Here is a 230,686-nt window from a genome sequence, read left to right on the forward strand (position 1 = left end):
TATCGCGTTTTATGTGTTTAGTCGAATGGCCCGAAATAGTTATTTCCCTCGAAAAATATGACCATTCAGTGTCAATGACATATTATAGATCTTTTTAAGACATATTTAATTGGCTCGCCGTAATAAAAAATCAGAAATTAAATGCTTAGTCCCCTGTTTCGCCGATTAATTGTAACTCAATTTGTTTCATCTTATAAAAATAGCCGTTTTGCTCCATCAACTCGGAATAAGAACCCGTTTCGATCACCCTTCCTTGCTCCATAACGACGATTCTGTCCATTCCTTCCAAACCGTTAAGCCGGTGACAGATTAGCAGAAGCGTATCTTCGGACGCCTGCTCGTATAGGTGCGTCAAAACACGTTGCTCTGTCACATAGTCCAGCGAAGACGTCGGCTCGTCCAGCAGCCATAGCTTTCCCTTGCGAAGCATGGCCCGCGCCAGGGCCAAGCGCTGTTTTTCGCCATCCGATAAATTTTCTCCCTTTTCGTACACGGGGTCGGTTAATGAAGTGGTCGGCAATTGCACTTTAGCGAGGATATCCAACAGGTCGCCGTCAGAACGGTCCTCAGCATCCATGAGCAAGTTATCTCGGATCGTTCCTCGGAAAAAATGGCTTTGCTGCAGCACGACATTAGCCGTTTTCCAAATGCTCGACTCCTCCAGCTCTTGTACCGATATGCCGTTCAGTCGCAAATCCCCGGCCGTCGGCGTACGCAGCTTGAGCAACAACTCAATCAGCGTGGACTTTCCTGAACCGCTAGGTCCAACAATCGCCGTTTTGGATCCTGGTGGAATTTGCAACGAAAAGTTCTTCAACGCCGGCCTCCACTCCCCTTCATATTGAAAGGAAACGCCGGATAACTCAATAGAAACGGCATGGTCGGTATTCAACGCGCGACTTGGCTGCACCGGCTGCATGGTAGGAGTTAATACTGCTTCCGTCAGCCGCTTGGCTGCATGTTCGCTATCTTGCTTATATGCTGGCAGCGTAGCCATAGCCGCTGCTTCTTCAAATACAATTAATGAGGCCATGACAAGCATAGCCAGATATACGCCAGCTAGCGTTCCATCCGATATCAGATAAGCACCAAGTGCCAACACCCCCCAGGAAATCAGATATGTGACAAAGGCATGCATCGATTGTCCACGTAGCAGTTGTCCGGCCGCTCGCTGCTGCTCGGTTGCCAATACAGCAGAAGCTTGGCGAAGTTGCTGTTCCCTCTGCGCAAGCTGCCCATAAACTTTAAGATCCCGGAAACCATACAACACCTCTGTTACTTCCGTAGACAACAGTGCCCGCTGCTTGCGAACATGCCCATTGACTTTCCGATATCCTAGCAATACGATTCCCGGCACGACCAATACGGTTCCCAGCATACCGACCAGCATCAAGCAAGCCATCCAGAAAGAAAAGGAGGCGGCAGCCAGCATTGTCGTCAAGAACACCATGACAACAATCATCGGCGGATACGCGACGCGTAAAAAATAGTGCTGCAAACTCTCTACATCCCCAACGATTCGCGCAAGTAGATCCCCGCTTCGGTTTTTATTTAAAATGCCTGGCGTTAAAGGAATGAGCTTGGCAAAAAAGGATGATCGCAAACGGCTAAGCATAGAGAATGTCGCTCGGTGGGAATATAAGCGCTCGCCATAACGACTCACCGCTCGAAGTAAACCAAGCAGCTTGACCAACGATGTAAGTACGATCAGCGTATAAAGCGGAGGTGCAAACACCGTTTGCGAAATCAGATATCCGCTCGCAGAAAAGAGGACCACACCAGCGATGCCGGCGACAAATCCGCCTAAAATTGAAAGAATAATATCCTTGCGCTCCCGAATCATAGCTTGAGACAAAATAGCCAACTCGTTCATCCCGGCACCCCTTTGCGTTGGACATCGACCATCTCTGCATACGCAGGCAGGCGTTTCATAAGCTCGTCGTGATGTCCCGAGCCCACTAGGACGCCATGGTCCATAAACAAAATGTTATCCGCATGTCGAATGGTATACAATCGGTGAGCTACCGTAATCATCGTTGCCGATTTTGCCAAGATTGCAATCGAACGTTGCAGGATACCCTCGGTATGAAGATCGAGTCCGACGGTCGGCTCATCGAACAAAATAATGGAGGGTCGCTTCAAAAAAGCCCGCGCTACGGCAAGTCGTTGCTTTTCCCCACCGGAAAGTCCTCTACCGCCTTCACCGACGGGGGTATCAAATCCCTGCTCCAGTTGGGATACAACCTTCGAAAGACCCGCGTCCGCAGCCGCCACCTCAATTTCAGCCCTGGAGACCTTCCGCCCGGCACCGATCGCGATATTATCGGCGAAGGTACCTGCAAAAATGTAAGGATGCTGCGTAATGTAGCTAATATGTTCGAACCATATCATCTCATTCTGTTGAGTAAGTGGGTTTCCATTCACTAAAATGGTCCCCGACGCCGGTTTTAGTAATCCAGCAATAAGATGGAGCAAGGTTGTTTTGCCGGATCCGCTATGACCAACAAGGGCAATATGATCTCCTGGTCCAATTATGATCGAACCTGTATTCAGCTCAAATGAGTCAGGTGCATACTGAAACCGGACATTGTCCAATTCAATGGAGGGCGGCATTGGAAACAGCTTCTTCGGGAATGTCAGGAGCCCTACCGGCTGATCTTTCAGATCGTTTCTATCGTTCATTTCCGTGAGCATGGTTTCAACCTTGCTAATCGCCCCCATACTGGTTCGCCCATTGTGAAAAGCTGTGCCCGAACTCTTTAGTAAGCTGTAAAACTCAGGCACGAGCAACAAAACAAAAAAGGCCGTGTGAAACGACATCGATTTGAAGACAAGCAGCTGAATGGCCAGTTCGAGAGCAACAATCCCGATGCTCAGCATCACAATCGATTCCAGCATGAGGGTATTCGTAAACGCAATCTTCAAAATATCCATTGTGGCATCACGGTATTTTAAGCTACTGCGTTCGATTTCTTGCTGTTGACGGCGGGCCCGTCCGAATATTTTTAACGTAACGAGCCCTTGAAGGGAATCTAGAAATGTACCGGCAAACTCGGCCAACTGCGCATACTTTTCTTCTGATTTATTTTTCGTTTTCAGCCCCACCAAAATCATAAAAATCGGGATAAACGGAGCCGTAACCAGCATGATGATCCCTGAATTGGCATGTTGGGTAAACGTAACTACTATAATCAGAATGGGGATAATGACCGTTTCCACCATACGTGGCATGTATTGACTGAAATAACTATCCGCCTCATCCACAGCATCCAGCGCCATACTGACCTTTCCCCCCGTTTGCCCTCGAAGAGAGGAAGGCAAGGATGCATGCGTAAAATTCTGAAGCACGGCTGCTCGCATATTTTTTTTGGCGGTTGCTGCCATTTGCAAACCAACTGTCCCGTTCCCAAATGACAACAGTGTACGTATCGCCATCACGACCAGTAGGATACCGAGCAGTAGGGCAACCGATGAAAAAGATACTCTCTCCACAAAGATCCGCTGGACGGCTTCAGCCAGCAATGCAGCCTGACTTACAATGGCGGCGCCTAGTGCGAGCGAGATGATTGCTAGGTAAATGAGACGTTTGCGTTGGGCAGTCATCTGTATAGCAATTAAACTTCTTTTCCCCTTCACCCAACTCAACTCCTTTATGGTAATAGCCTGCGAGTAATCGGCCTATTTTTCCCCTTTCACGTAATCCGCATCGAACAGGAACAGCTTGAAAACCAAAATAAGGGAAGGAATCAATAGACACATGCCCCCGATAAATACGACAACTAGCGCGAAGCCCATTGAGGATGAGGTGATGCTGCTCTGAATCGTAATGTAGGGATCAAGAATATAGGGATACTGCCCAATACCGTAAGCGAAAAAGGCACAGAAAAATTGCAGCATGATGCAAACAAATGCTAGCCCATAGCGGCGGCCGCGGTATAACAGCCACATCGCAATCATGAAAAAGGCAACAGAAAGTGCAAGCAGCCACCATAAATCCATCATATTTTGATAATGTCGCTCATTGTGTTGCCCCAAATAGATAAAGGCCGTCAGGGCGATAATAATCGCCGGTGTGCTCCAGAAAAGCGCATAGGTCCGCATAAGCTTTAGCGCAGCGTGATCCTCTGCCCGTGAAGCGTAAAACGCCAGAAAACAGGCGCTAATAAACAAGACAGACACAATCGCCAATCCAACGATACTCCACGATAATGGATTGGTAAATAGAGCCCAGTAATCCAGAGAAACCGTCTGATCCTGCTTCAAGATAAAGCCGCCTTCAGACAGGGCCAGCGTCACGGACAACGAAGCCGGGATCAGCAAACCCGATGCACCGTACAAAAACAGATAGACGATATTATTTTTGGAACCATAGTTTTCAAATGCATAGAACGAACCGCGAATAGCAAGCAGCACGATCGCAACACTCCCCGGTACAAGCAACGCCGAGCCATAGTAATAGGCTGTATCCGGAAAAAAACCGATCATGCCGATGTAGAAAAAGACGAAAAATACATTTGTGATCTCCCATACAGGTGACAAATAACGAGAAATCAGACGATTAATGAGGTGGTCCTGCTTGGTAAGGCGGGCATAAAAGGCAAAGAAACCGGCTCCAAAGTCAATGGAGGCAATAATAAGATACCCGTACAAAAACAGCCAAAGTACCGAAATCCCAATCAAATCGTAACTCATCAGGCATGCGCTCCCTTCCCTGTCCTCTTGTCGCCCGCATGCTGCGCCCACTTCTCCATCTCAGTTTCTGCCGGATTATTGTTGAATAAGCGCCGAAGAACAAGAACACTAAACACACCTAATACGATGTAAAGAAGAAGGAAGAGGAAAAAAAGAATTCTCACGCTTGGCGATGTCGTCGCCGCTTCTTCTACACGCATATATCCTCGTAAAATCCACGGCTGCCGCCCCAACTCAGCGTAAAACCAGCCCAGCTCGACTCCCAGGAATGCGAGCGGCGCACCTAAAGCAATAATGCGGAGTATCCATTTGTTGTGCTCATTGCGTTTTTTCCAGAATGTAAATAGGAAATACAGAACGGATATGCCCAATAACGCAAACCCTATGCCAGCCATCAAGTCAAAAAAATAATGCACAAGGAGCGGAGGTTGTTCATCTGGAGGAAATTCATTCAGACCTGTTACTTTCGCGTTAAAATTTCCAAAAGCCAGGAAGCTGAGAATCTTCGGTAGGTGAACTGCACCTATAATTTTATGCTCGGCATTAAGCCATCCTAATAGAATCAAATCCGCGCCGCTCTCGGTCTCAAAATGCCATTCCGCAGCAGCCAGCTTTTCCGGTTGATGCTCGGCCAAGAACTTGGCGGACGCATCTCCAGCTACTGTGTTTAGCAGTCCGAACAACATGACAACGGCCATCATAAGCTTTAACGCTTTTTTGTGATATCCCGTAACGCCCTTTCTAAGCATCGTAAAGGCTGCTATTCCTGCTAGCAGAGCTGCTCCTGTGAGATAGGCCGAGCTTAATACATGGAACACTTTGGAGAACGTCGCCGTATTCAGCATCGCTTGCACCGGGTTAACGGCTGTAAATTGTCCGCCTTGCATGGTAAATCCCTCGGGTTGATTCATAAAACCATTCACAGTCGTGATAAAAACAGCGGACATGCCTGCCCCTGCGACAATGGGGATTGTAAGCAGCCAATGAATATATGGGTTCTTGAACCGATCCCACGTATACAGATAAATGCCTAGAAAGATAGCTTCAAAAAAGAATGCAAATACCTCCATGAATAACGGAAGCGCAATAACGTTCCCCGCCAACTTCATAAAATTCGGCCACACCAATGCCAGTTGCAGTGAGATTGCCGTGCCTGTTACGACACCGACTGCGACGGATATAACAAACCCTCGCGCCCACCTCTTAGCCATCAGTGTGTAGTGAGAATCTTGCTTGCGGATGCCGATGAGCTCAGCAATCGCGATCATGAGAGGGATACCGACACCAATCGTCGCGAATATCATATGGAACCCTAGTGTCATTCCTGTCACCAGCTTGCTCCATAGTACCGTATCAATTCCCATTCCTTACTGCCTCCCTTCCAAAGCGATTTGTAATTTGAGTTGATTATATCTCTGTCCTTCAGCAGTTCAATCGCAGTCACATCTTCTCCCATATTCGTTCAAGAAAGGATCAATTGGGCACTTCGTTTTCCTCGACATACGTATAGTTGAGTACGTCCTTCATGGATTTTCCTTCTTTTCATCTTTTGATTTTGGTAAGTTATTTACCTAGCGATCTTAGCGAAGTACTCCAGAGTACGAACCAGTTGGGCAGTGTAAGACATTTCATTATCGTACCAAGCTACGGTTTTCACTAGTTGCTGGTCACCGACTGTCAGAACTTTCGTCTGCGTGGCGTCGAAGAGCGAACCAAATGTGATACCTTTGATATCGGAAGATACAATTTCGTCATCCGTGTAGCCGTAAGTTTCTGGATCGGAGGCTTCTTTCATAGCAGTGTTAACTTGCTCAACCGTTACCGTGGTATTTAAAACAGCAACGAGCTCAGTCACGGAACCTGTTGGTACAGGTACACGTTGGGATGCTCCATCCAGTTTACCCTTCAGTTCCGGAAGAACCAGACCAATGGCTTTTGCGGCACCTGTGGAGTAGGGAACGATGTTCTCCGCAGAGGCACGCGCAGCGCGGAAGTCGCCTTTTGGACTCGGAGCATCAAGCGTGTTTTGGTTGCTTGTATAAGCGTGAATTGTCGTCATTAGCCCAGATTGGATACCGAACTTATCGTGCAAAGCTTTAGCCATAGGGGCTAGGCAGTTCGTTGTGCAGGAAGCACCGGAAATAACCGTTTCCGTTCCGTCCAGCGTGTCATGGTTCACGTTGTATACGATCGTTTTCATATCGCCTGTAGCAGGGGCGGAAATGACGACTTTCTTCGCTCCTCCTTTCAGGTGAAGTTCGGCTTTTTCTTTCGTGGTGAAGAAGCCTGTACATTCGAGAACGATGTCAACCCCAAGCTCTCCCCACGGAAGTTCTTCAGGATTCCGCGTAGCCAGAATCTTAACCTCTTTCCCGTTTACTTTGAAGGTTCCGTCATGGACTTCAATGTCACCGTGAAAAGTGCCTTGCGTGGTATCATATTTGAGCAGATGAGCCAACATTTTAGCATTCGTAAGGTCGTTAATTGCTACAACCTCGACGCCTTCCACATCTTGTATTCGGCGAAAAGCGAGTCGTCCGATCCGTCCAAAGCCGTTAATGCCTACTTTTACAGTCATTCTCAAGTCCTCCTATAAGGTTTTATTTATTCCAAAGAGGCGAATACCTCTCATGAAATCAAAATAGCTCGGCGCTATTTCATTCTGGACCGTCTTGTTTTAAAATAAAAGGTACCGAGCGGTATCTTTTATACTAACATAATTCTAGTGAATGGCAAGGTAGGAAAATTGTATAATTTGTTTATAATAAATGATTAGAATAAGGTTCATACGGAGGAGCTCATGAAAAAAGGGGACAGAACACGGGAACATATCATTATGAAATCGGCTGAAATTTTTAACCAGAGAGGATATGCCGGTACATCGCTAAATGATATTATTGCTGACACCGGAATTAAGAAAGGGGGCATCTATCGACATTTTGCCAGTAAAGACGAGATAGCGCTTGAAGCCTACAATTATGCTGCCAGTTTGGTCAGCAGAAAATTTTCTGAGGCGGTCGATCAAGAGCAGTCTGCGTCAGGAAAGCTGATTGCTTTTTTTCGTGTCTATGAGGATGTCGTCAACGATCCACCATTTATTGGCGGATGTCCCATGCAGAATACGGCTGTAGAAAGTGACGATACTCATTCGGAGCTTTGTGGTCGAGCAAGGCAGGGGCTACATACCTTCTTGGATATGATGAAAAGTATTATTCGTGACGGGATTAAAGCTGGGGAGTTTAAGGGAGATCTGGATTCGGATGCGCTTGCTTCATTTGCATTTTCCTTGTTGGAAGGAGGCATTTTGCTCAGCAAATTGGATGGGGATAACAAGCACATGCTAATGAATATTTCAATCTTCTCGTCCTATTTGCAGCAATGCTGCTTAAAGACCAGTTAAACTGTGGTGAACAGGCGCATCGGAATAGAACTGGGTATAATCGATGACAGTCCAAGTAGGGCTGCATTCAAAATATAACTAAGTAGAGATGCATACAAAACGTAATAAGGGAACGCTTGTCCCCTTACTAGACATATGTATAAAAAACTATGTAGCTAACACATACTTGTGTAGCAGAAAAAGATAGAACAACCAAAACTTTCTATGGATTGCCACACTAACTGGAAACGATGACATAACTACACCTGGCTGCCGACATATCTTCTTTGCGGTCCGCAAGAGTTCAGACAATCATGATTCGCTTTTACCTAGATCAAGCACATTTTAACTGAATAAAATGAAATTGCTCTCTTAGACACCAGCTAAACTCCCCTTCTTAATTAAGGGGAGCTTTTTGCATTATGACACATCATTATCTGCGTCCAATTATATATTCTTTACCCTGAAGGGATGTGATCGTTTTGAACACTCTTTACCATTTGGCCTCAAAGGCCGTGTTCTATCCCCTTTTTTCATGAGCTCCTCCGTATGAACCTTATTCTAATCATTTATTATAAACAAATTATACAATTCCGACCTTGCCATTCACTAGAATTATGCTAAAATAAAAGATACCATTCGGTATCTTAATAGCGCCGAGCTATTTTGATTTCATGAGAGGTATTCACCTCTTTGGAATAAATAAAACTTATAGGAGGATTTGAGAATGACTGTAAAAGTAGGCATTAACGGCTTTGGACGGATCGGACGACTCGTATATAGCCCCATTGAGTTATTCTTGTTTTTCAATTCGTATCGCATAATGAAGATGTAGGGTACGCAAGGAAAAGGTAGTGATTATATATTTGTTAAAATACGGAACCGAAATTCTCATTGTTGCTCGTGATAGACGCATTCAAATGCTTTCTTAAATCAAATCTTGAGAAGGAAGGCTGCATGGTTGATCAAGCATATGATGGTAAATCATCATTTCTTAAAGTACAACAGTTCTACTATAGTCTCGTTATATTGGATGCAGCAATTCCTTATCAGGATGGAATCACTCTTTGCTCTAAGATCAAGAAAGATAATGAGGTGCCGGTTATCGTGGTAACTCATAACGACCATCAGATGCTGGAGAGTTTTCAAGCTGGCGCTGATGACTCTAAACAACATGTAAAGGAGTTGCGCCATGACGATTAGTCACAGTCTCTTGTTCTCGCTTAATTGCTGGTTTTTCGTTTCACTGTTCACATTCGCCGGTTTCCGTTTTGCCCGGCTGCGCATTGAACGTGATTCTCGCCGATTGATAGGTAACTCGCCTCAGGATGATGAACGCTAAAAGTGCTTTCCGCCTCCTGATTACCGTTGCTGCAGCCTTCATTTTCTGGACGCTATTGAATCGTTTCACTCTGGATCCGGATGCGTCGGTTTTTTTGAGCCACAAGACCAAGCTCACCCGTTCGATGAATTTACCTGTCTGGCTAACTATGCTGAACGTTCACGTCATCTTCGCCTGCATCGCAATCGCTGCGGGCGCCATAAACTTTTCTAGTGCCAAGCTCCGTAAGTACCGAAAGACGCATCGTATTCTCGGCTACGTCTATGTCGTCGCCGTACTGGCCGTATGCATCACATCAGGCTATATGGCTCCTTTTGCGACCGGAGGCAAGGTCGTGAGTGTAGCCTTCAATTTGCTTAATATCATTTGGATATTTATAACAGTGAACGCATACTTGCATATTCGACAAGGACGGGTTGAAAACCACCGCCACTGGATGATCCGCAGCTACGCGTTCTGCTTTACAAATCAGATGATACATTCGCTTATGCTTCTCTTCATCAACGCGCTGGGAATGAGCTATGAGGTCGGATATACGGTGAGTGTTATAGGAACGATCGTACTTCTTTTCTTGGCGGCGGAATGGATCATTCGGAGACGGAAGGCTGGCGGGAGTACGATGTCGTTTCGGTGATAATAAACATCCACCACTTCTTTGTGGACGTACTCACAAGCCGACGATTAAACCGCAACTGTCTGGAGGTACGCATTCTTTATGAAACGAAGAATCGATGAGAACATGAATGGTTCTCGTCAGCCAAACTGAACTCTAGGCTGTTAAAACACTTTTAGTTGCAAGTCCTTCAAAGGGTAATTTAACAGCCCACTCCATAACCTGGGTATCGGCACCAATATAGCTGTGCTATATCGGTCACATGAATACACACGACACTCTGCTCAATGCGGCTTTACAAGTTCTCGAGGAAGAGGGCGAGGCACAGTTCTCGACACGCTCCGTCTGCGCAATTGCGAAGGTGACCGCACCGACGCTGTACCATCACTTCGGCAGCGCCGACGGGCTTCTGAGCGCCGCCATTACAGAAGCATTTGCACAGTTTCTCGAAAGCAAAAGGACTGCCACCCAATCCTCCGATCCGGTGATGGCGCTGCGCGAGGGCTGGGACGATTACGTGCGCTTCGCGGCCATCGCCGCTGAGGGCCGACTCAGGCCAACGGTGGAGGTGGCTGCCGATCTCATGTGGGCGTCTGCGAATGCTGCATCCCTACTTTACGTCACAGCTCGGCTACGCAAGGTCGTGCCCCCCACTTCTGAGGTCCTGGAGCAAATCCGCGAGGGCGCCATACGGTCCATCCTAAATCCCGAACAGAAAGGACGAACACAATGAAAATTCTCGTCACGGGAGGCACCGGTCTGCTCGGCGGCCGCCTGATCACGAAGCTCGTGGAGGACGGTCACGAGCTTTTCGCTCTCACACGCTCCACATCATCTCACGCCAAACTCAAGTCCATGGGTGCAACGCCAGTCGATGCCGATCTCGAAAGCAACACGCCACTCATATTGCCGGTGATTGATGCGGTTGTGCACGCGGCTGCCCTGTTTCGCTTCTCAGGGCCTCGCGAACCCTTCTTCCGTACCAACGTCGATGGCACCGTAGCCTTGTTGAAGGCAGCTGAGTCCGCCGGTGCGAAGACATTCGTCTACATCAGCGCGGCGGGGATCCTCATGGATAATGGCGGTACGCCCATCCGCGACGCCGATGAAAGCGCGCCAACTTTCCCGAACCACTTCTCCGCCTACCTGGCGAGCAAGGCACGGGCCGAGCCATTGGTTCTGGCAGCCAACAAACCCGGCTTTCGCACCATCGCGCTCCGCCCACCGGCTATCTGGGGGCCTGGTGATCCGTTTAGTCGAGCGCTTCCCGAAGCAGTCAGATCTGGACAGTTCGCCTTCATCGACCGCGGCGACTACGCTTTTGCAACCTGCCACGTAGACAATGTGGTCGAAGCCATACAATGCGCTCTTGAACGCGGAGAAGGCGGTCATGCCTTCTTCATCAAAGACCAGGAAGGGCAGACTTTCCGTGAGTTCGTCTCCTCGCTCGCGAACTTGCAGGGCCTGTCCATCGATAAGCTGCGTTCGATGCCCTACTGGCTTGCCTCTGCCATTGGCCGGCTGCTCGACACTATCTGGGCCGTCACGCGGAAAGACGGCGATCCGCCGATCTCACGCTCGATGATACGCATGATCGGGCGTGAGTTCACAGTCAACGATGCCGCTGCACGTCGAGAGTTGGGCTATGTCGGAAGAACTTTGCGCGACGCTGGCTTGCAAAGCTATGAGGAACCATCTACTCGACGATAGTGCTTTGGAGGGCGAACGACGACAATCGCCGGCTAGTCGTTCTCTGGACTTGCTCTTTTTGTCGATGTGGCAGACAATCCTCGATAACATTATTTTCTCATCACTATAGTAATATGATAATTAGACATAAAAAAGGGAACTAAGGATATTTATTAATCCCTAGTTCCCCTTTTTTTATACAACTGTATTTTTATGCAAAATCATGTATAAACGTTTTTTTGAAACAAAAACTACATTAAAATATGAAACATTTACAGTTATTTATGAAAAATAACAAAAAACCAGGGGTCCCCCCCTGGTTTTCCTACGAGCAGCGACTGTAGCCACAGTTCGCGCAATTCTTGCACCCTTCGCTGTTAATCAGCGAAGCGGAGCCGCAAGACGGGCACAAGTCCTTCGGCTCGGCACTAACGCCGCCGTCATGAGCGGCGTGCCCGCTCGAAACGGGTGCTGGCGCATCCAGCACTTCACTCGTCGCGGTTACGTAGTTCCGCGCGTCATCTTGCTCGTTCATCACTTCGTCGTGCTGCTCGAGCGCCTTAGCAACCGCGTCTGCGATAGACTCGACGCGGTTGGTGCCGAATCCAATGGCGCCGGAGCCGCCAATGCCTTTCAAGTGCTTCACGAGCAGCTTCACTTTGTCCCCGTGGTCGCCATAGCGCAAGAACAACGAGCACACGCGGCCGAGTGCTTCGGACATCGCAAATACGTCGGAGCCGGCTTTCCCTACGTTAAGGAAGATTTCACTCGGCGTTCCGTTCATATCGTTAATCGTAATATACGCCATACCGAACGGCGTATTTACTTTATACGTAGCGCCTCGCAAAATTTGCGGACGGCGCTTGTACTGCTTATCGAAGACTTGTTCCGTCTTCGCCTCTTCTTTAACCGCCTCAGCAGCAACGGCAACCGGGGCTGTTTCTTCCGCTTTCTTCTCTACTTTGGCTTCGTCTTTCTTGTCCGTACTTGTGCTCAGCACTTGCACGTCGCGGCTGCCATCCCGATAGATTGTTACGCCCTTGCAGCCAAGTTCAAATGCCAACTCATACAACCGTTTCGTCTCTTCCACAGTAAAGTCGGACGGACAGTTCGCCGTTTTGGAAATGGAACTATCGACCCACGTTTGAATCGCTGCTTGCGCACGGATATGATCTTCCGCCGTCAACGTCATGGAAGTTACAAAATAATCCGGCAGTTCCTGGTTCGGATTCGCATCTTTCCATTCTTGAGCGATCGGCACATATTGCTTATCAAAGCCCAGACGGCTCTGACGGAAATATTCGAACGCGAAGTACGGCTCAATTCCCGTCGAGGTGCCGACCATCGTCCCTGTGCTTCCGGTTGGTGCTTGCGTAATGACCGTTACGTTGCGCATGCCGTTCTTCCTAATGGCTTCGCCAACTTCAGGGAATACCTTGGTCATATTTTTCATAAAGCCGCTCTCCAGGAACTTATCTGCGATGAACGCTTGAAAAGAACCTTTTTCAGCTGCAATTTCAGCCGATGCCAGATAGGCTTCTCTTGCCATAAAGCCGTAGATTTTGTCCAAAAACACCAAAGATTCCGGACTTCCATATCGGATTTTTAATTTAATCATGAGCTCCGCTAAGCCCATAGAGCCCAAGCCTACACGGCGCTCGTTCTGTTGATTCTCACGATTTTCTTCAAAATGATACGGCGTCTTGTCGATGACATTATCCAGAAAACGAGTCGAGTAACGCACAACCGTGGCCAAATCCGCCCAATCCACATCATGCTTCTGAGCATCATAAAACTTCGATAAATTAATCGCCGATAAGTTGCAGACACCCCAAGCCGGAAGCCCCTGCTCCCCGCACGGATTCGTACAAATAATCGGATTGAAGTACCAACTGTTCGACATTTGGTTGTAGTATTCCATGAATACGACACCAGGCTCAGCCGATTTCCAGGCCGATTCGATAATGGTATGCCACACATCCCGCGCTCTTACTGTGCGATAAGGCTTGACGGTTTTGCCAAGCTTTTTCCAAGCGTCCAAGTTGCCGTCCCATTTATCGTTATAGTCAGGATCAGTCGTATCCGGGAAGACGAGTTCCCATTCCAGGTCTTCCTTTACAGCCTTCATAAATCCATTGCTTACGCAAACGGATAGATTGGCATTTGTAATTTGTCCCATGGTCGACTTCACGGTTATAAAATCTTCCAGATCAGGATGCCAGTCATTAATCATCAGCATAAGAGCGCCTCTACGGCTTCCGCCTTGCTCGATCAGGCCGGTCGTATAGCTGAACAAGCCGCCCCATGATACAGCTCCACTGGATGAACCATTTACTCCCTTAACAACGGAACGGCGCGGGCGAAGGGAGGATAAATTAATGCCGACTCCGCCGCCGCGAGACATGATTTCCGTCATTTCCGTTAAGGTGCTCATAATGCCGCCGCGACTATCGTGCGGAGAAGGTATGACGTAACAGTTGAAAAGCGTCAGTTCGTCGCTCGCATCCGCCCCTGCGGCAATCCGTCCGCCTGGAACGAGTTTCCAATCGTCTAAAATATATCTGAATTTATCTGTCCATTCATTGCGTTTCTCTGGTGTCGCTTCCACGGAAGCCATGGCGCCGGCCAAGCGGTCCCACATCTCTTCAGGTGTCTTCTCAATGTTTAGGGTAAGCTTCTCAACCGGAGACTTAACGGTCTCACCGCTGCGCGTTCTTACTTGAACGATGTCGCCTTCACGGCTAATAATTTCGCCTACCTCTTTGGCTGGGAATTTGGGGTCGTCCTTCGTCAAAACGAGAACAGTGTCCCCTACCTTAGCAAAGCTCGTATCTGCATTCTTGAGCGCATAGCGATCCAAAAATATTTTCTCGCTCAACCCTTCCAGCTTCTTACCTGATTGCGAAATCCCCATCGATAAATGCCCTCCCAATAAGCTACAGATTCAGCTGCAACTAAAATGAAAATTACAATATATGGTGTGAGAAATCCATTATACAACACAAGATATTGGTCTTCGAATGGCTAAAGGACCAATTTCAATTAATAAGACAAGCTATGATCTCTTTAGCTGGGAATAGCTCTGAATTTCTAGTTATTTCATCCAAATCGGGCAGGCTCTTCGCTGCTTTTGACGATAGCGGCTTCCTCTGCTAACCTATATTAAGGATACCACAAAAGCTCTCTTTTTAGAACATTTGTTCGGAAATTTTTATTTTATATGACCTGTTCAAGAAAGCGTCTAAGGAGATGTTAGAACTATGTACTTCTATAAAAATGAATTCATTCCCAAAAGCGATATTCATCTTTCGCCGGATGATCGCGGCTATTATTTCGGAGACGGCATCTACGAAGTATTCCGGGTATATCAAGGCCAGTTGTATGAACAGGAAGCGCACTTGCAACGACTTCAAAGAACCGCAAACGAGGTGCGGCTCACGTTCCCTTTTACGATCCCACAAATAGGGCAAATTCTTACGGATCTGGTAGCGAAAAATAAACTCATTGACGGCACGGTGTATATGCAAATTACCCGGGGCGAAGCTCCCCGCGCGCATCCGTTCCCTTCCCATGCGGAACCGGTTATGCTTGCCTACTGCACCGAAGTGCCAAGACCCGCCGCGACGATACATAACGGTATCAAAGCCATTACTTTCGCGGATATTCGCTGGTTGAGATGCGATCTTAAGACGCTTAATTTGTTGCCCAATGTCATGGCGAAGCAAGCAGCGCTCGATCACGGCGTGCAGGAGGTTGTGCTGCATCGCGAAGGTACGGTGACGGAATGCAGCGCATCAAATCTGATGATCGTAAAGGATGGCGTGCTTTATACGCATCCGGCCAATCATTTGATTTTGCACGGCATCACCAGGGCCGTCGTTTTGCGGCTAGCCCGCGCTTTAGACATGCCGGTTAAAGAGGAAGCCTTTACGACAGATCAGCTCGCGAACGCTGACGAAGCCTTTATTACAGGAACGACAGTAGAAATCACGCCAATTCTGGAAGTAGATGGAGGGCCGATCGGAACGGGCGTTCCAGGGCCTCATACACGCAAACTGCAAGAGGAGTTCGTTCGCACGTTTGCGTAATAACGTAACATGAAACAGTCCCAAAAGTAGAAAATACTCCTGGGACTGCTTTTTCATTTATTCACGTGTCTTGTTTCGGGCGAAATGGCGAGCACCTTCACGTTTCATTCGACGATTTCCTGCGCACCCCCGCTCCCAATTACCGCCGCAAATTCCATTCATCCGTACCGTATTTCTCCTTCACCAAACGATCGGTCAATTCCACCTCAAACGGCGTCAAAGGCGCCTCAACCAGCTCCACGCCTAAACCCAGTCCAATTTCGCGACGAAACGCTTCTTCAACTTGCCCTAGTGTAACCGCCTCTTTACCCTGCGCCCGGAGCAGCTCGTTAATCGCCACAGCTTTCTTCAGGAAGCTCGACTTCATCCGCTCCGCAACCTTCTCGTTTGAGAAACGCAGCATACGGAACAGTTGATCCGTATCCATATCCAGAAGGATCGAGCCGTGCTGCAGCACGACGTTCTTTTGCCGAACCTGCGCACTTCCGGCAACTTTGCGTCCCTCTACGACCAGCTCGTACCACGAAGGAGAATCGAAGCACGCTGCTGAGCCGGCAGACGCGTATTTCTCCTTCTCCTCATCGCTTGCAAGCTGCACCATCTCGGCGTTAAGTCCTAGCGCGCGAAAACCTTGAAGCAGCCCCTCGCTCAGGACGCGGTAAGCGTCGGTGACATTTCGGGGAATGCCCGGATAATCCTCTGCTACAATAATGCTGTACGTCAGCTCTTTATCGTGCAGCACCGCTCTTCCCCCAGTAGGACGGCGTACAAAACCGATCCCCTCCTTCGCTACGGCTTCCTGATCGACTTCCGATGCTTTTTGGAAATAGCCGATCGACAGCGTTGCCGGATTCCATCCGTAGAAACGGACCGTTGGAGGAACGATTCCCTCGCTGTGCGCAGTCAGAATCGCTTCATCTAAAGCCATATTTTCAGCAGGAGAACGATCTCCCGTATGTATATATCGCCAGGCAGTCATGTTGAACCCGTCACCCTTTCTTTCCCACATTGCTTTGTTCAGACAGCCTCTATCATACCACAAAACCTTCTGCTCTTAGAATTCCCACTCTGTCTCCTGGCTCCTGCACGATATCCTTATCTGTTTTACGATGGAAAAGTTATGAAAGCGCCTCTTATGGACATACTAACACGTATTCGGCGTTTTCTTACGAAAACTCTTAGGAGGGCACATCCATGCGTCAAAATGAACAGCAAGAGAACATTCGCCCCATTCATCATCGGTTGGATATGCACTTTGAAAGGGACTGGTTGACTGAGCTGGATCATCGCGTGCGCGGAGGAGGGCCATGGGACGATTGGACGCTGTATCAATTGGCCTACGAATCGGAAGAATCGGGGCTTATTTCTACGTTTGACGAAATGCAGTGTCTCGTTCATTTAGGGCAGTTGGAGCCTATGGCTCATCAAATTGATACGGCGAAGAGAGTGCTCAATGAGATGCGCGGTCGAGCGATTCTGGCCGATGAAGTTGGACTCGGGAAAACAATTGAGGCTGGGTTGATTCTAAAAGAATACATGATCCGCGGTTTGGTCCGCAAAACGCTTATTCTCGTGCCGGCATCACTTGTGCTGCAATGGGTCCGTGAATTAAATACCAAATTCGGCATTCCAGCCGTCGCCCATAAGAAAGCGTACATGTGGCAGCAAAGCGATATCATCGTCGCCTCCATGGATACTGCAAAACGCGACCCGCATCGGGAAATCGTAATGGGTTTGGAATACGACATGCTCATCGTGGACGAAGCCCACAAACTCAAAAATAAAAAAACGACCAACTACACCTTCGTGAACGAGCTGCGAAAGAAGTATTGCCTGCTGCTTACCGCCACGCCGGTCCAAAACGATTTGAAAGAGCTCTATAATCTCATCACTTTGCTCAAGCCCGGTCAGCTTGGGGTCCAAAGCTCCTTCAAGTCCAATTTCGTTGTCGGCAAAAGAATTCCCAAAAACGAGATTCAGCTTCAGCAAGAGCTCTCCAAGGTGATGATCCGTAACCGGCGGGGCGACGGCGGCGTTCATTACACTAAACGGATGGTGAAAAACATCCCGCTCACGCTTTCCCCGGAGGAACAAGCGCTCTATGACGGAGTCACGAAGTTCGTTCGCACCCGGTATGAGGAAAGCGCCGGAGACCTTAGCAGCATGCTTTCGCTCATTACGCTTCAACGGGAGGTTTGCTCTTCCCGGGATGCCGTCTTCATCACACTCGTGAATTTGTTCAAGAAAACAGCCGAAGATTCGCCGGCTCGCGCCAAAATATGGGAGCTGGTCGAGCTTATCCGCGGCATTAAAGCGAACAGCAAAGCGGAAACGACGATGAAGCTTGTCCAGGAAATCAACGATAAAGTTATTATTTTCACGGAGTATCGCGCTTCCCAGGAGTATCTGCTCAATTATTTAAAAGAGCATAAAATTACGGCAGTCCCTTATCGCGGCGGCATGAACCGTGGTAAAAAGGATTGGATGATGGATCTATTCCGCAACCGCGTACAAGTGCTTGTTGCAACCGAAGCCGGCGGTGAAGGCATTAACCTGCAGTTTTGCCATAACATGATTAACTTCGATTTGCCGTGGAACCCGATGCGTGTGGAACAACGGATCGGCCGCGTACATCGTCTTGGCCAAACGCATGATGTCAACATTTATAATTTATCTACGAACAATACGATTGAAGAGCACATCCTCTCTTTGCTGCATGAGAAAATCAATATGTTCGAGATGGTGATCGGGCAGCTCGACACGATTCTGGAGAAGATCGAGAAAAAAGGCTCCCTCGAAACCTCGTTATTCCGTATGGTGATGGAATCGGGTTCGCAGGAAGACATCCGTAGAAAAATTGATGAACTGGGCCATTCATTCGCCGAAATCAAAGAAGAGATTGAACACAATCCGGTATATGGCGCAGAGTTTCAACACATCTTGGATGCCGTAGGCAGCGTACAAAACGGTGAGGTAAGGCCATGAATAAACGTAATATTCACACGTTCGTCATGCGCTTTCTCGAAGCCTATAATTGTACGATTCTTGAGAAATCCCAGGCCTATGTCACAGCCAAACTGTCTCCGGAAGCAGACCGGGAAATGACAGGCCGACCGTATTATTGGAGTTTCGTGGAAAGGACCGGTGCTCCCGCTGAAACGATGACCTATAAGTTCGTCTTCGATCCGGAACAAATGAAGCTGGAGGCTAAGCCCAAAGCTGCGGCAACTGCAGTCAAAAGCCCGCCCAATGGCGGCGGACCACCCGCTCCGAACCAAGATGGAGCTGCTGATGGCTCTTCCGACAGCATTCTAGGACGCTATTTCGGTTTCGCTCCAGCGGCCATTACTGCGCGTGTTCCACAGGATGACGTCACCTTCGGCAGCAGGCGGTTGGAGCAAATGTTCCACATCGTCCGGGAACGCGGGAAGTTCGTGCATCTCTTCGAGAAGCCTTTTCCGATGGGAGCTACGTACCATGCTGCCCTTGTGTATGACACTTGGTTCTGTGTCAACTACAAAGTTGAGCTGGCATGCGATCGTAAGCGAAGCGAAATCCACTCCCTTGCTATCCAACTGAACAGCGGCGAGATTCGCGAGCATTTTCATAAACATCTCTTAACTAAAAGTCTTTCTCCAAAACTGCCTGCGAACAGTCATATTTTGCAAGATACGATTTCGCTGTCCAAAGCCGTGAACCAGCTCGAAATGACGCTTGAGCGCAAGATCAGCGCCTATGACCACTCTTGGGCAGACGAAGCCAATGAGCAGCACCGCAGCGAGATCGACCGTGTGGAGTCTTACTATAACGGGCTTCTGCTAAGCGCAGAGCCGGATAAAAGAGACGAAATCGAAACGCAATGCCGGAATCGACTCAAAGAAATCGACTGGCAGCATAAGCCGCGCATCGCCGTTTCTGTCATCAATTGCGGACTGTTCCATTTGAACGCCGGACGTTCACCCAGGAACTGACGATAGTCGCTAAAACATCCAAAATTAACACTACAGGTTCTAACAATCTTTTTATAGCATAAGAATTACAATAGATTCATACAAATGAGAGGTTTCCGATAGGCAGGTGAACGCGGATGAAGTTGTGGACTGCATGGACTGCAGCCTGCTTCATATGTATAGGCAGCTTAATATTCATACCGGCGCAAAGTTCTGCGGGCGATAATCCCGATCGGACAAGCCTCGTGCAAAAAGCCGGACAATCCGCAGCTGACAGCCCGCTTGCTGCAGCAGCGAAGCCTGTGCCGGATCTGCGAAGCGAAGCCACCTTGAGTGCCACCATCGACAAGTGGCGCTTGACGCTCGCTCGCGAAGAAGGGTTCAAGGGCTGGCAATCAGCCACTTGGAACAGTTTCCCGCTAGGTCCCGGTACACACGGCTGGGTCGTCATTCTCACGGATCACGGCGAGGATGTCGGGTATATGATTGTACATGCCACAGAAAACGGCTCTTTCCGTTTAACGGAGTATGGAACAGGCAAGCATCCACTTTTCAGCTTGACCACGCTGTATCGCTCTTTGGTACAGCAGGAACTCATCCCAACTGCTACTTCTTATTCTGATTTTACCGCTAACGACAATATTGCAAAAGAACGCTTATATATGGATGCCTTAACCGCTGTTTGGAAAATCAAGCTTCAAAACCAAACCTACTACTTAGATGCCAAATCAGGCGAGGTGCTTCCTCTAACGGAAGACCCGGCGCCGAAGTCATCGGACAAGATCACCTCTCTTCCTGAAACAGATTTGTCGGGCGAAGCCATTACAGCGCTGCATGCGGCATTCGACCCTTATGACCGGATGCCTTGGATTATGGGCAAACCGCTTCAGGTCACAAGCCTCGCAGAACTCCAAGGCGCGCTCGAAACGCATACGAATCTGACCTATGTCACCGAACTTTATGAAAATAAGGTCACATTGCCTCTCGCTGTTCTTGGCTATCAAGCCTGGCAGGAAGGCTCTGCATATCTTGTTTTGGATCATGAGGGGCCTCGATACGTACGACTGACGGCTGCGCTCGAAATGGGTCATGTGTATTAAAGCCTCTGGTCCGGTCACGGACAAAAAAAAACTGTCTCACAGGTCATGCAGACCTTTCGAGACAGCTTTTTTGCGCCGTTTATTTTTTGGGCTTGAACTGATCAAACAGCATCCGTGCCGCCAAGGGCAGCATGCCGAACCAGCGTGTTTGCCAATGCTCGCGCTTCTCTTTGTTCATTGCTTTTGCCTGCTGGCGAACATCCCGAGGCGTGTCTATATATGTCACGACCTGCTGTGTTATGTACTTGACCAGCTCATCACTTTTGGCCATACGCCCACCTGCCTTTTTCTCCCTATTGTAACCAGAGAGCTCCGGGCTTAAACGGCACAGACAGGTGGAAGGCATGGATTCAACTGACTTTTCCGCCGCTCTCCGCAACAATTTTATCCGCAAATGACTTAATCGTACTGCAGCCCAGCAGCATCGGCTTGTTATCACACTGCAATAGCAAGGTTTGTGCATTCATATCCCAAGCATATTGGAAACCGACATTCATGCCAACTACGGTGATCATGAACTTGCCCGATGCCGCATTAGGAATCGTGAATCCCTGTTTTTTTCCCACTTGCTGTAAAGATCGAAATACCGAAGACGAAATCCCTCTATACGTCCAAGTACTGCAAGCCGCCATAGGTCAATCTCCTCTCTCCCTTATAGGATCACTAAATTGTATGAAGAGAGGGCGCAAATCGTGCTTGTATCAAAAAAATCAGTCCGCTGTCCTTAGTCGAAGCTGTCGCGGGGATTTCTGTATAGCTGCACACCAAGAAGAACCTAGCCTGCGGCCTGGTCAACATGTACCCCACAACTAAATAGGGAACTCCATTCCCTTATTTGAGCAAAAAGCAGTATTTCGTAGGTTGAAGGGGAACTACAGGCTCTTATTCAACCTCCATTGTCCAAAAATCTGTCAAAATAGCGAAATAGCGGACCCTAGTTCCCTCTCCCACACGCAAAGGGATCTTTTTGGCAAAATAGCGGCCTGTAGTTCCCCCTGTAAACAACTAAACTCTAAAAAAAGCACCCTCGATCCCATAAGCGGGTTCGAAAGTGCTTTTTCATACTGATGAACGTTACATCCTAATTTCTGCTGATACCGACAATAGAGGCTATGAAACGCAAGATATACAGGAATAGATTAATGAAATCCAGATAAATATTGAGCGCAGCCAGCGGAACCTGTTCCGATGCTACGCCATTTCGGTATTGCGCCACATCGTACAGCACCCAGCCGCTGAAAATTAAAATCCCGATCATCGACCAAACCAGGTTCGTTACCGAACCGAAATTAACGAACATGCCGATTACACTCATCAGCACAAGTCCGATCGTTCCTGCGAACAAAAAACCGCCCAGGAAGCTGAAATCACGCTGCGAACGGTGAGCATAGAAGGCAAGACCGCCAAATATTGCCGCCGTAGCGAAGAAGGCGCCGGATACGACATTGGCTCCCAGCATGCCGCCGTATGCCATAATGACCGGATACAGGGTCACACCAGAAATCGCAGTAAAGGCATATAGAAAACCGTAACCGATATTTTTGCCGCGAATTCGAATCACGATGGCTGCAATCAGCATCACCACTTCAGCGACAACGAAAAGCATGATCATAGAAGGCGGAACAACCATAGCTCCGATTAATGTTCCGAGAAAGGAGACCAAGAGCGAAACGGCAAATGTTTGAAGCACATGAGCAAAACTGCCTGTATGTGATACCGTCACTGTTCTATCCATGAAACTGTCAACTCCTTTAATGAATACTTGTACGATCTATACTATGTATTATACCTAAACTTCATGAGAACTGCTATACTCCCGGAGGCTAGGCTTTTTATTTGAAGATGGAGAATATTCGCTGGATATTCCTTCTTAAATAGGCGCGCAGTTTCGCAGGAAACTTTAAAATAAGCCGCGTTCCCCAACCGTCATAAGTCCCACCGGTCTCTGAAGCAAGAACGAACAATTCTTTAGTAATGGCATTGACCGTAGGAACATCCAGCGTGTGCAGCTTGCTCAGGTGAAGGACGTACGGCTCATCCACTTTTCGCGTAGTTTCCACTTCCGGTACAATAACGATGTAGCCAAGCTTGCCAACTTTGCTCTTCATCTCATTCATCCGCGCGGAATCCGGAAAATGGAGCCAATGCTGAACCTCTCTGGCTATTGCCAAATTGTCCCCTCGACGCTTCAGCGCATAGGCGATCTTCGCATTGCGCATCCACTGCTCCTCTAACGGAGACGGTGCCATTTCGTCCAGGTAGAAACTCCAGTCTTGATCTGCCGTCATCACAAAATAATAGCGGAAACTTGGAAAATCCGCCATGATCCGCTTCAATTCCGCTTCCCAATCCCCGTCATCCTGGGCATAGAAGTACATTTCCATTTTATTATGTGAAGAAATCCGCCCTGCATATATGGCATCTCCTCTATGTTTCATTCGTGAAATGAGCTTATCTTCAAGCTCGTAAAATAGCTGCTGCGCCTTTTGCGTCGAGCTCCCTGAGATGTCCCACAAACTATACATATTGAATACGATCGTAATTCGTTGACCATAACCTATGAATGGGGCCTTCATCTTCAAAGCAGTATTCATAAAGACTAGAACCTGCTCCCGATCCCGGATGCGTTCAAATAAATTCCAATCTTCTTCCATAGGATGACCCCCTATTTGCCGTCAGATGATATTTATTATATAAGGCTTAGAGCAAGCTGCCTACCCCACCTGCTTGTCCAGTGTGCACAAAAAAGCGACTGTCTGCTTACCTATGCGTCATTTCCCAGGCAATAAAGAAACAACCCCTTCAGAATCTGAAGGGGCTGTTACGATGAATGCGATCAAGAGGACTCGAACCTCCACGGGGGTAAGCCCACACGGACCTGAACCGTGCGCGTCTGCCAATTCCGCCATGATCGCGTATAATGTGTTGACAAAATAAATATAACACGGGACTCGAAAGCTCGTCAACGAAACTTTTACAAATGGTGCATAAATCCGAAGACCGCTCCAAACCCTATTGCCAAAGGAGGGATGACGATGGATAAGGAAGAAATCAAAGCTCTTGAACCCAAATATACAGGCAATGAGCGACATCTCACGGAAGGTGAAGCTGAAGGGATCGTGCATGATCCGAATTTCAAAAACGAAGAAAACGGCGGAGATGACGTTGATGCCATTACAACCGGGCTTGCCTACGGCGTTTTTCGCAGAACCTAAGGCACTTTAAACTGCCGTCAAAACATTCAAAAAAAACGCGCTACAGCATCCTTACGGATCAGTAGGGCGTTTTCTCATACAACTGTCCTGACGCCATAATGGCTTCGTAAACCGTCCTTCCAATCATGTGTCCCAGCGCTGTGGCTGTACCCGCATAGCTGCACATTTGGCCGCGGCATGTTGCGGCGATGAGCACAGCATCTGTCGTCGTTCCCGTAGCAGGCTGTCCATCAACCTCAATGCCTAATGCCTGAAGCGCAGCCGTCTTCGCCTCGGTTGCCGTAATGACCGCGTTGACCATCGCGGCATCGGTTAGCTGCCCATTGATCACGACGATTGTATTAATCGTGCCGGGATATAGAGAGGCAGCCGGTAGCTCAGCCCCGGCTCTGGCCTTATTCCCTAAGCCTACCGTGACCCATGCGCAAACGTGGAGCCGCTCCTTCTCCTCTGCCTCTTCACCGTGCACAGCACCATGACGGCTGAGATCTTGGACGCTATCTCCCATCCAGGTTAAGGTGCTGTACCCGACATCTTTCACCTTAGCCGCTGTAAGCATACCGGCCGTTTCGAGCGGGTTCAACGTTTCGCGCTTAATGAAAACGTCCATCTCACTGAGGGGATCAGCTTCATTGTAATGCTTATCCACCTGCCGATTCATCAGCCCTCTATGCATCCCGAATCCCCCGCCCCAAGGCGAGGAATTCAACGTCCTCAGCGGGCTGTCGCTGCGAATTAACACATAGCTGCCGTATTCGGAATTCACCAACTCCATTCGAACTCCGGAGATCGGAATCCCCCTAATCATCGTCAGAAGCATCGTCCGGCTCGATCGGTTCTTGCGGAAGCATATATTCCGGCGGTCGTTCCGCCTCATAAGGTTGATAGACATAGCCCCTTGAAAGTTTGACGACCCGGCGATTTTTTTTGCGGATTAAAACACTTTCATCATCCCACGCGACAACAATGCCGCGGACATCATTCCTGGGACTCACATCGCGAATAACGCGGAGCAGTGTGCTCTCAACACGATAAAGATCCAACTGATCTTCCGATATCATTTCATTTTACCTCCAAGCATCCGATTTTACACTTTTAGCATACACCAATTCCTGTCTAGTTGAAACTTACATAATTCCGCTAGACCCGGGTTAACTTAATCATGACGAAGTAAAGAACGCCATCTTAGCCATGGGGGTTTTGATATTGATCAAAAAAACGTACTACGTGAATGTCGGCACAGGCGAAGTATTGGAAGACAACACTGCTCTCAATTATGAATTTGAAATATCCGCCACGGATGAGGAATTTGATCAGCTACAAGAACTCTTTGAGGAAACGGATAACACTTCCCAAGCGGGCTATGCGACTTCTTGGCTTCCTTGGAAGGTCTATTACTCCAATGGGGTCAATCAAGAGTATGATTATTATTTGACGGAGATCTATCGAACCTTGCATCGGTTAGGCAATGAACAAACAAGAAGGCATATTGAAAGCATGAATGTTCTACAGAATGGCGTCTAACGCTTTCAGAAAAATAAAAGGCCAACGCATCCGCAACGGATCCATTGGCCTCTTGATTATTGGGCTATCTTTTAGCTTACATGTTCCTTAGAGTCGTTCGTTTCGAACCAGAAATCAAGAACCTTGCTTGACATTACACGCTTCTGAATATATTCCACTTGCGCCGCGGAAAATTGCTGCTCCCATTCAATGGTCAACTCTGTGCAGAGCTTCACGATTGTTAACAACTCCGACCATGCGACATAGCGTTTGTACCAGAAAAATTGAGGATGTTCGATCATATACGGATATAGATCATCAAATTCTGTATGCTTACAATCAAGAGCACGTTCAAAATGTGTTTTGGCTTCACCAAGCTTAGTCATGAAATATTCAATGGAACCATTTTCGATACCCATAGATGCCAGCCTCCTCTCTTACCTTGTAACCATTATAATGGATAATTGAGTTTCAGGGAAGTCACCGGCGGGATGTAAAATCAGTCAAAAGTGATTTGCCCGTTGGCCAGGGAGGCGATTCGCGCTAGAGATTCCACTCGAATGCCTCGCTCTCTAATCGAACTGCCGCCAGATTGGAACGATTTCTCCACGGCGATGCCGACTCCGACCAATTCAGCCTCCGCTTTCTCAATAATCCGAATCAAGCCGCGTGCGGCGTCACCATTCGCAATAAAATCATCGATCAGCAAAACGCGCTCCCCTTTGTGAAGCAAATGAGAGGAAACCATAATATCCGTCACAATTCCTTTGGTAAAGGACGGTACCCGTTCACTATACGTATCTTGATCCATCGTCAACGTCTTCTTGCGGCGTGCGAAAATCATAGGAATCTCAAGATGCAAAGCTGTTGTAAAAGCAATTGGAATTCCAGACGACTCTACGGTCAACACCTTGTCCGGCTTGGTGTCTCTAAAAAGTCTTGCAAACTCCCGTCCCATCTCCATGGTCAGAACCGGATCCACCTGATGATTAAGAATGGCATCCAGCTTAAGTACTTTATCTGATACAACGACACCGACCTCTTGGATCCGCTGTTTTAACAATTCCATCTTACTGGCCCCCTTAATCCTGTCTATTATGAGTAAGTTACCATAATGGTGAAGTAGGTTTCAAGTCCCAATTTACGAATATCGTTCATTGAGGTGAAACTTTTCTCGCCTAATAGGTGTCTATATTTATATACACGTATTCATTTTTTGATATTTGTTTATAAATGCTCACAATTAGGCTGTAAGATGCATTGAGATTAACAACCAGAACGCAGTATGATTAGTAATGTTGTTTTTTTGAATTAATATTCGGCAGAAAGGATAGATGAAGATGAAGAATGCTATGAGACCTGTTATGCTTGGCTTTGTGCCTGTTGCCTTTGCTTCGCTTATCGTAGCTGGATGCCAAGATTCATCTGCTCCTTCCGCTCAGCCTACAATAGATCCATCGGTGTATGTGCAGAAGCAGAATCACAGCACATCCCCGGTCAGCACACCTCCAGCGTTTGTTGTGGAAACTCCGACTGCTTCACCAACACCGGAAGACACATCAAAGCACGAAGCGCAAGTTGCGAACACGAACAAAACGGACTTGTCGGATCTGCCGCAAACCTCGGCAAACGCTAAACCGACGTCAAAGCCGAAGGTTAAAGATGAGGATGCCTATCAGCTGGAGAAGCCGACCCTTATGGGGCTAAAGCTTGGAACGAGTAAGAACTTGGTATTGGACCGCTTCGGCAAAGCAAAGAAACAATTCGTCATGGATGAAGACGAGGACGCCATTCAAGTGTATGATTTCGGTGATTTTTCCGTTGGCTTCAACGCCAAGGACGCTTTGGAATTCGTGGATGTGCACTCCACCGAGATTGATCCTGGACTTCGCGGCCTGCACCTCGGGCAGAAAGCTGAAGATGCCCTCAAAATCCTCGGCAAACCGGATTCAAACACCACCTACGTGCTTTCCTACAAGTCGCAAGGCACTCTGTTGAAAATCGACGTAGACCCGAACGAGAACAAGATTCAATCGATTAAGCTTTTCGCAGACCGTTAAATGAACAACGAAGACCATGCCGTCTCCGCAAGGATGACACGCATGGTCTTTATTTGCGTTTAGACCGCTCTCCTTTTCCGAAAGCGGAAATAAATGGCGATCACAACCGCAGCTACAACCGCGATAATGATGAGACTGTAACCCAAGTATTGATGTATCAACTCAAACAGGCCGTCCAAATTGCTGCCAATAAAATGGCCCAAGGTCAGGAAGGTCGTACACCACAACAGCGCCCCTGTCCCCGCATAAAGCATGTATTTGTAGAACTTAACTCCGCTTACCCCAGACAAATAACAGGTAAAATGACGTACCCCTGGTACAAAATATCCGAAGAAAACGGTCCAAAGTCCATATTTATGAAACCAGCCTTCCGCCCTTTCAATCCGGCCAGGTGTTAATTTGAACCATTTTCCATAGCGGTATAGAAATGGCTTGCCCACCCGGTGACCGATGAGATAACTCACAATCATTCCCGTCATCGTTCCGGCATAAATCACCATCAATGTAGGCACAAACTCAAATGGACCCCCAGGTGCGGTCAGAGAGCCCACAAAAGCCATCAAAGTTTCATCAGGTATCGGTACGCCAACGATCCCGGCGGATAATAAGAGATAGAGTGCAATATAACCGTAATGCCCAATAAAATCATAAAGAGCTTCTTTCACAAAAGACACACTCCCAAATTCGTTCTTCCTCTTCATGACTATTTTACCAAAAATGAGGGCTTGCCCCAAGTTGCAGTCATGCCGCTGTCTTTGCGAACATACCTTGTACTATACCAAACGAAAGAAAGCGGGGCAATCCATGCGAACAGGCTCACAGATCGTCCGAATTGCCTTTACCTATATTGGAACTGTCGTTGGAGCAGGTTTTGCTTCCGGACAAGAGATTTTGCAATTTTTTACGCGCTATGGATGGATAGCTACTTTAACTATCGCCCTATCCTGCGTTCTGTTCATATGGATTGGCATTAAGCTCATGCTGATGGCTCATGAATTGAAAGCTGATTCTTACGAGGATCTGAACCGGGTTATTTTTGGCCCGAAAATAGGAAATGGGATCAGCTTGTTTACGATGCTCGTCCTGTTCGGAATTACAACCGTCATGCTTGCCGGCGGAGGCACTGTTTTCGAAGAACAGCTTCATCTGTCGTATCAGACGGGTCTTTTGGTCACCTTGGTTCTTGCCTATTGGGTATTATCCCGAGGTATTGGAGCCATTATGACCGTCAATTCGATCGTCGTTCCCATTATGCTGCTTTTTAGCGTCGTTATCGTTGTCTATACGTGGCATTCTCCGTCTTCTGGAAACTGGCTGCGGATCACAAGCGATGAATCGCTGGGACAAATATGGTTCGCCCCCTTCCTCTACACAGCCTTTAATTTGGCCATGGCACAAGCCGTTCTCGTACCGATGGGCGCTACCATTCAGAAGCGATCCGATCTTTACTGGGGCGGACTTATCGGCGGGGCAGGCATCGGACTGCTGCTCCTCTCGGCCCACTATGCGCTTTCAGCCCAAATGCCCGGCATCGCGCAGTATGAGATTCCGATGGGAAACATCATTAACCGGCTGGGCTCCATACCGCAAATCGCCTATTTGCTCGTTATCTACGGAGAGATTTTCACGACGTTTATCGCAGACGCGTACGGCTTGTCCTTGCAGCTGCAGCAGCGCACCAAACTTCATCCCAAGCTTCTGCTTCTCGGCATTCTTGCTTGCAGCTATTTGGTCAGTCAAATTGGTTTTAAAACGCTGCTTGCCGCCCTGTACCCTGTATTTGGCCTAATTAGCGTGGTCTGGCTCGTCTTGATGATCTGGCGCAACCGCAACCGTGCGGTGTAAAGCCCCTGTTTGGGCAAAGCCGAGAACGACAATCAAACGGGCAACCAATAAGAGCATCCCCATCCCGCAAAAAATAAGGCCTGTGAGCAAATACGAAAATTGAAAATTAGCTGCGGCCGCCGTTTGATCGCGCAGGATCGCAAACAGCTCAGCCAAAAGCAGCAAAAGACCGATGATAAACAGCCCGATCACCGCATAATCCATGACGGTCCAGCGCGAGAAATATTTCACTGCAATTTCCACTTGGCTTAAAGGCTTTGGCGCCGCAGCCTGCTGACGCCATAGCTGATGGACCATCCAAGCCGTATAAAGCGCAGCACCGGTTACAAACAAACCCAGAAGTCCGCCAATAATCGCTAACAGCATATTCATGCCTGAATCCTCCCCTTCCTTAACTGCTTGCTATCCGTGCCGCAGCCCATAAATGAGTATAAGCGTTAAACCAAAACAAAGAACCGGAAGCGCATATAGCAGCGGGAACATCATCCAGCTTGGAAGCTTCATAGCCGGCTGCCATAGGTGCCGAAGCTGTTTATCGCCGGCGTCCTCCAGACGATCAACTGATTTAACGGCTAGCGCTTCCGACGCTCCTTCATTCCACTCGATCTTGCCTTTCTTCCAACCGACCTGGTAGGTGATCTCCCGATGCTCTTTCTTCTTCTCGCTTCCTGATTCCACGTTCATTCCTCCAGCTTTTTTCTTCAACGTATATGATCGTTCGCCGCTCTCCATGCCATAAGGGACAACGTTTCTACAAGTTTATTAATCGATGATCCGCAATGACGCGTACCGCCGCATCCCGCACATGGCCATGACACGTGAACAACAACACTTGATGCCTGCTGCTCAACTCTGCAAGAACGCGCAAGCAGCTCTCCATCCGTTCCTCGTCGAAGTTAACGAGAATATCATCCATGACAAGCGGCAGCACCGCTCTGCCGGCGTACTCTTCCACAAGCGCGAAGCGCATGGATAAATAAAGCTGCTCTGCAGTTCCCCGGCTGAGTTGACTCGTGTCCATCGACTGTCCGTTCGATCGGATCGCAACAAGACGCTGCTCGCCGAACGGTGCTTTGACGTGCGTGAAGGCTCCGTTCGTCAGCTTCGCCAAATAATCGGAAGCTCGTAAAAGCACGCCTGGCTGGCGCTCCTGCTCATACACTTCACGGGCTTTCTTCAACAGCAGGGAAGCAAAAGAAGCAGCAGCATATTGATCCACCTGCCCCCGGATCGAAGCCCGGTAAGCCTCAGCCTGGAGCAGGCCGTCAGCATGCTCGGAACCTTGCTCCATCTGCTCGATATGCGCTGTCAGCTTCCCGGCCGCTTCACGGAGCACATTCGTCTGGCCCGCAGTTTCTGCCAGCTGCTGCTCAAGAATCTCCAAGCGGTGAGTCATAGCCGCTTCCCCTAGCGTCTCCAATAGCTGTGTATAACTGGCAAGCGAAGAACGGCTAAGCAATGCCTCCAGCGATGATTCCAGCATTTTCTGTTCTTCTACCAGTCTCTTGCGCTCATCTTGCGCTCGTTCCTGAAGGCGCAGCGCCTCTCCATCCTGGGCAGAAGCTTCCTGCAGCAAACTGGCTAGCCGCTCGCGCGCACGCTGCCCGGCAGCGTCCAGAAGCTGCAGCTCCTGCTCAACTTCCGCATGAAGCCCTTCGCAATGCGTCCGCTCAGCAAGCAGCTTCAACTGCTCCCGCTCCTTCTCTTTCCAGCGTTTAAGCGCAAATAAAGGCTCCTGTCCCGGGGAGAGCTGCAGCCGCAAAGCGATGGCTTCCTCATACTGCGCTACACTCGTCGACAAGGAAGATATCTTCGCTTCCAACTTCTGAAGTTGGCGAAGATTTTCCTGCCCCTGCTCAATCGTTTGAATCGTTTCCATAGCGGCATCCGGCGATAATCGCCCGCTTAAGCCGAGCGATTTCAACCAATCGCTCCAATCGCTTTGCAGTTGCTCCAGTTCGGCTGCAAGCTGCTCATACACGGCCACCCGTTGTTCTTCTTGGTGCTGTAACGACTGCCGCATATCCTTAGCGTCCTGCAGCTTCTCCGCCTTCCGAAGCTGCTGGCTGAGCTGTTGTTTGTTCAGCTCGGCTTCTCTTATCCATGCATCCAACTGTGGCTGGAAGGTTTGGAGAGGGAGCGTGCCAGACTGGCCCGTCCGTTGCGAAAGCGAAGGATTGAAGGCGGACGCAGCAGCCGCTTCGTGAAAGCCCGTTTGCAGCTCCGATGATTTCATATACGCTTGGATTTGTTCTTGTAAACGCCTTTCCAGCTCTTGAAGCTCCCGAACCGCTTCATTCAGAGAGGATTCCTCACTAGGAGACGAAACCATCGCGCGGGACGATCGGTTGTCCGCAGACGAACGATCCCCGAACCGGATATAGAGTGCCGCCCCAGCAAAAAGCAAGAACGCACAGACGGCTATCGCCCAGCTACCCTGCCACACCAATAGAATGGGGGCGATTACCGCAAGCATCCCGATTAAAGCTGCCATCCGCCCGCGAAGTTTCTGCGATGCGGCTTTCCCCGCTTTGGCGGCTTCTTCCATGCTAAGCTTGAACTGGGTCTGCACGGTATCGCTCTCTTGGCGATGTTGAACTTCTTTCACCAGCAGCTGCCATCCAGCGTAATCTCTTGCAATTCTTTGCAGCGCCGCCGAAGGGTCAAGCCCTCCCGGCAGGGAAGGGGCTGACCGCACATCTGCTTCAAGCATGCGAATGCCGTCTTCCGCACGAATGAGCTGCTGTTCCAGGCTCTCTAGCTCTGTTCGAACACGCAGTTCATCGCCGCGCCTCTTGAGGAACTGCTCCTTGTACCAGCGAATTTGCTCGCGAAGCGAGATCGACACTGCAAAAGCGCCTACATCCAGTTCCGACTCCCCATCATGAGCTTCTATTTGTTGAAGCAGCCTGTCGATCTGCGCGCGTTGGTGCTCCTGTTCCACGCGCAGCCCAGCCAGACTGCGCTTCTGCTCTTCATACGTGGCTGCTTGTTCCAGCCAATGATTCAGCTCCGTCTGATGCGCAAGCACATCAGGCTGAATGCGGATCGCGCTAAGCTGATCCGCCAATGCCTGCTGCCGCAGGCTGAGCCGCGAGCGCTCCGCATGCAGGCGCTCCAACTCCGCCTCCAGCGCGTCCAGCCTCGCCGAGGCGTGCTCGGGGAAGCTCGCGAGCTCCGGCAGCGCCGCCAGCTCCTGGCCGACCTGACGCAGCCGGATCCATCCGCTGCGCGCCTTGCCGGCCAGGCTGAGCCGGAGCTGCTCCGCGCGCAGCGCTTCCTGCTGCTCCTCCAGAGCAGCAATGCGCTCCTCCGCGGAGCGGCGCTCTCCCTGCAGCCGGTCATAATCGGCTGCCATGTCACGCTTCCGGCGCAGCGACTGCTCCAGACCCTCCAGCTCCTTCAGGAGACGGTTCATCTCCTGATTGCGCCCGCGGGGTCTGTACAGGCCTTCGGCCTGCGCCGCCAGCTTACGCTCGGCTTCCATAATGGCCGAGCCGCTTACGCCAAGCCCGGCGCTGTATAAATAGCCGCTGAGCTCGTCCGTCTGCAGGGTGCGAATTTCCTGCAGCTCGGTTAGCCCGAAGGCGAACAAGCTGCGAAAGAGGTCGGCCGACAGGCCGCCCAGCAGCGTGTTCAGCAGTTCCTCTCCTCCGGTGGTGCCATCGCCGAGGGTGACCTTCACGAGCCCTGCGGAGGCTCGTCTGCCGCCTGCGGCGGGCGCGTCGTAGCGCTCGACGCGAATCAGTTGACCCTGCTCGTCCAGCAGGGTCAGTGCGCCTCCATGGGCGCCTCCGCCCAGCGGCTCGTAGCGTTCCGACCGGTTCTGACGGGTCGGAAAACCGAACAGCACCGCGCGGATGAAGCCCATGAGCGTGCTCTTGCCCGCTTCGTTGGCGCCATAAAACAGCGTAAGCGGGCTGTCGGTGTCGAGCTGCCGCTGACGGAGGCTGCCGAAGCCCTCCACCTGGATGGAAATGATCTTCATCCAGGCCACCCCCCATCCGCGGACAGCAGATCCGCGGCCATCTCTTCTGCGGCGCGCAGCCATTCGCGCAGCCGCTCGGGATCAGCCGCAGCCGGATTCCCGGCTGTCTGCGGCAGGCTTTGCAGCGCGGCGAGCGCCTCGCCGGCGAATGCTTCCAGCGCCGCGTCGTCACTCCGCAGCGCAGCTGAAATCCGCAGGAGATCGCCAAGAAAGCTCTTCTCCTGCTGCAGTGCCTCCAGATCGAGCCCGCTGGCCGTGCGGTCCTCGATCGACTCCACCCACACGAAGCGGCTTCTCTCCGCTTCGTCCAAACGCAGCTCAGCGGTCAGTTCCTGCAGCACGCGCCCTTTGCGGAGCATGCCGGAGATCGCGCTGCGCCCTTCCAAAATAATTCGGACGACACCATCCCGTCCGTCTGCCGCAGTCCTCGCCTTTTCAAGCTGCTCGTCTATGCGATCTTTCAATTCTTGCTCCGTTTGAACGCCTGTGACAGACAGCCGCTGCTGAAACCAGCGCACCTGATCAAGCGGACGAAAGTCGAGCTCCGCCCGTCCGTCTTCCGACATCTCAACGATATAACAGCCGCGCGGCCCTGTTTCCCGAATATTCCGCCCTTGCAGGTTGCCCGGGTAGACAATAGCCGGGTGTTCATGAAGTACATTTCGGGTATGTACATGACCTAGCGCCCAATAGTGCATACCCGCCTTCAGCAAATCTTGCTTGCTGCAAGGCGCATAATTATCATGACCGGGGTCACCGTCGACATTCGTATGTAAAAGCGCGATTTGAGCCGCATCTTCCTGACCGGCCCTAAATTGCAGAGCTAAATTATCCATAACCGCCGAGCTGCGGTACGAAATCCCGTGGATCTGGGCAATGACGCCTCGATCCGGCTTCACTACCGTCAGCGTCTCCACGCTGTCGCACGCAAAAAAATGGACGTCTGCCGGCCAAACCAGCTTTGCGGCGCGTCCATCCTCCGGGTCATGATTACCATGAATAATATAAATAGGGATTCCATGCGCGGCCAACTGCTCCAATGCTTTCTGAAAGCGTATTTGCGCACGAAGGGAACGGTCCGACAAATCGTAAACATCCCCGCTGACCAGTACAAAATCCACTTGCTCCTGAACAGCTGTCGCCACGAGCTCTTTGAGCGCGCCAAACGTGGATTCGCGCATTCGCTCGCGAACGCGTTCAGGCAGCGCCGACATGCCTTTGAACGGGGAATCCAAATGCAAGTCGGCGGCATGCATAAACCGCAGTCGTTTCATCTCTCTAACGCCTTCCTGCTTTAGCTTTATTCGTTCTGCTCACTAGGAGTATCCGCTGCAACTTCCTCAATATGATAGCTCTCATACACACTTTTCAGCTGCCGCAGCACACGGTTCAGGGAATAGGTCTTTTTCGCCTTTTCCCACGCGGTACGGGCCAGATTGTAGCGGAATGTCGGATCAATGACGACCTTCTCCAAGGCGTGGCTTAGAGCCGCCGCGTCACCGACAGGCACGAGCAAACCGTTATGCCCGTGTTCAATTTGCTCGGCAATCCCGCCGACATCGGTACCGATCAAGGCTAGCCAGCAAAGAGCGGCTTCTGCAAATACGGAGCCGAATGCTTCTGCACGGGACGGCAGTACGAACACATCGAAAAATGGCATGAATTCTTCTGGATGCAGCATATAGCCGTAAAAAATCGTATCTTCATAAATATTTTGCTGAATGGCCAGCTTTTCCAGCTCTTCCCGGCTCGGTCCATCCCCAATGATATGTAAAACGAAGGGATGGCCTCGCTTTTTCAGCTCTCCGCAAGCAATCAGCAGCGTATCCAGCCCTTTGGCAGGCACCAGACGACACACCGTTATGAATTGTGTCACGGCATTTTCATGGGAAATCGGACGGAAGCGCTTCTCATCGAATCCGTTCGGGATGACCCCGATCCTTTCGCTATCCTGCACATAATCCGAGATATATTGCTTGAACGAATTCGATACTGTGATGATCTGATCGACCTTTGCTTCAAGCTCGCCATAAATCTGAGTAAGGAACTGATGCTCTATCCCATTCTCCTGAATTCGCCCGTTCAGAACGAGCTCCCGCTCAAAACTGGAGTGAATGGTCAGGATGACCGGCGTTTCCGGATAAATTTGCTTCATTACCATTGCTGCAATCGGATGATGCGCATGGATAATATCATACTTCTTGGTCAGTCTCAGCTTCGTCCACCATACATAATCCTTGTAAGTCTGAATGTATTTATCAACGATCGGGTTTCCGGCATACTTCCGCCAATCGAAAGTGACGAATTCCACTTCCTCTGTGCCCTTGTTCCGAATCCGCTTAGGCAGCGAAAATAGTTCCATTTCCCATCCCTTTTTATTAAAACGGTCCAAAATATAGGGAACCATGGATGACACCCCACCCGGTTGTTCCGGGGGGAAAAATAATGCTTGCAAGATGTTCATTGCATGAGCCCCTCTCCCAAATCCTTGAGCTTTCCTTCTTATTGTAACTTGTGCGCGCCGAATAGAAAAGAGAACAGCACCAGAGCCTCTTGAATCGATTCTATCCCTCTCACCCAATTTCCTTTATAATAGAATCACTACTTGTCGAAAAATAGGTTTTTTTGGGGGAAAGCATGAGCACTGTTGATCTCTTGTTCGGTGATTTGGCTTTATTATTATCGAATGCCATCATATTGGTCATTGTTACACTGATGTTTGTCATTTCTCTTCGATTATTTTTGGATCGTCGAAAAAAGGGCTACATGTCGATGACCTTTTCGCTTATTTTCGTTGGCATTCATTATCTGCTTAAGTTATATGTTTTGCTCACAGCTCTAGATACCAGTCTAACGGCTTACCTGCTGCTTATGCTGAAAATTATTTCGTTCGTTCTCTTGAACTTGGGAATCTATCAACTATACAATCGCACGAACCGCAATCAGTATGTCTTCTTCTATGGTTTGATCATCATGGGTTTCGTCGTTTCTATTCTTCATTTCAGCGTACCGCAAATGTACAGCGGAACCGTTCATCAAGTCAGACTCTTGCAGGACATTGGTCTTGAACTGTATGTATTTGTCCTGATTTTCCTCTGCTTTTACATGGTTCCTCCCTATATCGGCCAGCAGGTGAAATATCAATCTGCACTCACGATCTACTTTTTCATGCAAACCGGGCATCTCGTCAATGTTTATATGTATGGCGATGCGCAAATTTGGCTAACGCTGGCAGGTAATATTTTGCCGATTGTCTTCTACTTTTTATTATTTACACTGCTGTTCGACCGTGTGGTTGAACTGATGCAGGCCATTTACAATTCGTCCATTACGGACGGGCTAACCCGTTTATATAACCGCAAATTTTTCTATAATCGTGTTACGCAATACGTAGGAAGGCATCTTCCCGTATATATCTTGTTCAGCGATATTGACAATTTCAAGAAATTAAACGATACGAAGGGCCACCAAATGGGCGACGATGTGCTGAAGCAAGTAGCTCAAATCATGAAGGAAGAAGTGGAGGAATGCGGCATTGCCGGGCGCTACGGAGGGGAAGAGATGGTGCTTATGGTCACGGACCCGAGTGTCAAAATGGATGCTTTTGCGGAGCGCGTCCGCAGCCGGATCGAGAAGGAAACCATCGTTACCGCCAGCATTGGGTACAGTAAATACAAAAACGGCGTGAGCGCCGAGGAACTGATCAAGCAAGCGGATGAGGCTATGTATAAGGCCAAAACAACCGGTAAAAACAAAGTCGTCAAATATGCCTAGCTGCATGGCCTGTTTGTTCGAACACACTTAGCTCCGCCGCTTCCCCCTGCCTATTTCAGCCTTCAAGCTGGTTTGGGACAAGCTCATCTTGAGATCCCCAGATTGAGGGAACATCATTCCCTTATTTAGGCGAAACGCAGGTTTATGTGGGAGTGGAGGGTAACTACAGGGTCTTATTTCGCCTCATTCCTCCAAATACCTGTTCAAAATGGGGGAATAGCTGACCCATGTTCCCTCTCCCTCGCCTATTGGGCTGTTTTTGGCAAAATAGAGCCCTGTAGTTCCCCTTCCTCTTTATGTCATTTTCGGTATCTGATGATGATCTCCATCACTAATAGATTGGGAATCCAGCACAGCCAGGCCACAGTTTGATATGCGGGAATAAAATTGCCTTCGTAAACAAGCAGCAGCAAGGGCAGCAACAGTCTCAGTGTAACGGCAGCAAAAGTTAGCGAATAACTGCGCAGCATCCACTCCTTATGTTTCCGGATATTCTTGTCTGCTATTATTTTTTTCACACTGATCCAAGTGGCTGCCATCCATAGGACATCGAGCGTAAAAAAACCAAGTCCTGCCCTCCACCCGCCTGTCGCGTAAAGAGATAAGTAAATGCTGACGAGCCCGCTAATCGAAATCGACAGAACGTATAAATAACCGAGCAGGCGGTGTCTCCTAATCCCCTTCAGGCCAACAGGCTTCCAGAACAATTGAAACGGACCGATCACAATAGCCAGAACCGCAGTCACGATATGGGCATACAGGACATAGACCCACGGTTCCAGGGCAAAATCGGGCTTCCTCAGCTTGATAGTGACAAAACCGGCATCTTTGGCGTTCATAAAACCGTATTGAATCAGAGCGTAAGCACCCAAAGCAAAAGCCAAAAAAAAGACAACCGCGCGAATTGTGATTTTACCCAACGACACAACCTCCCCTATGCTTCTAATACGCACTCATTCTTTCCGAAATACTTAAATTTTTCCGTTGGTCGGTCGACAAAAGCATCGTGTATGCCCCCGCTCCCAACTCACTGCGAATTGCCGCTGACATCTCCTCCATCCCTCATTAAAGTTAGACGCTTCCCGTAATCGTTTCACTGCAGTATTTTGCATGCTTCAACTCTACTATTTTTGGCATAATTTGTATTTTAATAGGGATATGTGTATGATAGTGATAGATTCATTACAATATTTGGAAACAGAAACAAAGTGGAGGGAATCGAATGAAACGTTGGATGTGTACACTCGCTGCCATTGCGGTAACGGCCTCGCTGACGGGGTGTAATTTTTCGGTGAAGGCCGATGGTACTTCAAGAGAAGCCGGATCGCTTAAGAAGTTGGGGAAAGATGAGAAAGCAACGATTAAAGTGATGTATTATGACAAGAATTCCTTTTACCAACAGTATGGCAATCTGTTCATGGCCAAGAATCCGAATATTGACGTAGAGGTCATCTCGAATCAAGGCATTTATGGAGCAGGCAAAGACCCTCAGGAAGCGCTTGAAAAACTTATCGATGAAGAAAAACCGGATGTCCTTCTTGTTAACGGTACCGACCAGCTTGAAAAGTTCGTTCAGAAAGGACGTCTGTATGCACTCGACGATGTCATTAAGCAGGATAAATTCGATATCGAACATATCCTTCCTGCTACGCTGGAAACGATTAAACTCAAGGGCGAAGGCAAGTTATATGGACTTTCACCGGACTTCTACAGCCAAGCTCTTTACTATAACAAGGATCTCTTCGAGCAGTATGGCATAGAGCTTCCGAAAAATAAAATGAGCTGGGAAGATGTGATGAATCTTGCCAAACGATTCCCGACCGACGGTCAGGGGGACCAGCGAATTTACGGGTTTTCCGCTTACTCTTATATGCGTGAAGGAGTCGCCTATCAATATATGAGCAGCATCGGCACGACACTGGGTCTGTCTTACATCGATCCTGAGCAGATGAAGCTGACGATCCAGACTGATGCCTGGAAGAAGGCTCTGGAGCTTACCGTCGACTCGTTGAAATCCGGTGCGTTGTACATGCCAAATAATCAAAGCACCGATTCTAATGCTCCGCGCATGTACGAGGATTATCTCAAAGAGAACTTGTTCGCCATGGGCAAGGTTGCGATGACGATTGACGGCAACTATATGATGCAAAACCTGCAAGAGGCCAAGGACCGCCTGAAAGATGTTAAGCCTGTCAATTGGGATATCGTTACGGTTCCCGTCGATCCGCAAAATCCGGACTTTTCTAACTCGGTTTCCGTAAACAATGTATTCGGTATCAATGCCGAATCGCCCAATACGCGTGCAGCCTGGGAATTCATTAAATATATCAACAGCGATGAATTCGCTAGAGTCATGTCCAAATCTTCGAGCGGCCTGATGACGCGCACCACGTACTCGAAAGAGAGAGATGGCCATAATCTTGAGCCATTTTATCTCCTGAAACCTAATCCTGACAAGAGCTATAAAGGCTATGAGAAAATCCCAGTTGGCTTCTACCAGCCGTTCAGTATGCTTGCCAATCAAGAGATTCAAGCTGTCTTCGATGGAAAGAAATCAGCCGATGAGGCACTTAAGACGATTCAAGACAAGGGACAGGAACAATTAGTGCAAGCTAAACAAGTGGATGATGCCCAGAAAGAGGCTCAATCCAAGCAGAAATAAAACCAAGAGGCTGCCTCCAAGGTTCTTTGCAAACCTTCCGAGACAGCCCTTCGTTCGTTCTATTCGTCGTCCGCTTCCAGCACATGCTCTTTGCAAAATGCTTCCACGGCTGCGACTTCATCATCCTCAAGATCAAAATCCAAATAAATTTGCGTCGTTTTCTCATAAAGCTCGTACTTCAGCAAACCTGATTTGCCTTCATCCACGTTATAAATGGCGCGAATATACAACCCGCTCTCGGAGTATAGCTCATCATCTTCCTCAACTTCAATATCTATGAGAAATTCGTATCGCCGTCCGCTCAAGATGCCAAACGGATCTTTGATCACTTCAACCGTATAACTCGTAATCGTAAACATCGTATCCCCCCTTTTTCTTCTGCAGGCTATAGTATACCTGATTATGGGAAGATTCGCACACAACTACGGTCTGCAGTCTATCCAAGATTGCTCCCTGAGCGAGACCATAGCGGCCTCTGCATCATATGCTGACCCATCTTTTCTCACGAAGAGAGACCATGGCCGCTTCGGCTGTCGCAATAGATGTCGTGGCTGCTGTTCCGTCAAACAGCTTGTGCACACTAGCATCTATCGGCAATCCGAGTACCGCATCCCGGAATGCGGACATTTCCTTCCCGATCAGAGTAGCCAGCCAGCTCGGCATCTGGGAAGCTGCAGTCCCGTAAGTGATACCGCCGTCGACCTTTTGATACGATTGCGCGCGTTCCATATCCTCTTCGTCGGTTTCGTTAAGATTACGGCTGACGATACGTCCATTTTGATTCAACTCAACCTTTGACTGTTTCAAATCCAGCAGGATAGCGCCTTCGGTTCCGTTAATTTTGACGAAATGCTCGCCCCAGCGAAATCCTGAACCATATTGCATCGTACCAAGCGTGCCGTCAGCGAACGCCAATGTCAGGAGCAGGACGTCTTCTTCGTCACCGAAGCCTTCTCCCTGATGCGCCAAGTTGCCTCCCGCCATGCAAACCGAAACCGCCGGTCCCATAATCGCTTGCAGGAAATCAAGCTCATGAATGTGATGGAACAGATGTCCGCCTGAGGTGGCATTGTTTTTCTTCCAGCTGACGTTAGCTTGCTTGTCCTCCCATCCGGTCCTCTCCGAATGGCAGACCAGAGGCCGGCCAATCTCACCGCTGGCAATCCACGCTTTGACTTGATTGACGCCTCTCATAAAATGCATGATATGACCGGCCATAAACACAACGCCAGCCGACCGGCACGCCTGCACCATCGCTTCACAATCACTCAATGTGAGAGCGATCGGTTTCTCGCAAAACACATGCTTGCCATGTTTGGCGGCGAGCATAACCGGTTCTTTGTGTGCATGGCTCGGGGAGGCTACGATAATGGCAACGATATCCTCACGCCGCATCAAGTCCTCCAACGATTCGACGGCTTCACACTGCAGCTCCTCTGCTAGTAAAGCCGCTCTGCTGCCGCCATGGACGGCAACGACGCTAGAGCCTTCAAGCCGGTTTAACGTCCTGGCCAGTTCTCCGCCAAAATAACCGCTGCCCACTACTCCAAAACGCACGCTTTTCATCTCACTAAGCTCCTCTGCTATGTGCTATAAACTGGCCATAAACTGCAGGATCTGATCGTTCAGGCCAGGGATTGGCTCATGACCGAAATCCGGATATATCGCAAGTTTGACGGATGTTTTCATTTTATTGATCGCGGCGAATTGGGTCGAAGGCGGACAAACGGTATCCATCAAACCGACGCCGATCAGTACGTCCGCTTGAACCCGCGGGGCTAGAAATTGAATATCAATGTAACCCAGCTTGGTAAACCATTGTTCTTCCCGAAGATGCTGCGGATCGAAATATCGGAAGAAGTTTTGCAGCTCCCAATACGCATCCTTCGCTAAATCCATTTCCCAGACCCGCTTATAATCGCTCAAAAAAGGGTAAACCGGAGCCGCTTTGCGAATTCTCGGCTCAAGCGCCGCACAGGCGATCGCCAGCGCGCCTCCTTGCGACCAGCCTGTTGCACCAACCCGGTTCGCATCCACCTCCGGAAAGTTCATGACGATGGAGGCCAGCTGGGCCGTATCCAAAAACACATGACGGAAGAACAGCTTGTGCGGGTTGTCATCTTGCAGTCCGCGAATGATATGGCCTCGCAGCGTATTGCCGAGGACACCTCCCGTATCTTCGGACAGCCCGCCTTGACCGCGAACGTCAAGCCATGCGGTCGAGAAGCCTAGCGCTGCGTAAGCCAACATTTGCGACCACTCCCCGCTGCAGCCGGAATAGCCGTGAAACTGCAGGACAGCCGGATGCTGTCCACTCGGAGCTTTAGGTCTCACATATTTGGCATGAATGCGAGCTCCATTGACGCCTGTATAATACAAATGAAAGCATTCTGCTGAAGATACTTGAAATTCGGCCGGAACGAGTTCAACGCAGGGATCGACGGCCCGCATCTCTTGAAGGGCTTGCTCCCAATAGGAATCAAAATCGACCGGCCTCGGATTGCGCCCTTCATAGGTTTTCAGCTGCTCCAACGACAAATCAACGACAGGCATGCAGCATTAGCCTCCTATGATAAGGTCTTTGTTGATTTTCACGACAACTTTCCGAATCCGGGAAGGATTGTGATCCTCTCTTCCCATCAATCCGGGCCGATGAACATCATGCGGATAAAAGACAGCGTACATGCCTGGAGTAAGCTCTACGAACTGCTCTCCGGCAGCAGAGTCATACAGACTGTAATCATTTTCGATGCTGCTTTCCACCACGGTAAGGTTAGCGGATTCTCCCGCCCAACCGATCGTTTCTTGCCCGTCTATCAGATAGTGAACGTCGATATACGTGTTATGTTTCTCGGCCCGGGTTTCTTGCTTATCCCTTGCGCTTAGCTCCATAACGGTATAGTAAATATCGTCGCCTTGTACCGTATATTTGCCATTATCCATCTGAGAGAAGTCCACGTTTTGTATCTCATCCATGATTTGCCTAAGGACCGGATGGACAAACAGGCGTTCTTTTTCCCAATTTTCCTTGTTTCCTATAATCACAGCTGTTCCCCTCCGTCTGCATATTCCCAGATTTGCAATGCCGCGCCGATCATACCGCCCCAATTGCCTTTATAGGCAGGCTCGATGCGTACGGTCTCCAACATGGATGCCATTGTTCGATTGCTCACTTCTTGACGCAGTCGGTCAAACAGAAGCTCTCCCGCTTCTGCAACGCCGCCGCCAATGACAATCAGCCCCGGATTAAAGGTATGGATCAGCGAAGCGATGCCTGTGCCTAACGCGGCTATTGTCTCTTCCATAATCGCGTTAGCCAGCCGATCACCTGCATGCCACCGGGCAAACACTTCGCGGGTATCCACCTTCTCGACAGGAATGCCTTCCGCCTCCAGCTTCTCCCTCATCCTTCTGGCGATGCTTGTGCCGGATGCGTATTGCTCCAGACAGCCTCTACCACCGCAGATGCACAAGGGACCTTGAAAGTTAACAGACATATGGCCAAGCTCGCCTGCCCCGCCCCATGCGCCATGCACTAATCGGCCATCAACGACGATGGCTCCCCCAACTCCGGTTCCGAGAGCAAGACAGATGAAATGATCGATTCCCTTCCCGGCACCGAAACGTTTTTCCGTTAATGCGAGCACATTCACGTCATTATCGACGCGAACGGGCATAGAAAAATGTTCCTCCATCATTTTCTTCAGCTGCGTACCTTGATAACCCGGTATTAGATCGGAGGCGAATCGAATTTGACCGCTGCTCCAATCGATCTGCCCCGCACTACCGACGCCGATGCCCCGTATTCTTAAATTCGGCTGCTCCAGCTCCAATTTCTTCAACAAACCTTGAACAGCTTCCAAAACCCGGCCGCCGGTATCCGTTTGCCCGGCTAAGGTGCTGAAGCTTATCGAATAAAGAACTTCTCCCGACCTACTAACGATGCCCGCATTGATCTTGGTCCCGCCTATATCTACACCAATCGCATATGCGGAATGAGCGTCATACCATCCGGATTTCATCACTTCACATCCTCGGATGCAAGGACTTTATTCAGCGCATTCACATAGCGCGAAGTGATCAGCTGTGGACGAGTGATCGCGCTTCCGACGACGACGTAGGGGACTCCAGTCTCCATAGCCTTAGCTGCATCCTCCGGTGTCCAAATACGCCCTTCCGCAACGACAGGAACCTGGACCGCCGCGCACAATTGAGCCAGCAGCTCGAAATCGGGAGCTTCTTGCTGCCGGCTGTAAGGCGTGTACCCCGACAACGTCGTACCGATCAAATCAACGCCCAGCTTCTCCGCGGCCAGCCCTTCCTCCAGCGTGGAGATATCGGCCATAACAGCCGCTCCATGCTCGTGAGCGTAAGCAATAAGCGGCTTCACAGCCTCAAGCCGGCCTTCACGGTCCGTCACGTCCAAAGCCACAATATCCGCTCCTGCCGATATAATGGCTTTCACCTCGTTAAGAGTAGGAGTAATAAAAATATCCGATCCCGGAATATCCCGTTTAATAAGTCCAATAACAGGCACATCAACTTCTTGTTTAATGCAAAGAATATCAAAGACACCGTTCGTGCGAATGCCGATCGCTCCGGATTGGACTGCGGCTCTTGCCATTTTCGTCATCGTGTCGCCACTGTGCAAAGGCTCATCCGGAAGGGCTTGACAAGAAACAATAAGACCTTTCTTTGGAAAAATACTGCTCATCCCACTCATGAATAATCCTTCCTCTCCCCAACTATGAATTAGTCTTGAGCTTGACTGATATATGTGATGATTTTCTTGTTAATACTTTCCAAGCGGCCCATATCCGCTTCAGGAACAGGCAAGAACGGCAATCTCGCTTCGCCGGTGTCCAGGCCGCGCAGTTTCAGAATCGCTTTGCAAGCGCCGTACAAGGACGGGAACGCCAGCAATTCCGCAATCAGATCATTCACAATAAATTGCCAGCTGCGCGCTTCTTCCATTTTACCTTCCACATAGCACTTCTCAATTTTCATAAAAAGTTCTGGCATAACACCGTATGTGCCGCCGATACCGCCGTCCGCACCAATGCTGCGGCCTGCCAAATACTGCTCGTCCGGACCGTTAAACACAAGGAAATCTTCCCCTCCAGCCGCTTTGAACTGCTGTAATTCGAACGTGCTCTCAGCAGATATTTTCACGCCGATGACTTTGTCTTGCGCGGCCATTTTCGTCAATAATGCTTTGGACAATTGAAACCCTGTCGTTTGGGGAATGTGATAAATAATGAACGGCAGGGACGTGCTGTCAATCATCTGCTGCCAGTGATGTTTCACGCTTTGCGGAGACAAGCGGTAATAGATGGACGGTACAGCTGAAATCGCATGAGCCCCTACTTGCTCAGCATGTTTGGAGAGTTCCACGCTATCTCGTGTAGAAGGCGCTCCTACATGCGCGATGATCGTCATTTCTCTGCCGACTTCCTCCATCACCGCCTCAAGCGTTTGCTTCCGCTCCTCCACGGATTGAAGCATTCCTTCCCCGGAGCTTCCTCCGACATATAAACCATTCACGCCAATCGACGCATAGTGACGGGCTAGCTTTTTAGCCGCCTCCGTGCTGACTTCGCCTTTCTCGTCGTAGCAAGAGTACATTGCAACTGTTATTCCTTTGAATTGATCCACGTTATAAGATTTCATGTTGTTCATTCTCCTTTGATTTTGTTTTGAATAAAATACGTTTCCGATGTTTGTTCTAACACCGGAAACGTATTTTCAATTTACAACTCGATTATTTAGATGAAGCTGCAATAATATCGTTTGATTTCTTCACCCAGTCGTCCAATGCTTGCTGAGCTGTCTTCGCCTTCGTCAATGCGGCCTGGACTTCAGGGTAGAAAGCTGCGCGAGTTTGCGGGTATCCGGGAGCGGACACACCGATGTCTCCGGCGTATTTGAACAGCTCGATGGTTTTGCTTTTCATCGTGCCTGCCTCATAGCTTTTAGCAAGCGATTTGCGCGCTACGATAACTGATTCCGCTTGGGTCATCTTGGCCATGTTTTCCGGGTTGTTCGCATATTTCACGAACTCTTTCGCCCATTTCATTTTCACTTCATTCTTCGTATTCCACATCCAAGTGCCATAACCGAACAACACGGTGTTTGAAGATTTCCCGTCCACAGAAGGGAATGGAACGATATCGACATCGAATTTCTTGGCATTGCCTTCTGCAAACGCCTTATTCAGCGTCGGTAAATTTCCGATATTTCCAAACGCCATTCCAAGCTTGCCTTGTACGAACATATCGTTGAATACGGCAGTCGCTTTAAGGCCGGCCGCTCCCGGAGGAACAACGCCCTCATCCACAAGCTTAGTCAAGAATTCAAGTCCCTTAACGCCTTCCGGTGAGTTCAGAGTTGCCTTGGTATCGTCCTCATTAAATGTTTTTGCGCCAAATCCCCATAGGATCGAGTGCGTGCCTTGGTCGCCGCCGGAATCCCCAGCGTAAAGTCCGTAACCGTATGTTTGCTTCGACGGATCAGTAACTGCTTTTGCCGCTTTCAAAAATTGGTCGGTAGACCACGGCTGCATGTTTTGAGGAAGCAGGTCGAGCGCGCCTTTCGCCTTAAATAAATCTTTATTCACTAAGAGACCAATAGCTACAGTGCTGTTTGGATAAATATAGACCTTGTTATCTACCGAAACGCTTTTCAATGTTTTTTCTTCGAAATCTTGTTTATCGATAATATCGTCAAGCGGAACCAGCAATCCTTTTTTCGCATAGGACAAAGGCCAGAAGAACGAACCTTGTTGAATGTCCGGAACTTCGTTCGTATTGGCTGCGACGCTGATCCGTTCATTGATTTTGTCGTCCGGCGTTACAACCATGTTAATTTTCACATTTGGATTCGCTTGTTCGAATCCTGCTTTGATGTCATCATAAACCTGTTTCACATCGCCGCGTGCATCAACCCACCAAGTAAGCTCGACTTTCTCTTTCGAAGCTGCAGTCGCAGCCGGCGCGTTGCCCGCATTTTTTTTCTCGTCTGTTTTGGCGCATCCCGCGGCAGCTGTTACAACTATCGCTGAAGATAATAAAGTAATGGCCAGTTTTTTCATGTAAACCCCTCCAATTAGTCATTCATCAAACCGGAAAACGCAAAACTAACTTCTTAATCGAGTTGGCGAAGGCTCACCTCCTAAAGTAGTATCCAAGGAGCAAACGGGGTTTTAACCTTTAACACCGCCAAGCGTGATGCCTTTAACGAAATATTTCTGAAAGCTGATGAAAATGATGAATACTGGTATAAAACCAAGTGATGCGGCCGCCATTTGCAGCCCGTAATTGGCCACATATTCGGATACAAGGGTAGAGATGCCGACATTTATCGTCATTTTGGTTTTATCGCTGAGCATGATCAACTGCCAAAGGTAATCGTTCCACGCATACGTGAATGTAAAGATGGCAAGTGCGCCAATGGCAGGTTTAATGATCGGAAAGAACAGTTTAAAAAACAATCCGATTTCAGAGCAGCCGTCGATTCTTCCTGCTTCCAACAGTTCGGTCGGTACGGATTCACTGAACTGCTTCATCATGAACACGGCGAAAGGGATGGTCAGCACCGGCAAAATGGCACTCGCCAAATTGTTAACAAGACCAAGGTCCCGCATCATCGTAAACAAAGGGACAAGTGTAATTTGTCTGGGAATGAACATTGCGATCAAGACGGCAGTAAAGAAAAATTCAGAGCCTTTGAACTTCCGTTTGGTCAATGCGTAACCCGCCATCGATGCTATGATGACAACGCCGACTGTAGCAACAACGGAGACGAAGCCGCTGTTATACAGCCAATAAAAGATGGAACCTTCATGGATCAGATTGGAGAAGTTTGCCATCGTTATTTTGCTAGGAATCCAGTCGGGGGGAATCTTCACACTTGAAGACTGGTTCTTAAAGGCGCCGGTAATCATCCAATACAGCGGAAAGATAAACAACGCGGCGGAAACATACAGAAGGATATTCCCCAATACCTTCATGATCAAAAAAGATGATTTAGCCATGAGTGAGTACTCCTCCCTTAGTATTGAATGTCTGACTTCATGAGCTTAAACTGAACAATAGCCACAATCGAAATCAATATAGTAATAATGATGCCCATTGCAGACGCTGAGCCAAGCTTTCCGTACACGAATGCGGTTTCATACAGTAAAAACATAATCGTGGAAGTCCCGTAGTTCGGTCCGCCGCCCGTTAACATTTGTACAACGACGAAGGTTTGAAACGCCCATATCGTAGACATGACCAGAATATACAACGATGTTGGCTTCAATAGCGGCAGTGTGATATGCCAGAACTTTCTTGGCGCCGAAGCTCCGTCGATATCTGCAGCCTCATAATACTCTGGAGATATGTTACCCAATGCGGCCAATAGTAAAATAATTGGTTGTCCGACATTAAAGGTCACAACGACTAGAATCAGCGCTAACAAGGCGACGCGCTCATCGGAGAGCCACATGACCGGCTTTGCGCCGAATAGCGATAAGGCATAGTTCGCAATCCCGTTGACAGGGCTGTAGATCCATGCCCAAATCAAGGAAAGAATGACTTGTGACGTAATGATCGGCAAGTAAAACGCACCTCTGAAGAATGAGGCGATATGCTTATGTTTGCCATAAATGAGCACTGCCGCAAAGATGGCAAATATAAATGTCAATGGCACCGTGCCGAAAACAAAACCAAATGTGTTGGCGATGGAGCGTAGAAAGACGCGGTCTGAAATCAATTCCGCATAGTTTCCTAGCCCAATCCATTCCTTCTTCCCTAGACCATAGTCAAAAAAACTCAGATAGAAGGCGTTTACAATCGGGTAAACCTCAAAAACAAGAAATAAAATTGCAAACGGAGCTATAAAGAAGAGCCCCCAAAATTCACCTCGAATAGACCGCGACGCTTTAGCAACCTTGGTCGTCATCTTCACCCCTCCAAATCGTCATCTGTTAATCTCGTTGTTTTTCTTCTCTTGTATAGCGCTTACACAAATGATTATAGTTTACGGAAACTTTATAAAACAGGAACGTATCTATCGGTTTTGTTCATAAAAATAAGCAGTTTTTATGGGTGTTCACTTTTTTAAGATCATTGTTCACTATTTTATGATCGAGCAAACAATAAAAAAATCCTCCTTACGTAAAGGAGGATTGGAACTTCGAGCGGTATTGTTGAGGGCTTACCCCCATCGTTTTCTTAAAAATCCGGCCAAAATAATTGAAATTTTCATAGCCTACCCTCTCTGCAATCGCATACACAGGGAGCTTGGATTCCAGCAATAATTCCGCCGCTTTCCCCACTCGAATTTGATTGAGATATTCAGAAAAACCGACCTGCGTTTCTTTCTTAAACAGGAAACTCAAATAATTTTCACTCATTCTGACCATTTCCGCGGCATGCCTCAAAGAAATATCCTCTTTGTAATTCGTTTTCATATACAGAATTAATTGTTGAATATCTTCCCTGAAATTGCCTCCCCCGATGGATTTCCCCTGGCCGCAGCAATCGTCAATGAGCTGCTCGAACCATTGCTTCGCCGTGCTTAGTTCTTCAAGTTTCAGAACTTGTTTATATAACGGCTCCTCCTGCTCAAGGTGCTTGAACATATCAGGCTGATAGGGCTTTAAGCCATTCTGAATCGTATGCAGCAGTTGCAAGCACAACTGGATACACTTGTCGACAGGACCTTTCCACTTTTCCATACGATCGAAAATCCGCTCCAACACGTGCTTGATTCCCGCTGCGTTCATCCGGTCCAGTTCCACTTTCAATACCGTTTCATCTTCTTGCGTAATCACGCTACCCGCGTGAGTGTCCTCCAGGTGATCCCCATATACATAAACTCTTTCTTTTCCCTCATAAAAATACATTTGGAGCGCCCGTTTCGCCTTAGCATACACGTCAGGCATACTTTCTATACCGTTAGACTCTTCGCTGATCCCTATGCTAATAGATAGATTAATAAATCGTTTAGCTGCATCAATGATTTCCTTAGCAAAACGGATCGCAACGTCAATGAGATGGAGTCCCCCTTCTTTTTTGGGAAAAAGCAGGACGATTTCCTCCTCATTCACATCGTGAAACAGAGCATCTGTGTTCTTATTCAGCTGTAAGGCAAGAAGATTCATTAGCTTCTGCTTGTCTGAACGATCCGATCGATGCTGGTCGCGGTGAATGGTTATCAGCACAAAAACATAGCCATTCAGAAAGTAAGCCTTTTCTTCTTCCTTAATTCCGTTCTCTTCCGACGCTGCATTCCGTTGATAGATCCAATGTTTCAACTGCCGCGACAACCCATTATCACTAGGTTCCACCGCGGGCTTTGATTCGATTTGGCGCTGCCGAACTTCCCGGCTTGATGCAATTTTCTTCGACACCTCGAGCAGCATTTGCAAAAGCTCCTCAGGCTTTAATGAAGCCTTCAGGATATAGTCCTCTACACCCAATTTCATCGCTTTTCGCACATATTCATAATCATTATGACTGCTAAGCACGATGATGTGCGTATCCGGATACTCGCTCTTTACTTTCTCAATCAATTCAATACCGTTCATTCTAGGCATGACGATGTCGGTAAGGATGATATCAGGCTTCGTCTTTTCGATGATTTCCAACGCTTCCAATCCATCCTGCGCATCTCCGACATAAATCAACTGATGCTGCTCCCAGTCAATTAATGATTTTATGCCTAATCGAACTAAAAATTCGTCATCTACCAGAAGTACTTTCAGATGCATAAGCGTTCCCTTCTTCTATCGTTTTAAGCGGCAATTTGAATTCGACCGTCGTCTCGTTCGCCTTGCTTTGGATATGCAAACCGTACCCTTCGCCGTATTGAAGCCTGATACGCTCATGCACATTCATGATACCGATACTTCGCGATGGAGCTTGTCCTTGCCCTTGGAGTAAACAGTGATTGATCTCATCTATTTTGTCTGGACGAATGCCCGAGCCATTGTCGGTCACAGTTAAAATCATTTGGTCTTGTTCCGCCACAGCCTTGATGGCAATAACGCCTCTGCCTTCCATCTGTTCAATCCCATGGAGAATGCTGTTCTCAATGATGGGCTGCAGCATGAATTTGATGGCTTCCTGCTTCATTAACGGCTCGGGGATATGGAACTCGACAGTCAATTTATCGTTATATCTTAACTTCATAAGGGTAATATAATGCTGGACATAGTCCATTTCCTCTTTGAGCGAGATCAGCGTTTCTCCTCTTCCGATACTCGCTTCCATGATACTTCCCAGGGAAGACAGCATTTCCCCAACTTCCCGGTCATTGCGAATGTAAGCCATCCATTTAATGTTGTTCAACGTATTCAAAATGAAATGCGGGTTAATTTGCGCCTGCAGCGCACGAAAGCGCATCTCCTCTTTTTGAACATATTCGTCCTTCAACCGCTGAAGCAGGTCCCGAATCTGTCTGGCCATATGATTATAGGTATCGATCAGCGTAGCAATTTCATTGGGCCCCGATAGGGCCAGCGAGCTGTTAAAATCATTTTTTTCTATTTCTTTCATTCGTTTATTTAACAGCTTGATCGGCTTGGATACCCGATTGGAGATGCTGAATGCGAGCAGCATAAAGACGGCCACAATGACACCGACCGTAAACATATTGGTTCTGCGCAAAACAAATATTTCTTTAAACACCGTATCGTAAGGAATAAACTGTATTAATTTCCACCCCGTCAATCCGATGGTATCGAAACTGGCGATCCATTTCTTATGATCCTTGTCAACGATCAATTGCCCCTTGGACGAGTTCCATACGCCGGAAATATCCCCCGGCAGGACCTCTATTTTGTCCATGCCTTCTTTCACGGAACTGGAAATAATTTTCCCTTGATGATCCATGATCATGACGTTTCCGTCCAATTTCGATATATACTTGCGCAAATCGCTTTCGTTCACGCTAAAAAGCTCAATGCCGATATTTTGATTGGTCTGCACATCGGTGATAGTTTTAATCAGCGTAACGATCTGGCTTTTATCATAATAGATATAGTTACGGCTATCGTTCACCATCCAGCTAATGCCAAATGGTTCTTTGAGCATCTCTTTATACCAGGCGGATTGAATATATTCATTATACAAATCCTGCTGGACAATTTTGTTGCTTACCCAGTTGCCGTGCATATCGAGCAAAGTCACATAGCTTTCCGAAAAATAGGAAGTATACAGCTTGTTCATTGCATTATCGGTAATCCGCAGCTTCTCGTAATACGTAACGGAATCCGGATGTTTCAACAGGGACGTAATATTCGGGTTGGTCGAGATGTCGACCGCAGATTTTAGCATATCTTGCAGTAATAATTCAAGATTAAAATCGATTTGATACAAAGCTTCGGAAGTAGCATTGCCGATTTTATTCTCAATCACGCGCTCTAACGGCTTATCGATCCAAAATGTGCTTATGAACAATGGAATAATGAGAAACAACAGAATGAAAAAAAGAATCTGGTTATGAATAGAATTCCAGCGTTGCATTGATTTTCTCACCCATTGCATGGCGCGACCCCACTCTGCTTAAGATTTACCTGTAGTCTTCCCCTAATTCTCCAAATGGAGAATCCAACCATCGAAGAGCGACTTTTAGGTGAAGTCTACCACACTAAGCACAATGGCACAATTTCAATCTGCGTGCATGAGAACCAATTTTTTGATGAAAATGTACGGTTTGATTGGAAATGCGATTAAGAACGAAGGAAGTGCAGAAGGATTAGGGGGCATAATAACGCAGATCTGACGTCTATGATATTCCTAGACGAACAAATCATAACGATTCAATTCGAAACATTTCCTCGAAATCCTTACCTAACAAATCGCACAATTTCTTGGCTGTCGCAGGTCCCACCGATTTATGCGATCTTTCCAGCAAGGAAATATAGGAGTGGCTAAGACCTGAATGTTTCGCTAACTCTCTCTGTGAATAGCCTTTAATAATTCTTGCCTTCATGAATGCATCCGTATTTGCCTTTATCTTCATATTCCTGTTATCCCCCTTATTACATCTGTTTACATTTGCAAATTTCTTTTCACGGCTTTACTTCGGTTTACTAGGTTCCATTTCAGATCAATTAACCGCATGTTATCTCCTCATTCAACGTTTCGCAACACGCGTTCCCATTTTGTTCCCTTAATTTCAATTATATCACGTCATTTAACTATTGTAACCAAAAATGTTTACTTAAAGTAACGTATATTTCAATGTTTCCCAGATTTCCAGTTATTGAAATAACTAAAGTATACTGGTATTATTAAATTGTTTACTACTGTTTACTTTTTAAGCTCTGAGGGGGAAAATAATGTATTTCTATGATAAATTAAGAGATTTGCGAAAATTAAAAGGTTTCACCCTTCGGGAGCTGGCTGATCGTTCCGGCGTTTCCGCGGCGTACATCTCCCAATTAGAAAACGGCAATCGCGGCATCCCGTCGCCCGAGGTGCTGATGAAGCTTTCCGAAGGGCTCAATACGTCGTATTCCGAGCTTATGGATATTGCGGGATATTTGGAATCATCGCCATCCATGGAAAAGTTTCAAAGCAATCCCGTGAATTTGCGCCGATTCCTGCGCGAAAATGAGCTTATGTTCGATGGTCATTTGCTAACCGAAGAAGACAAGGAATGGGTCGAGCGGATGCTGACCGTTCTGTTCTGGAAGCAGCGGCAAGAAGCAAAGAATGAGATGTAAGCTTACCTCGATTCAAGTGCGGGGAGTTTTCTGCTCGTGGACAAACGAGATGAAGGAATGGTATGCCGCATCGCGCTTCGGACACAGCGGGCGTTATATTTGCGAGAAGGGGCGTGTCTCAACTTAAAAAGACACCAGAAACCTTATTTGCCGATTTCGGGGTAAAATCAGTCCCCCAGTGAGCAAGTAACAGCGATCGTGTCCGTTGCATATTCAAAAAGGACTCTTTCCAGCGAATAAGAGCCTCTCTGTCCGTTAGAGAGAACAGAGCCTGCTCAACCGACTGAACAAAAATCGCCGGGCAGTTCGGGCGACCTTTTTGCGTGCTTATCCCAAACATGGATGCCCCACCATAAATAAAGGGAACTCCATTCCCTTATTTCAGCGAAAAGCTGAATTCCAGGCGACCGAGCGGAACTCCAGGGTCTTATTTCTGCTGAATCATCCACCTAGCTGCTCGGAATGGTGAAATAGCGGATCCTAGTTCCCGCCCCCTTACCCATAGAGCTAATCATGGCAAAATAGCGCCCTCTAGTTCCCCCTACCTACCTGCCTGCCGAGGCAATGAGACTAGCCTTCCATCACTAAAAAAAGAAGAGACCGGCAGTCTCATGCCATGTCCCTTCTTTTTATTACCGTACCGGATAATCAATAACGATCACATTTTCAATGATGCCGGCTATTGATTTCACGAATTCCTGATGCACAGGGTGAGGACCATACTGCCGCAAAGATTCGCGATCCTCGAAAGTCACCCGTAGTCCCAGCGTATAGCCCTGCACATTATCTGTTTCTTCCGTTTCATTCGCACCTGCCGAAATTTCAACAATGCCGGGTATTCTGCCTTTAAAAGACAATAACGTCTCGATCAGTTCCTGTTCCTTCTGCGCAGCTAAAGTCTCTTTAAATCTGAAACAAACCAAATGCTCAAACATCGCGCTGGCCAACCTCCTCTCTTACAACGTGATGTGCTGACCAGGCTCGAGAACAAGCCCTTTTATGCCTTCGGCAGCCAAGCCTTCCACATAAGCATGCGGATTTTGCTCGATGACCGGGAATGTGTTGTAGTGCATAGGAATAACCGTTTTGGCTTGTAAGAACTGGGCTGCGATCACCGCATCGCGGGGCCCCATCGTATAGTTATCGCCAATCGGCAGGAACGCAAGATCAATCTCATTCAATTTGCCGATTAATTGCATATCCCCGAACAGAGCAGTATCCCCTGCATGGTAGATCGTTTTCCCCTCTACCGTAATTAGGAACCCGCTGGCCATCCCCGTATAAATATTTTCTGTCGTACCGGGCGGATTATAGGAGGAATCGTGCAGCGCCAGCGTCATTTTCACCTTTCCAAAAGGAAACGCAAACTCCCCGCCAATTCCCATGCCATGGGTCTTCGCCCCTTGAAAGCCGAGGTATCTGGCCAAGTCGTTAGGAGCAATAACGGTAGCCTCATTCCGCTTCGCAATTTCGAGTGTATCCCCTACATGATCGCCATGACCGTGCGTTACGAGGATGTAATCCGCCTTGATTTCTTCTGCCTTCACGACAGCTTGAGGATTATGGTTCAAAAAAGGATCGATGATAAGCGTATGCTCCTGCAATCGAATCTCCACACAGCTTTGTCCGTGAAAAATAAGTTTCATGTCATAATCGCTCCTTTGGTTATATCGTGATTTTTTATTCTTCCATTGGTTCAATAACTATTTTATCATACTTTATTTGCCAAGTTGAAATGCTTCATCTATACTAATACATAGATATACGATGCATCGAATACATATATATGAGAGGAGATTCTAATGAAAATTAATAAGGAATTAATGAAGGGAAGCACGGTCATCTTAATCCTCACTCTTTTGAATCGAAAAGATATGTATGGCTATGAAATGACAAAAGAGATGGAAACTCACACGGAAGGTGTCTTTACACTAAAAGAAGGCACCTTATATCCCATCCTTCATATGCTTGAATCGGAGAAATACGTGGAAGCTTATTGGGACGAGCATGAGGGACGTAAGCGTAAATATTATCGGATTACGAAGATGGGCAAAGATGAACTTCATCTTAAACGGGAAGAATGGTCGCTCTTTCGAAACACAGTTGATCGTGTTTTAGGGGAGGGCGGCGTATGAATGCAATACGACATCATGAAGAAATCCGCTTCTTTTTGAACGAAGTCTGTACTTATATCAAGGCAAGAGAAGTCCATAAAGAAGTAAAAATGGAACTAGAAAACCATCTTGAGGATTTAATTCAAGAGAAATTAGACTGTGGAACAGACATTGATGATGCGATAAGAGAATCTATTAGCCAAATGGGTTCTCCTGAGATCATTGGTCTCCAATTCCATAAGGTGCATCGCCCTCATTTTGACTGGAAGCTATTCTCTTTGTTATCGGTTTTCGTTGTATTAGGACTGTTTGCTGTCTATGCCGCACAAGCTTCTCTTACTGCTCGGGTAGGTTTCGCTTCCATAGGCGTGAGACAGATTGTTTATGTCTGTATTGGAATGGTGCTAATGCTTATCCTAAGTTTTACAGACTACCGTAAATGGGCCAAATATTCATGGATGCTTTACATTGGTACTATCGTCATTATGCTTTACAGCTTGAATACAGGGTCGACGGTCAATGGTGCAAAAGGCCATATACAAATCTACGGTACAATAGGAGTTAATATCGTTTCCCTTTCACCCTATTTGCTTCTTATAGCCCTGGCGGGTATTTGGAGTCAACAACGGGAGACATTGAAAACTGAAACTTTAATTCAAAAATATACACGAGTCATTTGTAAGAATATCGCTACTGTCTGGCTGCCTAGTGTGCTGCTACTAGCTGCTCCCTCAATTACGGACTTTGTTTTATTTTTCATTGGGAGCCTCGTTATGCTTCTTGTCTTAAAAAAACATCGTGTTATTCTACTATCTCATTTTTTCATTTTCCCCATCTCATTGTTTATTTTCATTTTAAGTCAACTCTCTTATCGCATGGGAAGGCTAAAAGCTTTCTTTTTGCCAGATAATCAATTGAACTATATGATTATTCAATCCAAAAAAGCCATTGTTTCTGCCGGTTGGTGGGGGCAAGGTTTTGGAACGCCTCTGAAATCCTTACCTAACCTTCATGATGAAATGATGTTTAGCTTTCTCATCTATTGCTTCGGTTGGGCTGTAGGTATCTTTATTTTCATGGCGGTAATCCTATTCATCTTTCGCGCTTTGTCAATTTGCACCAACGTGAAGGAGCAGTATGGGAAAGCACTGGTATCGAGCCTTCTGGCCTTATTTTCCATACAGTTTATGTGGAACATGATGATGACTCTGGGTTGGGCCCCATTAGGCTCGTTTACACTACCATTTATAAGTTATAACGGTGCTTTGGTTATCATTCACTTTGCAGCAATTGGAGTTATCTTAAACGTATATAGGCAAAAAGATCTGATTTTCGTACGATAAATGAATACCCGCCAAAACACAATCCTCAGCCCTTTTTTATCCAAAAGAACCCCCCCGAAACGTCGTCGTCCCTAACTGATGCATATCCGATCTGTACAGATTATCAATCCGGCAGCACAAGCGTGGCTCATTCCACTGCGTGCTGCCCTTTTTTACCATGCACATCGGCTTAGCTAACTCGAGAGTATGTATCACAAAAGTGGAACAAATCATAGATTTACCACATAGCGGAAATGGAACTGGCGCGCTAAGATTTATTGATAAGCTTTTATTATGATGCGATAAACCATTTATCTTTCTTTGAAATTTTAAGACCTGTAAATATTCAACTAATATAATAAAATTTTCTATATTTTAAATAATGTATACAATATATATTTATTTGTAAGCAGCAAGGAGGAGGTAATAAGATGAGTCTAATTCTTTGTTAAGCAGCTATTATGGAAGCGCTTTAAATCGTGAAAAATCGATCTTTAGGAGGCTATCAAGTTGTTATTGAAACGAATAAAGAAAACAGCTGCCATACTAGTTGCAGCTGTTCTGATGTCCGGCATTACGCTGAACGTAATGGCTTCTGAGCATGTACCTGCTGAGCCGCTATCGCAAAGTAACGTCGCCCCTTCCCCTGTGCAAATTATTCATGCGCAAACTTATAATGATAAATCCGGCAATATTATCACCGAAAAAAATCTTGCCCCTGACGGCGAAAGCATACGTTCCAATGGGATCGGGAACTGGGTCAAGTATAGTTCTGTCGATTTTGGCAATGGATCTTTTGACTACATGATGGCGGTGCTGTCGTCCTCTGGCGGAAAATCCGTTGACATTAGAATCGACTCGCCAAATGGAAAGCTGATTGGAACTTTGAATCTCTCCGCCACCGGAGGCGTTTATAAGGAACAATATGCGTCGATCTCCCCTGTTTTCGAGAAGCATGATGTGTATCTGGTATTTTCCGATTCAGCCGATGTCAGCATAAGCTGGTTTGTATTTGGCAAAAATCCCGATAAGGAAACGGAAGCTGGTAAAACCGAAAGGATGAAATGGTTTCAAGACGCCCGCTTCGGCCAGTTCATTCATTGGGGGGCTTACTCGGTCCTTGCAGGAACGTACAATGGCGTTCGCACAAGCGGGGACTCCGAATGGATTATGAGCAATATGCGTATTCCGAAGGACGATTACTTGGCGCAGGCCGTTCAACCTTTGAACCCCACCCAGTATAACGCAAAAGATTGGGTCGACCTTATGAAGAAAGCTGGGCAGCAATATGTTGTCATTACATCCAAGCATCATGACGGATTCAGCATGTTCGATACGCAAGTCAATCATTTCAAAGATTGGAGCATTGTGAATACGAGCGCTTATGGTAAGGATCCGATGCTTGAACTGTCCAAGGAAGCCAAAAAGCAAGGAATCAAATTCGGTTTCTACTACTCCATTATGGACTGGTCCCATCCCTCCCAAGATAACACAGGCCAATTCTCTAATAATATGAAGCCGGGAATGAAGGACCAATACGTCTCAGAGATGAAAGCCCAACTACGCGAATTAATTGAAAAATATGACCCGGCTCTCTTATGGTTTGACGGGGAATGGAACAGTTGGTGGACCAAACAGGACGGCAGAGACTTGTATAAATATCTCCGGACGATCAAAAACGATCTGGTTATTAACAACAGAGTCGGGAAAAAAGAGGAAGACGACGGCGATTACGGCACACCGGAGCGGACTATCCCGGCCAACGGTTTGCCCTATCCATGGGAAACATGCCAAACCATCGCTGATTCTTGGGGCTACAGATCGTGGGACAGCTATAAATCGGCCAAAACCTTGGTCACCGAGCTGGTCAGCACTTCATCCAAAGGCGGTAACTATTTATTGAATATCGGCCCGATGGCGAATGGACTGATCCCGGATCAAAGCATCGACCGGTTGACCGCAGTAGGCAAATGGCTAGATGCCTTCGGCGAGAGCATTTATGGCACAAAACCGAATGTATTCTCGTCTAAGCCTTCGTGGGGGTACGTCACGACAAAGCCAGGCAAAGTGTATCTGCATGTGATGGATTGGCCGACAAACGGAAAGCTGGAAGTTCCTAAGCTGGCGAACAGAATCAACCATGTAAATCTCTTGAATAAACCGGATGGATCTTTATCCTATACGATGAAAGCCGACGATCTCGAAATATCCGTTCCGACCAGCGCTCCCAATGACATTGACTCCGTCATTGTGATCGATGTGGCCGGAGATCCGCAAGGTTTCCCCTCTCCTTTCGCTTCCCTGCCGGACCTTGCGCTAAACAAAACCGCAAGCGCTAACGTGCAATACAGTTCCTCCTACAGCGCTGCGAAAGCAGTCGACGGGGATCCCGGCACTAGATGGGCAGCGCCCGATGCGATCAGACCGGATGGCTGGTGGCTGGAAGTTAACTTTGGCAGCCAGACAACCTTTAACAGTTTGATGATTGATGAATGGTTCGATGACGACGATCATATGCCCCGGATAACGAACTACAAAATTCAGTATGACGACGGCGGACAATGGAAGGACGCCTATACGGGCACGACGATTGGCGCAGGCAAGATGATTATGCTCGATCAACCGGTTACCTCGTCCAAAGTAAGGCTCTACATTCTTTCGGTACGGACACAGCCTGTCCGCGGTCCGACCATCAACGATCTCAAAGTGTATAACTATCAAGGTGCTTCGCCTGACCTAGCTCTAAACAAACCGGCCAGCGCCAACACGCAATGGAGCTCCTCCTACAGCGCGGCCAAAGCCGTAGACGGGGATCCCGGCACCAGATGGGCGACGCCCGATGAGAACAGACCGGATGGATGGTGGCTGGAAGTTAATTTGGGCAGCCAGACAACCTTTAATAGTTTGCTGATTGATGAATGGTACGATGACGATGCCCATGTGCCCCGGGTAACGAGCTACAAAATTCAGTATGATGACGGCGGGCAATGGAAGGACGCCTATACGGGGACAACGATTGGATCGGGCAAAGTAATCACGCTCGAACAACCGGTTACTTCTTCTAAAGTAAGGCTACACATTCTTACGGTACGGACCGAGCCCCTCCACGGTCCAACCATCAACGATTTCAAAGTATTTAACTATCAAGCATCATCGATCAAGCCGGTTATTACAATCCTTGGAGATAAAACCGTGAAAATTGTGGCCGGAGACACGTATACGGATGCGGGAGCAACAGCGATCGATTACAAGTACGGGGATATTTCAGATCAGCTCAGTGTAAATCCTGCCGCACTCGACACAAGCAATCCGGGCATTTACACGGTAACTTACAACGTTAAAAACGAAGAGGGTACAAGCGCACTGGAAGCTTCAAGAAAGGTTATCGTAGCTCCCAAAGCCGTTACGATTACAAGTGGATCGGGAACCATTACTGTGCGTAATGCGATGGATACAGCCCGATTAAAGCTATATAATCGATCGAATCAAGTTGTGGATGAACATGATGCTTCCCAATCCCTTCAATTCACATCGGTGCCGGCGGCAGCTGGGTATTATGTCACTCAAACGGTTAATGGCATTGAGAGCAGTCCGTCGAATATCGTTCAAGTTGGAGATTCGCAATCTGTGGGAGCGACTTTAACCGGACCCGCTAGTGTCATATCCGGTCAACCGTTGTCTCTGACTTTCGGATTGAGCAGCGTATCCGAAGCGATCTACGCTGAAGATGTAACGTTCACCTATGATCCGTTGAAGGCGGACTTTGTATCTGTCGAAACGTTGCATGAAGGACTTCAAATCATCGATAAAAAGGCAGGGGACGGCCAAATCCGGATTTTGGCGGCGAGTTTAGGAGGAGCTCATGCGGTGAGCGGAGACGGGGATTTGCTGAAGTTGAATTTCTTAACCAAACCGGTTAGCGAGAAGGCATCGGCAGAAACCTCATTCGCCTTAACCAAGGCAGTCATCGCAGCCAGTGACGGAAAGGAGACGGAGCTGCAAGCCATTACGCACAACGTCACAATCACTCATGTAGATAAATCTGCATTAGTAGACTTGATTGCGAGCGCTCAAAGAACACATGATGCGGCGACAGAAGGCGGCTCGACCGGACAATATCCGGCAGGATCGAAAGCTAAACTCCAAGAGGCGATCAACCAAGCTCAGACCGTAGCCAATAATACGGCAGCCACAGAGCAGCAGGTGCAGCAAGCGGCTGGCGATTTGAATGCGGCCTTGCAGTCATTCCTGAATTCGGTTGTTACCACAAAACCGGGCGATTTGAACGGTAATGGAACAGTTTCCATCGGAGACTTGGCTATGTTGGCCAAGGAGTACGGAAAAGACTCCACCGATCCGGACTGGGAACGAATCAAGCACATGGATTTCAATGGCGACGGCAAAATTGACATTGCTGATCTTGCACTTTTGGCTAGGATGATTCTGGAAGACGTATAACGGCCTTATATTTATGTACCCGCCATGCAACCCATGCATGGCGGGTTTTTCTGTATTCGCTCCGTTTGGGAACTACCTGACGCTTAACTTGCTATCCATCCATTCAAAAGCTTTCCTAAGCTCATCCTTCGGAACATGCGCATACCGGTCACCGATCGAAACCTCATAACAGCAGGATGTCTCATTGATCTCCCTGACATAATGAGTAAAGCCTACTCCCGTCGCCTCATACAGGTTGACTAGCAGGGATTCCAGCTTCTCTTTTGGCATATTCACATGGACATGGAACATGTTCGTTACAGGCTCAAGCGGTTTCGTTGCAACGTCGGGGAGCTGATTGTACAAGGCGGCAAGCTCTTTCGCTTCCTCATAGTACTGCTCCATTTTGTGCAGCCGCTGTTTGAAATAATAGCTGGCGCTAAGAATATACGGATACAGGCTGATTAAATCGCCGCCGTGACGCCTTTTCCATACCTTCGAAGTTTTCGTAAATGTCTCGTCTCCTGCAAGAATGGCCCCTGCAATGCCGCCGATTCCCTTATAGAACGAAATATACACACTATCAAACAGCTCGCAAATTTCGCGGGCGGACTTCTGATAATAAGGCAGAATCTCATACAGCCTAGCGCCGTCCAAATGCAGCTTAATGCCATGACTGCGGCAAAAGGCAGAAATCTCTGTCAGCTCTGCATAATCCGGGAGCTGTCCGCCGATTTCCCGCTGCGGCAATTCCAGCAGCAAACACGCAATTTCGTCTTTCATTTGAAGCACATCTTCCAGACGGATCAGCCGATCTTTGTCACCGAGCAAGACAGGCTCGATATGGTGAAGTTCCTTTAATCCGTCTTCCTCATGGATTTCCAGATGACTCAAAGGATGGTACGCGACTTTCTTCACGCCTTGATGATCGCACCAAATTCTTAGAGCAATTTGCTGGGCCATTGTTCCGCTAGGGAAGAATACGGCCGATTCCTTGCCAAGATACGCAGCCATTTCCGCTTGGAAATCCTCAATTAACTTTCCGTTGCCATACATGTCACTTTCCATATTTCCATCGATATCCTGTAATGCTTCTAGCAATACTTGAATATTTCTTTTGCCATGTCCGCCCAATGGGTACTTGGTTTGATGAAATGCTGTTAGTAATGGATTGATTTTAGTCATTTGTATCGTACTCCTTTGTTTGTCATGACTCCTACTTGGTCTCAGATCAGCAATTGGATTATAATCGAGCTAACGCTATTTCGAAAAGGAGATTCAATTATGAAGGAAGTCCTCATCGGTTCCAAAGATCAATTTACAACTTTTCCCGTGGAGGTGCAGCTTGAACGCGATCTGTATTTCTTGATGCATGTCGACGATAACCAATACAACTTGTATGGAAGTATTTGCCCCCATGGCGGCTATACCGTGGACCTCATCGACGGAGAGCTGGAGTGCCCCTTGCACGGGTGGACCTTTGAAGTGCATACCGGACGTTGCCATAACGTGCCTAGCGCCAGACTCGCCACTTATAACGTCATTCTTCGAGACAACATGCTGTTCGCTCAGATGGCATGACCTCACGTATATTTTACCAGTGGTCAAGCTATAATAACAGCTGTTGTTATCAATTGAACGGCTGTAGGAGGCTTAATGTCCGACAAAGTGGCTAGAAGCAAGTCCAGAGGGATGAAGTGGTGGCAGCTGAGCCTGCTCGGAGCCGCCTGCACGATTGGGACCGGTTACTTTCTAGGCGCCGGCATTGGCATTCAAATGGGCGGCACGTCGATCATTTTCATGTTTATGCTTGCAGCCTTCGGCACTTATCTTGTCTTCGACGTTCTGGCCCGGATGACGGAAGCCGATCCTGAACAAGGCTCGTTTCAAACCTATGCGGCCAAAGCCTTCGGGCGCTGGGCAGGCTTCAGCAGCGGCTGGGTGTACTGGTGCTCTGAGCTTTTAATTATGGGAAGCCAATTAACCGCTTTATCTTTTTTCACCCGCTATTGGTATCCCGGGGTACCGATGTGGGTCTTTGCGTCTGCCTACGCCCTCTTAGGTCTAGGCGTTATTCTGCTCGGGACGCGTGTTTTTGAACGCGCCGAGCATATTTTTGCCATTATCAAAGTATCTGCCATCGTCATGTTTGTGATCATCGCGGGTGCCGCCCTCTTTGGTTTCATTACCGGCACCTTTCCGCCGAAGCTCCCAACCTCAAAAGAAGCCTTGTTGCCTAAGGGGCTGCTCGGGGTTTGGTCTTCCTTCATCTATGCCTTCTACGCGTTCGGCGGCATTGAAATCATGGGCCTAATGGCTGCCAGACTTAAGCGGCCCGAAGAGGCCCCGAAGGCCGGAAACATGATGATCCTTCTATTAACGATCATTTATATCGCCTCATTAGCACTTGTCCTGGCCTTGGTCCCTCTCGATGCGCTGCAGGGCAAAGAAAGCCCTTTTCAAACGGCATTAAACGCGTACCAGCTCCCCTTTATTCCCCATGTATTTAACGCGATCTTAATCATTGCCGGGTTTTCGACGATGGTCGCCTCGCTTTTTGCTGTTACAACGATCCTTGTCACGTTAGCGCAAGATCGCAATGCTCCCGCGATATTCGCGAAACGATCCAGCGGCAAACACAAAATACCGTTCCCAGCCGTTGGTTTCACAACCGGAGGGATAACGGCAGCGGTGCTGATGGCTCTTTTGCTCCCTGAAGAACTGTACGCCTATATCACAACGGCGGCAGGCATAATGCTGCTGCTGAATTGGCTATTCATCCTACTTTCATCAGGGCGTTTATTGCGCTTATCGGCTTGGGGGAAGATCAAAAGATACACAGGCATGCTCCTCATCCTTACCGCTATTACAGGTACCGTCTTTCATTCAACAAGCAGGCCGGGTTTCTGGATTTGTCTCGTGTTTATCGTAATAATTGGTCTCATAACGGTTGGAATGAGTTTCACATCCAACAATCGTAAAGGGGCTGTTTAGCGTTAAGCAAAAAGTGCCTGGAAAGCTTTTAATCCGAAATGCAGACCAAAGCCGATCAAGGATAAACCTGAGACGATCGAAATCGCCGAAAGCCCGCGAGGCGCAAGAAATTTGCGAAATCCACTGGCTAAAGAAGCCATGACAAGATCCCAAAGTATGATCCCGACGAACATAATCCCCGTATACAACAGCACGTGGTTTCTATCATACTTAGCAACAGTTTCCGCTAATACGGACCCATAGATTCCTAACCAAAAAAGGATAGATAAGGGAGAGCTGATCGCCATTATGAATCCTGTGAAAAAAGATCTGGTCAGCGACTCTTCCGAGCTATGACTTGCATCTTTCAATTTACCGGCACCAATTAAGCTTTCGATCCCTGAATAGAGTAGAATAAAACAACCAAATAACCACAGAAACGTCTTCATAAACGGTGTCGTTAAAAAATGGACAAGGCCAAAATAAATGAGGATAATCAAAATCACGTCAGCGAACATTCCCCCTACGCCCACCATCCAAGCATGGGTAAAACCGCGCTTTATGCCTCTGTCCAGCATCGCCGCATTAATGGGACCAATTGGCGCGGAAAGCGATAATCCCAGCAGTAAGAAACTTAGCATGATATACATCTCATTCACCCATTCGTCGGTTAGACATACAAGCCTATCTTCTCGTAATATCCTATTCTTCGGGCAGGGCTTGTATAACTTTGAGCCTCGTTTCAGCTGTAAAAAAAGTGTTTGACATTCACGCTGCGTAAAGCTGTACAGTTACATTGTCAGGAGGTGAACAGATGGAATACACCGTGCAAAGCTTGGGCAAGTTGGCAGGCGTAAGTACCCGAACGCTTCGCTATTACGATGAAATTGAACTGCTTAAGCCGGCAAGAATCAATTCATCGGGATATCGCATCTATGGTCAGGCGGAGGTTGACAGGCTTCAACTCATTCTTTTTTACAGAGAACTGGGTGTGAATCTGGATCGAATCAAAGAACTGATTAACGCCCCTGCCTTCCATGCAGCCGATGCTTTGAAAGAACACCGTGAACAGCTCCTCGACAAAAGAGCCCAGCTTGATATGTTGATTGCCAATGTCGAGAAAACGATTGCTTCACAAGAAGGGAGAATATCCATGACCGATAAAGAGAAATTCGAAGGCTTCAAACAACAGCTTATTGATGAGAACGAGAAGAAATACGGGGAAGAAATTCGGGAAAAGTATGGCGACGATGCTGTTAATTCCTCCAATCAAAAAGTGAAGAACATGACACAAGAAGAGCATGAAGAGGTTGCGCGCCTGGCGAATGAAGTGGCCGCTTCCTTATCTGAGGCTTATCAAACAGGCGATCCGGCAGGCGAGGAAGCGCAAAGAGCAGCTCATCTGCATAGACAATGGCTGTCCTGCTACTGGAGTCATTACAGCAAGGAAGCTCATGCCGGTCTAGCCCAAATGTATGTCGATGACGAGCGGTTTAAAGCTTACTATGATCATAAACAACCTGGAACTGCACAATTTCTGAGAGATGCCATACACATTTATACAGGTTATAAGAAGTAAAAGCGTTGTGAGCGGGACACTAGCAGTTTTTCTACTCTATGATTCAAACATCCAATTTTTTAGAAGATTCCTGCATAGAATAGTATTGTACCAACAGCCAACAACCACCAGCCATGTGTATCATCCTCCAACCCCCAAAAAAGCACAGAGCCCTCAGGGCCCTGTGCTTTTCGGTTAAGACTCTGCTGCGACGCCGACGCCAATGGGTTTGACCAGCGCCTTGCTCTCCCAAACGCGGCTTCTCCAACGCAGATACATGATCAATCCCCGCAGCCACTCGTCGACAGCAAAAGCAATCCATACGCCGAGCAATCCCATTTTCATATGAATGCCGAGCCAGTACGCAAGCGGCACCGCTACGCCCCACATGGATAGAACCCCCATGGCAACAGGAAATTTCGCATCGCCCGCAGCGCGGAGAGAATTAATAACGACGAGATTAAACGTCCGCCCAGGTTCCAGAATGACGCTTAACAACAAAATCCCTGAACCCATTGCGATAATTTCCGGATTATCCGTGAACAACCCAAGCAGTTCTTTGCGGAACATAGAAGCGATGCCTACAACCACAAAGGTCAGTAAGAAAGTAATCCGCAGACTCCGGATTAACTTATGGTACGCTGCCTTAAATTCACCGGCGCCAACCATATGGCCTACGATGATTTCCGTACCCATGCCGATCGCCATGCCAAGCGCCATAAAGTAATTCGTAACATTCATGACATACACGTGAGTGCTTAGCGCAACCTGACCGATGATATTAACGAAGCTCACGATCATTAAATATTGAGACTGCCAAGACAGATGCTCGCCGGCCGAAGGGAGCCCGATGCTCAAAATTTGCTTCACGATCCGTTTATCGAAATTCAAGTAATCTTTGAAGCGAATCGGAAACGGAATCCGGCGGTATAAGATCACAAAAAGTACGATAAGTCCAAGTAAACGACTGATGACCGTCGAAACTGCAGCACCTGTCACACCCCATTCTGGAAAACCAAGGTTCCCGAAAATGAGCAGGCTGTTACCTGCTACGTGGATCAGGTTCACCCCAAGCGTCACATACATCACATCTCGGGTTTGACCGTTCGAACGTAGTACGGAAGAAACGGCATACGACAGCGCTTCAATCCAAATAAAAGCACTGATCAGGTTGAGATACTTTTTGGCAATCGCAATCTGCTCTGGCGCCAAATTCATAAGCTGCATGATCGATTCGCCAAAAACGACTAAGACGATACTGACCGCGATACCAAATATGAGATTAATGGTAATGGCGAGTGCGGAAATACGGCTGGCTTCCTTGGCTCTGCCTGCGCCTAAATTTTGGGCGACCGCTACACTCGTTCCGATGCCGACGAAGCCGAACATCAGGATGCAGAAGACGATGATTTCATTCGCTAACCCGACCGCTCCGGTTACTTCATCTGAGATCCGACTGAGCATGAACACATCCGCAGTACCGAGCATCATCCGCAGAACGGAATCAATGAAGATCGGCCACGTGACGGCGAATAGACTAAGCTTTTTCCAAGTTGCTGTTGATTGGGTGTCTATCATTTCGGTATGCTCCTCAATTTCAAATGCTATTAGTTTAGGATACGTAAGCGATTTCAGTCAAATGTTACTATAACCCAATAAAAAACCTTGGCCATCTCTCTTCCGAGGATGTCCAAGGTTTACTTATGATTGATCAGTTATTTGACACGAACCCATGCTCCGCGATTGTCTGCCGACTCAATTTCGGCTTCCGCAATGACGATGCTGTCCATCGTGCTGAACGGGGTAGCCGTCGCAATGGTTTGTCCCGAAATTAACGTTTCAACGAAATATTTGAGCTCTTGGTAGTAGCCCATTTCCGCCGAAAGCTCAGGACTGAAGCCAGGTCCGTCGTTCACGTTCACTTTCAGGCCGTCCGCTGTGAAAACGATATTCCCTTTTTCAAAGTTTACCCGGAACTGCATATCAAAGCCGTAGTCTCCTTGCAGCGTCCAATCCGCCTGCGCGTTAATCACCTTGCCATCTTCGTACAAATAGTTCGTGGAAACAAGGTCATACCCGCTGCCTGGGACAACGTTGCGAGCTAAGCTGGAAACCGATTCCGGCTTACCGAACAACCAGTTGATCATATCGATGTCATGAACGTGCATGTCGAGAAGAGCCCCGCCGCTCTTCGCATTTTGCAGCAGCCATGGTCCCCAAGTCGGTGTGCCGCCGCCGCGGTAGAAATACCCGGCCAGCACTTTGCCATACGTTTCGTTTTGAACGGCTTCTTTCAAGTACTCATAGGCCGGCCAGAAGCGCAGACATTGCCCGATCATCAGCTGTTTGCCGTTCTTTTCAGCCGCTTCAATCATTTCCTTACACTCACCGGCATTCAGCGCCATTGGCTTCTCGCACAAAACATGAAGACCATGATTCAAGCATTGAATGGAAATGTCTCTGTGCAAAAACGTAGGCAGCGTCATGTCCACACAGTCCAGCTCTTCTTTTTCAAGCATCTCGGCAACACTGGTATACTTATTGTAAACGCTGAAGTCGATGCCGGATGATCCCGTATCAATGTTACCGCCGGATGCTTGACCTTCCAGCTTGGCGATATCAACATCGCACAAAGCGACAACTTTGATAGGAACGCCTTCCGCCTCAAGACGAATGTAATTTTCCAGATGCGTTCTTCCCATAAAACCTAGTCCGATTAATCCGATTTTCAACATGGCTTATTTCCTCCCCAAAATTGCGTCCATAGCACCTGATGTATTGTAAATGATTTGCTGACCGTGGTGCGTATAGCCAGGAATCATCTCAGCGATCACATAGTCTTCATATCCGATAGCTGCAAGAGCTTTCACAACTTCCGGGTAATTCACATCGCCGGCCAGCAGATCCACGAAACCGTGCAAGCCTCCCGCCGCGCGGCGGTAATCTTTGAAATGCACTTTTTTGATACGGCTGTTCAAAATGGAAATCCAATGCTCCGGGTAACCGGAATATAACACATTCCCGACGTCGAAGTAGGAACCGACATACGGAGAATTGATTTTATCGATAAAGTCTCTCAGCTCCAGCGGCGAGAGCAAAAACTTGTTCCAAACGTTCTCAATGCCGATGGACACTTTCAACGATTGCGCAGTTTCCGAAAGCTCTCGAATGCCTTCCAGAGCGTACTCGTACGCTTGATCGTAAGGGACTACTTCGGAGTCAGGGATGAAATCTACCCCAACGGCGCCAGGCACAACCAGAATCGTATCTACGCCCAAAATCGCTGCGCTTTCCAGCTGCTTTTTGACGATGTCTTTCGCTTTTTGACGCGTACCGGCATGTCCGCTTGTTAAGGAGTATGTCCAGTACAGACCACTGGCCAAGCTGGTTAGCTCAATGCCTTTGTCATCCGCAAGCTGGCGGTACTGCTTGATTTCGCTTTCATTGCTTTCCAGGCTGAGTTCCCCTGTTTCGTTCAACGCCAGCTCAATGCCGTCGAATCCTGCGTCTTTCGCTACTGCTATACATTGCTCCACGTTCATGGAGCCTGGGAATGACCAAATATTGATCCCTTTTTTCATCGTTATCTCCTCCGTCTCTTGCCTTTATTATAAAAGAGGCGAGGCGGATTAGATTTATCCAAAAAGCCGATTTATTTGCACTTTTACAAAACCGAGTATGGTAAAATAAGTCTGGGTCCAATCACCGATAAGCCCCTGAGAAAGGACGGACAGCATGGAATTCCCGCGCATACAACTTCAAGAATCAATAACCATTCAAAATCTCATTTCCTTTCACTATTTCGAGTATGCCAAAGGATATGTATTTGACGGCGAGCAGCACGACTTTTGGGAAATTCTCTATGTTGACAAAGGAGAGGTCGAGGTTCGGGCCGACGATCAAATCCACACACTGCAGCAAGGGCATATGATTTTTCATAAACCCGAGGAGTTCCATACCGTCAGCGTAAAGCACGAGCATAAGCCGCCTAATCTTATCGTCATTTCTTTCGAATGTGCCTCAGAAGCGATGACTTCTTTTGAAAATAAAATTGTCCCCCTAGGAGATCGGGAAAGGAATATGTTATCCCTCATCATCCAAGAAGGGTTTCAGGCATTTCTGCCGCCTTTTGACCGACCTACCGTACATATTCTGGAGCGGAATCCGGAGGCACCTTTTGCCAGCGAGCAAATGATCAAATCCTATTTGGAAGCCCTGCTGATCACACTGATTCGCAATCAAAAGCAAGGCTCCTCATCCATAGATGCCTCACTCAAATATAAGCAATCCTCCCTGCAAAAGGAAAAAGCCGAGCAGCGCATCGTTCAGCAGATTATCGCCTATTTGCAAGACAATCTCTCGCAATCTTTTACGCAGGATCAGTTATGCCAAACATTTCACTTAGGCAAAAGCCGGTTGAAGGAGCTTTTTCACACACAGATGCAAACCGGCGTCCTGGAAGCTTTCAAAGCCATGAAAATTGAACAAGCTAAAACGTATATCAGGGAAGGCCGGTACAATTTCACTGAAATTGCGGCCATGTTGGGATATGCGAGCATCCATTACTTTTCCAGGGATTTTAAAAAAACCGTGGGCATGTCTCCTTCCGATTATGCCAAATCCGTTAAGGCGCGTGTGTGACGATGCGCGCAGCCTGATCTGGAGCCTGCCTGCAACCAGCAAGCAGGCTTCGGACCGGCCTATCTTGAGATTCGCCAGAGAGAGGGGGAACTACGTTCCCTTATTAAGGCCGAAAGCACAATTTCGGGCGCCCGTGGGGAACTACAGGGTCTTAATTCACCCTCGTGATGTAAACAACTGCTCCGAATGGTGAAATAGCGGACCCTAGTTCCCTTTCCCCTGCCTAAAGGGCTGTTTCAGACGAAATAGCGCCCTGTAGTTCCCCCTATCTCCCTCCCCTCCCAAATCCATCCCCTTTTGTCCTCTGTCTCAACACGCTTCGGACACAGCGGCCGTTATCATCGCGAAAAGCGTTGTGTCCCTCTGCTGACGGACACCAGAGCCCTTATTTGCCGATATCGGGACGAAATCATTCCCCAAGTAAACAAGCAGCAGCGCTGATGTCCGTTACATGTTCGAAGATGTCCTTTTCCATCGAATAAGAGCATCTCTGTCCGTTAGCAAGGACAAAGACTGCGCTAACTCCATTACGTCTGCTCGACCGGCTGAGCAATCAGCCTTCCAAAGCTTTTTATCGCAGGAACAAGATATACATGAACGCCACTTTCAACGGTTCCCCTTTATAATAAAAAAGCTGTCCCTCAAGTAAAAAATCTACTTGAGAGACAGCTCTCCTCAACACTTATTTTATCACTTTCAATAAACGTTTTGCCGTGCCGTTTGCCGTCTCAATCGTTTCATACACATTCACTGTGAATGGATAGTTGTATTGATCGGTTGTAATGTTCGTTGCATCGATCATTTGAACGCCGGTGATCAGTTTATTTGCGCCTGTAAACGTTGCATCCTTAGCACCGAGGACACGTCCCTCGCTATCAACGATCTCGAATCTCAATTTGGAGAAGTTATTGTCGACAACGACATTCTCTTGTTGTTTGATTTCCAGATCCAGACGAACCTTATACGTGTACATCAATTGAGCCGTTGTTTGCGTGTTGACAGCCACATCTTTAATTTTCAGATCGAACGGATACAAGGAAATGCTTGAATCCGATTCCTGCTGCAGGTCCGTTTGCAACGCTGCGATCGTCGTCGTGAACGGCGCGGCAGCCGCAGAATCAAGCAGCTTCAAGGAGAAGTTCGTGCTCTCTTCCGATTGCGGAACAATGTAGGAGTAGCTCACAACGTAGCTTAGTCCCGGATTCAGCATCGCCGTCACATTCGCTTGGCGCGAACCTTGGTACGTAACGCCCTGCCCATTCACCAATTCAGATAGGAAAGCTGGCGTCGCTGTAGGCGTCGTGCTGGTGTTCGTTAATTTGAACTTCGCCACCGCCGTTTTGTAGCCTTCACCCGGATTCTCATGAAGATGGAGTTCCATTAAGGAAACTTCCGTTGATTTGTCGACCACTTTGGTCAAAGCGTCAAACGCGATCGGTTGACCGATGGTGTACGGAACCGCAACTGAGGTCCCCTGATCTTTCGGCCATGCCATAGCCAGTTTGCCTGTCGCTAATGTCTCCGCTTGGCCTCCGCCCTTAGGAACAAATGTATCCGTGGACAAAACAAGCAGGTTGGTTAGAGTCACACCGTTTTCAACAGGGATGGCAAAGTGAATATATTTTTTCTCACCGGCTTCCAAGGTGACCGGCTCCGCTTCCGAGCGTTTTCCTTCATAGCTCTTCGTCTCCGATTGAGCATCCAATCGGAAAGCAGGAACCGTTTCGCGGCCTCCGCCAGGGTTGCTGGCCAGGACCGTAACTACGGCTACGCGGCCTGCGGCCGTATTTTGCATGGAAGCTTCAACCGCCGAATAGGTAAGTCCGGAATTCACGCCGGGAATCGAAAACGATTGCCCCCATGCCAGATTGTCAAGGTTTTGAGTAGCGGCGCTGCCCGTACCTCCGTACCATACGGATTTGGTCGGCATAGCCAGCAAGGTCGTTTCAAGCTTCGGATAAGAATACACATCGACGTTAACGAACGAAAGCTGATCGATCGTACCAATTTCCTTCGTATCGACGGAAGTCATATAAACAAGCTCGCTAATCTCTTTAGGCTGAAGCGACTCTTTATTCGTTCCGCTTGGTTTCAACGTATAGGAAACGCCGCTGGAAGTTTGTACGCGAAGCTCGTGCTCAGGCACCCGGTTCTGTGTAACGCCTCCGTTGTACAATCGCACTGTAACGGAAAGCTGTGAGCCGGACGCGGTTGGCGTCACGGCTGCACTTTTCACGGCTGCACGAATGTCACTTGTCAATCCATAATTGACAGTAGGAGCGGCAACAGGGGCTGGATCGGAATCGGCAGCCCACACGGCGGTGCCTCCCTGCACGATTAATGCGCCTAGCATAATCGCGGTCAGACTGGATTTCCATGGTCTTTTTTTCATGTACATACACTCCTCATTGTGTAATTTCGCTGATGTCTATTTCGCTGCTGGTGTCGTAGTTGCCGCTGGAGAAGCGCTGGCGCTTTCTACCTTCTGGCCGTCTTTCAAAGTGTTCTGTCCGGTAATCACTAGTTTGTCGCCATCTTTTACGCCGTCAAGTACTTCTTGATACTCACCGTTAATACGTCCAAGCTTCACTTTACGCTTCACATATTGATCGCCTTGCTCCACGAATACGAAGGTGTCGGAATCTTCACGAATCACGCTAAGCGTTGGGATGGCTACAACTTGCTCTTCGGTTTCCGTTGTAAGCTGCACCATGAACCGGGTGCCGGGCTGCAGCTGATGATCGCTGTTCGGAACTTCCAGTTCCAGCGTGTACGTTTTTGTCGCAGCGCTCATGATCGGCGCTAAGTAGCTAATCTTTGCTGTTCCTTTTTTGTCCGGTGTATCCGGATTATAGTAAACGAGCTCTTGCTTGCCTTTGACGAGTTGATAGTTCGTTTCTGTAAGCTCCGTTTTAATTTTGATCGGATCAATTTGTTGGACTTGACCGACTTTCCCTGCCGCGGTAGCAACTGTTTGCCCAACGACAACGTTGAAATCGGTAAGTACGCCGCTGCCTGGCGCTTTAACTTGATAGTTCTCTAAGGAACGAGTCGCATCGTCTAACGATAAGCCCGCTGATTCCGCCTGCGTTTGCGCCGCAGAGATCGAATCCGAATTATCAAATGCCGCCAGCTTGCTCTGTGCCGCATCCAAGCTCATTTGCGCGTTATCTAAGGCTTGTTTCATTTGATCCACTTGGTGCTGAACTGCGGTGCCGGCATCATAATCGTTGCGGGTTTTGTTATAATCCTGCTTCGCATTCGTTAGAGCTGTTTGCGACCGAGTAACATTATCAACCAAATCCTTGCGGTTGTTCACTTTGTTATCGCGTGCTTGCTGCAAAGATTCCTGAGCGCTTTTCAAGGCTAGCTCACTTTTCCGTTTCGCGGACACTGCGTCTTTATTATCGATAACGAAAAGGACTTCACCTTTCTCTACGTACTCTCCGCGTTTTTTCAACACTTCAAGCACTTCACCGTTCGCTTTGGACACAACATCAAGTGTCGTTCCTGCTGCGACATCGGCCACCTGTTCGATGGGATTGCTGATTTTTTGCTTTTTAACAACCTCTGTTTTAACCGCTCTTGGCGCAAGCTGAACCGTCGCGGCACCCTTGGCTCCCGGAGCGGAACAAGCGGACGCTAAGACCGCTGCTGCGGTCAATAGCGCAATCACGCTCATCGAGCGATATCTAAATTTACGTTTTCGCGAACTGTCGTTAATCATCTATGTGCCTCCTATACCTCTAACGTTGTGTTTTGGTTACTTTTTTTACGATTGAACATGCGACCTATCCGGTTCTTTATGCTTTCAATCAACTCGTACACAATAGGTACGACAACTAGCGTCAGAACGGTAGAGGTAATCAGACCGCCGATTACGACAACACCCAGACCTTTACCGATTAATCCGCCTTCTCCGGAAATACCTAGCGCGAGCGGCACCAAAGCCATAATGGTAGCTCCAGCGGTCATAATAATCGGACGAAGTCTCACTTTCCCAGCTTCAATCAAGGCATGTCGTACGGTATAGCCTTCTTCACGAAGCTGCTGCGCACGGTCGATCAAAACGATCGCATTCGTGACGACAATGCCGATGAGCATGAGGAAACCAATCATAGATGTAACCGTTAGCGGCTCTTTGGCAATAACGAGTCCGAGCAGTCCTCCGATTACGGCAAGAGGTAGAGAGAAAAGAATAGCGAATGGCGCGCTTGCGTTTCCAAAAGCCAGAACCATGATCAAGTAGACGACGAACACGGCAGCCGCCATGGCAACGAACAATTGACCGAAACTCTCATTGACATCCTCGGAAACACCGCTCACTTTCGGTGTCACGCCTTCAGGTAATTCAAAACCTTTCAATGCCGCGGTAATTTTAGCACTAACTCCTGTTTTGTTGGAGTCGTTAATTTTGGCTGTTACTTTAACAAGCTGCTGCTGATTTTCACGCGCTAGGGACGCAGCGCCCTTCGTTTCATTGATTTTGGCTACTTCTTTTAACAGAATCGTTGATCCGTTTGCTCCCGTTAAAGGAATATTGCCTAGTTTTTCAAGCGTATTTTTGTCCGATTTGTCTAACGATACCGTTGTTGTATAAACGATATTATCAAATTTCATATCTCCCAGATTTTGTTTTTGAATCCAGGCACGTGCTGTATCACGGACAGAGGATGAGCTTAAGCCGTAGGCTCTCGCTTTTTTCTGATCCACAGCAATCTCTATCTCTGTTTTTGCATCACTTAAATTATCTTCAATCTCGGCAAGCTCAGGGAAGGTTTGCAGCTTTTCTTTCACCATCTTAGCTGCTTTCTCCAGTTGAAGCTGATCCTCACCCTGCAAGGTATAGGCAAAATCCGTCGAAGAAGTTCCGAAATCGCCTTCCATGGTTTTAGGCTCAACTTCTGAACCGTTCGGCAATTCAGAAAGAATGTAAGCTTTCATTTGATCTTTTACTTTATTCGCATCTACATTGTCGTTCACTTGGACGAAAATCTGTGAAGCATACGGCGTCCGTTCGTCATCTTTGCCGGCATAACCGACCAAGGATTCAACGAATTTAAACACAGGCTCGCCTTTCGAATCTTTGGTATCTAAAAAGACGGTTTCGATCTCTTTCGTTTTCGCATCTGTCGCTTCAAATGAAGTCGAATACGGCAGTTTCAATTGGAAATACATCGTTGTCGCTGCTTTTGAGCTAGGCAAGAAAGAAACCGATAGAAACGGAATCGTACCCGCCATTGTCACTACTAGCATAAGCAGAGAGAGAAGCAATGTTTTAATGCGATTTTTCAAGCTCCAAGTCAATACTTTTTCATAGAACGTTGTCAGCTTAGTCGGCTTCGACTCATCGTGACTTACTTTGCCTGGTTTACTGCGCAGAACAAGCAGTTTAGCCAACATCGGAATGACCGTTAAAGCTACAATCAAGGAGGAAAGCAGCGCACACGCAATCGTTAGCGCGAACGGTCTAAAGAACCCGCCAATAACGCCCGTAACCAAAGCAAGCGGTGCAAATACCCCTACGGTGGCAAGTGTGGAGGACGTAATCGCCATCGAAACCTGCTTCGTAGCTAAAGCAATAACGGACTCCTTGCGCTCCTGCGCTTTTTCCAAAGAGGCGTATATGTTTTCAATAACAACAATCGAGTCATCCACAACCCGCCCTACTGCGATAAAAATACCGCCGAGCGTCATCGTATTAAGCGTTAAATTCAAGGATGACATCAATAGCAAGGTAATTAAAATGGAAAGCGGAATCGAGACAAGAACGATAAGCGTCATCCGTACATTGCGGAGGAAGACGAGAATCATCAAGGATGCCAATACAGCCCCCACGATTCCTTCGCGAACCAATCCAGTGATGGATTCCTTAATCTGGTCTGCGCTGTCGTAGGTGTTCTTAAACGTAACGTTCGGCAGCGTAGTTTTCCACCCGTGAATTTGCTTCTCGATAGCTGCTGAGAATTCTACCGCATTTGCGCTGCCTGCTTTGTACAAAATCATCCCAATCGCAGGTTTGCCATCCAAACGGCCAATGAAATTTGATTCTGTAATCGCCTTGACGTTGGCAATCTGATTGAGCGTTACGATATCTCCCTTAGGCGTTGTGATTTCAAGCTGCTCCAATTCGTACAAACTGGATAAGTTGCCTGTTACACGTGTCATCTTGTTGTTGCCGCTAATTTCTACACTGCCGATCGGACTTTTCGTAGCGGCGGAATTAATCGCATTGGACACTTGGCCCGGCGACAAGCCATAGACATCAAGCGCAGACGCATCAAGTTCAATGTCAAGCGAGGTATCCCTGGCTCCGATTACGTCCATATGGTCAATCCCTTTAATTCCTTCAAGACCCGGCTTAATTTTATCTTTAAAAGATTTATCAAGCTCCGTTTGGCTGATTCCGTTATCCGCATAAGCAACTAAATAGTTGGAAGGGAAGGAAGCCGCGCCAAAAGTTGATGCTTTCGGTGTTCCCGCAGTTGCCGGAAGAGAAACTTCAGCCAGCATATCCTGCACAGCTTGTTTCTTCTTATCCGTGTCCACGTTTTGCTTGAACATCAGAATGATCATGGAGAAGTTATCGCTGGATGTCGATTGCATGGAATCCAAATCTTCGATATTCGCGAGCTTCTTCTCGATAGGAGATGTGATTTCATCCATGACATCCTTCGGCGCACCGGTATACGTTGTCGTTACGGCAACAACCGGGAAAGAAACGTTCGGCATGTTCTCTACTTTAAGCTGCGAAGATGAATATAAGCCGCCTACAAAAAGCATGATCATAATAATGAATAATGCCGAAACATTTTTCATGGAAAAGTGTGTAAGTCGATTCATTCCTGTACTCCCCTCATATCATCATTGTTTCTATAAGATACAATTCGAATATGAACCCAATATGAACAAACAGCAAAAAAGCTTGGAAATATGCTTTCCAAGCTTACCCTGTTCATCATTTCTTCAATTGATAGGTCAAAATCGGTATTGTAACCAGGAATTGGGAACCTTTTCCTTGTTCGCTCTCTACTTCAATCGTCCCTTGGTGCAGATCAATAATTTTCCGGACAATCGCCAGTCCAAGCCCGCTCCCGGTGTCCCGCTGTCTGGCTTGATCCGCTTTGAAGAACCGTTCAAAAATTCGGCCTTGATCCTCTTCGGACATGCCGATCCCATTATCTTGGATCCAGACCTGCACACGATCTCTCAACGGGACTAGTTTGATAAAAATATGCCCGCCGGCCGGCGTAAATTTGACCGCATTCCCAATCAAATTCATCCAGACCTGATTCAATTGATCGGCATCCGCCGAAATTTTCACTCTTGGCAATGATAAATCCATATCAAGCTCTTTTTCTGACCATAGCGGCTCATAGAAGACAACGATTCTTCTCAGCTGTTCATCCAAATCAAACGTTGTCGGGTGAAACGGATGATGCTCGGATTCCAGTGAAGCGAGTTTTAACAAATTATCGCTGAGCCGGGACAACCGCTCACTTTCCCGTTCGATGATTTCCAAGTAGCGCGCACGCTCGGACTCCTCGATTTCGGACCCCCGCAGCGCTTTAGAGAAACCGCGGATCGAGGTCAGCGGCGTTTGGAACTCATGGGACACATTCGAAACGAAGTCCTGGCGCATCTGCTCAAGCTGCTTCAGCTCGCCCGCCATATGATTGAAGCTGTCCGCCAACTGTCCCAGCTCGTCCTTCTGCTTCATAGGCACATGCACATTGAAATTTCCCCGGGCGAGCCGCTGTGTGGCCACCGTCAGCTTCTTCAGCGGGTTCACAATATAGCGGGAGGCGATGAGTATGAGCAAGCTGCCCACGACAAGCACGATAACAAGAACCGTAATGATCGCTGTCTGCACTTGACGACGGGTCGTCTCGGATAAATTCGGATGAATGAAGAGAGCAAACGTCTTATCTCCGACCTTAAGCGGGATGCCTACTTTCATATCGCTGAGCGGATCTCTGATCATGCCATAATCCAAACTTTTGAACATACTGCCTTTCAAAACAAAGGCTACTTCCGAGGCGCTGATACGGGGGACTCCGTTTTTATTTAATGAAACTACCGTCATTGGCTCGCCATTCTCGTTAAATAGGGTGAAAATGTAATTTTCATTAAAACGGTTGCTCTCCTTCACGAAAGTATCCAGCTGCCTCACCTGCATATTTTCGCTTAACTTGACGATTTGACTGCCGATGGCGAGCATTTCATCCTGAAATTCGTTCGTTATCAAACTTCTGAAAAATAACGTGGCCAGCGGGAAGGCGACCGATACGCTCACGACCACTACCGCCAGGAAAGTCAGGACGACACGGAGGTAGAGCGACTTGATCATCCCTTCACCTCAAGTCTGTACCCCAATCCGCGGATCGTAGCGATCCGAAACTCTTCCGTCAGCGGCTCAAAGCGCTCCCGCAATCTTTTGATATGAACATCAATCGTCCGGTCGTCGCCTTCGTAATCGATCCCCCAAATTTGTTCGATGAGCTGCGTTCTTGTGAAAATTTGCGCAGGATAGCTGGCCAGCTTGTACAGCAGTTCAAACTCTTTCAACGGGAGACCCAGCCGCCCATCCTGGAAGCGAACTTCGAAAGCCGTGCGGTCAATGATGACATTTCCGATCGTGATCGTCTGAGAGGCGTTGATGCGATAACGCTTCAAGAGCGCTTTAACCCGCATGACAAGCTCCAAAGGGTCAAAGGGCTTCACGAGGTAGTCATCCGTCCCCAGTTGAAACCCTTTCACCTTGTGGACGGACTCGCTTTTGGCGGTCACCATCAGAAGGGGCATATCTTCGTAACGCGCTCTTAACTCGCGGCAAAGCTCCCAACCGTCCATCAAGGGCATCATAATATCCAGAACGACTAAATCCGCCGGGGTCGTTTCGAGCATGTTGAGCGCCTCAACGCCATTGCTGGCTTGCATCACCGTCAAACCTTCTCCAATCAAATAAACGCGTATCAACTCTCTGATATCTGCGTCATCATCCACCACCATGATTCTCGTCACGATATGCCCTGCCTTTCTTTGGCTGCCAAGCTACCTTTTACAAATACGGAATAGGGTCCTTAGAACCTGCTTCCTCGAAGCCTTTCAAACGCAAACGACAGCTGTCGCAAACTCCGCACGCTTCCGCTTTTCCATTGTAGCAAGAGGTTGTCAGCTCATACGGAACACCGATTTTCAAGCCTTCTTCAATGATTTTCGCTTTCGTCCAGTCAATGAGAGGCGTTTGAATCGTGATACCTTTGCCTTCAACACCTACTTTGGTAGCAAGGGCAATGACTTCTTCTACTTTATGAATAAATTCAGGACGGCAATCCGGGTATCCGCTGTAATCAAGGGCGTTCACCCCGATATAAATCGCCTCGGAGCCTGTTACTTCCGCATAAGACGTTGCGATAGATAAAAAGAGCAGATTGCGCCCCGGTACGTAGGTCACAGGGATCTCGGATTCCTCGGATTCTCCGTTCATGACGTTTGGCACGTCAATGCTATCGTCCGTTAACGCGCTGCCGCCAAAATCACGCAAAAAATCAAGTTTGATGATTTTGTGGCGCCGGCTCACACCATAATGCTCCGCGACTTGCTTCGCATTATCCAATTCAATCTTATGGCGCTGCCCATAGTCAAAAGAAATCGGATACAGATCGTATCCTGCCTCCTTGGCAAGGCCCATGCAAGTTGTGCTGTCTAATCCGCCGCTCAAAATAATAACGGCTCTCTTCTTGTTATCGTTGATTACGCTCATGAAGACACCTCTTTTTTCTATTTATATTGGAAAAAAGGGATACCGCGGCTCGCGCGCGACTAAACGCCGCGCATCGCCGGATCCCAAATAATTTTGTGCAGCTGCATATTGAGCTTTACTTTGGAAAGCCCCGCTTCCAGCATCAGCTGGACGAGCTTATGCGGCGGCATCGTCTCCCACACCGGGCTGAACATCGGCAGCGCCTTCGTCGGATGCTGCTCCAGCACGTCCACCGCTGTGCGGAAATCGTGCTCGCTGCCGATGACGAACTTCAGCTCATCCTGCTCGCGCAGCAGGCTGAGGTTGCTGACAATCATCTGCTCCATCTCACCGGAGTCGGGCAGCTTGAAGTCCATAATGTATCGCACCTTCGGCGAGGACACACGCTCTACGAACATGGCGAGATCGATCGCGCCGTTCGTCTCGATGTGCAGGTCGTCGACCTGCTCCAACTCGGCGAGCGCTTCGACCAGCGCAAGCGACTTCTCGCCGTACAGGAGCGGCTCGCCGCCGGTCAAACAAATATGCCGGGAGCGGAACGTTGTGACTTTGCTGATAATTTCAGCAATGGTCATGACGTTCTCCGCTTCCGCGGGCGGGTAGCTGTACTTGGTATCGCACCAGGTACAGCGCAGGTTGCAACCAAAAAGACGGACGAAGACCGTAGGGAACCCGGCACGGGTTCCTTCGCCTTCAACCGTCTCGAAGATCTCGACCATCGGAATGCGGATATCTCGCATTATTCTTCCTCCTCCATCATCGAGCGGGTGATGGCCGCGTAAGAGGTCGGGGTCTCCCACAGCCGGATTTCTTCCAACTGAATGGCAGGATGCAGCTTCTCTTCCAGAAGCGCCTGATGAATCTCCTCATACATCCAAACAATCATATTCTCAGCCGTTGTATTCATAGGCGGCAGCACGTCATTCAAATATTTATGATCCAAACGATCAATGACGCGTTCTTTCGCAATGCGTTTAATATCTCCAAAATCTATCGCGATCCCCCGGCTGTCTACCTTGCCGCGCATAATGACTTGCAGCTTGTAAGTGTGGCCGTGCAGATTTTTACATTTTCCCTCATAACAATGCAAATGATGCGCACTGTCAAACGTAAATTCCTTGGAAATCAAAACGGATTTGTGATGATATTTTAATTGGTTCTCTGTGATGTCGCGCCCCAACATTTGCACATCTCTTGGGATTTCATAGCTCATATCTATCACCTCTTAATTTAGAAAAAAACAGTACTCTACATTATATCATGAGGTGCCATTTCTCACAATCTATCTAATATCTTCCTCCGGATGAGTCCTCTTTCTTTTTTGCGCCCAATCCAAGTGGCCCCTAATTTCCTGCATCCGCTCATTCTCATCGCGCAAATCCGATTCAATCATGGCCATTAAACAGGCAATCTGCTGGACAACCGTATCGGGAAGCTCTACCTCTTCCACTGATTTCACAATATAAAGAAGGCATTGCAGCGTTTCATCCATCAGGCTCTTCTTGTTGCCGGTTAGAACAACTTCTGACAAAAAAACAAGATGGCTCAGCTCTTTCTGGGTCATTTTCAAGAGGGACATCCCCTTTCCTGCTTCCATTATCCAACATTTTCCGACATCACGAAAGACCCCTTGACAGCTTCAACTATAACATTTATGATTACAGTAAATTGTTATTGATTAGTTTACAGTTAAACGTCTTTTTTCAATCATTTTACAGAATTCTTTGGAGCCTAAGAAAACACACTAAAAAGAATCAATTCTAATCCTTGGAGGGAAATTACATGAGCACACAAGTACAAACCGATGTTTTAAAAGTTTTGGAAGACCGTCGTTCCGTGAAGCAATACCAAGCCGGGCACAAGATGCCTAAAGCCGATCTTGAGCAATTATTAACTTCTACTTCGCAAGCTCCATCCGCTTGGAATCTTCAACACTGGAAGCTTCTTGTGATTGACGATCCTGCGCAAAAAGAAAAATTGCTTCCAATTGCCTACGGCCAAAAGCAAATCATCGAAAGTTCTGTCGTTATCGCCGTTCTGGGTGATCTTGAAGCGAACAAAAATGCTGAGCTAGTTTTCGGCCCTGCGGTAGAAGCTGGATTCATGCCGAAAGAAGTGAAAGACAACCTCATCGCTCAAATCAATGGCGCTTATCAATATCCGCAAGTCGCTCGCGACCAAGCGCTTACTAATGCTTCCCTTGCTGCTATGCAGTTGATGGTTGCAGCCAAAGCAATGGGCTACGACACTTGCCCAATGGGTGGTTACGATGCAGCTAAATTTGTTGAAGCTTTCAACGTTCCTGCACGTTATGTTCCGGTTATGCTGATCAGCGTTGGTTTGGCAGCAACGCCTGCGCGTCCTTCAGGCCGTCTTACATTGGATCAAATCACTGTTTCCAACACGTTCTAATAGTATTCCTATCTAACGTAAAAAGGCATGGCTCTCATTTAGTTGGGAGTTCATGCCTTTTTATCATGATTGAACGGTTAATGAATCTGATCTGTTTCAAACCAAATTTCATCGATCAGTTTATTCCGGTACAGCATCGATACATTGAAGGTTTCGTAGTCTTTTTCCTTATCCAGCTCTTCCAGCAGCAATGCCGCAATCAGCTCCCGATCATCCGAATCCCCTGGCTCCCGGAAGTCAATGAAGCCGGTTAGCTGACGAGAACTAATATCCACCGTCGCCGTCCCAATGGGCAAACCGCCATACGATTGCTGGTAAATTTCATACGTAAGCGTGTCCCCATCGTCCCTTGCCAAAATAATCGAGTAATCCTCTCGCTCGGGTGGTCTAAGCGATTCCGCCTTCATATCCGTCACCAGATCCAACAAATCAATATGCGTCAGTTCCACCGTATCAATGATTTCCCCATCATACATCATATTGAAAATAAATGTATCCGTTTCATCCTCATCAAAATCAGCCACAACCAGCTCCGTTACCGAATCCATTTCCTCATCAAAGGGATCGAATTGCCAGATGACTTCTCCAACGACATCAGATCCATATATATGTGTGATCACTTCGGCAACCAATTCCGACTCCTTGTCGTACACATGGTACTCCACATGGTTTCTATACTCGCCCACATTAACAAGATCATATCCCAATTGCTGCCTGCGCTGCTCAATCATATCCAAGCTTTCCGGTCCGCTTGCAGCGTCGATATCGTCAAATCGGGATGCATCGTCATTCACCCATTCATAATCGGCATCATCATCATCCAAATAATAGTTGTTTGATCGCGAATCCTCTTCAACCATCGTCGATAAGGTGGCGTCATCCGTCGCAATGACATAATCATAATCGCTATAGCTTACTCCTACTTCGCACGCCTTAATATTTAAGGCAGCAAGCACATCCTGAATATAAGATTGGGTGAATGCATACACCCGATTCTTGTCCACCTTCCTCATGGACTGCCTCTCCAGATGAATCGAGCCTTTAAGTCGATCCGATTCCCTGTAGACTAGCGTTAACGTACCGACAAACTCCCCATTATACATAATATCGCAGACTTCTCCGCCTGCTGTTTTCAGGTCGGGTCTAAGCATCATATCGGCCACGACTTTCTTCGCCTCCTCTACAGATCTAATCATTCTTCTGTAGATTGTCCCAATTTCGTCCAAAATATGAGTGAAGCCGGGTAAACGTCTATACACATCTGTCCCTCCTTTCATATTCTATCCTATAGAGTAAAAAGGGAGGGATTCTGATATGTCTGCTGGTCATAATAACGTTGGTGCGATCTTAGTGCTTTTCATCTTGCTGGTTATCATTACTAGTGCTTTTGTACTTTAATATTAGAAAAGTCAAAAGACGGTTCCTCCGTCAACTGAGAGGGGGGAACCGTCTTTTTATTCGCTTTGTTGATTTAAGCGTTGGCGCTCGGCTTCTATAGCAGCGAGTTTTTTTTGCATGCTTGGCCTTGCATCTATGTGATTGGCGTATTTGGCAAAAATCTTTTCCGCTCTGGCTAATTTACCTGATCGCATCGCCAGTTCGCCAAGTGATGCTTCAGCCTTCCACTCACCGATCTGGTAATCGGCACTCACATTTCCCCGGTAGGCAGGTAAACTTGTCAATGCCATCTTAATGTTCGACTCTGCTAGCCGGAGAAGATCATCAGCCTGTCTAATACGCACTTGAGCAAGCAAATAATGCGCATCAGGAAACTCAGGATGAGCCGCTATGGCTTTGTGGCAATATGCCTCCGCTTCCGCGTAACTCTTGCGCTGCAACATCAACTGTATGAGCAGTCTGTAGACTTCCGGCATCCGTCCGAAGGCCTTTGTCTGCAACCCTAAACGTTCGGCCTCAAGCAGCGCAGAATACGCTTGCTCCTCGTAGCCTAATCCCAGTGACTCTCTACCCAAAAACAACCAGTGTCCAGGGTTGCTCGGTTCTTCCTGAATCATGATTTGAAGTAAGCGGTGGTTTCTTTCCAGCTTGCCTTTGTTGCTCATAACCGTTGGTTCATATCCGGTATGATTCAGCCTGATTTTTACCGCACGCCGGTACGTATCATGCTGATAAATACCTTTAACTGTGCCCACCTGCTCATGAATTCGGCCAAAATAAAGCAGCCCTCTGTGCGCTGGAAACATACGAACCTGTGAAAAATCGTGACGAACGCTGCCGTTCACCTGATTTAAATGCCAAGCATGGAGAATCGGGGCATCCGGTACATGGTTGAAAACGCCTGCCGCTTCCCTTACGGATGCTGCATCCTCGGGGACAAGCCGTTCATCCGCATCCACCCAAAGCACCCAATCCGACTGCACATAGTGAAGACCCTTATTTCGGGCGGCTGCAAAGTCTTCCTCCCATTGAATCCTCACAACCTTTACTTTTGGAAACTGCATAGCAATCGTAGGTGTTTCATCCGTTGACGAATCTATCACGATGATTTCATCCACTGCACCTAGTAAAGCTTGAATGCACCCGGCAATGTTCGCTGCTTCATTATAAGTTAGAATTGCCGCGGCAACGGTTACCTTGGGAACTTGCAACAATTGATCTATATCGGGTCGCGGCTCGCCTAAGGGAACATGTTGCAAACCTTCATAAATGTGATTGACCCATTGCGCTTGCGGATCCAGCAGCCAAGCACGATCAAATGCTTTCTTAGCTGCTTTTCCGTAATTTTGGAGTAAGAGCGTTTCACCAAGCAAGACCCAAAGCTGCGCATTCAGTGAATTTCGGCTTATTGCCTGCTTCAACTCAGACTCGGCTTCCATAAACTTGTTTGCTTGGATAAGAGAAATAAGCTGTTCTTCTTGATTTTGCATAGTCACCTAGTTCGGCAGCCTTTTCGTATAAGGTATATAAGGAACATAGTAAATGCGTTTGCCTTGATCCAGATCAATCTTAAATAGAATCTGAGTTTGTGTCGGGACAGTATCCTCTAATCGGATAGACATCAATGAACTTGTCTCATAAGTCCAGTAAAACTCATCATTAAAATCTTCCGGTATGACCGAAACGGCTTCTCTAATATTGTAAGGCCCTGTCCAATAGCCGCCATAATTATAATTTGGATACAAGGATCTAAGACTAATAGCCGGAATATTGGTATCGGGATATTTGGTGTCCTCCGTTGAGATCACCCTGAAGTTAAAGTCATCCTGGTACAGAATCGATGGAGAGCCTGTCTTGTGTCCATAAATTTTTATTTTTGAGCTTTGCTGCGTATAATCTTTTGCTTCAAATTTCAAGTATACATCTTGATACACGGAAGCTGTAACTGCATTATTTTCGTTATTATGTATATCTGCGCCTGTAATCTCCGTAAGATTAAATCCATCGAAACCGACATCACTTTTGAAATCAAATAGGTAACTGCTAGTTCCCGAAGCATTTGATTTATACATATCCAAAGTAGCAGGGAACGGATCATTAATCGCATGTTCAATATCTACATTTAATACGGCCTGAAGGGACTCATTCCCTTTCTCATAGGCACGAAGTTCCTTTATTTTCTTTACGCCGTTCGGCAATGAGAACGAATTCCAAGTTAATTTTGGCGATGATCCAAGTGAGATCGTGTTGATCGCTGTGCCCGGGGAACCATACCCTTCTACAACAACTTTATAAGCAAGATCAGCGTTTTCCGGATCATAAAAGACTTCGCTAAGGTCAATTTCAGCATTATTGGATAAATACATAACCGGATTATTCACGTCACCGAGTGAGAAATGCTTGGCTAATACACTGTCTGGTTTTAATTGCGGCGGCATGTTAACGACAATATGAAAAGGAATGACACCTCTAGTCATGCCGCCATGGTGATCGACAACAAGAACGTTCAAATCGAAATCGCCTGGAGTTAAGGGGGTTAGTTCATAGCCCATTACAAATTCATTACTGTAGTCATATTTTTCTTCTATTCGGATATGCGGGTTATTTTTATCAACGAACACAACATCTAAGTCATCGGATTCATAAAATTCACCTTCGACATTCCTTCTATCGGAATCCTCGAAATAACTTCTTAAATGTTCGCGAATCTCATAGCTCGAGATTTTTTTTCCAACTTCACCTTGAAAGCGGTCATCGGTCTCAAGCTGATAAGGCGCAGAATTATCCAAATTATACTCAACAGGGTTATCGTTGATGACCGTTTTAGGACTTATATTGCTGAGCAAGCTCTTTACCTTGTCACGAGTTTGCAGCTCTTCAGGCATTTGACTCATGACTGTAAACACATTTGAGAGATCAAACTTATAGGAATCCGGATCGCCAGTATTCGGTACGACAACGACTTCAAAACTATCGGTGAATGGCTGGAATGGTTCAACTTCGTTTTTTGGATATTTCATTCCGCTTACGGTAAAAGTAGCTTTGCCGATGGCTCCGGCCTTGATTTCATATATTCCATCTACACCTAAAGTCTCGCTGCCTCTTGCTATATTCATCTCATTTTCATTCTGGGTAATTTGCAAATTATATGTATCATATAGTTCTCTCAAAGCATCTAAATCAATGTATTTCGTCCCGTTTTCAGGAATAACAATCGTTTCAATTTTTTCAATATGTACTACCTGAGGCTCATTCTCCGTATTCGCTGCAACAGGAACAGCCATAAACGGCACGGCCATCATCGCCGTACTCGCAATAGCTCCTACGATCTTTGTCTTTTTACGAAAAAACGTTTGCTCTCTCCCCATCATTTACACCACCGTCATCTAGTTTATTTCCCTCATTCTACCATAGCCTAGAAGGAGGAAGAACCCCTAAAACGACAAAAATCCTCAAAAAACGAGGATTTTATAGGAATTTAATATTATAAACAATATTTGACTAGGGCTTTATGCACACCCTCATCGTTATTTGATGCCGTCACCGCGTCCGCGGCTTCCTTCACGCCGTCTGGCGAATTATCTACGGCAATACCGAGCCCGGCGAATGCCATCATTTCCAAATCGTTATAGTAATTGCCTATGGCCAGAATTTCGCTCGAATCGACCTCTAATGAAGCAGCCAAAGCTTTCAGCGCATCTCCTTTATTCGCTTTCGCGCTCATCACGTCAATAAATAAATCACCGCTGCGAATCATCCGCAACTGGCCGTAAAGCTGCTGTTCTTCCCACTCTTGCTGAACACGATCAAGGATCTCCGGCTGACTGAACAGTGTAAATTTCACAATCGGCAGATCCAGCTCAGACACATCCGTCACGAGTTTGGGACTAACCAGAAACTTTTTGTACATCTCCTTCTCGTATTCGCCAATGCGTTCAATATACATGTTAAAGGAAGTGGAAACATCGAAATGAATGCCTTCTCTTCTCACATAATCCAACATAGGAGCGATTTCCGGCAGCGTGAAAGAAAACTCATGAATTAAAGATTTCCCGCGTTCATCCGCATGAACCGTTGCCGCTCCATTATGTGTAATCATCGTTCCTTCCAAACCAAGCTGTTCCAGGATCGGCAGCGTACTGCCAGGGGCTCTTCCGGTACACAGTACGATATGACACCCTTGATCATGAACTTCCTGAATCGTTTCAATCGTCTGCTGCGTTAATTCATGCTCGTCATTCAAAAGTGTTCCGTCAACATCCAATGCAATTAATCGATAGTTCAAGGTTTTCGCTCTCCCTTATGCCTAGCCTTTTTTCGACTAATTGTATCATAGGACCGCAATTAATTCCTATACTTATTGAACTCTATGAACACCGACGGATTGATTGACATTGCCGATGATATGGACGGGGATTTCTTCCGTTTTTACAACCCCGTTGCGATATCGGATCCGAAAATGAATCGTTTGCAAGCCTAGCGGCAGACCTTCCGAGAATGATTGAAATCTGGCATCGAAAATTTCTCCGCCAAACATAGTAGAATCTCCTGCAGACGCCATTAAACGTTCCGATACATATAGCGGCTTAGCATCCAAACCGGTCGTATCCAGCCAAGCTGTAACCTCGTCAACAGGTGCCGGCGAGCTCTGACAGGCTACGACGAATATTTCACCCGAGTAGAAATCCTTAGGCACAGCGGCGGTCTGATGACCGCTTTTTTCGTGTAAAAGCAGCCAATTGTCGGTATACGTTACGTCCGATCGAATCGTCAGCGGCGCTGCTGCAATCATTTTAACCATTGAGCTTGATAGCAGGCCATCTGATACCGTAAGAGTTACCTTATAGGTGCCGGGAGCGAGAAACTCTTGCTTGATATCTTTTGAGTAAAATAACATCACAGTCCCATTGGGTTGCTCCAATTTCCATACATAGCTAAGAGTATCGCCATCAGGATCAAATGAAGAATTGATGCTTTGCACCACATCGCCTTCCCAAACCGGTTTAGGCGTCCAATCAAATTCAGCTGCAGGAGGCCGATTGATGTAAAACCATGTTTGCTCTGAATAATCAGACCAAGCCGTTCCATCCAATACTCTGACTCTGACACGAAGTTTTTGACCGGGAGGAAGATCGCGATCGGCTTGCCAGCTGCCTTGTGCTGCAGCCGTTCCCTGGTACAATTGTCCAGTGTCCAGTACCATCACATCATTCGACTCATTGGTAATTTGAATCTGAAAATAGCTGAACCTTGTACCGGGATCAGGGTCCGTCTGTGTCCATTGAAACGTGGGCCGAAGTTCTGAGAAAATCGTAGGCACAGCCTGAGTCCCATTCGGCACCTTCATAGCCGCAGAGGGCGGTCTGTTCAAAGTGAACCATCCTGAGTTGGACCATTCAGACCAGTATCTTCCGTCATTCACACGAACCTGAACTTGGTAGGGGCCGGGTTTGCCTGCGATTACCGACAAGCCAAACTGCTCGATGGGATGTACCGTCCAAGAACTGTTCGAGGTATAGTACTGACAACCATGCCACGTACCGGAACCTTTATCATAGCTGCATCCATGAGCGTAGCTGCCTCCTCGGATGGCGTTATTGGCATACCCATTATCATTGTAGGTAACTTGAGCGCCATTTTCATCAAGGATTCTATATTGGAAGTTTTTATATTCCGTAGACACGTCCTCGTCCGTTTGGTTCCACGAAGGGATTAGCATCCCACTGGCAATCGGAGTAGGATTTAACCGTGTCCCGTCTGGAAAAGTCAAAACAGCGGAAGGAGGATATCCTTTAATGAAATATTTCTCCGACCACTCAGACCATGCTCCTTTCTCGTCCTGCACGCGAATCCTTACCTTGTAAATTCGGTTATCCTGCAACGACATTGCAGCGGTATAACTTAATCCAACTGTCACACCGTCACTTTTGAGGTTACTGTTTGAAGTAACAACCGCAGGATAAAACTGACTTACCCACCTATACTGCGGATTGCTATTGTAGTCGTAATAGTAATATTGAATATCGATTTCAGATTTTACAATGTAACTATCCGCGTCGTAATCAACCGCATTCCAAGTGATCAGCGGATTTGATGCCTGCGCCCCGGATGGGTTGCTGAATTCAGCGCTGGCGGGATTCGTAATATCGACATAAGGGGCATGATTTACAGGCGGAGCCTGTAGCCAAATATAGGACTCTGCCCAGTCAGACCACGCGCCGTATTCATCTTTTACAGCTACCCTGAATGTGTATAGCCCCATCTCTTTGACCCGATCGATAAGTCCCGATACTGTTGTTCCGTCCGGAAGGATATATTCATATCTGCGCTCAAGTATTCCCTTTGTAACGGCATAGTTAATTCCTGTAGACTCCGTAGAATAATTATCAGACGATAACCATCGATCCGGGTCGTAGCTCATAGAATCATCGCACCATACCTTGTAATACAAATCTTGGGTGCAGCTTATCCTGCTTACCGGTCTACGATGAATCAAAATATTTCTCGAAGAGGGATCGGACTCAGATAAATAACTGGCAAAAATCCCGTTAGGAAACGCATAGCCTGGTGGAGCCGGGTCGTCGGAACCGGTATAGGTCAACATATACAAACCGACTTTATCCAATATTTTCACTGGGCCGCCTCTTACCACTTGACCGTGATAGACAGACAATCCACTTTGTCCATCCCCTGCATCCAAAAATTTGGCAGCATTCGTATGCTCATACTTCCATTTGTCTTGCTCCGTAAGATGCGGGTCGTTTTCTAGGTCCTCATACGTTATTCCGTAGGTTAATTCTTCTCCTGCAATTCCCGTATCACTTATTGTCGTGTTATCTATTATTGGAATTTTAACAAAAACGTTGCGAAAATGAGCGCCGAAGCTCCCAATGAATGCTCCGTAGGTCCCTGAAGCAAAGGTCGAATCCGATGCTTCAAAGATAGGAAGCTGCCCTAATCTGACTTTCACTTTTGACCCTCTAACCGAAAGTTTGAGGTTTATAAAATCCGTCGCAGTCAAACTAATCGGGCTTGATCTCAGCTCGAAACGATTCCCATTTACTATTTTAACGAAAGAAATCCGATTCGATGTCATTTCCAGCCTGTACATATTTTTGTTGTTTTGCGCCCTGAAAATAATGCCTGAAGGTGCATTTACGCTAGTATTCCTACTCGTTTGCATAAAGTCAAAATAGTAGTCCGCATCGGTGATATCGGTGTCTTTTTTTAGAATTTGACCAACTTCCGATGAAGCGTACACTTTGGGAGTGGCCATTGCTCCTTTAATGGTGTACAAATAATATTTGTTAAAAGAGCCGGTCGTATCTTCGTCATAGCTGGATACGAGACTGCCGGAACTGCAGCCTCCACAAGATTCCCATTTAAAATTATACCTTCTGAGCTTGTGATATCTTTCCTGCAGTTGCAAATAATATTCACCGTCTGCTCCAAATCCGGAGTCTAATATCGTAAACTTTCTACTTTCGTACAACGATTGCTCATTACTGTGATCGTTTTTGGGACGCAAATTAGCAGTTGTATATTCTGCAATCTTAGTGGCAAATTTATCTGCGATGATCACCTTATTGAATCCGTCTGCCACATACACGTAGCCATCTTCAGAAACATCCCATCTCACTTGTACGAATGAACTTGTTGAGCTTTCCCAAGCATCCCCCCTTATAACACTTCCATACCTGGATTGACTGCTATCGTTCCGATTAACGATACTGACATCTAATCGCCTAGTAATCCCCGTTATTTTGTTATACGAAGTAAGGTAATTGGTGTAAGTTCCTCTATCCGCTGAGTTGCCGCTACTGTTTGTATAGTTGGAATTACTGTATGTACTCACATAATCTTGATGCGCATAGACGGCTACTTCGGAGTCCTCATAAATAGCGCCACTATTTAAACTCGGTCTTGTGATCGTTGCGGCAGGCACTTCCCGCCCTGTTTCCACGTCATACCATAGCGAGGGATCTCCGCCACCGCAATAATAGCAGTAACTGGGATTTAGGAGCGTATACGGTATTTTTATTTTCGTGCCGTCATCATTGATCTCCATATTGTTAGCATTTGCTATTTGGTTAGGCTGGGTAGGAAGAGCGAAAAAACTGGAAACCGATTTGTAGTAACTTTCAAAGCTTTTTACCCAGGAAGTTTGGCCAGAGGCATCTTTTCTCGTATAATCACACCACCAATGATAGGTATCGTTAACATCTGAATTTGCTGCATAGTAATATTTGCAGGATAGACTATAGCTTCCCCCTTTAGCGTCATAGGTTAAGTAATTGCTAGTATGGCTTGCTGTTTGCGCAGAGTTATCCCCGCTAAGCTGAGTAGTTGAAGGCTGCCCATAAGTTATTCCTAGCGAATTGGCCATTTGCACGGTATATGGAATAGCACCAAGAACTGCTACTCCGCTTTTATTGCCTAAGTACTGAGTGCCATATAGGGTTGGAGTACTGTAATTACTTTCTACGTCAAGTCCCACTGTCGCTACAGCGTTGGTAAAAATCAAAGCACTTGCGGGAGCCTTGTATGGAGCTTTTGCATAGTGGGAAGTAAATGCTTTGGTTACAGGGTTAAAGGTTAGTCCAATCTCCTTTGTTTTATGCAGATTTGCGTTTGTAAGTGTTGAACCTTCCCACTGATCGCCAAAGGCCATTAACATTTCGTTCTCATTTACCGTTTGAAAAATGGGAGGTTCTGGATTTGCGCTCGTAACCGTAAATGCGACCTCGGGAGAATCATTTCTGATATCAATTACAAAAGAATTGGTGTCTATTAGTCCCCAATCTTCTTTTGTTGTAACCGTTAGTTTATAGTTACCCACCTTGGCAGCAGGAAGCCGTGCAGATCCGCCAACAGTTATAGGTATATTCAGCGGCATGTGATCATTAAATAATCCGTCGTTGTTACTGTCATACACATAGGTAATCCCAGTCTCTACAATGATATCTCCGTCCGGACTATACGAAATGTCTCTGAAAGGAACATCACCGCGAACCGCAAAAAGCGGAAGGTTAATCCCGGCAACGGGAGGCTTATCCTCAACAACATTCAGATTTTTGATCGCCTTATTTTCCGGCAGACTCCGTACGCCATAATTATCTTTAACTTCGAGCGTAATCGTTTCAATACCGACATTGGGGTAGACTGGCAGCTTATTCGTCCAAAAATACTCTGAGATGGTTCGGTTCTTAGCTGCTCGGCTGCAGGCTCCATTGATAGCGTTAGTGGCCAAAGGACGATTTTGCACGACACGGCTGGGGACATTTATGCAAGGATCTGGTTCTGGACGAGTAATGGTTATGGTGGCATCCTTTTGTGTGCAACTCCCTTTATCATCGCACATTTTTGCCGAAATCTTGTGTTCGGCGGCTATTGATGCCGTTAGCCATGTCAGTTTATCTTCTCCTTTTGAATAACCCAAGGAAGGAAAACTTTTGATCCAAGAACTTGAACTGTCCGAGAACAACCATTCGAAAGTTACAAAATCATCGTCAGGATCGTAACGATCTGGCAGCATTTCAGGCAGCAGCCTCACATTTACTTTATCGCCGAGAACTGCCTCGGTTATAGGCGTACGACTAGTGTAATCGTTGTCTGGAAACCATCCGATTTCGAACTGAGGCGGTCGATTGGGAGGCTTCGGACCCAGCGTAAACTTCCCCTCATAAAAATATGAAGTCCCTCCGCAGCTATCCTCCAGCTTGTAAGAAATATCTATTTGACCGCTTTGCATGTTTCCGGGATAACCAATGAAGCCCATCATTCCGTAAGCAAAAATAGACATATCGCTCGTTGACGCACTGCTGAGCGTACTCCAACCGTATTGAACATATTCTCCAGTCGTCTGAGAAAGAATGAAGCGTCCTCTAACAGGTGTACAGCCGGAAGAGATTGTCCAATCTGCCTTGATAAGGTTGGAATCTTTCCATGGGATAGAAGGTTTGTCGGCAGAAGTTTTGCCGGAGTATTTGCCGCCTGTAGGCGAACAGCTCGTTTGTGGATTAATAATTTGAGAAAATACATTATTCGAGGAAGTTGATTCTGAGATATCGTCATTGGCATCGACGGTTAGTGTGATGTTTTTCATACTGTTGAACGTATAGGGGATTGTCTCGGTTTTCGTCTCCCCTGGCGGCAGTCCTGCCGTGTAGGTAAAAGTCTTGAATACTGTGCCGTCAGCAGCAAGGGTTACTTGGAAGGAAGTACCGCTCGGGATGACAACACCGGCGTTTTTGAACTTGATAATGAGGTTAGTGCTAGAACCCATGGGGACACAATTGCCTGCATCAATGGATAATGCCACTAGATCGGGTTTGTTGGGCGGGGTGTAGGTGACTTCGATATAGGTTTGGTATTTGTAGGTTTCTCCTTTCCAGAGACCTATGGCGTACATGTAATAGTTTCGTAGTAGACCGTAAGGTGGAGTTTGGCCGCCGGTGATTGCGTCCTGTTCTTCGTAGTAAAATGAATCTACTGAATTATCTAGTGGCAACATAGTTCTAATCATTCCTGTACCATCTTTTTTCCCTTTTCCATATGATAAGGGAATTGCTTGGGAAAATGGATGCTGTTTAGCGCCAATGATAGAAATAGTACTCTGTACTAATTTGTCTCCGTCAGTTATTTCTGGCGAACCAAATTCTAACGAGACCGCATTCTCATTTTCGAACCAACGATTGGGTCGATTAACCTCATAAGCAGTTGTTACTGCCCATCCCTCTTTACCATAATCTTTTTCAATATCTCCACTTGCTGAAGTGTCAGCTTTACCAGAAATCTTGTACTGAGGCGAATCATATGTATAACGTAGATCTGGTCCATTTTTAGTACCGCCTATTTCTCGGTAGTCGTAAGGATTTGAAGTATACCTATATCTTCCCATTGAAGGTATAAGTCCTGGATAGGATGAAGGATTTCCAGCTATACCATTAAACTCTACAGGAGGAGTGACTTCGCCCTTATGTTCCCAGATCTTCCCTAATGGTTGCCTGTATATCTGGTGACCTGGCATAGTTTCAGACACCCCATATACATGTACTTTCTTCCCAGTTATTGATGAAATATAGATTACTGTGCCTGACGTACAATCAGAGCATGTTAATTCTGAACCATTATTAAATATTCTTACTGAAGTAATATTTCCTGATAAATAAGGACTTAAGTCTTTGTTTACCTGTTTAATTGGCGCAGCAGAAAATTGCGCATTACTAGTCATTTCCTTAAAAATATCTTGTTCATAGTCATAGTATAATGTTTTCATTGTAGCAGCTTGAACTTGGGTAGGTTCCATGTAAGACATAATTATTTGAGAGCATAAAAGAACTAGTACAAACCTCACAAAAAGAATTTGCAAACGTAACTCCCTCCTAAGGTATTGCAACAACTACTTTATTACTGACTAAATCAAATCCTATTCCTGTTTTAGCAAGATCTCTTCTAGCGCCATAAGAGACAAATCCAGTATAAATTCCTGGAACAGCAAATCTTATTACACGTGGCAATGCTTCATTCGAGACATGTAATGGTCCTGTTCCATCATACAAAGTAAGATATTGATAACCACCTAAATTAAAACTATCATCTGCAGTTTCATCGACTTGTACTGTGAATTTAGCCATAACCACAAAATCTCTCTGTTTATCCACTCTAGAATTCCAATGTGAAGTATCGATATACGCCATAAAAGGATCATACTCATCAGATGGATCAGCTATGATTACCTGCTCTAACTTCACTGTAGCCCCCTGACCCGCACTCCAGGTATTCCCAATATTTTGCGCCTTCAACCCCAACATCGTCCCCACATTACTCCCAGTAGCAGCAATCTCCGCCGCACTCGCCGCATACTTATCGCCCGGCAGCTTTTCCCCCTTCCTAGCTGCAAGAATCCGCTCTATGATCGTAATCGCCTGGGCACGCGTGCTAGTCCCATACACGTCCAGATCAGTACTGCTTACCCCATGAATCAATCCCAGTTTCGTAGAATCAACCATAGTCCCTTTCAAACTCTTATCAACACTTCGAACACTCAAAATAGACATCTCGTATCTTTGCAGCGGTTCATTGTATCGCTCGGGAAACTCGGCAGGGATAATTTCCTGCGCTTTCAACCGATCCACATAGGGCTGAAACCATCCATCTCCCCCTACCTGATTAACTTTTTCACCCGTAGCGAGCGCCACCATTTTGATAAATTCAGCACGGCTGATTGGCGAGTCAGGCTTAAATGTTCCATCTTCATAGCCATCGACGTACTTCTTCTCAACAGCCGTTAGAATGGACGGCTCCGCCCAATGCTGAGTCGTATCTTTGAAACGAATCAAACTCTGCGCAGAAGAACCCATAACATCATAGCCAATGGATGCAGCACAAAGCATGGCAATTCCAAAAACAGATAATCTTGTTTGCATAAGAACCCCTTTTCTCCGCAAAAAAACCGCCCTGACATCGCGAAGTACTAAACTCAACGATGACATGGGCGGTTCTTCCGCACAAAACTATTTTTATTATCTCAAAATACCATATACTAGTAGTTTTGTAAATCTCTAATTTTGAACTTCATTAGCATTTTGCAGAGCAGTCAGTTCTTCAACCGTCAATTCTCTCACTTGACCTAAAGCCAGATTCGGATCTAAGGCAAGCGGCCCCATGGAAATTCGTTTTAAGTACGCGACTTTCTTACCAACCGCTTGGAACATCCGCTTCACCTGATGAAACTTACCTTCCATAATCGTTAACTCGATTTCGGAGAGCACTCCACCAGCTTCGTTACCGGTACTCACAATTTTCAAAATACCCGGAAGCGTTTCGTACCCATCATCCAAGGTAACACCTTGCGAAAATGCCTCGATATCCGCCTCCGTAACCTCCCACTCTACTTTTGCAAAGTAGGTTTTTGGGACGTGCTTGCGGGGAGAGAGCAGGTTATGTGCGAGCTTCCCATCATTGGTAAGCAAAAGAAATCCTTCTGTATCCTTGTCCAATCGGCCGACAGGGAAGACTTCGAATGGCGCATAAGCCGCATCCAAAAGATCAACCACGGTCCGATCGCGATTGTCTTCCGTAGCAGAAACAACGCCTTGCGGTTTGTTCATCATCAGGTAGACGAACTCCCGGTAAAGCACCGTTTCGCCGTTTACCTGAATGATATCCTTGTCGGGATTGACTTGCATCCCGCTGTCTTTGACCTTCACGCCGTTGACATAAATCGAGCCTTCCTTAGCAAGGCGCTTTAGTTCAGAGCGCGTGCCGACGCCTACATGGGCGAGTATTTTATCGAGCCTTTGTGTTTGTTTCATGACCGCTTAGGTCCACCTCCAGCCAGGCGGGTATTCGTTCTTGAGCATCCCGTCCAGCCACTTGCCCCAGCCGACGGGATGCTCATCAATGCAGACAAGGCAGTAGCCTTTGGCTGCCTTGGTCACTTCCGGATCGCGGATAATCTCGCTCTCCGCGACTTCGAGCGTCTCGCCCTTCAAGTACCGAAGGGCTCGCTCGTCGCTCGAAGCCAAGCTCAGCGCTCGCTTCGCTTCGCGCATGCGCAGTCCCATGGCTAGCGCATGGGACGGCTCGAATCGGCCGCGGTGCAGCGCGCCGATGTACCAGCCTGGCCGCACGACTTTCAGTCCGTGCAGCTCAGGCAAATTCGCCGGCGACGCATAGGCGTGCTCGCCGTAGCACACAAGCCGCAATTCGGCGAAGGGCTCGCTGCGCAGCAGCTCGTTCTCGAACGCTTGCAGCGGCTCCAAACTCACGCGGGAATCGCTCCCCGCGCGGCCTTTTCCACGCAGCGCCTCACGGCCGCTGCGCGCCCCCGCTCCCGATGCCGACACAAAGTCGGCAACCGTCCCTTTCTCCGTCCCTGCAACCGTCCCTTCATCCATCCCTGCAACAACCCCATAACCCTTCCGAAGCACAGCCACATAATGCCCCTCACCGCGCAAACGATGCGGCCAAAGCCGCGCCGTACCCGCAACCGCCTCACGTGCACGAGGCGAATAATCCCCTTCACACCACGGCTCACGCAGCCAATCCGGATGCCCAGCTTCAAACCGCGTAACCGGCACCACTTCAAACACAGGATGCTTGTCCAAAAACTCCGCAATCTGGGCCTCATTTTCTTCCGGCGAGAACGTACAAGTGGAATACACGATCGTGCCGCCGGGCGCAAGCATTTGAGCCGCTTGCCCAAGCAGTTCCCTCTGCATCTCGGCAAATTCCTGCACCGTATGACGCTCCCACTGCTGCATCATATCTTCTTCCTTACGGAACATCCCTTCCCCTGAGCAAGGGGCATCTATTAATATTTTATCGAAATAACCCTGAAACACGTTTAACATCCGTTCAGGCCGCTCATTCAATACGACTGCGTTCCGAACTCCGAAGAGCTCTAAGTTTTTGACTAACGCCTTTACGCGATCCGAATGGTTATCATTCACGACGAGGACGCCTTCGCCTTGCAGCTTCGCGGCAATCTGGGTAGATTTTCCTCCCGGAGCCGCGCATAGATCGAGCACCTTTTCACCCGGCTGAACCTGCAGCAGCTCCGCCGGCGCCATCGCGCTGGGCTCTTGAATATAATAAAGTCCTGCATGATAATAAGGATGTTTGCCAGGACGTTCTCCTTCTTCATAGTAAAACCCTTCTGAAGTCCATGGCACAGGCTCAAGCGCAAAAGGGCTTTTTTCCAAAAAGTCAGCTTTCGCGATTTTGCCCGTATTCACTCTTAAACCGTAAGACCTCGCTTGGTCATAAGAAGACAGAAAGAGCTCGAATTCTTCTTCCCCTAATAAATCCATCATTTTATCCCTAAACAAGGGCGGCAGCTGCTTCGTCATCTGATCTACTTCTCTTTCCTCTTTTATCATCGCTATTATAGCTGAACTGTCACGAAACAGCCAATTATTTTCAAAATACGAACAGGATATGCTATACTTTTATCGAAATTAATAGTAAGTAACCAACACAAGATGAGGTGCATGAAATGAAGAAACTGCTTATTTATCTAGGCATTGTCGTTATTTTATTTGGGGGTTTGTATTTCGTCAATCAGCAGTCTACCAAATCATCGGATAAAGCGAACGCTGGCAATCCTTACGGCGTTGCAGCGTCTAAGCTAAATCCCGAAACTGTGAAGCAGCTGAATGACCCGAACTATCAAAATCTTATTCTGCCTAAAGATCTCGATCAAAGGCTGAAGAACAAAGAAACCTTTTTCCAATATTACTACGCATCCACCTGCCCGCACTGTAAAATCACCACTCCGGTCCTTGTTCCTATGGAAAAAGAATTGGGTCTTGATGTGAAGCAATTCAATTTAGAAGAATTCAAAGACGGCTGGGAAAAGTATAAAATCGACTCCACACCGACCCTCGTTTATTACAAAGACGGCAAAGAAGTGGACCGTATCGTTGGCGGTGTTCCTGAAAACGGAGGCACCGGCGGCAATACGCCGGAAGTATTTAAAGCTTTTTTCCAAAAATACAAAGGTTAATACGCATGGCCCAAGCAGCGGAATCCGCTGCTTTTTTTCATCTATTGGCTTCTGAGTTTTTTTCGTAAAATAGCGGAGAGGAGCAGTAACAAGGGGATAACGAGCCCGAAGGTTCCAGAGAAAAAGACCCAAATTTTAGAGGAAAACTGAACGAAATAGGACGCATCCGGGTAAGCGATGATCGAAAGAACGAGCAGGCTCATTCCCAAAGGAACATATAACTGGCGAATTTCTGTCAGTTTAAAAATTTCTCCTAATGCCACAGCAGACGCGTACAGACAGAGCGTTAGCTTAAAGTAGATGGTAATGAACCAAATCCCCGCCATAACAACCTCAAGACGTTCGAGGAAATTGCCAATAGAGATTCTTCGGGCTAATGAGAAGCTCGGATACATTTGAATCGCGGTTAAATCGTCGCCCAGCACAAGAATAGATAGAAGCGAAATGACAATTAGCAAGCAGCCCCCAATGGAAACCCCTGCGAGAAACGCCTTCCCCAGCTTTTGGGTCTGATTGACGAAGGGCATAATCATTAAAAAGACGACAAGTTCCATATACGGCGTTCCAATCAGAGGAATTGACGCACGTACAACAGGTTTGAGCCCATATCCGAGTACCGGCAGCATATTGCTTGTTTTCATTTGGGTTGGAAGCAGGATAAACATGAGGAAGAAAAAGGTCAACACCCAAGGAAGAAAAATTTCCGATGTGCGCGTAAAAGTTTCCAGCCCGTTGCGAATGCCCAAAATGACGATGGCCAGAAAGAATATATGCGTAAACTGCAGCGGAGTATCCACCAGGACCTGGGTTGAAATAAAATCGCCTAAATTGCGAAGCACCAATGCGGCCAGAAGAAAGAAGAAGCAGAAATAGAGCAAGCCGATCGCTTTGCCGAACCATTTTCCCATGAGCTCCTCGCAATAGGCTACCAACGTTTTCTGGGGAAAACGCCGACCAAGAGCTTGATATAAAATGACGAGCAGCAAGCCGAATAAGAGTCCTAGAATGGCTGCAATCCATGCATCCTCCTTAGCATCATAGGCGAGCCCCGAAGGTGCGATAAGAATCGAACTGCCAATCGTAAACAAAATGGTCAAAATCGTAAACTGATGGACACCGATCCTTCCCTTCTCAATCATGTGATTCACCTCAATTTTAGAATGCCAAAAACAAACTGACTGACTGGATGATACACATAGGTAATCCAATCCAGTGGATTCGGAAGCGCCACCCTCTCAAAATGCAAAATGCAAAACAATGCTCCTATGAATAAGAGGGAAGAAAATACCCAGATTTCTGCAGCGAGCTGTTTGTTCAGCAGGTCCGGGAGTTCCAGCAAACCCGTGAGAACAACAATGATGACAATCGAGATGATGATCCACATGTTATCAATCCTCCTTAGGGCGCAAAATGATGGAGTTATTCGTTGTACCTAGGCGGCGAATATGCAAATCTATAGAGATATTTACTTGCAGCTGGGTGAATTCATTTGGCCAATCCTGCTTTATGTTCTTCCACGTCTTGGGGGACGCATCCTCAATGAGCTCACCAAAGCCGAATATATCCGCTTTATTCTCCTTTGCTTTGTTAATGGAAGAAGTCATGACTTTTTTTAGGGAGTTGGCGGCGATTTTCTCGATCTCATGTATCGTGTCCGGATCCAGCAAATCGATCTCACATTGAACTTCGCTTATATTTTCCTCCATCATGACGTGAATGTTGATTGCCGGCTTGCCGTTTGTCACTTGCCCTTTGACTTTGGTTTTTGAACGAACGATTTCTACGGTTAACGTTCCGCCTTTGGGACATTCCAGATGCCCCATCGTGCTTTTGACATTCCCCATAATATAGTTATATCCCTTGCTTTCATCCTGGTTCAGCCAATCGATCAACTTGTCCTGTCTAAAGAGAGCTAACCCGGTATACTGCAAATTAGTGATAGGTTCTGTCTCCGCTAAGGACGACTTCGACTTCCCCGTCTCTGGATTGCCCTTGATTCGAATGCCGGTTAATACCGCCTCGGTTGTCGGTTTGCTAAGATTGCTTATAAACTGATCGATGCGAACGCTGACCGTCGGGGCCCATGCCTTCTCTGAAGTTTCCAACGTTTTGAACATTTTGTTGGCTGGAATCCTTTCGATTGGCGTTAACACTTGCAGCACTTTGGAGGCGGTCGTACCTCTGGCAACGATGATGTAGAAATCGGATCGGATTTCATGGTCTCTGGTGATGCCATCCAAGACTTTGGCCACCCCTTCGCGGGCCAGCTCCTCCCCAATGACGATAATGCGCAAATGGGAAGCAAACAATTTACGGGGAGCTGAAGTCGTCAATTTCCTTGCTGCTTCCAGCGTTGAAATTCCCTTCGCCGAAAGGGTGGTGATGGGCGTGCTGTAGCCTGCCCCTTTTTTCGAAGCTACCTCATTGGGGTTTACGATTTGCGCAGTAACTAAGTACTCATCTCCGCTTTTATCGAAACCTACGCCAACCGTGATCGCCAAATCGTTCAATTCATGCCGGTCCCAACATCCGGAGAGTACAAAGCCAAGTAAGCTTAGCGTACAGAGAATACGAGCTAATCTTATCATTGGCAGATCCCCCCTTTATTCTGGTCTTGGTTTACTTGTCGGGGCATTGTTTTCGCGAATGATATTCGTTTGACTAATAAATCGAGGTCTGGAGAACAAGCCCCATTGCGGCAATTTGAGGATAGTATCCTTCTGATCGGCCAATACGAACGGCGCCATTGGAGACATGTACGGAACTCCAAATGAACGCAGGGAACAAAGATGCTGAACCATTGCGATTAAGCCAACAGTAATACCGAATAAGCCAAAGGTAGCTGCAAATATCATCAAAATAAAACGGATGATTCGCACGGGGATTCCCATACTAAAAGCCGGAATGACAAAGTTAGCGATCGCTGTAATCGCCACAACAATAACCATAGCCGGTGATACCAGCCCCGCTTCCACAGCTCCTTGTCCGATCACTAACGCACCTACGATCGATACGGCTTGACCTACCGTCTTAGGGAGCCGAACCCCGGCTTCGCGCAGAATCTCAAAGGTCACTTCCATCAGCAGCGCCTCCACAAAGGCTGGGAAAGGAATGCCTTCCCGCTGTGCAGCTAAGTTGAACAGTAATGAGCTTGGCACGAGCTCCTGGTGAAAAGTCGTCATCGCAATATAGAAGGAAGGTGCCATCAAGGAGATGAAAAAACACATATACCGCAGCATGCGTAGCAGCGTTGCAAATTCAGCACGTTGATAATAGTCCTCCGCCGATTGAAAAAACTGCGTGAAGATCACAGGCGCCTCCAGCACGAAAGGCGTTCCATCCATCAATATGGCGATGCGCCCCTCCAGAAGCCCAGCCGCAATCACATCGGGCCGCTCGGTATTGTACACGGTCGGGAACGGCGTGAAGGTTTCATCCTGAATGAGCTCCTCGATGTTGCCGCTTTCCAGAATGCCGTCAATATCAATGCGCCCCAGCCGCTGCCGCACCTCGTCTACAATTTTGTCGTTCGCAATGCCGTGAATGAACATGATCGCCACTGTTGTTTGCGTAACTCTGCCGATTGTCATGCTTTCCAGCCATAAATTCGGGCTCTTGATACGCTTTCGGATGAGCGAAATGTTCGTGCCTATGGACTCCGTAAATCCATCGCGGGGACCTCTCACGACGGACTGCGTAGACGGCTCCTCCACGGAACGCTGTTCTTCCGCAGATGTATTAACGGATAGTACCTGTGTATAACCTTCGACAAAGATGACGGTTTCTCCTGACAAAATCCGATAGCACACTTCTTGATAGTCGCTGATCGTTTGGACTTCTCCATACGTCTGAAGCATATTCTTCATTAAATCGGGTAATTCATAGAATCCTGTTTCTAAGCCTAGTAGGAGTTCAGTCGATTTTGCCGTTAAGCCGTTCATGATATCCTGAAACAATGTTTTATTTACCATCTGCTCCAGGAAAGCAAAGCCTATTTTGCAATCCGTTTCTAGTGCCAGGTAGAGTTCACCGGTTTTGAGATCGGCGCTCTTGCCAAAGGTTATTTGGATGTGCTCGATGTTCAACGTGGTATCGCCGGAAATGCTTATTTGCGAAAAGGGCTGTTTCTGCTCTTGAGATTGCTCCGTTGGAGTTTTGTCACGATTGAATAGTTGATGCAGTGTCTTGGTCCACGATATCCGCATTGTCGCCACCACCACATTCATGTTAAAATCAGGCCTGCTTAAGGAAAGTTTTCCCTGATGGCCGCAAAATTATGTATGAAAGGTCAATTGAGCAGCAAAAAAGGACCTCATCCCCAGCCGGAGAGAAGTCCTTTTCAGTAACCGATTTTCAGCTGCTAGCACTCGTATAATGACGCAGCGCGAATTTCCATAACACACGTGTCAAAGCCAAACAAACGAGCGCAATCCCCACACTCCAAGCAACCTGCCAGCCACTGATATGTCCAATGAGAGCGGAAGCAGGGAAGGTTGTGATGAAAGCTATAGGAAATATATACGTAAGGTGAAACGTAGAAATCCTTTGTACACCGAAACCGGAAAACGTGCCGTCTCAAAAAAAGAGCTGAATAAATAAGACAAATTGTCTACCTTCACAGCCCAGAATGAAAACATCATCATCCCCATCCAAAGCGAATAAACCACCGCAAGCGATGCCACAAAAACAATAGCGAACTCAATAAGCATAAGCAAGCTAGGAATGACTTCAAGCTGCCAAAGCGCGTAGGCAACCAAAGCAAGTCCGAGTACAACGTCCGACAATCGCCAGAAAACAAGATGTCTGAAGCTAATGTAAAACTGGCTGTCTACGGGCTTCATCAATACGAAATCCAAAGTCCCTTTGCGGATATGATTAACAAGACGAGACATATTAGGCTGTAAAACAAATTCAATAAACCCATGCACCGCATTGAATATGCCTAGCAGCACGAGCACTTCGTAGAAGTCCCAACCGCCAATTTCTTCTGTCCGATAAAAGTACAATTGCACCGTCAATATCGCCATGGCCAGCCATAACACCGTCGACAATATATTTGCCGCAAAATTAGCGCGATACTCGAACTCTTCAACGATGCAAGCACGCATAAACTCTCGAAGCAATTGCACGTATTTCATCGAAGGCTGCACTCTCCTTTCTCATCCGCCAACAGCCCCATATTTCTTAATGCCTTTCTTCCACAGCAATCGAAACGTGACGAGCAGAATGATAAGCCATGCGAATTGGATCGCGAAATTGGTAAGAATTGCGGGCGAACCAATCTCGATTTTGCCCACTAAGAGCTCTACCGGAAAACCAACGGTTCCATAGAAGGGCAGCCATGCCGCTACTTCTTCAACCCATGAGGGAAACATGCTTAATGGCGCAATCCGGCCTGCAAGAAAAAGATGAATGCCCTCGTAAAGGCTGTAAATGGCCGTCGCCCGATTCGTCCAAAAGGCCAACAAGCCGAACTCGAAGCCGATCAGGAACCGGATCACGGATGAAAAGACAATAGCGCAGAAGAAAAGCACGATTATTTCCAAGGAAATATTTAGCCTAAGCATCGGGAACAACGCTGCCGCTATCGCCCACGCCGGTAGTAATATAAACGCGAAAAACAGCTTGTACACAAGGTTTTGAGAAATGCTCCAGTGCACGGGGTGAAAAGGCCGTACGAGCTTCGTTGACAGCGATCCGTCCTGAATGCTGGTGTCCAGCTCCCAGACATCCCAAGTGCTTGTCAAACGATCAACCAAAAGAACACCAAGAAAATACACCATATAATCATGCGCATTATAGCCGCCAACCGTTTGATTATTGCTTATCGACAACCAAACGGCCATAGAGACAAGCGGCTGAATAAAGGCGCCAACCATCCAGATCAGCGATTCGCTTCGGTATGCAAACATAACCGCCCATTCAACCCGAAGCAGCATGCGGTATTTTTGCCAAAATAAAGCCATTCCCTTCATGAGCCGCTGCTTCCCCCTTCGGTCTTCGCCTCAAAGGCTTGGGCGATCACCGATTCCATGGATGGATCTTCGATCGTTAAATCCAATACGCTGAGCTTGGATAACAGCCTTGCCGAAAGCACGGACACTTGCTCTCTGGGCACATCCACATCGACATTTGGAAATTCAAAATTCACTAACGTTCCCATCCCGCGAATAACGTCCGCAAGTTCATGCTCCTGAGTGCGTTCAGCCAGTTGAAGTCGAATGCGCTTATTAGGCGCATATTTGTCTATCAACTGGTTGATCGCTCCATCGTATAGAAGCCGTCCTTTGCCGATGACCAGCACCCGTTCGCATAGAGCTGTAACATCAGCCATGTAATGGCTCGTGAGCAGAATTGTCGCTTTGTATTTGCGGCTGTAGTCCTGAATGAACCGCCGCATCACTTCCTGCATATTCACGTCAAGCCCAATCGTCGGCTCATCGAGAAATACGATCCTGGGCCGGTGCAGCAGCGCTGCGGCCAGCTCGCACTTCATTCGCTCTCCGAGCGACAGCTGTCTGACCGGCTTTCGGATCACTTCTTCCAGCTGCAGAAGCTGTACCAGGTCCGACAATGTTTCTTCATAGGCCTGATCGGGAATTTCGTAAATCACTTTATTCACCAGAAACGTTTCTGCAGCGGGAAGATCCCAGATCAGCTGGCTTTTTTGCCCCATGACCAAAGAAATCTGCTTCTTAAATTCCTTTTTATGCTGAAAAGGAACAAAACCGCCTACCGTCACTTCACCGCCTGAAGGATGAAGCAGTCCGCTCAGCACTTTCATCGTTGTTGTTTTGCCGGCCCCGTTCGGTCCAAGAAAAGCGACGATCTCGCCTTCCGGGATGTAAAAGGATACATCATCTACGGCTTTAACCGTTCGAAATTTACGATGGAACAAGCTTTTGAGTGAAGCGACGAAGCCCGGCTCCCGTTCGTGGACCTGGTACCATTTGCTCAGCTTGCGAACTTCAATCATGGCTATCCTCCTCGTCATGCTGGGGTGGATGCTGCTTCATATGTTCCAGAAGTTCAACGAGTTCCGGATCAACGAGATGGATTGTAAGGTCATACGGAGCAAAAGGTTCTTCTTTTATACGGTGGAGCCTCGCAACATAGAACTTGCTATCTTCGACCAAGCTTCCCAAATCGATTCCAAGCGAATCCGCCGGATAAGGCGCCAATTTATCCAATCCCGCGCTAAAAAGCTTAATGGAACCGCTTACGTTTCCATTCGCATGATGATAAAGGCCCACTGCAATTTGCAGTAGACCTTGATATAGAGGGCTCCGGCCTTCTTCCAGCCAAAGCTCCTCCATCACCTCATGACATTCAAAATAATCGCGCAGCTCGTTAAAATAATACAGGTAAGCCACATATAAACGATCGTAAGCAGCCATAGATCAGTTTAGATCTCCTTTTTTCGCTCGGGCGATTGCGATCTCAAGATCAGTAGACAAATCGCTCAAGCCGTCTTCCGTTTCCCAAATCTCGTTGAATCTTAGCTGAAATTGAGCTGCTTCCCGAACCCTATGATAGAAATAAAGCTCCTGAATGTTGCTCAGTACTTTATTGACTAAATTCGAGTTATCTTCAAACATTTTCTGCGATTCAACAATTTCACCGCGAATGCTGGACATTTCCTGATCTAAGAGATAAGCGGCCTCTGCCGCTTTACTCAAACGAGCCCTGACATCATCCGGCAGTTGCTCTTTATATTTATAATTTAAGGAATGCTCAATTGTAGCCCAAAAGTTCATAGCGAGCGTTCGAATTTGCACCTCGGCCAAAATTCTCTTCATTCCTAAAGCCGTCTGTACCGGATATTCAATAATAATATGAAAACTTCGATACCCGCTCGGTTTCTTATTTGTAATATAATCTTTCTCGTAGACAACGCTCATATCCTGCCTGCTGCGGATGAGTTCTGCCAGACGCTCGATATCCGCTTCAAACTGACACATGATCCGAATGCCCGCGATGTCCTCGATACCGGATTCCAATTGATCCATTGGTACGTTCAAACGCTTCGCTTTTTCCAGCATGCTTGATATTTTCTTAACGCGGCCTGTTACGAATTCAATGGGGGCATATTCTTCTCTGCTTTTGAGTTCGCCGCGCAGCGTTTTAAACTTCACCTTCAATTCTTCCACCGCTTGTTCGTAAGGCAGGAGAAATTTCTTCCAGTCTCGTCCATCCATTGATTTTTCCTCCATTCCAAATGAAGTCAGTTGTGATCTGCACCGATTGCCTGGGAAATATGAGTATATCCATCTTTTTGGAGTAAATCTTGGAGTCCCCTATTAATGTTAGTAAGAATGCCGGGACCCTCATAGATTAATCCGGTATAAACTTCAACTAAGCTGGCACCGGCCCGAATCTTGTCATAGGCATCCCTAGCCGTGAAAATCCCGCCAGCTCCTATGATCGGCAGCTTGCCCTCGGTCAACTGATAGACGCGTCGAATGACCTCAGTGGATCGCTCTGTCAGCGGTCTTCCACTAAGCCCGCCTGCTTGCGAACGGTTGGCATGTACGAGTCCGGCTCTGCTTAACGTTGTGTTCGTCGCAATGATCCCCGAAACTCCGCTGTCCTTAATCGTGTGTACGGTTAATTCAAGCTCATCATCGGTGAGATCAGGCGCTATTTTTACAAGGACAGGCTTGCCGGTGTGTGCATGCTTAGTCTGTTGAAGCTGCATTTCGGCGGTAACCGCATCAAGCAATCGCTTCAAATCATTCCCATGCTGTAAATTACGCAAATCCGGCGTGTTTGGTGAGCTAATATTGACGACAAAGAAATCGCCGTATGTATATAAGTCCCGGATGCAAGCCCGATAATCCTCTTCGGCCTGCTCGTTCGGAGTCGTTTTATTTTTACCTATGTTGATCGCTACCGGAATGGCTCGTTTGCCTGTCTTTTGCAAGTTGTGAGCCATCTCATCCGTTCCTACATTATTGAAGCCCATCCGATTGATGAGCGCCCTGTCTTCGGGCAAACGAAATAACCGCGGCAGCTCATTGCCTGGTTGGGGTTTGGGGGTTATGGTACCAACTTCCATGAATCCAAATCCAAGCTGCGAGAAGCCTTTCACTGCTTTTGCATTTTTGTCTAACCCTGCGGCCAAACCGACCGGATTGGCAAACTCCAGTCCCCATATACGCTGGTTCATGAGAGGCGAGTTCTGCACTCCGTACATCGATTTAAGTAATTGCGCTCCGCCTGGGAAACGAGTTACCGCGCTTAGACCGTCAATGGTCAGATGATGCGCCTTCTCAGGGTCCATTCGAAACAAAATCGGTTTTGCTATCTTCTTATACAGCATGTCCTATGCACTCCGTTCTCTAATGACTCTAACAGTCAGTTTAGCTGACATTGTGCAATTATGCAATCCACTGTAAGTCTTAAACATAGGATTTAAACAAAAAATCCCTGCTCCATAACGGTTGCAAGGGAATAGATCCTGCTATGCCAAACTCTATACTTCCGAGCGTTGAAGCAGCCGTTCCAAGTGCATCGTGAGATACCCGGTTTCGTCGTCCGCCACTTCCATTTGCAGGGCATCGCTGAGCATAAGCGACAGTACTTTTGCCTTCACAAACGTGTCTCCGTACTCTTCTTTAATTTTATTAAGCAGCGTATTTTGCAGTGTCTTTCTTTGTTTCACCCGCTCGATGACACCTTTCAAATGACTGATGAATCGCAATGTGGAGAAGGAATCGTCGAAGTTAAAACCTAATTCTTTCGCCGATTCGATCGTCTTCGAGACGATTCTGACCACCGCTAAGGAATCAGATGCCTGATCCTTTTTGCGGGCGCTATTGAAATGCATCGTCAAGAACGCGACTTCATCTTCGGGCAATTTGACATCCAGGTGTTCATTGAGGAATTCGACGGACTTCTTGGCTACTTTATACTCCTCCGGGTACATATAGCCAATTTCATAAGCAAATGGATTTGTGATGAAAATGCCCCGTTTTTGCCGCTCGACTGCAAAATTAATATGGTCTACTAACGATGCGTGAATCGTTTCTGAGAAATCGCCTTCCAGCATGCTTTGCGCGTACGCGATCACCTCTTCTGTGATCCCGATAATTTGCAAGTCAACCGCATTAAGGATTTGTTCATAGTTCCTAAGCACCTCTGATGTATGCAAAAGGAATTCTTGCGTAATTTCTGCTTCATCGATAGGCATACCCGGTGTCTTCTTAAAACCGATCCCTTTACCAAAAGCAATCGAGTTTTTCCCTGATGTCAAATGCGCCATCACCACGTTGTGTGAGAGTACATGGATGATCGTCCGTTCAATCATTAGACACCTCCTAATCTTTGTTTCGGGGTCCCCGCAAAGTAACCGGAATAGACCTCGAAGAGTCACAGTGTCACTTTGTGGGTTAAATTGAGGCTTGTCCTGATTTGTCTTTTTGCTTGTGAAGCATAGGTTTAATACTTTCGCGAATATGCTCTGATTCCGTGCCGAATACGACGTGAACGTTGCCTTTTCCCAATCGAATGACCCCTATTGCGCCAAGCTCTTTAAGTTCGTTGTCCAAGACGAGTTTCTCTTCATTGACGAGCAAACGCAGCCGCGTGATGCAAGCATCAATAGAAATAATATTTGAAGGCCCTCCGATATGTCTCAAAATACGGGCTAGGCGGTCTTCCTTGATTTCCACAGGCGGACTAACATCCACTTCTACCTGCTCAACCGTTTCGTCCCGGCTGGACACTTTCATTGGAAAGAAATACAGATACAGCCGAAACGTTAGATAATAAAGAATAAAGTATCCTGCACCTACAAGGAGAATCAGATAAGGATTCGTAGATATGTGCCAATTCAGTACAAAATCGATGAAACCAGCGGAAAAACCAAACCCCATTTTCACCTGAAGCACATTCATTAGCAGCATCGAAATACCCGTTAAGCAGGCATGTATAATGTATAAGCCCGGGGCTACGAACATAAAAGCAAACTCGATGGGCTCCGTAACACCCGTTAAGAAGCTGGTTAAACCAGCGCTCAGCAGAACTGGACCAAGAAGTGATTTATTGATCGTTGATGAACTTTTAAACAAGGCGAGAGCTGCAGCAGGAAGTCCAAACATAATAACAGGATAAAATCCTGTCATAAACATGCCCGCTCCCGGATCACCCGCAAAAAACCGGGAGATGTCGCCATGCACGATTTTGCCTGTCGCTGTGGTGTAATCCCCGATTTGAAACCATGCGATATTATTAATGATGTGATGTAAGCCAGTGGGAATCAGCAGGCGATTCATAATCCCATAGATGAGGACGCCGATATTTCCATTGTCAACAATCCATATGCCGAAAATGCTGATCGCTTTTTGGACCGGAGGCCAAATGGATCCCATCAACAGCCCAAGAAACACCATCGCCATAGCCGTTAGTAAGGGGACAAACCGCTTCCCCCCGAAGAAGCCTAATGCTTTCGGCAATCGAATATTCTGGAATCGGTTAAAGAATGTCGCAGAAATCACTCCGACAAGCATGCCGCCGAGTACCCCCATATCCAAGAACTCCGCCGAATCGGTACCGGTATGAAAAAGCTGTAAAACCTTATTAAACACGAGATAGCCGACCGTAGCTGCCAATGCCGCAATTCCGTCTCCGGAGGTCAGTCCAATGGCAATGCCAATCGCAAAAATTAACGGCAAATTATCAAAAATCGCGCTTCCGCCAGACTCAAAAACATGAGCCACCTGCATAAGAAAAGGATCGCTAAATGTCATATTGCCTATACGTAAAAGAATGGATGCCGCCGGCAGAACCGCAATCGGAATCATTAAAGAACGTCCCATTTTCTGCAATAAATACATGGATCTCATGTTATGTCACCTATTAAGCCCATAAGTTTGGCCGTTCCTTATTTGCTCTTTCTATTTCCATTATAGTGGAAAAAACACCCTCCCGAAAGGATAAAATACTCTAGGAAAAGGTGTTTTTTCTATGCAGCATATATACGATTATTTCACCGCTCCTGCCGTTATCCCGCTTGCGATTTGGCGTTGGAAGATGATATATACGATTAGGGTCGGAATCGTTGTAATCAGAAGTCCTGCGAACAATGGCCCCCACTCTACGCGATATTGCATCTCCGCCTGCATGACAGCAAGACCGACCGGAAGCGTGTACTTCGTTGGTTCATTCGTCAAAACAACGCCTAAGAAGTACTCGTTCCAGTTATTCAACATATTCGTAATCATGACCGTAATAAGTCCCGGCTGCGACAAGGGCAGCATAACGCGGAAAAACGTACCATAGTGGGTTGTCCCGTCAATGATAGCGGCCTCTTCAATTTCTTTCGGCAGCGATTTGTAGAAACCGACCAGCAGAAAGATCCCAAACGGCAGATTAAGTGCGGCATAGACAAGAATTAAACCAAGCCATGTATTAATCAAATGCAAATCATTCAGCAAGAAGAACAGTGGAATGAGTGCCAGTGCGAACGGAATCATCATCGAGGAGATGTAAATCGTAAAAATGATTTTATTCCCTTTAAAATCATACCTGGCCAAAATATACGCTGTCATCGCCGCAAGAATCATACCCAGCAGGGTACTTCCAACCGTGACAACAATCGAGTTTAAGAAATAGGTGCTAAAGTTATATTTACTCCATACATAGGAGAAGTTGGACCATAACAGCGGGAACTTCGGCAGCGCCCAAGGGGCATTCAGGAAAAATTGCTCATTATTTTTGAGTGCATCGAGCAGTGTCCAAATCAAAGGATAGAGGACGGCAACACTCCAAATCAGAAGAATGATCCAGACAATCAATTTGGCTAACGGATTTTTGATCTCCATATGATAGTTCCCCTCCTTCAGAATCTTTCTTTTTCTGAGATAGCCTTAATGCATTTCGATCGTTTCTTGGCGCATGACACGCTGTAGAATGAGGGTTGTGATCAGCGAGACGATTAAGATCATGACACCGATAGCCGCTCCATAACCGAAATGATACTGTTGAAAAGCCATCCGATACAGGTAAGATCCCATCACTTGGGTTGTATTATCTGGCTGTCCTCCGTTCGTCATCAGCTGTACAATTACGAAGGATCCGTTCAGTGTCGTGATGACAATGTTGACGACCGAAACTTTAATTTGCTCCCAGATAAGCGGCATGGTAATGTTGCGGAATTGCGACCACTGACCGGCTCCATCTATATTAGCTGCTTCATAATAGGAAGCAGGAATATTCACGATTGCAGCAATCATCAAGATCATGTAGAAACCGATACCTGCCCAAATGGTAGGCGGCAGCAACATCCAAATCGTGTGCTGTGGAAAGCCCAACCACGTAATATCGACTTTTTCACCGGTGAAAAGTGACAAGAAGGCATTCAAGAATCCAATTTGAGGATTGTAAATGAAGTTCCAGAGCACACCGATAACAACGACCGAGATAACATTGGGGATAAAAAAAATCGCCCGAAAAAAGCCGGCGCCTTTCACTCTGAAGCGTGTCAATGCAACTGCGAAGAACGTTGCCAAAATCATAATGCCAATCACTTTTCCTACGACTAAGAAATAATCATTCCCAATGGCTCTAAGAACAATTGGATCTTTAAACAGTTCTTTGAAATTGTCAAAACCGATAAACGTGCTGTTCTCCGACATTCCTGACCAATCATAGAATGACTTCTGCAAGGCCTGTATAACAGGGTAGATCGTAAATACACAGAAGAACAAAAAAGTCGGAATGATGAATGAAGCGATGAATAAATTCCTTTTCCATACTTTTGACTTGGCCTTCATTCTATCCTCACCGTCCTATCATTAAAATGGCGGAGAACGCCTAAGGCGCTTGACCTTAAGAGTTCTCCGCACTGCCGAATTCAGTTATTATTTCTTTTGTTTAGCAACGACATCTGTTACGCGTTTGACCCATTCTTCAGGCGTAATCGTTCCGATTGTCAAAGCAACTGTTGCATCTTGCATCGCTTTGTCTACGTCAGCAGCGAAGGACACTGTAGGAACAACAACCGTATCAGGGGAAGACAAGAATTTCGCTGCATCTTTTACAAAGTTAGGAGCTTTGGAAGAAGAGATATCCCCTTTGATGTTGGACGGCGCACCGCTAAGCTCTGCCCACTGAGAAGCTTGTGCTTTCGAGAATACAAACTGCATGAACGCTTTCGCTGCATCTTTGTTTTTGGCTTTTTTCGCAATAGCGAATGTCGAAGTTGACGTATTCGCTACCACTTTTCCACCTTTATCCTGCGTGATGGATGGGATGAATCCGAAGTCGAAGGAAGCTGGAACGTCTTTCGCCATTTCGTTTGGCAGCCATAGACCGTTCGGGATGAAGGCATCTTTATGTTGAAGGAATAAGGATTGGGAATCCGTGTGATTGATTTGTACGGATGCTTTATCGATAAATCCTTTGTCGCGAAGTTGAACGATTTTGTTCAAACCTTTCAAGATGGCCGGGCTTTTCCAAGCATCCAGGTTGTTCGAAGCCATATCTTGCAGCAATTTGTAGTCGTTGTTGTTCGCTGATACAATCGCTGGGTACAAGATAGCACCATTGATGTAGTAAGGGTATTTACCGGTATGAATGAAAGGATTAATGCCCGCTGCTTTAATCGTATCGCTAACTTTCAAGAAATCTTCGAAATCCTTTGGCTCAGCCCAGCCTTTGTCTTTAAACAAGGCTTTGTCGTAGAAGATCCCCCATGAACTCATAACGAATGGGATGTTGTAGATTTTGCCATCGTATTGCGGCGGTTGCTGTGCAAGTAGATCAAGAATTTTTTCGCCGTCAACGTTTTTCGCATCTTTCAGCCAATCTGTCAAATCCTCAAGCTGACCGTCTGTCACCATTTGACGATCAAACAATTCAGGTCCGTCGATATATACGAAGTCAGGTGGGTTACCAGCGATCCAACGGGGTTTCGTTTGTTCGTTGATTTTTGGTCCCGCACTTTCTTTAATTTTCAAATCCGGGTTTGCTGCTTGGAAATCGGCAATCACTTTTTTCCACCATTTGTCGCCATATCCGCCGACAAAGTATTGGATTTCAAAATCGCCTGTTAATTTTTTTGCTGCTGCCGCAGTAGGCGCAGCGCTTGCAGCGACGGTTGGAGCAACGCTTGCAGCTGGTTTTGTCGATTCTGCCGGAGCAGCGGTTTTACCGCAGCCTGCTGCTACAAGCACCATTGATGCAGCTAAGCCCATTGTTGACCATTTTTTCATATTCATGTGTTCATCTTCTCCCTTTTTTAATCAATCTATTTGCTATCTGGAGTAGCGAATTCCCGGTTTAACATGCTTCCGTTTTTTGTGCTACCAACCCCTTTCATCATTCAAATACTGAAAAATAATAAAAGGGCATAGTTATAGAAGAAGACTTGCTCTTCTAATAACTAATGCCCTTATGGTAACATGTTATCAAAACTGACATATTTAATTGTTTTCACTGCTTCACGTGACTAAATATTACAATAAAATGACATGACCGTCAATACATGTTTATAAAATTTCTTTCGATCCACCATATTCTATGATCGGCCATACTTATGATATGATAGATGATATCGTATAAATTCTAAAAAAGGGTGATTCCAATGTCCAAACGTAAACCAACAGCTGTTAATCGAAGAGCCAAAGAGGAAATCAATAAAAAAGCCATCATTTGGACAGGCTCCATTTTACTTGTCGTCATCCTAGCCATGACACTACTGCTCATTTTGAACAAATGATTGCGAACCAAATGATTGAAATCATCACATTTTGAATTGTAATCGCTTTCTATATGAATGTCAACAGAAATCCTTTGTGTACATGATTCTGAATCAAAGAAGAGGCTGCCTCAATAGCAGAGTAACCTGCTCATGAGACAGCCTTTCCCTTAACTCCTTTTAATCCAGCCATTTATATTTCTTGCCTGGATTGCTGTCATTCGTCTGTAGCGGCAGCCCGAACGATTGCTCGGGCTTTCCTCTGCCCGCACCGATTCCCGGATTTCCGCCACCTGAACCCGGCTGTGGCAGCACCCCTTTGCCGATCGTCACTTTGGTTTGATGTGTCACCATGTTATAAAGCTCTTCAATATCCCCCTGCAGCATCCTCACACAGCCATGCGACTCGTCTTTCCCGATGCTCGAAGGCTTATTTGTGCCGTGAATGGCATAAAGCGTGTCGGACAACGTCATCCCGCGACTCCCGAACTCACCGTTCGATTTCCCATTCGGATTGCGAACCTTTTCGCTAATGATGAAATCGCCCAGCGGCGTTTTCTCGCCGCCTAGCCCAACAGGATAGCTGCGGATAATCGTATCGCCGCTAACTAGGGCCAGAACATATTTCTCCGTATCAATGACAATTCTGAGCGGTTCACTCAATGGATACGTAGAAGCTTTAGGCTGCGAAGAGCTTGGCACCGCGTTCTCTTTCGCTTCTTGATTGACCGGGACCTTCTCATCCGCTTGCTTCGGCTCCTGCGGTTGTCCTGCTTGGGCAAGCTCCGCTTTAAGCGTGCTGAGTGCCTGCGGAAATAGCTCCTGCATCTCTGGTGTAAGCCCAGGAAGCAGATTATACGGGTATGGCTTAGATAACTGCTCTGGTTTCTCAGGCAGCATTCCCGTCCTTTGTTGATAGGCCTTCATAGCGCTTTGCAGCACAATCGCCCGCTCCCGCTCCTGCATCCACTGATCAATGACCGGGACGATTGCGGAGCTATCGGCAGCCTGACAGGAACAAATCTGCGATTGATAGTACTTCAATGCAGCAGAACCCCCGCCTCCCCCTTCAGAAGCAACGCTAATCAGCGGACTCACCGATTTGTTCCACTCCGTCCATTTACCGTCTGCGCTTCGCGGTGCTTGCATAATAATAGATTCCCCGGCTCCTTGCCCGGACGATGTCAGGATTTGTTGAAGCTCCTTCCCCCAATCTCCCTTCGAGAAAAAGAGCTTTGTTCTCGCCTGGTCTTCCTGTTTCACAGGTGTTTGAACCGTGGGCGTCACATTTGCGGCGGGGCTTTTTTGGCCAACGCTATCGGCCCATTGCTCCTTCGCAGAATCCATCGCAGCTGGAACGGCCAATAGCAACAGAATGACCAATAACGGCATCCATTTCCCTGCGCCTTTCAGCCCCCTCTTCGATGGGGGTACGCTAACGTTATTAAGGACGGAAGAAGGGTAAGAAGGGAGCGGACCCTCAATCGTTATTTTTTGGCGCTCAAACGCCTCATAAATCTCCCCAGACTGTGCAAAACAGTAAGCCGCCTTGCCTTCTTTCCCCTGCGCCGCATATTCCCGGCCTAACAAATACCACGCCATTTTATGATCGGGATGGTCTTTCACGTATTTTTTGAGATACAGCGGATCTTCAATCGGATTATGTTGGAAAAACCGTTCCAATTGGTCATGATGATTCTTGGTTTTCAACCCGGACACCTCCCCCGCACGACTTCGAGACGGACTCTCTTGATTTTTATCGGCATAAGGTCCTTGGAGTTGAAGCTGTAAAATAAAACGAGCCTGACCAAGGTTGCCCTTGGCCAGACTCATGACGTTTACTTTGCATAAGATTTTGTACGCAAAATCGCAGTTTGCGTATCGGCGTCCCACTGAACATCCAACCCGATCTGCTCCGCAAAGAAACGAATCGGTACGAACGTGCGGTCCTGCTTCACATATGGCGCAACGTCCGTAACTTGCTTGACGTCCGCTTGTCCTGCCTGCTTTCGAACGACACCCGTGTCATCGATCGTCAACTCTACTGTTGTGTCGCCTTTGATTAACTGAACGACCTTTGTACCCGAGCGTTCGGCATATTTGACTTCAAAACCGAATGTTTCACTGATAGCGCGAACTGGAACCATCGTTCGTCCGTTTTGAATTTCAGGTTGAGCATCGAAGGAAATCACTTTCTCTCCATTTACGACCTTAATGCCCTGACTTGGCAAATCTGCTGGCAAATGATAAGGCGCTATTTTACGAATTTTGTTGTTCGAAGAGTCTGCAACGACGATATTGCCTTGAGCTGTCACAAGAACATCATTGGGGTTGTAAAATTCAGCTGCCCGCTCTACGCCGTCGGTCTCGCCCGTTTGAACGGTTCCGGCAATGGTTGTCACTTTGTCGTTCAGTAAATATCGAATGGCGTGATTTAAGCTATCCGCAATCACTATCCCGCCCTCAGAGGTCACTGTGAGACCTTTCGGGAAATCAAACTTCGCTTTCGATGCCTCACCATCGGCATAATCACCGCCCGCGTACAGCTCATTCTTCCCATAGCTCTCACCGCTAGGAGAGCCTGCAACGGTCTTCACCGTTCCTGCTTGCAAATCGATATAACGGATAAGTTGATTGCCCGTATCGCTTACATAAAGGTTGCCTTTGCTGTCCAGCGCCAAACCGGAAGGTTCATTGAACTTGGCCGCGGTTAAACTGCCGTCTTGGAATTCGCCCGCGAAAGAACTCTTGCCGGGACGAATTTCAACTGCCCGGGTGGAAGCCGCGTTTAGCGTCGAAACCGTACCATCTGCTGCGATCTTACGAATGACATGATTAAGCGAATCCGCGACATACACGGTCCCGTCTGCAGCTACCGCAACATCGCTAGGGTGATTGAAGCTTGCGTCCGCGCCTTTCCCATCCTTCTTGCCTGGAACGCCATTACCAGCCAAAGTGGTGACTTGTCCGTTCGTGTCCACTTTTCGAATCGCGTTATTTCCCGAGTCGGCTACATACACGTTCCCCTTGCTGTCAACGGCCAAACCGGTTGGCTCGTTAAAGAAAGATTGAGAAGCCTTGCCGTCAAGAAGCCCCCCCGTCGGGAACCCTTGACTATTTTTCGTCACCACGAGCTCCGGACCAGCGAACATTGAGACTTTGCCTCCTGAAACTTTTCGAATGAGATGATTGCGGGTATCCGCAATGAGAATACTGCCGTCAGGCAGCTGAACGACACTCCCAGGAGCCCGAAATCCAGCTTTTAACGCATCTCCGTTAATATCTTCAAAATCACCAATCCCCGCAAGCGTCGTGACATTAGACATGATCTGACCATTGCTCGAAAGCAGCGCATCCGCTGATAATCCCGCCGCCCAAACTGACGAACCTCCCAACAATGTTGCAGCCGCCAGAGAGGAAACGAGTATATATTTTAAAGGCTTCATAGGTTTCTCCTTTTAAGATGATTAGGTGAAGATTAAACCCTGAGATCAGGCAAATTCACGATGATTTCAGAATTTCCGGTAACCTCTACTTTTTGTACGTCAGAACCATTTTTATGAATAATAACCACTTTCTCAACTTTTATTGTGTAAGGAGCTGTACCTGTTTGCAAAGAACGTCCATTCATAGGGATTACAACTAAATTTTTCTCCCCATTCACTTCAATATTCGTCGCTGAGCCAAAGTTAGTCACTGCATACACAAGCTCATTCTGTGTCTCATTAGGAAATTGTTTCATGTAATCCGCACTTGCGGCTGCATCGAATATAGCTGAATTGCTTACCCATGAATTCGCTTTGAAATTAATATTCGGACCATAAGTTAAATGCAGCTCTACCCCATATACGGAGTTATCACCAATAAAATCACTTAAATTCACATTCAAAAGAAAATTACCCGAGGCATTGACTTCGCCATGGCTTAAGCTTAATCGTGGTGTTGGAACTTCCGGATTCCTAAACTTGATTTTAAATTCACCCGAATTTACATCTGCTTTCGCTCCAGTAATTTTCTCTTTGGCGATCGTAACAAAAACATTTGTTACATCATCGGCAGATGTATGTGCGAGAGCATTTCCATTAAAAGCAATCGTAATCTTCGTACTACTATTGCGAGTTACGGAAGCAGTCAATCCTGCCGGCAGATGATTAACCGTAACACCAGTGCTCATATCTGAATCAAATGTGCCATTTGCCAGTGTAATCACTTGTGTAGCGGCGATACTGCCATCATTGGCAGGCGATTCTTCAATAACTGGACTTTCCACATTCAATGTTGGCGGCGTAGGTGGCGTCGAAGAATCTGACCCCGATCCCCCCGATCCTAAATCTTGCTGTTTTTTCTTCTCTTCAATCAATTTAATCTGCGCTTCCAGCTGCTTCTTAACCTCAGCTTCCTTCTTCTCACGCTCAAGCTTATTTTTCAACTTCTCAGCTTCAAGCTTTTTCAACTGCACTTGCTTCGCTTTCTCTTTCTCCGCATCAATACCCGCTGTTTTATCTAAATCTTTGACTGTGCTTAAGTCTAATTTTCTGCCTTGCTCTGAAATCTTCTTATTCGTTTCATTGATTAGTTTATCCATCGCCGAGCGGTCGATCTTGTTGTCCGCTAACGCTTTTTTGGCAACATTTCCGATTAGATTATCGAAATTTTGTTTCACCTTGTCGAGATCTTCTTTGCTCTTGATTACCAGATTCGAATCGTCGGTTACTTTGCCTTCCACAAGTTCCTTCGCTTTTTTGGCAATAAACTCATCGTTTTCCTTATCAATTTCCGCTTTATTAAGAATAAATGCCCTAATGACTTCCGGCGAAGCTTGGCTAACGAAATCATCCAGGTCAAGGAAATCCACTTTCAGCGACAAATCCTGTGTTTCATCCCTAGAATCAAGTGAGATTTGTTGTGTTGGGTACAAGTATGTAATGCTTGTCTTCTGTTCCAAATCCTCGCCAATCGTTACTGTCGATGCGGAAACCTTCCCTGCTCCAACGGCCATCTTGATGCTTCCTGTCGCCGGATCAACCATAACAAAGAACTGAGTACCCCTTACCCCCATGACGGCTGTCGGCGTTTCAACTTCAAATTCATCATCAGAACCAGCTAATGACTTCACTTTAACCCACATGGAGCCGGCCCATACTTTCAGCTTGGATTTCTTTTTCCCGTCCGCGGAATTCAGGTCCGACACATTGATCTCGGCATTTTCACCTAAAGTTACATCCGCATCCCCATTGCTCAAATTAAGAGTCGCAGAAGAATTAGCCCCCGTATAAACGGTATCCCCTTGATTTAGACTCATATTTTCATAAGCATCGTACGATTTGGAACCACCGCCTTTTTTGACGGTTACCTCTCCCGATAGTGACGATACAACTGCCACACGAACGGTTTTGGCGTCGGCCGGCTTAGCAAGCAGTCCCGAAATTAAACTGAGCACCAAACTTAGGCTTAAACATAATGAGACAAATGATTTCTTGGACATCCCCATCTTGATTTCCTCCCCAGTTTCCATCCTTAAAGATTCCCGATCACTTCATACACAGCAACGGGTTTTTCTTTCCCTTTGACCTTAATCTCGCCGATTGATTCAATGACAAAAAGGTCTTTAACACGCTCATAGGTCTGCTCGCTAATGAGAATTTGACCGGGCTTGGCATTGGATTCCAATCGTGCCGACAAATTCACCGTATCCCCGATAGCCGTGTAATCCAGGCGCAAATCCTCGGACCCGATATTCCCGACAACGGCTGGTCCACTATTGATGCCGAGTCCGAACTTTACGCCGATCCCGTATTTCTCGATCAATTTCTGTTCCAGCACATTTGCCTGCGACTTCATCTCAATCGCTGCGCGAACAGCCATTTCCGGATGATTGTCATATTCAATGGGAGCGCCGAACATCGCCATGACGCCATCGCCTATGAACTTATCGAGAGTTCCGTTAAATTTGAAAATAGCTTTCGTACATACATCCAAATATTCATTCAGCACTTGGATAACCTGCTCAGGCTCTAACCGCTCCGACATTGGCGTAAACCCGCGGATATCGACGAAAATGAGAGAAATATCCTTCCGGCTGCCCCCAAGCTTTACATCTTCACCGGACTGCAGCAATTCATCGACGACAGACTTGGAAACAAACCTTCCGAAAATCCCTGTTACCCGGTTGCGCTCCTTGCGTTCCTCTAAGTAATGACTCACTAATGACCCTATGTAAATAGCAACTAAAGCAAATTGCGGATAAACAAGCGGAGCAAACATGGACCCTGCAATATAGAAGGTTAACCAAACGCCGCCATAGAGCAAGAACATCCCTATAAAAATAATAAGTGCCGCCTTGCCTCTGAATCTCTCAAATAAGAAAATAGCAAGTAATGAAACTAAAAGAATAAGGCCGATACCGGCAGTCTTACTCATGTCTTTGTAAAATTTGCTTTCCAGCAAAGTTTGAATCATATTGGCATGTATTTCAATCCCAAACATCTTAACAGAGCTGATGGGCGTAGGATATTCATCCTGCATCGCTGTGACGAAAGGCCCAACCAGCACGATGCTTCCCTGCAAGGGCAATGGATTTTTACTGTTAAGCACATCCACGAACGAAAGCATTTCGTAGCCGGTAGCAGCATCCACCTTCTGTCTAGGCAGCGTAAAAAACTCGGTGGTCACTTGATTTCTCTCATTCGTTGGCAGAACGGCGCTACCGCGTTTCCACTCCCCTGTCGCGTCGTCTCTCTTAACTTTCTCTTTGTCGTCAAGAACTAGATTGGCAAGAGCGACACTGAATGCCGGTATGTAAGATCCGTTCTCGTCCGGCAGTCCGACAGGCAATTTGCGCGCCTTTCCATCCTTGTCAACAAATACGTTAATATGCGCCATTTGCTGTCTGTTGGTTGTTAAGGTTGAAGTTGGATAGTCGACTTTCTCAGGCACCAAATCTCCTGCTTGCTCTTGTTTGGAGGGATAATTGATTTGGACGGGCAGGATGACATTCTGATACTTGGCCAAAACATCAGCCAAAGCTTTATCGTCGGCGGGGTTTTTCGAAGGTTCGGCCAAGACCACGTCTATGCCGATAGCGGCTGCGCCGGATTGCTCCAGCTTTTCTATCAATTGCGCATACGTTGTACGGTCCCACGGGAACTTCCCGATCGCTTTTAATGACTTCTCATCAATCTTGATAATTTTGATCCGATCCTCGGGCTGTCGCTCTTCGACTGACTTCGCTTTTCGCAAAACGTCTTGAAGGGGCCCCTCTACAAAATAAAATAATCCGCTCGAATTCACCGTGTAGAAATATGTCGATAACAGCATGAGGACAAGTCCTGCCGCCAGCGACTTGATCCATTTCTTTTTACCCATAAGAGCCTCCCTTATGTATACTAGCTTCATTGTAAGATGGAGGAAAACAAATGGCAATGAAAGATTACAAATAAATACAAATTGTAGCAAAAAAAAGCTCAGCTCCTTGGACAGGAACTGAGCTTTTTCGACATTTTGCGGATGGCTCCACAAATTTGGTTATGATTAGTTAAAAGGTGCATCCGCAACTTTGATGGAGTCTGTTGGGCAGCCATCTTGTGCATCTTGCAGATCATCGAACAGATCTTCAGGAATTTCAGTTACCCCTTTGTTGCCGTCTCCATCAAAAATCACTTCCGCCAAGCCTTCATCATCGTAATCATAGATGTCTGGTGCTGTAGCTCCGCAAGCGCCACAAGCAATACAAGTATCTTTATCAACGAATGTATACTTTGCCATAGTTTAACTCCTCCTCAATTTATCCTCATTGTAAAATATAATATAAATGAGGACAAAGTTCAAACCTTAAAATTGTTCTCCCTTAAAATACCTTTCAATAAAGTCCGCTAGAGCGACAATGTCATTTAAATCAAGGCTTGGCAGTGTTGAAAAATAAGAATCTAGCACCTCCAAATGCGATGCAATTGCTACGGGCTCATGCTCGAGAGCTTTAATAATTGCACTCTGCTCCATTGTACGAAATACAGCGATCTTTGGATGCTTTTCCCGCTTAAATCCTTCAACAAAAACATAATCCAAATGGTCGAAAGCATGGATCTGCTCTTGCAAATCCGGCATCCGCCTTTTCTCGTAAATATGAATGGATTCCGGAGAGATCGTAACAACGGCTTCTGCACCGGACTGCGCAAAAATTGTAGAATCCGCGCCGGACGCCTCTTTATAATGTCCATGCGCATCATGTTTCATTACCGCCACCTGTTTGCCGCGGCGCTTCATTTCTACAACCAGCTTGGCGATCAGGGTCGTTTTGCCGCTGCCCGAATAACCGGCAAAGCCCATGCAATGTGCCATATGCTCCTCACTTCTCCTCTTCTTTATGAAGCGGATTGTTCTTTAAGTGGTCCATCTGCAGAGAAGTTCCTCTCGCTTTATGATTTCTAATAAACGCGGAAGGGTCGTCACTCATCATCCCTGCGGTCAGAATCGCATTTTCCCCGAACTTGTCCCGAAGTCCATCCATAATCTTATTCAGATTTTCGCGTTTCGGCTGCTTCTCATAGTCAAATAAATCAAGCTGCACGAACGTTTCTTCCTTGCTGGTCAGATTTTGCAGGGTGATCCCCAACAGACGAACAGGGTTTCCATCTTCCCACTGATGATCGTAGAGTTGACAGGAAGTTCTATAAATATCATCCATATGCTCTGTCGGCGTAGGCAAAGTAACGGATCGCGTAATCGTTCTCATTTCCGGATCCCGAATCGTGATCTGAATGGTGGAAGTCATCAACTCCTGCTTGCGAAGCCTTCTGGCTACCTGATCCGCAAGATTTAAGAAAACCCGGTGGATCTCTTTTCTTTCTATATAATCTCGCGGCAGCGTGGTCGTATGACCGATGGATTTGCTTTGTTCCTGCTCAGGATTAACAGGCGAGTTGTCGATGCCGTTAGCCGAACGTTTTAGATGCGGACCCATAACGCCAAAAAATTTACTGAGCAGTGCCTCGTCGCCAACCGCTAGTTGACCAATCGTGTGAATGCCGAGCTTTGTCAGCTTCTCAGCCGTCTTTTTACCGATTCCGTATAAATAATTGCACGGCTTGTCCCACAAGACAACAGGCACATCCCGCAAGCGCAAAACAGAAATTCCGTTTGGCTTCTTCATATCCGAGCCCATTTTAGCTAATAATTTATTAGGCGCTACACCAATGGAGCAGGGCAGCATAAGCTCGTTCATAATCCGTTGTTGGATCGCCCCTGCGATTTCAAGAGGCGTGCCGAACTGCTTGGAGCCCGTAATATCTACGAAGCATTCATCAATTGACATAGATTCGACCATTGGCGAATAACTATAAACAATTTGCATAAAACGCCGGGAAAAACTGCGGTACAATTCAAAATCCGGACGGATAAGCACCAAATCCGGGCAAATTTTCATCGCCTGTCTAACCTGCATGCCTGTCTTAATCCCAACGGAACGCGCGGCATAAGAAGACGTAACAATAATTCCCCTGCGCAATTCGACACTGCCCGCGACCGCAATCGGCTTTCCTTTATATAGTTCAGGCTCAACCGCCTCATGCACCGAACAATAAAATGCATTCATATCGATATGCAAAATGACTCTGCCTTGCTTGGGATAGTGATGCTCGACTTTCACCATTTCACAATCCCTCCCATGTTCAAAAGACCTAGATTAGAGCCATTTTCAGCATACAAAAAAATATTGTTTCAAGCAAACGCATTTTTGCGTTATGATGTCTTTACCCGTAATTTTATGGTATAATCGTAAATTATACATTAGCGCTTTAAAGCAAACACACTAACCTTTTTACAAACACCTATGTCACTTTGCTAGCTTTTGAAGGAGGAACCCATGCCAACATCAGTGAAAATCTTCGACACCACATTACGAGACGGAACCCAGGGAGAAGGCATCAGCCTATCCGTAGAGGATAAAATTAAAATCGCCCGCAAGCTCGATGAACTTGGGGTTCATTATATTGAAGGCGGCTGGCCGGGCAGCAACAGCAAAGACATCGAATTCTTTGAGCGTGTCCGTGACATGAAGTTCACCAACGCGAAGATTACCGCCTTCGGAAGCACTAGACGCAAAGATTCCATCGCTGCTGATGACATTAATTTGAACAGACTTGTGGAGTCAGGCGCTCAAGTAGCAACTATCTTCGGGAAGTCGTGGGACTTCCACGTTCATACCGCCATTCAAACGACGCTTGAAGAAAATCTGGCTATGATTTACGACTCTGTGCTTTATTTGAAAAGCTGCGGCTTAGAAGTCATTTATGACGCGGAGCATTTCTTTGACGGCTACAAAAACAATCCCGAATACGCTCTGCAAACGATCAGCAAAGCTCAGGATGCTGGTGCAGACTGGATCGTGCTTTGCGATACGAACGGGGGCTCGCTTCCCAGCGAAGTAACAACAATCGTATCAGCGGTTAAGCTGCATGTTTCCACGCCGGTCGGCATTCATGCGCATAATGATTGCGAATTGGGCGTAGCGAACAGCCTGGCCGCCGTTCAAGCCGGGGCCGGACAAGTCCAAGGCACGATTAACGGCTACGGAGAGCGTTGCGGGAATGCCAACTTGAGCTCGATTATTCCGAACTTGCAGCTGAAGCTTGGTTATCATGTCATCTCCGAAGAGCAGTTGAAGTCGTTGACGCCGGTATCGAGATATATTAGCGAAATTGCTAACATGCATATGCCAATCAATCAGCCTTATGTCGGAAATGCGGCATTCGCCCACAAAGGCGGCATTCACGTTTCTGCGATTCTGAAGGATGCCAGCACTTATGAACACACGAAGCCTGAGCTTGTCGGCAATAAGCAGCGTGTACTCGTTTCAGAACTTGCCGGCCAGAGCAATGTGCTTGTCAAAGCGCAGGAGTTGAACTTAGACTTCAATAAAGAGCATCAGAAGACCAAAGAAGTCATCGAGAAGATTAAAGATCTCGAGCATCAAGGCTACCAATTCGAGGGAGCTGACGCAACCCTGGAGCTCTTGCTGCGCGAAGCCTTCGAAGGGCTTGAAGAGATCTTCACCTTAGAATCGTTCAAGATGCTGGTGGAGAAATCGGCGAATCAATCCGTCGTCTCCGAAGCCATCGTCAAGGTTAAAGTGCACGGCGAAACGATCTATACCGCGGCAGAAGGCAACGGCCCTGTCAATGCATTGGATAACGCCCTGCGTAAAGCGCTCATCCAGTACTACCCGGATATCAAGAATATCCATCTTTCCGACTATAAAGTACGTGTCCTCGACGAGAAAGGCGCTACCGCCGGTAAAGTTCGCGTCTTGATGGAAACGACGGATTTCAACACAACCTGGAACACGCTCGGAGTGTCCAGTAACATCATCGAAGCCAGCTGGTATGCACTTGTGGACAGCTTGCGTTATGCCCTCATCGGCCGACAACGCGTCGAGCCGGCCAACAAAGAGCAGAACGAACGGCTCGGTTTGATCAATCACTAGTCTTTCAGTACAAAAAGCTGCAAAATTTGGTCCGCGAGACCAAATTGCAGCTTTTTTTGTTAACCTTTGATGAGATTCGCAATCTTCTTATCCAGCTCTTTGGGTGAAAGCACGTGAATAACCTCGCGAACAACCCCATTTTTATCAATTAAGAAGCTCGTTGGAATGGCAACGACACGATACGTGTCCGCATTCGTTCCTTGCTTGTCCAAAAGCACTGGGAATGGGTATTTATACGTTTCCACAAACTTCTTGATATTTTCCATTTTATCTCCAGGCGTTACATTCACCGCATACAGATCAAACTGTCCCTCATATTTGTTGTAGACATTGACAAGATCCGGCGCCTCTTCCTCACAAGGACCACACCAAGATGCCCAAAAATTAACGAGCAAAGGCTTCTCACGCGGACCGCCAATCGTATACGCTTGCCCGTCAAGACCTGTCAGTGTAAATGAAGGGGCCAAAAAATTCACCTGGGGCGCTTGTTCGGTAGGCATCAATGTCTCTTTATTTTGACGCTGGGCATTTTGATAAACAGCTATCCCCGCTAGCACCACGACCAATACGATCACCAATACATTCTTTTTCAAAAAAGTCTTCACCTCCACTCTGTCTATATTATCTCCAAATCGGGCCAATTTCCAACATGGACTCGTCTGCAAGTATGCTTTCTCTTTAATTGGGAAAAGTAAGCCTACCAATCATGCAGAAAGGAACCACAAAAGTGAACAAAGTCGCAACACCAAATGCCAAATCCAGAACCAAGCATCAATTCACAGATATGTCCGGCAAAAGCTCCGACAACAAATCCGGCAGCCGGTCGACCAAAGGCTCTATTTGGGAGTACATCGCCTTAGCGACCATCCCTTTAGTACTCGTTCTGGGTAATTCCATGCTAGTCCCTATTTTACCGGATCTACAGGAAAAGATGGGCATCTCCCGCTTCCAAAGCTCGCTCATCATCACACTGTTCTCAGTCGCGGCAGGAATTATCATTCCCGTATCAGGTTATTTATCTGATCGCTTCACTCGGAAATCAGTTATCATACCGTCGCTTATCGTCTATGGCGCTGCAGGGGTTCTGGCAGGCTTCGCAGCCGTTTGGAACTCTTACTCCATCCTTATTATCGCCCGTACCATACAAGGCCTTGGAGCGGCAGGTACCGCCCCTATAGCCATGGCGCTTGTCGGCGATTTATATAAGGGAGGAGACGCGAGTAAGGCTCTTGGGCTCATCGAAGCCTCCAACGGGGCAGGCAAGGTGGTTAGCCCGATATTAGGCTCTTTGCTTGCTATGATCGTCTGGTTCGCCCCTTTTTTCGCATTTCCGGTTTTTTGCTTGTTAGCTTTGCTAGCCGTCATTTTTATGATTAAAGAACCGCCCAACGAGAAGAAAGCCGATCCTCTCAGCGTTTACTTAAAACAAATAGGGGATATACTCCGAGAAAAAGGGCGCTGGCTGATCCCTGCCTTTTTCGCCGGAGCGATTACGCTGTTCATTCTTTTCGGCGTTCTCTTTTATTTATCGCAAATATTAGAAGAGAAGCCTTACAACATTGACGGGGTCCGCAAAGGCTTCGTTCTGGCAATTCCTCTGCTCTGCATGGTCATTACCTCGTATACAACCGGCGCCAAAATCAAGCAAAACGGCCTGCTAATGCGTTGGTTAATGAATATCGGTCTGATCTTGATGACTGTTTCTTTAACGTTAGCCATCTTTCTCAACACGAATCTGTATATATTCATCGGCTTGCTTTCGCTCAGCGGAATCGGAACAGGTCTCCTGCTTCCCTGTTTAAACACCATGATTACCGGCTCTGTGGAGCGCGAGCAGCGCGGAATGATCACATCGATGTACAATAGCCTTCGCTTTATCGGCGTAGCTTTCGGCCCGCCTTTATTCGGATGGCTCATGAATATGTCGCACAAAACGTTATTCATCACGGTAGCCGCAATGACCCTTCTGATGCTGGCTCTCGTATTTTTCTTCATTAAACCTGATAAGGAACTGAAACAAAAAGCATGATATACTAGCCTCATTCTAAGCTACAAGCTTTAAAGAGGTGCAGGCGCTAGTGATCGTTCAATTCCAAAAAGAACTCTACAACCAACTGCTCGGTCATAGCCTGCAGAAGTTTCCCGAGGAAGCTTGCGGCCTTATTTTAGGGGAACCTTCGCCAAGCATTAAGGATATTCTCGCAGCAAGAACATTCGTTCCCATTCAAAATATTTCCCACAATCCCCGGAATCATTTCGAGCTAAATCCGATCGAGATGATCCCCTTTCTTACTGATCGTCATAATCCGGTCATCGGGTTGTTCCACTCGCATCCGTCAGCCCCCGCTATTCCATCCGAAATAGATCTACAAACCCTTTGGCATACGATTCCCACCTACTGGATCTTGTCCTTGCAGCATACGAACAAACCTGAACTTCATTTGTACCAAATAAAAAACGCCACCCCGACCGGTTATCACAAACTGAGGTTTGTAATCGGTCAATGATGGCTTAACAGGGCGTACAGATCGCCTAATGTATCTACATTTTTCGCTTTAATTTCCTCCATGAATCTTGACCAAAGCTGCGCTGTCATCAAGGAATCCTCAAGGGCATGGTGACGTTGTGTAACCGGAATTTCATAAGCATGGAGCAAAGCGTCCAGACTTAAATTTTTCCTCTTTGGCATCAAAAACTTCGCAATCATCATCGTATCGAGAACGCGATGAGAGAGGCTGACCTTGGAAGTACGCCAGAGGGCAGAATTCAAAAAGTTTTTGTCATGCCCGGTTGCATGAGCAACTAAGATACGCTGCTGTACAAATTCCAGAAAATCGCTTAGAACGCCGATCAATTCCGGAGCATCGGCAGCCATTTCATTCGTAATCCCCGTTAGTCGGATGATGTCATCCGGAATTTTCCGCTTCGGGTTTACGATACTATAAAAGGTGTGATCCTTTTGCACTTCACCGCCAATGACAGAGACCCCTCCGAACGAAATAATTTCATCACCGTTATACGGAGAAAATCCCGTCGTTTCCAAATCAAAAACGACAATTTCCATGGCGTGCAGCGGTATTTCAAACAGGGAATCCTTCCGCTGTTCTTTTAACATGGAGCGAATAAAGGCCATCTGCTGCGCACTTTGTACATCGAACATGGAGGTGATCGCCGGCGTTAAGCCTCCCATTTTGTACAACTGCCACATACGTCCGGCTGGGCGCATATCTTTCATTCCGAATCACCTCCCGCACAAGAAATTTGCCTTCCGATTTATCTACCCTTTCTCTCTCTCTTTGTGTGAAACAATCGACTTTTTCACATATTTCTGCAATTCAACCCCAGCTCGCAAGCATTGTTTCAATTCATGTTTGATCTCTTTGGTCAATTGATCTGCCCCAAGCCTCCCCCGGGTCGTATACATCTCATTTTCCAATTGAAATGGTGTCAAATCCCTCAGTTTAAGCGCGATATCAAAAGCCTCCGACCATTCGTTCGCTAACCCTTCAGCAATAAACGAGTTATCCTTCAACAGCTTTATCCGCTGCCAAGTGGACGAGTGCGCAATCCCAGCCTGGATCGCAAGCAGCCGAATTCCATTTACAATAGGAATATAAGCGCCATATTTGATATCAAAACCACCCGCGTCTTCCCCATACCTTTCGGTAATGAGTTGACCGAAGACACCTAAGGATATTTTGTGGTGAAGCGTATTCGATAATAAATAATTCAAAATGTCCGGCTGCTCCTGAACATAGGCCAGAAATGCATTTTTAATGGGATCTGCCAAACTCTGCGCCCCGTAAATACAGCGCATATCCGCCAGAATAAGCAGATAACGGACATTTTCCCAATCCGGTTCTTGCAGCCATCCCATCATCATATCGATATATCCGGCTAACGGCTTACGCCATTGTTTGTTGCTGGAAATAACATTGCCTTCACAAGGTGGATAACCCAAAGCATCCAGCCCTTCTAAAATGCAATCAACCAATTTAGTGAAGTACGCTTCTAACTGTTCCTCCGAGTGTTCCTCGCTATCAGCGTAAACTAGCCCGTTATCCTGATCACTCCAGAGCGTTTGCTCACTTCGTCCTCCGCTCCCGAACAAAAGAAAAGCATACGGCACGGGAGGCTTCCCATAGCCCTCGTCTTCCAAAATGTGTTCAGCCAGCTCGATTGTCCTCTGAATAAAAGCATCATGTATGACATTCACTTGTCGTCCTAATTCAGGCGTATGAGAGAAAAGGAGATGCTCCCGAAACATCTCATGCACCTGATCTCTGGCGATTCGCATCTCATCGAACTGTTCCGATAAATAGATACGCTCCAGGATCTGTTCCATTGAGAGATGTTTCATGTTGCATCCCCTTTGCTCTAGTAGAAAGTTATGTGATATTAAACGGACACGCCGCTTTGAGCCGCTTTCTTCATTTGTTCCGGATAACCATATGAACCATGCTCAGACAAGTCCAGACCAATGATTTCTTCTTCTTCTGTTACACGAAGACCTACTGTAGCTTTAAGAATTCCTAAGATAATGAAGGAAAGAACAAGTACGAACGCTAATGCTCCGAAAACGCCAAGCGCTTGAATGCCTAATTGGTGCAATCCGCCGCCGTAGAACAATCCTGCGCCACCGACACCTACTTTAGCCGATAAATCAGGCGTAGCGAAAAGTCCCGTGGAAAGAGTACCCCAGATACCAGCGATACCGTGTACTGAGAAAGCGAAGATCGGATCGTCGACACCTGCTTTTTCAAACCATTGCGCTGTGAAGAATGTTACAATACCTGCCACAGCTCCGATAACGATCGCTGCCCATGTGTCTACGAACGCACAAGCTGCTGTAATCGCAACAAGCGCCGCGAGAACCCCGTTCAACATGCTAGGAATATCCGCTTTACCGAAGTACATCCAAGAAATGATCAATGCCGCAACGCCGCCTGCCGCAGCCGCCATGTTCGTTGTCAATGCGATGTAACCGAAGAATCCATCCCCCATTGCACTTAGTGTGCTTCCTGGGTTAAACCCGAACCAACCGATCCAAAGAATGATAACACCGAGAACAGATAACACTTGGTTATGACCGGGAATCAAGTTTGGCGTTTTATCTTTATTATATTTGCCAATACGCGGTTTTAACAAGATCGTAGCTACAAGCGCTGCTGTTGCACCTTGCAAGTGAACGACGGTTGAACCCGCGAAATCTTGCATGCCCAGTTGGCTCAACCAGCCGCCGCCCCATACCCAGTGAGCAACGATCGGATAAATGACTACTGTGAACAAAATTCCGAAGATAAAGTAAACCGGAAGCTTCGCTCTTTCTGCGAATCCGCCCCAGGCAATCGCTAAGGATACGCCTGCGAAAGCGAGTTGGAACAAGAATTTGATGCCAATAGGCACATCGGATGCAGAGAGGGCACCGAATGCCGCCGCAGCTTGATCTTCCAAGCCTGTAACGAAGAACCCTGTCGTTCCGAAGAAAGCATTTCCGTCACCGAAAGCAAAGCCGAAGCCTACCGCCCAGAAAGCGATGGCGCATAATCCGAAAGTTAAAATTGTTTTACCGGCTACGTGACCGGCATTTTTCATTCTAGTGGACCCCGCCTCCAACAAGGCAAAACCAGCTTGCATGAAGATAACCAAAATGGCGGCTAACATGACCCAAACAGCATCGATTGCGCTTTGCAGTTGGGGGATTGTCGCTTCATCAGCAGCAAATGCGAGAGTAGGAAACAATAATGCCATGACACCGAAAGCTAACAACAACTTCTTAATCATACGACCACTTCCTTTAATGTTAGATTAAATAACATGTAATGAAACTCTTAATGTCATTATATACAGGTTATATGGGTTTGACAATAGGATTTTCGTTAATAAATTGAAAAAAACGAAAAATAACCTGACATGAAACAGGCATAATTCGTGTTTTCGGTCATAGACCATGAAGAATGTTAAGATTTCTCCCTTCAACAAGGTTGTCAGGTAGAATAAGCATCACGTTTGACTGTATGGTTTGTAATCAGGTATCATTATTATAGAAGAAAGTTATAAAATGACATTGGAGTAGAGGTGAATGAAATATGGGGAATGAGAAGCTTTATAAAATCGGGGAACTAGCCAAACTTGCCGATGTCAGTTCTCGAACCATTGATTACTACACCAAGCTAAACTTGATCGAACCCGAAAAAAGATCCGATACGAACTACCGTCTTTACAGCGATGAAACTTTGAATCGACTTAAACGTATTGAATCAATGAAGAACGAGAAATATACCCTAGAGGAGATCAAAGCAAACTTGCAGCAATGGAGCAAGGTGTCCCCCGATGATAACGTGAGAGATAAGCTGACATCCATTCAGCTTCATCTTGAACAGTTAATGAAGGAAGCCAAGGAGCTGGGCCCTATTATTCAGCAGCTAAAGCCGAATCAGCTAAAGAAGCTTTATCGCATACTGACGCAGCCAACTGCAGCATGTATTGAAGCATTAATTGTTCTTCTAGGTAAAAATCCGTTCTCATAACGAATTACGAATTACGGAGGCGAGTGAAATGTTATTTTTTCACCCATTGGATTATCTTATTATTATTGCATTCATTCTTTCTATGTGGGCCTCGTTTCGAGTTCGGGGAACATTTAACAAATGGTCAAATGTCCCTGTCTACTCGGGCATGACAGGCGCCCAAGCAGCGCGCCGTATGCTTGATGCTAACGGACTCTACGACGTCCCTGTGGAAGCCGTGCGAGGCACGTTAACCGACCACTATGACCCGATGGCCAGAGTTGTTCGCTTGTCGGAGCCCGTTTATTACCAAAGCTCCATCTCAGCCGTTGCCGTCGCCTGTCACGAAGTCGGTCATGCGATTCAGCATAAAGTTCATTATCCGATGCTCGTCGCAAGACACCGCATGTTCCCAGCCGTTAATTTCGCATCAGGCGTAGCACCATTCTTAATATTAGCCGGCTTCTTATTCCAACAGATTCCATGGCTTCTGGGGCTGGGCATTATCTTTTTTGCAGCCGCCGTCGCTTTCCAATTGGTGACATTGCCCGTGGAGTTTAACGCCAGCTCAAGAGCCCGTGATTTGATGGTCTCTGAGGGCTTCATCTCCAATGAAGAAGAACGCGGAGTTGCTAAAGTTCTGAATGCAGCCGCACTCACGTATGTGGCCGCAGCTTTAATCTCCGTCCTTGAGCTGCTGAAATATATCATGATATTCAGCGGTCGCAACAGTAACGATTAATACACGAAAAGCTCTCCATTGTGCTGTGAATCACGCACAAGGAGAGCTTTTATTTATTGAAAATATTCATGCAGAAACCGTCTGAATACTTCAGCCACTAACGGAAGCTTTTCGCCTTTCCGGCTGATCAATCCAACGGTTCGGGTTACCTGCGGATCAGTTACGCGAATTTTGGCAGGCTGCATCTTCCCGCCTTCGATTAATGCCATGGAGGGAAGCAAACTGACCCCCATGCCCGCGGCAACAAGACCGCGTATCGTATCCGTCTCTTCGCCTTCAAATTCGATTTTCGGTACGAACCCCGCCTTCAAGCAAGCTTCCATGACGATTGAGCGCAGCGTATATTCTTCGCTAAACATAACGAAATTCTCATGCTTAAGCTGCTCTAAGCGAATCGACGTATAATCGGCGAGAATATGATTTGAAGGAATAATCGCATACAGTTCTTCAGTCAGTAATATTTCGCCTGTCACATGTTCATGCGTCTCTGGGAATGGTGAAATGAAAGCGAGATCAATTTCACCCTTTGCAACATCGCGTATCAAAGACGCGTAAGTTCCTTGGCGCAACCGAAATTTTACATTCGGGTGATCTTTCTTAAAAGACGCAACCACGGCGGGAAGCAAATTAATAACTAAACTATGCGGGAACCCAATACGAATTTCACCGGCTTCCGGATCCAGAAACTCATGCATTTCACCAACAGCACGCTCCAAATCCGTCAAAATCCCCTCGATTCGGCTCAAAAATAAATGACCAACCGAAGTGAGATGCAGGTTGCGTCCTTTTTGAACAAACAAATTAACGCCAAGTTCCTCTTCCAGCAGATGAATCTGGCGGCTGACAGCGGACTGTGCCACATGCAATTCCTCCGCGGCTTGGGTCACATGCTGCTTCCTTGCCACTTTCACAAAATACTGCAATTGTCTTAATTCCACTTGGATAAATCCTCCGACTTTTCTTACATAATGACGAATCTGTCAACCTTTTATGCATTTAAATTATAGCCTCACAGCATCAATTGGACAACCTAAGTTCAAAAAGCTTATAATAAACAAGGTTGTTATCTTGCATGGAAATTAAAGGAGGAACTGTTCAAATGGCACAAGATCGTACTGGTGTTGCTACTCTCAAAGGTAATCCGATCACCTTGGTAGGACCTGAAATTAAAGTAGGTGACAAAGCACCTAACTTCACTGTGAACAAAGATCTGATGACTCAAGTAACTTTGGCAGACTATGCCGGTAAAGTAAAACTCATCAGTGTAGTTCCATCTTTGGATACAGGCGTTTGTGACGCACAAACTCGCCGCTTCAACGAAGAAGCAGCCGGCCTTGGCGACAATGTCGCTGTCCTGACAATTAGCGTGGATCTTCCTTTCGCACAATCCCGCTGGTGCGGCGCAGCCGGCATCGATAAAGTTATCACTTTGTCCGATTACAAAACTAAATCTTTCGGCGAAGCATATGGCGTATTGATCAAAGAGCTTCAACTTGATATGCGTTCCATTTTCGTAATCGATGCGAACGATACCGTACAATACGTAGAGTACTTGGGCGAAATGACAGCTCACCCTAACTACGAAGCTGCCGTAGAAGCTGTCAAAAAATTAGTTTAATCACACAAATAAAACAGCAAGGAGGCCATGCTTCCCTGCTGTTTTTATTATCCTTCAATTTTATATTGAGCTAGTTTACGGTCTAATTGTTTATAAATATCTATAATCGTGCGGTAGTTGGAGCCCAGATCCCCCATCGAACCGCGGGATGCCGAATAAATGTCCACCGCAGTTTTCACGGGATTGATCGCAAACAAGGTCAATGTAACATCTTGTGTTCGGCCTGTCATTGTTCTGCGTTCCGCGAGAATCTCGCCTACATTTTGAACTTCGTGGAGCAGCTTGTAACCCGGCGTTTTCTTCAGAACGGCCGTTACCTCTTCCCATACCTGATCTTTGGGAAGCTTATAGTATCTTGTTTTAAGCAAAGGATCTTTGGCTTTATCTCCGGTCGTTTCGTGACTGCGAAGTAATCCGATTAAAGTTCTCTTAAGCAAAAGCCTTTTCCCCCTTCAATGAAGTGCATTTAGACCGCTTGCCATTTCTACACTGTTCTCTATATTACCATTGTTTAGAGATAAGAAAAAGAGGGAAAATGAAATCAATAGGATTACATCGCCTGGGTTACCAGAGTTTTACTAATTAGTTGCCGAAAAAGGTGCCATAGAGCAAGTAGGCATTAAGGACCGCAATCAATATCGCTACAAACCAACTTAAAACTACCATCCACTTCGGCGCAACAAGTTCACCCATCTTCTTGCGATCCGAAGTAAACTTAACAAGCGGGATAACGGCAAATGAAAGCTGCAGAGACAAGATGACCTGACTCAAAATAAGTAAATCCGTAGCACCGCTATCTCCGTAAATGCCTATTACAATGACCGCTGGGATAATTGCAATCATACGTGTAATTAAACGGCGCAACCACGGTGAGAGCCTGATATTCAAGAACCCCTCCATAACGATCTGACCGGCTAAGGTGCCTGTAAGGGTTGAATTTTGCCCGGAAGCAAGCAATGCGACAGCAAATAAAATACTCGCGGCGCCAGTACCGAGCATTGGCCCCAACAGATAATAAGCATCTTGGATTTCAGCTACTTGCTTGCCTGCCGAGTGAAAGGCCGCTGCGGACAGAATGAGAATAGCCGCGTTGACGAACAGCGCCAGCATTAAAGCTACGGTAGAGTCAATCGTTGAGAATTTAATCGCTTCGCGTTTGCCTTGAATCGTTGGTTCAATTTTACGTGTTTGGACGATTGAAGAATGTAAATATAAATTATGAGGCATGACTGTCGCACCCAATATACCAAGAGCAATATATAACATAGCAGGGTTGGTTACAATTTCAGTTCTAGGAATGAAGCCCGCTGCCACAGCCGCAAAATCAGGTCTCGAAAAAATCAATTCCATCACGAAGCAAAAGGTTATAAGGGCAATCAGACTGATGACCATTGCTTCAATGTAACGGAAGCCTCTTTTTTGCAGCAAAAGAACTAACAGAACGTCTATGGACGTTAAAATGACACCATAAATGAGTGGAATTCCGAACAACAAATACAAGGCAATCGCTGCGCCGATGACTTCAGCTAAATCACAGGCCGCAATCGCTAATTCACATAATATCCAAAGCACAAACGACACAGGCTTACTATAATGATCCCGGCAAGCTTGCGCCAAGTCACGTCCCGTAACAATGCCTAAACGGCCGGCTAAACCCTGCAGGAGAATAGCCATCAAGTTTGAAATTAAGATCACGGACAAGAGCGTATAACCAAATTGCGAACCCCCTGCCAGGGAAGTCGCCCAGTTGCCGGGATCCATATACCCTACGGCTACCAGGTAACCAGGACCAACGAAAGCAAGCAATTTCCGGAAAAACCCCGCCTTCTTAGGCACTTGCATACTTTGATGAACTTCAGGCAGGCTGGGCATCGGGGATTTTCTTTTCCAGCCTTTTCGTTCCTGCTCAGATTCTTTATAAGCAACTTCCATAAATATACCCTTCTTTCGTAAGACCAATAATGTTGTCCTAAGGAAACTTTTTATTTAGAATTATACTATATAAACCTATACTATGCTATAGGCAAACACTTATGTGCATAGGAAATAAATTTTCCCATGGGAAAAACTCAACAAAAAGGAGCTCCACCTTAGATGAACATTCGTCCCATTGCTAATAATCAAGAGCTGCACGAAGCTCATGACATTGAAATTGCGGTATATGCCAAAGAATCCGCGGCGACTTTGGAAGCTTTTCAGATGAGAAAGCAGGTGTTCGGCGCCTATTTTCTTGTGGCTGAAACTGGGGCTGATTCCAAACATCCAATCGTCGGAGTAGCAAATGGTGTGAGACTGAATCATAAAGACCTCTCTGATGAGAGCATTAAACAAGGTGTCGAGTATGATGTTAACGGAAGTTATTTTTGTTTGTTAACAATTGCCGTACATCCGAACTATCAACGGAAAGGCGTCGCCACGAATCTTCTCCAGGAGATAATCCGGAAAGCCAAAGAGGAAGGATTAAAGGGCATAGTTTTAATGTGCGAAGCGCATTTGATATCATTCTATGAAAAAAACGGATTTTGTTACCTCTCCCCGTCAGCCTCCGAGCATGGAGGGGCCGAGTGGCATGAAATGCATTTGATGTGGGAATGAGATCGCCTCATACTCAAGCTTCTTCGGACTCAGCAGTAAAAAATCATACTTCGAAAAGAAGGAATTTATCCTTTTCCTGCGAATATAGTAGTTAAGTCATCTTTGTATATTTATTAAACAAACAAAGACTAGCCAGGACATTATTCTATTATAATCAACAAAGGGTGAATTCTTATGTCGTATTTCATGGGCTTAGATTTAGGAACTTCTGCAGTTAAATGCATTCTTGTGGATGGCACGGGAGCTGTCATCGGCAGCCACAGTGTCGAGTATCCGCTTCAACAGCCTCATCCCGGTTGGGCCGAGCAGCATCCTGAGGATTGGTGGAACGCCACCATTCAAGGCATCAGCGCTCTCCTGTCCAAAACAAACATCGCCGGCAGCGAAGTCGCGGGGATTGGTTTCTCCGGACAGATGCACGGTTCTGTCTTCCTTGACGAGGCGCAGCAGGTCATCCGTCCTGCGCTGCTCTGGTGTGATCAGCGCACCGCGGAGCAGTGCGCCTACATCGAGTCGACCGTCGGCAAAGCCGAGCTCGGCCGACTGACAGGCAACCGGGCGCTGACCGGCTTCACCGCGCCCAAAGTCATTTGGCTCCGGCAGCATGAGCCGGAGAACTACGCACGCGTTCGGCATCTGCTGCTGCCGAAGGACTACATCAGGCTGCGCCTGACGGGCGCGTTCGGCATGGACATGGCCGACGCAAGCGGCACGCTTCTGCTCGATGTCTCGCACCGCAGCTGGTCGCAGACCGTCGCCGAGCGGCTGGAGATTCCGCTGGAATGGCTGCCGCCGCTCTTTGAATCCGGCGACGTAGCCGGGCACCTGCTGCCGGAAGCAGCCGCCTTGACCGGCCTGGCCGCAGGCACGCCGATCGTCGCCGGCGGCGGAGACCAAGCGTGCGGCGCCGTTGGGGTTGGCGTCGTCCGCCAAGGCATCGCGTCGGTGGCGCTCGGTACGTCCGGTGTCGTCTTCGTTCACGACGACACCTATCAAGTAGATGAAGCGTTCAGGCTTCATTCGTTCTGTCACGGCGTGCCGGGCAAGTGGCACCGTATGGGCGTTATGCTGGCGGCCGGCGGCTCGTTCCAGTGGTGGCGCAACCACTTTGCGCACGAGGAATTGGAACGTGCGCAGCAGGAAGGCAAGGATGTCTACGAAATCTTGACATCCGAAGCCTCCACCGCACCGTTAGGAAGCGAAGGCTTGCTGTTCTTGCCTTATTTGTCCGGCGAGCGGACGCCGCACCCAGACCCGAAAGCCCGCGGTGCGTTCATCGGGCTCAATCTTAGACACGGCAAGGCTCATCTTACCCGTGCCGTTCTGGAGGGCATTACGTTCGGGCTTCGCGACTCCCTTCAATTAATTCGGGAATCCGGTGTCGAAGTGACCGAGCTTCGTGTGAACGGAGGCGGCGCTAGAAGCCCGTTCTGGCGCCAAATGATCGCCGACATCTTCGGCATCCCTGTCGTCACTGTCAACTCCACGGACGGCCCTGCGTATGGCGCTGCTATCATGGCGGCTTCCGGCGTTCTAGGGGACGACATCACCTCGCTTTGCGAGAAATGGATTCAGGTCACGGACCGCGTGGAACCAAATAGCGATAATCAAAGTAAGTATGAGGCTTATTATCAAATTTACCGCGGTCTCTATGGCACACTTCAACATACGTTTCACCAATTAAGCAATCTTGCCGGTCATTCCTAATTTCTAAGAACGGAAAAAGCGGTTGAACAGGAATCCCCTGCTCAACCGCTTTATTGTTATAGGTATAAAGACGCAAAGAAACCCGCTTATGCCGTCCGGTTTCTGTGCTTCAAACCCGCTCTCGCAGGTGGGTGTCCGCAGAAGTGTATTTGAGGTCCCCTTTCGAGGGCATGTCAGCCACACTTCGATATAGGTCTCCCTAGAAACAGTCATTGGTTTAAAACAACTTAAAACCGTTACGTACATCGCAGGATTCTTTTGTAGTTCTTATTATAATGCTGTACCGGTTGATTATCAACTGGTAGGTTTATTCTTTCTCTTTTTCATCCTTTTTATGCAAGTCGATTGTAGAATCTACGTTGTCAGCTTCGTCTTCATTGCTGTTATTTTCAGCCTCTTCAGCTTCCGCAAGCCTTTGTTGTTCCTTCTCTTCCAGCTCTTGCTGCTTAATTTGCAGTTTAGTGAAGCTGCGGTTAAACTGCCAGAATGAAAAAGTTGCCATGATGCTTCCCATAAAGAAAACAACGAGGAAGAAATTGAATTTCGTTACACAAATGTAGAAGATCGCTCCATTACAAAGCAATAAAACGATGGAGTTGATTGGATTTCCAATGGAGATCAAGACGGAATTTTTTAAAATTTGGATAATCTTCATGTGCAAATGAACCATGATCGAGAAGAAATTGAATAAGGCAATAATCATAATGACCGTAAAAGCAATAAATAAAACGGCCAATACTCGAAGTGAACTCCCTTGCTTCAAATAAAAGAAGTAGTTCACGCTGATGATTACGAAAATGATAACAAAGAAAATGCCGCCAACCATACTCTGTACGTAATTCTCTTTATATCCGCGGAAAAATGTTTTGAGCAGAGGAACATCTTCTTCTCCAGTAACCCATTTCCTAGCAACGGCAAACATAGCCGTAGTCGCCGGGAATAAAGTAAACGGTGCCAAAATAGCAATGATTGGCAGCATGGCTTTCAACCCGTCTGGCGTTGTACTTACCAACCCCATAAAAGCAAAAAAGAAAACCGGAATCGAACACAACATCCACAACAGATTAATCACCGATAAACGCATGATCCATTCTGATATCTTGTAAAGTCCTCCCATAACTCCTCTAAACTCCAAAACCGCTTCCTCCTTAGCGTTTCCTTCCGGAAACTTTCTACGTTGATTATCCATGCGTTCTCAAACAGCTCGTCTTGCCAACTATGCTCTAATTATAGCTTATTTTTGAACATATAGGTAGACGTCAAGCCATTCTATGTAAAAAGGCGAAGATCCCTCAAGGATCTCCGCCTTTATTATCGTGGGGGTAACCCCTTATTTATTCACTAGTGTGTCTTCGCTTTTACGAGGAGCTCTGGAACGATCGCGGTTGCCCGGATTGTTACTTCCGTATTCGCGGTTTCTGGAAGAGGAGCTGCGTCCTTCTCCGCCTTCTCTGTTTGAACCGTAATCTCTGCCGCCATCTTTACGCGGGTAACGGGAATTGGAGCTGCCGGATCCACCAGAACCATAACCGCCTTGACGACGATCTCCTGATCCTGAACCGTATCCGCCGCCAACGCGTCGGCCTGAGCTGCGCACGTCGAATTTTTTCTTTCTAGCACGGATTGGATCTTCCGGTGTCAATTCGATATTTAATTCTTTTTTGTCGCCTGTCAGAAGCTTCATAGCCGCTGCAAGCAAGTTTACGGAATCGTATTGCTCTAGCATTTGGATAGCCAAACCTTTGAATTCGGATTGTGCATCATTTTGAAGCACATCAAGAATACGTTCAGCTGTCATTTTTTGTTTGCCTTCGATCGCTTCAGCCAAGCTAGGCAGTGGCTTCTTGCTAATTTTGTGGCGAGTAACTTTCTCGATGAAGTGCAGGTGATCGATCTCTCTTGGTGTTACAAACGTCCAAGCTGTACCTTCTTTACCGGCACGGCCTGTACGACCAATACGGTGAACGTAGCTTTCCGGATCTTGCGGAAGGTCAAAGTTGATAACGTGCGTTACGCCGGAGACGTCAAGACCACGAGCCGCGACATCCGTTGCTACGAGTACATCGATGCTTCCGTCACGGAATTTTCTCATGACGTTATCGCGTTGATTTTGGGACAAGTCACCATGCAAACCTTCAGCAGCATAGCCTCTTTTTTGCAAAGCTTCCGCTAATTCATCTACGCGGCGTTTCGTACGTCCGAAGATGATAGCCAGTTCCGGAGCTTCCATATCAAGCAAGCGGCTTAATGCTTCAAATTTTTGCTTCTCGTGCAATTCGATATACGCTTGATCGATCAATGGAGCGCTGACTTGTTTCGGGATAACCGATACATGCTCAGGATTGCGCAAGAATTGTTGCGCCAATCGTTGAATGTTCGACGGCATTGTTGCAGAGAACAACATCGTGTGACGCTCTTCCGGAACGAGCTTCAAAATGGATTGGATATCATCCATGAAGCCCATGTCAAGCATTTCATCTGCTTCATCCAGAATGACCGTTTGAACATCGTCAAGCTTAATCGTTTTGCGGTTGATGTGATCAAGCAAACGACCAGGCGTACCGATGATGATTTGCGGTTTCTTTTTGAGCGCGCGAATTTGTTTTACAATATCCTGTCCACCGTAGATCGGTAAGGAACGAATGCCTTTGAAACGGCCGAGCTTTTCAATCTCTTCCGCAACCTGAATGGCAAGTTCCCGTGTTGGACACATAATAAGAGCAGAAATCCGCTCTTCTTTCATATTAATTTTGTGGATCAACGGGATACCGAAAGCTGCTGTTTTACCAGTACCTGTTTGTGCTTGACCGATTAAATCACGGCCTTCCATCGCTAACGGAATTGTTTTCTCTTGAATCGGTGTGGATTCTTCAAACCCCATCTCCGTTACTGCGCGTAGAATAGCCGGCTCTAAACCAAACTCCTGAAATGTTTTCAAATAAATTCAATCTCCTTTTGTACAGGGCAGGCTAATGCCTTGTATCTTTTTTACCCTTAAGTACGACTTCCTATCCGTGTCTATAGTTTCTTGGTGGATAACATATCGATTCATCATCTTCCATGATCCAATGGGCCGCCCTTAAGAACATCTAAAATATTATAGCACAAGTTATATGCACAATACCAGAGGCTGCTTTCATGAACAGAACGAATGATGAGAACGAAACCTTCCGCATAAGCTAAGCGTATTACATGGTAGAACAACATTCGGAACAGAGGAGAGTTTTTCAATGTCCATTTTTAAACGTGTAAGCAGCATTTTACGAAGCCAAAAACAAGTGCCGGATGCAAGCCCCGCTGGCAATCCGCTTGAGGATACCAAGGTTGGGGATATTGTAAATGTAGATTTAGAGGAATACGTTGTATCCGGTAAAGTCGTTTATTTCGACCGCGGTTTTGCTCCGCACCGCTACGCCTATTATTTGCAAAGCGGCAAAAATATTCAGTGTCTGATTGTGGAAAAAGGACGCACCTACGACTGTTTCCTTTGCAGCTTTATTGAAGGAGCACTCGATGATCCCAATGATGTCCCGACCCGCCTTGAATTAGACGGCGATGTGACATTCGACCTGGAGTTCCACCGTAATGATGTAACGCGAACAGAAGGAAATACCGATTTCCGCAGCGGAGACGATATTATCTTTTGGCGCTATTTCGGCCCGGATCGCAGATATTTCTTTCTGCAATGGCAGGATGGCAAGTTTATCGCCCTTGAAGGTGAGCGCACGCCAGGGAATCAGATTAAATTTTTAAAATCGACGCCTTAAACGACCTATGTTATCATTTAGTCATGGTCGGAAAGGAGGGTTTACTCTACAATGAAAAGATGGACTTCATGGCTTTCCTTCGTATTAATTATCGCCCTACTAACCGGATGTGGCGCTGATGCCGTACGTTATATCAAAGATCAGTACCCGCTCGTCAGCGTGGAGGGCAAAGGCACGAACCTTTCGAAAGTTTACTCCGTCGAAGGCAAGAATGTCCCTACCGTTGCGACAGAGATAGCCGCGAAAGAGTCACCGAAAGAAAAGAGCAAGGAATCCGAAGATCAGATGTTCCTTGTTTATAGCGATAAAGTCATTAACATTCAGAAGGATCCTAATGAAAGCAAGAACACCCTTGTTCAGGTAGACAGTATCGAGTATGCCAAAACCCATTACGATTCCTCATTTTTACAAGGATATTTGACAGCCACGCTGCTGCAATCCTTGTTCGGAGGAAACTGGTATAATAATAAAGGATCTTATGATTACAGAGGTTACACACGGACGCCAACCTATAATGCCGGAAGCGGCAATTCGACTGCGCCAACAACCGATACGTCTAAGGATAAAAAGCCCACAACGTCCGATCGGACCGGGACCTTCAAAAGCGGGACAGCGAATCCAAGCTCAGGCAGCTCATCGACCGAACGCAAAAACGACGGTTCCACTCAGAATAAGGTGACGAAGCCTTCAACCAGCAAACCTTCAACCAGCAAGCCGAGCACATCGAAGAAGACCGGCTCCTTCAAAAGGCGCTAGTCCATAATTGAAAGCTGTTGTCCACGAAATGGACACAGCTTTTTTATTTCCAACTATTTTAATTGAACAGAGGTTAAATAATGATTGAAGTTTTGAAAGAATGAATTATACTTGCATTATGCTGCATACTATTTTAGAGGTGATTTTTTTTGAAAAAAGCGCTGGATGCCCTCATCATTTTTGTTGGCGCTCTGCTGGTTGCTGTCGGCTTCAACATGTTTCTCATTCCTCACCAACTGCTTAGCGGCGGGGTTTCGGGATTTGCCATGATTATCGGTTATTTTACGAACTGGAACATTGGCTTTTTATATTTAATTTTTAATTTACCGCTTATGATTTGGGGTCTGGTCTCCATAGGCCGAAGATTCATCATGATCAGTGTCGCATCTGTTATTCTAACCACCTGGCTCATGCAAGTGCTGCCTACGAACTACGTTGCGCAGGAACCTATTCTCGGCGCTGTTTTCGGCGGCGTACTGATTGGTATCGGAAGCGGTATCACTTTAAGAATCGGCGGGTCCAGCGGAGGCTTTGATATCGTTGGCTTAATTTTGACGCGCAAATTCGATTTCCCGTTAGGGACAATTCTCTCCGGCATGAACGGCATCGTCATTGTGGCGCTCGGTTATTACAAGCACAATTGGGATCTCGCCCTTTTTTCCATGTTAGCGATCTATATTAGCGGGAAAGTCGTCGATACCGTACATATCCGCCATGTGAAGGTGACGGCTTTCATTGTTACCAAACAGAAGGAAGAGTTGACTCAGGAGCTGCTGCAGCTTCCAAGAGGCGTCACAGTCGTTAAGACGGAAGGCGCTTATACGAAACAACAGCATGATATGCTCATGACGGTCACAACCCGCTATGAGCTTGCTGAGCTAAAACGAATTATTAAGAAAATCGATCCAAAAGCGTTCGTAAATATCGTTGAAACGGTCGGTGTCGTTGGCGAATTCCGCAAGCTGAAGTCTTGAATCGTGTAACACGCCTCTTTCATCCGGATTAAATTGTGTTATAATGATTGTAATTTCATATAGTTCTGGTTTCATCGTGAATGGGTTCAGGCGTAGTTCTTATTCTAATCTTATGATTGGAAGGGTGATGCTTGTGGAAACAGTCAAATTGTCCAGGATTGTGATGAAATTAACACCCGAGTTGTACCCCTTCTTAACCAGCTGCGAGCTGGACTCCGAGATCGTCCTCCGGTTCGGTATCGAGGCGCTCGAGGCAGAAGACGTCATGGAGATTATTCAATTCAGCATTTCGGAACATCATAAAGACGCCCTGTATCACTAAGGGGCGTCTTTTTCTGATTTTGACACGATTTATTTCTTCTTTGTTATCCAGTTTGTAATAATTAGGGTATATAGGTTATGATAAGAGCATGGTATAATAGTACATAAGATCAATTAATGGAGGTGTCTGGTATGGGAGCATTATCTCCTTGGCACATCATCTTAATTGCAATTGTCGCCCTTCTTTTGTTTGGGCCTAATAAACTGCCTGAGCTAGGCAGAGGTTTTGGCAAAATGTTTCGTGAATTCAAGGATGCAACGAATGGGAATGGCGGTAACAGCACTTCTGATGATCAGCCTGTGCAAGCCCGTAAAGAAATTAATCCTGCAGAAGTAACGAATACGGAAACAGGACAAGTTCACAAATAAAAAGCGCCCGGCATGCCGGGTGCTTTTTATTTTATGATTCAGCTTCTGCCGCGCATAACCGCCTGTGTCCCAAGGAACATAACCGCCGCGATTGCTGACATAATGGTCGCAAACACATACATGCTGGCGCCCCCCCACTGTTCGCTCAACCATCCGCCGATCGAGCCGCCGATAATTCCGGCAAGTCCCATGAACACCATGGCAAGTATCGATTGCCCCGTTGATCCAAACTGCTCCGGCAGCAGACGAACGACGTATTGTACAGCAACGATCCAAAGCACCGCGAAGGTGAGCATTTGCGTCACTTGCAGCCCGATGAGTACCCATGGATCTGTGATGAGCGAGTAAAGAATCCAACGAATCGTATAGAGGATTGCGACAATTCCGAGGACGGTCAGCTCATGATAGCGATGAATATAGCGATTTATTAAGGCAAATACAGGGATTTCACTGCATGCCGCAATCGCCCATGCCCAACTGACCATCGCATCCGTAGCCCCGAGCTTATTGAGATACAAACCTAGCAGTGCGTCATTCATGCGATGCGGAATCGAAATAACCAGGATCATTAACATAAACCACAGGAAGCTTTTGCTTTTGAAAATAATGCCGATCGCATTAAACGTAATTCGCTGTCCGGTGCTCTTCTCATCCTTGATAAAGGCAAGGAGCAGGAACGGAAAAATCCATAGAACCCAATAAAAATAGGGAATTTTGGCTACCCCGCCTAATTTGTCAAGCAGCAGTCCCGAAATTAAAGCGACACTTGAAAAGCCGATGGAACCCCATACCCGAACAGATCCATAAGACATTCCGCGCCCGGCGGTTGACTTCACTACCAAATTATCGATGAGCGGAACTGACGGCAGCAAGAAGAAATACAGCAGCAAAATGAAGCCTAACGTAAGCCCGAAGCCACTTGTTAGAAATAGTCCAAAACTGCCCAATAACGAGAGGACCCATAGTAAGAAAACGATATTTTTCACGGAATTGAATCTATCGCTTACATACCCCCAGAAGGGCTGCGCGAATATGGAGATGAACGGACCAATCATCATTAACAATCCAATTTCTGCCGCTGTATAGCCTTTTGTTTGTAAATAGAGGGGCAAATAGGGCAATAAAATAGCGCTTGAAGCATAGTAAAAAAAGTTAACGCCAGACAAAGAAACAATTTGCTTATCAACTTTCAACAACGTCTACCTTCTTTCTACAGCTCTCTACAAATTTCCTCTGTGCGGCATGTACCGCTTGCTTTATAATAAAGCTAGAACAAGATAAGAGAGGACTTATACATCATGGACATTTTACTTGCTTCACTTGCCCTTATTTGGGGCAATGTTACTGCCGCTAACCCGGATGCCAGCTTCGAGCAGCTCGTTCAAGCCTCTTTGGATGCTAAAAATGCCGTTGCTATCGTTCAACCTGCTCCAACACAAGACCCAACAGATCCTCTCGCTCCTGTTAACAAAATTGATCCGCAAAAAGACGCACCTAAGGTTAAAGGTGTGTATGCCACGGCGCATAGTGCCGGAGGCTCCCGACTGAACACCCTTGTGAAACTGATGGATGACACAGAACTGAACGCAATGGTTATCGATGTCAAAGACGATTGGGGCTACATAACTTGGGAAACAGGCAATGCCGAGTTGGATGCCATGGGGACCACCCAGAAAATTATCGGCAATATGCCAGGCTTGATGAGCACCCTTAACGAACATAACATTTATCCCATTGCACGCATCGTTGTTTTCAAAGACACCATTCTCGCTAAGAAAAAACCGGAATTATCCTTTGTCAACCCGGACGGCACCGTTTGGGGCAACGGCAAAAACCCGCCCGACAGCTTCGTAAATCCATATAATAAAGAAGTATGGGATTACAACATCGCAGTAGCCAAAGAAGCGGTTAAAGCCGGGTTCAAAGAAATTCAGTTCGACTATGTCCGGTTCCCGGAAGGCTTCGAGAAAAGAGCCGATACGCTCAAATACACGAAGGATGATCGTCCGCGTATCGATGCTGTCGCTTCTTTCGTCAAGTATGCCAAAGAACAATTACAGCCACTTGGCGTTCGTGTATCAGTCGATATTTTCGGCTACGCAGCATCTGTTCCTGCCGCCGAGGGCATCGGTCAAGATTTTGAAAAAATTTCTCAAAATGTCGATGTCATTTCGCCAATGATTTATCCGAGTCATTATAGCACTGGCTGGTTTGGCGCTAAAGTGCCGGATGCCGCTCCTTATGTGACGATTAACGGCGCTTCGAAAGATACGACGAAGAAGTTGGAAGCCATTGACAAAAAAGGCTGGAAGCCCGTTGTTCGCCCTTGGATTCAAGATTTCACTGCTTCCTGGGTTCCTGGTTACATTAAATATGGCAAACATGAACTGGAGGAACAAATTCGCGCACTGAAAGATAACGGCGTCGACGAATTCCTGCTCTGGAACGCAAACAACAACTACACACCGAATGTAGATTATTAATCAAGGAAACACCCTGAGAGTATATACCTCAGGGTGTTTTATCGTATAATCAAGATTATGTTACCAGATTTGCTGTGAAGCTGTACACTAAAAGTTACAGACAAGCCAATTGCCTAACAATCTCTAAAGGAGTTGAAGAAATGAAAATTGTCGCGATTACGGATATGGATCTCTCTCTTATGCAGGACCAAATGCCTCAGGACCTAAAGGAGCGATGCCAATTCCAATGGTATAGATCTTCAAAAGAAGCTCGGGAGCACGTTGCTGATGCTGATGTTATCATGACAGCCGGCCGGATTCATCCGGATCTGGTCACTACTGAAAGTGCTCCTAAGCTAAAATGGATGCAAACCTTATCCGCCGGAGTCGATAAGCTGCCTCTTCAAGAATTGACGGAGCGGCAAATCAAACTAACCAACGCGCGCGGGGTACATACGATTCAGATGAGTGAGTTTACGCTCAGCCTTATGCTGCAGTGGGTGCGTAAATCAAATACGCTGTATGAGTGCCAGCTTCAGAAAGAATGGTACCAAAGCATCAGCGTAGGCGAACTTGCCGGTAAAACGCTAGGCATTGTGGGAGCCGGCGCAATCGGTGAAGCCGTTGCCCGCAAAGCGAAAGCTTTCGATATGTCGGTCATCGGATTTAACCGCACGGGCACACCTCAACCTGGCTTCGATGCAACTCTCTCCGGTGATGAAGGGCTTTGCAAGCTGCTGGCCCAAAGCGATTTCGTCGTTTTGCTGCTCCCCAGCACCCCAAAAACACGCGGCTTAGTGACGAAAGAGCATCTTAGCCTGATGAAATCAAGCGCATTCTTGATCAATCTTGCCCGCGGCGATGTGATCGATGAAGCCGCATTGACGCAAATGCTTCAAGAAGGCAAGCTTGCCGGCGCTGCGCTCGATGTCTTCGAGCAGGAACCTTTACCGGCGACTTCTCCCCTTTGGAGCATGAGTAATGTCATCGTTACGCCGCATATTGCGGGTTCATCCGCACATTACACCGAACGCGTCTCCTCTATTTTCTATCATAATCTACGAGCTATGTTAGATGGTGGAGACATGATAAACGTTGTTAGTCTTACCGAAGGCTACTAACATATAGAAACGCACCTTATCCTACTTCGAATTCTTCGTAGTGTTAAGGTGCGTTTAAGTTATTTGCCTGGTATCGCCGCCAAGCCTCTCATATAAGGGCGAAGCGCCGCAGGGATATAGATTGAACCATCTGCCTGTTGATGGTTTTCAAGTAAAGGAATCAAGATGCGCGGTGTGGCAACAGCTGTATTATTGAGTGTGAAGCAGTAGCGAAGCTCGCCGTTTCCATCCCGGTAACGCAGCCCGCTGCGGCGCGCTTGAAATTCGAGGAGGCTTGACGACGAGTGCGTTTCGCCATACGCATTTCGGCTTGGCATCCAAGTCTCAATGTCGTACTGCTTATAATTTTTGGCTCCCATATCTCCCGCACATACGGCAACGATCCGGTATGGCAGCTCCAGCAAGTCAAGAATGTCTTCCGCATTCCGAGTGATTTGGTCCAGCATTTGATCGGCTGCTGCAGGATCATTCTCGCAAACTATCACCTGCTCAACCTTCGCGAATTGATGAACCCGATACAGTCCGCGCACATCTCTGCCTGCCGACCCCGCCTCCTTGCGGAAGCAATTCGATACGGCCGCCAGTTGGATAGGTCCCTGCGAGAGATCGACGATTTCATTCGCATAGTACGAAACCAGCGGTCCTTCCGACGTGCCTGCTAACCATTTGTTCTCCTCCTGCAGCTCGTAGGTCTGATCTTTGCCTGCCGGAAAAAATGCTGCGTTCACGAGCGTTTCTTCGCGAACCATGAGCGGCACGTCCATGACGGTAAAGCCTCGGTCTGTTAGCAAATCTATGGCCAGCTGTTGAACCGCCCGGTGTAAATGAAGTCCCATCCCTTTGAGGTAATAGTTGCGGCTTCCTGCCACCTTTACACCTCTTGGAACGTCAATAATATCCAGGTCTTCCCCAATCTGCATATGATCGCGGGGCTCAAATGTGAAGGCTGCAGGCTGTCTCACAACCTTAATGACAATATTATCTTGATCCGTAGCACCAAGAGGCGTTTCCGGTGAAAATAGGTTCGGCACTGTCAGCATAAGCTCCTTGAACCGCTCCTCGACTTTCCCAAGCTCCGCTTCGTCTACGGCAAGGCTTGCATTCCAGCTGCGAACCTGCTCCTTCAGTGCCTCGGCCTCCGACCGGTTCTTCTCTGCCATATGCTTTGCAATCTGCGCTGTCGCCCGATTGCGTTCTGCACGAAGTTGATCGACACGATGCTGCAGCTGTCTTTTCTTCTCTTCTGCCTCCAGCAGCTCTTCAAGGGGACAGTCTACTCCCTTTTGCACAGCAGCTTCTCTAACTTGATCTTGATGATTGCGAATCCATTTAATATCCAACATACTCCGTCACCGCTTCCTTTTCGATTGTGAGAAAAAGACAAAGAACGCCCTTGTCCGAATTGGGACGAGGAGCGTTCTGCTCGCGGTGCCACCCAACTTGATGACGACAATTGCTTGCCATCATCCGCTTGGTTCCGCGTTAACGGGCGGTGCCGGTTTATTTAGAGAGAAGTCGATGCCTATTCAGTCATCAGCCGTTCCGATCATAAACGTCTCCGAGTTGGATGCTCTTCACAGACATAATGTCGCTTTGTACGTTGTTCGCTATTATAAACAAAGACCTGTGCCCTGTCAATAAGCTCACCGCCTATCTTAAGAGACTTATTGCGATAAACGGCTAGCCAGTTCATAAAGCTCTTTGTTAAACTCGCGCTTTGTATTAACTACCAAATCAATATCCGTAGCGACTAACTCGCCTTTGATGACACCGCACGCCTTGGAAGAATCGCCTTCAATCAGTCTGCGAACAGCAAAGTCACCAAGACGGCTTGCCAGAATTCGGTCGTTATGCGTAGGTGTTCCTCCGCGTTGGATATGGCCCAGCACGGTCACACGCGGTTCGATACCGACAACTTCGTTGATCTGCTTCGCAATCCCGTCACCTGTTCCCGCTCCTTCGGCTACGAGGATGATACTGTGGCGTTTGCCATGGGAGAAGTTGTCCTTCATGCGGTTAGCCACTTCGCTAATATCGACCTCAACCTCAGGAACGATGATTGTTTCTGCGCCGCTGGCAAGCCCTGCATAAAGCGCAATCTCACCGCAATGACGGCCCATAACTTCTACAACGGAAGAACGCTCGTGTGACGTCATCGTATCGCGAAGCTTGTTGATCGCGTCAACCACGATGCTCACCGCCGTATCGAAACCGATCGTAAAGTCAGTGAAAGGGATGTCATTGTCAATTGTCCCCGGCAGACCCATCGTTTTGATACCCAGCTTGCTTAGTTTGTTCGCTCCTTGGTAAGAACCGTCTCCGCCGATAACAACCAAGCCGTCAATCCCGCGCTTACGCAGGTTATCCGCCGCGATTTGTTGGCCTTCGGGAGTCATGAACTCTTTGCAGCGCGCTGTTTGCAGAATCGTTCCACCGCGTTGAATGATATCGCCAACGCTTCTAAGATCCATTTGGCGAATATCATCGTTAATCAAACCATGATAGCCGCGCTGCACGGCATAAACTTCCAGACCATGGAACAATGCGCTTCGTACAACCGCACGAACAGCCGCATTCATCCCCTGCGAGTCTCCACCGCTTGTTAATACTGCAATTGACTTTACTGCTGACATTTCATTTTCCTCCTTCAAATTCTTGTGAATGACATTCATGATGTCGTGCGAATAAACATGCTATTTAGCCAGAAAAATAACCGGGTTAACGGACTATTTTTCATTAGACGCTTGGATATGTTTTTAACTTGTTGTTGTCCATTCACTTTTGGGTCTGATAAATAGAGCGCAAGCAAACCTTCGATTATCATACGATGAAATCGCGGATGTTCCAAGAACAAAATTTTACTGCGCGCCTCCTGCACGATGAATGCAATCCTCTCAACCGTGTCCTCCATCGAGCCGTAATAGCTGCAGAAGTTGAGATCGCCGCCCAAAATATCTTCTTCCTGATCAATTAAATAATCAAGCAGAATATGCAATCCGCATACGTAGGGAAAATAAGCTTCGCGAATCGACGCTACCTGTTTGTCGCTCAAATGTGAGTCGCAGGCAGCCAGAAACAGCATAAACATTCCTAAAGTCGAGCCCGTCGCTGCCGCAAATTCATTCCATGCGATCTGCTTAAACCGGTGTTGATGAAGATTCCACCATTGCTGAAGCTCAGGCTCCCGCATATCCTTGCGAATATGCTTGTACACTTGTAAATCGCAATATAATGCAACGAAATCCCGCACCTGATCTGCGACTTGTCCATAAGACGGAAGCAAATCGATACAGGACTGGCATTTCAGAACGAGATCTCGAAGATAGTTGCCGTCTTCTTTCTCGTGTCTGTACGCATAGTAATCATTCAAAGGTTTTGAGGGATCTACGGCATCCAGCATCGACTGATGGAGCTGTCGAAAATCTTGGGGATCTAAGGAGGTGCTGCGATCACACAAATTATCTAAATAATCGCTAATCGTTTGAAATGCGACAATAAGCGGAATTAATACATGGCGCATCGGCAAATTAGCAGCTGCATAAACGGCGCCGCCCTGGCAATGGAATTTCTTGGTAGCTATACTGGCTAAAGCTTGCGTACGCAGCTCCGTATCTGGAATGTTCTCCGCTCTTTTCTTCCAAACAGATAGCTGCTCGCCTACATCCGGCAAAATGTACCGGTACACCCTAAGCATTAAACGGAGCGGACCTTGCGGAACCTTTGCACTACTTCTGTTCAATTGCTTCAAGCAGACTTCCTCCACAACTTTGTTCATAGCAATATTGCAGCAGCAGTTGCATTTCATATCGCTGAATATGTCTCAGCCAACTGTCTACTGTTGAATTTTGAACCAAGGACACTTGCAGCTCTACCACGTCAATGAAAACACAAGGGTTCCAAACAGGCGATGTAATCAGCACTTCCAACTTCTGGCGCAGCGCCTCATTGTCCAGATCCGCCAAATCTTTCACAGTCAAATAATCTCGCACGCACGCAATTAAATTGGAGAAAATAGGATGGTGCCCAACATCATTAAACCAATACTTCGCGTTGCTATAGTCGCCTTCCATCCGGTGCATGAGAGCATGCCAATAACTGCCGGTAGCATTTGTAATTTCCTGGGCAATATCATGCGATTTGTCTAGGCTTTCATTTAATAAGTACAAGCCCGCTTTAATAGCCATGCCGTACATCTCTTGCTCCGGAGTGCCTTGGGTCATGTTGGCAGGTAACATCGCTTCGATGTTAGCGTCCATGGCCAAATCCCATTCTTCAATTGGATATAACGCAGGCAGATGCTCCAATAGCGGCTTCGCAATAGCTCCCAGCCAGTCTGCCCCATCTTTATTGCTATGCATGCCAGTCACTCTCCCTTTCATTAGACAAACTTAATGGTGGGTCTTCGATTCCAAATCCTGATTAATCCGGAACCAAAGGTGAAGATCATTTATGATCGATGCCAAATCAGCAATTTCAGAATTCAATCGACACGAAGTAATAAAGTCATCTTCCTGATCCAACTGGTTTTGTTTACGAATAATAATGGCCTCCAGCTTGATGATGCGATCCGGAATAACCCCGCGAATTTGTTCCCATTGAAATAAAATATCAACGCGTACATTGGCAGGATACGAATCCCAATCAGATTCTAACGCCGGAGTCTCGATGCCGAGTCTGGCATCATATTGAAAATAGCAGCTCATTCTTCTGAATTACCTCCTTGCAGTAAAAAGATGCTGCGATAGTTCAAGAAACATTCTACCTTTAAATGTATCACTTCAAACCTTGGGTTTCCAGTTAAAATTGTATGTCAACAATATTTCATTTTCTGGTATACTTAAATAACGTTTTTAGAAGGGACTATCAGTTAGGAGAGATACAGATGACCGCTTCAACAACGAACAGAACAATCTCATGGAAACAGCTAATCTCCTTTTTTCTCCCCCTCGGCCTTTCTGCAACGCTTGTTACCCTCTCGCACGTCATCATCAACAGCACACTCGCCCGGGCCGATAACCCCGAAGTCGTCATTGCCAGCTATGCGTTACCGCTCAGTTTGTTAGGCTTAACCGAGAAGCCGGTTGTTTTGCTTAGACAAGCTTGTTCGGCCCTCGTCAGAGACCGTATCTCCTTCCGGGCTATGGCTGCGGTAAGTTCATATGTATTTGCCTGCATTATTCTTATTGGTCTCATTATATGCTACACGCCGGTCGGAGAATGGGTATTTCTTTATTTCTTTGGCGTCGAACGCGAATTATTGGACACTACGCTCAGTGTTTATCGCATTTTAATGTACGTAAGCATTTTCTCCGGTTTGAGGTGCTTGTTTCACGGCATCATTATTTTTAACATGCGGACGAAATGGTTAACCATCGGGATGGGCGTACGTATCGTCGCCATGTATTTGTTATCGTTATACTTTATTACTACGGATAATGTTTCCAGCGGTCGGGTTGGCGCTATTATTTTTCTGCTCGGCATGGTGATTGAAGCTTTGGTAGCCGTCTGGGAAGGATCCAGCTTGCTTAAAAAAGTGATACCGGAAAAAGCGCCTGGACATCCGATTGAAACCAAAAAACAAATTTTCAGCTTCTATAAACCGCTGTTGTATTCATCGGTCATTGCCGTCATCATTGGCCCAGCGATTAATGCGGTCTTAGGGAAAACAACGCAAATTCATCTTGCGATATCATCTTTTGCGATTGCCGGCTCTTTAACCCAGCTGGTTTTAAGCTTTTTCTCCTACATACATCAAATCGTATTGAATTTCTACCGGAAAGACGCCACATCGGTTCTCCGGTTTGTGCTCATTCTAAGCTTTATACCTGGAACTCTTATCGCTATTCTAGCTTATACGCCGCTTGGACCTTGGTTTATGTTTCACGTAATGGGCGTCAATTCTGAGCTTATGCATGCAAGTCTGCGTGCTATGCGTATCTTTATGATTATGACATTTGTATTTCCTTGGCTTGATTATATGAACGGTATCATCATGCTCAGAGGGCAAACGAAAATCATGGTTTTCTCGCAATCTGCGAATGCTATAGTAACGGTTTTAACGCTTTTTATGGCCATTTGGACCGTTCCGGGCTGGAATGGAATGATAGGCGCATTAGCCCAATCCATTGGCATGCTCGCTGAGTTGTTAGTTGTCGTCTACGTGCTTAAGCGCACCTCCGAGGTGCGTCAGCCAAGTCTCTCTTCAAAAAATTTGTAGCGAAAACGAGTGATAACCCTATATGCAAACGTCTAATCTTATAAAGTCGCAACATAACCTGCTCCGATTGTTCACCTTTTCTTTTTTTATGACAATGGGCATTGTGGTCACTTTCTTCCCCCTGTACTTTGACTACAAAGGGTATTCCAAGCTTCAAATCGGATTGCTCTATGCGATTGGGCCATTAATCGGGATCGCGACAAACTTGTTATGGGGCTTCCTGAGCGACCGTTTTCAAACGGTTAAGAAAATCATGATCATTCTGATTATCGGTCAGCTTGTAACAGCCATCTTCGTTTTTACGGCGGGCTGGTTTTCGCTCTTGTACGTTTGTTTAGCGATGTTTTTCTTCTTTCAGCAGCCGGTCAATTCGCTCAACGACAGTCAAGTCATGCTAAGCATTCGGTCCAGCGGCAAAAGTTACGCCTCCTTTCGCGTATGGGGCTCCATCGGGTTCGCCGTATCGGCCGGAGGCTTCGGCATATTGCTTAGACACTACGGAACAGGTCTCACGCCAATTCTTTGTCTGTTCACCATTTCTTGCTCGTTAATCCTCGTTTTTCTCTTAAAGGACGCTCGTCAGAGCGGTAAGAAAATGGCCCTTGGCGGCATGTTGAGCATCCTTCGTTCCAAGAAGTTTGTCTGGTTCTTAACGCTAATCATCATCATGTCTGTCTCTCACCGCTTTAATGACGGCTTCCTAGCCCTCTATATGCGGCAGCTCGGCGCTTCCGACTCACTGATCGGCTACGCCTGGATGGCCTCCGCGCTCAGTGAAATCCCCGTGTTCTTCTTGCTTAGCAAGCACGGGCACCGGTTCAAAGAATTGCCGCTTCTTGCCTTTGCCGGAATCATTTACGCTTTGCGCTTTTTCATTATGGGTTCCATCCATAATCCTGCATGGGTCATCGGCGTACAGCTCCTGCACAGCTTGACCTTCGGCGTTTTCCTGATTACGGCAAACCGCTATTTGAGCCAAATTATTCCGGATGAATACCGCTCGTCCGGTCAAGCGATATTTGCTGTTGCCTGGTCAAGCATCGCTGGATTAATTAGCGGTACATTAGGCGGCTGGATTTATGACGCTGCGGGGGGAAGCACGGTCTACGTCATTGCCGGATGTTTATCGATTGTCGCAACGATCGGTTTCCTGGGCACTCATCTATTCCAGAACGATGAACGCTTGCCGGGACGCAGGTAGTTTTTAAAAATGAAGGGAATGATTTCGTGTTAGCCATTGAACGGTTATCTCACAGTTTCCGCACAGGGCAAGAGGATACTCCCGTTCTGCATGAACTTAGCTTCCGGGTAGAGCAGGGCGAAATGGTCGCTCTGCTCGGCAGCTCAGGCTCCGGGAAATCAACATTATTAAATTTAATGGCCGGCTTAATGAAGCCTACCAGAGGTTCTATCTCCATTGCCGGAGAGGCGATTGAAAAAATGAGCGAAAACCGCTTGGCGGAATTTCGACGGACGCACATCGGCTTTATTTTCCAATCTTATGAATTAATACCACATCTAACCGTCCGCGAAAACGTAGAACTGCCTCTCGTCTTCCAAAGCATCTCCGGCACGGAACGCAAACAGAGAGCTTTGGCGCTTTTACAACAAGTCGGTATTGGCGATAAGTCCGATCTATTCCCGTCGCAGCTCTCCGGAGGACAACAGCAGCGTGTCAGCATCGCCCGCTCGCTCATAACGAAGCCGGCCATCGTCTTTGCCGACGAACCCACAGGCAATCTCGATACGAAGACGGAAGCCGAAATCATCGATTTGCTCATTGATTTGAATCAAAATTCAGGAATCACCTTCGTTATCGTCACTCACGAGCACGAGGTAGCACGCCGGACTCAGCGGATATTGCAACTTCGCGACGGATACTTGCTGGAAGAAACTGCTCAGGAAGGTGAGACCGGATGAAGTTCAAGGATTACGTTCGACTAGGCTGGGACCAACTGCAGCGGCGCAAGGTTGTAACCGCGCTGTGTACCGTAGGGATTGCCATCGGCTCTGCTTCCATCATGGTGGCGCTCGGCTTTGGCGAATCGATACAGCATTACAGCCAGAAGCAAATGAGCTTCTATCTCAAAACAGATGAAATTACAATTACGGATCAAAGCGGCGATTCGAACAGCCCGTCTAAACTGACACCAAGTAAGCTCGAACTCATTCGTACTTTTCCTCATGTGAAATCCGTTGCCAGCTTTCAAGATTTGGGTCAATTCAACTTCACGGTCGATGACGGCAAACAAAGCTATCTTCATCTCATTGCTACGGAACTGACGACATTGGAAGATTTCGACTCCAAGTTCCAACAAGGCGGGGCAAGCAGTCAAGACAACAATATCGTTCTAAATTACGGCACTACTCTTGGCGTGTTGGATTTGAAGACGATAGAAATTCGCAACAAGCTTATGCAGCAAAATCCAAGCAAGGAACAAGCCGAAACATACCGCCAAATGGGCACGATACCTTATCCGCTTTATCAAAAGCAACTGCTTTTGAAATCGAATAATTATCAAGAGCAGTCCGGAGGAAGCTCTGGCACCCCTATTGCCGAGCCTAGAGAGGTATCGCTCCGCGTTACTGGCATACTGAAGAAGCCCGATGGACTGCCTGATTCCATGCTGCAAGGAAATAAAACCGCCTACGTGTCGCCGCAGACCGGTCTCAAAATACTGGAAGCCCTCAACAAATCGGTGCCCGGCGGACGGGTTCAATATTCCGAAGTGAAAGTTAAAATAGACAGCAGCGCCAACGTAAAGCAGGTTGACGAGTGGATTAAGAAGCTTCAGCTCAATACGCAAACCAATTTATATCAAGAGGATCGGATGAAAGGCGAGTTCGTTATCGTTCGTTTGCTGCTCACGGGTGTCGGACTTTTCGTGCTTTTCGTAGCCTCGATCTCCATTGTTGTCGCCATGACGATGTCCACCCATCAACGCCGCAGACAGATTGGCATCATGAAAGTATTGGGGGCGAATTTAAAGCAAATCCGCAACATGTTTATTGTGGAATCATCCCTCCTGGGCATGCTTGGCGGCCTTGTAGGCATTCTGCTCTCCTATTGGGTTATTTGGGGAATCAATCTAATTATTATCCGCTTCGGTTCTAGTTCGGGAGAGCAGGCTGAAATATTATTCATCTCCCTCTGGATTCTTCCTGTCGGTATGTTCTTCGCTGTGATGACCGGCGTTCTTTCGGGGTTGTACCCCGCTATTAAAGCATCACGCACTGATGCATTGACTGCAATTAAACGAGAATAGGAGTTTGCCAAGCATGAGGAAAAAGAAAACCTGGATACTACTCTTAACGGCCATCATTGTCTGCGGTATAAGCAGCTTTTTATACATTTCCAGCCACCCCAAGGCAATGAAAGGAACGAATGCGAACCCAGCAGCAGCTCCCAGCGCCTTGCAATTTAAAGTGACGAAAGAGGATCTTGTCAACAGTGTTGAAGTCAAAGGAAAATCGTCTTACGAGAAGGAAACACGTGTTTATGCGCCATTTGGCGGTGAAATCAAAGCTTGGCAGATCACAGACGGGGCTCAGGTAAAAAAGGGCCAGCTGCTGTTCGAGCTTGATGCCACACCGTTAAAAAGTGAGATCGCCTCCCTGCAATCCAATCTGAAGAAGCAGAAGCTGGAGTCTGATCTTGCTAATTTCAAAGCAGCCGGTCCTGAAGGAGAAACAACCGGCGGTGCAGCCGGCGCCGTCAGTGAGAATGATGCCCGCTCCCGCTTTGCCTCTTCCGAGGGACGGAAAATTCAAGAGCAGTTGAATCAGGTCAATGACGAATCCATTCAATTGCAGCTCGCGAAGAAGCAGGAGAAAGTAGAACAGGCCGCCTTTACGGCTCCCGAGGACGGTATTTTCTTATTCGAAGATTCTTCCAAAATCCCAAAATCCGTCGAAGAAAGCGTGCGGATCGGGAAAATTGTGGATTTGACGAAATTGCAATTAGTTTGTACCGTCGGTGAGTTCGACGTATTTCGGATTAAGCCGGGCATGTCCGTCCAAGTAAAAGTAGAAGCCTTGAAGCAGAAAAAACTACAGGGCAAAGTTGAAAAAGTATCGAAATTTGCGAAGTCCGGCACCGATCAAGGCTCCGCCTCCGCACAGTTCGAGATTACGATTTCGCTGGAACCGGACGAGCAGCTTATTGCAGGACTCAGTCTTTCAGGTACGATCGAGACCGAAAAGAAAAACGGAGTTACCGTCGTCCCCACGTTAGCAGTGATGCATGAGAAAGACATTTACTACGTTATGCTCCAGACGCCACAAGGCGTTGAACGCCGTGAAATTGAGATCGGCATGGAAACGCCGGAGAAAACCGAGGTCATCAAAGGTCTCCAAGAAGGAGATACGGTTGTGCTGCAGTGACAACTGTTTTATACTATAGTCTTAGTACCAAGTAATAATGATAACGAAAATGAAGCAGCAAAGGCAGGTAATTGTTTTTTATGAATTATGAGGATTTCAAGTCCATTGTACTAGAACGCCGCAGCGTTCGGAATTTTACTGAGCAGGAAGTCGCGACAGAAGATATTCGAGAAATTATCGATTGCGCCCGCTATGCGCCAAGCGATACGAATTCCCAGACGTGGAAGTTTATTGCGATACGAAATACAGAGAAGATTAAACATATTGAACAGCTGACATGGGAACAGCTCCACCTCAGAGCGGCAGCGGCCGAGGAAAAAGGTCTCTCCCGGGAAGCGCGCCTTCTCGTGAAATCATTTGGACCGTATGCCACAGCATTTTCCGATGCTCCTGTGCTGATCATCTGCTTAGCGACGCCTTACGAGTCGAAGTTCCGCGATCGCATTTTTGATCCGATTGAGCTTGTTCATGATGCGGTCTGGGCCGAAGAAGGAATCAAAAGTTCCTGCTTAGCCTCCCAGAATCTCATGCTTGCCGCGCATGCCAGAGGTCTCGCAACATGCCCGATGACAGGTCCTGTTCTGCTAGCTCAGGATCAAATCCGCGCGTATCTGAACATTCCGGATGAATGTCAGATCAATATGGTTATCGCCCTCGGTCATCCGAAGGATCGCCCGGGCAAATTGGCCCGCAAAGAGATCGATGATATTCTTCAAATTATCGACTAAATGATAAAAGGAGCTGCCGCAATTCGCGGACAGCTCCTTTCTATTAGGGACGAGTATCTTCCGCCGCGACTTGCGGCTGCCTTTTTATTTTACCGGGCCAGAACGAAGCTTCTCCAAGCAGTATCGTAATCGAAGGAACAAGGAACGGCCTAACGATAAATGTATCCAGAATAACGCCAATCGCGCAGATGACGCCGAATTGAACCAGCACCTGGATCGGCAGCGTAGCGAGCACTGCGAAAGTACCGGCAAGGATCAGTCCGGCCGATGTAATAACAGAGCTGGTTGTGCTTACGCCCAGGCGAATCGCATCTTTCAGCTTCAGACGGCCGCGCTCCTGCCATATGCTTGACACCATGAAGATATTATAATCCTCGCCTAAGGCTACGAGAAAAACAAAAGCATAGAGCGGAATCAACCCCTGAATAGCTGACGTATCCATAAAATAGTGCAGAATGAGCCAACCCGCGCCTAATGCTGAAAAATACGAGAGCAGCACAGTGGCAATTAGATACACCGTCGCAACGATTGATCTCAAATAAACGAGCAATAACAAGGCAATCACCGCGATGACAATCGGAATGACCACGCGAGTGTCACGTTCCACGACAGTTTTGCTATCGTACTGCGTTGCCGTCTCGCCGCCAACCCAAACCTGCGGAACTGACACCCCTGCCTTCGCAAGCTGCTGCTCGGCCGCACCGCGGATTTCCGGTATTTTCTCGATTGCAGTCAGCGCATATGGATCTTGCTTGAAAATGAGCTCATAAGCTAGCACGTTCGTGTCTTTTTGGCTGCCTGCCGGCTTCGAAACCGATTCGACATACGGCAGCTTGGCAAGCGCCCCCTGTACATCTGCCTCTTTCCCCTCCGTATTGACAATGACTTTCACCGGAGCCAGCGAACCCGGAGAAACATGCTCGGAAAGCAGCGTAAACCCTTCACGTGACGGCATGGTCGACGGAAAAGACTCTAGGAGGTTATACGTAAACTTGATTTGAGGAGCTAAAGCCGCAAGCGCAAGCAGGACGATCAAACTGATTGCCAATACGCGCTTAGGCTTCTCTGTTACGACACGCCCCAATGCAGCGCTAAAAGCGCCGACAGCTTTCTGCTCGCGTACCTTTTTACCTTTCCGTGCTTCCTTCTCGGCCCGCATTTCAGACGTCAAGGGGATGAAAGGAAAGAATGAAGCACGGCCAATGATAGCGAGCAGCGCCGGAACCAGCGTCAAGCTGGCAATCGCCATAATGAAAATTGCTACGCTGAACGGAATAGCTAATCGATGATTTGAGCCATAATGGGCAAATAACAGCCCTAATAAAGAAACAATGACGGTCAGGCCGCTCATGCCAATCGCACCTGTTGATCCTCCGAAGGATGCGCGCAAAGCAGCGTATTTATCCTTCTCTTCCAGCAAGGCTTGTCGATATCTGGCTACGAAGAAAAGACAATAATCCGTTCCCGCACCGAACAGCAGCACGGTCATGATCGAGATGGACTGCGCATCAACCGTTATCCAGCCTTGCTTGGCAAGGAAACCGAGGATCGGCGAGATGATCCCGTAAGCAAAGCCAACCCCGATGAGCGGAATGATGGCGAGAATCGGGGAGCGATACAGCAAGATGAGCAGCACCAGCACCAAAAGGACCGTTGCCAGCAACAGCGCAATATCCGCTCCCTTGAATAACGCTGTAGCATCGGTTTGAATGCCCACCGGACCCGTTATGCGGGCGTGCAGGCCCTCCTCGTTCACCTTGACGGCGAACGGGTCGCCGCCGAGCTGAGCTGCCGTTATTTCCTGCAATTTCTTCAGGCCTTTTTGCAGAACCTCTGTCTCCGTCCCTTCTTCAAAAGAGATCGGCAGCACGAGCAGGGTCCCGTCCTTGGACAGCATGCTTTTGACAGCCGGAGCTGGCAGTTGATGCAAGGGCGGCAGCCCCTTTTGCGCAGCCAGCGGCGCTTCCGTTAGCTGCTTCGTAACCTTCTGCACGCCGCTTATATCTGCTTCCGTTAATCCGGAAGCGCGATACCAGACGACTAGGGCAGGTACTCCTTCGTTGCTCGGGAAATGCTCCCGCATCGTTTCACTGGCTTGAAGCGACCATGAATCGTTCGGCAGCTGATGTGCCGCATTATTTTCTTGCGAATTGACGTTAGGCAGAAAGACCGATAAAATTCCAGTTAACAAAACCCATACAACGACGGTTACCCATTTACTGCGTCGACCGGCAACTACTGCGCCCAGCTTGCTAAACAAGGGATTTTCGTGCATATGCAACCTCTTTTCTTATGAAACTATTATTGGTGCTGCATTGGAATGATGACGATGTAATTAATTATATATACTGGACAGTTAATTAATCAATGATTTTTTGATTTTCTATTTTTTCTCAGAGATGGAGCGATTCCTATGGACAAAAAAACAAAGCCGCTCGGCCGCCCCCGCGCCGCGCAAGGCGAAATGCCGCTCACGCAAAAAATTATTCTGACAGCCATACCGATGTTTCTGTCCAGAGGCTATGAGTCCGTTTCAATGGATGATATCGCGAAGGAGTGTCAGGTAACGAAGGCATCGGTTTATTATTATTATCCATCGAAGTCGGATCTGCTGACAGCCTCTATGGTGCAGCTGATGGATAATGTCAGAAAAGTGACCTTGATGCGCTTAAATCAGCCAACCTCTCTTCGCGATCGATTATTGGATATCACTGAAGCGCATTTGAAAGCTATTGATTTCGATCTTCATTCCTTCATGCGCAAAATGGAGGCTGTTCTCTCCGAGGAGCAAATGAACATGATGCGGAAATCCGAGCAGGGCATCCTCGATGCGTTGGAGCATGAATTCAGCAAAGCCGCCGCATCCGGCGAAATCGGTCCCGTTGACCCGCGGTTCATTGCCCGCGCGTATACCTCTCTGCTGATGATGGGGCACGCACGCGATGGGGACGGCAAAAAATTGTTTCCGCAGGAAAGTCTGGCCGCTACCAAAATTATCGACATCTTATGGCATGGTTTATTCCCGCCGACTTAGATAAGATGAGCTGCCTCAAGTGTGGAACATGACTCCCTCGCGATACAGTCTTTCTTACATATTGGCTGCGCGAGTGGGGTGTGAATGGGAACTATAGTCCGCTATTTCCACCAAAAGTTGGTCTTTGGCAGATCATAGGGACTATGATCCGCTATCTCTTCGTTTCTGACCGTAAGACTTCCGTCCAGCGGGAAATAAGACCCTGTAGTTCCCTTTTAACCTTGAAATAGGCTAATCCAGCACAAATAGCGCCCTGTAGTTCCCATATCGATTGGAAATCGGCCCGAATTCCGATAACCGGTCACAAAACGTATTTGAGTACACAGTTCTACTGTTCCGATAACTCGCTCTACGTGTCTCTTGCGACTTCTCCCCGTCTTGCGCTACTCCTTACCTTTTACGCCTGCTCGCTATCCTACGGTACTCCGCACCACTTGCACTTACTCGCCATCCACAATACTCCTTACCTCTTACGCCTGCTCGCTATCCCACGGTACTTCGCACTTCTTGCGCCTACCCCATATCTACGATACTCCACACCTTTTCTGCCTACTCACTATCCAAGGTACTCCTTACCTCTTACGTCTGCTCCCTATCCACAATACTCCTTTCCTCTTACGCCTGCTCGCTAACCCACGGTACTCCGTACTTCTTGCGCTACTTCCTATTCTTCTCTCCCCGTTTGCCCATCTGTTCCGCATCCCCGCCTCCAACCTCCGCACCATCAGTTCGGCAACCCACGCAAGCGCACCTATAAACATTATAACGTTATATTTACTTAACCAATCCAATATGCTAATCTAACATTATAACGTTATATTAAATGGACTGATTGACAACCATCTCCAACAGATAATGAAAACTTACATGGAGAACTTACACGGAAGACATCATGAAAACGCTAATAATTTGATTTACAGAAAAAGGTGACCTACATGCAAAAGCGATTCGTCCTACACAATGTCAAGCATGTAAACGGAGAATTTCTCGATATTGTAATCGAAGACGGAAAAATTGCCGAATTGACGAGTCCCGGACAGGGACAAGGCGAGCAGATTGTAGACTTCTCAGGCGCATATGTTTCAAGCGGTTGGATCGATATGCACGTTCACGCGTTTCCTGCCTTTGATCCTTATGGCGATGAGATCGATGAGATTGGCATCAAGCAAGGTGTTACTACGATTGTTGACGCCGGAAGCTGCGGAGCTGACCGCATTGCGGAATTAGCTGCAAGCAGAGAGCAGGCCAAAACGAACTTATTTGCTTTTTTAAACATTTCGCGCATTGGGTTACAAAGAGTCGATGAGTTATCGGACATGACCTGGATTAATAACGAGAAGGCTGTTGAAGCGGCAAGGACTTACGAAAACTTTATCGTCGGTTTAAAAGCGAGAATTAGCAAAAGCGTTGTGCGCGACTCCGGCATTGCTCCTTTGCGCGCTGCGCGGGCACTTTCAAGTGCAACCTCACTTCCCTTGATGGTCCACATCGGTTCAGGACCGCCAAGTATCGAAGATGTGATCTCGCTTTTAGAAGAGAAAGATATCATTACCCATTATTTGAACGGGAAAGCGAATAATCTTTTTGATGAAGAGGGCAAGCCTTTGCAGGTTTTGACGGAGGCGCTGGCAAGGGGCGTACATCTGGATGTCGGCCACGGCACAGCAAGCTTTTCTTTCAAGGTGGCTGAAGCCGCGAAAAAGCACCATATCAGTTTGGATACGATTTCGACGGACATTTACCGCGGGAATCGCTTGAACGGACCTGTTTATAGTTTGTCCAATGTGCTGACGAAATTTCTGTACTTGGGCTACTCGCTTCAAGAAGTGATTGATGCGGTTACCTCCCACGCTGCAAGTTGGCTGAACAAGCCTGAACTTGGCCGCATCCAAGTTGGAGATACGGCTAACCTCACGATGTTCACGGTTCAGAACGAGAAACTGGTGCTCACCGACTCTGAAGGTGACCAGCGCACGGCAGACCAAACAATTCAACCCAAAGGAGTAGTTGTGAATGGCGCTCTCATTAAATGCTAAATACGGCCTTAAACGTGTCATCAATGCAAGTGGACGCATGAGTATTCTGGGTGTTTCCGCACCGACCGATACCGTCATGGAAGCGATGAAACACGGCGGGCAAAATTACGTTGAAATCGCGGATCTCGTCGATAAAGCCGGCGACTATATTGCGAATATACTTGGTTCCGAAGCTGCTGTTGTCGTTAATTCCGCTTCAAGCGGTATCGCACTCTCTGTCGCGGCTGTTGTCACGCAAGGAAATCGCCGGATGAGCGAACGCTTGCATCAGGACCCGATTGCCAAACGTGATATCATTATTCTTAAAGGCCACAACGTCCAGTACGGGGCTCCGGTGGAAACGATGGTGTATCTCGGAGGCGGCAGGCTCATCGAAGTTGGTTACGCTAATGAAGGGAAAGCAGAGCATATCGAGGACGCCATTAGCGAAAATACAGCCGCTATTCTTTATGTGAAATCCCATCATGCAGTTCAAAAAAACATGATTTCTGTAGAAGAAGCATGGGAAGTTGCACAGCGTAATAACGTACCGCTTATCGTGGATGCGGCAGCGGAAGAAGATATTCAAAAGTATGTGAAATACTCGGATCTCGCCATTTACAGCGGCTCTAAAGCGATCGAAGGCCCCACATCAGGGATTGTCGGCGGTAAACGCACCTATATCGAATGGCTTAAAGTACAGCTGCACGGCATTGGGCGGAGTATGAAAGTAGGTAAAGAAACCACCTTCGGCTTGCTTCAAGCGCTGGATGAATACGGCGTGAAAGAGGATAAAAGCGAGCTGGAAAAAGCTGCATTGCAAGTGCTAATGCCTCTCAGCGAGCTGAAAGGGATTAAAGTGACAATCGTCCAAGACGAAGCCGGCCGGGCAATTTTCCGCGGGCGCATTCATATCGATCCGGAGCAAGCAGGAACGACGGCTAAAGAAGTCGTAACCGGGCTGCAAGAAGATGAAATCGCCATTTATACACGCGATTACGGTGTAAGACAAGGCTATTTCGATATCGACCCACGTCCTCTACAAGGCGATGATATTGAGGTTATCGCCGATCAAATACGTAAACTAGCAGGAGGTCAATAACATGTCCAACATGGCAAAACGACTTTATAAAGGCCGCGCAGCTCTTAACGTGCTCGCTAACAGCGTAGAAAACGCGAAAGAAGTATTCGAAGCAGCCGAAGGCTATGTGCTTGTCGGTGTACTTTCAAAGGACTATCCAACCGTAGAAACGGCCGTTGCCGCTATGAAAGAATATGGCAAAGCGATAGACGAAGCCGTATCCATCGGACTTGGCGCAGGAGATAATCGTCAGGCGGCTGTCGTCGCAGCCATTGCCAAGCACTATCCGGGTACGCACATCAATCAAGTGTTCCCTGCCGTTGGCGCGACGCGAGCAAATCTCGGCGAACAAGACAGCTGGATCAACAGCTTGGTCTCTCCAACCGGCCGCGCAGGTTATGTCAATATCTCAACAGGTCCTGTGAGCGCCGCTCAATCCGAGCATGCCATCGTACCTGTGAAAACAGCGATCGCGCTTGTACGCGACATGGGCGGGAATGCCCTGAAGTATTTCCCGATGAACGGCCTTAGCTGTGAAGATGAGCTGCGCGCCGTCGCCCAGGCTTGCGGCGAAGAAGGCTTTGCTTTAGAGCCAACCGGCGGCATCGACATGGAAAACTTTGAAACGATACTTCGCATCGCGCTTGAAGCGAACGTTCCGCAAGTCATCCCCCATGTGTATTCGTCGATCATCGACAAAGCGTCCGGAAAAACGAATACCTCGGATGTTCGCGAATTGCTAAGCATTATGAAGAAACTGGTTGATCAACATGGCTAAGCGGATTGGAGCTTTTGGAGAGGTTATGATGCGCCTGCAGGTGCCAGGTTATGAGCTCTTGTCTCAAGCCAGCTCGCTCCACTACACGTTCTCCGGTACTGGCGTGAACATAAGCTCAGCCCTCGCTCGCTTCGGGCATACGGGATACCTGATCTCCAGGTTGCCGTCCAACGCTTTGGGGGATGCCGCGGAAGCCTACTTGCGTAAACTAGGGATCAACTCTTCGTTGATTACACGTGGCGGAAACTACGTCGGCATGTATTTTTTAGAAAATGGGTTCGGTGCCCGGCCCAGCCGAGTAACGTATTCCAATCGCCAGGACAGCAGCTTTAATACTGCTCCTGAGGACACTTATGATTTTGCTGAACTTGCTAAGCACATCGATATTGTCCATTTCTGCGGAATTACACTGGCTATGAATGACCAAGTGCGTCAGCATATGAAAACTTTGGCCAAGGAAGTTAAAGCGAATGGCGGTACCGTTGTATTCGACTGCAATTATCGTCCGGCCCACTGGGGCGAAGGCGGCTATGCGAAGGCAAAACCTCACTACGAGGATATGCTGCAGCTTGCGGACATTGTTATGATGAACGAGAAGGATGCCATGTACATCCTAGGTATGCATACCGATCAGACAGAACGCCAAAACCAGCTGACAGAACTGATCCCAGCAGTTGCAGAGAAGTATCAAATCGCTGTCATTGCAGGAACGCATCGTCACATTAACAGTGACAACACCCATTCCTTGCGCGGGTTTATTTATAAGAATCAAGCGTTCACCTTTTCTAATCTGCTCACTTTTTCCATCTATGATAGAATTGGTGCAGGAGATGCCTACACAAGCGGTATTTTACATGGGGAAATCCAAGGATTTACCCCCGAACAAACTGTCGGGTTCGCAGCAGCGGCAGGCATGCTTGCACATACCATTGTCGGCGATACCCCCATGTCATCCGAAAGCGATATTATGCGCGCGATGACGGAAGCCGTAGGCGATGTAGAAAGGTAGTGAACGTTTAGGTGAATTTATCCCGCAATAAACGACCCTTGTATTTGCAAATTATGAATATCCTGAAGGATCGCATCTTACACGGTGTGTATCCTTTAGGTTCTAATATTCCTTCCGAGCCCCAGCTGGAGCAGGAATTCAATGTCAGCAAAATCACGGTTCGCAATGCCATCAAAGAACTGGCGCAAGAAGGTTATTTGGAAAAAGGCAGTGGCAAAGGCACTAAGGTCATTCGTAATGCTTCTTTGTCCAAGCTATCCAAATGGAAACGTTTCACAGAGGTGCTCGTTGAAGAAGGCTACCAAATTCACAAGCAGCTGCTGCGAGCTGAAGTTGTCACGAATACGGCTGAAACCTTACAATATCAGCTGTTTGGAGAGCGCTGTTTCTATATAGAGCGGCTGTATCACTTAAATGAAACCCCCTATATTCACTATTCCCACTATCTCTCACTGCAAATGGCCGCAATCGAGCTTACGGATTTGAACGATCAATCCCTGTATGAGCTGCTTGAAGATCACGGCATTGCCTTGGAAAAATATCGGGATGAGTTTGCTGCCGTCACCGCACCTTCCTACATTGCGGATATGCTGAAGGTAAAAGCAGGAACGCCGTTACTGAAAAGATTGCGTTATTCCTATGATGAGCACGGTGCTCTGATCGAATTCAGCGCAGGGCATTACAGCACCGAAATGCACAATTATGTAGTCAATTACGATACTTAGGAAACCGGGTCCTGCTCGATTCCTTTTTCCGGCAGCAAAAAAGACAGCCCCTAACGGGTGCTGTCTCTGTTTGTTTGTGCTATGACACTCTATTTATAAGTGGGGACTCCCAGTTTCTTATAATTTTGTGACGTTAGCTGCTTGAGGACCACGGTTGCCTTGAGTAATATCGAACTCAACGGATTGGCCTTCTTCTAATGTTTTGAATCCTTCGCCTTGAATCGCGGAGAAGTGAACGAATACATCGTCGCCTCCATCAACAGAAATGAAACCGTAGCCTTTTTCTGCGTTGAACCATTTAACTGTACCTTTCAAGTGAACAACCTCCTAAAAATATCGCCATCTATGACGAATAAGGAAATTATACCATCACATTTGGGATAAATCAACGAATAAAAAGCCGCGGACAGGCTAAAATTTGTTGATGTACCAACGTTTTCTTCCTTTGCAGACCCAATCTTGATTATGCTTAAATATTGATGAGAATTCGGCAAAAATGGGAGGCTCGCCTCTCTTTTTTCCACCAAATGACCCTCATTTGCGAGTTCGTCCATAATTTCGGACAGTCTGCTGTATTCGGCCGTACGGAAACTGAGCAGCGGATAAATCCGCACTTCACCGCCGGACTTCACGACTCGAATCAGCTCGCGCACCGCCTCTAGATGAAAGGCATAATCGAATTGCTCTTCATAAAGAAAAAGAAAGTGACTGCACAATACGAGATCGAAAGATTCTTGCTCAAAGGGCAGAGACGGAAGACTAGCCGCATGATACCTCGAAGCTCCATCATCGCTTGAGAAGTCCTCTAGAAACCTATCAAGGCTCTTTACCCGGCCGGCTGTATGATTTGAAAGCGAACCGTAAAACGTCCAGTCATAGACATCCTGAAGCTTCTCCATCTTCGCGGCGACGAGCTCAATCTCTTGTCTGCCATGCTGTTCAATAGCCTCTGGAGATTTCTCATAGAGCGGATCGGCCGCTTCAGAGAAAATACCCAGCTTCCTTGCTTCGGTTGTAAACGAAGAAGCGCCTCCCGCAACGTCCAGAACACGCTTGCCTTGCAAATCTTCGGTCATCAGCATAAACATTTTTTCGTACTCTGCGTACGATCTTGAGGTCATTGCGACCCCTGCCTGCTCATAAATACGTTTGTTTTCCATGCTCATCTCTCCTCGGCTCATCATTCTACTTGACTAAACTGCCTCATAACCGCTTTCCCTCTGGAAAGGATTAGGAGAATATTACCATGACCGTTTGCCTGTGGCAATAGGAATTTCTTGCCCGGCCGTTTGGAAATCGCGTTTATTTATGATACGATGGCATATATCTATAAGCTTACTACAGAAACGAGGAACAACCGTGTCAAAACAACCTTTCAAGAAACATACCATCTACAAAAAAGATAAATGGAACATGCTTAACGTTGAAGTGCAAGGGACCAAAATCGTTCTGACTGAAATCTCCGACCAGTGGGGCGAAGAGTGCCATACTTTCATTGGGCGACCTGCTATGTTGCACTGGGCTAATGAGCGATTTGCCAAGGACAAGTTCGATGGTACCGAAGAAGAATGGCAAGCGATTATGGATGCTTTTAAAGAAGTATAAACCGTTAAGACCAATAGTCTTGACTTTCATTCTCGCGGTTTCTATAATAAAGCTACAAGTTCATACGTAATACTCCAAAGGGGAGTAGCTGGTACAGTAAAGTCGTCAATTCGGATCCTCATCAGATCCCGGCTTTATTGGCAACGACTATCGTTGTTAGCAAGACCTTTGCCAAATTTTTGGTGAAGGTCTTTTTTGATGAATTAGAGCCTTCGCCGGACATCGGTGCTGGGCTCTATTTTTTTTCAAAAAAATGCTAAAGGAGTGGTCGTTGTGGAATGGTTATCGGCAGGTTTTTTCGTCTCATTGCTCAGTATTATTCTCATTGATTTGGTGCTTGCAGGAGATAACGCGATCGTTATCGGTATGGCGGCACGCAATTTGAAGAAGGAAACGCAAAAGAAAGTTATCATGTGGGGAACGGTAGGCGCCATCGTGATCCGCGCGTTAGCAACTCTCATCGTCGTCACGCTTTTGAAAATTCCCGGTCTCCTCTTAGCGGGTGGAATCCTGCTCCTCTGGATTTCGTATAAGCTGCTTAGCGAAAAGAAAAATCACGAACAAGTTCAAGCCAAAAACAGCATGTGGGCTGCGATACGCACAATTATTATTGCCGACGCCGTGATGGGACTGGACAATGTGATTGCCGTCGCCGGCGCTGCTCACGGGAATTTCCTGCTCGTCATTATCGGCCTGCTGGTCAGTGTTCCTATCGTTGTCTGGGGCAGCACGCTGTTCATCAAATGGATTGAGACTTACCCGTGGATCATTTATATCGGTGCAGGCGTACTCGCATTAACCGCAGGTAAAATGATTACCGGGGAAAAGTTCCTGTACCCCTTCTTCGCTTCAGATCCGCTTGGCAAATGGCTGTTCATCGGTCTTCTTATCGTGATTGTGCTTGCAGCAGGCAAATGGTCCAAAATGGTCGGCTACCTCGTTGAAGTCGGCGATCGTGGCCAGTTGACCCTCCCGAAAGAATTAAGCGACGAGGCGCAAATTGCTCCGGAGGATCGTTTTACGGTCAAAATGGATTCCCGCGGCAAACTCATTTTGGTGAAGACAGAAGAGGATGAAAATCCCGACGAAACGATGCCGCATGCCGGATGAAAAAGGAGTTTTGCCTGTTTGCAGCGAAATTTACTATCATGCAGTAGTTAGCAGGCATCATATCCTATACGAATAAGGATGATTCTCTTATGACCGAATCCGGATCTATACTCACATTTATACTCGTATCCTTCTGCCTTGCCATCATTTTGATTATGAAAAGAGACAGCCTTCCGGCACAAATGAAACGATATCTCGCCTTGTTGGCGATCGTGATGGTTTCGTTCTCGTTTGTTCTTATCCTGATTTCCTTCTTCGGTGCCGGAAAGTAAATTTACTTCCTTCCAGCTTTTTCTTATAATCATAAAGGAGTGGGTTAACGGTCATACTATGGTGAAAACCATGAATTGGGATTATTTCGAAAATCCCCCACATGGGTACATGCCGGGAGCGTGACCGTAATGCGCTGGATCTATGTGACAGCGGCAATGGGACTTCTCCTCAGTTCTGTCCCAGCAGCCGATTTGCACGCAAAAGAAGACAGATTACCCCAAACTCAAAACAAGAACAGGAGGGCTCCCATGGCTCAACTATTGGAACGCAAGCAAGTCCCTGCCGAGCACCGCTGGAATTTGGAAGATTTATTTTCTGACGGAAAGGCTTGGGAAAAAGAATTTCAAGAAGTGAAAAGCTCGCTTGGAAAAATCACCGCCTTCCAAGGAAAACTTAACGATGCCGCTACCGTCAAGCAATGTTTTCAGTTGGAAGACGAGGTCTCTTTGAAAACAGAACGACTCTATGTATATTCCAACATGAAACACCATGAAGATACAGCAGAGCCTACTTATCAGGCCTTATCCGAAAAAGCGAAAAAAATCAGTGTCGAGGTTGGCGAAGCGCTCTCCTTCATCTCACCGGAGATTTTAAGTTTATCGGATGAAAAGCTTCAGCAGTTGGTGAACGATCCTTCGTTATCTTTTTATAAAGACACGTTGGAAGAAATGATCCGTCAGAAGCCGCACACGCTGTCCAAAGAACAGGAAGCGCTGCTAGCCCAAGCCGGCAATATGGCAGGTGCGCCAAGCACAATCTTCGGAATGTTGAACAATGCCGATTTGAAATTTCCTAGGATCAAGAATGAAAAAGGCGAGGAAGTCGAACTTACCCACGGAAGCTACATCCAATTCTTGGAGAGCCGCGATCCGGAAGTACGGAAAAATGCTTTCCATGCCGTTTACGAAACTTACCGCAACAATAAAAATACGATTGGCGCTACGCTCAGCGCGAATATTAATAAGAACATTTTTTATGCCAAAGCCCGTCACTATCCTTCCGTTCTGGAATCTACCCTTTTCGGCGATAACATCAAGAAGGAAGTGTATACGAACTTAATTTCCACCGTTCACGACTCTTTGCCGCAGCTGCAGCGCTATCTGAAGCTTCGCAAAAAGCTGCTGAAAGTCGATGAGTTACATATGTACGACCTTTTTGCTCCACTGGTTGAGGAGTTCAAAATGGATATTACTTACCAACAAGCCAAAGAAGAAATCAAGAAAAGCTTAGCTCCCCTAGGCGAAAATTACTTGAAAATTCTTCAGGACGGCTTTGACAACCACTGGATCGACGTTTATGAAAACAAAAATAAGCGTAACGGCGCTTACAGCTGGGGCGCTTACGGCACACATCCTTATGTGCTGCTGAACCACAAGGACAATTTAAACAGCATGTTCACCCTGACGCATGAAATGGGGCATGCCATCCATTCGTATTTGTCCGACGAAAATCAGGAATACCGCTATGCGCAGTATACGATTTTCCTTGCGGAAGTCGCTTCTACCCTGAATGAGGCGCTGCTCATGGATTATTTATTGAAACGTGTGACGGATCCGAAAGAGAAGCTGTATTTGTTAACTTACTATGCGGATCAGTTCCGTACCACTGTTTTCCGGCAAACGATGTTTGCGGAATTCGAAATGATTACACATGAGAAATCGGAACAGGGCGAGTCCCTCACACCTCAAGAATTCAGCGAGATCTACTACGGCTTAAATAAGCTGTATCATGGCAATGACATGGTCGTGGATCAAGATATTGAGATGGAATGGGCGCGTATTCCTCACTTCTATAACAGCTTCTATGTGTATAAATATGCAACAGGCTTTTCGGCAGCGACCAGCTTTGCGAAACAAATTTTGGATGAAGGCCAGCCAGCCGTTGACCGTTACTTGGGCTTCCTGAAAAGCGGCGGCAGCGACTACTCCTTGAATATCTTGAAAAAAGCCGGCGTTGATATGTCGACACCGGAGCCGATCAAGCAAGCGATGAGCGTCTTCAGCTCTTTGCTCGATCAGATGGAACAACTGACGAAGTAAGTGCATGTGGAAGGTTGGAGGCGCAAGCCTTCAACCTTTTCGCAGGTTGAAAGGATGAATGCTGGATGAAAATGCAATGGATTCTAATCTGCGCTTTACTATTCGCCCTCATAACAGCTGTTTTTGCGGTCGTAAATGTGGAACAGGTGCAAGTAAATTTCATATTCGCCCAAACGTCGACCCCGCTAATTCTTGTTATTCTGACTTCTACGCTGCTAGGCGGTCTGATCGTCGGTCTATTCGGAATGGTTCGTCAGTACAAGCTGCATCGCAAAGTGAAGCAGTTGGAGAAGCAGCTGCAAGAGACCGTGTCTCCCTCTGTCTCACAGCAGCCTGCGAGAGAGCCCTCTCATGAAGCGCCGCCTACCGTTCATTAAAGAAAAAAGTGCAGCCAGTGCATTGAATTCGCGAATTCAAGCATTGCTGCACTTTTTATATTTGTTCAACCGGAGGCCATATGCCACAATACCCAGCACAATATCCCTCCGACCAGCGAGGAAAGAGCATTCACACGATCGTTGGTCATGAATTTCATTCCGCGTATTTGCTTCGCGTTATGCCCGCAATGGGTCTCCTTCTCAATCGTTTTCCCGCAAGCCTCACAACGATACATCACTTGCAGCGTTGCCCCTAACAAGGAATCGGCCAAAGAACCTAACAACCCTGAAATCGCACCGAGAGCAATGAATGCAGACCGTGTGCTTATTACACTCTCCTGCTCTCCCATGGCGATAAACCAGCCGCCGATCCATCCAATAAACGCCCCTCCCGCCACGGAAGCCAGCAGTCCTAAAGCAGTTATACCGCCTGAAGTTCCTGCCGCAACACGTCTCCCACTCAGAATCGACCTGGGCACTGAAGCGCTCATTCCGCCGATTTCCGTTGCCCACGTATCCGCAGTAACAGTTGCCATCACTCCGACGAACAACACCCACCAAACCGGATCAGGCCATATGGCATTACCGATGCAAAGAACTAATCCAAGTCCGCCGTTCGCCGCAACTTGTCCGGCATCGCGCCTGCCGCCTTTGGCATAACCGCTTTCAGCGGCGGCTTTTCGCTGATGTTTAAGCTTCGACAATAGGCTGGAAGAGACAAAAAAAGCAATCAACGTTCCAAACCAAGCCAAGCTCCCAAATACAAACATGAAGGTTCCTAGAACCACCGCAGCAATCAAACCGGATACGGAGAGCGATCCTCTCCAGCAGGCTGCGCCTGCAATGAGTAAGCTCCCAACTAAACCCCAAATCCAATCCATTTCGACACCTCAATTCCCACTTATTGTAGCATAGTCTGAATAGGGGCTTCATCCCTAAACGCGTCCACTTCGCATTCGACAAAATCATACAAAGATCGCGTAATTTTAGCAGGAAGATAACCTTTTTACGAGAATAATATGATAAGATAAAAGTAGATAGGTGCCAAAAGTTAGGAGGCTGACATGGATAACGATCACATCACAAACAAGTCACGTTTAAAAAAAGACTTGGATCCAGAAGAAATGCTGCGCGTTATTTTTGATTACGCAGCCAAAATTGCCAATGAACGAGTGCTCGAGAATGTCCTCATGCTGATGGCAGATATGGGGCGCGAAATGATTGTTTCCGATCGCTGTACCGTTTGGCTGTTGGATTCTAGCAAAAATGAGTTATGGTCCAAGGTAGCCCACGGACTCGATGAGATTCGAATTCCGAAATCAGCCGGACTTGTCGGTTATGCTGTCACGCACGATAAAGCTGTATTTATCGATGATGCCTATACGAATGAACAATATAAAACGTACCTGCTTAATGGCGCTCTCGCAACAGACCAGCAAACGGGCTATCGTACGAAAGCACTGATGGTCATTCCATTCCGCAACAGTCAAGGCGATATTATTGGCGCTTATCAAGCCATTAACAAGTTAACGGAATGCGAACAATTTTCGGATAAAGACATGGAATATTTGACGCTGGCCTCCTCCTATGCAGGCAAATCTTTGGAATCGGCGCTGCTCACGAACGAGATTGAAGAAACCCAAAAAGAGATTATTTTCACAATGGGTGAAATTGGCGAAAGCCGCTCCAAAGAGACAGGCAACCACGTCAAGCGTGTCGCCGAGTATTCCTACCTCCTCGCGCTCGGATTAGACCTCGGAAATGAAGAAGCTGAACTGCTCAAAATAGCTTCGCCCATGCATGATATCGGCAAAGTAGCGATCCCTGACAGCGTGCTCAATAAACCTGGCAAATTAACTGACGAAGAATTTAAAATCATGCAGCAGCATACACTGATCGGCTATAACCTGCTAAAAAAATCCAAACGACATATCCTCAAAACAGCGGCAATTGTCGCTTATGAACATCATGAGAAATGGAACGGTCGCGGATATCCCCGCGGAATCAAAGGAGAAGACATTCACATCTACGGGCGAATTACCGCAATTGCTGACGTGTTCGATGCGCTCGGCAGTGAGCGCGTTTACAAAAAGGCTTGGGAATTGGATCGCATCCTGCAGCTGATTCAAGAAGAACGAGGCGAGCATTTTGACCCTAAAATCGTCGACGTGTTTTTTCAACAATTACCGGCGATCCTTCGCGTTCGCGAGCAGTATGCCGATGCGGCATCCGAGGAGCCGGCAGATATCCAATAGAAAAGGGCAAATCTCTCAGGTCAATGTAGACCATAAGAGACTGCCCTTTTTTTATACGTGAACGGTAACAGCTCCAAATACTTCCTCGCCCCAGACTAATTCCAACCGGTCGCCATCGCGAACAGGTCCTACGCCTTCCGGTGTGCCTGTGAAAATGATATCGCCTGCGCCCAGTCCGTAATGCTTCGCTATGTAATCAATGATGGTTTGAAGATCGAAGATCATGTTGCTGATATTGCCGTTCTGAACCGTTTGACCGTTCTGACGAAGCTGGAAATTTTCCTCGGTAAGCTTGGACGCCCCCGGAAACGGACGGAAGTCAGTCATCGGCGCCGACTTCAAGAAGCCTTTGGCCGGCAGCCACGGTTGACCTTTTTTCTTAATAACGGACTGCACGTCTCTAAGTGTGAAATCAATGCCAAGCGCATATTTATCGACAATCTCATCCACTTGAATGCCTTCCTGATACGGCTTTGCGATATGCAGAACCAACTCGGCCTCATAGTGAATTTCGCCTTGATCGCCAGGAAGCGTCAGCTCACCCCCACTCATTTCCGCCAAGGCATGTGTCGGTTTCGTAAAAATCATCGGTTGATCGGGAACATCGTTCCCCAGCTCTGCGGCGTGCGCCCGGTAATTGCGTCCTACACAGTAAATATTGCGAATAGTTGTCATGTTGTTTGCTCCTCACATTATTTCTTGCTCACATTTCCTTCAGCGTTCACTTTGGCACCAATCGAAATTTGACTCAATCTCTGAAACAGCTTGGAGCCCTCTTCCGGGTTCATCGGCGTAGGCAATGCGAATTTGGTCAAAATAGGCACCAGATGAATATTGCACGACTTGTCCTTCGAACACTCGGCTTCCAAAATAACCGTTTCCCATGTCTTCTGAATATCATTTGTTGTAAATATGAAATTGCCTAAACTATAAGCAATCCATTTGCCTTTGTACTGTTCAAAGCCTTGCAGAACATGCGGATGACCGCCTACGACCAAATCTGCGCCTGCATCGATATAACGGTGCGCCAAGTCGGTCTGGTTCTTATCCGGATGGTCGCTTCGTTCGACGCCCCAATGAGCAACGACGACAACAAGATCAGCGCTCTCTTTCGCTTTCTGAATCGCTTCGACCGGCAGCTTGTAGTTGTAGGTTTCGGCTACGCCAAGGTGACCGGGACCCGCTTTCCAAGAAGCCTCCGGAACAACCCGGCTAAAACCGAAGAAGGCGATTTTCATGCCGTCTTTTTCCATGATCACCGGTTGGTAGGCTTCATTCAAATCCTTGCCCGCTCCCATTCGTTTGATACCTTCTTGATCCAGGAAGTTCATCGTGTCCTGTAATCCTTCCGGACCATAATCCATCACATGATTATTCGCTAAATTAACAAGATCGATGCCTGCAGCCTTCAGCGGCGGTAAAGATAACGGCGAGGAACGATAGACATAATCCTTATTCTGAACGGTACCTCTGGTCGTTATGGGCGTTTCCAAATTAGCGATGGTAAAATCAGGTTTGCTCAAATAGTCTTTTACATTCGTATAAGGATAATCATAGCCTTTTTGCTTCAAAATATCTTCTACTTTGGAAGCTAGCAGTACATCTCCCACAAAAGTCAGACTCACTTGCCCGCTGCTGCTCACAGGCTTGTCCGTAACCTCATGCGCCGAAGACGGATTGGCAGTGCCTGCTGCAGCTGCAGGACTCGGCTGTGAGCCAGGATTTGCGCTTGACTGAGCGCTCGCTGCAGCTGACGGTTGAGGCGAAGTCGCAGCCACCGACGGCGAGGCTGCCCCTTGCTCTTCGGCGGTACGGCTGTTCGACGTCCAATAGGAAGCGCCAATCCCAATAGCGAAACAGGCGGCAGCAGCCAGCGTGAGTCCTCCTATCACTTTCAGCGGAGTTTTCTTCTGCGGAGTGCGCTCTTTCTTCGCTTTACGGTGACGCTCTAGTCTGGATTCCATTCAAAACCTTCCCCTTTCCCCCTACAAATTATAGCAGAAGAATCTATCAATAGGTAATAGTCAAGCGCTCTCATTTTCAGATTGGCATCTGTATGGTATAACAGAAGCATTGAGATTCACATTCGAGACTTGCATGGAAAGGGATTAATAACGTTGGAAAAAATCGCGATTATTTCGGATATTCATGGAAATTTACCTGCATTAGAAGCCGTTTTGGCAGATATCAAACAGCGTGGCATCGAGCGGATCTATTGCTTAGGCGATCTGGTCGGCAAGGGACCTGATCCGGCTGCCGTTGTTGATTGTATTCGGAGCACCTGTGAAGTGGTCATTCAAGGGAACTGGGACTCGGGGATCAACCTGCCTCAGGATCAGCCTGGCGGCATTTGGCAGCAGCAGCAGTTGGGACCTGAAAGGCTTGCTTATTTGGACGGGCTGCCTTTTTCCGTTGATTTGTACCTAAGCAGCAAACTTTTCCGTTTGTTCCACGCTTCCTCGCAAAGCGTCTATCATCGCGTAAAGCGCAAAGCTTCCAAGAAAGAGCGCCTTGCCATGTTTCAAAATACGGAGATGACCGGATGGGCGGCGGACGGGCGGCAGCCTGATATTGTCGGATACGGGGACATCCACACCCCTTATTTGATTACGATCAAGAATCCTTCGGATAGACAGCCTGACACTTATACGGAGAGCGGTTTGATGCTCTTTAACGTAGGAAGCGTGGGCCTCCCGTATGATGGCATCCCGCAAGCTTGCTACTGCGTTCTGGAGGGAAATCTAGGCAGTTTGCAGCATGCAGGCTCCGCCATTCAATTCATTCGGGTCCCTTATGATATCGAGCGTGCGATCGGCAGAGCTCGTACTGTTCAAATGCCCGAAAGCGAACGCTTTGAGTTTGAAATTATGACAGGACTTGTGCATAAATAAGAGGGGCATGCGAAAATAATTATGGAAATTAATTCCTATTGATGATAATATAGGTGCATAATTGAAAGTGAGGATGCCCTCCATGAAGTTGAACTGGACCAAAATTGCATTGATCGTTTTATGTGCGGAAATTCTACTCATTTACTGGAACGGGATGAGTGCTATTCCTTTCAAAAAACAGCAAATCGTACATCCTATTTCCACCTCACAGCCAGCTCCTCCGCTCACACAGATCGAAACGCCAGCGCCGTGGCAAATCTCTGTCCCCATTTCTATGCAAAAAGGACCTTCAATTCCACTACTAAACAAGTGGGAGAAGGTCCTTTTTTAATCGGAATCAAGACTCACGCCTTATTTCACGCGTGCCAACGCCAAACCGTCATAGGCCGGAAGGATCGTGCTTTCCAGACGCGGATCCGTGGCAATAAGCTTATTGAAGCTGCGCATCGCTTGCACGGAGGCTTTCGTTTGAGCGGCGTCAACAACTTTGCCTCTCATCAGCGTATTATCCCCTGCAATAATGGCGCCCGGGTTCGCTAATTGAATAGCCAGCTCCAAATAGTTCGGATAATTCACTTTGTCCGCATCGATAAAGAAGAAATCGAAACGCTCACCCTGCGCGAGCAGCTCATTCAAGTGCACCAAAGCTTCGCCGATCCGGTATTCGACAAGTTCACCAAGACCTGCATCCGCCACATTCTGCTTCGCTACATCGGCGAAATCCTGCTTCAACTCAAGTGAGACGAGTTTGCCCCCCGCTTTGAGCCCTCTTGCCAGGCAGATCCCGCTATAGCCGCCTAAAGCGCCTATTTCCAGCACCTTTTTGGCGCCGATCATCGTTACCAGCATCGTGAGCAGTCTACCGTAGCCTGGTGCAATGGATATTTCCGGCATATTCTGGGTTCGAATGACTTCCTTCACCCGCTCCAGCACGGGATCGTCCGCATATAAATCTTCCATATAACTTTCAGGTGTTATGGTTTCCATGTTGTTCCTCCTAAGAGTTTTGCCTATTTCGTTTGTAAGTATATCTTATTTGTCCTATACTTGTTAATTGTATGAGTTTTATGATCGAAGCACAACCCGGATGGAAGGAATCTAAACATGCCACAACCTATCGAATTAATTGCAACTTGCCCAATGGGACTTGAAGCTATCGTTGCCCGCGAAGTCCGCGATCTCGGTTATACCGAGGTTACCGTTGAAAACGGCCGCGTACGCTTTATGGGAGACGAGCTTGCTATCTGTCGGGCCAATCTATGGCTGCGTACAGCGGATCGGATCCTGGTGCTTATGGGCCAATTTAAAGCCCTGACCTTCGACGAGCTTTTTGAAGGCACGAAAGCCCTCGCTTGGCCGGACTGGATTCCGAACGATGCCGAATTCCCTGTGCAAGGGCGTTCCCATAAGTCACAATTGTCCAGCGTCCCTGCCTGCCAAGGTATCGTAAAAAAAGCTGTCGTCGAGAAGCTCAAGCTTCAATACGGCACAGAATGGTTCCCCGAGAACGGGGCACGCTACGTGATCGAGGTTGCGCTTCTGAACGATGTCGCGACACTCACGATCGACACCACCGGCCCCAGCCTGCACAAGCGCGGTTACCGCAAGCTTGTGACCGAAGCGCCGCTGAAGGAGACGATGGCTGCGGCCATGATCCTGCTCAGCCGCTGGAGCGTCGATCGGCCGCTCTACGACCCGTTCTGCGGGTCGGGAACGATCCCGATCGAAGCCGCTATGATCGGCTGGAACATTGCGCCGGGCCTGCGGCGCAGCTTCCCCAGCGAAGCGTGGGGCAATGTGCCGCGCAAGCTCTGGGACAAAGCGCGCGACGAAGCGTTCGACGCGGTCCGCGACAATGTGCCGCTGCACATCATCGGCAGCGATATCGATCCGTCTGCCATCGAAGTGGCAGAGGCCGCCGCGAAGTCGGCCGGCCTGACGAAGCAGTTCCAGCTTCGCGTGGAACCGGTAGCCAAAGCCCGCCCGCGCGGCGACTATGGCTGCTTGATCACCAACCCGCCATACGGTGAGCGGCTTGGCGAAGCCAAGGATGTCGAGGTCGCGCTGCGCGAACTCGGAGTGCTTACAGCTCCAATGCCTTCGTGGAGCATGTTCATTCTAAGCCCGAGCACGCAGCTCGAGCATTACATGAACCGCCGCGCCGATAAGAAGCGCAAGCTGTTTAACGGGCGGATTGAGTGTAACCTGTACCAGTATCTGGGTCCGTTTCCTCCGCGCAGACACGATAACTAGCATTTTGTGGGAACAATAGTCCGCTATTTGCTCCTAAAGCAGCTATTTGGCCATTTAGTGGGAACTCTGTTCCCCTATATTGCCGATTTTGAGCAGTATTAATGCTGCTTAGGGCAAATAAGACCCTGTAGTTCCCTCGTTTTCCTGAAATCGGCCCATGGAGCCCGAATAGCGCCCTCTAGTTCCCCTATATTTTAGGGTATATGCAAAAGTAATGAGGCAATCCTTAAGTCATAATAATGACGGAGGGATTGCCTCTCATTTTTTGTATACAAAAAACCAAAACTCTACATTCAATATACCAGCATCCAACTCATCTCGTTCGCATTGCGAATACAGCTGTGAACCAACTCTACGATACTATCTTTGACGCTGCCTTCCCAGTATGAGGCGTGACAGCTGCAGACCGAAAATACTGACAAAATTATCATCTTTGCCTACACCATGCGCAACTACTTTTCTCGTCAGATCGCTCTTTTCCATTCCAATATCCCATTTTTATGAATATTGGTAAAAATACAAAGATATGCTCACTCGCAATTTTGGTATATAATGGAATTCACCCCTTTATTTAGCCGTTTACGTCACTGGATCCCTCACAGGTTTTGATCTCGGGACATTCCCTCCAGCCACAACAGATTCGAACACAGATATATCAAATTAAGGAGATTATTTAGATGAACCACTTTGAAGATATGGATAAAAGCTATATTAAAATTTAACGAGAACTGAGTATTCATGGCTAGAAGGCATTCATTTTCAAGCTATCCCACCGCTGGACAGTGCGAGTAATGAAATATCTCCCCTAGCAGAATACTATATTGCCCCGTTTATATTTCGAGTGCCGGAAATGTGTATTATAATTCCACTTACACATATCGATCTAAATGATGATGCACTCAGACAATTGCTTTGCCATTTTCATAATATTAATGTCGTAACGTCTAAGGGAATTCCCGTTGAACTGAGATTAGAAAATCTTAAACCTAGATCGAAGGAAATCTTTACTTTGTTATTGAGTGAAAAAAAGATAAATCCCTTCGTTTTGGATTTGTTCCAATTTCATGGTGAGCATACCTCTTCGGGTCATTTTAAGTATGTAAGATTTAATAATAAGTCTGCTAATCCTACCTACGAAGATGCGATAAATCCAATTCACATTCAACAATTCGACGAAGTATGGAATCACATAAAACTAATATACTCTGATAAGAAATATACATGTCTCTGCCCCAATTGGTTGTTCTCCAACCACTTGACCAGCTCAATCGCTTTGAATTATTTTTCAACAGCTTGCAAAGAGGTTTACTTGAGTGTAGATATTACGAAGTCACAAATTAATGGAATAATCCTTTCTATTGATGATGTTTAACTTAAAGATCCCGTAATGATTTTACCTTTAACAAAGGTAACGAATACATACCGAACAAGCGGACCCACAATGAGGAGTTGAAGCGGTAAAGCAAAAATAAAATTTTTTACTACTAAAGAAAAGTAGCTTTCTAGCAATGATTCTCCAACCAAACTGCCGGTAAAGTAAGCATTCCCCAATCCATAAAGAGACATAAAGAGAACCATTCCACTCACCATACAAAATGCAAGGGATACAATCACGAATGCCTTCTTAGATTTGTCATAGGGTAGTGAAAAAGCAATTTTTTTTGCCAATGGACCGACAATAAATAGTTCCAATAAGGACGCAATTATAAAGACTAGAACAAGTTGAGCAAGTATTTCCTTCAAGGATATCGTGCCAATCAAGCCGCGGGTAAATAAATTATAAAATGTCATGAATACGACCATCCCAGCGCACATCATCAATCCAAAATAAAAATCTTCCTTCTTCGTTGTTGGCAATTTCCATCATCCTTTCTGTTTGTCCTTGTTATTATAGCGATCGTGCAAGCCTCCTCATAAGTGAACACTTTGTGAACATTTATCCATCACCTCACTTAGATAACAAAAAAATCCCTCAACCGCTACTCCGACACATGGCCAGCCAAACGATTGGGGGATTCATTTTTTTTAACATAGTTCGCTACTATTCATTCTTTGAAAGTTCTTCCTCCAGCGTGTTCACTAACTCCATCAGCAGTCCATCCGGGTCTGCAAAATACGTATATCGATCGCCAGTTATAGGATCAATTCAGACCGGTTCAACCCCTATTTCCTCTTTGCCCTGAAAGGTTTCAATTTTCACTTTAAATGCCTAAATTACATAACATCGCTATATTACAGACAGATAAACTATTTTAGGGACGATCCCATAAATAACATTTATCTTTACTCAATGATCTGATCGAATTTTGCACCAAATTGTTGCATTTCTTCACTGTTAGAATCCCAAGTTGTATTATACTGTCCCAAAGTATATCTAGCAGAAAAAATATACATTAAGCGAAAATCACTATTATCCACATTTTTTTACATTTTCCGCTATTAGTAATTGTAAAAATATTACTTTTGTAGGATTATATCAACCCCCTTTAACAGTTATTATTGTAAAAAAGAGTTAATTATACATTTATATCAATTTAAAATTTTAACTGCTTCTGCCGCCTCAGCTACTTCTTGGCTACAATCAGTTTGTCATTCGGAGGGTACAAATCATACCTTTTTAAAATGTGATATTGATGCTGGTATTAGTAATATATTTTTACAACCTGAAGATAAAGTAACCTCAATTAATCCATCGGTAGAGATACAAAGATATGATAATTCAGAAGGTTGGTATACAATTGATATTATTCCTCTTCAGAGAAATTACTTACGAGCAGTTGAAACAGTTCATGAGCAAATACAAAGAGAGTATCCGAATGCGAATCACCAAGATTACCGTACAAAGGTTTCAGGAACTATTAAAGGTCTTATTCTTGGGACATTTCCTTCATCTACAGCTTATTCAAACGCAGTTGAATTAGGCTATATTATTGTCAGATAAACTTTGTATTCATGGAGCGTAGATCATAACCAGTGTCTACGCTCCATGTACTACAAATTAAGGAGATTATTTATATGAACCACTTTGAAGATATGGATAAAAATTATATTAAAAATTTAACTAGAACAGAGCATACATGGCTAGAAGACATCCATTTTCAAGCTATTCCGCCGGTGGACAGTGCGAGTAATGAAATATCTCCCATAGCAGAATACTATATTGCTCCGTTTATATTTCGAGTGCCGGAAATATGTATTATTATTCCACTAACTCATATCAATCTAAATGATGATGCACTCAGACAATTGTTTTGCCATTTTCAAAATATTCATGTCGTAACGTCTAAGGGAACTCCCGTTGAACTACGATTAGAAAATCTTAAACCTAGATCAAAAGAACTCTTTACTTTGTTATTAAGTGAAAAAAAGATTAATCCCTTCGTTTTGGATTTATACCAATTTCATGGTGAACATACCTCTTCGGGTGATTATAAGTATGTAAGATTTAATAATGAGTCTGTTAATCCTTCCTACGAAGATGCGATAAATCCAATTCACATTCAAGAATTCGACGAGATTTGTAATCATATAAAACTAATATACTCTGATAAGAAATATGTGCATCACTATCCGAATTGGCTATTCTCCGACCAATTAACCAACTCAATCGCACTTAGTTACTTTTCAACAGCCTGCAAAGAAGTTTATTTGTGTGTAGATAATGTGACGTCTCGCATTATTGAATTAACACTCTTCAACAATTAGGAACTGTCCACGACTAAAAAAAAGAACAGCTCGCCTAGATAGGCTGAACTGTTCTTAGCTTGGAAGTCAAGATTTGGTAGAGTCTTGTCATAAATGCTTCAATTTGGGGCATCGGCGGCATTTTTACTGAAAGTTTTACTTCGCCTTTCCAGTAGAAAATTAAGATGCTGTTGCTTCTTCCTTGAAACATTTCGACATCCCAACAGGCTTCGTTAAGCGCGTATTCTTCCAAATTGATCAGTAGCTTTGGTCCATCCGTGGATGGTACCAAACGGGCAACATGATTGCCGCAAAGCGAGGTTACTTTCTGCTCTTCATGTAGTTCGGACTGCATGCTGTTTGGTCCTCCTTTTTGTTCATCGTTAATTAGCGCTATGATAGAGAAAACCCCACCATTGTGTACCGATCGGAGGGGGTTCGAAGGTGAATGCCCAATCGTTCGGCAGCTGGCTGGCAACAAGTTCGTTTCAGAACAAGGTAGCCCCTATAGCTTTGCGTCGCTGACTTTCGTCAGTTTTGCCATGTCGTGATGTGTTGTAAAGTTTATTTACATGAAATATCTACACTATCAAGAATAAGGGAAGTTGTTTTGAAATCGTATAGTTCTAAAGAACTAATTTCGCCATATTTATTAAATAATTTCTTTTTTCGACGAATTTTTCAGGAAGTTTTGTAGATTGATGGCGCCTTTCCAATAGAATAACGATCCTGCCATGACCACTACAGCCATGATCAGATACAATACGCTTCCGCCGTAAGCTACAAGCAAAAACCCGCCTATCCACGGTCCCATGAAATGGCCGACATTCGTTAAGGTTTGAGCGCCAAAATATGTACCTCGCATATGCTCGGGAGCTAACTTGTCAATCAACATGTTCGCGGCTGGATAATTTAAAATTTCGCCAAGCGTAAAGATCCCCATCGAAACAATCAACGGAATGAGCGAATGCGAGAACGCAAAACCCACATCTCCTAAAGCAAACATCAAATTGCCAAAAATAATGGCGGCAAGCGGCGTGTACTTATTGGAAATTCGAGTAAGCGGTATTTGTAAAGCAATGACCACTATCGCATTAACGCTCATAAGGACGGCAAACATTTTGACGCCATCGGTGAAATTTTGCTCCAAATACTGGGAAAGAGTCACCATGACCTGCGAGTATCCGATCGCTCCGATGATCCCGCCAAGAATGTAGTAGCGAAACGTGACATCGCTGCGGATGACACGCAAAGCGGAGGCGAACGTAACCGGTTGTTTCTTCTCTCCTTCGATCTGCTTAATGCCAAAAACAATAAGGAGAACGTACAGCGTAACCGCATAGATAAAATAAACAATTCCAGTTAGCAGAAATGGCAGAGACCCGTCCATCGTTGCAAAAAAGGCTCCTAACAAAGGACCTACAGCTACACCGACATTAATGGCCATGTATCTCATCGAAAAAACACTTAGGCGTTTGGCCGGTTCTGTCAGATCCGCCATCAAGGCTTGCGAAACTGGCTCATAGAACGAGCGGCACAGACCGTTTAACATATTGAGCAGCATGAATAAGACCGGTAGTTTTACGAAACTGAAGCCTGTAAACACAATGGCCCATCCGAAAAGAGCTGCCAGCATAATGATGCGTCTGCCGAATCGGTCCGATAAGTTACCGCCGATGAAGCCGCCGACCGTTCCGGCCAAAGCTCCCATCCCGATGACAACCCCGATCATTACCGCGCTCATGGAGGTATGTTTAGCTAAGTAGATCGCCAGAAAAGGCAGACTCATGGAAGACGCCGCTCTGGCCATGACGGTCCCCAAAATTAACGTATGTACAATCGGATGATAAGAACCTAGAAAACCGCGTAATCGATTCATCTGCCAAAACTCCTCGTGCTGCTAATTTACCAAAGGTTAAGATTATGAGATCAAGAACTCATTATACACGAAAAGCGGCAGTTCGTGTCCTTATTTCTTATTTTTTGTCGAACAAAAAAGCTGGATCCCCGTGCTCGAACGGGAACCCAGCTTTTTTACTCACTTTCTACGGTACCAATTGCCCATTTCAGCAAGCTGTTATAGGGAAGGATCGTCACCTCATCCGGGAAGTTATACGATTCGCTGCAAACCGCTAACGGATAAGCCTCTTCGGTTTTGAACCTAACCAACTCGTAGGTTCTGCAGAAATAACATTTTTTCTCATAGACAGTTACGGCATCTACGGCTGAAATCATGTCAAAGGATATCTTCGTCATAGGAAAACCAAGCCCGGTACCCATCAGCTTAACAAAACTTTCTTTCATCACCCAGCGCCGACAAAGAAAGTCAGCATGATCTTGAACACCGCAAAACGTTTTCCGTTCCGAAGGGGACAGGATGCTTTCTGCCAACTTTGCAAACCGGGGGTCCTGCTTCTCAACATCAATCCCAACCTCACAAGATGCCAGAACAATGGCAACCCACTCCCCTGAGTGAGAGATATTAAAGAAAAGATGGGGCCAGTCGTTAAGCGCCGGTTTCCCTGAGGGGCTGTAGATGACCCTCGTTTTGCTTTTATCCAAACAAAGCTCATGACGAAGCACATAGTGGAGCAAAATGTCCCCTGCCATCATTCTTTGCTGTTGATGCTTTTGCAGGCATCTGTCAATCTTGGCCTTTCTGCCTTCATCGAAAAAAGAATCGAATGAACGCCAAATGTCAACTCCCGTGCGATGACAAATCCTCGTAGCTATTATCTTCATTTGCATAGCGTTCTCCATATTGTGCGATCATGCCGCTGATGAATCTTGCATCCCGATGTACCCATCCGATTAAAGCCGATCCCCGGGAAGACTGCCAAGGCAGACCTACAAAATACAAACCCGGAATCCATGTAACTCCCCGCTCATGAATGACTGTTTGATTGTGATCGAAAACTTCGGGAATACATATCCATGGATAGTCGGCACGAAAGCCGGTGGCCCATATGATCGTACTCGGTTTTTGAAAAGACCCGTCTGCAAATGAAACCAGTCTTCCACTCGCGCTTGTCGCTCTGTTTAATAGTTTGACCGTTCCGCTGGCGATTGCCATTCTCAGATCAAAACCATAAAGCGGATCTTTCTTTTTAATGAACCGCCGCCCAATCCATGATTTCGGACTCTTGCGCAACAGCCCAATCCTTTCATACCACCAAAAAAGGCTCCTGCCAAGCAAACGGTAAGGCAGATATTGAATGTGATGACCAACTGACAAATAAACTTGCTTCTTCTGAGAAATCTCAAGTGCAATCTGCGCGCCGGAATTACCCCCGCCGATCACGAGTACTTCCCCCTGTTCAGGAAGCATTTCAACATTACGATAATCTGCTGTATGTATATGAAACACTTCCGGGCTTAGAGACTGTGCAAACGGAGGAATGAAAGGGGTTTGAAAAGGCCCCGTGGCCACAACGACTTGTTGAGCCAACCATGTCCCCTTGTTCGTCGTGATTAAGAATCGACCCATAGCATAAGAGAGACGCCTTACTTCTGTTTCTAACTGGACGGGGATGGCAAAATGTTCTTGATATAGCTTTAAATACGCCGCCATCTCATCCTTTGTCGGATAGCCCCAAGGATCTCCCTCTAGGGGCAGCCCAGGCAAACTGCTGTACTTACGAGGCGTAAAAAGGGTTAACGAGTCATATCTGTCCTTCCACGAATGCCCTATTTCTTGGCTGTGATCCAAAATAATAAACTTCCGCGACTCCGATCGTAAATAATACCCTGTCGATAGACCTGCTTGCCCTCCGCCAATGACGACGACATCTATACTTTCCAAAAGCAACTCCCCCAATTAACAAAAACAGGTTATGCCATTCGACTCCCCCGAATGATTGCCCGCCGTCTTCCAACACGATTGATGATTCCACGGGTAGCCCGGAAGCATATGAGAAACTTTCCTACGTTCGGAGCTTTCAGGCACATAGAGACCTTTAACAAACAATTGACACTGCAGCTGCAGTTTGCCAATCATGCTGCTGCCGTTGCAGACGATTATTGAGTCTTCCTTCTGCGACATCCAGACAGGAGCTGACGAGATGCACACAACAACTTTCCCTCGAGTCTTTTCCGCCTCTGGTTTAACTGACGCATCATAGTCCTGGCGGACAAGCCGTTCGATGGCTTGCGGAAGTGACAATTGGCCTTCCACGACCAACGCTGTAATACTGCCAACGCCTTCGCCCATGCAGCTTACTGGCTGTATCCCCCAATGCCGGAGCATCTCCGCATGTGCATATTGTTTCGCAAAAGTTTGCCAATCGCCATGACTCTGCGCGAAGGATTCCGGCACCAGTTGACGGTACAATTGGCTCACAACAAAATAAGCTTGTTGAAACAGAGCATCACCAGTTATCTCTTCTAACCCTGCATCGGCATCGCTCATATCATGAGCCGGGAAATAATACACCATCTGAGGCGGATTAGAAAGCACATGGCCATAGCTTTTCCACGGCAGGCTGATGTCAGGTGCGCTCACCTCATCCTGCAATGCTTTCATCAATGACTCCTTAGATGACGCTGCAATAGCCAGTCTATGTTCATGATGCTTTCTACCCTGCAGCAGCGTGGAACAAATAGATGGAAGATCAGGCTGACTAACATGCTTCAACCAGTCCGCATACGTTTGAGCCAAAGCCGATAAACCCTCTTTTCTCGCTGCAGACAGCGTAAATAGAAAGGGAGCACTTTCCGATTGCTCCGGCAATCTGTGAGGCGGCCTGCCAAGAACAATATGCGCATTGGTTCCGCCAAAACCGAATGAACTGACGCCAGCATAGACCTCTTTCCCAGATCGGAGGTCCGCACATTGTGTGGGGACTACAAACGGGAAACTCTCATGCGGAATTTCGGGATTCCACTTCTGAAAATGCAAACTCGACGGAATGATTCCATGTTTCATAATGAGGGCCGTCTTGATGAGTCCAGCTATTCCAGCTGCAGACTCCAGATGTCCTATGTTGCTTTTCACCGAACCGAGAAAGACGGTATCGGTCCTGCCGCATTCTTGGGCAAGCACTTGTCCCAATGCTTTCACTTCAATGGGATCGCCCAAATAGGTCCCTGTCCCATGAGCTTCAATATAGCCAAGTTGGCAAGGCTGAATTCCCGCATTCGCATACGCCGATCTAAGCAGTTTCTCTTGCGCGGATTGATTCGGCGCAGTGATTCCATTGCTGCGCCCGTCCTGGTTGACCGCACTCCCGGGAATGACGGCATACACTTCATCGCCATCCGCTAACGCTCTGGTTAACGGTTTAAGTATGACGATCCCACAGCCCTCGCCCCGAACATAACCGTCAGCCCGGATATCGAAAGTTTTACAGCGATCATCCGCTGCAAGCATCCCCGCTTTACTCAAACTTGAAGTAACGGCATTAGAAAGAATAACATTCACGCCACCGGCAATAGCCTGTTGACTTTCCCCCGACCATATACTGCAGCAAGCTTGATGTACCGCAACAAGCGAAGAGGAACAAGCCGTATCAATCGCCATGCTGGGTCCTTGAAGCCCCAGAAAATAAGATAAGCGATTTGCCGCAATGCAGAGCGCACTGCCTACGACCGAGTGAATATGCAGCTCATCCGCAGCTTCGAGCTCTCTCCTTCCATAATCACTGTTGGAAATGCCAATAAATACGCCGCTTCTGGTATTAGCCAACGACTCCGGCGATATACCTGCATCCATCAAAGCTTCCCAGGCAACCTCAAGCAGCAATCGTTGTTGCGGGTCCATTCGGATTGCTTCCCGATAGGATAGGCTAAAGAAAGGATAATCGAAGCCATCGATCTGATTCAGATAGCCGCCTTGGCGATCTACTTTCCCTTCACCCAGCTTCTCTCGCTCTGCAGGGTAATCGCTGACAGCATCCAAGCCTTGAAGCAGAAGCTCCCAGAATTCCCCGCTGCCTGAAACATTAGGGAACCGGCATCCTATGCCAATAATGGCAATAGGATCACGTTGGTTTGGCACTTCGCGTGATGAGGCAGTCTCCTGCTTCCATTTATGCGCTTCGTCCCTCCTCAAATAACCACACAGTTCATAAATACTGGGGTAATCCCAAAATAACGTCGGGGAAACAGGCATGTTCAGCACTGCTCCCAATTCACCCGACAACAGCATCGTTTTCGCTGAATCTAGCCCATAGGAGCTGAATGGTTCATGAATGTCAATCTCCTCTTCCTTCCGGTCTACGAGGAGCGCAATTTCAATTCTTAACCACTGCAACACTTCATTCGAGTTCATCAATGTTTCCTCCGAGTAGGATGCGCTCAACCTTGCCCAAGCTCACCTGTTTCATACCTTTTTTTCGTTAAACTGCGTTGAATTTTACCGCTAGACGTTTTCGGAATCGTCCCTGTTCGAACCAACAAGAGATCGTTCAGGTGAATATCAAACTGTTCCCATAAGGCTCTGCGTGCCGCAACCAACACTTCATTCTGAAGCTGAATGCTTCTTTCGTCGGCTTGCTCTTCTCCCTTGCAGCGACTCCTGAATTCCCGATTGAGTTCAGCTACGACGACAATTTCTTCCGTACCGTCTGCACATTGCCGCTGAAATGCTGCAATATATTCCTTGCGCACAACCGGATGGCAATTCTGAACGGAGAACTCAATATCTTGCGGGTATAAATTGCGTCCGTTGACAATGATGATATCTTTGATTCTGCCTGTGATGAATAGTTCGTTGTCTTTAATAAAACCCAAATCGCCTGTGCGCAGAAATCGTTCGCCGGGGAAATTAGCCAACTCACCATGAAAGGAGAGCTGCGAAGCCTCTTCATTCGCCCAATAACCTTGCGCTACGCTAGGCCCGCTCACCCAAATTTCTCCCACCATTCCATCGCTGCCCAGGATACCGTACTTATGACTCATGATAATTATTCGCTGCTCGGGAACTACAATGCCGCATGCAACAATGGCTCGGGCATTCGCCGAATTCTCAGCAACAACTACGGCAAGATCCAGTTCCAGACTTTCAGCATCAAGCCATAATGTCGTGTACGTTTGTTCCCGTTTATATCCAGAAACGTACAAAGTGCCCTCGGCTAACCCATATGAGGGCGCGAAGCTGTTAGCCTGAAACCCGTAAGGCGCAAATGTGCGAATGAATTTCTTTAAGGTGTCTTCCCTTACCGGCTCCGCACCGTTGAAAGCCAATGCCCAACTGCTAAGATCGATATCTCCGTCTATTTCCGGATTGAATTTCTCTGCACACAGCTCGTATGCAAAATTTGGTGCACCGCTATACGTTGCTTGATATTGCGTAATGGCTCGCAGCCAGCGGACAGGCTTCTGCATGAAACTTACCGGCGACATATACACAAGCTCGCACCCTAAATATAAGGACATCAGCAATTGTCCGATCAATCCCATGTCATGATAAGCAGGAAGCCAATTCATAATCCGAGTAGCTTCAGAGAGCTGAAAGTACTTGGCAATCAATGACATGTTATGAATTAAATTGCCATGGTTGACCATGACGCCCTTGGGATTTGCCGTGGAGCCTGAAGTATACTGCAAGAACGCAATATCATCAGTGGTGCATGGCATACAGAAAAATCCGCCGTTCGGGCTTATATGATCCGTAGCCATAAGTTCCAAACGAGAAAGCAGTGAATCTTGGCTAGCACCTGATACCATGTCTAAAATCAGCTTGTTTGTGGAAAGAGCGATCTCCGTTCGCGCACTTTGGATAATCGCATCGAGTCTCGGTGTAGGACGTCTCATATGCGGAGGGTACGCAGGGATTGGAATCATCCCGGCGTACAGACATCCCATGAATCCAGCAATGAACTCCAGCCCGGGCGGATAAATCAGCAGTGCCGTCTTATGTTTTCTGCCTTGCATGCGAAGAGACGAAGCAATCATCATGGCTCGTTTGTTCAACTCAGCTGCCGTCCAACTCACTTCTTGATTTTCCCCGTCAACCAAATAGGTGTACATCTTAAGGTCAGGATTGACTAATGCCCGATACTGCAACAAGTCCACAAGATTCGTATGAATGATCGCTTTCAATAAGCCGCTACCCATAAGCTCCCTCCCCCCACCTATGAAATGGATGACGCGATACGATCGTATACATAAGCAGTTAGTGTATCAACAGATTGAAAATGGTGGCGCAGTTGATGGAGCTTCGTTCGGTCAATGTGAAATCCGAATTGCTCTTCAATCCCCCCGGCAATATAAAAAGCCTCTACCGATTCCAAACACAGGCCCTCGCCGAATAATGGCGCATCATCTATAATGTCTTCAGGAGCGATCCCTTTTAACTCCAAGTTTTCAATAATAATTTTTTGTTTAATCACCTTGGCAATTGCCGCCTTATCATAAAGCCGTGATTCATTATTCATAGGAACCATCTCCTTATCGTCAACTAGCTTGGCATACAATGATAGAAATGGACGAGTGAATGCTCCATGCACTGTAGAAAATACCCAACATCCGACTCATTCGTAAATGCGCCCATACTTATGCGTACTGACGAGCGAATCTCGTCCTCATCCAACCCCATTTCTTGCAGAACGTAGGAGAGCTTTTTCTCTTGATTTGAACTGCAAGCTGAGCCAACAGAAACAGCAATGCCGAAGCGTTGGTCCAAATAAGCGGCTAAAGCCTCTCCGCGAATGCCGGGAATTCCGATATTTATGGTGTTGGCTAACGTACAGCCCGAGCCCATAGGCCCGTTGACCTTTAGATTTGGAACAAGCAAACGCAGCTGATCAATAATTCGATGTTTGTACGCAAACAGTTTGGCCTGCACGAACGCCATATCCATCTGGGCCACGCGGCATGCTTCCGCCGCACCAATTAAAGAGACAACATTTTCGGTTCCGCTTCTCAAGCCCATCTCTTGTCCGCCTCCGTGAATGAGCGGTTCCAACGCATACGCTTTATTTACGTACAGTCCCCCAACTCCTTTGGGACCACACAATTTATGAATGGAAAAAGATAACGCGTCGACCCCCAACTCTTGCAAACGGATTGGCATTTTCCCGACAGCCTGGACGGCATCCGTGTGGAAGAAGATGCCTCTAGATTTGGCGGCTGCGGCTATCTCTTGAATCGGTTGTATCACGCCTGTTTCATTATTGGCCAGCATGATCGTTATCAATTTGGTGTCCGGCCGGATTGCATCAATCACTTTTTGCGCGGAAATACAACCAATTTCATCAACAGGAACAAATGTCACTTCGCCTCCTGCTGATTGACACCAATAACGAAGTGTATCCCTTACGGATGGATGCTCGATGACAGAAGAAACGGCATGAAATGGCGACCCTGACCACCGGTTTAAATAACCTTTAATAACCCAGTTGTTGCTTTCGCTTCCACCCGAAGTAAAATAAAGTTCATCCGGCTCACACTGCAAGAATGCCGCAATTTGCTGTCGTGCCGAAACCACCGCATCTTTGGCGCTCATGCCAACATTGTGAACACTTGACGGATTGCCGTAGGTGTCTAAAGCTTGTGTCATAACTTCGCTTACAAGAGGATGGAGCGGCGTTGTTGCATTATAATCAAAATAACGTCCAATCACGGCTTACACCCATCAGGAGCATGGAAGGAGTCAAACAGTTTATTCAATATATCCAAACAATGCTTTTGGTTAGGCTCCAGCTCGCCAAGCAGCTCCGCCCTACTTGAAGGCGTCATGCCGCATAATTCATCGATCGCTTTTCCTTGGACATTTTCGCTAAAAATGCTTGCTGTCGCGATAGACGTTGCACAGCCATACGCCTTATACTTAATTTCCTTTATTTTGCTTTCATGAAAATTCACACAAACATGTATCGTATCGCCGCAAACCGGATTGCCAATTCGAAACGCCAAGTCAGGATCGATAATTTCGCCGATATTTCTTGGGTTCATAAAATGATCAGAAATGATTGCATTGTACATGTTTCAATTACTCTCCTTTTGTTAGGTTGAGTATCTCGCTATCCAATAGGGCATTGCGTAATTCTTGCTTCCTTATCCGACATGAATTTCTCCAAATTAATTGCGCAGCAGCCTATCTCGGCCCCTTTGATGCGGTACATATAGTTCACGACCTGTCCATTCCTGCCGCAGGGACAAGGATTTTTATCCATATACACAAGATCGTCTGTCAGAATGAAACCCGGATACGATAACGAAGTAGGGTCATAAACAACTAAGCGTCCCGGCTCGCCCTGCGCCACCTCTTGATCTGCTTTATCCAGACCGCGTATGGAGAAATGAACCCATGGGGGAACATGCTTGGCATGATGCTCACATTCGATGGCCATGAAATTCGTTTCGACCAATCCGAACATATCACGAACTTGCCCTTGTTGAATGCCAAATGTTTGTGCTGTTTGCTCATAAAATTCAAGGCGGTTAATCTCCCTGCCTGTATAACTCTTCCAGCCGCCAAGTGTAATGATTTGTGATTGTCTGTCGAGTTGAATATGGCGCTGATGTTCATTGATATAGCGAGATAGCCTTTCGACCAAGAAGGGCGGACCGATAATATGACGAGTATGCACATGCTGCCAATCATTCAATTGCTGGAGGACAGCCTCTGGATCAAAAGCATGACCGCTTATAAAAAATCGGCTGGAATCCAGCAATCCGGAGAACATGTTAATTAGCTTCACTAATCCCATCTCAGGCATTTCCTCGGCAGATGGCGCCAAATAGATGGCCGCTCCGCCAAAAAATCGAAACATCTCGCGAAACATTGAGAACATACTGAGCACGCTTCGCGTTAGGGTTTGTTCGTCTCTGCGCGAGATGCTCGGTATTCCGCTTGTCCCTGTGCTTCTCAACTCATGCTCCACATCATGAATCGGCTTCGTTAAAAGCAGTTGAGCATTGACGTCCTTGAATTTCCCGATTCCAATGGCCGGGATCTGAGCGACATCTTCAATGCGTTGAATATCCGACAATGTCATTCCTTTCTCTTCGCAAATTTTCCGGTAAAGCGCATTATGCGTATAGTGATACTGAAAATTATGTTTAATTAGCTCTAGTTTCATCTCGTTATGCGACTCAATCGGCAATTGATAGATAGACCGGATAGACGCAATAACACTGCCAACTGGATCTATTCCCATCATTATCGATTTTTCAAATAACTCACGATATGAAGACATCATAAGCCCCCTTTGTTTTGAGTGAACTCCTCGTTCTTCCTGTTAAACAATACGAATGAAACCACCATGAATCCGATAGCTAAGATACCACCGCTAAAGTAGGCATGTTGAAACCCCTCCGTCCTGAATACTGACAATGCACCTGCAGATTCAGCAGCGTTCCCGGCACTAACCGAAACAAATAGCGCAATTCCCATTGCCCCGCCAAGATTACGGAACATAGCGAAGGTACCGGAAGCTATATTCAAGTGTTCTTCGGGAATGGATAGCGTGCTAAGCGTCAAACTGGCAATGGCTATCATGCCAATCCCAAATCCCGCCAAAGTCAGACAGCCAATAAACAAGCCTATTGAAGAAGATTGCAAAGGAAGTGTTCCAAGCAGAACAAAACTAAGGATTGAAATGGCATACCCGATCGTAAGAGGGATTCGACTACCGATTTTATCGATCATTTTACCTATGAAAGGTGATATGAGCAGTAAACTGACAGATAATGGCGTCATGAGAATGGATGCTTTGAGTGTGCTGAAATGCAGGATGCGAGTTAAATACAGGGGGGAAATTATCATGGTTCCCATTAACAGGAGACCGCCTAGCGTATTTGATAAAAGTCCGGTTACATAATGATGATTTTTAAAAATGGCTAGCTCCATTAAGGGATTTGCTCGTATGGTTTGCGTCCATATAAATCCGCCTATCAGGAGTAAGGCGATGGAAAGCTGCCACCAGACGACCGGGCTTAACCAACCATGCTCCGCCACTTGCAGAAATCCATTGATACAGCAGAATAAGCCTATACTAAGTAAAATAGTTCCCCACCAGTCAAGTTTACCGGGCTGTATTTGATCTTGATAAGATATTAAGGCATTTCTTTGCAGAAACAACGCCATGAGGATAACAGGAATATTCAAATAGAATACCCAATGCCAGCTGAACGCTTCTGTAATCAAACCGCCAAGACTCGGCCCTACGGCAATTGCCAATGCGCCTACCGCGCTCCATATCCCCATTGCCGCTCCCACTTTTTCTTTGGGAACAATCGATCGAACCAAACTCATGCTGGCGGGAATGGCCATTGCACCGCCAATCCCTTGGAGCGTCCTTGCTGCGATGAGAAGCGAAGCAGTTGGAGCTATAGCACATAGAAGCGAGCTCAGCATGAATAACGTCAGTCCTAGTGAAAACATCCTTTTTTTCCCGTAGAGATCTGCAATTTTCCCCATAAAGATGAGAAGAATCGCGACTGTCATGGTGTAGGCATTCATGACCCATGCCGCCGTTTTTAGGGAAATAGCGAATTGATCGATCATCGTAGGCAGTGCTATATTGACAATCGTACTGTCAAGAAAGATAACAAACAATCCTAGACTAATCACGATCACCTGATACATTCCTGATGCTGTGGAGGGAGAACTTTTACGTTCAACTTGCATCTGCAACTCACCTTCCGATCCTGATGTAAGCCATTCAACCGCCTTTGCAGGCAAGCAGCGAGTCCAACGATGGTTGAATGGCTGTTAGACAAGCGCTTACCTCATTTCGACCGTTTCCGCATCATGCTGATGACGAAAAACGCGCAGCAGCACACCAGCAAACATCCAACAACAACCATAGTAATCGTAGACACTGTGCCTCCTCCTTTCATCGTTCACATACACAGAGCTTCTAATTCCTGGCTACGGCATCCGAATGATAGTCATAAGCATTAAGCGCATTTATGCCATGCGTCAAGACATAGCCTGCATTGGCAACACCGCCTACAAGCAACCCTTCCATGAGTTCTTCCGCTGTTCCGCCTAGCGCTTTAAATTTACGGGTATGATTGTCGATACTATACGCGCAGCCATTCACATGAGCGATAACAACTGCAATCAACTGTTTCGTTTTGGCATCGATAGCCCCATCCGCCATTGCGGTGGATTGGAATTGTTCGAAAGCTGCGAAGGTCTCTGGACGAGTTTCCTTAACCTGCGGCAGTTTGCTTGCATTACTCGTTGCGTACAGCTCATTTGAAACAAGATCATGCATCGTATTCCATGCGTTTACGCTATGAAACAGTACCGTTTCCGCATTCACTGCACCTGCCACAAGAATAGCTTCCACCACTTCTTCAACAGAGCCTTCCAGCTTCTTGAATTTGCCTGTGTGAACGTCAATGCAGTAAGGACAACCTGTGACATGCGTCACGGCAACGGCAATTAATTCTTTCGTTCTCGAAGCAATCGCCTTCTCGGCGAAAGCTTCCCCCATAAACTGAAAAAACGCTTTGGAGCCTTGAGGCACAATTTCTTGCAATTCTGCGACTCTTTTCAAATTGCTGCGCTCATACAAAGAATTAGAATGATTCATATTCATTTCCATATTCCTCCATTTCTTCATTTCGAATATTATGATATCTAACTTATTTTCAGCTGTCAACATATATATATTTCGACTTTATTTTGTAAAATATTTATAAAAATCCACACTTTTCATGAAAAATACGTTATAATGACTGTAAAAATAATATATAGCCAATGCGTTGTAAGTTAGATATCTAACTATATACATAAAAAAACGCCTATAATCAAATTAGAAGCGCTCGCCTACCTAGCCTTGAAAATTGCTGTCAACACGCTTCATCCAGTGCAGCATCAAAGCGATCTCTTGCTCGGAAAATCCTTGGCGGATCATCTTCTCGCCTTCTTCGACGATGGCCAAACAAGCCTCTTTAATAGAGGAACCCTTCTCCGTCAAAAAAATCCGGTTAATACGGGTATCCAACTTATCTTGCACACGTTTGATCATTCCTCGCTCTTCTAAACCGCGCAGCAGGAAGGTCATGGAGGCCGGTTGAATACCGAGAATTTGAACCATATCTTTCTGGGTGCAGCCTTCTTGTTCCCACAGAATCATAAGAACACCGAGCTGAGAGTTCGTGACGCCCTGCTCATCCAGCCGCTGATCCAAATAATTGCAGGCATTGCGGTAATTCTTTTTTAACCAAAATCCAATAGATTCATGTAGTGTAGCTTTCATGTTGGTTCTCCCTTTACAAGTTGCTTCTCCGTTATATAGCCATTATATACGATCACCTCACTGATGAACATATTGTAAGCAAGCAGATTCAGCGCTGACTTCTGGACATTTTCCTCTTAGCGTTCCAGTACGAAATCCAACCAGCCGTATAACAGATGAGACAGCCGAAAAACTTCGGCTTGAGCATTGAATTTTGAGGATTGATCGGGCACGATTTCATGTTTGCACCCCCTTCTCCGAGATTTAATTAGATATCTAAATATATAGTAGGACACAAAGAAGTTTATGTCAATATTTCCCACAAAATAAAGGCACCTTCCAAAGGAAAGTGCCTTTACGTCCTCCTTATGCCTCATCACTCGTCAGATCATTCGCAGGAATTGAGAGCCACGGACGATCGCTCCGCCAGTTCACCTCTACCTCCGTCTCGAAAAAGGAAGATAAGCCGGCGCTTGTCAGCACATCGCGTGACAGACCCTTCGCAAACACCTCACCGCGGCGGATCAATAAGGTTTGATTGAAAATCGGAATAATTTCTTCAATGTGATGTGTCACGAATAATAGAGTCGGAGCATCCGGTCCTTTCGCCAATTCTTGAATGCTGGACAACAAGGCTTCCCGGGAAAGAAAATCGAGTCCATTCGTTGCCTCATCCAAAATCAGCAGCTTCGGCGAAGCCATTAACGCTCGAGCGATCAGAAGCTTTTGCTTCTCTCCTTGGGAACAGGATTGATAAGTACGATCGTATAAATGCATGCAATTAAGGCGCTGCATTAGCTCTCTAGCTTGCTCGAAATCGGCCTCGCTCGGTTTCTCATACAGCCCGATGGAAGCATGCTTTCCGCTGATGACGACATGCTGGGTTTTGTCGGAGGCATACAGCTTCTCCTGCAGGGATGAGCTTACCCAGCCGATCATTTTACGCAGTTCTCTTAAATCAACCGTTCCAAACGGATGGCCAAGTACGGACATCTGCCCTTGGCTCGGCCAGATGTAGCCATTGATCATATTCAGCATTGTCGTTTTGCCCGAGCCGTTCAAGCCAAGAACAGCCCAATGCTCCTGTTTGGACACTTGCCAGTTCACTTGGTTCAGTATCGTTTTATTGTCTCTGTACCAAGAGACATTGTTCATGTCAATAATCGGCATCATGTAGGATCACCTCGTAATTCATCATGCTTTTACCGCGTTTTGCGGCAAATCAGTTTGGGTCAAATTCAGTTTTTTATCGGACGGAAGGAACGCGGCCAACAGCCCGATTAGTGGCAGGAAGGCACAAAGTTTAATGACGAATGAGATGCTCGTTGCATCCGCAAGTGTACCCAGCACAGCCGATCCTATCCCGCCTAAACCGAAAGCAAGGCCGAAGAACAGGCCGGACACCGTGCCCACCTTGCCGGGCAGCAGCTCCTGCGCATAAACCACAATGACGGAGAAACCGGAGAGCAGAATGAACCCGATGCACGCACAAAGCACACCCGCCCAAAATAAATTGGCATACGGTAATAGCAGCGAGAACGGAGCTGTGCCCAAAATCGAAAACCAGATCATGTTCCGTCTTCCGAATCGGTCCGCAAGCGGTCCGCCCATGAACGTACCGACTGCTCCGGCAGCAAGCAAGGTGAAGATGAACAACTGCGCTTTTTCAACGGAGAGTTGATCGTGCTGGATTAAATAAAAGGCATAGAAGCCTGTCATACTGGCCACATAAACGAATTTGGAAAATAAGAGCATGATCAAAATCGTAATCGCATACGCCACTGTTTTACGCGGCAGAGGTTGTTTCAAGGCAGCTGTTTTACTTGTAGAAGCTGAACGACTGCTTCCTGCCTTGCGATACCATTTGGCTACGAAAAATTGAACGATAATCGCCGCCGCTGCGACTAGCGAGAACCAAATAATCCCGAATTGTCCGAACGGCACGAAAATCAGGGCTGTAAATACCGGAGCGAGCGCCTGGCCTATGTTGCCGCCGGTTTGGAAGATCGACTGCGCAAGCCCTCTGCGGGGTCCGGCAGCCAAATAGGCCACACGCGACGCTTCAGGATGAAGCACGGAGGAACCAAGACCGACAAGAACAACGGCCCCCAGCACTTGAACGAACGAAGACGCTACGGCGAGTAAAATGACGCCCAAGAGCGAGAAAAACACACCTGCCGGCAGCAAAAACGGCTTTGGTTTTGCATCGGTATACAGTCCGATTAAGGGCTGGAACATGGAAGCCGTTACGTTTAGCGTAAAGGCAATCCACCCGATTTGCGTAAAGCTAAGCTGGAGCGAATTATGAAGAATCGGAAACATAGCGGGAATAACGGATTGAATGGAATCATTCAACAAATGGACTAAAGAGATAGAAAATAGAATCGCATAAACCGTTTGGTTGCGTGCTGAATTTGATTCTGACATAGGTGCCAGCCCCTTTCATCATATCATCTGATGTTTAAAATCGCAGAAGAGTCAACCTACTCCTGGTTGACATATTGTTTAAGCTCTGTGACAGTCTCATCCAGATTTTTCATGGTCCAGTACTCGGCTGCCGATACATCCTTATCTTTGATCGCTTGGTACATGTTCTCGTGGTACAAATGGTGGGGATCGTGCACCGTCTCAACACTTACCAATTTATGCGACGCCTCCAAGAGCGCGGAAGTGAAGGAACGATACAAATCGATGACGATGCTGTTTTTGCTGGCGATAGCGATGGCAAGATGAAATTTCACGTCAAAACTTAAATACGTGCCTGTATCGCCATTCTCCAAAGCTTCAAACCGTTGATTCAGCGCGCTGCGCATTTGCTCAAGATCGTTCTCATCTCGGCGCTCAGCGGCTAATCGGGATATTTCCAGCTCGAGCATCTTTCTTACCTCGTAAACTTCGAGAATCTCGGCTCTGCGCAGCCGATGGTCAAGCGGTTCCTGCATAGCTGACTGGGCTTTTAAAAAAGTGCCGAAGCCCTGCTTTTTCTCCAGCAGACCGGCATGCACCAGCACCCTAACCGCTTCGCGGATGGTCGAGCGGCCGACAGCGAACTGCTGCATCAGCTCCGGCTCCGTCGGAATCTTGTCGCCAGGCTTAATTTCGCCTTCCGAGATTTTCTTCTGCAGCTGATTCACCACATCGTCAACCAACTTCGGGCGGTTCAGCGGCTGAAAAGACATTTTCGAATTCATCTGATCATCTCCTGTTTGGAAGAGTATAGCATAGGTGATCTTGATTTTTCCAGATTATTTTTAGCATACCCTGAAAAAAAGAAAAACACTTCCCTGAGCTCTCTGGAGGAAAGTGCTTGTCGCCTTGACAGACTGGCTTTTTAACTGGAACCACAGCTTGAACATGACGAACAGGAAGAGTTTGACGTGCAGGAACTGCCGCCCCCTTGATCTCCTGAGCTGTCATTGTTCCCTCCGGAATCCCAAGTGCCCCCGCAGCCCGATGAAGAACAACTGCTAGTCTTATCTCGTGGATCTGCCGGTGAATTCTCCGGGAAACTGGCATTCATATCGCTCGAATAACTATGCGGATTCTGCATGGAGAAGAACATCATGGCGCCTGCGAGATAAACCATAGAGTTCGGGTTTGCGATTGAACGATCCCAGCCCGTATCCTCCAAACGGCGGCTCTTTGCGGCATTCCTTGCGTCCAGAACGGCTTGCTCAATTAGGAGGCGTATCGTCTCAGCAACCTCGGGATACCGGGTGGCTTGCTCCATATTGAACAGGCCGGCGGATATCGCATCTACCTGGCCTTCACGAAGCAGCTCTGTGCGATCGGCATCCAACGGATTGCGGAAAAATCCGTTCCAGCAGCGCTTGCTGCTCGGCGCAAATTCAAACAGATGAGCATACACCCAATCAAACCAAGCGCGCTCTCCCGGGAGCTGCTTCGGTTCGCGTTCCGGAGCATGATGGATGACGCCGCCGGCAAATTGTTCACCGAATCTGTGATATTCTCTGGTGAACATCAGCATTTCATGCCATATGTCATCGATCTCGCTGCTGAACATCGGCGTTTGTTTCATAATAAGGTTCATCAGGAAATAACGTTTAAGTTCAAACCATTTGCAGGCAAATTCATCGTCGGACATGCTCGGATTTTCTGTTTTTACCCGATATTGAAGTCTTTCTATAAAGTCCGGCGCAAGTGAGCTCTCCAGCTTAGCTGCGACACGCTCAAGCGGAATACCTTCCAGCAAGCCCAGGCCTTGAGGCAGTTCCGAAGCACGGAAGACTGGCTTAGTTGTACGTTTACCGAGCCGGCTGCGTTTGGACGGTTTAGGCGATTTTCCGAATAAAAAACGAAACATAGGCATCCCTCCTTTTTCCAATATACCACAGCCTTGTAAGGAGAAGAACAATGCCCTTGGAAAACATTGCATAGTAGGCCTATAATGAAGGAAAGGAGGCGTGCATATATGAAAATAGCAGTCACCGGCGGCAGCGGGTTTATTGGAAAACGTTTGATTGCGTACTTGCTTCAGCAAGGCCATGAAGTGATCAACATCTCACGCACTCCCAAAAGCATCGTTAATGGCGTTCAAACTGTCACATGGGATCAGTTGCAAAGCCATTCTGCTGATCTTGCGGAGCTGGACGCCATTGTAAATTTGGCAGGCGAGTCCATTAATCAACGCTGGACAGCTGCGGCAAAGCAAAGGATTCTGAACTCCCGTTTAAAGGCTGCTGAGCAGGTGGCTCAGCTTGTCGAACGTATGGACGTTAAGCCGCAGGTTGTCGTCAATGCCTCGGGCATGTCCGTTTATGGCACGTCGGAAACGGCCACCTTCGATGAGCGCAGCCCGCACAATGCGACGGATTTCTTATCCGGTGTCGTTGCGAAATGGGAGCACGCGGCAGACCAAATCCATGGACCTCGCATCGTGAAAGTTCGCGTCGGACTTGTGCTGGATGGCAAAGAGGGCGCATTTCCGAAAATGGCCCTGCCTTATAAGCTGGGAGTTGGCGGTACCATCGGCAGCGGCAAGCAATGGCTGTCCTGGATTCACATCGAAGACATGGTGAGATTGATCGATTTCTGTATACGGAACGAGTCCATTAGCGGGCCTGTCAATGCTACGGCGCCAAGTCCTGTCACGAATAAACAATTCGGAGCGGCACTCGCCAAAGCGCTGCACAGACCGAATCTGTTCCCGCTTCCCTCTTTTGTCATGAAACTCATTTTCGGCGAATTGTCTGTCCTGCTTTTGGAAGGCCAGAAAGTGCTGCCCCGCGTACTGCTGCAGCATGGCTTCGATTTCACATATACGTCCGTTGATACCGCGCTGGCGGACATCGTACAACAATAAAACCCAGACTTTCGAGCGACTCGAAATCTGGGTTTCTTTTTATCCGAATTTTTCTCAAAAAAAAGCTTTTCAATCGGATAAAAATTGTATAAAATTAAATTGTACAAAACACTTATGAGAAGGTGATTCTTTTGAACGTTCATCAATTTACAGCCCGGACGATCCGCGGTGAAGAAAAGTCTCTTGACGACTACAAGGGCCAAGTGCTGCTTATCGTCAATACCGCGACCAAATGCGGATTCGCTCCTCAATTCAAGGGACTTCAAGAGCTTCATGACACCTATAAAGATCAAGGTTTCAACGTTTTAGGATTTCCGTGCAACCAGTTCAAAGACCAAGAACCTGGCAGCGATGAGCAGGTTGAGCAGGCATGCCAGATCAATTTCGGCGTCAACTTCCCCTTGTTCTCCAAAATAGACGTCAACGGCGCTGACACCCATCCGCTTTACCGCCACTTGAAGCAGCAGGCTTCCGGACTGTTCGGTTCGGGCATCAAGTGGAATTTCACCAAGTTTCTGGTGGATCAAGAAGGCAAAGTCATCAAACGATTCTCGCCGACCACCGCGCCGCGCAAAATTGAAAAAGAGATTCAAAAACTTTTAGCAAAGTCTGCGGTTCATGCTTAAATGGAAATTCCTACAATGTCCATAGCCTAATACAAAAAAACCGTCTGGATACCCAGACGGTTTTTCTATTTCACATACTTTTTCGCTTTTTCAATCGCTTCGTCTTCGGTTGCTCCTGTCACATAACGGCCATTAATGAAAATAAAAGCAAAACGAGAACAAGGGCCGCAATAAGATTTGCAGGCAACTTTGACTTCAGCATCAGGTGCAATGACTTTAATTTTTGAAAGTGCGGATTTCACCTTCATATGTTTGCATTTATCACAAATGCGAATATCATTGCGCATTAGTGATCTCCGTGGTTCCCCTTGCTTGGGTTCGTAATCATAAAGCCTTCTTCTGGTGTGTAGAAGTAGTCGATACGGATGCCGTCAAGCAATGGTTCACTTCCGTCCAATAAAACATCAATGCCTTTATCGGTGCTGACAACGACGTCTTTGGCAGTTTTATCGTCAAGACCCAAACCATAGTGAGCATGGTCGCCATGTTGATGAGTCACTTGTACACGAACCAATAGGCCTTTGTTTTCTTCTTTATCAAGCTCTAATTGAAGTACTTTTGCTGCATTACGGGAAATTTTGACTTTCATATGTACACATCTCCTGAAACAATAATTTTTATTTCTTATTGTAAAGAATCTAAGGCACGAAATCAACCTTTGTCCACGTCTAACTTGAAAGCGATTTACAAACGCCGCAAAAGCCGCCTTGCTATTGCTAATTGGCTTCACGAACTTTAAAATACATAGTAGTGAAAATATTCTACCCTAATTATAGGATGGTAACTTACTTACTTCGTAGATAGTAATGTACATTCCAATTGGAAAGGACGCGTTTCTGATGTCAACTCTTGAGAATGATAAAGTCGCCCCACTCAGCAACTATGTTCCTAAAGTACCCAAAGAAATCGAATGCTCCATTGAACGAACTCTTGAAGTAATCGGCGGAAAATGGGCATTTCTTGTCCTTCGGGAATTATTTTGCGGTACGAAGCGTTTCGGCGAATTGCAGCGTCAAGTGACAGGAATCAGCCCTAAATCCTTAACCGATATCCTGCGTCATCTCGAGGATCATGGCGTTTTAGAACGGATGGCTTACCCTACTGTTCCTGTTACCGTAGAGTATACATTGACACCTAAAGGCCAGGATTTGCATCAAATATTAAAAGAGATGAAGCTATGGTCTGCTAAGTGGACATAATGAATGAAATATCACCAGAGGAGTTGGACATAAGTGATTACAATCAAAACAAAAGAGCAAATAGAAAAAATGGGCAGAGCCGGACGCATTCTGGCAGACTGCCATAAAGAAATCGCCAAAATGATTCGCCCCGGCATCACCTCCTGGGAAATCGATCAGTTCGTAGAAGGCTTTCTGGCGAAGCACGGCGCAACACCTGAACAAAAGGGCTATCACGGGTACCCTTATGCGACTTGCGCATCCGTTAACGACGTTATCTGCCACGGCTTTCCGAAGAAAGAGGCGCTGAACGACGGCGATATCGTCACGATTGACATGGTGGTGCGAATTGATGGCTGGCTGGCAGATTCCGCTTGGTCTTATGCCGTTGGAAACATCTCTCCAACCGCCGAGAAATTGCTGAAAGTAACGAAAGAATCCTTGTACAAAGGGATTGAACAAGCGATTCCAGGCAACCGCATCGGCGATGTCTCGCATGCGATTCAAGTGTACGCGGAATCACACGGCTTCTCCGTTGTCAGAGACTTTATCGGACACGGAATCGGCTCCGAAATGCATGAAGAACCGCAGGTTCCGCATTACGGACCGGCAGGCAAAGGACCGCGCATCAAAGAAGGCATGGTTTTCACCATCGAACCGATGCTGAATGTCGGCAAATTTCACTCTAAGGTCGATGCCGACGGCTGGACTGCAAGAACTTACGATGGAAGTCTGTCCGCTCAATATGAACACACGATTGCGATTACGAGCCAAGGACCGGTTATTTTGACCGAACAATAAACCAATAGTCCCCCGGAGGAACATGCATGATTTCTTTTTACAAGAAATATTGGAGAACTGCCTTTGACATTGCTCTCATTGTTCTAACCGTCTACTTATTCATGCTGTTGTTCAGCTATTTGTATCGCATCGCGACGCCTATCTTTCTGGCTCTGATCATTTTCATGATGATCGAGCCTTTAGCTAGGTTTCTGAATCGGAAAGGAATGCGCAAGTCGATTGCATCAGCCATTTCGACCATCCTCTTCGTCTTGATCATCTTAGGCGCACTAACCGGTGCCGCCGTTATTTTCACAAGCCAGATCATGAGCCTTGTCGATAAAGTAGACGACTATCAAGCAATCTTTAATGACCAAATCGTACATAAAATCAGTGAATTAAATGATCGGTTTCAAACATTGCCTCCCGATGTCATTGTCAAAGCCAAAGAATATGCCGGGCAATTTGCAGGGAATGCTTCCAAATTCATCATATCTTTCTTATCCGGACTAGTAGCCTCGCTGACTTCCTTTTCCACTTTCATGTTCAACTTCATCGTCGGAATCATATTGGCATACTTCCTCAGTATTGAAATCGATTCTTGGAAACGCCTGGCCAGTGAGAAAACGCCGAAAACGTTCAAATCCGTTTTCTTTTTTCTCAAAGAAAATGTCGTGAAGGGCATCGTCTCATATGTAAAAGCACAGTTCAAGCTCATAAGTTTAACGTTCATCGTCATCTTTATCGCCTTGCTGCTGCTCGGCGTTAATAACGCTTTTTCCATCGCTCTGCTCTCTGCTATCTTCGATGTCCTGCCATTGCTGGGAGTTTCAACCTTGTTCATCCCATGGATCATTTATCTGTTTATCGTGGGACAAACAACACTGGCAATCTGGCTAAGCGCCCTGCTGCTTGTCGTCATTCTTGTCAGACAAATCATGGAACCTAAGATCACTGGGGAGTCGCTAGGCGTTTCGGCGTTCACGACGTTAGCCTTTATGATCGTATCCCTTTCCTTGTTTGGCGTCGCGGGTGTCATTCTTTCGCCGGTCTTGATCATTCTGCTCAAAGCCCTGTATACGCAAGGTTACTTTGAGCGCTGGATACGCAAGCCGGAAGATGAGTACGCTCAAAGCAGACTGCCTAATGCTGGTCCTTAATTCAAAAGCTCTGCCTCCATTTGTATGGAAGGCAGGCTTTTTTTATTTATACGTGATACATGCTTCGATACACCGAAGGAGCCATCCCTATTTTTTGCGTAAACACGCGGCTTAAATAAAATCCGTTTTCAAATCCGCATTTTGCAGCGATGGCATCCAAGGTTAAAGCGGACCCTTCCAGCAAATGGCGCACCCTCGTTAAGCGCATTTCGTTCAAAAATTGCGATGGCGTTTGCGCAAAAGCTTTGCGAAACCTGCGTGTAAACTGCACCGGGGTGAGTGCCAGACTCTCTGCCAAATCCAACATGGATAAGCTGCCATACGCATGATCCGTCAAATATTGGCGTGCTTTTTCCATTAGGTCATCGCTTTCTGAGGGGAATCCGACTTTGCGGTCCCGCCCGATGATAACCAATCGGAGCAGATCGCTGAGCATATGCTGTTTATGCAGCGTGCTCTCTTCGTCCCAACCGGACAGCTGTTTCAGATACAGGTAATCGGAGGCCAGTCTCTCCCTATCGTTAATCGCAAGCTTGCCGCTCCACATGCCCGCTTCCTCCGCGCTTGGTTCTGAAAGCCAGACAAACTGCAGAAAATGAAACGACAACGGTTCCAGAGTTCGCCTTTGAAAACCAATATGAGGCGGACATACCACGATATCGCCAAATCCCGCTTCCCCCTTTTGCTCGCCGATCCCATAAAAGAATCTCCCCTCTTCCACGGCAAAAAGCGTCCAGCAGGGATACGTGTCTTCGTCATACATAAACTCCGCTTTTTCATGCCAATACACGTGGGAAAGGAGCTTCAAAGCTACATCGCGAACAGCCAAGCTCACCACTCCTTACGAATGAAATAAAGTATATGCTCATTGTAATTGACTGCATGTTCATTGGGAATAGTTTCTCTTAAAATGAAACCAGAGATATTCGATAACTAGTGAGGTGCTTGTTTATGAAACATGAGATCGTGACATCTGATATTACCGTCGTCGGCGGAGGCTTGGCAGGCGTATGTGCAGCAATCGCGGCGGCAAGGTTAGGGCAAACCGTTTCGCTAGTCCAGAATCGCCCTGTACTTGGCGGCAATGCCAGCAGTGAAGTTCGTGTTTGGGTGTGCGGAGCTACCTCCCATGGCGTTCACCGCAATGCGCGTGAAACCGGTATTATGGGTGAAATGTTCGTGGAAAACCAATACCGTAATATCGACGGTAATCCCTATATATGGGACCTGATCGTACTAGAAAAAGTGAAAGCCGAAAAAAACATCACGTTGTTCTTGAATACAGACGTACACGAGGTTGAAGCTGACGGAGATGAGAATTCCCGAACAATCCGGTCCGTTACAGGCTGGATGATGGGATCCGAACGCCGGATCCGTTTTGATAGCCGTGTGTATCTGGATTGCACAGGCGATGGTTTAGTGGGTTTTTTGGCTGGTGCGAAGTTCCGTATTGGCCGTGAAGCGCAGGAGGAATTTCATGAAGAGTGGGCTCCTCTCGTACCGGATGATATCACGCTGGGAAGCACCTTGCTCTTCTATACAAAAGACGCAGGGCGTCCGGTTAAGTACATCCCGCCAAGCTTCGCGAAAGACATCACCCAAACCTCCATTCCGATGAAGCGCGTCATTCGCAGCGGAGATAATGGATGCGCTTACTGGTGGATTGAATGGGGCGGCGAGCTGGATACGGTTCATGACAATGAAAAAATTCGCGACGAGCTGTCGTCCGCTATTTACGGGATTTGGGATTATATCAAAAATTCCGGTAAATTCGATAGCGAAAACCTCACGCTCGAATGGATCGGTTCCGTTCCGGGGAAAAGGGAGTACCGTCGTTTCGTAGGAGACTACGTGCTGAATCAGAACGATGTCATTGCACAGGAGCTGTTTGAAGACCGCGTAGCCTTCGGCGGCTGGTCGATCGACTTGCACCCGCCGCAAGGGATGTATGCCACGGCAAAAGGATCCAAACATATGCATATGGACGGCAGCTACCATATCCCGTTCCGTTCCCTCTATTCGTCCAACGTATCGAATATGTTGATGGCCGGGCGCAATATCAGCGCGTCCCACGTTGCTTTTGGCACGACGCGCGTCATGGCGACCTGCGCCGTCATCGGCGAAGCCGCGGGCACTGGCGCCGCTCTCTGCGCAGCGAAGGGCATCACGCCTCGCGAGCTGCACGGCAGCCACCTGTGCGAGCTGCAGCAGACGCTGCTGCGGCAGGATGCCGCCGTGCTCGGCGTAAGAAACGAGGATGCGTCAGACCTCGTGCTCTGCGCTTCTTTGACAGCGTCCAGCACTTTGACGCAGCTCGCTCTTGAAGAGTCTGCGGGAGTCATGCCGCTTACCGCGCATACTGCGGTTCTCGTGCCCGCAGATCCGTTTATTGAGGGCGTCGAGCTGCTGGTGGATGCCTCGGAAGCTACAGTGCTCACAGTTGAGCTGTGGAGCACAGGGAAGCCGCAAAACTATGTCCCGCACACCCAAGTTACAGCCGTTCAAGTAGCTGTAGCCAAAGGAATCGGACAGTGGATAGAAGCACCGCTCAGCTGGCACCCGGACACGGCTCAGAATGCGTTTATTATTCTTAAGAGCAATCCGGCTCTGTCTGTACACTTGTCCGCAAAACCTCAGTCCGGCGTCCTCTCCTTCAAGAAAGAAGACACGGCTGATTCCGCGGATTTCGGCGACATGCATCATCACCAGCCGGTCATCGATTGGAGCTCCAAAGATTTTGTTCGCAAGCCGGTTTGCTTCCGGCTGCTCTCGCCGACTTCCGCATTTGCGGCGGATAAAGCAGCTAATGGCTATAAACGGCCATATGGAGGCCCTAATCTATGGTCGTCGGCTGTGATGGCGGCCGGTAAGCCGCAATGGCTGGAAGTCAGTTGGCCGGTACCAGTTCCGATCCGCACCGTGCACCTTACGCTCAATGACGACGTCAATGAAGACCTCATTAATTTGCATCACCATCGGACAGAGTTCGAGATTATTCCCGATCTGGTTAAAGACTATAAGCTGCAAGCCTGTATCGGAGGAGACTGGAAAACAGTGGCCGAAGGTATCGATAATCATACTCGCCATCATACACATTCATTCGCCGAAGCTGTAGAGACCGACCGGCTGCGCGTACTTGTGGAGTCAACGAACGGAACTGCAAGAGCTGAAATTATAGAGATTCGCTGCTATAGTTAATTGTGAAAATCACGCTAAACGGCTCAGCATATGCTGGCGTTTGGTGTGATTTTTTCGCTTCTGTCCGACCTTCCTTCCGACAATCTTCTTTAATAAATAGGTCTTAATAACCCTTGTTTAACCTTACATGATATGTTATATTAAAAGTGCGACAAATCAAGGTTTCCTCTTCAAAAAGTTGACATAGGAGTGATGAAAATGAATCAGAATTCCGTTCAAATTCCACAAGGCGAAGAGATTATTTATGTAGAAATGACTGTTAAGGAAGCGCTTGCATTAACTGGCGCGAAGTTCACCATGAACCAAAAATTAGAGACAGACGCCATCAAAAAGGTAAAGCAACGCCTTGAAGATAAACTGCTCCATGCCAACCATTAAGCGTACTCTGTGTCATAGCATATAACCCAACGGACGATACCCATCGCTCGCTGGGTTTTTATTTTTTTACAAAAACGGCTGTATCAAAATCAGTGAACTGCTTATAATAAGCTCGCACTGTCCAACAACTATAACAACCATATCCAAGGAGTGAACAACCATGTCAGCAGATCATAAGCAGCAAGGTCAATCCAGAAAAAATACAACGACAAGAACACAAGATCAGAAAAGCAGCAAAGGACATAAATAAGGAAAATGGAACATCAGGAGGATCGCCTATGCTAGACAATTTAGAAAGCAGCTACGACTGCGCGAATGCGAGCTCTGACTTGCATAATCTCATCCAAGAGCTGGAACAATTTCAAGGGTCCCAAGAGCAGCGCAACCGGCTTGAGAACCAGATCCATTGGATTCAGAATAAATGCTCCATCCCGCATGAACATATCCCTTACAGGTAAAATAAAGAAAAGTCCATGCCTCATTTTTGCGGGCGCGGACTTTTTTCATTGATTACCCATTGATTTTTCTTCTTGTTAAAATACATGGAACCCCTCTGCCGACAGCACCCGGCTGGGCCATTAAAGCCAAGTATCGAAGTCCTCTCGTGCATTGCGTTTTACATACCGCACAGGTGGAAGACTCCACAATCTTCATCGTATACTGCTCTCTGGATGATACAACTTTCTTCTTCGCGACCTTGCCCTTCCCTTTTGGTGGTGCCATATCCTCGCCTCCTAGCCATTTCCTTATTCCAGTATATGAACTCTGGACATAACGGTTCTTGGGAAGCAAGGTATACTTCTCAGTACTTGTCTATTGGTTAACGGTTTGCAAATCCAGCGCAGTCAGAAGAATCGGGGCAATCTCGGCATACAACTCGGCAAAGGATTCCGCGGGTAGCGGATTGACACCAACCCCCACTTCGACCGTAAATCCGGGCCTGCGAAAATGCTGAATAAACCAATCTTTGTAGCCTGCGTCACTATCCGTTAATTTTACCGGCTCATATCCGCTGACTTTGGCTAATTGCTCCGCAAACGCCTCCGATTCCGGCGGTTCGTACCCACGGTAATTCCAGTAGATTTCCCTTCCTTGCGTATGCAGCGAAACGACGAACTCGAAAGGATGATATTCTGTAAAACGAGCGAGCGCCACAGCCTCAGGTTCAGTTAGTGGCTTCTCCCCGCCATAATCGCGTGGACCGGGTCCGGGCTGCCCTCTTCGTTCAGCTTCTTCCTCCCAATGGGCAGGAAATTGATCATTAAGGTCCACGCCGCGTATATTCGCTTTCCAGCTGCTGAAATCCGGCTCACCTTCATTCCATTCCAGCAGGTTGGCTTGGAACGGATGCTCAGAGCTAACGCCGTTCAGCACGAGCTCAACGCCATCGGGATTCACCATGGGAACGACCCAGAGCGAATACTCCGAAAGGAGACGCCTCGTGTTCCTGCCATGCCAAGCCGTCCCTCTGGCATACGAGCAAGCAAGATCCTCTACAAACTGCATGATCAGGGGCGTCGTAATCCACTCATTGGCATGAACCGCTGCGTTGACATGCAGCTCTCTCGCACCTTGGCCGATGCGCAGCGCAGGGATGCCTTTCCCCATCACACTTTCCCCTATAACTTCGACTTGCAGGAAAGGATAAATCCTGCTGAGCCGATTCAATTCATCGCAAAGCGTCCCATATCCGTACCCTACCATACGACCACCTCACAGCTCTTTGATCTCCTACGTAGGTTATGAATATGCCTGCCGCTCTGGATTCATGCGGGTGTAATGATGCTATCTGCCGGAAGGGTGAAGCTAACTGGAAAATCTCCCTCTAAATTGCTCGAAAAATGACCTCTTAGGGAATATAAATGGAAAACCACAGAAGTATAAGTACACAACAAGCTATCCCACAGGTCATAGAAATGACTGGGGACAGCCTCTTCAAAAAATGGTAGGCACCTGCCAAACGACAGGTGTAATGGCAATCTGCTCTTTGAGCCAACTTTCTGTTATTCGCTTAAATAGTACGGGATCTCCGCTGCAAAAAAATTGATGGATTGGCAACAATCCGGACGTTTCCATCATCTCTCGGTGATACAGAATCGCGCTGATTTCTCTGGCCGTTTCGTCGGCCGATGAGATCAACGTCACTTTCGGCCCCATCACCCGGGAGATCGGTTCCATCAGAAACGGATAATGCGTACAGCCCAATATTAAGCAATCGATCGGCTTGCCAATGAGCGGACGAAGCGATTGCTCCACAATTTCCTGTTCTTGTTCCCTGCCAAACAGCCCTTTCTCTACGAAAGGGGCCAAGAGCGGGCAAGGCTCGCTATACACCTGAATGCCCGGGGAAATTAACCGCAGCGCATGTTCATATGCTTTGCTGCGGATCGTTCCATCGGTGCCAATTACCCCAACAATCCCGCTTCGCGTATGCTTAATCGCGGCTCTCGCCCCTGGTGAGATAACACCCAACACTGGAATCGGGACATGTTCGCGTATATCTTCTATGGCAACAGCGGTTGCCGTGTTGCAAGCGATCACTATCATTTTAGGATTAAATTGAATTAAGTAATCCACGATTTGCCGGGTAAATGTGCGTACTTCAGAGGGAGATCGCGGGCCATAAGGACTTCGGGCCGTATCGCCGAAATAAATCACTTTTTCTTGCGGCAGCTGTCTCATGAGTTCTTTGACTACAGTTAATCCTCCGACACCGGAGTCCAGTACGGCTATCGCTTGCTGCACACCTATCCGCTTCCTTTGCCGGTTAATGAAATTCACAGGCCACATGGATAGAATATGAACGTACAAGCTGAAAGGTACCTAGGCTTGAGACATTGATTATTGGTCCGTTACCTATTTGGGGGGCTGCAAATCATTCACAAGTGCGAACTCATAGCCTTTCTTCTTGATCTCTTTGCAAATGCGCGAGAGCGCCTGCATGTTTTCCAATGATCCCTGGTGCATCAAAATAACGTTGCCATCATGCAAATTATTCATAATATCATTGTATGGATCCTCTGCGCCATTCGCTCTCGGCTCCCAATCCTTCATCGCCGTCGACCAAAAGACGGAGGTATATCCCATGCTCGATACTAAACTCAAGTTATGCATATTGTAGTGGCCGTAAGGGAAACGGAAATATTTCTCGACTTCTTTGCCCGTCAGCTTTTTGTACAGCGCTTCAAAATCCGTAATTTCCTTGCGAATCTGATCATCACTCAGCTCATTGAAATCGTTGTGTGTCATCGTATGGTTGGCAACAAAATGGCCATCCTCCACAACTCTTTTTAAATAGTCCGGATTTTTCTTAATATTGTTGCCTGAAATGAAAAAGTTCGCTTTCACACCGTTTTCCTTCAACGATTTCAACATCAAATCCACTTCGATCAGCGGGCCGCCGGCGTCGATGGTTAAGTAAACCTTTTTCCCGGTCCCCACCCATACGGCTTTCTGATCCGCGGTAAATGATTTCGTTTCTTTCGGAAAGTCAGGAACCTGACCCGTTTTCTTCTTCATGTAGTACCACGAATAGGGCACCTTGTCCCCTGCGGTTGGTTTCGGTTTTGTCGTGTCCGCTGCAGGCTTTGCTGATGCACTCGGGCTAGGGGCAGTCGTTGGGTGCGGAGTTGCACTTGGAGCCGCCGTAGGCGTTGGAGTCGGTATGGGAGTTGCTGATGGTTTAGGAGTTGAAGTTGGTGTTGGCGTCGGCTTAGGTGATTCCGCTTTCGTCGGCGCTTTCGCTGTCGTTTGCGGACTTGGTGTTACAGCTTCGGCAGCAGGGGAAACCAGGCTTTTGTCTGCACAACCGACCAATGTTGCGCTTAGCAGGATCAGCAGTGCAGCACTTTTAGTAATTGGTGTCATCTTAGCACCTCGTTTGGAATGAATACGTTCGGTATTCATTTCGACAGCGCCTGACAAATTACCTGCCTATTTTTGGTGCGTAGTGTTTATTTCGTAGCTCGGTAAGTCAAATATTGGAGAATGCTGATCAAAATAAAAGCTGTTCCGGCAAGCATTGGAATCGTAATAAATCCAAGCCAGTTCAAGTAATCCACGTCACAGGGAATAGGCCCGCAGCTCGTTGCGGATTCGTGAAAAACTCCGGATTGCAGCAATACGTGATAAACAGAAATGCAGGCTCCCCATATCGTCAAAGGCAATACATAGATCGTCAGCTTATAGTCTTTGCGCACGGCTGCGATTCCCAAAATAACGACCAGCGGGTACATCAGAATGCGTTGATACCAGCATAATTTGCACGGTATGAAGTGCATAATTTCTGAGAAATACAGGCTCCCTAGTGTGGCGATTAAAGCTAGCAGCCATGACAGGTGCATGCCGTTTTCCCTAAAAAATTTTTTTGACATTTGTGCTCGTCCTCCTCTTTCCATTATTATAGAAAAATTATACAGGGAAGTCTAACCTTTTGGGAGAGGAAAGTTATACACAGCTAATGAGGGCATTTTGTCCGGGGAGCGCGAGTTAACGCTGTAAAACAGCGTTTCGGCGGGGTTGTGCGGCGGGAACGGGGATCGATGCGTGAGTTAAGACTGTTTTACAGTGTTAACGAGGGCAGTTTGGGCGGGGAGCGCGAGTTAACGCTGTAAAACAGCGTTTCGGCGGTGCTGTGGGGCGGGAACGGAGGCATTTCGTGAGTTAAGACTGTTTTACAGTGTTAACGAGGGCATTTGTGGCGAGGTGCGCGAGTTAACGCTGTAAAACAGCGTTTCGGCGGTGCTGTGGGGCGGGAACGGAGGCATTTCGTGAGTTAAGACTGTTTTACAGCGTTAACTCAGGGCGGGGGCACCTCCGATTGCATTTTGCCTGATCGAGACGGCCTTTTGTGCCCTCTCGGATGGGCTAAAGCCCTCCCATCCGCATATCCTTCACGCGAGACGGCCTTTTTGGACGGCTCGCGGCTTCTTCTTGCCCGGCTCAGCTCCTGAGCCGACCTTTTCAGACGGCTCGAGGCCTCATCTTGCCGGTTTAGTGCCTGAGACGGCCTATCATAACCTCTCGGATGGGCTAAAGCCCACCCATCCGTGTATCCTTCACGCGAGAAAGCCTTTTCGGACGGCTCGAGGCTTTTTCTGGCCGGCTAAGCGCCTGAGACGGACTTTTGTACCTTCTCGGATGGGCTAAAGCCCTCCCATCCGCTTCTCATTCACGCGAGACGGCCTTTTCGGACGGCTCGTGGCTTCTTCTCGTCGGCTCAGCGCCTGAGACGGCCTTTTGTACCTTCTCGAATGGTCTAAAACCCTCCCATCCGCATCCACTCCCGCGAGCCGGCCGTCCCCCCCTCGCGCCCCTCATCCGCGCACGCCCCAAACAAAAAAAGCAGGCCACAACCAGCCTGCTTAAACCGAAAAGCTATACGCCACCTCGTTCGTCTGCTTCACCAGCTCGCGCCACTGCTCCATCGGGACGATGTCGACGACCGCTTTGATCGGGATGCTCGCAAAATCCAGCTGCGGCACAGCATCCAGCTTCATCCGGTTGGTGACCAAACGGTCCAGCCAACCGGGATACGTCTTCTCCATCTGCTGCAGCCGGTAGATGGCCGTCTCAAAATCTTTGCGCGCCGCGTTCACCGAACCGATCACGCATTTGTTCTCCAGCACCATGCTCTGATTGAGCATGTCGGAAGGAATCTCCAGCTTGCGGTCAGCCGGCGTGACCCCGAGCAGCGCCAGCACGCCGTTCGGCGCCAGCACAGACATGGCCTCGAAAGCGAGCGGGCTGAAGCCCGTGCACTCGAGGATCAGATCCAACGGCTTGCCGAGCCCTTCGGCATAAGCCGTCAAGCTAAGGCCGCCCTCCTCGGCTGGCTGAAACACACCCCCGCAGTCCTTCACAAGCTGCGCTTGCAGACTGTCCTGCGGGGATTTGGACCAGACGTAGACGTCCAGCCCCAACAGCCGGCAGGTCATCGCGGCGAGCAGCCCCAGCGGGCCGGAGCCGAGAATGAGCGCTGTTCTCGGCTCCCAAATCAGCCGCTGCTGCACGCGCAGCACCTGATCCCACACCTTCTCGACGATGCTCTGCGGCTCGACAAGCACGCCGTGCTCAAGCAGCTCAGACGGCACCTGCACCAAGTAGCGCCCCTCCTCCTTGTAGAACTCGGAGAGAAAGCCGTGGGCGCCTTTGATGCCGCGTTCCACGAATTCACCGGTTTGGCAGAAGTCAGAGTGACCGTTGCGGCAATTGACGCAGGTTTGATTTCGGCAGGGCCGCCTGACAATCGCGGTGACGAGATCGCCGGGCTGAAATCCGCTCTCCGCCCCAGCCTCGGTTACGACCCCAAGGGATTCATGTCCTGTGGTCAAATCGTTTTCCCCATGGGGAGGAACGCCGTATTTTTCCTGCAAAATTTCCTTATCCGTGCCGTCCAGCCCCACTGCCAAAACTTTGACAATGACCTCTTGCGGATGTGAAATCACAGGATCGTCCACGGTTTCCAAAACAATGGAAGGGTTGCCCTGCCGCAATTGTTTGACGCGAATAGCTTTCATCTCTTGGTCTCCTTCCAGCTAATGAACAACCGGCTCCAGCACTTTGTCCTCGCTGGCATCCGTCGCTTGCTTCGTTCCCGTCCGGGTGAATATCTTTAACTTTGACAAATATTCCTGCGTCACTTTAATGAAGGAAGCGTGGGACCACGTAAGTGGCGAAACGGAAAGCGGAGCTCCTGTGAAAGGATGCACCTGCTCAGCCATCGTGCCTGACGGCAATGCATGGCCAATAGCCCAACGCATCAGATTTTCCGCTTCCTGCAGATCATCGGCCGTTTTGGCAGATGCCACCAGCCATTCCGCATACCACAGCGTACAAATAAACCAAGGATTGCCGGGCACTTTAGCAACATCGTTCGTTACCTGATGGTAGTAGTCATTTTCATACCTCGCAATGCCGCCGATATCCGTTTGTACCCACAATTTCTCTTTCAGAATCCGCATCGTCTCCACGATCCTAGGATCTTCCAGCTCAAATAATCCGAAATCGAACAACCCATACATGCTCATATCCAGCGTATAGTCCGGCACATATTGGTTTGTTTCATAGCTCCAATATAATGCCCGTAAAAAGCGATTTTGGTCAGCGGCGAACAGCTGCTGTTCCGCTGCCTTTTTCACCTGATCGGCAACATCCGTATAATAGACGGCACGCGCTTTATCCTGATGGTAGTCAGCGAAACGAGCGGCGGCAACCAGGCCTGCATGTACAGAGGCAACAGTAAAGGCAAGAACGCCATAACGTTCTTCCCAAAGATCGTAGGAGGGCAGCGGCAAACCCGATGCATCCCGATAATGGACAAGGAAGTCCGCCGCCGGTTGGACAAGCTTCTCATAGTCCTCGCGGGAACGTTCCAGCGTACCAGCCAGCTTATGATGATGCCACAATGTATAAAGCACGAGAGCCGTTTCATCCTCTTGAATGGCTAGCTGCTTTTTGCCCTGACCATCCACCCAAGGGTGCCAGCTTGAGCCTACTGAGCTATCCGGATTATACTTGTGCATGAGATAGCCTTCTGGTGTCAACACTTTCTTACAAAAGTCAAAAAATTTACTGGACAGCTCATAGTACCCGGCCCGGTCTAAAGCGTGAGAAACAAGCGCTCCGTCCCGCGGCCACATATAGGAGTAGGTATCTTTGGCAAACTTCAAAATATCCGAGTCATTCGCTGCAATGATTGCGCCGCGATTGTCAACGTTCGTCCTTGTGATCAGCAAGCACCTTTTATAAAAAGAGGCCAAATCCGGCTTCAGCAAGGAGAGCTGATGAGCATCCTGGTTGACCCACTTCACCCAATGATTATGCGTGCGTTGGAGTAATGCTTGGGGCGTCTCCGTACGCAGCATGCTTTCCATTCGCTCCACTTCCTGCTTCGTATGGCCAAAGCAAATCCAAAACCAAGCCTCTTTGGAGCTCTTGGGAGGCAGCTGCATCGTTAATTCAAGCGTCCCATCAACCGAGCCCTGTGCGATCGGATTTCCCCCTAGTTGACCGTCTTCCGCATCACGCCATGTGCCTTCGAGACCGTGTATCCCTTTTTGCCCTGTTGCGTAACCGCTCGGGAATGGCTGATCGGCATCTGGGGATAAACCGGACAATGACATATAACGATGCCCCTTATAGAAAACAAGAGAATTTAGCTCAGGGTCAAAATAAATGGTATCTCCGACCCCGTTTCCATAGATTTGCAGATCCAAATGAAAGTAAAGCTTGATCTCTCTTTGGGCTTCAAAAAGGTTCTCCAGCTTAATTTTACGCAAAAACACATTGTGCTGAACATCAACGCCGTCGCGGATAACGAAGTTTAAACCCAGCCTCTCATGCATGCCTTCCACGTTTGTAACCAGCGAGTCTTCGAGGTAATTCAGCTTTTTTGAAACCTCAGGATTGTCGATCCAGAAGAAATCTTGCGCACACCAAATACCGAAATGTGAAAGATGATCGCTAGATTGATTCTCTTGACCTACTAAAGGGTAATACATGTCACGAATATTATAAGCAGCATCAAAATTTATGAGCACATTCCCATTTCCTATGGGTAAATCTCTTGCCATGCGATCAGCCTCTTTCCATGGTGATGCTACTAATTTTCCAATCGCAAAGCATAAATATGCACGCACCGCCACTTCGCAGGGATTTAAGGAAAATGGCACCAATTCACGTCTAAACATTTTCATTTCCATGAAACTCATTTACAATTAAACAATATGGAGGGATTCATCACTATGAAGCAATTAGAAGGATTCGGTAAGTTTTTGGAAAGCTTGAGGGGCAAAATGTCCCTGCGCGAGGCAGCTAACAAAAGCGGACTTTCACATGCCTACATCAGAGATCTGGAATTAGAGCGAAACCGCTCGACCAATGAGAAAATCAACCCATCGCCAGTTACGCTAAAAAAGCTGTCGGATGCCTACAACATTCCGTATACCGATTTAATGGAGAAAGCCGGCTATCTCGAGAACCAGAATGATTTCGCAAGCAGCAGCCAGACCGCTATGCAGGAACCTGTCTCCATGTCGGATACTCTTTTTATTGAAGTCAGTTCCAAAGAAATGATTTATCACACTCGATTCGAACGCATCAGCCAAGGCGTGAATTCCTTGCTTGATTTCAGTCTTTTTTTGGACAAGCTTGAAGAGATGGGCTTCAAGAAAATGGATACGGACCTTTTCGTCAATATGAACCAGATACAAAAATACAATGAAAAAGATGGAAAACTTTATTTTGACCCGCTTGGCATCTCCAAATGTGTTGTCATTGCGGCCATTCGCCAAAAGAAGTATCACGATCTCATTGTGCGCAGCGTGGCCCGGAATACAGGCATGGGCTTGGAATTTCACTACGACCGTCAATCGTCAGCGGATTCTCTGCTATCTTCTGTAAAACGTCCAACCTAACAAGATTTTACAAAATAAGGAGTAAAGTTTTAGCAAGAATGAAACTTTACTCCTTTCTTTTCGTCTATCTATAAGGGTTGATGAATTGATTTCTTGGTAGAGAGGGTTGGTATTGAATTCATGGCTGTACAACAGACTACCTCCCCGCTGTCTCGGCAAACGAGAGTGAACAGCCGAAAGCGTTCTGCGGGCATGCGTTTTTTTCTGTATACGATTTTGAGTATTGCTCTTCTTTCCGTACTGTCTTTATGTTGGTTTTTCTTTACTGCATCAGGCACTACCGTTCGACTCATGATGGCGGATACGTTGATTACGACGCAGCACAGGGATTGGGCCAAATTTTTAATCGGCTCCGATGATTTACAGAAGCGAGTGGAAACTTATTGGAAGCAATTTGATGAAATGGGCGATGAGAAAGATAAAGGGATTGTTCAGCTGGAACCGGTCAGTTCTACCGCCCCAGTGGCTGTCAAGAAGGAGCTCGTCACAATCGAACCGATTTCGGGTACGAATTTCAAAGGCCAGCTTGTCACCATCTCTGATCCCAAAAAGCTGCGGATTGCCGTTCCTGAGAAAGTAGGCAAAGGCGAGAAAGTATCCTCCATGGTCAAAAGGACGGGAGCGATTCTCGGCGTCAACGGCGGAGGCTTCATCGACCCCAACTGGGAGGGCAATGGGTTTCAACCGGAAGGGATTGTGATCTCGGGCGGCAAAATCTTTTACAATGACAAAGGCATGAACGGCACCGTACAGGTCGTCGGGATCGATAAAGAAGGACGCATGATCGCCGGCAAGTATAAAGTTTCCGAACTGGTGGAGATGGGCGTTCAGGAAGCCGTTTCCTTCTCCCCGCGGTTTATCGTCAATGGCGTCGGCCAAATCAAAAGCCAAGCCGACGGCTGGGGCATTGCTCCGCGAACGAGCATGGCGCAAACCAAAGACGGCTCCATTCTGTTTGCCATCATCGATGGCAGACAAAAGCACAGCATAGGCGCAACGCTGTACGATATTCAGGAGATTTTCCTGGAGCATGGCGCCGTCACGGCTGCTAATTTAGACGGCGGAGCGTCTACGGTTCTTGTCCACAACAACACCATCATCAACAAGCCTTCCAGTGAATACGGAGAACGTTATCTTCCTACGGCATGGCTGCTTTTCGAACATCCGGAAACAGCGCCTATCAAGAACGTCTGGGAAGGCCTGGATATTCGCAAGATTGATCCATCTAAGTGGTAAGAAAAAAAGCAGAAAGCTCTACGCGAGCTTCCTGCTTTTTTTGCGCGTTTAGCGGTTGCCTAGAATAACCAAATCTTCCGCTGCCTCTGATTCTTCCACGTCATCCAGCAAATCAGCGTCATCGTTTTTGGACTCTTTCCAAGAGCGTACCGTGTCAATCACATTAGCCGCTGTGTCTTTCGCTTTGCCTACGAAATCAGATGTTGTCGTACTTACGGATTTCGCGACATCTTGCGTTTTTTGGGATACTGTACTGGCGATTTGCACCGTTTTGTCACTAACCGCTTTGGCATTCTCCGCAATGTCGCTTCTTAGCTCACGTCCGGATTTCGGTGCGAACAACAAAGCTGTCGCTGCGCCAAGCAAACCTCCTACAACCGCACCGATGAGAAGATCTTTTCCCTTTTTTTCGCCTGCCATGTGAAATCCACTCCTTAATTGTCTGATTTGGCTTTCCGATTCGCCTGCCATCTCTGCCACAGCTCATAGCCCGTCGTCGCCCACTCCATGACGTCCTGTATACGCTTCTGGTGGGTATGTACAACCCTTTCCGCACCATGAAGCGATTCGTTCATCATTCGCGTACCATTGCGAAGGACAGAAGCGACATCCCCGATAGCTGCTCCTGTCTTCTCGATGGATTGTATAGTCGGCTCTATCGCCAGCACCTGCATGTGCACATCTTCGGTCAGCTGGCAGGCTTGCTTCAATAACTGCTCGGCTTCCCCGGCTGTCTTCGCTAATTGCTGCTCCGTTTGAGCAACCGTAACGCTAAGCTGATGCAGCATCTGTTTTGCCGCGATCAACGTGCGGACCATAAAGACGACAAGCACGATAAAAGCAAGAGCGGAACTGACTGCACTAATCTCCATCCAAGTCATGGCGGGCACCTCCTGGGTCTAAAAAGCGGTTGGATCGAAGGTCGGCTTCTAGACGAATGCCTATGAATTACTACAGTATAGGCAGGAGCAACTTGTTTTGACACAAAAAAGCTGGAAAAATTTCAGGGACCTGTCATAATGAAAAACAAATCGAACTATTAACCATCTGGAGGAGCAGGATGAACCGAGAGCAAGGATTGAAGGAAATTGAACGCACCCGCATTATTGCCATTGTCCGAGGCGTGAAGGAAGCCCACATTCTTTCCGTTGCCGAAGCGCTGTTGAAAGGTGGGGTCACCGTGATGGAGGTCACGCTCAATACGCCTGGGGCGCTAACGATGATTAGCGAGCTGCAGGATCGGCTTGGCGAGCAAATGTATATTGGGGCAGGTACCGTGCTCGATGTGGAGGATGCGCAGAAAGCGGTACAAGCAGGCGCCGCATTCCTCGTGACACCGAATTTGGATGAGGATGTCATTCGTTACGCAAGCCGCGAGGGGATTCCGATTTTCCCCGGAGCGATGACACCGACCGAGGTCGTCAAAGCGTGGAAAGCTGGCGCTACCGCGATTAAAATATTCCCGAGCGCAAGCCTGGGCCTCGCCTATATCAAGGAATTAATGGCGCCGCTGGACCATATTCCGATGATGGCCGTTGGCGGAGTTACCGAAGAAAACATTAAGCAATTTCTGGATTTAGGCTGCTACGGACTGGGAATCGGCGGTTCGCTGATTAATCTAAAAGAAATCGAAGCCGGCCGCTTCGATTGGGTGACGGACAAAGCTGCCCGTCTGCTTGCGGCTTCGCGATAGACGCAAAAATAACCATCTCCTCCATGAATGCAAAGAGGAAGATGGTTATTTATTTCTGGCTGATGATATAGACGCACTTGTTTGCGCCTTTGGCTAAACATTCTGTGCGCTCAACCTTGGCATCCAGCAAATTCCGAAACAAGGCCAACTCGCACTGGCAGGCCTGCCCGAATGTATTGGCCACTTGGGCGATCGGGCAATTGTGCTCGCTAAACGTATAGGCGTCGGTACCTGTTTGTGACCAATCAACCATATACCCATTCTCATTCTGAATTTGCGCTAACTCAGCTACGCGTTCTTCCAAGCTTTTGTCCAGCATGCGCGGCTGGTAACGAGATTCAAGCTTATCTTGACGGCCTTCAAAAAGCCGCTCGATCTTCTCATGCCCTTGATCTTCAAGTAGTTCGTCCAATAAATCGAGTGTCAACTGCATATATTTCTTGGGAAATAGTTCATCTGCCTTAGGAGCTAACGTATACACGTTAGTCGGCCTCCCCATCGCTTGCCGGACAAGCTTCGTTTCGAGCAGATCATCCTTTTCCATGGAATGAATATGACGCCTGACAGCCATCTCCGTAATTCCGAGCTGTTTGGACATCTCTTGAACGCTTAGAGGTCCGCTAGTTTTGAGCATGGAAAGAATCACTTTACGCGTAGATGTCTCAAGTGCTTGATTCATTAGCTCACCTACCCTCGGAACAGTCATTATGTCTCATTTTACAGCATCACTTCCAAGATGTAAATTAAGAAACATGGATGTATGTTATTCCAATTCACTCTTGATAAATGCCCGCACACTCGCAGCAAACTCTTCAAAAGCCGCCGGAAGTTTAGCGATCAGAGGATGCAGCTCTTGACGGTTCCAATCTACAAAGTCCTGAACAAGAGGCTTTCTAAGCTTCACGAGCTGAAGCAGCGTTTCCGTCAAGGTCTCCGAATAAGCGCCTTCGCCATGCACGATTTCCACGATATCCTCATAACTGCTTGCATCTCTTAAAATAAAGGCATCGATCAACAGGCTCCCGACGTCCGTTACGGTTTCTATAGCTAAGTGCAGGACACGCTCTTGCGCCAGCTGCCAAACAAGATCAGCGTTGCCTTGCTCCCACTGCTGCTCCAACTGTTTACTCGACTCGGCTAATACCGAGAGAAACTGAATTCTTTGATCAATCTGTTCATGGTTAATAAAATACATGGTGCTATCTCCGTCCTCTTTTTCGCCATTTCGTCCAAATCAACATTGCAAAAAAAGTAATGATAACCAGAAAAATTAACAATACCGCTTGCATGAGATATTCGTAGCTCACGTGCATTCACCCTCTTGGCTTTCGCTTTTATACTTTTGCTTCGCATCTACCTTGACAAACGCGCCCATCCTAATAGGACGACGAAGTCGTTTATCCTTGCTTCTCTCAGTTTATCGCGCTAGCTGGAGAGCGTCAAGCAAGTCGCCTAGCGTCGAGTATTGTCCTCCTTTGTCATTCATGTTACAGTGAAAAAAGTCAAAAAGGAGAAGATCACCGTCATGCCATCAAGGCCAAAACTACCCGAAATCGACCTCGTCCGCGCCATCGCCATTATCGCCGTTGTTCTTATTCACAGCACATCGGGCGCTACTCAGCTTTCGCTCGGCAGCGGCTCTCAAGCCGTTTTTTTCATGCTCAATAAGGCCAGTTTATTTACCGTTCCCTTGTTTATTTGGATCAGCGGCGTCGTTCTTTTCTATACGTATTACGATCGCTGGGAGCCCGGAATGTCACGCGTCTTCTGGACCAAACGGTTGCGAAGAATCCTCATTCCTTATGTGCTATGTTCCCTTTTCTATTATTTATATAATCAATTCATGTTTCATGGAAACATTCAATTTGATGTCATTTACTTTATAAAACTGCTTATTTCCGGGAACGCCAGCTATCATCTCTATTATATGGTCATTATCGTTCAGTTTTATCTTTTGTTCCCGCTTCTGATCACTGCCGTTAGACGGTCAGCCTGGCTTCGTCAATGGCTGATTCCACTCGGCATCGGCGTGCAAGCCGCAGCGTATGCGTTTCATCATGAGGTGCATCCCCTTCCGGAATATGCCTCGCTTTTTGTAAGCTACTCGGCGCTGTTTGCGTTCGGGGCTTTCATGGGCATTCATTATACGGCAATTGTTGCCTGGTCCGAGCGGTATAAGCAATTAATATGGACCATCATGTGCCTTGCGGGCGCCACATTCGTGGGAATGCTGCTCCTCCATCAATACGGCCTAACGGCTATTGGAAATGTATGGTTTGAGCTGGCTCTCCTTGTATACTGCATGTCCATGCCGCTATGTTGTGTCCGCTGGTCGCAAGCCCGGCTCGCCAGCCGTTCAAAGCTCGGCTCCAGCCTTTCCGCTTTGGGCGCGGCATCCTTCGGCATCTATCTCGTGCATCCCGCGCTGCTAACGCTATGGGATCGCTCCGTTCCGCCTTCGGGTCGGATCTGGATCTACGATCTGCACACGGTCGCATCGATTCTCATCAGCCTTCTCGGGTCTTGGCTGTGCATACAGCTGTACGCATTTACTCGTACCCACTGGATGCTAAAATCAAAGGAGCTAAGCAAGTTCAAGTCCGCTTAGCTCCTCTTTTTAATTGGTCTAAATCATTGGGCGACAGCCCTTGCTTTATTTAAAGCGGGCTAGCAGCGCCCAGCGCCTCTGTTGTCTGCGGCTGTATCGCGGCAAGCCGCTGTAAATTTGCAGCGCTTCGCGGAATGTGCGCTTCGCGTCATCCACGCGCCCGAGCTGCTGATACAGCAGGCCAAGCCGGTAGTAAGCTTCTACCGACGAAGTGTGCAGATCGCGAAACTGCTCGATGAGCTGCGCAGCTCGTTCGGGTGCGACACGCGCCAAAGCTTCTCCTAAGCGTAAATAGGCTTCGCCGTATTTCACCCGCGGGTTCAGCTCAATCGCTTTGAGCATGAAGCTTTCCCCTTTGCTCAGATTCCCCAGCTTCAAGTAGCAAAGTCCGATCTCGTAGTGGACATCGGCGGAATCTTCCATGACCGGCAGCGCTTGTTCCAAGTAGGGAAGAGCTTCTTGGAATTTACCCCGCTGCAGCAAATTCCTTGCCAGCTCCAGCTTCGCTGACGTATTATGCGGGTTAGCGTGCAAATCGATTCGCAGCCTGGATGCTCTTCGCCTTAATTGAAACGGCTTAAAAATATTCGGTGTTAATCCGATATATCTTCTATCTAGCACATATAAAATGATTAATAGAATCAGAAGTGCAAGAAACGGATTGCCGACAAGACGCCATAAGAGACCAAAGGCAACAAGTTTGAGTAACAAAATGACCCCTCCTTTCAACTTCCTTATACTACCATAATATGAGGACATTGGACATCTTTTCCACTAAAAAACACCCTTCTAATGACTAGCATATGAACGGATGCTTCTTCCGAATCACAGATTCGAGATTTTTTTCAAGCAATGCTATAATAAAAAGAAAAAGGGAGTTTCTACATGAGCGAAGATCCACGCAAAGCCATTTGGCTGAAAAGAAAGCAGCTTGGCCGTACCAAATATTTAGTGAATTTCGGCCTTCTCCCTTGGGGTGTCGGGCTAACGGCCTTATTTAGCATCATAGAATTGCTTAACACGCATGAACTTAGCTTAGTTTGGGTGCCGATTCGCTTAGTTCTATTCTTTTTCATCGGTTTTTTCATTGCGAATGCCCGCTGGATGGGGATGGAGAACCGCTACGAGCCCAGAAGCCGACGACCTTAACGGTCGTTTTTTCATTTTACCAAGAGTATTTCCAGGATAACCAGAATTTATCAACCGCTAGGCGTAAACCAGATTTTCCGAAAATCAACCCAACCCAAATCGTTAATGCATACACCTCTGATCGAATCATGATACGTGGTCTGCTGGGAGCGATGCAGCACGAAGAGAAAAGATTTGTCTTCCTGCAGCACTTCCACCATGTCATGAAGTCTTGCGATACGTTCTTCGAGGTGTGGAATGGTAAGAATCCGATCGATTTCTTCGTCTATCCATACCTTTTGTTCCGAATGCAAATGCGCACGAACATAGCTGTTGCTCTGCTTAAGCGTCTGGATAATATGGAGATCATACTCGCTTTCCAAGCAAATATGATAGAAAATTAGATCGGCTTCATGGATGGTCTCCAGCCGCATCATGTCCGACATGCTTCTCGTTGTCAGTTCAATACGAATGCCGACTTTGACGCATTGCTCACAAATCCACAGTGCATCCTCGTTGTTATGGCTATAAATATACATGCGAACGAGTTCTCCGTCGTATCCCATGTCTTCCAAAAGGCGCCTGGCCTCCTCCAAATCAGTGCGATACGCATCCGCACTCCCTTTATCATTCATCGCAGGCAAAAATGAGCTTGCCGGTGCTTCCCTGAAGCCTCCAAGCTGCTCAATCATTCGTTCCCGGTCTATGATCAAGTCAATGGCTTTCCGGAAATTGGGGTGCTGCTGAGGACCTTTTTTCCCCTGATTAAAAGTAAGCAAGGAGCATCCCAGAATCGATTGTTCGATCTGATGCCATTCCGAATCTTTCCCGACCGCTCCCGCCGGTTTGCGGGAATTCGTGTGGTCGCACAGCACCTGAACCATATCCCAACTGGGACCAACCTCATAAAGCTCCTGCGGCAAAAGCCATATTTCCAATTGATCCAAATGCGGCCTGACCCCAAAGTAGCTGTCAAACGCTCGAAGCTTACAAATATAATCATCATTTCGCTCCAGCTTGAACGGCCCTGTTCCAATTGGCATCCGCCCGAAAATACCTTCATTGTCCCGGCAAATTTCTTCCGGCACAATCGCTAGCGAAGGATGCGCCAGCTGCTGCAGGAACAGCTCGTTCGGCTGCTTTAGCTCGATCGCAATCGCACTGCGGTTCAGTACCCTAATGTTCTCGATGCTTTCCGTCATCCAACTTTGACAAGCCGAGAGACCGAGATCCCTCAGCCGTGAAAAGGAGTAACAGACATCGTTTGCCGTCATCTCCCTGCCATGGTGGAAGAGGACCCCTTTCCGCAAATAAAACGTATAATGAAGTCCGTCCTCACTCTTCTCCCAATAATGCGCCAGGTGCGGCTCCGCAATCTGTGTACGGGGATTGTATTGGACGAGCGTATCGAAAATTTGATTGATCAGATGGGTGTCAAACGCGAAAAAACTGTAAGCCGGATCAAGCGAAACAAGCCATTTATAGACCGGGAAACGCA

The 230,686-nt window shown here is 47.3% G+C and carries 214 protein-coding genes, 1 tRNA gene, 1 other RNA gene, 1 pseudogene and 1 riboswitch (1 of these 218 cut by a window edge); of the genes and pseudogenes, 77 read left to right on the forward strand and 140 right to left on the reverse strand.

The window, feature by feature from the left end:
* Positions 1-145 precede the first annotated feature (145 nt).
* The 5 genes from cydC to gap all read right to left on the reverse strand — a co-directional run bounded on the left by cydC (position 146) and on the right by gap (position 7,270).
* Complete coding sequence (gene cydC, locus GC097_RS11855) at positions 146-1,873, reverse strand: thiol reductant ABC exporter subunit CydC (RefSeq protein ID WP_171683504.1); 1,728 nt, start codon at positions 1,871-1,873, stop codon at positions 146-148.
* Positions 1,870-3,636 carry a thiol reductant ABC exporter subunit CydD gene (gene cydD / locus GC097_RS11860; RefSeq protein ID WP_171683505.1) on the reverse strand — a complete coding sequence of 589 codons (1,767 nt, stop codon included), beginning with the start codon at positions 3,634-3,636 and terminating at the stop codon, positions 1,870-1,872. The genes cydC and cydD overlap by 4 nt, the downstream gene beginning before the upstream one ends.
* A 42-nt stretch (positions 3,637-3,678) precedes the next feature.
* Positions 3,679-4,692: a cytochrome d ubiquinol oxidase subunit II gene (locus GC097_RS11865; RefSeq protein ID WP_171683506.1), complete on the reverse strand. Its 1,014-nt coding sequence runs from the start codon at positions 4,690-4,692 to the stop codon at positions 3,679-3,681.
* The gene (locus tag GC097_RS11870) at positions 4,692-6,056 is read right to left on the reverse strand and encodes a cytochrome ubiquinol oxidase subunit I (RefSeq protein WP_171683507.1); all 1,365 of its coding nucleotides are present in this window, start codon (positions 6,054-6,056) and stop codon (positions 4,692-4,694) included. Before GC097_RS11870 ends, GC097_RS11865 begins: the two co-directional genes overlap by 1 nt.
* Before the next feature lie 203 nt (positions 6,057-6,259).
* Positions 6,260-7,270, reverse strand: a complete 1,011-nt coding sequence (gap, locus tag GC097_RS11875; protein WP_171683508.1) for a type I glyceraldehyde-3-phosphate dehydrogenase — start codon at positions 7,268-7,270, stop codon at positions 6,260-6,262.
* Positions 7,271-7,492: 222 nt separating this feature from the next.
* Between gap and GC097_RS11880 the strand changes: the two genes are divergently transcribed.
* The 6 genes from GC097_RS11880 to GC097_RS11910 all read left to right on the forward strand — a co-directional run bounded on the left by GC097_RS11880 (position 7,493) and on the right by GC097_RS11910 (position 11,736).
* The gene (locus GC097_RS11880; protein WP_171683509.1) at positions 7,493-8,092 is read left to right on the forward strand and encodes a TetR/AcrR family transcriptional regulator; all 600 of its coding nucleotides are present in this window, start codon (positions 7,493-7,495) and stop codon (positions 8,090-8,092) included.
* A gap of 882 nt (positions 8,093-8,974) precedes the next feature.
* Complete coding sequence (locus GC097_RS11890) at positions 8,975-9,274, forward strand: response regulator transcription factor (RefSeq protein ID WP_312875655.1); 300 nt, start codon at positions 8,975-8,977, stop codon at positions 9,272-9,274.
* Complete coding sequence (locus GC097_RS11895) at positions 9,264-9,413, forward strand: hypothetical protein (RefSeq protein WP_171683512.1); 150 nt, start codon at positions 9,264-9,266, stop codon at positions 9,411-9,413. Before GC097_RS11890 ends, GC097_RS11895 begins: the two co-directional genes overlap by 11 nt.
* Positions 9,403-10,047, forward strand: a complete 645-nt coding sequence (locus tag GC097_RS11900; protein ID WP_312875656.1) for a DUF2306 domain-containing protein — start codon at positions 9,403-9,405, stop codon at positions 10,045-10,047. Before GC097_RS11895 ends, GC097_RS11900 begins: the two co-directional genes overlap by 11 nt.
* Before the next feature lie 241 nt (positions 10,048-10,288).
* Positions 10,289-10,759, forward strand: a complete 471-nt coding sequence (locus GC097_RS11905; RefSeq protein WP_171683514.1) for a TetR/AcrR family transcriptional regulator — start codon at positions 10,289-10,291, stop codon at positions 10,757-10,759.
* Complete coding sequence (locus tag GC097_RS11910) at positions 10,756-11,736, forward strand: NAD-dependent epimerase/dehydratase family protein (protein ID WP_171683515.1); 981 nt, start codon at positions 10,756-10,758, stop codon at positions 11,734-11,736. Before GC097_RS11905 ends, GC097_RS11910 begins: the two co-directional genes overlap by 4 nt.
* A 304-nt stretch (positions 11,737-12,040) precedes the next feature.
* Here GC097_RS11910 and GC097_RS11915 read toward each other — a convergent pair whose 3' ends face one another.
* Complete coding sequence (locus GC097_RS11915; RefSeq protein ID WP_171683516.1) at positions 12,041-14,629, reverse strand: adenosylcobalamin-dependent ribonucleoside-diphosphate reductase; 2,589 nt, start codon at positions 14,627-14,629, stop codon at positions 12,041-12,043.
* A 346-nt stretch (positions 14,630-14,975) separates the two neighbouring features.
* Here GC097_RS11915 and dat point away from each other — a divergent pair, with 346 nt between their 5' ends.
* A complete protein-coding gene (dat, locus tag GC097_RS11920; protein ID WP_171683517.1) occupies positions 14,976-15,803 on the forward strand; it encodes a D-amino-acid transaminase in 828 nt (275 codons plus the stop codon).
* Positions 15,804-15,942: 139 nt separating this feature from the next.
* Here the strand turns inward: dat and lipM are convergent, their stop codons facing one another.
* The gene (gene lipM / locus GC097_RS11925; protein ID WP_171683518.1) at positions 15,943-16,782 is read right to left on the reverse strand and encodes an octanoyltransferase LipM; all 840 of its coding nucleotides are present in this window, start codon (positions 16,780-16,782) and stop codon (positions 15,943-15,945) included.
* A 215-nt stretch (positions 16,783-16,997) separates the two neighbouring features.
* Here lipM and GC097_RS11930 point away from each other — a divergent pair, with 215 nt between their 5' ends.
* The 3 genes from GC097_RS11930 to GC097_RS11940 all read left to right on the forward strand — a co-directional run bounded on the left by GC097_RS11930 (position 16,998) and on the right by GC097_RS11940 (position 20,853).
* Positions 16,998-18,788, forward strand: coding sequence for a DEAD/DEAH box helicase (locus GC097_RS11930; RefSeq protein ID WP_171683519.1), 1,791 nt, complete (start codon positions 16,998-17,000; stop codon positions 18,786-18,788).
* Positions 18,785-19,774 carry a YqhG family protein gene (locus tag GC097_RS11935; protein ID WP_171683520.1) on the forward strand — a complete coding sequence of 330 codons (990 nt, stop codon included), beginning with the start codon at positions 18,785-18,787 and terminating at the stop codon, positions 19,772-19,774. The genes GC097_RS11930 and GC097_RS11935 overlap by 4 nt, the downstream gene beginning before the upstream one ends.
* Before the next feature lie 116 nt (positions 19,775-19,890).
* Positions 19,891-20,853 carry a hypothetical protein gene (locus GC097_RS11940; RefSeq protein WP_171683521.1) on the forward strand — a complete coding sequence of 321 codons (963 nt, stop codon included), beginning with the start codon at positions 19,891-19,893 and terminating at the stop codon, positions 20,851-20,853.
* Between the two features lie 79 nt (positions 20,854-20,932).
* Here GC097_RS11940 and GC097_RS11945 read toward each other — a convergent pair whose 3' ends face one another.
* From GC097_RS11945 to GC097_RS11965, 5 genes are all read right to left on the reverse strand, one after another.
* Entirely contained in the window at positions 20,933-21,124 is a 192-nt protein-coding gene (locus GC097_RS11945; protein WP_171683522.1) for a YqzE family protein, read from the reverse strand.
* A 79-nt stretch (positions 21,125-21,203) separates the two neighbouring features.
* On the reverse strand, positions 21,204-21,485 hold the full coding sequence (locus GC097_RS11950) for a hypothetical protein (protein WP_171683523.1): 282 nt from the start codon (positions 21,483-21,485) through the stop codon (positions 21,204-21,206).
* Positions 21,486-21,934: 449 nt separating this feature from the next.
* On the reverse strand, positions 21,935-22,588 hold the full coding sequence (locus tag GC097_RS11955; RefSeq protein WP_171683524.1) for a Bax inhibitor-1/YccA family protein: 654 nt from the start codon (positions 22,586-22,588) through the stop codon (positions 21,935-21,937).
* A gap of 97 nt (positions 22,589-22,685) precedes the next feature.
* Positions 22,686-23,507 (reverse strand): DUF695 domain-containing protein, encoded by an 822-nt coding sequence (locus GC097_RS11960; protein ID WP_171683525.1) that lies wholly within the window; start codon positions 23,505-23,507, stop codon positions 22,686-22,688.
* Between the two features lie 177 nt (positions 23,508-23,684).
* Positions 23,685-23,768, reverse strand: a tRNA-Leu gene (locus tag GC097_RS11965).
* Between the two features lie 120 nt (positions 23,769-23,888).
* Between GC097_RS11965 and GC097_RS11970 the strand changes: the two genes are divergently transcribed.
* Positions 23,889-24,068, forward strand: coding sequence for a hypothetical protein (locus GC097_RS11970; RefSeq protein WP_171683526.1), 180 nt, complete (start codon positions 23,889-23,891; stop codon positions 24,066-24,068).
* Positions 24,069-24,126: 58 nt separating this feature from the next.
* Here GC097_RS11970 and GC097_RS11975 read toward each other — a convergent pair whose 3' ends face one another.
* Together GC097_RS11975 and GC097_RS11980 are read right to left on the reverse strand one after the other, a co-directional pair.
* Positions 24,127-24,888 (reverse strand): adenosylcobinamide amidohydrolase, encoded by a 762-nt coding sequence (locus GC097_RS11975; RefSeq protein ID WP_171683527.1) that lies wholly within the window; start codon positions 24,886-24,888, stop codon positions 24,127-24,129.
* Positions 24,869-25,129: a hypothetical protein gene (locus GC097_RS11980; RefSeq protein WP_171683528.1), complete on the reverse strand. Its 261-nt coding sequence runs from the start codon at positions 25,127-25,129 to the stop codon at positions 24,869-24,871. The genes GC097_RS11975 and GC097_RS11980 overlap by 20 nt, the downstream gene beginning before the upstream one ends.
* 145 nt (positions 25,130-25,274) lie before the next feature.
* Here GC097_RS11980 and GC097_RS11985 point away from each other — a divergent pair, with 145 nt between their 5' ends.
* Positions 25,275-25,592 carry a hypothetical protein gene (locus GC097_RS11985; protein WP_171683529.1) on the forward strand — a complete coding sequence of 106 codons (318 nt, stop codon included), beginning with the start codon at positions 25,275-25,277 and terminating at the stop codon, positions 25,590-25,592.
* A 71-nt stretch (positions 25,593-25,663) separates the two neighbouring features.
* On the opposite strand, the gene GC097_RS11990 is transcribed toward GC097_RS11985, so the two are convergent.
* Together GC097_RS11990 and GC097_RS11995 are read right to left on the reverse strand one after the other, a co-directional pair.
* Positions 25,664-25,990 (reverse strand): hypothetical protein, encoded by a 327-nt coding sequence (locus GC097_RS11990; protein WP_079413697.1) that lies wholly within the window; start codon positions 25,988-25,990, stop codon positions 25,664-25,666.
* An 80-nt stretch (positions 25,991-26,070) separates the two neighbouring features.
* Entirely contained in the window at positions 26,071-26,640 is a 570-nt protein-coding gene (locus tag GC097_RS11995) for a xanthine phosphoribosyltransferase (protein WP_171683530.1), read from the reverse strand.
* 271 nt (positions 26,641-26,911) lie between these two features.
* Here GC097_RS11995 and GC097_RS12000 point away from each other — a divergent pair, with 271 nt between their 5' ends.
* On the forward strand, positions 26,912-27,631 hold the full coding sequence (locus tag GC097_RS12000; protein WP_171683531.1) for a superantigen-like protein SSL4: 720 nt from the start codon (positions 26,912-26,914) through the stop codon (positions 27,629-27,631).
* A gap of 59 nt (positions 27,632-27,690) precedes the next feature.
* Here the strand turns inward: GC097_RS12000 and GC097_RS12005 are convergent, their stop codons facing one another.
* Complete coding sequence (locus tag GC097_RS12005; RefSeq protein WP_312875657.1) at positions 27,691-28,296, reverse strand: DedA family protein; 606 nt, start codon at positions 28,294-28,296, stop codon at positions 27,691-27,693.
* A gap of 139 nt (positions 28,297-28,435) precedes the next feature.
* Here GC097_RS12005 and GC097_RS12010 point away from each other — a divergent pair, with 139 nt between their 5' ends.
* On the forward strand, positions 28,436-29,476 hold the full coding sequence (locus GC097_RS12010) for a YkvI family membrane protein (RefSeq protein WP_171683533.1): 1,041 nt from the start codon (positions 28,436-28,438) through the stop codon (positions 29,474-29,476).
* Here GC097_RS12010 and GC097_RS12015 read toward each other — a convergent pair.
* The 5 genes from GC097_RS12015 to GC097_RS12035 form a co-directional block, all read right to left on the reverse strand.
* Positions 29,417-29,848, reverse strand: a complete 432-nt coding sequence (locus tag GC097_RS12015; RefSeq protein WP_171683534.1) for a hypothetical protein — start codon at positions 29,846-29,848, stop codon at positions 29,417-29,419. The genes GC097_RS12010 and GC097_RS12015 overlap by 60 nt on opposite strands.
* A gap of 30 nt (positions 29,849-29,878) precedes the next feature.
* Positions 29,879-30,154, reverse strand: a complete 276-nt coding sequence (locus tag GC097_RS12020; protein ID WP_171683535.1) for a hypothetical protein — start codon at positions 30,152-30,154, stop codon at positions 29,879-29,881.
* Positions 30,155-30,227: 73 nt separating this feature from the next.
* The gene (locus tag GC097_RS12025) at positions 30,228-33,464 is read right to left on the reverse strand and encodes an AAA family ATPase (protein ID WP_171683536.1); all 3,237 of its coding nucleotides are present in this window, start codon (positions 33,462-33,464) and stop codon (positions 30,228-30,230) included.
* Positions 33,461-34,738: a metallophosphoesterase family protein gene (locus GC097_RS12030; protein WP_171683537.1), complete on the reverse strand. Its 1,278-nt coding sequence runs from the start codon at positions 34,736-34,738 to the stop codon at positions 33,461-33,463. Before GC097_RS12030 ends, GC097_RS12025 begins: the two co-directional genes overlap by 4 nt.
* Before the next feature lie 26 nt (positions 34,739-34,764).
* On the reverse strand, positions 34,765-35,928 hold the full coding sequence (locus GC097_RS12035; protein ID WP_171683538.1) for a glycosyltransferase family 4 protein: 1,164 nt from the start codon (positions 35,926-35,928) through the stop codon (positions 34,765-34,767).
* A gap of 173 nt (positions 35,929-36,101) precedes the next feature.
* Between GC097_RS12035 and GC097_RS12040 the strand changes: the two genes are divergently transcribed.
* Positions 36,102-37,238: a GGDEF domain-containing protein gene (locus tag GC097_RS12040; RefSeq protein WP_171683539.1), complete on the forward strand. Its 1,137-nt coding sequence runs from the start codon at positions 36,102-36,104 to the stop codon at positions 37,236-37,238.
* Positions 37,239-37,537: 299 nt separating this feature from the next.
* Here GC097_RS12040 and GC097_RS12045 read toward each other — a convergent pair whose 3' ends face one another.
* The gene (locus GC097_RS12045) at positions 37,538-38,158 is read right to left on the reverse strand and encodes a DUF2306 domain-containing protein (RefSeq protein WP_246294164.1); all 621 of its coding nucleotides are present in this window, start codon (positions 38,156-38,158) and stop codon (positions 37,538-37,540) included.
* A gap of 302 nt (positions 38,159-38,460) precedes the next feature.
* Here GC097_RS12045 and GC097_RS12050 point away from each other — a divergent pair, with 302 nt between their 5' ends.
* Positions 38,461-39,900 carry an ABC transporter substrate-binding protein gene (locus GC097_RS12050; RefSeq protein ID WP_171683540.1) on the forward strand — a complete coding sequence of 480 codons (1,440 nt, stop codon included), beginning with the start codon at positions 38,461-38,463 and terminating at the stop codon, positions 39,898-39,900.
* A gap of 59 nt (positions 39,901-39,959) precedes the next feature.
* Here GC097_RS12050 and GC097_RS12055 read toward each other — a convergent pair whose 3' ends face one another.
* The 13 genes from GC097_RS12055 to GC097_RS12115 form a co-directional block, all read right to left on the reverse strand.
* Positions 39,960-40,259 carry a DUF6509 family protein gene (locus GC097_RS12055; RefSeq protein WP_171683541.1) on the reverse strand — a complete coding sequence of 100 codons (300 nt, stop codon included), beginning with the start codon at positions 40,257-40,259 and terminating at the stop codon, positions 39,960-39,962.
* A gap of 121 nt (positions 40,260-40,380) precedes the next feature.
* A complete protein-coding gene (locus GC097_RS12060; RefSeq protein WP_171683542.1) occupies positions 40,381-41,466 on the reverse strand; it encodes a Gfo/Idh/MocA family protein in 1,086 nt (361 codons plus the stop codon).
* Between the two features lie 24 nt (positions 41,467-41,490).
* The gene (locus GC097_RS12065) at positions 41,491-42,453 is read right to left on the reverse strand and encodes an acetylxylan esterase (protein ID WP_171683543.1); all 963 of its coding nucleotides are present in this window, start codon (positions 42,451-42,453) and stop codon (positions 41,491-41,493) included.
* Positions 42,454-42,459: 6 nt separating this feature from the next.
* Positions 42,460-42,945, reverse strand: coding sequence for a NanQ anomerase/TabA/YiaL family protein (locus GC097_RS12070; RefSeq protein ID WP_171683544.1), 486 nt, complete (start codon positions 42,943-42,945; stop codon positions 42,460-42,462).
* Positions 42,942-43,922, reverse strand: coding sequence for an ROK family protein (locus tag GC097_RS12075; protein WP_171683545.1), 981 nt, complete (start codon positions 43,920-43,922; stop codon positions 42,942-42,944). The genes GC097_RS12070 and GC097_RS12075 overlap by 4 nt, the downstream gene beginning before the upstream one ends.
* On the reverse strand, positions 43,922-44,614 hold the full coding sequence (locus GC097_RS12080; protein WP_171683768.1) for an N-acetylmannosamine-6-phosphate 2-epimerase: 693 nt from the start codon (positions 44,612-44,614) through the stop codon (positions 43,922-43,924). The genes GC097_RS12075 and GC097_RS12080 overlap by 1 nt, the downstream gene beginning before the upstream one ends.
* Before the next feature lie 38 nt (positions 44,615-44,652).
* On the reverse strand, positions 44,653-45,570 hold the full coding sequence (locus tag GC097_RS12085; RefSeq protein ID WP_171683546.1) for a dihydrodipicolinate synthase family protein: 918 nt from the start codon (positions 45,568-45,570) through the stop codon (positions 44,653-44,655).
* Positions 45,571-45,661: 91 nt separating this feature from the next.
* On the reverse strand, positions 45,662-46,990 hold the full coding sequence (locus GC097_RS12090) for an ABC transporter substrate-binding protein (RefSeq protein ID WP_171683547.1): 1,329 nt from the start codon (positions 46,988-46,990) through the stop codon (positions 45,662-45,664).
* Positions 46,991-47,101: 111 nt separating this feature from the next.
* Entirely contained in the window at positions 47,102-47,932 is an 831-nt protein-coding gene (locus tag GC097_RS12095) for a carbohydrate ABC transporter permease (protein WP_171683548.1), read from the reverse strand.
* Positions 47,933-47,949: 17 nt separating this feature from the next.
* On the reverse strand, positions 47,950-48,843 hold the full coding sequence (locus GC097_RS12100) for a carbohydrate ABC transporter permease (protein ID WP_171683549.1): 894 nt from the start codon (positions 48,841-48,843) through the stop codon (positions 47,950-47,952).
* 211 nt (positions 48,844-49,054) lie between these two features.
* Complete coding sequence (locus GC097_RS12105) at positions 49,055-50,656, reverse strand: response regulator (RefSeq protein ID WP_171683550.1); 1,602 nt, start codon at positions 50,654-50,656, stop codon at positions 49,055-49,057.
* Entirely contained in the window at positions 50,628-52,412 is a 1,785-nt protein-coding gene (locus tag GC097_RS12110; protein ID WP_171683551.1) for a sensor histidine kinase, read from the reverse strand. Before GC097_RS12110 ends, GC097_RS12105 begins: the two co-directional genes overlap by 29 nt.
* A 286-nt stretch (positions 52,413-52,698) precedes the next feature.
* Positions 52,699-52,911, reverse strand: a complete 213-nt coding sequence (locus GC097_RS12115; protein WP_171683552.1) for a helix-turn-helix domain-containing protein — start codon at positions 52,909-52,911, stop codon at positions 52,699-52,701.
* A 319-nt stretch (positions 52,912-53,230) separates the two neighbouring features.
* Here GC097_RS12115 and GC097_RS12120 point away from each other — a divergent pair, with 319 nt between their 5' ends.
* Positions 53,231-53,617, forward strand: coding sequence for a helix-turn-helix transcriptional regulator (locus tag GC097_RS12120; protein ID WP_171683553.1), 387 nt, complete (start codon positions 53,231-53,233; stop codon positions 53,615-53,617).
* 118 nt (positions 53,618-53,735) lie between these two features.
* Here GC097_RS12120 and GC097_RS12125 read toward each other — a convergent pair whose 3' ends face one another.
* The 3 genes from GC097_RS12125 to GC097_RS12135 all read right to left on the reverse strand — a co-directional run bounded on the left by GC097_RS12125 (position 53,736) and on the right by GC097_RS12135 (position 55,263).
* Positions 53,736-53,957 carry a hypothetical protein gene (locus tag GC097_RS12125; protein WP_171683554.1) on the reverse strand — a complete coding sequence of 74 codons (222 nt, stop codon included), beginning with the start codon at positions 53,955-53,957 and terminating at the stop codon, positions 53,736-53,738.
* A gap of 292 nt (positions 53,958-54,249) precedes the next feature.
* Complete coding sequence (locus tag GC097_RS12130; protein ID WP_171683555.1) at positions 54,250-54,552, reverse strand: Dabb family protein; 303 nt, start codon at positions 54,550-54,552, stop codon at positions 54,250-54,252.
* Positions 54,553-54,573: 21 nt separating this feature from the next.
* Positions 54,574-55,263, reverse strand: coding sequence for a metal-dependent hydrolase (locus GC097_RS12135; RefSeq protein ID WP_171683556.1), 690 nt, complete (start codon positions 55,261-55,263; stop codon positions 54,574-54,576).
* A gap of 156 nt (positions 55,264-55,419) precedes the next feature.
* Between GC097_RS12135 and GC097_RS12140 the strand changes: the two genes are divergently transcribed.
* From GC097_RS12140 to GC097_RS12150, 3 genes are all read left to right on the forward strand, one after another.
* A complete protein-coding gene (locus tag GC097_RS12140; protein ID WP_171683557.1) occupies positions 55,420-55,752 on the forward strand; it encodes a PadR family transcriptional regulator in 333 nt (110 codons plus the stop codon).
* A complete protein-coding gene (locus tag GC097_RS12145; RefSeq protein ID WP_171683558.1) occupies positions 55,749-57,074 on the forward strand; it encodes an FtsW/RodA/SpoVE family cell cycle protein in 1,326 nt (441 codons plus the stop codon). Before GC097_RS12140 ends, GC097_RS12145 begins: the two co-directional genes overlap by 4 nt.
* A gap of 489 nt (positions 57,075-57,563) precedes the next feature.
* On the forward strand, positions 57,564-61,511 hold the full coding sequence (locus GC097_RS12150) for an alpha-L-fucosidase (RefSeq protein WP_171683559.1): 3,948 nt from the start codon (positions 57,564-57,566) through the stop codon (positions 61,509-61,511).
* A gap of 72 nt (positions 61,512-61,583) precedes the next feature.
* Here GC097_RS12150 and GC097_RS12155 read toward each other — a convergent pair whose 3' ends face one another.
* Positions 61,584-62,675, reverse strand: a complete 1,092-nt coding sequence (locus GC097_RS12155) for a threonine aldolase family protein (protein ID WP_171683560.1) — start codon at positions 62,673-62,675, stop codon at positions 61,584-61,586.
* 99 nt (positions 62,676-62,774) lie between these two features.
* Here GC097_RS12155 and GC097_RS12160 point away from each other — a divergent pair, with 99 nt between their 5' ends.
* On the forward strand, positions 62,775-63,071 hold the full coding sequence (locus tag GC097_RS12160) for a Rieske (2Fe-2S) protein (RefSeq protein WP_171683561.1): 297 nt from the start codon (positions 62,775-62,777) through the stop codon (positions 63,069-63,071).
* Between the two features lie 75 nt (positions 63,072-63,146).
* Positions 63,147-64,484, forward strand: a complete 1,338-nt coding sequence (locus tag GC097_RS12165; protein WP_171683562.1) for an amino acid permease — start codon at positions 63,147-63,149, stop codon at positions 64,482-64,484.
* Between the two features lie 2 nt (positions 64,485-64,486).
* Here GC097_RS12165 and GC097_RS12170 read toward each other — a convergent pair whose 3' ends face one another.
* Positions 64,487-65,113 carry a LysE family transporter gene (locus GC097_RS12170; RefSeq protein ID WP_171683769.1) on the reverse strand — a complete coding sequence of 209 codons (627 nt, stop codon included), beginning with the start codon at positions 65,111-65,113 and terminating at the stop codon, positions 64,487-64,489.
* A gap of 164 nt (positions 65,114-65,277) precedes the next feature.
* Between GC097_RS12170 and GC097_RS12175 the strand changes: the two genes are divergently transcribed.
* Positions 65,278-66,042, forward strand: a complete 765-nt coding sequence (locus tag GC097_RS12175; RefSeq protein WP_171683563.1) for a MerR family transcriptional regulator — start codon at positions 65,278-65,280, stop codon at positions 66,040-66,042.
* A gap of 174 nt (positions 66,043-66,216) precedes the next feature.
* Here GC097_RS12175 and GC097_RS12180 read toward each other — a convergent pair whose 3' ends face one another.
* The 3 genes from GC097_RS12180 to GC097_RS12190 all read right to left on the reverse strand — a co-directional run bounded on the left by GC097_RS12180 (position 66,217) and on the right by GC097_RS12190 (position 69,602).
* On the reverse strand, positions 66,217-67,599 hold the full coding sequence (locus GC097_RS12180) for an MATE family efflux transporter (protein WP_171683564.1): 1,383 nt from the start codon (positions 67,597-67,599) through the stop codon (positions 66,217-66,219).
* A gap of 137 nt (positions 67,600-67,736) precedes the next feature.
* Complete coding sequence (locus GC097_RS12185) at positions 67,737-68,756, reverse strand: Gfo/Idh/MocA family protein (RefSeq protein WP_171683565.1); 1,020 nt, start codon at positions 68,754-68,756, stop codon at positions 67,737-67,739.
* Between the two features lie 3 nt (positions 68,757-68,759).
* Positions 68,760-69,602 (reverse strand): sugar phosphate isomerase/epimerase family protein, encoded by an 843-nt coding sequence (locus tag GC097_RS12190; protein ID WP_171683566.1) that lies wholly within the window; start codon positions 69,600-69,602, stop codon positions 68,760-68,762.
* A gap of 154 nt (positions 69,603-69,756) precedes the next feature.
* Here GC097_RS12190 and GC097_RS12195 point away from each other — a divergent pair, with 154 nt between their 5' ends.
* Complete coding sequence (locus GC097_RS12195; RefSeq protein WP_171683567.1) at positions 69,757-70,662, forward strand: AraC family transcriptional regulator; 906 nt, start codon at positions 69,757-69,759, stop codon at positions 70,660-70,662.
* 682 nt (positions 70,663-71,344) lie between these two features.
* Here GC097_RS12195 and GC097_RS12200 read toward each other — a convergent pair.
* The 9 genes from GC097_RS12200 to GC097_RS12240 all read right to left on the reverse strand — a co-directional run bounded on the left by GC097_RS12200 (position 71,345) and on the right by GC097_RS12240 (position 81,992).
* Positions 71,345-73,054 carry a hypothetical protein gene (locus GC097_RS12200; RefSeq protein WP_171683568.1) on the reverse strand — a complete coding sequence of 570 codons (1,710 nt, stop codon included), beginning with the start codon at positions 73,052-73,054 and terminating at the stop codon, positions 71,345-71,347.
* Between the two features lie 36 nt (positions 73,055-73,090).
* Positions 73,091-74,389: an efflux RND transporter periplasmic adaptor subunit gene (locus tag GC097_RS12205; protein ID WP_171683569.1), complete on the reverse strand. Its 1,299-nt coding sequence runs from the start codon at positions 74,387-74,389 to the stop codon at positions 73,091-73,093.
* A gap of 11 nt (positions 74,390-74,400) precedes the next feature.
* Positions 74,401-77,505 carry an efflux RND transporter permease subunit gene (locus tag GC097_RS12210; protein ID WP_171683570.1) on the reverse strand — a complete coding sequence of 1,035 codons (3,105 nt, stop codon included), beginning with the start codon at positions 77,503-77,505 and terminating at the stop codon, positions 74,401-74,403.
* A 115-nt stretch (positions 77,506-77,620) separates the two neighbouring features.
* On the reverse strand, positions 77,621-79,012 hold the full coding sequence (locus tag GC097_RS12215) for a HAMP domain-containing sensor histidine kinase (protein ID WP_171683571.1): 1,392 nt from the start codon (positions 79,010-79,012) through the stop codon (positions 77,621-77,623).
* Positions 79,009-79,686 (reverse strand): response regulator transcription factor, encoded by a 678-nt coding sequence (locus GC097_RS12220; protein ID WP_171683572.1) that lies wholly within the window; start codon positions 79,684-79,686, stop codon positions 79,009-79,011. The genes GC097_RS12215 and GC097_RS12220 overlap by 4 nt, the downstream gene beginning before the upstream one ends.
* Before the next feature lie 37 nt (positions 79,687-79,723).
* Positions 79,724-80,428, reverse strand: a complete 705-nt coding sequence (gene queC / locus GC097_RS12225) for a 7-cyano-7-deazaguanine synthase QueC (RefSeq protein WP_171683573.1) — start codon at positions 80,426-80,428, stop codon at positions 79,724-79,726.
* Positions 80,429-80,487: 59 nt separating this feature from the next.
* Positions 80,488-81,168 carry a 7-carboxy-7-deazaguanine synthase QueE gene (locus GC097_RS12230; RefSeq protein ID WP_171683574.1) on the reverse strand — a complete coding sequence of 227 codons (681 nt, stop codon included), beginning with the start codon at positions 81,166-81,168 and terminating at the stop codon, positions 80,488-80,490.
* Positions 81,168-81,641: a 6-carboxytetrahydropterin synthase QueD gene (gene queD, locus GC097_RS12235; protein ID WP_171683575.1), complete on the reverse strand. Its 474-nt coding sequence runs from the start codon at positions 81,639-81,641 to the stop codon at positions 81,168-81,170. The genes GC097_RS12230 and queD overlap by 1 nt, the downstream gene beginning before the upstream one ends.
* Before the next feature lie 69 nt (positions 81,642-81,710).
* Positions 81,711-81,992 carry a hypothetical protein gene (locus tag GC097_RS12240; protein ID WP_246294191.1) on the reverse strand — a complete coding sequence of 94 codons (282 nt, stop codon included), beginning with the start codon at positions 81,990-81,992 and terminating at the stop codon, positions 81,711-81,713.
* A 218-nt stretch (positions 81,993-82,210) separates the two neighbouring features.
* Between GC097_RS12240 and GC097_RS12245 the strand changes: the two genes are divergently transcribed.
* On the forward strand, positions 82,211-82,840 hold the full coding sequence (locus GC097_RS12245) for a nitroreductase family protein (RefSeq protein WP_171683577.1): 630 nt from the start codon (positions 82,211-82,213) through the stop codon (positions 82,838-82,840).
* Between the two features lie 77 nt (positions 82,841-82,917).
* On the opposite strand, the gene GC097_RS12250 is transcribed toward GC097_RS12245, so the two are convergent.
* The 8 genes from GC097_RS12250 to GC097_RS12285 form a co-directional block, all read right to left on the reverse strand.
* A complete protein-coding gene (locus tag GC097_RS12250; protein WP_312875658.1) occupies positions 82,918-84,099 on the reverse strand; it encodes a hypothetical protein in 1,182 nt (393 codons plus the stop codon).
* Between the two features lie 195 nt (positions 84,100-84,294).
* Positions 84,295-85,728, reverse strand: coding sequence for a glycosyltransferase family 2 protein (locus tag GC097_RS12255; protein ID WP_171683578.1), 1,434 nt, complete (start codon positions 85,726-85,728; stop codon positions 84,295-84,297).
* A 6-nt stretch (positions 85,729-85,734) separates the two neighbouring features.
* Complete coding sequence (locus GC097_RS12260) at positions 85,735-87,606, reverse strand: hypothetical protein (RefSeq protein ID WP_171683579.1); 1,872 nt, start codon at positions 87,604-87,606, stop codon at positions 85,735-85,737.
* Between the two features lie 116 nt (positions 87,607-87,722).
* Entirely contained in the window at positions 87,723-88,523 is an 801-nt protein-coding gene (locus tag GC097_RS12265) for a Cof-type HAD-IIB family hydrolase (protein WP_171683580.1), read from the reverse strand.
* 72 nt (positions 88,524-88,595) lie between these two features.
* Positions 88,596-94,763: a glycoside hydrolase family 78 protein gene (locus GC097_RS12270; protein ID WP_171683581.1), complete on the reverse strand. Its 6,168-nt coding sequence runs from the start codon at positions 94,761-94,763 to the stop codon at positions 88,596-88,598.
* Positions 94,764-95,622: 859 nt separating this feature from the next.
* Complete coding sequence (locus GC097_RS12275; RefSeq protein WP_171683582.1) at positions 95,623-96,666, reverse strand: S-layer homology domain-containing protein; 1,044 nt, start codon at positions 96,664-96,666, stop codon at positions 95,623-95,625.
* A gap of 135 nt (positions 96,667-96,801) precedes the next feature.
* Positions 96,802-97,554, reverse strand: a complete 753-nt coding sequence (locus GC097_RS12280; RefSeq protein WP_171683583.1) for a pseudouridine synthase — start codon at positions 97,552-97,554, stop codon at positions 96,802-96,804.
* Positions 97,555-97,560: 6 nt separating this feature from the next.
* Positions 97,561-99,123, reverse strand: a complete 1,563-nt coding sequence (locus GC097_RS12285) for an RsmB/NOP family class I SAM-dependent RNA methyltransferase (RefSeq protein ID WP_376768383.1) — start codon at positions 99,121-99,123, stop codon at positions 97,561-97,563.
* A gap of 116 nt (positions 99,124-99,239) precedes the next feature.
* On the opposite strand from GC097_RS12285, the gene GC097_RS12290 reads away from it, so the two are divergent.
* Positions 99,240-99,749, forward strand: a complete 510-nt coding sequence (locus GC097_RS12290) for a thioredoxin family protein (RefSeq protein WP_171683584.1) — start codon at positions 99,240-99,242, stop codon at positions 99,747-99,749.
* Between the two features lie 41 nt (positions 99,750-99,790).
* Here the strand turns inward: GC097_RS12290 and GC097_RS12295 are convergent, their stop codons facing one another.
* From GC097_RS12295 to GC097_RS12365, 15 genes and pseudogenes are all read right to left on the reverse strand, one after another.
* Positions 99,791-100,888 carry a GerAB/ArcD/ProY family transporter gene (locus tag GC097_RS12295; RefSeq protein WP_171683585.1) on the reverse strand — a complete coding sequence of 366 codons (1,098 nt, stop codon included), beginning with the start codon at positions 100,886-100,888 and terminating at the stop codon, positions 99,791-99,793.
* A gap of 5 nt (positions 100,889-100,893) precedes the next feature.
* Entirely contained in the window at positions 100,894-101,133 is a 240-nt protein-coding gene (locus GC097_RS12300) for a hypothetical protein (RefSeq protein ID WP_171683586.1), read from the reverse strand.
* 4 nt (positions 101,134-101,137) lie between these two features.
* Entirely contained in the window at positions 101,138-102,337 is a 1,200-nt protein-coding gene (locus tag GC097_RS12305; RefSeq protein WP_171683587.1) for a Ger(x)C family spore germination protein, read from the reverse strand.
* A 15-nt stretch (positions 102,338-102,352) separates the two neighbouring features.
* A complete protein-coding gene (locus GC097_RS12310) occupies positions 102,353-103,954 on the reverse strand; it encodes a spore germination protein (RefSeq protein WP_171683588.1) in 1,602 nt (533 codons plus the stop codon).
* 148 nt (positions 103,955-104,102) lie between these two features.
* A pseudogene (locus tag GC097_RS12315) lies at positions 104,103-104,887 on the reverse strand (ABC transporter permease).
* 21 nt (positions 104,888-104,908) lie between these two features.
* Complete coding sequence (locus tag GC097_RS12320; RefSeq protein ID WP_171683589.1) at positions 104,909-105,724, reverse strand: ABC transporter permease; 816 nt, start codon at positions 105,722-105,724, stop codon at positions 104,909-104,911.
* Complete coding sequence (locus tag GC097_RS12325) at positions 105,721-106,725, reverse strand: ABC transporter ATP-binding protein (protein ID WP_171683590.1); 1,005 nt, start codon at positions 106,723-106,725, stop codon at positions 105,721-105,723. The genes GC097_RS12320 and GC097_RS12325 overlap by 4 nt, the downstream gene beginning before the upstream one ends.
* Positions 106,718-107,146 (reverse strand): DUF309 domain-containing protein, encoded by a 429-nt coding sequence (locus tag GC097_RS12330; RefSeq protein ID WP_171683591.1) that lies wholly within the window; start codon positions 107,144-107,146, stop codon positions 106,718-106,720. Before GC097_RS12330 ends, GC097_RS12325 begins: the two co-directional genes overlap by 8 nt.
* Positions 107,147-107,149: 3 nt before the next feature.
* A complete protein-coding gene (gene yjbM, locus GC097_RS12335) occupies positions 107,150-107,947 on the reverse strand; it encodes a GTP diphosphokinase (protein WP_171683592.1) in 798 nt (265 codons plus the stop codon).
* Between the two features lie 26 nt (positions 107,948-107,973).
* Complete coding sequence (locus GC097_RS12340; RefSeq protein WP_171683593.1) at positions 107,974-109,071, reverse strand: quinone-dependent dihydroorotate dehydrogenase; 1,098 nt, start codon at positions 109,069-109,071, stop codon at positions 107,974-107,976.
* A gap of 153 nt (positions 109,072-109,224) precedes the next feature.
* Complete coding sequence (locus GC097_RS12345) at positions 109,225-110,058, reverse strand: PRD domain-containing protein (RefSeq protein WP_171683594.1); 834 nt, start codon at positions 110,056-110,058, stop codon at positions 109,225-109,227.
* Between the two features lie 82 nt (positions 110,059-110,140).
* Positions 110,141-111,595 carry a PTS transporter subunit EIIC gene (locus GC097_RS12350; RefSeq protein ID WP_246294168.1) on the reverse strand — a complete coding sequence of 485 codons (1,455 nt, stop codon included), beginning with the start codon at positions 111,593-111,595 and terminating at the stop codon, positions 110,141-110,143.
* Between the two features lie 138 nt (positions 111,596-111,733).
* Complete coding sequence (locus tag GC097_RS12355; RefSeq protein WP_171683595.1) at positions 111,734-112,573, reverse strand: carbohydrate ABC transporter permease; 840 nt, start codon at positions 112,571-112,573, stop codon at positions 111,734-111,736.
* Between the two features lie 45 nt (positions 112,574-112,618).
* Positions 112,619-113,524 carry a carbohydrate ABC transporter permease gene (locus GC097_RS12360; protein WP_171683596.1) on the reverse strand — a complete coding sequence of 302 codons (906 nt, stop codon included), beginning with the start codon at positions 113,522-113,524 and terminating at the stop codon, positions 112,619-112,621.
* 87 nt (positions 113,525-113,611) lie between these two features.
* A complete protein-coding gene (locus GC097_RS12365; RefSeq protein WP_171683597.1) occupies positions 113,612-114,970 on the reverse strand; it encodes an ABC transporter substrate-binding protein in 1,359 nt (452 codons plus the stop codon).
* A 365-nt stretch (positions 114,971-115,335) separates the two neighbouring features.
* On the opposite strand from GC097_RS12365, the gene GC097_RS34715 reads away from it, so the two are divergent.
* On the forward strand, positions 115,336-115,470 hold the full coding sequence (locus GC097_RS34715) for a hypothetical protein (RefSeq protein WP_281364287.1): 135 nt from the start codon (positions 115,336-115,338) through the stop codon (positions 115,468-115,470).
* A gap of 159 nt (positions 115,471-115,629) precedes the next feature.
* Here GC097_RS34715 and GC097_RS12370 read toward each other — a convergent pair whose 3' ends face one another.
* The 7 genes from GC097_RS12370 to GC097_RS12400 form a co-directional block, all read right to left on the reverse strand.
* Positions 115,630-117,282, reverse strand: a complete 1,653-nt coding sequence (locus GC097_RS12370) for a L,D-transpeptidase (RefSeq protein ID WP_171683598.1) — start codon at positions 117,280-117,282, stop codon at positions 115,630-115,632.
* A 5-nt stretch (positions 117,283-117,287) separates the two neighbouring features.
* Positions 117,288-118,895 (reverse strand): stalk domain-containing protein, encoded by a 1,608-nt coding sequence (locus tag GC097_RS12375; protein ID WP_171683599.1) that lies wholly within the window; start codon positions 118,893-118,895, stop codon positions 117,288-117,290.
* A 32-nt stretch (positions 118,896-118,927) separates the two neighbouring features.
* The gene (locus GC097_RS12380) at positions 118,928-120,940 is read right to left on the reverse strand and encodes a FecR family protein (RefSeq protein ID WP_171683600.1); all 2,013 of its coding nucleotides are present in this window, start codon (positions 120,938-120,940) and stop codon (positions 118,928-118,930) included.
* A gap of 26 nt (positions 120,941-120,966) precedes the next feature.
* Positions 120,967-122,814 (reverse strand): CHASE2 domain-containing protein, encoded by a 1,848-nt coding sequence (locus GC097_RS12385; protein ID WP_171683601.1) that lies wholly within the window; start codon positions 122,812-122,814, stop codon positions 120,967-120,969.
* Between the two features lie 165 nt (positions 122,815-122,979).
* Entirely contained in the window at positions 122,980-123,213 is a 234-nt protein-coding gene (locus GC097_RS12390) for a ferredoxin (RefSeq protein ID WP_171683602.1), read from the reverse strand.
* A 66-nt stretch (positions 123,214-123,279) separates the two neighbouring features.
* The gene (mobB, locus tag GC097_RS12395) at positions 123,280-123,786 is read right to left on the reverse strand and encodes a molybdopterin-guanine dinucleotide biosynthesis protein B (RefSeq protein WP_171683603.1); all 507 of its coding nucleotides are present in this window, start codon (positions 123,784-123,786) and stop codon (positions 123,280-123,282) included.
* Positions 123,787-123,793: 7 nt separating this feature from the next.
* Positions 123,794-125,095, reverse strand: coding sequence for a DNA polymerase IV (locus tag GC097_RS12400; protein ID WP_171683604.1), 1,302 nt, complete (start codon positions 125,093-125,095; stop codon positions 123,794-123,796).
* A 213-nt stretch (positions 125,096-125,308) separates the two neighbouring features.
* Between GC097_RS12400 and cimA the strand changes: the two genes are divergently transcribed.
* A complete protein-coding gene (gene cimA / locus GC097_RS12405; RefSeq protein WP_171683605.1) occupies positions 125,309-126,928 on the forward strand; it encodes a citramalate synthase in 1,620 nt (539 codons plus the stop codon).
* Between the two features lie 59 nt (positions 126,929-126,987).
* Here the strand turns inward: cimA and GC097_RS12410 are convergent, their stop codons facing one another.
* Positions 126,988-127,521: a TlpA family protein disulfide reductase gene (locus GC097_RS12410; RefSeq protein WP_171683606.1), complete on the reverse strand. Its 534-nt coding sequence runs from the start codon at positions 127,519-127,521 to the stop codon at positions 126,988-126,990.
* 191 nt (positions 127,522-127,712) lie between these two features.
* Here GC097_RS12410 and GC097_RS12415 point away from each other — a divergent pair, with 191 nt between their 5' ends.
* Both GC097_RS12415 and GC097_RS12420 read left to right on the forward strand, forming a co-directional pair.
* Positions 127,713-128,957: an MFS transporter gene (locus tag GC097_RS12415; RefSeq protein ID WP_246294195.1), complete on the forward strand. Its 1,245-nt coding sequence runs from the start codon at positions 127,713-127,715 to the stop codon at positions 128,955-128,957.
* Positions 128,958-129,006: 49 nt separating this feature from the next.
* On the forward strand, positions 129,007-129,435 hold the full coding sequence (locus tag GC097_RS12420; protein ID WP_171683608.1) for a M67 family metallopeptidase: 429 nt from the start codon (positions 129,007-129,009) through the stop codon (positions 129,433-129,435).
* Here the strand turns inward: GC097_RS12420 and GC097_RS12425 are convergent.
* The 3 genes from GC097_RS12425 to GC097_RS12435 are packed head-to-tail and all read right to left on the reverse strand — an operon-like array spanning position 129,429 to position 132,712.
* Positions 129,429-130,163: an exonuclease domain-containing protein gene (locus GC097_RS12425; RefSeq protein ID WP_171683609.1), complete on the reverse strand. Its 735-nt coding sequence runs from the start codon at positions 130,161-130,163 to the stop codon at positions 129,429-129,431. The genes GC097_RS12420 and GC097_RS12425 overlap by 7 nt on opposite strands.
* 42 nt (positions 130,164-130,205) lie before the next feature.
* Positions 130,206-131,288, reverse strand: a complete 1,083-nt coding sequence (locus tag GC097_RS12430; RefSeq protein ID WP_171683610.1) for a DUF294 nucleotidyltransferase-like domain-containing protein — start codon at positions 131,286-131,288, stop codon at positions 130,206-130,208.
* A gap of 38 nt (positions 131,289-131,326) precedes the next feature.
* The gene (locus GC097_RS12435) at positions 131,327-132,712 is read right to left on the reverse strand and encodes an ammonium transporter (RefSeq protein ID WP_171683611.1); all 1,386 of its coding nucleotides are present in this window, start codon (positions 132,710-132,712) and stop codon (positions 131,327-131,329) included.
* A gap of 305 nt (positions 132,713-133,017) precedes the next feature.
* On the opposite strand from GC097_RS12435, the gene GC097_RS12440 reads away from it, so the two are divergent.
* Together GC097_RS12440 and GC097_RS12445 are read left to right on the forward strand one after the other, a co-directional pair.
* Positions 133,018-133,458, forward strand: a complete 441-nt coding sequence (locus tag GC097_RS12440; protein WP_171683612.1) for a MerR family transcriptional regulator — start codon at positions 133,018-133,020, stop codon at positions 133,456-133,458.
* A gap of 28 nt (positions 133,459-133,486) precedes the next feature.
* Positions 133,487-134,179: a zinc metallopeptidase gene (locus GC097_RS12445; RefSeq protein ID WP_171683613.1), complete on the forward strand. Its 693-nt coding sequence runs from the start codon at positions 133,487-133,489 to the stop codon at positions 134,177-134,179.
* A 53-nt stretch (positions 134,180-134,232) separates the two neighbouring features.
* On the opposite strand, the gene gltC is transcribed toward GC097_RS12445, so the two are convergent.
* Positions 134,233-135,117, reverse strand: coding sequence for a glutamate biosynthesis transcriptional regulator GltC (gene gltC / locus GC097_RS12450; protein WP_171683614.1), 885 nt, complete (start codon positions 135,115-135,117; stop codon positions 134,233-134,235).
* A gap of 161 nt (positions 135,118-135,278) precedes the next feature.
* Here gltC and tpx point away from each other — a divergent pair, with 161 nt between their 5' ends.
* Positions 135,279-135,797: a thiol peroxidase gene (gene tpx, locus GC097_RS12455; protein ID WP_171683615.1), complete on the forward strand. Its 519-nt coding sequence runs from the start codon at positions 135,279-135,281 to the stop codon at positions 135,795-135,797.
* A gap of 47 nt (positions 135,798-135,844) precedes the next feature.
* Here the strand turns inward: tpx and GC097_RS12460 are convergent, their stop codons facing one another.
* Both GC097_RS12460 and GC097_RS12465 read right to left on the reverse strand, forming a co-directional pair.
* On the reverse strand, positions 135,845-136,234 hold the full coding sequence (locus GC097_RS12460) for a DUF1499 domain-containing protein (protein ID WP_171683616.1): 390 nt from the start codon (positions 136,232-136,234) through the stop codon (positions 135,845-135,847).
* Positions 136,235-136,379: 145 nt separating this feature from the next.
* A complete protein-coding gene (locus tag GC097_RS12465) occupies positions 136,380-137,729 on the reverse strand; it encodes an Nramp family divalent metal transporter (RefSeq protein ID WP_171683617.1) in 1,350 nt (449 codons plus the stop codon).
* A 162-nt stretch (positions 137,730-137,891) separates the two neighbouring features.
* Between GC097_RS12465 and GC097_RS12470 the strand changes: the two genes are divergently transcribed.
* Both GC097_RS12470 and xylB read left to right on the forward strand, forming a co-directional pair.
* Positions 137,892-138,392: a GNAT family N-acetyltransferase gene (locus GC097_RS12470; protein WP_171683618.1), complete on the forward strand. Its 501-nt coding sequence runs from the start codon at positions 137,892-137,894 to the stop codon at positions 138,390-138,392.
* Positions 138,393-138,578: 186 nt separating this feature from the next.
* Positions 138,579-140,099 carry a xylulokinase gene (gene xylB, locus GC097_RS12475; protein ID WP_246294199.1) on the forward strand — a complete coding sequence of 507 codons (1,521 nt, stop codon included), beginning with the start codon at positions 138,579-138,581 and terminating at the stop codon, positions 140,097-140,099.
* A gap of 75 nt (positions 140,100-140,174) precedes the next feature.
* On the opposite strand, the gene ssrS is transcribed toward xylB, so the two are convergent.
* The 3 genes from ssrS to cshA form a co-directional block, all read right to left on the reverse strand.
* A non-coding RNA gene (gene ssrS / locus GC097_RS12480) (6S RNA) lies at positions 140,175-140,356 on the reverse strand.
* A 50-nt stretch (positions 140,357-140,406) separates the two neighbouring features.
* Positions 140,407-141,234 (reverse strand): YesL family protein, encoded by an 828-nt coding sequence (locus GC097_RS12485; protein ID WP_171683620.1) that lies wholly within the window; start codon positions 141,232-141,234, stop codon positions 140,407-140,409.
* 195 nt (positions 141,235-141,429) lie between these two features.
* The gene (cshA, locus tag GC097_RS12490; RefSeq protein WP_281364288.1) at positions 141,430-143,037 is read right to left on the reverse strand and encodes a degradosome RNA helicase CshA; all 1,608 of its coding nucleotides are present in this window, start codon (positions 143,035-143,037) and stop codon (positions 141,430-141,432) included.
* Between the two features lie 292 nt (positions 143,038-143,329).
* Between cshA and GC097_RS12495 the strand changes: the two genes are divergently transcribed.
* The 5 genes from GC097_RS12495 (at position 143,330) to GC097_RS12515 (ending at position 146,286) form a co-directional block, all read left to right on the forward strand.
* Complete coding sequence (locus GC097_RS12495; RefSeq protein WP_171683621.1) at positions 143,330-143,866, forward strand: DUF4178 domain-containing protein; 537 nt, start codon at positions 143,330-143,332, stop codon at positions 143,864-143,866.
* A gap of 51 nt (positions 143,867-143,917) precedes the next feature.
* Positions 143,918-144,622: a DUF4247 domain-containing protein gene (locus GC097_RS12500; RefSeq protein ID WP_171683622.1), complete on the forward strand. Its 705-nt coding sequence runs from the start codon at positions 143,918-143,920 to the stop codon at positions 144,620-144,622.
* A 149-nt stretch (positions 144,623-144,771) separates the two neighbouring features.
* The gene (locus tag GC097_RS12505; RefSeq protein WP_171683623.1) at positions 144,772-145,596 is read left to right on the forward strand and encodes a YitT family protein; all 825 of its coding nucleotides are present in this window, start codon (positions 144,772-144,774) and stop codon (positions 145,594-145,596) included.
* Positions 145,597-145,723: 127 nt separating this feature from the next.
* Positions 145,724-145,918, forward strand: coding sequence for a hypothetical protein (locus tag GC097_RS12510; RefSeq protein WP_079413795.1), 195 nt, complete (start codon positions 145,724-145,726; stop codon positions 145,916-145,918).
* Between the two features lie 131 nt (positions 145,919-146,049).
* Positions 146,050-146,286, forward strand: a complete 237-nt coding sequence (locus GC097_RS12515) for a Sec-independent protein translocase subunit TatA/TatB (protein WP_171683624.1) — start codon at positions 146,050-146,052, stop codon at positions 146,284-146,286.
* A 38-nt stretch (positions 146,287-146,324) separates the two neighbouring features.
* Here GC097_RS12515 and GC097_RS12520 read toward each other — a convergent pair whose 3' ends face one another.
* On the reverse strand, positions 146,325-147,482 hold the full coding sequence (locus GC097_RS12520) for an MFS transporter (RefSeq protein WP_246294170.1): 1,158 nt from the start codon (positions 147,480-147,482) through the stop codon (positions 146,325-146,327).
* A gap of 102 nt (positions 147,483-147,584) precedes the next feature.
* Here GC097_RS12520 and GC097_RS12525 point away from each other — a divergent pair, with 102 nt between their 5' ends.
* Complete coding sequence (locus GC097_RS12525) at positions 147,585-148,769, forward strand: putative glycoside hydrolase (RefSeq protein ID WP_171683625.1); 1,185 nt, start codon at positions 147,585-147,587, stop codon at positions 148,767-148,769.
* Positions 148,770-148,909: 140 nt separating this feature from the next.
* Positions 148,910-149,869, forward strand: a complete 960-nt coding sequence (locus GC097_RS12530) for a D-2-hydroxyacid dehydrogenase (protein WP_171683626.1) — start codon at positions 148,910-148,912, stop codon at positions 149,867-149,869.
* 59 nt (positions 149,870-149,928) lie between these two features.
* Here GC097_RS12530 and serS read toward each other — a convergent pair whose 3' ends face one another.
* Positions 149,929-151,212 (reverse strand): serine--tRNA ligase, encoded by a 1,284-nt coding sequence (gene serS / locus GC097_RS12535; protein ID WP_171683627.1) that lies wholly within the window; start codon positions 151,210-151,212, stop codon positions 149,929-149,931.
* A gap of 85 nt (positions 151,213-151,297) precedes the next feature.
* Here serS and GC097_RS12540 point away from each other — a divergent pair, with 85 nt between their 5' ends.
* Positions 151,298-151,510, forward strand: coding sequence for a hypothetical protein (locus tag GC097_RS12540; protein WP_171683628.1), 213 nt, complete (start codon positions 151,298-151,300; stop codon positions 151,508-151,510).
* A gap of 23 nt (positions 151,511-151,533) precedes the next feature.
* Here GC097_RS12540 and pfkA read toward each other — a convergent pair whose 3' ends face one another.
* From pfkA to GC097_RS12560, 4 genes are read right to left on the reverse strand one after another with little or no spacing between them, the layout of a single operon-like run.
* Positions 151,534-152,502: a 6-phosphofructokinase gene (pfkA, locus tag GC097_RS12545; RefSeq protein WP_171683629.1), complete on the reverse strand. Its 969-nt coding sequence runs from the start codon at positions 152,500-152,502 to the stop codon at positions 151,534-151,536.
* A gap of 35 nt (positions 152,503-152,537) precedes the next feature.
* Complete coding sequence (locus GC097_RS12550) at positions 152,538-153,563, reverse strand: tetraprenyl-beta-curcumene synthase family protein (RefSeq protein WP_171683775.1); 1,026 nt, start codon at positions 153,561-153,563, stop codon at positions 152,538-152,540.
* Between the two features lie 31 nt (positions 153,564-153,594).
* A complete protein-coding gene (locus GC097_RS12555) occupies positions 153,595-154,227 on the reverse strand; it encodes a hypothetical protein (protein ID WP_171683630.1) in 633 nt (210 codons plus the stop codon).
* Positions 154,228-154,257: 30 nt separating this feature from the next.
* Positions 154,258-154,572 carry a hypothetical protein gene (locus tag GC097_RS12560; protein ID WP_171683631.1) on the reverse strand — a complete coding sequence of 105 codons (315 nt, stop codon included), beginning with the start codon at positions 154,570-154,572 and terminating at the stop codon, positions 154,258-154,260.
* Between the two features lie 179 nt (positions 154,573-154,751).
* On the opposite strand from GC097_RS12560, the gene GC097_RS12565 reads away from it, so the two are divergent.
* The 6 genes from GC097_RS12565 to GC097_RS12590 all read left to right on the forward strand — a co-directional run bounded on the left by GC097_RS12565 (position 154,752) and on the right by GC097_RS12590 (position 161,197).
* Positions 154,752-156,086 (forward strand): MATE family efflux transporter, encoded by a 1,335-nt coding sequence (locus GC097_RS12565; protein WP_171683632.1) that lies wholly within the window; start codon positions 154,752-154,754, stop codon positions 156,084-156,086.
* A gap of 22 nt (positions 156,087-156,108) precedes the next feature.
* Positions 156,109-157,287 carry an MFS transporter gene (locus tag GC097_RS12570; RefSeq protein WP_171683633.1) on the forward strand — a complete coding sequence of 393 codons (1,179 nt, stop codon included), beginning with the start codon at positions 156,109-156,111 and terminating at the stop codon, positions 157,285-157,287.
* A gap of 26 nt (positions 157,288-157,313) precedes the next feature.
* Positions 157,314-158,006: an ABC transporter ATP-binding protein gene (locus GC097_RS12575; RefSeq protein WP_171683634.1), complete on the forward strand. Its 693-nt coding sequence runs from the start codon at positions 157,314-157,316 to the stop codon at positions 158,004-158,006.
* Positions 158,003-159,352 carry an ABC transporter permease gene (locus GC097_RS12580; RefSeq protein WP_171683635.1) on the forward strand — a complete coding sequence of 450 codons (1,350 nt, stop codon included), beginning with the start codon at positions 158,003-158,005 and terminating at the stop codon, positions 159,350-159,352. Before GC097_RS12575 ends, GC097_RS12580 begins: the two co-directional genes overlap by 4 nt.
* 13 nt (positions 159,353-159,365) lie before the next feature.
* Complete coding sequence (locus GC097_RS12585; RefSeq protein ID WP_171683636.1) at positions 159,366-160,469, forward strand: efflux RND transporter periplasmic adaptor subunit; 1,104 nt, start codon at positions 159,366-159,368, stop codon at positions 160,467-160,469.
* A gap of 80 nt (positions 160,470-160,549) precedes the next feature.
* Entirely contained in the window at positions 160,550-161,197 is a 648-nt protein-coding gene (locus tag GC097_RS12590) for a nitroreductase family protein (protein ID WP_171683637.1), read from the forward strand.
* 43 nt (positions 161,198-161,240) lie between these two features.
* Here the strand turns inward: GC097_RS12590 and GC097_RS12595 are convergent, their stop codons facing one another.
* The gene (locus GC097_RS12595; RefSeq protein ID WP_171683638.1) at positions 161,241-163,472 is read right to left on the reverse strand and encodes an MMPL family transporter; all 2,232 of its coding nucleotides are present in this window, start codon (positions 163,470-163,472) and stop codon (positions 161,241-161,243) included.
* 138 nt (positions 163,473-163,610) lie between these two features.
* Here GC097_RS12595 and GC097_RS12600 point away from each other — a divergent pair, with 138 nt between their 5' ends.
* From GC097_RS12600 to GC097_RS12625, 6 genes are all read left to right on the forward strand, one after another.
* A complete protein-coding gene (locus GC097_RS12600) occupies positions 163,611-164,231 on the forward strand; it encodes a TetR/AcrR family transcriptional regulator (RefSeq protein WP_171683639.1) in 621 nt (206 codons plus the stop codon).
* A gap of 935 nt (positions 164,232-165,166) precedes the next feature.
* Positions 165,167-166,267 carry an amidohydrolase/deacetylase family metallohydrolase gene (locus GC097_RS12605; RefSeq protein ID WP_171683640.1) on the forward strand — a complete coding sequence of 367 codons (1,101 nt, stop codon included), beginning with the start codon at positions 165,167-165,169 and terminating at the stop codon, positions 166,265-166,267.
* Positions 166,245-167,348, forward strand: coding sequence for a DgaE family pyridoxal phosphate-dependent ammonia lyase (locus GC097_RS12610; RefSeq protein ID WP_171683641.1), 1,104 nt, complete (start codon positions 166,245-166,247; stop codon positions 167,346-167,348). Before GC097_RS12605 ends, GC097_RS12610 begins: the two co-directional genes overlap by 23 nt.
* A 1-nt stretch (position 167,349) precedes the next feature.
* The gene (dagF, locus tag GC097_RS12615) at positions 167,350-168,105 is read left to right on the forward strand and encodes a 2-dehydro-3-deoxy-phosphogluconate aldolase (protein ID WP_171683642.1); all 756 of its coding nucleotides are present in this window, start codon (positions 167,350-167,352) and stop codon (positions 168,103-168,105) included.
* Positions 168,098-169,114, forward strand: a complete 1,017-nt coding sequence (locus tag GC097_RS12620; RefSeq protein ID WP_171683643.1) for a sugar kinase — start codon at positions 168,098-168,100, stop codon at positions 169,112-169,114. Before dagF ends, GC097_RS12620 begins: the two co-directional genes overlap by 8 nt.
* A gap of 11 nt (positions 169,115-169,125) precedes the next feature.
* Positions 169,126-169,839, forward strand: coding sequence for a GntR family transcriptional regulator (locus GC097_RS12625; RefSeq protein ID WP_171683644.1), 714 nt, complete (start codon positions 169,126-169,128; stop codon positions 169,837-169,839).
* 117 nt (positions 169,840-169,956) lie between these two features.
* On the opposite strand, the gene GC097_RS12630 is transcribed toward GC097_RS12625, so the two are convergent.
* Positions 169,957-170,154 carry a cold shock domain-containing protein gene (locus tag GC097_RS12630; protein ID WP_028556542.1) on the reverse strand — a complete coding sequence of 66 codons (198 nt, stop codon included), beginning with the start codon at positions 170,152-170,154 and terminating at the stop codon, positions 169,957-169,959.
* On the reverse strand, positions 170,151-170,999 hold the full coding sequence (locus tag GC097_RS12635) for a class I SAM-dependent methyltransferase (RefSeq protein WP_171683645.1): 849 nt from the start codon (positions 170,997-170,999) through the stop codon (positions 170,151-170,153). Before GC097_RS12635 ends, GC097_RS12630 begins: the two co-directional genes overlap by 4 nt.
* A gap of 253 nt (positions 171,000-171,252) precedes the next feature.
* On the opposite strand from GC097_RS12635, the gene GC097_RS12640 reads away from it, so the two are divergent.
* From GC097_RS12640 to GC097_RS12660, 5 genes are all read left to right on the forward strand, one after another.
* Complete coding sequence (locus tag GC097_RS12640) at positions 171,253-171,444, forward strand: hypothetical protein (RefSeq protein ID WP_127454723.1); 192 nt, start codon at positions 171,253-171,255, stop codon at positions 171,442-171,444.
* Between the two features lie 273 nt (positions 171,445-171,717).
* Entirely contained in the window at positions 171,718-172,554 is an 837-nt protein-coding gene (locus GC097_RS12645; protein ID WP_171683646.1) for a TerC family protein, read from the forward strand.
* Between the two features lie 89 nt (positions 172,555-172,643).
* Positions 172,644-172,826 (forward strand): hypothetical protein, encoded by a 183-nt coding sequence (locus GC097_RS12650; RefSeq protein WP_171683647.1) that lies wholly within the window; start codon positions 172,644-172,646, stop codon positions 172,824-172,826.
* A gap of 249 nt (positions 172,827-173,075) precedes the next feature.
* Positions 173,076-174,866, forward strand: a complete 1,791-nt coding sequence (gene pepF, locus GC097_RS12655) for an oligoendopeptidase F (RefSeq protein ID WP_246294173.1) — start codon at positions 173,076-173,078, stop codon at positions 174,864-174,866.
* A gap of 65 nt (positions 174,867-174,931) precedes the next feature.
* Positions 174,932-175,243: a LapA family protein gene (locus GC097_RS12660; protein ID WP_171683649.1), complete on the forward strand. Its 312-nt coding sequence runs from the start codon at positions 174,932-174,934 to the stop codon at positions 175,241-175,243.
* A 65-nt stretch (positions 175,244-175,308) separates the two neighbouring features.
* Here the strand turns inward: GC097_RS12660 and GC097_RS12665 are convergent, their stop codons facing one another.
* Positions 175,309-176,124: a DUF92 domain-containing protein gene (locus tag GC097_RS12665; RefSeq protein WP_171683650.1), complete on the reverse strand. Its 816-nt coding sequence runs from the start codon at positions 176,122-176,124 to the stop codon at positions 175,309-175,311.
* 183 nt (positions 176,125-176,307) lie between these two features.
* Here GC097_RS12665 and GC097_RS12670 point away from each other — a divergent pair, with 183 nt between their 5' ends.
* Positions 176,308-177,498 carry an HD domain-containing phosphohydrolase gene (locus GC097_RS12670; RefSeq protein WP_171683651.1) on the forward strand — a complete coding sequence of 397 codons (1,191 nt, stop codon included), beginning with the start codon at positions 176,308-176,310 and terminating at the stop codon, positions 177,496-177,498.
* 51 nt (positions 177,499-177,549) lie between these two features.
* Here GC097_RS12670 and GC097_RS12675 read toward each other — a convergent pair whose 3' ends face one another.
* Complete coding sequence (locus GC097_RS12675) at positions 177,550-178,173, reverse strand: fumarylacetoacetate hydrolase family protein (RefSeq protein ID WP_171683652.1); 624 nt, start codon at positions 178,171-178,173, stop codon at positions 177,550-177,552.
* A 17-nt stretch (positions 178,174-178,190) separates the two neighbouring features.
* Positions 178,191-179,462 (reverse strand): CapA family protein, encoded by a 1,272-nt coding sequence (locus GC097_RS12680; protein ID WP_171683653.1) that lies wholly within the window; start codon positions 179,460-179,462, stop codon positions 178,191-178,193.
* A 153-nt stretch (positions 179,463-179,615) separates the two neighbouring features.
* On the opposite strand from GC097_RS12680, the gene GC097_RS12685 reads away from it, so the two are divergent.
* The gene (locus GC097_RS12685) at positions 179,616-180,389 is read left to right on the forward strand and encodes a metallophosphoesterase family protein (protein ID WP_171683654.1); all 774 of its coding nucleotides are present in this window, start codon (positions 179,616-179,618) and stop codon (positions 180,387-180,389) included.
* Between the two features lie 351 nt (positions 180,390-180,740).
* On the opposite strand, the gene GC097_RS12690 is transcribed toward GC097_RS12685, so the two are convergent.
* Positions 180,741-181,376: an O-methyltransferase gene (locus GC097_RS12690; protein ID WP_171683655.1), complete on the reverse strand. Its 636-nt coding sequence runs from the start codon at positions 181,374-181,376 to the stop codon at positions 180,741-180,743.
* 117 nt (positions 181,377-181,493) lie between these two features.
* Between GC097_RS12690 and GC097_RS12695 the strand changes: the two genes are divergently transcribed.
* Entirely contained in the window at positions 181,494-182,642 is a 1,149-nt protein-coding gene (locus GC097_RS12695; protein WP_171683656.1) for a THUMP domain-containing class I SAM-dependent RNA methyltransferase, read from the forward strand.
* 1,368 nt (positions 182,643-184,010) lie between these two features.
* Here GC097_RS12695 and GC097_RS12700 read toward each other — a convergent pair.
* A complete protein-coding gene (locus GC097_RS12700; RefSeq protein ID WP_171683657.1) occupies positions 184,011-184,499 on the reverse strand; it encodes a DUF2798 domain-containing protein in 489 nt (162 codons plus the stop codon).
* A 1,158-nt stretch (positions 184,500-185,657) separates the two neighbouring features.
* Between GC097_RS12700 and GC097_RS12705 the strand changes: the two genes are divergently transcribed.
* Positions 185,658-186,347, forward strand: a complete 690-nt coding sequence (locus GC097_RS12705) for a hypothetical protein (RefSeq protein ID WP_171683658.1) — start codon at positions 185,658-185,660, stop codon at positions 186,345-186,347.
* Positions 186,348-186,381: 34 nt separating this feature from the next.
* Here GC097_RS12705 and GC097_RS12710 read toward each other — a convergent pair whose 3' ends face one another.
* From GC097_RS12710 to GC097_RS12790, 17 genes are all read right to left on the reverse strand, one after another.
* Positions 186,382-186,681 carry a hypothetical protein gene (locus tag GC097_RS12710; protein ID WP_171683659.1) on the reverse strand — a complete coding sequence of 100 codons (300 nt, stop codon included), beginning with the start codon at positions 186,679-186,681 and terminating at the stop codon, positions 186,382-186,384.
* 104 nt (positions 186,682-186,785) lie between these two features.
* Positions 186,786-186,878, reverse strand: a riboswitch (cyclic di-GMP riboswitch).
* A gap of 100 nt (positions 186,879-186,978) precedes the next feature.
* Positions 186,979-188,205, reverse strand: coding sequence for an MDR family MFS transporter (locus GC097_RS12715; RefSeq protein ID WP_171683660.1), 1,227 nt, complete (start codon positions 188,203-188,205; stop codon positions 186,979-186,981).
* A gap of 155 nt (positions 188,206-188,360) precedes the next feature.
* Positions 188,361-189,068, reverse strand: a complete 708-nt coding sequence (locus GC097_RS12720; protein WP_171683661.1) for a 4'-phosphopantetheinyl transferase family protein — start codon at positions 189,066-189,068, stop codon at positions 188,361-188,363.
* Positions 189,025-190,128 carry a flavin-containing monooxygenase gene (locus GC097_RS12725; protein WP_246294174.1) on the reverse strand — a complete coding sequence of 368 codons (1,104 nt, stop codon included), beginning with the start codon at positions 190,126-190,128 and terminating at the stop codon, positions 189,025-189,027. The genes GC097_RS12720 and GC097_RS12725 overlap by 44 nt, the downstream gene beginning before the upstream one ends.
* Before the next feature lie 15 nt (positions 190,129-190,143).
* Entirely contained in the window at positions 190,144-192,594 is a 2,451-nt protein-coding gene (locus tag GC097_RS12730; RefSeq protein WP_171683662.1) for a type I polyketide synthase, read from the reverse strand.
* A gap of 26 nt (positions 192,595-192,620) precedes the next feature.
* Positions 192,621-194,381 (reverse strand): fatty acyl-AMP ligase, encoded by a 1,761-nt coding sequence (locus GC097_RS12735; protein WP_171683663.1) that lies wholly within the window; start codon positions 194,379-194,381, stop codon positions 192,621-192,623.
* A 17-nt stretch (positions 194,382-194,398) separates the two neighbouring features.
* Positions 194,399-194,701, reverse strand: coding sequence for an acyl carrier protein (locus GC097_RS12740; protein ID WP_171683664.1), 303 nt, complete (start codon positions 194,699-194,701; stop codon positions 194,399-194,401).
* A gap of 23 nt (positions 194,702-194,724) precedes the next feature.
* Positions 194,725-195,888 carry a cysteine desulfurase family protein gene (locus GC097_RS12745; protein ID WP_171683665.1) on the reverse strand — a complete coding sequence of 388 codons (1,164 nt, stop codon included), beginning with the start codon at positions 195,886-195,888 and terminating at the stop codon, positions 194,725-194,727.
* Entirely contained in the window at positions 195,885-196,250 is a 366-nt protein-coding gene (locus tag GC097_RS12750; protein ID WP_171683666.1) for an iron-sulfur cluster assembly scaffold protein, read from the reverse strand. The genes GC097_RS12745 and GC097_RS12750 overlap by 4 nt, the downstream gene beginning before the upstream one ends.
* A gap of 38 nt (positions 196,251-196,288) precedes the next feature.
* Positions 196,289-197,467, reverse strand: a complete 1,179-nt coding sequence (locus GC097_RS12755) for a LuxE/PaaK family acyltransferase (protein ID WP_171683667.1) — start codon at positions 197,465-197,467, stop codon at positions 196,289-196,291.
* Entirely contained in the window at positions 197,467-198,900 is a 1,434-nt protein-coding gene (locus GC097_RS12760) for an MFS transporter (RefSeq protein WP_171683668.1), read from the reverse strand. The genes GC097_RS12755 and GC097_RS12760 overlap by 1 nt, the downstream gene beginning before the upstream one ends.
* 232 nt (positions 198,901-199,132) lie before the next feature.
* The gene (locus tag GC097_RS12765; RefSeq protein ID WP_171683669.1) at positions 199,133-199,822 is read right to left on the reverse strand and encodes a carboxymuconolactone decarboxylase family protein; all 690 of its coding nucleotides are present in this window, start codon (positions 199,820-199,822) and stop codon (positions 199,133-199,135) included.
* A 234-nt stretch (positions 199,823-200,056) separates the two neighbouring features.
* The gene (locus tag GC097_RS12770; protein ID WP_171683670.1) at positions 200,057-200,485 is read right to left on the reverse strand and encodes a MarR family winged helix-turn-helix transcriptional regulator; all 429 of its coding nucleotides are present in this window, start codon (positions 200,483-200,485) and stop codon (positions 200,057-200,059) included.
* A 345-nt stretch (positions 200,486-200,830) separates the two neighbouring features.
* The gene (locus tag GC097_RS12775; RefSeq protein ID WP_171683671.1) at positions 200,831-201,637 is read right to left on the reverse strand and encodes an ABC transporter ATP-binding protein; all 807 of its coding nucleotides are present in this window, start codon (positions 201,635-201,637) and stop codon (positions 200,831-200,833) included.
* A gap of 21 nt (positions 201,638-201,658) precedes the next feature.
* A complete protein-coding gene (locus GC097_RS12780; protein ID WP_171683672.1) occupies positions 201,659-202,891 on the reverse strand; it encodes an MFS transporter in 1,233 nt (410 codons plus the stop codon).
* A 56-nt stretch (positions 202,892-202,947) separates the two neighbouring features.
* Positions 202,948-203,655: a FadR/GntR family transcriptional regulator gene (locus GC097_RS12785; protein WP_171683673.1), complete on the reverse strand. Its 708-nt coding sequence runs from the start codon at positions 203,653-203,655 to the stop codon at positions 202,948-202,950.
* 140 nt (positions 203,656-203,795) lie between these two features.
* Positions 203,796-204,788: a UCP032817 domain-containing protein gene (locus tag GC097_RS12790; RefSeq protein ID WP_171683674.1), complete on the reverse strand. Its 993-nt coding sequence runs from the start codon at positions 204,786-204,788 to the stop codon at positions 203,796-203,798.
* 108 nt (positions 204,789-204,896) lie between these two features.
* On the opposite strand from GC097_RS12790, the gene GC097_RS12795 reads away from it, so the two are divergent.
* Together GC097_RS12795 and GC097_RS12800 are read left to right on the forward strand one after the other, a co-directional pair.
* On the forward strand, positions 204,897-205,787 hold the full coding sequence (locus tag GC097_RS12795; RefSeq protein WP_171683675.1) for a TIGR01777 family oxidoreductase: 891 nt from the start codon (positions 204,897-204,899) through the stop codon (positions 205,785-205,787).
* A 131-nt stretch (positions 205,788-205,918) separates the two neighbouring features.
* Positions 205,919-206,413, forward strand: coding sequence for a glutathione peroxidase (locus tag GC097_RS12800; protein ID WP_171683676.1), 495 nt, complete (start codon positions 205,919-205,921; stop codon positions 206,411-206,413).
* A gap of 65 nt (positions 206,414-206,478) precedes the next feature.
* On the opposite strand, the gene GC097_RS12805 is transcribed toward GC097_RS12800, so the two are convergent.
* On the reverse strand, positions 206,479-206,700 hold the full coding sequence (locus GC097_RS12805; RefSeq protein ID WP_127454674.1) for a YuzB family protein: 222 nt from the start codon (positions 206,698-206,700) through the stop codon (positions 206,479-206,481).
* Positions 206,700-207,002: an iron-sulfur cluster assembly accessory protein gene (locus GC097_RS12810; RefSeq protein WP_171683677.1), complete on the reverse strand. Its 303-nt coding sequence runs from the start codon at positions 207,000-207,002 to the stop codon at positions 206,700-206,702. The genes GC097_RS12805 and GC097_RS12810 overlap by 1 nt, the downstream gene beginning before the upstream one ends.
* A gap of 250 nt (positions 207,003-207,252) precedes the next feature.
* Between GC097_RS12810 and GC097_RS12815 the strand changes: the two genes are divergently transcribed.
* From GC097_RS12815 to ytvI, 3 genes are read left to right on the forward strand one after another with little or no spacing between them, the layout of a single operon-like run.
* Positions 207,253-207,612, forward strand: coding sequence for a winged helix-turn-helix transcriptional regulator (locus GC097_RS12815; protein WP_167060660.1), 360 nt, complete (start codon positions 207,253-207,255; stop codon positions 207,610-207,612).
* A gap of 33 nt (positions 207,613-207,645) precedes the next feature.
* A complete protein-coding gene (map, locus tag GC097_RS12820) occupies positions 207,646-208,392 on the forward strand; it encodes a type I methionyl aminopeptidase (protein WP_171683678.1) in 747 nt (248 codons plus the stop codon).
* Between the two features lie 26 nt (positions 208,393-208,418).
* On the forward strand, positions 208,419-209,531 hold the full coding sequence (ytvI, locus tag GC097_RS12825) for a sporulation integral membrane protein YtvI (RefSeq protein WP_171683679.1): 1,113 nt from the start codon (positions 208,419-208,421) through the stop codon (positions 209,529-209,531).
* A gap of 46 nt (positions 209,532-209,577) precedes the next feature.
* On the opposite strand, the gene GC097_RS12830 is transcribed toward ytvI, so the two are convergent.
* Positions 209,578-210,360 (reverse strand): helix-turn-helix domain-containing protein, encoded by a 783-nt coding sequence (locus GC097_RS12830; protein ID WP_171683680.1) that lies wholly within the window; start codon positions 210,358-210,360, stop codon positions 209,578-209,580.
* Positions 210,361-210,482: 122 nt separating this feature from the next.
* Here GC097_RS12830 and GC097_RS12835 point away from each other — a divergent pair, with 122 nt between their 5' ends.
* The 3 genes from GC097_RS12835 (at position 210,483) to GC097_RS12845 (ending at position 213,565) form a co-directional block, all read left to right on the forward strand.
* Positions 210,483-212,729, forward strand: a complete 2,247-nt coding sequence (locus GC097_RS12835; RefSeq protein ID WP_171683681.1) for an FAD-dependent oxidoreductase — start codon at positions 210,483-210,485, stop codon at positions 212,727-212,729.
* Positions 212,730-212,927: 198 nt separating this feature from the next.
* Positions 212,928-213,107 (forward strand): hypothetical protein, encoded by a 180-nt coding sequence (locus GC097_RS12840; RefSeq protein WP_171683682.1) that lies wholly within the window; start codon positions 212,928-212,930, stop codon positions 213,105-213,107.
* A 278-nt stretch (positions 213,108-213,385) separates the two neighbouring features.
* Entirely contained in the window at positions 213,386-213,565 is a 180-nt protein-coding gene (locus tag GC097_RS12845; protein ID WP_171683683.1) for a DUF2524 domain-containing protein, read from the forward strand.
* Positions 213,566-213,617: 52 nt separating this feature from the next.
* Here the strand turns inward: GC097_RS12845 and GC097_RS12850 are convergent, their stop codons facing one another.
* From GC097_RS12850 to GC097_RS12880, 7 genes are all read right to left on the reverse strand, one after another.
* Positions 213,618-213,830, reverse strand: coding sequence for a hypothetical protein (locus GC097_RS12850; protein ID WP_171683410.1), 213 nt, complete (start codon positions 213,828-213,830; stop codon positions 213,618-213,620).
* Positions 213,831-213,920: 90 nt separating this feature from the next.
* Complete coding sequence (locus GC097_RS12855; protein WP_171683684.1) at positions 213,921-214,811, reverse strand: M14 family metallopeptidase; 891 nt, start codon at positions 214,809-214,811, stop codon at positions 213,921-213,923.
* 231 nt (positions 214,812-215,042) lie between these two features.
* Positions 215,043-215,852: a glutamate racemase gene (racE, locus tag GC097_RS12860; RefSeq protein ID WP_171683685.1), complete on the reverse strand. Its 810-nt coding sequence runs from the start codon at positions 215,850-215,852 to the stop codon at positions 215,043-215,045.
* 111 nt (positions 215,853-215,963) lie between these two features.
* Positions 215,964-216,974, reverse strand: coding sequence for a polysaccharide deacetylase family protein (locus GC097_RS12865; protein WP_171683686.1), 1,011 nt, complete (start codon positions 216,972-216,974; stop codon positions 215,964-215,966).
* Between the two features lie 86 nt (positions 216,975-217,060).
* Positions 217,061-217,480: a disulfide oxidoreductase gene (locus GC097_RS12870; protein ID WP_171683687.1), complete on the reverse strand. Its 420-nt coding sequence runs from the start codon at positions 217,478-217,480 to the stop codon at positions 217,061-217,063.
* A 990-nt stretch (positions 217,481-218,470) separates the two neighbouring features.
* Positions 218,471-219,625, reverse strand: coding sequence for a glucose 1-dehydrogenase (locus GC097_RS12875; RefSeq protein ID WP_171683688.1), 1,155 nt, complete (start codon positions 219,623-219,625; stop codon positions 218,471-218,473).
* 18 nt (positions 219,626-219,643) lie between these two features.
* Positions 219,644-221,680, reverse strand: coding sequence for a glycoside hydrolase family 15 protein (locus GC097_RS12880; RefSeq protein ID WP_171683689.1), 2,037 nt, complete (start codon positions 221,678-221,680; stop codon positions 219,644-219,646).
* Positions 221,681-221,851: 171 nt separating this feature from the next.
* Between GC097_RS12880 and GC097_RS12885 the strand changes: the two genes are divergently transcribed.
* Positions 221,852-222,523, forward strand: coding sequence for a helix-turn-helix domain-containing protein (locus GC097_RS12885; RefSeq protein WP_171683690.1), 672 nt, complete (start codon positions 221,852-221,854; stop codon positions 222,521-222,523).
* A gap of 120 nt (positions 222,524-222,643) precedes the next feature.
* Positions 222,644-223,759 (forward strand): phosphodiester glycosidase family protein, encoded by a 1,116-nt coding sequence (locus GC097_RS12890; RefSeq protein WP_171683691.1) that lies wholly within the window; start codon positions 222,644-222,646, stop codon positions 223,757-223,759.
* Between the two features lie 48 nt (positions 223,760-223,807).
* On the opposite strand, the gene GC097_RS12895 is transcribed toward GC097_RS12890, so the two are convergent.
* Together GC097_RS12895 and GC097_RS12900 are read right to left on the reverse strand one after the other, a co-directional pair.
* Positions 223,808-224,179 (reverse strand): YtxH domain-containing protein, encoded by a 372-nt coding sequence (locus GC097_RS12895; protein WP_171683692.1) that lies wholly within the window; start codon positions 224,177-224,179, stop codon positions 223,808-223,810.
* Positions 224,180-224,193: 14 nt separating this feature from the next.
* Positions 224,194-224,640 carry a DUF948 domain-containing protein gene (locus GC097_RS12900; protein WP_171683693.1) on the reverse strand — a complete coding sequence of 149 codons (447 nt, stop codon included), beginning with the start codon at positions 224,638-224,640 and terminating at the stop codon, positions 224,194-224,196.
* Positions 224,641-224,819: 179 nt separating this feature from the next.
* Here GC097_RS12900 and GC097_RS12905 point away from each other — a divergent pair, with 179 nt between their 5' ends.
* Positions 224,820-225,452: a bifunctional 4-hydroxy-2-oxoglutarate aldolase/2-dehydro-3-deoxy-phosphogluconate aldolase gene (locus GC097_RS12905; RefSeq protein WP_171683694.1), complete on the forward strand. Its 633-nt coding sequence runs from the start codon at positions 224,820-224,822 to the stop codon at positions 225,450-225,452.
* Between the two features lie 49 nt (positions 225,453-225,501).
* Here GC097_RS12905 and GC097_RS12910 read toward each other — a convergent pair whose 3' ends face one another.
* Together GC097_RS12910 and GC097_RS12915 are read right to left on the reverse strand one after the other, a co-directional pair.
* The gene (locus tag GC097_RS12910; RefSeq protein ID WP_171683695.1) at positions 225,502-226,131 is read right to left on the reverse strand and encodes a helix-turn-helix transcriptional regulator; all 630 of its coding nucleotides are present in this window, start codon (positions 226,129-226,131) and stop codon (positions 225,502-225,504) included.
* An 84-nt stretch (positions 226,132-226,215) separates the two neighbouring features.
* Positions 226,216-226,647: a DUF86 domain-containing protein gene (locus tag GC097_RS12915; RefSeq protein ID WP_171683696.1), complete on the reverse strand. Its 432-nt coding sequence runs from the start codon at positions 226,645-226,647 to the stop codon at positions 226,216-226,218.
* 330 nt (positions 226,648-226,977) lie between these two features.
* Between GC097_RS12915 and GC097_RS12920 the strand changes: the two genes are divergently transcribed.
* The gene (locus tag GC097_RS12920; protein ID WP_171683697.1) at positions 226,978-228,060 is read left to right on the forward strand and encodes an acyltransferase; all 1,083 of its coding nucleotides are present in this window, start codon (positions 226,978-226,980) and stop codon (positions 228,058-228,060) included.
* 45 nt (positions 228,061-228,105) lie between these two features.
* Here the strand turns inward: GC097_RS12920 and GC097_RS12925 are convergent, their stop codons facing one another.
* The gene (locus tag GC097_RS12925) at positions 228,106-228,771 is read right to left on the reverse strand and encodes a tetratricopeptide repeat protein (RefSeq protein WP_246294175.1); all 666 of its coding nucleotides are present in this window, start codon (positions 228,769-228,771) and stop codon (positions 228,106-228,108) included.
* Positions 228,772-228,945: 174 nt separating this feature from the next.
* Here GC097_RS12925 and GC097_RS12930 point away from each other — a divergent pair, with 174 nt between their 5' ends.
* Positions 228,946-229,209: a hypothetical protein gene (locus tag GC097_RS12930; RefSeq protein ID WP_246294176.1), complete on the forward strand. Its 264-nt coding sequence runs from the start codon at positions 228,946-228,948 to the stop codon at positions 229,207-229,209.
* Positions 229,210-229,259: 50 nt separating this feature from the next.
* Here the strand turns inward: GC097_RS12930 and GC097_RS12935 are convergent, their stop codons facing one another.
* Positions 229,260-230,686, reverse strand: partial view of an SgrR family transcriptional regulator gene (locus GC097_RS12935; RefSeq protein WP_171683699.1) — the 3' portion only. It continues 400 nt past the right edge of the window; only the last 1,427 of its 1,827 coding nucleotides appear in the window; its start codon lies beyond the right edge, outside the window — the gene reads right to left on this strand; it ends in the stop codon at positions 229,260-229,262.

It is taken from the genome of Paenibacillus planticolens, from assembly GCF_013141725.1.
Lineage (GTDB): Bacteria > Bacillota > Bacilli > Paenibacillales > NBRC-103111 > Paenibacillus_E > Paenibacillus_E planticolens.

Bases quoted from the DNA above. Each gene is read 5' to 3' on its own strand.
- GC097_RS12145 (WP_171683558.1), top strand. From the start codon at position 55,749: ATGAATGCAATACGACATCATGAAGAAATCCGCTTCTTTTTGAACGAA.
- GC097_RS11990 (WP_079413697.1), bottom strand. From the start codon at position 25,990: ATGGGTATCGAAAATGGTTCCATTGAATATTTCATGACTAAGCTTGGT.
- GC097_RS12855 (WP_171683684.1), bottom strand. From the start codon at position 214,811: ATGGTAGGGTACGGATATGGGACGCTTTGCGATGAATTGAATCGGCTC.
- cydC (WP_171683504.1), bottom strand. From the start codon at position 1,873: ATGAACGAGTTGGCTATTTTGTCTCAAGCTATGATTCGGGAGCGCAAG.
- GC097_RS12905 (WP_171683694.1), top strand. From the start codon at position 224,820: ATGAACCGAGAGCAAGGATTGAAGGAAATTGAACGCACCCGCATTATT.
- GC097_RS11900 (WP_312875656.1), top strand. From the start codon at position 9,403: ATGAACGCTAAAAGTGCTTTCCGCCTCCTGATTACCGTTGCTGCAGCC.
- GC097_RS12435 (WP_171683611.1), bottom strand. From the start codon at position 132,712: ATGATTAAGAAGTTGTTGTTAGCTTTCGGTGTCATGGCATTATTGTTT.
- GC097_RS12015 (WP_171683534.1), bottom strand. From the start codon at position 29,848: ATGAATATGCTGTTAGCGATTATTGGCGGACTTCTGGGTTTGTTTGTA.
- GC097_RS12845 (WP_171683683.1), top strand. From the start codon at position 213,386: ATGCTAGACAATTTAGAAAGCAGCTACGACTGCGCGAATGCGAGCTCT.
- GC097_RS12130 (WP_171683555.1), bottom strand. From the start codon at position 54,552: ATGTTTGAGCATTTGGTTTGTTTCAGATTTAAAGAGACTTTAGCTGCG.
- GC097_RS12400 (WP_171683604.1), bottom strand. From the start codon at position 125,095: ATGGTGAAAGTCGAGCATCACTATCCCAAGCAAGGCAGAGTCATTTTG.
- GC097_RS12775 (WP_171683671.1), bottom strand. From the start codon at position 201,637: ATGATGCCGATTATTGACATGAACAATGTCTCTTGGTACAGAGACAAT.
- GC097_RS11940 (WP_171683521.1), top strand. From the start codon at position 19,891: ATGAAGTTGTGGACTGCATGGACTGCAGCCTGCTTCATATGTATAGGC.
- GC097_RS12120 (WP_171683553.1), top strand. From the start codon at position 53,231: ATGTATTTCTATGATAAATTAAGAGATTTGCGAAAATTAAAAGGTTTC.
- GC097_RS12650 (WP_171683647.1), top strand. From the start codon at position 172,644: ATGACCGAATCCGGATCTATACTCACATTTATACTCGTATCCTTCTGC.
- GC097_RS12635 (WP_171683645.1), bottom strand. From the start codon at position 170,999: ATGGAAAACAAACGTATTTATGAGCAGGCAGGGGTCGCAATGACCTCA.
- GC097_RS12440 (WP_171683612.1), top strand. From the start codon at position 133,018: ATGGGGAATGAGAAGCTTTATAAAATCGGGGAACTAGCCAAACTTGCC.
- GC097_RS12620 (WP_171683643.1), top strand. From the start codon at position 168,098: ATGGCTAAGCGGATTGGAGCTTTTGGAGAGGTTATGATGCGCCTGCAG.
- GC097_RS12060 (WP_171683542.1), bottom strand. From the start codon at position 41,466: ATGAAAAGCGTGCGTTTTGGAGTAGTGGGCAGCGGTTATTTTGGCGGA.
- GC097_RS12785 (WP_171683673.1), bottom strand. From the start codon at position 203,655: ATGAATTCGAAAATGTCTTTTCAGCCGCTGAACCGCCCGAAGTTGGTT.
- GC097_RS12090 (WP_171683547.1), bottom strand. From the start codon at position 46,990: ATGAAAAAACTGGCCATTACTTTATTATCTTCAGCGATAGTTGTAACA.
- GC097_RS12210 (WP_171683570.1), bottom strand. From the start codon at position 77,505: ATGAATCGACTTACACACTTTTCCATGAAAAATGTTTCGGCATTATTC.
- GC097_RS12780 (WP_171683672.1), bottom strand. From the start codon at position 202,891: ATGTCAGAATCAAATTCAGCACGCAACCAAACGGTTTATGCGATTCTA.
- GC097_RS12205 (WP_171683569.1), bottom strand. From the start codon at position 74,389: ATGATTAACGACAGTTCGCGAAAACGTAAATTTAGATATCGCTCGATG.
- GC097_RS12155 (WP_171683560.1), bottom strand. From the start codon at position 62,675: ATGACTAAAATCAATCCATTACTAACAGCATTTCATCAAACCAAGTAC.
- GC097_RS12445 (WP_171683613.1), top strand. From the start codon at position 133,487: ATGTTATTTTTTCACCCATTGGATTATCTTATTATTATTGCATTCATT.
- GC097_RS11995 (WP_171683530.1), bottom strand. From the start codon at position 26,640: ATGGAATTGTTAAAACAGCGGATCCAAGAGGTCGGTGTCGTTGTATCA.
- ytvI (WP_171683679.1), top strand. From the start codon at position 208,419: ATGATTTCTTTTTACAAGAAATATTGGAGAACTGCCTTTGACATTGCT.
- GC097_RS12560 (WP_171683631.1), bottom strand. From the start codon at position 154,572: ATGAGCTGCTATTTTCAATATGATGCCAGACTCGGCATCGAGACTCCG.
- GC097_RS12240 (WP_246294191.1), bottom strand. From the start codon at position 81,992: ATGACCCAGAAAGAGCTGAGCCATCTTGTTTTTTTGTCAGAAGTTGTT.
- GC097_RS11935 (WP_171683520.1), top strand. From the start codon at position 18,785: ATGAATAAACGTAATATTCACACGTTCGTCATGCGCTTTCTCGAAGCC.
- GC097_RS12510 (WP_079413795.1), top strand. From the start codon at position 145,724: ATGCTTGTGGAAACAGTCAAATTGTCCAGGATTGTGATGAAATTAACA.
- GC097_RS12815 (WP_167060660.1), top strand. From the start codon at position 207,253: ATGTCAACTCTTGAGAATGATAAAGTCGCCCCACTCAGCAACTATGTT.
- GC097_RS12880 (WP_171683689.1), bottom strand. From the start codon at position 221,680: ATGGCAAGAGATTTACCCATAGGAAATGGGAATGTGCTCATAAATTTT.
- GC097_RS11930 (WP_171683519.1), top strand. From the start codon at position 16,998: ATGCGTCAAAATGAACAGCAAGAGAACATTCGCCCCATTCATCATCGG.
- GC097_RS12900 (WP_171683693.1), bottom strand. From the start codon at position 224,640: ATGACTTGGATGGAGATTAGTGCAGTCAGTTCCGCTCTTGCTTTTATC.
- GC097_RS12565 (WP_171683632.1), top strand. From the start codon at position 154,752: ATGACCGCTTCAACAACGAACAGAACAATCTCATGGAAACAGCTAATC.
- GC097_RS12850 (WP_171683410.1), bottom strand. From the start codon at position 213,830: ATGGCACCACCAAAAGGGAAGGGCAAGGTCGCGAAGAAGAAAGTTGTA.
- GC097_RS12915 (WP_171683696.1), bottom strand. From the start codon at position 226,647: ATGTATTTTATTAACCATGAACAGATTGATCAAAGAATTCAGTTTCTC.
- GC097_RS12320 (WP_171683589.1), bottom strand. From the start codon at position 105,724: ATGAAGGGAATGGCTTTATTTTGGCAAAAATACCGCATGCTGCTTCGG.
- GC097_RS12910 (WP_171683695.1), bottom strand. From the start codon at position 226,131: ATGAATCAAGCACTTGAGACATCTACGCGTAAAGTGATTCTTTCCATG.
- GC097_RS11880 (WP_171683509.1), top strand. From the start codon at position 7,493: ATGAAAAAAGGGGACAGAACACGGGAACATATCATTATGAAATCGGCT.
- GC097_RS12375 (WP_171683599.1), bottom strand. From the start codon at position 118,895: ATGAAGCCTTTAAAATATATACTCGTTTCCTCTCTGGCGGCTGCAACA.
- GC097_RS12260 (WP_171683579.1), bottom strand. From the start codon at position 87,606: ATGGGGAGAGAGCAAACGTTTTTTCGTAAAAAGACAAAGATCGTAGGA.
- GC097_RS12665 (WP_171683650.1), bottom strand. From the start codon at position 176,124: ATGGATTGGATTTGGGGTTTAGTTGGGAGCTTACTCATTGCAGGCGCA.
- GC097_RS12000 (WP_171683531.1), top strand. From the start codon at position 26,912: ATGAAGAATGCTATGAGACCTGTTATGCTTGGCTTTGTGCCTGTTGCC.
- GC097_RS12080 (WP_171683768.1), bottom strand. From the start codon at position 44,614: ATGAGCAGTATTTTTCCAAAGAAAGGTCTTATTGTTTCTTGTCAAGCC.
- GC097_RS11945 (WP_171683522.1), bottom strand. From the start codon at position 21,124: ATGGCCAAAAGTGATGAGCTGGTCAAGTACATAACACAGCAGGTCGTG.
- GC097_RS12115 (WP_171683552.1), bottom strand. From the start codon at position 52,911: ATGAAGATAAAGGCAAATACGGATGCATTCATGAAGGCAAGAATTATT.
- GC097_RS12355 (WP_171683595.1), bottom strand. From the start codon at position 112,573: ATGGAGATCAAAAATCCGTTAGCCAAATTGATTGTCTGGATCATTCTT.
- GC097_RS12710 (WP_171683659.1), bottom strand. From the start codon at position 186,681: ATGCAGTCCGAACTACATGAAGAGCAGAAAGTAACCTCGCTTTGCGGC.
- GC097_RS12030 (WP_171683537.1), bottom strand. From the start codon at position 34,738: ATGAAACGACTGCGGTTTATGCATGCCGCCGACTTGCATTTGGATTCC.
- GC097_RS12695 (WP_171683656.1), top strand. From the start codon at position 181,494: ATGCCACAACCTATCGAATTAATTGCAACTTGCCCAATGGGACTTGAA.
- GC097_RS12515 (WP_171683624.1), top strand. From the start codon at position 146,050: ATGGGAGCATTATCTCCTTGGCACATCATCTTAATTGCAATTGTCGCC.
- GC097_RS12930 (WP_246294176.1), top strand. From the start codon at position 228,946: ATGAGCGAAGATCCACGCAAAGCCATTTGGCTGAAAAGAAAGCAGCTT.
- tpx (WP_171683615.1), top strand. From the start codon at position 135,279: ATGGCACAAGATCGTACTGGTGTTGCTACTCTCAAAGGTAATCCGATC.
- GC097_RS12280 (WP_171683583.1), bottom strand. From the start codon at position 97,554: ATGAAACAAACACAAAGGCTCGATAAAATACTCGCCCATGTAGGCGTC.
- GC097_RS12055 (WP_171683541.1), bottom strand. From the start codon at position 40,259: ATGTTTACGATTACGAGTTATACGGTTGAAGTGATCAAAGATCCGTTT.
- GC097_RS12330 (WP_171683591.1), bottom strand. From the start codon at position 107,146: ATGGCTGCTTACGATCGTTTATATGTGGCTTACCTGTATTATTTTAAC.
- GC097_RS12245 (WP_171683577.1), top strand. From the start codon at position 82,211: ATGAGCACACAAGTACAAACCGATGTTTTAAAAGTTTTGGAAGACCGT.
- GC097_RS11865 (WP_171683506.1), bottom strand. From the start codon at position 4,692: ATGAGTTACGATTTGATTGGGATTTCGGTACTTTGGCTGTTTTTGTAC.
- GC097_RS12605 (WP_171683640.1), top strand. From the start codon at position 165,167: ATGCAAAAGCGATTCGTCCTACACAATGTCAAGCATGTAAACGGAGAA.
- GC097_RS11950 (WP_171683523.1), bottom strand. From the start codon at position 21,485: ATGGCGGCTTGCAGTACTTGGACGTATAGAGGGATTTCGTCTTCGGTA.
- GC097_RS12865 (WP_171683686.1), bottom strand. From the start codon at position 216,974: ATGACACCAATTACTAAAAGTGCTGCACTGCTGATCCTGCTAAGCGCA.
- GC097_RS12760 (WP_171683668.1), bottom strand. From the start codon at position 198,900: ATGCAAGTTGAACGTAAAAGTTCTCCCTCCACAGCATCAGGAATGTAT.
- GC097_RS12195 (WP_171683567.1), top strand. From the start codon at position 69,757: ATGGAATTCCCGCGCATACAACTTCAAGAATCAATAACCATTCAAAAT.
- GC097_RS12035 (WP_171683538.1), bottom strand. From the start codon at position 35,928: ATGAACATCTTGCAAGCATTATTTTTCCCCCCGGAACAACCGGGTGGG.
- GC097_RS12390 (WP_171683602.1), bottom strand. From the start codon at position 123,213: ATGGCAAAGTATACATTCGTTGATAAAGATACTTGTATTGCTTGTGGC.
- GC097_RS12310 (WP_171683588.1), bottom strand. From the start codon at position 103,954: ATGCGGATATCGTGGACCAAGACACTGCATCAACTATTCAATCGTGAC.
- serS (WP_171683627.1), bottom strand. From the start codon at position 151,212: ATGTTGGATATTAAATGGATTCGCAATCATCAAGATCAAGTTAGAGAA.
- GC097_RS12680 (WP_171683653.1), bottom strand. From the start codon at position 179,462: ATGGAATCCAGACTAGAGCGTCACCGTAAAGCGAAGAAAGAGCGCACT.
- GC097_RS12875 (WP_171683688.1), bottom strand. From the start codon at position 219,625: ATGAAAGCTATTCGCGTCAAACAATTGCGGCAGGGCAACCCTTCCATT.
- GC097_RS12425 (WP_171683609.1), bottom strand. From the start codon at position 130,163: ATGAAAGATATGCGCCCAGCCGGACGTATGTGGCAGTTGTACAAAATG.
- GC097_RS12345 (WP_171683594.1), bottom strand. From the start codon at position 110,058: ATGATTGAACGGACGATCATCCATGTACTCTCACACAACGTGGTGATG.
- GC097_RS11915 (WP_171683516.1), bottom strand. From the start codon at position 14,629: ATGGGGATTTCGCAATCAGGTAAGAAGCTGGAAGGGTTGAGCGAGAAA.
- GC097_RS12720 (WP_171683661.1), bottom strand. From the start codon at position 189,068: ATGAAGATAATAGCTACGAGGATTTGTCATCGCACGGGAGTTGACATT.
- GC097_RS11970 (WP_171683526.1), top strand. From the start codon at position 23,889: ATGGATAAGGAAGAAATCAAAGCTCTTGAACCCAAATATACAGGCAAT.
- GC097_RS12705 (WP_171683658.1), top strand. From the start codon at position 185,658: ATGAACCACTTTGAAGATATGGATAAAAATTATATTAAAAATTTAACT.
- yjbM (WP_171683592.1), bottom strand. From the start codon at position 107,947: ATGGATGGACGAGACTGGAAGAAATTTCTCCTGCCTTACGAACAAGCG.
- GC097_RS12160 (WP_171683561.1), top strand. From the start codon at position 62,775: ATGAAGGAAGTCCTCATCGGTTCCAAAGATCAATTTACAACTTTTCCC.
- GC097_RS12050 (WP_171683540.1), top strand. From the start codon at position 38,461: ATGAAACGTTGGATGTGTACACTCGCTGCCATTGCGGTAACGGCCTCG.
- GC097_RS12190 (WP_171683566.1), bottom strand. From the start codon at position 69,602: ATGAAAAAAGGGATCAATATTTGGTCATTCCCAGGCTCCATGAACGTG.
- GC097_RS12555 (WP_171683630.1), bottom strand. From the start codon at position 154,227: ATGCATAGCAATAAAGATGGGGCAGACTGGCTGGGAGCTATTGCGAAG.
- GC097_RS12895 (WP_171683692.1), bottom strand. From the start codon at position 224,179: ATGGCAGGCGAAAAAAAGGGAAAAGATCTTCTCATCGGTGCGGTTGTA.
- GC097_RS12835 (WP_171683681.1), top strand. From the start codon at position 210,483: ATGAAACATGAGATCGTGACATCTGATATTACCGTCGTCGGCGGAGGC.
- GC097_RS12500 (WP_171683622.1), top strand. From the start codon at position 143,918: ATGAAAAGATGGACTTCATGGCTTTCCTTCGTATTAATTATCGCCCTA.
- GC097_RS12580 (WP_171683635.1), top strand. From the start codon at position 158,003: ATGAAGTTCAAGGATTACGTTCGACTAGGCTGGGACCAACTGCAGCGG.
- pfkA (WP_171683629.1), bottom strand. From the start codon at position 152,502: ATGTCAGCAGTAAAGTCAATTGCAGTATTAACAAGCGGTGGAGACTCG.
- GC097_RS12295 (WP_171683585.1), bottom strand. From the start codon at position 100,888: ATGATTGAGAAGGGAAGGATCGGTGTCCATCAGTTTACGATTTTGACC.
- GC097_RS12465 (WP_171683617.1), bottom strand. From the start codon at position 137,729: ATGGAAGTTGCTTATAAAGAATCTGAGCAGGAACGAAAAGGCTGGAAA.
- queD (WP_171683575.1), bottom strand. From the start codon at position 81,641: ATGAGCTATGAAATCCCAAGAGATGTGCAAATGTTGGGGCGCGACATC.
- GC097_RS12750 (WP_171683666.1), bottom strand. From the start codon at position 196,250: ATGTACAATGCAATCATTTCTGATCATTTTATGAACCCAAGAAATATC.
- GC097_RS12610 (WP_171683641.1), top strand. From the start codon at position 166,245: ATGGCGCTCTCATTAAATGCTAAATACGGCCTTAAACGTGTCATCAAT.
- GC097_RS12300 (WP_171683586.1), bottom strand. From the start codon at position 101,133: ATGTGGATCATCATCTCGATTGTCATCATTGTTGTTCTCACGGGTTTG.
- GC097_RS12790 (WP_171683674.1), bottom strand. From the start codon at position 204,788: ATGTTTCGTTTTTTATTCGGAAAATCGCCTAAACCGTCCAAACGCAGC.
- GC097_RS12670 (WP_171683651.1), top strand. From the start codon at position 176,308: ATGGATAACGATCACATCACAAACAAGTCACGTTTAAAAAAAGACTTG.
- GC097_RS12795 (WP_171683675.1), top strand. From the start codon at position 204,897: ATGAAAATAGCAGTCACCGGCGGCAGCGGGTTTATTGGAAAACGTTTG.
- GC097_RS12715 (WP_171683660.1), bottom strand. From the start codon at position 188,205: ATGAATCGATTACGCGGTTTTCTAGGTTCTTATCATCCGATTGTACAT.
- GC097_RS11955 (WP_171683524.1), bottom strand. From the start codon at position 22,588: ATGGATAGAACAGTGACGGTATCACATACAGGCAGTTTTGCTCATGTG.
- GC097_RS12840 (WP_171683682.1), top strand. From the start codon at position 212,928: ATGAATCAGAATTCCGTTCAAATTCCACAAGGCGAAGAGATTATTTAT.
- GC097_RS12065 (WP_171683543.1), bottom strand. From the start codon at position 42,453: ATGCCTGTCGTTGATTTGTCGTTGGAGCAGCTGAAAACCTATGAAGGG.
- GC097_RS12350 (WP_246294168.1), bottom strand. From the start codon at position 111,595: ATGAGATCCATGTATTTATTGCAGAAAATGGGACGTTCTTTAATGATT.
- GC097_RS12040 (WP_171683539.1), top strand. From the start codon at position 36,102: ATGAGCACTGTTGATCTCTTGTTCGGTGATTTGGCTTTATTATTATCG.
- GC097_RS12360 (WP_171683596.1), bottom strand. From the start codon at position 113,524: ATGAAGGCCAAGTCAAAAGTATGGAAAAGGAATTTATTCATCGCTTCA.
- GC097_RS12125 (WP_171683554.1), bottom strand. From the start codon at position 53,957: ATGTTTGGGATAAGCACGCAAAAAGGTCGCCCGAACTGCCCGGCGATT.
- dat (WP_171683517.1), top strand. From the start codon at position 14,976: ATGTACTTCTATAAAAATGAATTCATTCCCAAAAGCGATATTCATCTT.
- GC097_RS12415 (WP_246294195.1), top strand. From the start codon at position 127,713: ATGTCCGGCAAAAGCTCCGACAACAAATCCGGCAGCCGGTCGACCAAA.
- GC097_RS12525 (WP_171683625.1), top strand. From the start codon at position 147,585: ATGGACATTTTACTTGCTTCACTTGCCCTTATTTGGGGCAATGTTACT.
- GC097_RS12175 (WP_171683563.1), top strand. From the start codon at position 65,278: ATGGAATACACCGTGCAAAGCTTGGGCAAGTTGGCAGGCGTAAGTACC.
- GC097_RS12380 (WP_171683600.1), bottom strand. From the start codon at position 120,940: ATGGGGATGTCCAAGAAATCATTTGTCTCATTATGTTTAAGCCTAAGT.
- GC097_RS12805 (WP_127454674.1), bottom strand. From the start codon at position 206,700: ATGCGCAATGATATTCGCATTTGTGATAAATGCAAACATATGAAGGTG.
- GC097_RS12595 (WP_171683638.1), bottom strand. From the start codon at position 163,472: ATGCACGAAAATCCCTTGTTTAGCAAGCTGGGCGCAGTAGTTGCCGGT.
- xylB (WP_246294199.1), top strand. From the start codon at position 138,579: ATGGGCTTAGATTTAGGAACTTCTGCAGTTAAATGCATTCTTGTGGAT.
- GC097_RS11905 (WP_171683514.1), top strand. From the start codon at position 10,289: ATGAATACACACGACACTCTGCTCAATGCGGCTTTACAAGTTCTCGAG.
- GC097_RS12255 (WP_171683578.1), bottom strand. From the start codon at position 85,728: ATGCAAAATCAAGAAGAACAGCTTATTTCTCTTATCCAAGCAAACAAG.
- GC097_RS11960 (WP_171683525.1), bottom strand. From the start codon at position 23,507: ATGGAAGAAGATTGGAATTTATTTGAACGCATCCGGGATCGGGAGCAG.
- GC097_RS12165 (WP_171683562.1), top strand. From the start codon at position 63,147: ATGTCCGACAAAGTGGCTAGAAGCAAGTCCAGAGGGATGAAGTGGTGG.
- pepF (WP_246294173.1), top strand. From the start codon at position 173,076: ATGGCTCAACTATTGGAACGCAAGCAAGTCCCTGCCGAGCACCGCTGG.
- GC097_RS12025 (WP_171683536.1), bottom strand. From the start codon at position 33,464: ATGAAGATCATTTCCATCCAGGTGGAGGGCTTCGGCAGCCTCCGTCAG.
- GC097_RS12230 (WP_171683574.1), bottom strand. From the start codon at position 81,168: ATGCGAGATATCCGCATTCCGATGGTCGAGATCTTCGAGACGGTTGAA.
- GC097_RS12075 (WP_171683545.1), bottom strand. From the start codon at position 43,922: ATGAAATCCGGATGGTATGACGCTCATTCCGCATATGCGATTGGTGTA.
- GC097_RS12530 (WP_171683626.1), top strand. From the start codon at position 148,910: ATGAAAATTGTCGCGATTACGGATATGGATCTCTCTCTTATGCAGGAC.
- GC097_RS12010 (WP_171683533.1), top strand. From the start codon at position 28,436: ATGCGAACAGGCTCACAGATCGTCCGAATTGCCTTTACCTATATTGGA.
- GC097_RS12325 (WP_171683590.1), bottom strand. From the start codon at position 106,725: ATGATTGAAGTTCGCAAGCTGAGCAAATGGTACCAGGTCCACGAACGG.
- GC097_RS12140 (WP_171683557.1), top strand. From the start codon at position 55,420: ATGAAAATTAATAAGGAATTAATGAAGGGAAGCACGGTCATCTTAATC.
- dagF (WP_171683642.1), top strand. From the start codon at position 167,350: ATGTCCAACATGGCAAAACGACTTTATAAAGGCCGCGCAGCTCTTAAC.
- GC097_RS12640 (WP_127454723.1), top strand. From the start codon at position 171,253: ATGCTTAACGTTGAAGTGCAAGGGACCAAAATCGTTCTGACTGAAATC.
- GC097_RS12765 (WP_171683669.1), bottom strand. From the start codon at position 199,822: ATGAATATGAATCATTCTAATTCTTTGTATGAGCGCAGCAATTTGAAA.
- GC097_RS12590 (WP_171683637.1), top strand. From the start codon at position 160,550: ATGAATTATGAGGATTTCAAGTCCATTGTACTAGAACGCCGCAGCGTT.
- GC097_RS12430 (WP_171683610.1), bottom strand. From the start codon at position 131,288: ATGAAACATCTCTCAATGGAACAGATCCTGGAGCGTATCTATTTATCG.
- GC097_RS12920 (WP_171683697.1), top strand. From the start codon at position 226,978: ATGCCATCAAGGCCAAAACTACCCGAAATCGACCTCGTCCGCGCCATC.
- GC097_RS12495 (WP_171683621.1), top strand. From the start codon at position 143,330: ATGTCCATTTTTAAACGTGTAAGCAGCATTTTACGAAGCCAAAAACAA.
- GC097_RS12740 (WP_171683664.1), bottom strand. From the start codon at position 194,701: ATGAATAATGAATCACGGCTTTATGATAAGGCGGCAATTGCCAAGGTG.
- GC097_RS12290 (WP_171683584.1), top strand. From the start codon at position 99,240: ATGAAGAAACTGCTTATTTATCTAGGCATTGTCGTTATTTTATTTGGG.
- GC097_RS12285 (WP_376768383.1), bottom strand. From the start codon at position 99,123: ATGATAAAAGAGGAAAGAGAAGTAGATCAGATGACGAAGCAGCTGCCG.
- queC (WP_171683573.1), bottom strand. From the start codon at position 80,428: ATGAGCGTAATCAACGATAACAAGAAGAGAGCCGTTATTATTTTGAGC.
- GC097_RS12690 (WP_171683655.1), bottom strand. From the start codon at position 181,376: ATGGAAACCATAACACCTGAAAGTTATATGGAAGATTTATATGCGGAC.
- GC097_RS12365 (WP_171683597.1), bottom strand. From the start codon at position 114,970: ATGAATATGAAAAAATGGTCAACAATGGGCTTAGCTGCATCAATGGTG.
- mobB (WP_171683603.1), bottom strand. From the start codon at position 123,786: ATGGCACATTGCATGGGCTTTGCCGGTTATTCGGGCAGCGGCAAAACG.
- GC097_RS12885 (WP_171683690.1), top strand. From the start codon at position 221,852: ATGAAGCAATTAGAAGGATTCGGTAAGTTTTTGGAAAGCTTGAGGGGC.
- GC097_RS12340 (WP_171683593.1), bottom strand. From the start codon at position 109,071: ATGCTGTATAAGAAGATAGCAAAACCGATTTTGTTTCGAATGGACCCT.
- GC097_RS11980 (WP_171683528.1), bottom strand. From the start codon at position 25,129: ATGATATCGGAAGATCAGTTGGATCTTTATCGTGTTGAGAGCACACTG.
- GC097_RS12470 (WP_171683618.1), top strand. From the start codon at position 137,892: ATGAACATTCGTCCCATTGCTAATAATCAAGAGCTGCACGAAGCTCAT.
- GC097_RS12185 (WP_171683565.1), bottom strand. From the start codon at position 68,756: ATGTTGAAAATCGGATTAATCGGACTAGGTTTTATGGGAAGAACGCAT.
- gap (WP_171683508.1), bottom strand. From the start codon at position 7,270: ATGACTGTAAAAGTAGGCATTAACGGCTTTGGACGGATCGGACGACTC.
- GC097_RS12110 (WP_171683551.1), bottom strand. From the start codon at position 52,412: ATGCAACGCTGGAATTCTATTCATAACCAGATTCTTTTTTTCATTCTG.
- GC097_RS12275 (WP_171683582.1), bottom strand. From the start codon at position 96,666: ATGCAAACAAGATTATCTGTTTTTGGAATTGCCATGCTTTGTGCTGCA.
- GC097_RS12660 (WP_171683649.1), top strand. From the start codon at position 174,932: ATGAAAATGCAATGGATTCTAATCTGCGCTTTACTATTCGCCCTCATA.
- GC097_RS12135 (WP_171683556.1), bottom strand. From the start codon at position 55,263: ATGAAACTTATTTTTCACGGACAAAGCTGTGTGGAGATTCGATTGCAG.
- lipM (WP_171683518.1), bottom strand. From the start codon at position 16,782: ATGACTGCCTGGCGATATATACATACGGGAGATCGTTCTCCTGCTGAA.
- GC097_RS12730 (WP_171683662.1), bottom strand. From the start codon at position 192,594: ATGAACTCGAATGAAGTGTTGCAGTGGTTAAGAATTGAAATTGCGCTC.
- GC097_RS34715 (WP_281364287.1), top strand. From the start codon at position 115,336: ATGTCCAAACGTAAACCAACAGCTGTTAATCGAAGAGCCAAAGAGGAA.
- GC097_RS12570 (WP_171683633.1), top strand. From the start codon at position 156,109: ATGCAAACGTCTAATCTTATAAAGTCGCAACATAACCTGCTCCGATTG.
- GC097_RS12270 (WP_171683581.1), bottom strand. From the start codon at position 94,763: ATGATTAGAACTATGTTGCCACTAGATAATTCAGTAGATTCATTTTAC.
- GC097_RS12755 (WP_171683667.1), bottom strand. From the start codon at position 197,467: ATGTCTTCATATCGTGAGTTATTTGAAAAATCGATAATGATGGGAATA.
- GC097_RS12385 (WP_171683601.1), bottom strand. From the start codon at position 122,814: ATGGGTAAAAAGAAATGGATCAAGTCGCTGGCGGCAGGACTTGTCCTC.
- GC097_RS12550 (WP_171683775.1), bottom strand. From the start codon at position 153,563: ATGCTTAGGGTGTACCGGTACATTTTGCCGGATGTAGGCGAGCAGCTA.
- GC097_RS11895 (WP_171683512.1), top strand. From the start codon at position 9,264: ATGACGATTAGTCACAGTCTCTTGTTCTCGCTTAATTGCTGGTTTTTC.
- GC097_RS12100 (WP_171683549.1), bottom strand. From the start codon at position 48,843: ATGACGACCAAGGTTGCTAAAGCGTCGCGGTCTATTCGAGGTGAATTT.
- GC097_RS11910 (WP_171683515.1), top strand. From the start codon at position 10,756: ATGAAAATTCTCGTCACGGGAGGCACCGGTCTGCTCGGCGGCCGCCTG.
- cimA (WP_171683605.1), top strand. From the start codon at position 125,309: ATGCCAACATCAGTGAAAATCTTCGACACCACATTACGAGACGGAACC.
- GC097_RS12200 (WP_171683568.1), bottom strand. From the start codon at position 73,054: ATGAAAAAAAGACCATGGAAATCCAGTCTGACCGCGATTATGCTAGGC.
- GC097_RS12810 (WP_171683677.1), bottom strand. From the start codon at position 207,002: ATGAAAGTCAAAATTTCCCGTAATGCAGCAAAAGTACTTCAATTAGAG.
- GC097_RS11870 (WP_171683507.1), bottom strand. From the start codon at position 6,056: ATGGGAATTGATACGGTACTATGGAGCAAGCTGGTGACAGGAATGACA.
- GC097_RS12870 (WP_171683687.1), bottom strand. From the start codon at position 217,480: ATGTCAAAAAAATTTTTTAGGGAAAACGGCATGCACCTGTCATGGCTG.
- GC097_RS12600 (WP_171683639.1), top strand. From the start codon at position 163,611: ATGGACAAAAAAACAAAGCCGCTCGGCCGCCCCCGCGCCGCGCAAGGC.
- GC097_RS12735 (WP_171683663.1), bottom strand. From the start codon at position 194,381: ATGGGTAGCGGCTTATTGAAAGCGATCATTCATACGAATCTTGTGGAC.
- GC097_RS12675 (WP_171683652.1), bottom strand. From the start codon at position 178,173: ATGACAACTATTCGCAATATTTACTGTGTAGGACGCAATTACCGGGCG.
- GC097_RS12585 (WP_171683636.1), top strand. From the start codon at position 159,366: ATGAGGAAAAAGAAAACCTGGATACTACTCTTAACGGCCATCATTGTC.
- GC097_RS12085 (WP_171683546.1), bottom strand. From the start codon at position 45,570: ATGAAATCTTATAACGTGGATCAATTCAAAGGAATAACAGTTGCAATG.
- GC097_RS12890 (WP_171683691.1), top strand. From the start codon at position 222,644: ATGGCTGTACAACAGACTACCTCCCCGCTGTCTCGGCAAACGAGAGTG.
- GC097_RS11975 (WP_171683527.1), bottom strand. From the start codon at position 24,888: ATGCTTCTGACGATGATTAGGGGGATTCCGATCTCCGGAGTTCGAATG.
- GC097_RS12770 (WP_171683670.1), bottom strand. From the start codon at position 200,485: ATGAAAGCTACACTACATGAATCTATTGGATTTTGGTTAAAAAAGAAT.
- GC097_RS12105 (WP_171683550.1), bottom strand. From the start codon at position 50,656: ATGCATCTGAAAGTACTTCTGGTAGATGACGAATTTTTAGTTCGATTA.
- GC097_RS12305 (WP_171683587.1), bottom strand. From the start codon at position 102,337: ATGATAAGATTAGCTCGTATTCTCTGTACGCTAAGCTTACTTGGCTTT.
- GC097_RS12215 (WP_171683571.1), bottom strand. From the start codon at position 79,012: ATGATCAAGTCGCTCTACCTCCGTGTCGTCCTGACTTTCCTGGCGGTA.
- GC097_RS12170 (WP_171683769.1), bottom strand. From the start codon at position 65,113: ATGTATATCATGCTAAGTTTCTTACTGCTGGGATTATCGCTTTCCGCG.
- GC097_RS12180 (WP_171683564.1), bottom strand. From the start codon at position 67,599: ATGATAGACACCCAATCAACAGCAACTTGGAAAAAGCTTAGTCTATTC.
- GC097_RS12095 (WP_171683548.1), bottom strand. From the start codon at position 47,932: ATGGCTAAATCATCTTTTTTGATCATGAAGGTATTGGGGAATATCCTT.
- GC097_RS12370 (WP_171683598.1), bottom strand. From the start codon at position 117,282: ATGAGTCTGGCCAAGGGCAACCTTGGTCAGGCTCGTTTTATTTTACAG.